Annotated in this window: 214 protein-coding genes, 8 tRNA genes, 1 other RNA gene, 1 pseudogene and 1 riboswitch (2 of these 225 only partly in view); of the genes and pseudogenes, 102 read left to right on the top strand and 122 right to left on the bottom strand. The window is 35.5% G+C overall.

All coding sequences use genetic code 11. The features are described 5' to 3' along the window. Together FLAVO9AF_RS01375 and FLAVO9AF_RS01370 are read right to left on the bottom strand one after the other, a co-directional pair. Positions 1-477: the 5' portion of a FemAB family protein gene (locus FLAVO9AF_RS01375; RefSeq protein WP_159683023.1), read on the bottom strand. It extends 474 nt beyond the left edge of the window; 477 of the gene's 951 nt are visible here — the first part of the coding sequence; it begins with the start codon at positions 475-477; its stop codon lies beyond the left edge, outside the window. Positions 478-479: 2 nt separating this feature from the next. Next, positions 480-1088 (bottom strand): trimeric intracellular cation channel family protein, encoded by a 609-nt coding sequence (locus FLAVO9AF_RS01370; protein ID WP_159683020.1) that lies wholly within the window; start codon positions 1086-1088, stop codon positions 480-482. A gap of 156 nt (positions 1089-1244) precedes the next feature. Between FLAVO9AF_RS01370 and FLAVO9AF_RS01365 the strand changes: the two genes are divergently transcribed. The 8 genes from FLAVO9AF_RS01365 to nudK all read left to right on the top strand — a co-directional run bounded on the left by FLAVO9AF_RS01365 (position 1245) and on the right by nudK (position 9595). Then, positions 1245-2030 carry an RNA methyltransferase gene (locus tag FLAVO9AF_RS01365; RefSeq protein WP_159683017.1) on the top strand — a complete coding sequence of 262 codons (786 nt, stop codon included), beginning with the start codon at positions 1245-1247 and terminating at the stop codon, positions 2028-2030. A gap of 42 nt (positions 2031-2072) precedes the next feature. Then, positions 2073-2843: a serine hydrolase domain-containing protein gene (locus tag FLAVO9AF_RS15745; RefSeq protein WP_370516439.1), complete on the top strand. Its 771-nt coding sequence runs from the start codon at positions 2073-2075 to the stop codon at positions 2841-2843. A 23-nt stretch (positions 2844-2866) separates the two neighbouring features. Next, positions 2867-3622 (top strand): DUF3471 domain-containing protein, encoded by a 756-nt coding sequence (locus FLAVO9AF_RS15740; RefSeq protein WP_370516438.1) that lies wholly within the window; start codon positions 2867-2869, stop codon positions 3620-3622. Positions 3623-3780: 158 nt separating this feature from the next. Then, positions 3781-6003 (top strand): bifunctional (p)ppGpp synthetase/guanosine-3',5'-bis(diphosphate) 3'-pyrophosphohydrolase, encoded by a 2223-nt coding sequence (locus tag FLAVO9AF_RS01355; protein ID WP_159683014.1) that lies wholly within the window; start codon positions 3781-3783, stop codon positions 6001-6003. An 82-nt stretch (positions 6004-6085) separates the two neighbouring features. Next, positions 6086-6544 carry a Fur family transcriptional regulator gene (locus FLAVO9AF_RS01350; RefSeq protein WP_159683011.1) on the top strand — a complete coding sequence of 153 codons (459 nt, stop codon included), beginning with the start codon at positions 6086-6088 and terminating at the stop codon, positions 6542-6544. Positions 6545-6617: 73 nt separating this feature from the next. Next, positions 6618-7889 (top strand): adenylosuccinate synthase, encoded by a 1272-nt coding sequence (locus FLAVO9AF_RS01345; protein ID WP_159683008.1) that lies wholly within the window; start codon positions 6618-6620, stop codon positions 7887-7889. Between the two features lie 56 nt (positions 7890-7945). Beyond that, positions 7946-8959, top strand: coding sequence for a cellulase family glycosylhydrolase (locus FLAVO9AF_RS01340; RefSeq protein ID WP_159683005.1), 1014 nt, complete (start codon positions 7946-7948; stop codon positions 8957-8959). Between the two features lie 6 nt (positions 8960-8965). Next, a complete protein-coding gene (gene nudK, locus FLAVO9AF_RS01335) occupies positions 8966-9595 on the top strand; it encodes a GDP-mannose pyrophosphatase NudK (RefSeq protein ID WP_159683002.1) in 630 nt (209 codons plus the stop codon). 135 nt (positions 9596-9730) lie between these two features. Here the strand turns inward: nudK and FLAVO9AF_RS01330 are convergent, their stop codons facing one another. Then, positions 9731-10642 (bottom strand): AEC family transporter, encoded by a 912-nt coding sequence (locus tag FLAVO9AF_RS01330; RefSeq protein ID WP_159682999.1) that lies wholly within the window; start codon positions 10640-10642, stop codon positions 9731-9733. 38 nt (positions 10643-10680) lie between these two features. Then, positions 10681-10878: a hypothetical protein gene (locus FLAVO9AF_RS01325; protein ID WP_159682995.1), complete on the bottom strand. Its 198-nt coding sequence runs from the start codon at positions 10876-10878 to the stop codon at positions 10681-10683. 102 nt (positions 10879-10980) lie between these two features. On the opposite strand from FLAVO9AF_RS01325, the gene meaB reads away from it, so the two are divergent. Continuing rightward, the gene (gene meaB, locus FLAVO9AF_RS01320) at positions 10981-12069 is read left to right on the top strand and encodes a methylmalonyl Co-A mutase-associated GTPase MeaB (RefSeq protein ID WP_159682990.1); all 1089 of its coding nucleotides are present in this window, start codon (positions 10981-10983) and stop codon (positions 12067-12069) included. Positions 12070-12154: 85 nt separating this feature from the next. Then, positions 12155-14083, top strand: a complete 1929-nt coding sequence (locus FLAVO9AF_RS01315) for an LTA synthase family protein (RefSeq protein ID WP_159682966.1) — start codon at positions 12155-12157, stop codon at positions 14081-14083. 85 nt (positions 14084-14168) lie between these two features. Here FLAVO9AF_RS01315 and FLAVO9AF_RS01310 read toward each other — a convergent pair whose 3' ends face one another. The 6 genes from FLAVO9AF_RS01310 to FLAVO9AF_RS01285 all read right to left on the bottom strand — a co-directional run bounded on the left by FLAVO9AF_RS01310 (position 14169) and on the right by FLAVO9AF_RS01285 (position 20621). Continuing rightward, positions 14169-14426 (bottom strand): hypothetical protein, encoded by a 258-nt coding sequence (locus FLAVO9AF_RS01310; RefSeq protein WP_159682959.1) that lies wholly within the window; start codon positions 14424-14426, stop codon positions 14169-14171. A gap of 9 nt (positions 14427-14435) precedes the next feature. Further along, positions 14436-14666 carry a hypothetical protein gene (locus tag FLAVO9AF_RS01305; RefSeq protein ID WP_024982332.1) on the bottom strand — a complete coding sequence of 77 codons (231 nt, stop codon included), beginning with the start codon at positions 14664-14666 and terminating at the stop codon, positions 14436-14438. 141 nt (positions 14667-14807) lie between these two features. Further along, the gene (locus FLAVO9AF_RS01300) at positions 14808-15713 is read right to left on the bottom strand and encodes a prohibitin family protein (protein ID WP_159682952.1); all 906 of its coding nucleotides are present in this window, start codon (positions 15711-15713) and stop codon (positions 14808-14810) included. 70 nt (positions 15714-15783) lie between these two features. After that, entirely contained in the window at positions 15784-17166 is a 1383-nt protein-coding gene (locus FLAVO9AF_RS01295) for an MATE family efflux transporter (protein ID WP_159682947.1), read from the bottom strand. A 130-nt stretch (positions 17167-17296) separates the two neighbouring features. Next, the gene (locus FLAVO9AF_RS01290) at positions 17297-19066 is read right to left on the bottom strand and encodes a cytochrome-c peroxidase (protein ID WP_159682943.1); all 1770 of its coding nucleotides are present in this window, start codon (positions 19064-19066) and stop codon (positions 17297-17299) included. Between the two features lie 109 nt (positions 19067-19175). After that, positions 19176-20621: a hypothetical protein gene (locus FLAVO9AF_RS01285; protein ID WP_159682938.1), complete on the bottom strand. Its 1446-nt coding sequence runs from the start codon at positions 20619-20621 to the stop codon at positions 19176-19178. 329 nt (positions 20622-20950) lie between these two features. On the opposite strand from FLAVO9AF_RS01285, the gene FLAVO9AF_RS01280 reads away from it, so the two are divergent. The 4 genes from FLAVO9AF_RS01280 (at position 20951) to FLAVO9AF_RS01265 (ending at position 25744) form a co-directional block, all read left to right on the top strand. Then, on the top strand, positions 20951-21790 hold the full coding sequence (locus FLAVO9AF_RS01280) for a hypothetical protein (protein ID WP_159682905.1): 840 nt from the start codon (positions 20951-20953) through the stop codon (positions 21788-21790). A 317-nt stretch (positions 21791-22107) separates the two neighbouring features. Further along, complete coding sequence (locus FLAVO9AF_RS01275) at positions 22108-22608, top strand: RNA polymerase sigma factor (protein WP_159690802.1); 501 nt, start codon at positions 22108-22110, stop codon at positions 22606-22608. A 2-nt stretch (positions 22609-22610) separates the two neighbouring features. Beyond that, positions 22611-23555, top strand: a complete 945-nt coding sequence (locus tag FLAVO9AF_RS01270) for a hypothetical protein (RefSeq protein ID WP_159682897.1) — start codon at positions 22611-22613, stop codon at positions 23553-23555. A 35-nt stretch (positions 23556-23590) separates the two neighbouring features. Beyond that, entirely contained in the window at positions 23591-25744 is a 2154-nt protein-coding gene (locus tag FLAVO9AF_RS01265; RefSeq protein WP_159682890.1) for a VWA domain-containing protein, read from the top strand. 101 nt (positions 25745-25845) lie between these two features. Here FLAVO9AF_RS01265 and mtaB read toward each other — a convergent pair whose 3' ends face one another. Continuing rightward, on the bottom strand, positions 25846-27174 hold the full coding sequence (gene mtaB, locus FLAVO9AF_RS01260) for a tRNA (N(6)-L-threonylcarbamoyladenosine(37)-C(2))-methylthiotransferase MtaB (RefSeq protein WP_159682887.1): 1329 nt from the start codon (positions 27172-27174) through the stop codon (positions 25846-25848). Between the two features lie 352 nt (positions 27175-27526). On the opposite strand from mtaB, the gene FLAVO9AF_RS01255 reads away from it, so the two are divergent. Beyond that, complete coding sequence (locus FLAVO9AF_RS01255; RefSeq protein ID WP_159682884.1) at positions 27527-28045, top strand: hypothetical protein; 519 nt, start codon at positions 27527-27529, stop codon at positions 28043-28045. Between the two features lie 70 nt (positions 28046-28115). On the opposite strand, the gene FLAVO9AF_RS01250 is transcribed toward FLAVO9AF_RS01255, so the two are convergent. From FLAVO9AF_RS01250 to FLAVO9AF_RS01185, 14 genes are all read right to left on the bottom strand, one after another. After that, a complete protein-coding gene (locus tag FLAVO9AF_RS01250) occupies positions 28116-28907 on the bottom strand; it encodes a Cof-type HAD-IIB family hydrolase (RefSeq protein WP_159682881.1) in 792 nt (263 codons plus the stop codon). A gap of 16 nt (positions 28908-28923) precedes the next feature. Continuing rightward, complete coding sequence (locus FLAVO9AF_RS01245; protein WP_159682878.1) at positions 28924-29142, bottom strand: putative signal transducing protein; 219 nt, start codon at positions 29140-29142, stop codon at positions 28924-28926. Between the two features lie 116 nt (positions 29143-29258). Continuing rightward, positions 29259-29903 carry a DEAD/DEAH box helicase gene (locus FLAVO9AF_RS01240; RefSeq protein WP_159682875.1) on the bottom strand — a complete coding sequence of 215 codons (645 nt, stop codon included), beginning with the start codon at positions 29901-29903 and terminating at the stop codon, positions 29259-29261. A gap of 83 nt (positions 29904-29986) precedes the next feature. Beyond that, the gene (locus tag FLAVO9AF_RS01235) at positions 29987-31150 is read right to left on the bottom strand and encodes a sigma-54 dependent transcriptional regulator (protein ID WP_159682872.1); all 1164 of its coding nucleotides are present in this window, start codon (positions 31148-31150) and stop codon (positions 29987-29989) included. Positions 31151-31220: 70 nt separating this feature from the next. Next, on the bottom strand, positions 31221-32537 hold the full coding sequence (locus tag FLAVO9AF_RS01230) for an ABC transporter permease (protein WP_159682869.1): 1317 nt from the start codon (positions 32535-32537) through the stop codon (positions 31221-31223). Positions 32538-32551: 14 nt separating this feature from the next. Continuing rightward, positions 32552-33472, bottom strand: a complete 921-nt coding sequence (locus FLAVO9AF_RS01225) for an ABC transporter ATP-binding protein (protein WP_159682864.1) — start codon at positions 33470-33472, stop codon at positions 32552-32554. An 899-nt stretch (positions 33473-34371) separates the two neighbouring features. Next, complete coding sequence (dnaJ, locus tag FLAVO9AF_RS01220) at positions 34372-35481, bottom strand: molecular chaperone DnaJ (protein WP_159682858.1); 1110 nt, start codon at positions 35479-35481, stop codon at positions 34372-34374. Between the two features lie 51 nt (positions 35482-35532). Beyond that, positions 35533-36108, bottom strand: coding sequence for a nucleotide exchange factor GrpE (locus FLAVO9AF_RS01215; protein WP_159682855.1), 576 nt, complete (start codon positions 36106-36108; stop codon positions 35533-35535). 312 nt (positions 36109-36420) lie between these two features. Continuing rightward, positions 36421-37791: a histidine--tRNA ligase gene (gene hisS / locus FLAVO9AF_RS01210; protein ID WP_159682852.1), complete on the bottom strand. Its 1371-nt coding sequence runs from the start codon at positions 37789-37791 to the stop codon at positions 36421-36423. A 355-nt stretch (positions 37792-38146) separates the two neighbouring features. Next, the gene (locus FLAVO9AF_RS01205) at positions 38147-39034 is read right to left on the bottom strand and encodes a CorA family divalent cation transporter (protein ID WP_159682849.1); all 888 of its coding nucleotides are present in this window, start codon (positions 39032-39034) and stop codon (positions 38147-38149) included. A 168-nt stretch (positions 39035-39202) separates the two neighbouring features. After that, positions 39203-39694, bottom strand: coding sequence for a hypothetical protein (locus FLAVO9AF_RS01200; RefSeq protein ID WP_159682846.1), 492 nt, complete (start codon positions 39692-39694; stop codon positions 39203-39205). A gap of 171 nt (positions 39695-39865) precedes the next feature. Further along, positions 39866-40135, bottom strand: a complete 270-nt coding sequence (locus FLAVO9AF_RS01195) for a nucleotidyltransferase domain-containing protein (protein ID WP_159682843.1) — start codon at positions 40133-40135, stop codon at positions 39866-39868. After that, on the bottom strand, positions 40132-40776 hold the full coding sequence (locus FLAVO9AF_RS01190; RefSeq protein ID WP_159682839.1) for a hypothetical protein: 645 nt from the start codon (positions 40774-40776) through the stop codon (positions 40132-40134). The genes FLAVO9AF_RS01195 and FLAVO9AF_RS01190 overlap by 4 nt, the downstream gene beginning before the upstream one ends. A 1-nt stretch (position 40777) precedes the next feature. Next, positions 40778-41509 (bottom strand): hypothetical protein, encoded by a 732-nt coding sequence (locus tag FLAVO9AF_RS01185; RefSeq protein WP_236552257.1) that lies wholly within the window; start codon positions 41507-41509, stop codon positions 40778-40780. 103 nt (positions 41510-41612) lie between these two features. On the opposite strand from FLAVO9AF_RS01185, the gene FLAVO9AF_RS01180 reads away from it, so the two are divergent. Beyond that, on the top strand, positions 41613-41759 hold the full coding sequence (locus FLAVO9AF_RS01180; RefSeq protein ID WP_159682832.1) for a hypothetical protein: 147 nt from the start codon (positions 41613-41615) through the stop codon (positions 41757-41759). 547 nt (positions 41760-42306) lie between these two features. After that, positions 42307-43551 (top strand): ABC transporter permease, encoded by a 1245-nt coding sequence (locus FLAVO9AF_RS01175; protein ID WP_201296272.1) that lies wholly within the window; start codon positions 42307-42309, stop codon positions 43549-43551. 322 nt (positions 43552-43873) lie between these two features. On the opposite strand, the gene prmC is transcribed toward FLAVO9AF_RS01175, so the two are convergent. Both prmC and FLAVO9AF_RS01165 read right to left on the bottom strand, forming a co-directional pair. After that, complete coding sequence (gene prmC / locus FLAVO9AF_RS01170; RefSeq protein WP_159682826.1) at positions 43874-44728, bottom strand: peptide chain release factor N(5)-glutamine methyltransferase; 855 nt, start codon at positions 44726-44728, stop codon at positions 43874-43876. Positions 44729-44764: 36 nt separating this feature from the next. Beyond that, positions 44765-45250 carry a GNAT family N-acetyltransferase gene (locus tag FLAVO9AF_RS01165; protein ID WP_159682820.1) on the bottom strand — a complete coding sequence of 162 codons (486 nt, stop codon included), beginning with the start codon at positions 45248-45250 and terminating at the stop codon, positions 44765-44767. 94 nt (positions 45251-45344) lie between these two features. Here FLAVO9AF_RS01165 and ribD point away from each other — a divergent pair, with 94 nt between their 5' ends. The 4 genes from ribD to FLAVO9AF_RS01145 are packed head-to-tail and all read left to right on the top strand — an operon-like array spanning position 45345 to position 47867. Then, complete coding sequence (gene ribD, locus FLAVO9AF_RS01160; protein ID WP_159682816.1) at positions 45345-46394, top strand: bifunctional diaminohydroxyphosphoribosylaminopyrimidine deaminase/5-amino-6-(5-phosphoribosylamino)uracil reductase RibD; 1050 nt, start codon at positions 45345-45347, stop codon at positions 46392-46394. Beyond that, complete coding sequence (locus FLAVO9AF_RS01155) at positions 46387-46992, top strand: HAD family phosphatase (RefSeq protein WP_159682811.1); 606 nt, start codon at positions 46387-46389, stop codon at positions 46990-46992. The genes ribD and FLAVO9AF_RS01155 overlap by 8 nt, the downstream gene beginning before the upstream one ends. Positions 46993-47001: 9 nt before the next feature. Then, complete coding sequence (locus FLAVO9AF_RS01150) at positions 47002-47241, top strand: hypothetical protein (protein WP_159682808.1); 240 nt, start codon at positions 47002-47004, stop codon at positions 47239-47241. Further along, entirely contained in the window at positions 47241-47867 is a 627-nt protein-coding gene (locus FLAVO9AF_RS01145; protein ID WP_159682803.1) for a YigZ family protein, read from the top strand. Before FLAVO9AF_RS01150 ends, FLAVO9AF_RS01145 begins: the two co-directional genes overlap by 1 nt. 30 nt (positions 47868-47897) lie before the next feature. Here FLAVO9AF_RS01145 and FLAVO9AF_RS01140 read toward each other — a convergent pair whose 3' ends face one another. Continuing rightward, a complete protein-coding gene (locus FLAVO9AF_RS01140) occupies positions 47898-48302 on the bottom strand; it encodes a thioesterase family protein (RefSeq protein WP_064714546.1) in 405 nt (134 codons plus the stop codon). Positions 48303-48487: 185 nt separating this feature from the next. On the opposite strand from FLAVO9AF_RS01140, the gene dnaA reads away from it, so the two are divergent. From dnaA to scpA, 7 genes are all read left to right on the top strand, one after another. Next, positions 48488-49915, top strand: coding sequence for a chromosomal replication initiator protein DnaA (gene dnaA, locus FLAVO9AF_RS01135; protein ID WP_159682799.1), 1428 nt, complete (start codon positions 48488-48490; stop codon positions 49913-49915). Positions 49916-49924: 9 nt separating this feature from the next. Next, entirely contained in the window at positions 49925-50392 is a 468-nt protein-coding gene (locus tag FLAVO9AF_RS01130) for a low molecular weight protein-tyrosine-phosphatase (protein ID WP_159682796.1), read from the top strand. 42 nt (positions 50393-50434) lie between these two features. Then, positions 50435-51157 carry an SAM-dependent methyltransferase gene (locus tag FLAVO9AF_RS01125; protein WP_159682791.1) on the top strand — a complete coding sequence of 241 codons (723 nt, stop codon included), beginning with the start codon at positions 50435-50437 and terminating at the stop codon, positions 51155-51157. Positions 51158-51456: 299 nt separating this feature from the next. Beyond that, on the top strand, positions 51457-52065 hold the full coding sequence (gene udk, locus FLAVO9AF_RS01120; protein WP_159682788.1) for a uridine kinase: 609 nt from the start codon (positions 51457-51459) through the stop codon (positions 52063-52065). A gap of 29 nt (positions 52066-52094) precedes the next feature. After that, positions 52095-52427 (top strand): septum formation initiator family protein, encoded by a 333-nt coding sequence (locus FLAVO9AF_RS01115; protein ID WP_159682783.1) that lies wholly within the window; start codon positions 52095-52097, stop codon positions 52425-52427. A gap of 10 nt (positions 52428-52437) precedes the next feature. Continuing rightward, positions 52438-53802, top strand: coding sequence for a methylmalonyl-CoA mutase subunit beta (locus FLAVO9AF_RS01110; RefSeq protein WP_159682776.1), 1365 nt, complete (start codon positions 52438-52440; stop codon positions 53800-53802). A gap of 40 nt (positions 53803-53842) precedes the next feature. Further along, complete coding sequence (scpA, locus tag FLAVO9AF_RS01105; protein WP_159682773.1) at positions 53843-55969, top strand: methylmalonyl-CoA mutase; 2127 nt, start codon at positions 53843-53845, stop codon at positions 55967-55969. A gap of 51 nt (positions 55970-56020) precedes the next feature. On the opposite strand, the gene FLAVO9AF_RS01100 is transcribed toward scpA, so the two are convergent. From FLAVO9AF_RS01100 to dapF, 6 genes are all read right to left on the bottom strand, one after another. Further along, complete coding sequence (locus FLAVO9AF_RS01100; protein ID WP_159682753.1) at positions 56021-56926, bottom strand: phytanoyl-CoA dioxygenase family protein; 906 nt, start codon at positions 56924-56926, stop codon at positions 56021-56023. 159 nt (positions 56927-57085) lie between these two features. Further along, positions 57086-57718 (bottom strand): peptidoglycan-binding protein LysM, encoded by a 633-nt coding sequence (locus tag FLAVO9AF_RS01095; RefSeq protein ID WP_159682750.1) that lies wholly within the window; start codon positions 57716-57718, stop codon positions 57086-57088. Between the two features lie 97 nt (positions 57719-57815). Next, a complete protein-coding gene (locus tag FLAVO9AF_RS01090; RefSeq protein ID WP_159682745.1) occupies positions 57816-58694 on the bottom strand; it encodes a DUF2279 domain-containing protein in 879 nt (292 codons plus the stop codon). 20 nt (positions 58695-58714) lie between these two features. Further along, complete coding sequence (mltG, locus tag FLAVO9AF_RS01085) at positions 58715-59755, bottom strand: endolytic transglycosylase MltG (RefSeq protein WP_159682742.1); 1041 nt, start codon at positions 59753-59755, stop codon at positions 58715-58717. Between the two features lie 11 nt (positions 59756-59766). Then, positions 59767-60300: a GNAT family N-acetyltransferase gene (locus FLAVO9AF_RS01080; RefSeq protein WP_159682739.1), complete on the bottom strand. Its 534-nt coding sequence runs from the start codon at positions 60298-60300 to the stop codon at positions 59767-59769. Between the two features lie 16 nt (positions 60301-60316). Continuing rightward, positions 60317-61099 (bottom strand): diaminopimelate epimerase, encoded by a 783-nt coding sequence (gene dapF / locus FLAVO9AF_RS01075; RefSeq protein ID WP_159682736.1) that lies wholly within the window; start codon positions 61097-61099, stop codon positions 60317-60319. Positions 61100-61236: 137 nt separating this feature from the next. Between dapF and FLAVO9AF_RS01070 the strand changes: the two genes are divergently transcribed. Further along, positions 61237-62637, top strand: coding sequence for a trypsin-like peptidase domain-containing protein (locus tag FLAVO9AF_RS01070; RefSeq protein WP_159682733.1), 1401 nt, complete (start codon positions 61237-61239; stop codon positions 62635-62637). 157 nt (positions 62638-62794) lie between these two features. Beyond that, positions 62795-64243 carry a glyceraldehyde-3-phosphate dehydrogenase gene (locus FLAVO9AF_RS01065; RefSeq protein WP_159682730.1) on the top strand — a complete coding sequence of 483 codons (1449 nt, stop codon included), beginning with the start codon at positions 62795-62797 and terminating at the stop codon, positions 64241-64243. Between the two features lie 269 nt (positions 64244-64512). On the opposite strand, the gene FLAVO9AF_RS01060 is transcribed toward FLAVO9AF_RS01065, so the two are convergent. Further along, positions 64513-64971, bottom strand: a complete 459-nt coding sequence (locus FLAVO9AF_RS01060) for an Lrp/AsnC family transcriptional regulator (RefSeq protein WP_159682727.1) — start codon at positions 64969-64971, stop codon at positions 64513-64515. Positions 64972-65171: 200 nt separating this feature from the next. On the opposite strand from FLAVO9AF_RS01060, the gene ald reads away from it, so the two are divergent. Next, on the top strand, positions 65172-66302 hold the full coding sequence (ald, locus tag FLAVO9AF_RS01055; protein WP_159682724.1) for an alanine dehydrogenase: 1131 nt from the start codon (positions 65172-65174) through the stop codon (positions 66300-66302). Between the two features lie 662 nt (positions 66303-66964). Here ald and FLAVO9AF_RS01050 read toward each other — a convergent pair. Both FLAVO9AF_RS01050 and FLAVO9AF_RS01045 read right to left on the bottom strand, forming a co-directional pair. Further along, positions 66965-68386: an APC family permease gene (locus FLAVO9AF_RS01050; RefSeq protein WP_159682721.1), complete on the bottom strand. Its 1422-nt coding sequence runs from the start codon at positions 68384-68386 to the stop codon at positions 66965-66967. 90 nt (positions 68387-68476) lie between these two features. Further along, positions 68477-69754 (bottom strand): dicarboxylate/amino acid:cation symporter, encoded by a 1278-nt coding sequence (locus tag FLAVO9AF_RS01045; protein WP_159682718.1) that lies wholly within the window; start codon positions 69752-69754, stop codon positions 68477-68479. A gap of 330 nt (positions 69755-70084) precedes the next feature. On the opposite strand from FLAVO9AF_RS01045, the gene FLAVO9AF_RS01040 reads away from it, so the two are divergent. The 3 genes from FLAVO9AF_RS01040 to FLAVO9AF_RS01030 all read left to right on the top strand — a co-directional run bounded on the left by FLAVO9AF_RS01040 (position 70085) and on the right by FLAVO9AF_RS01030 (position 71870). Continuing rightward, positions 70085-70477 carry a lysozyme inhibitor LprI family protein gene (locus FLAVO9AF_RS01040; protein WP_159682715.1) on the top strand — a complete coding sequence of 131 codons (393 nt, stop codon included), beginning with the start codon at positions 70085-70087 and terminating at the stop codon, positions 70475-70477. Positions 70478-70480: 3 nt separating this feature from the next. Continuing rightward, the gene (locus FLAVO9AF_RS01035) at positions 70481-70822 is read left to right on the top strand and encodes an iron chaperone (protein WP_159682712.1); all 342 of its coding nucleotides are present in this window, start codon (positions 70481-70483) and stop codon (positions 70820-70822) included. Positions 70823-71048: 226 nt separating this feature from the next. Then, positions 71049-71870 (top strand): alpha/beta hydrolase, encoded by an 822-nt coding sequence (locus FLAVO9AF_RS01030; protein WP_159682709.1) that lies wholly within the window; start codon positions 71049-71051, stop codon positions 71868-71870. Positions 71871-71957: 87 nt separating this feature from the next. Here the strand turns inward: FLAVO9AF_RS01030 and FLAVO9AF_RS01025 are convergent, their stop codons facing one another. Beyond that, positions 71958-72872: a TIGR01777 family oxidoreductase gene (locus FLAVO9AF_RS01025; RefSeq protein ID WP_159682706.1), complete on the bottom strand. Its 915-nt coding sequence runs from the start codon at positions 72870-72872 to the stop codon at positions 71958-71960. A gap of 116 nt (positions 72873-72988) precedes the next feature. Here FLAVO9AF_RS01025 and FLAVO9AF_RS01020 point away from each other — a divergent pair, with 116 nt between their 5' ends. From FLAVO9AF_RS01020 to FLAVO9AF_RS00985, 8 genes are all read left to right on the top strand, one after another. Continuing rightward, the gene (locus FLAVO9AF_RS01020) at positions 72989-73648 is read left to right on the top strand and encodes a TetR family transcriptional regulator C-terminal domain-containing protein (RefSeq protein WP_159682701.1); all 660 of its coding nucleotides are present in this window, start codon (positions 72989-72991) and stop codon (positions 73646-73648) included. Next, entirely contained in the window at positions 73648-74955 is a 1308-nt protein-coding gene (locus FLAVO9AF_RS01015; protein WP_159682698.1) for an AarF/ABC1/UbiB kinase family protein, read from the top strand. Before FLAVO9AF_RS01020 ends, FLAVO9AF_RS01015 begins: the two co-directional genes overlap by 1 nt. Positions 74956-74957: 2 nt before the next feature. Further along, complete coding sequence (locus FLAVO9AF_RS01010) at positions 74958-75113, top strand: DUF2256 domain-containing protein (RefSeq protein WP_201296271.1); 156 nt, start codon at positions 74958-74960, stop codon at positions 75111-75113. Beyond that, a complete protein-coding gene (locus FLAVO9AF_RS01005) occupies positions 75068-76372 on the top strand; it encodes a DASH family cryptochrome (RefSeq protein ID WP_159682694.1) in 1305 nt (434 codons plus the stop codon). The genes FLAVO9AF_RS01010 and FLAVO9AF_RS01005 overlap by 46 nt, the downstream gene beginning before the upstream one ends. A 3-nt stretch (positions 76373-76375) precedes the next feature. Then, positions 76376-77860 (top strand): cryptochrome/deoxyribodipyrimidine photo-lyase family protein, encoded by a 1485-nt coding sequence (locus tag FLAVO9AF_RS01000; protein ID WP_159682667.1) that lies wholly within the window; start codon positions 76376-76378, stop codon positions 77858-77860. Positions 77861-77898: 38 nt separating this feature from the next. After that, a complete protein-coding gene (locus FLAVO9AF_RS00995) occupies positions 77899-78183 on the top strand; it encodes a TIGR03643 family protein (RefSeq protein WP_064714514.1) in 285 nt (94 codons plus the stop codon). A 17-nt stretch (positions 78184-78200) separates the two neighbouring features. Next, positions 78201-78884 (top strand): SDR family NAD(P)-dependent oxidoreductase, encoded by a 684-nt coding sequence (locus FLAVO9AF_RS00990; RefSeq protein ID WP_159682661.1) that lies wholly within the window; start codon positions 78201-78203, stop codon positions 78882-78884. A 210-nt stretch (positions 78885-79094) separates the two neighbouring features. Next, positions 79095-80516 carry an SDR family oxidoreductase gene (locus FLAVO9AF_RS00985; RefSeq protein ID WP_159682658.1) on the top strand — a complete coding sequence of 474 codons (1422 nt, stop codon included), beginning with the start codon at positions 79095-79097 and terminating at the stop codon, positions 80514-80516. Positions 80517-81572: 1056 nt separating this feature from the next. Here the strand turns inward: FLAVO9AF_RS00985 and FLAVO9AF_RS00980 are convergent. The 11 genes from FLAVO9AF_RS00980 to FLAVO9AF_RS00930 all read right to left on the bottom strand — a co-directional run bounded on the left by FLAVO9AF_RS00980 (position 81573) and on the right by FLAVO9AF_RS00930 (position 94532). After that, the gene (locus FLAVO9AF_RS00980) at positions 81573-83783 is read right to left on the bottom strand and encodes a heavy metal translocating P-type ATPase (RefSeq protein ID WP_159682654.1); all 2211 of its coding nucleotides are present in this window, start codon (positions 83781-83783) and stop codon (positions 81573-81575) included. Between the two features lie 106 nt (positions 83784-83889). Then, complete coding sequence (locus FLAVO9AF_RS00975; RefSeq protein WP_159682650.1) at positions 83890-84456, bottom strand: AraC family transcriptional regulator; 567 nt, start codon at positions 84454-84456, stop codon at positions 83890-83892. Positions 84457-84486: 30 nt separating this feature from the next. Next, entirely contained in the window at positions 84487-86712 is a 2226-nt protein-coding gene (locus FLAVO9AF_RS00970) for a multicopper oxidase family protein (RefSeq protein WP_236552255.1), read from the bottom strand. A 67-nt stretch (positions 86713-86779) separates the two neighbouring features. Beyond that, positions 86780-87367: a DUF3347 domain-containing protein gene (locus FLAVO9AF_RS00965; RefSeq protein ID WP_159682645.1), complete on the bottom strand. Its 588-nt coding sequence runs from the start codon at positions 87365-87367 to the stop codon at positions 86780-86782. Between the two features lie 519 nt (positions 87368-87886). Then, complete coding sequence (locus tag FLAVO9AF_RS00960) at positions 87887-89182, bottom strand: deoxyribodipyrimidine photo-lyase (protein ID WP_159682641.1); 1296 nt, start codon at positions 89180-89182, stop codon at positions 87887-87889. Then, complete coding sequence (locus tag FLAVO9AF_RS00955; protein WP_024981256.1) at positions 89182-89643, bottom strand: SRPBCC family protein; 462 nt, start codon at positions 89641-89643, stop codon at positions 89182-89184. Before FLAVO9AF_RS00955 ends, FLAVO9AF_RS00960 begins: the two co-directional genes overlap by 1 nt. Before the next feature lie 167 nt (positions 89644-89810). Next, the gene (locus FLAVO9AF_RS00950) at positions 89811-90251 is read right to left on the bottom strand and encodes a sterol desaturase family protein (RefSeq protein ID WP_024981255.1); all 441 of its coding nucleotides are present in this window, start codon (positions 90249-90251) and stop codon (positions 89811-89813) included. A 24-nt stretch (positions 90252-90275) separates the two neighbouring features. Then, positions 90276-91115, bottom strand: a complete 840-nt coding sequence (locus FLAVO9AF_RS00945) for a phytoene/squalene synthase family protein (protein WP_159682638.1) — start codon at positions 91113-91115, stop codon at positions 90276-90278. Positions 91116-91118: 3 nt separating this feature from the next. After that, a complete protein-coding gene (locus tag FLAVO9AF_RS00940) occupies positions 91119-92588 on the bottom strand; it encodes an NAD(P)/FAD-dependent oxidoreductase (RefSeq protein WP_159690788.1) in 1470 nt (489 codons plus the stop codon). Positions 92589-92609: 21 nt separating this feature from the next. Beyond that, entirely contained in the window at positions 92610-93506 is an 897-nt protein-coding gene (locus FLAVO9AF_RS00935) for a MerR family transcriptional regulator (RefSeq protein WP_159682635.1), read from the bottom strand. A 66-nt stretch (positions 93507-93572) separates the two neighbouring features. Then, positions 93573-94532, bottom strand: coding sequence for an ion channel (locus FLAVO9AF_RS00930; RefSeq protein ID WP_159682633.1), 960 nt, complete (start codon positions 94530-94532; stop codon positions 93573-93575). 140 nt (positions 94533-94672) lie between these two features. On the opposite strand from FLAVO9AF_RS00930, the gene FLAVO9AF_RS00925 reads away from it, so the two are divergent. From FLAVO9AF_RS00925 to FLAVO9AF_RS00905, 5 genes are read left to right on the top strand one after another with little or no spacing between them, the layout of a single operon-like run. Beyond that, positions 94673-95050, top strand: a complete 378-nt coding sequence (locus FLAVO9AF_RS00925) for a hypothetical protein (protein ID WP_159682631.1) — start codon at positions 94673-94675, stop codon at positions 95048-95050. A gap of 28 nt (positions 95051-95078) precedes the next feature. Next, complete coding sequence (locus tag FLAVO9AF_RS00920) at positions 95079-95966, top strand: dienelactone hydrolase family protein (RefSeq protein WP_159682629.1); 888 nt, start codon at positions 95079-95081, stop codon at positions 95964-95966. Between the two features lie 33 nt (positions 95967-95999). Then, entirely contained in the window at positions 96000-96638 is a 639-nt protein-coding gene (locus FLAVO9AF_RS00915) for a CatB-related O-acetyltransferase (protein ID WP_159682626.1), read from the top strand. Continuing rightward, a complete protein-coding gene (locus tag FLAVO9AF_RS00910) occupies positions 96628-97281 on the top strand; it encodes a hypothetical protein (protein WP_159682623.1) in 654 nt (217 codons plus the stop codon). Before FLAVO9AF_RS00915 ends, FLAVO9AF_RS00910 begins: the two co-directional genes overlap by 11 nt. 10 nt (positions 97282-97291) lie before the next feature. Next, positions 97292-98137 carry a sulfurtransferase gene (locus FLAVO9AF_RS00905; RefSeq protein WP_159682618.1) on the top strand — a complete coding sequence of 282 codons (846 nt, stop codon included), beginning with the start codon at positions 97292-97294 and terminating at the stop codon, positions 98135-98137. 103 nt (positions 98138-98240) lie between these two features. Here the strand turns inward: FLAVO9AF_RS00905 and carB are convergent, their stop codons facing one another. Both carB and rpmH read right to left on the bottom strand, forming a co-directional pair. Beyond that, positions 98241-101093: a carbamoyl-phosphate synthase large subunit gene (gene carB, locus FLAVO9AF_RS00900; RefSeq protein WP_159682615.1), complete on the bottom strand. Its 2853-nt coding sequence runs from the start codon at positions 101091-101093 to the stop codon at positions 98241-98243. 123 nt (positions 101094-101216) lie between these two features. Further along, positions 101217-101378: a 50S ribosomal protein L34 gene (gene rpmH, locus FLAVO9AF_RS00895; protein WP_008464848.1), complete on the bottom strand. Its 162-nt coding sequence runs from the start codon at positions 101376-101378 to the stop codon at positions 101217-101219. A gap of 168 nt (positions 101379-101546) precedes the next feature. On the opposite strand from rpmH, the gene FLAVO9AF_RS00890 reads away from it, so the two are divergent. Continuing rightward, positions 101547-102062 carry a DUF2892 domain-containing protein gene (locus FLAVO9AF_RS00890; protein WP_159682600.1) on the top strand — a complete coding sequence of 172 codons (516 nt, stop codon included), beginning with the start codon at positions 101547-101549 and terminating at the stop codon, positions 102060-102062. 39 nt (positions 102063-102101) lie between these two features. On the opposite strand, the gene FLAVO9AF_RS00885 is transcribed toward FLAVO9AF_RS00890, so the two are convergent. Then, positions 102102-102776 (bottom strand): alpha/beta fold hydrolase, encoded by a 675-nt coding sequence (locus tag FLAVO9AF_RS00885; protein WP_159682598.1) that lies wholly within the window; start codon positions 102774-102776, stop codon positions 102102-102104. Positions 102777-103016: 240 nt separating this feature from the next. On the opposite strand from FLAVO9AF_RS00885, the gene FLAVO9AF_RS00880 reads away from it, so the two are divergent. Beyond that, on the top strand, positions 103017-103301 hold the full coding sequence (locus FLAVO9AF_RS00880) for a GNAT family N-acetyltransferase (RefSeq protein WP_159682595.1): 285 nt from the start codon (positions 103017-103019) through the stop codon (positions 103299-103301). 37 nt (positions 103302-103338) lie between these two features. On the opposite strand, the gene FLAVO9AF_RS00875 is transcribed toward FLAVO9AF_RS00880, so the two are convergent. Further along, positions 103339-104460, bottom strand: a complete 1122-nt coding sequence (locus FLAVO9AF_RS00875; protein ID WP_159682592.1) for a hypothetical protein — start codon at positions 104458-104460, stop codon at positions 103339-103341. 430 nt (positions 104461-104890) lie between these two features. Here FLAVO9AF_RS00875 and FLAVO9AF_RS00865 point away from each other — a divergent pair. The 4 genes and pseudogenes from FLAVO9AF_RS00865 (at position 104891) to FLAVO9AF_RS00850 (ending at position 109393) form a co-directional block, all read left to right on the top strand. After that, positions 104891-105721, top strand: a pseudogene (locus tag FLAVO9AF_RS00865) (DUF5692 family protein). A gap of 111 nt (positions 105722-105832) precedes the next feature. Next, positions 105833-107218 carry a TolC family protein gene (locus FLAVO9AF_RS00860; protein WP_159682583.1) on the top strand — a complete coding sequence of 462 codons (1386 nt, stop codon included), beginning with the start codon at positions 105833-105835 and terminating at the stop codon, positions 107216-107218. A 58-nt stretch (positions 107219-107276) separates the two neighbouring features. Continuing rightward, positions 107277-108230 carry an HlyD family secretion protein gene (locus FLAVO9AF_RS00855; RefSeq protein WP_159682581.1) on the top strand — a complete coding sequence of 318 codons (954 nt, stop codon included), beginning with the start codon at positions 107277-107279 and terminating at the stop codon, positions 108228-108230. A gap of 68 nt (positions 108231-108298) precedes the next feature. Continuing rightward, positions 108299-109393 (top strand): ABC transporter permease, encoded by a 1095-nt coding sequence (locus FLAVO9AF_RS00850; RefSeq protein WP_370516437.1) that lies wholly within the window; start codon positions 108299-108301, stop codon positions 109391-109393. A gap of 55 nt (positions 109394-109448) precedes the next feature. On the opposite strand, the gene FLAVO9AF_RS00845 is transcribed toward FLAVO9AF_RS00850, so the two are convergent. The 3 genes from FLAVO9AF_RS00845 to FLAVO9AF_RS00835 form a co-directional block, all read right to left on the bottom strand. Next, on the bottom strand, positions 109449-111086 hold the full coding sequence (locus FLAVO9AF_RS00845; RefSeq protein ID WP_159682576.1) for an ABC-F family ATP-binding cassette domain-containing protein: 1638 nt from the start codon (positions 111084-111086) through the stop codon (positions 109449-109451). Between the two features lie 175 nt (positions 111087-111261). Further along, a complete protein-coding gene (locus tag FLAVO9AF_RS00840; protein ID WP_159682563.1) occupies positions 111262-112437 on the bottom strand; it encodes a GlmU family protein in 1176 nt (391 codons plus the stop codon). 151 nt (positions 112438-112588) lie between these two features. Next, complete coding sequence (locus tag FLAVO9AF_RS00835; protein ID WP_159682559.1) at positions 112589-112840, bottom strand: type B 50S ribosomal protein L31; 252 nt, start codon at positions 112838-112840, stop codon at positions 112589-112591. A gap of 198 nt (positions 112841-113038) precedes the next feature. Between FLAVO9AF_RS00835 and FLAVO9AF_RS00830 the strand changes: the two genes are divergently transcribed. The 5 genes from FLAVO9AF_RS00830 to FLAVO9AF_RS00810 all read left to right on the top strand — a co-directional run bounded on the left by FLAVO9AF_RS00830 (position 113039) and on the right by FLAVO9AF_RS00810 (position 119047). Then, complete coding sequence (locus tag FLAVO9AF_RS00830) at positions 113039-113617, top strand: DUF4199 domain-containing protein (protein ID WP_236552254.1); 579 nt, start codon at positions 113039-113041, stop codon at positions 113615-113617. A 9-nt stretch (positions 113618-113626) separates the two neighbouring features. Further along, entirely contained in the window at positions 113627-114583 is a 957-nt protein-coding gene (locus tag FLAVO9AF_RS00825) for a glycosyltransferase family 2 protein (protein ID WP_159682541.1), read from the top strand. A gap of 55 nt (positions 114584-114638) precedes the next feature. After that, on the top strand, positions 114639-116366 hold the full coding sequence (locus FLAVO9AF_RS00820; RefSeq protein ID WP_159682536.1) for a phospho-sugar mutase: 1728 nt from the start codon (positions 114639-114641) through the stop codon (positions 116364-116366). A 77-nt stretch (positions 116367-116443) separates the two neighbouring features. Beyond that, on the top strand, positions 116444-118291 hold the full coding sequence (locus FLAVO9AF_RS00815; RefSeq protein ID WP_159682532.1) for an ABC transporter ATP-binding protein: 1848 nt from the start codon (positions 116444-116446) through the stop codon (positions 118289-118291). Between the two features lie 54 nt (positions 118292-118345). Then, entirely contained in the window at positions 118346-119047 is a 702-nt protein-coding gene (locus FLAVO9AF_RS00810; RefSeq protein WP_159682519.1) for a hypothetical protein, read from the top strand. On the opposite strand, the gene FLAVO9AF_RS00805 is transcribed toward FLAVO9AF_RS00810, so the two are convergent. The 3 genes from FLAVO9AF_RS00805 to FLAVO9AF_RS00795 form a co-directional block, all read right to left on the bottom strand. Then, positions 119048-119770 carry a hypothetical protein gene (locus tag FLAVO9AF_RS00805; protein WP_159682515.1) on the bottom strand — a complete coding sequence of 241 codons (723 nt, stop codon included), beginning with the start codon at positions 119768-119770 and terminating at the stop codon, positions 119048-119050. Positions 119771-119863: 93 nt separating this feature from the next. Beyond that, on the bottom strand, positions 119864-122275 hold the full coding sequence (locus tag FLAVO9AF_RS00800) for a carboxypeptidase-like regulatory domain-containing protein (protein WP_159682511.1): 2412 nt from the start codon (positions 122273-122275) through the stop codon (positions 119864-119866). A 62-nt stretch (positions 122276-122337) separates the two neighbouring features. Continuing rightward, the gene (locus tag FLAVO9AF_RS00795) at positions 122338-124038 is read right to left on the bottom strand and encodes a M23 family metallopeptidase (protein ID WP_159682507.1); all 1701 of its coding nucleotides are present in this window, start codon (positions 124036-124038) and stop codon (positions 122338-122340) included. Positions 124039-124213: 175 nt separating this feature from the next. On the opposite strand from FLAVO9AF_RS00795, the gene FLAVO9AF_RS00790 reads away from it, so the two are divergent. From FLAVO9AF_RS00790 to rny, 4 genes are all read left to right on the top strand, one after another. Then, a complete protein-coding gene (locus tag FLAVO9AF_RS00790) occupies positions 124214-124504 on the top strand; it encodes a hypothetical protein (RefSeq protein ID WP_159682504.1) in 291 nt (96 codons plus the stop codon). Between the two features lie 2 nt (positions 124505-124506). Continuing rightward, positions 124507-124797 carry a cell division protein ZapA gene (locus FLAVO9AF_RS00785; RefSeq protein ID WP_064714474.1) on the top strand — a complete coding sequence of 97 codons (291 nt, stop codon included), beginning with the start codon at positions 124507-124509 and terminating at the stop codon, positions 124795-124797. Positions 124798-124848: 51 nt separating this feature from the next. After that, positions 124849-124955: non-coding RNA, 6S RNA (ssrS, locus tag FLAVO9AF_RS00780), on the top strand. Positions 124956-125004: 49 nt separating this feature from the next. Next, entirely contained in the window at positions 125005-126570 is a 1566-nt protein-coding gene (gene rny, locus FLAVO9AF_RS00775) for a ribonuclease Y (protein WP_159682499.1), read from the top strand. Between the two features lie 54 nt (positions 126571-126624). Here rny and FLAVO9AF_RS00770 read toward each other — a convergent pair whose 3' ends face one another. The 3 genes from FLAVO9AF_RS00770 to FLAVO9AF_RS00760 all read right to left on the bottom strand — a co-directional run bounded on the left by FLAVO9AF_RS00770 (position 126625) and on the right by FLAVO9AF_RS00760 (position 129786). After that, positions 126625-128130 carry a PAS domain-containing protein gene (locus FLAVO9AF_RS00770; RefSeq protein ID WP_159682496.1) on the bottom strand — a complete coding sequence of 502 codons (1506 nt, stop codon included), beginning with the start codon at positions 128128-128130 and terminating at the stop codon, positions 126625-126627. Between the two features lie 77 nt (positions 128131-128207). Next, a complete protein-coding gene (gene xerD / locus FLAVO9AF_RS00765; RefSeq protein ID WP_159682494.1) occupies positions 128208-129119 on the bottom strand; it encodes a site-specific tyrosine recombinase XerD in 912 nt (303 codons plus the stop codon). Positions 129120-129192: 73 nt separating this feature from the next. Then, positions 129193-129786: an outer membrane beta-barrel protein gene (locus tag FLAVO9AF_RS00760; RefSeq protein ID WP_159682490.1), complete on the bottom strand. Its 594-nt coding sequence runs from the start codon at positions 129784-129786 to the stop codon at positions 129193-129195. 367 nt (positions 129787-130153) lie between these two features. Between FLAVO9AF_RS00760 and FLAVO9AF_RS00755 the strand changes: the two genes are divergently transcribed. The 3 genes from FLAVO9AF_RS00755 (at position 130154) to FLAVO9AF_RS00745 (ending at position 133776) form a co-directional block, all read left to right on the top strand. After that, the gene (locus tag FLAVO9AF_RS00755; RefSeq protein WP_159682486.1) at positions 130154-130717 is read left to right on the top strand and encodes a porin family protein; all 564 of its coding nucleotides are present in this window, start codon (positions 130154-130156) and stop codon (positions 130715-130717) included. Between the two features lie 74 nt (positions 130718-130791). Continuing rightward, positions 130792-131205, top strand: coding sequence for a type II 3-dehydroquinate dehydratase (gene aroQ / locus FLAVO9AF_RS00750; protein ID WP_159682483.1), 414 nt, complete (start codon positions 130792-130794; stop codon positions 131203-131205). An 81-nt stretch (positions 131206-131286) separates the two neighbouring features. Further along, positions 131287-133776, top strand: a complete 2490-nt coding sequence (locus FLAVO9AF_RS00745; RefSeq protein ID WP_159682480.1) for a DUF5686 and carboxypeptidase regulatory-like domain-containing protein — start codon at positions 131287-131289, stop codon at positions 133774-133776. 183 nt (positions 133777-133959) lie between these two features. Here FLAVO9AF_RS00745 and FLAVO9AF_RS00740 read toward each other — a convergent pair whose 3' ends face one another. From FLAVO9AF_RS00740 to FLAVO9AF_RS00725, 4 genes are all read right to left on the bottom strand, one after another. After that, positions 133960-134826 carry a cation diffusion facilitator family transporter gene (locus tag FLAVO9AF_RS00740; protein WP_159682477.1) on the bottom strand — a complete coding sequence of 289 codons (867 nt, stop codon included), beginning with the start codon at positions 134824-134826 and terminating at the stop codon, positions 133960-133962. A gap of 206 nt (positions 134827-135032) precedes the next feature. After that, positions 135033-136343 carry a UDP-N-acetylglucosamine 1-carboxyvinyltransferase gene (murA, locus tag FLAVO9AF_RS00735; protein ID WP_159682474.1) on the bottom strand — a complete coding sequence of 437 codons (1311 nt, stop codon included), beginning with the start codon at positions 136341-136343 and terminating at the stop codon, positions 135033-135035. Positions 136344-136386: 43 nt separating this feature from the next. Continuing rightward, positions 136387-137106 carry a DUF4290 domain-containing protein gene (locus tag FLAVO9AF_RS00730; RefSeq protein WP_159682472.1) on the bottom strand — a complete coding sequence of 240 codons (720 nt, stop codon included), beginning with the start codon at positions 137104-137106 and terminating at the stop codon, positions 136387-136389. A 2-nt stretch (positions 137107-137108) separates the two neighbouring features. Further along, positions 137109-137405 (bottom strand): DUF493 family protein, encoded by a 297-nt coding sequence (locus FLAVO9AF_RS00725; protein ID WP_159690785.1) that lies wholly within the window; start codon positions 137403-137405, stop codon positions 137109-137111. Between the two features lie 300 nt (positions 137406-137705). Here FLAVO9AF_RS00725 and FLAVO9AF_RS00720 point away from each other — a divergent pair, with 300 nt between their 5' ends. The 5 genes from FLAVO9AF_RS00720 to FLAVO9AF_RS00700 all read left to right on the top strand — a co-directional run bounded on the left by FLAVO9AF_RS00720 (position 137706) and on the right by FLAVO9AF_RS00700 (position 142264). Beyond that, positions 137706-138248, top strand: a complete 543-nt coding sequence (locus FLAVO9AF_RS00720; protein WP_159682469.1) for an AAA family ATPase — start codon at positions 137706-137708, stop codon at positions 138246-138248. A gap of 46 nt (positions 138249-138294) precedes the next feature. Beyond that, positions 138295-140187: an ATP-dependent DNA helicase RecQ gene (locus tag FLAVO9AF_RS00715; RefSeq protein WP_159682466.1), complete on the top strand. Its 1893-nt coding sequence runs from the start codon at positions 138295-138297 to the stop codon at positions 140185-140187. 1 nt (position 140188) lies between these two features. Beyond that, positions 140189-141136: a methionyl-tRNA formyltransferase gene (gene fmt / locus FLAVO9AF_RS00710; RefSeq protein WP_159682464.1), complete on the top strand. Its 948-nt coding sequence runs from the start codon at positions 140189-140191 to the stop codon at positions 141134-141136. A gap of 175 nt (positions 141137-141311) precedes the next feature. Beyond that, entirely contained in the window at positions 141312-141584 is a 273-nt protein-coding gene (locus tag FLAVO9AF_RS00705; RefSeq protein ID WP_064714443.1) for an HU family DNA-binding protein, read from the top strand. A gap of 119 nt (positions 141585-141703) precedes the next feature. Then, positions 141704-142264, top strand: coding sequence for a YqgE/AlgH family protein (locus FLAVO9AF_RS00700; RefSeq protein ID WP_159682461.1), 561 nt, complete (start codon positions 141704-141706; stop codon positions 142262-142264). Here FLAVO9AF_RS00700 and FLAVO9AF_RS00695 read toward each other — a convergent pair. After that, on the bottom strand, positions 142261-143100 hold the full coding sequence (locus FLAVO9AF_RS00695; RefSeq protein WP_159682458.1) for an aminotransferase class IV: 840 nt from the start codon (positions 143098-143100) through the stop codon (positions 142261-142263). The two genes, FLAVO9AF_RS00700 and FLAVO9AF_RS00695, sit on opposite strands and share 4 nt — an antisense overlap. A 55-nt stretch (positions 143101-143155) precedes the next feature. After that, a complete protein-coding gene (locus FLAVO9AF_RS00690; RefSeq protein WP_159682455.1) occupies positions 143156-143548 on the bottom strand; it encodes an START-like domain-containing protein in 393 nt (130 codons plus the stop codon). A 151-nt stretch (positions 143549-143699) separates the two neighbouring features. Here FLAVO9AF_RS00690 and FLAVO9AF_RS00685 point away from each other — a divergent pair. Next, a tRNA-Met gene (locus FLAVO9AF_RS00685) sits at positions 143700-143776 on the top strand. 202 nt (positions 143777-143978) lie between these two features. Then, positions 143979-144161, top strand: a complete 183-nt coding sequence (locus tag FLAVO9AF_RS00680; protein WP_159682453.1) for a hypothetical protein — start codon at positions 143979-143981, stop codon at positions 144159-144161. Positions 144162-144214: 53 nt separating this feature from the next. Here the strand turns inward: FLAVO9AF_RS00680 and FLAVO9AF_RS00675 are convergent, their stop codons facing one another. Further along, positions 144215-144667, bottom strand: coding sequence for a DUF4442 domain-containing protein (locus FLAVO9AF_RS00675; protein ID WP_159682451.1), 453 nt, complete (start codon positions 144665-144667; stop codon positions 144215-144217). A 254-nt stretch (positions 144668-144921) separates the two neighbouring features. Here FLAVO9AF_RS00675 and FLAVO9AF_RS00670 point away from each other — a divergent pair, with 254 nt between their 5' ends. The 4 genes from FLAVO9AF_RS00670 to FLAVO9AF_RS00655 all read left to right on the top strand — a co-directional run bounded on the left by FLAVO9AF_RS00670 (position 144922) and on the right by FLAVO9AF_RS00655 (position 148302). After that, positions 144922-145377, top strand: coding sequence for a DUF4870 domain-containing protein (locus FLAVO9AF_RS00670; RefSeq protein ID WP_078212444.1), 456 nt, complete (start codon positions 144922-144924; stop codon positions 145375-145377). A gap of 122 nt (positions 145378-145499) precedes the next feature. After that, entirely contained in the window at positions 145500-145832 is a 333-nt protein-coding gene (locus FLAVO9AF_RS00665) for a PadR family transcriptional regulator (protein ID WP_078212445.1), read from the top strand. A 2-nt stretch (positions 145833-145834) separates the two neighbouring features. After that, positions 145835-147559, top strand: coding sequence for a PspC domain-containing protein (locus tag FLAVO9AF_RS00660; protein ID WP_159682449.1), 1725 nt, complete (start codon positions 145835-145837; stop codon positions 147557-147559). Positions 147560-147561: 2 nt separating this feature from the next. After that, on the top strand, positions 147562-148302 hold the full coding sequence (locus FLAVO9AF_RS00655) for a head GIN domain-containing protein (RefSeq protein WP_159682448.1): 741 nt from the start codon (positions 147562-147564) through the stop codon (positions 148300-148302). A gap of 570 nt (positions 148303-148872) precedes the next feature. On the opposite strand, the gene FLAVO9AF_RS00650 is transcribed toward FLAVO9AF_RS00655, so the two are convergent. From FLAVO9AF_RS00650 to FLAVO9AF_RS00640, 3 genes are all read right to left on the bottom strand, one after another. Next, positions 148873-152724, bottom strand: a complete 3852-nt coding sequence (locus tag FLAVO9AF_RS00650) for a T9SS sorting signal type C domain-containing protein (RefSeq protein ID WP_236552253.1) — start codon at positions 152722-152724, stop codon at positions 148873-148875. Between the two features lie 370 nt (positions 152725-153094). Next, entirely contained in the window at positions 153095-153937 is an 843-nt protein-coding gene (locus FLAVO9AF_RS00645; protein WP_159682445.1) for a glycoside hydrolase family 25 protein, read from the bottom strand. An 11-nt stretch (positions 153938-153948) separates the two neighbouring features. Next, positions 153949-154674, bottom strand: a complete 726-nt coding sequence (locus FLAVO9AF_RS00640; protein ID WP_159682443.1) for a phosphatidylcholine/phosphatidylserine synthase — start codon at positions 154672-154674, stop codon at positions 153949-153951. A 186-nt stretch (positions 154675-154860) separates the two neighbouring features. Between FLAVO9AF_RS00640 and FLAVO9AF_RS00635 the strand changes: the two genes are divergently transcribed. The 3 genes from FLAVO9AF_RS00635 to FLAVO9AF_RS00625 all read left to right on the top strand — a co-directional run bounded on the left by FLAVO9AF_RS00635 (position 154861) and on the right by FLAVO9AF_RS00625 (position 158026). Further along, positions 154861-155931, top strand: a complete 1071-nt coding sequence (locus FLAVO9AF_RS00635) for a PorV/PorQ family protein (RefSeq protein ID WP_159682441.1) — start codon at positions 154861-154863, stop codon at positions 155929-155931. Between the two features lie 212 nt (positions 155932-156143). Next, the gene (locus FLAVO9AF_RS00630; RefSeq protein WP_159682439.1) at positions 156144-156992 is read left to right on the top strand and encodes a transketolase; all 849 of its coding nucleotides are present in this window, start codon (positions 156144-156146) and stop codon (positions 156990-156992) included. Between the two features lie 80 nt (positions 156993-157072). Continuing rightward, positions 157073-158026, top strand: a complete 954-nt coding sequence (locus FLAVO9AF_RS00625; RefSeq protein ID WP_159682438.1) for a transketolase family protein — start codon at positions 157073-157075, stop codon at positions 158024-158026. 238 nt (positions 158027-158264) lie between these two features. On the opposite strand, the gene FLAVO9AF_RS00620 is transcribed toward FLAVO9AF_RS00625, so the two are convergent. Further along, positions 158265-159233 (bottom strand): FKBP-type peptidyl-prolyl cis-trans isomerase, encoded by a 969-nt coding sequence (locus tag FLAVO9AF_RS00620; protein WP_159682436.1) that lies wholly within the window; start codon positions 159231-159233, stop codon positions 158265-158267. 78 nt (positions 159234-159311) lie between these two features. On the opposite strand from FLAVO9AF_RS00620, the gene FLAVO9AF_RS00615 reads away from it, so the two are divergent. Together FLAVO9AF_RS00615 and FLAVO9AF_RS00610 are read left to right on the top strand one after the other, a co-directional pair. Then, positions 159312-159710 (top strand): RNA-binding S4 domain-containing protein, encoded by a 399-nt coding sequence (locus FLAVO9AF_RS00615; RefSeq protein ID WP_159682435.1) that lies wholly within the window; start codon positions 159312-159314, stop codon positions 159708-159710. Between the two features lie 78 nt (positions 159711-159788). After that, positions 159789-160289, top strand: a complete 501-nt coding sequence (locus tag FLAVO9AF_RS00610; RefSeq protein WP_159682433.1) for a phosphoribosyltransferase domain-containing protein — start codon at positions 159789-159791, stop codon at positions 160287-160289. On the opposite strand, the gene FLAVO9AF_RS00605 is transcribed toward FLAVO9AF_RS00610, so the two are convergent. Further along, positions 160281-160799, bottom strand: a complete 519-nt coding sequence (locus tag FLAVO9AF_RS00605) for a shikimate kinase (protein WP_159682432.1) — start codon at positions 160797-160799, stop codon at positions 160281-160283. The two genes, FLAVO9AF_RS00610 and FLAVO9AF_RS00605, sit on opposite strands and share 9 nt — an antisense overlap. A gap of 126 nt (positions 160800-160925) precedes the next feature. On the opposite strand from FLAVO9AF_RS00605, the gene FLAVO9AF_RS00600 reads away from it, so the two are divergent. The 3 genes from FLAVO9AF_RS00600 to FLAVO9AF_RS00590 all read left to right on the top strand — a co-directional run bounded on the left by FLAVO9AF_RS00600 (position 160926) and on the right by FLAVO9AF_RS00590 (position 161234). Further along, positions 160926-160998: transfer RNA gene (locus tag FLAVO9AF_RS00600), tRNA-Lys, on the top strand. Positions 160999-161036: 38 nt separating this feature from the next. After that, positions 161037-161109, top strand: a tRNA-Lys gene (locus FLAVO9AF_RS00595). A 42-nt stretch (positions 161110-161151) separates the two neighbouring features. Continuing rightward, positions 161152-161234, top strand: a tRNA-Leu gene (locus tag FLAVO9AF_RS00590). Positions 161235-161295: 61 nt separating this feature from the next. Here the strand turns inward: FLAVO9AF_RS00590 and FLAVO9AF_RS00585 are convergent. Then, positions 161296-161814, bottom strand: a complete 519-nt coding sequence (locus FLAVO9AF_RS00585) for a DUF421 domain-containing protein (RefSeq protein ID WP_159682430.1) — start codon at positions 161812-161814, stop codon at positions 161296-161298. 222 nt (positions 161815-162036) lie between these two features. Here FLAVO9AF_RS00585 and FLAVO9AF_RS00580 point away from each other — a divergent pair, with 222 nt between their 5' ends. From FLAVO9AF_RS00580 to FLAVO9AF_RS00565, 4 genes are all read left to right on the top strand, one after another. After that, positions 162037-162498: a (2Fe-2S)-binding protein gene (locus FLAVO9AF_RS00580; protein ID WP_159682428.1), complete on the top strand. Its 462-nt coding sequence runs from the start codon at positions 162037-162039 to the stop codon at positions 162496-162498. Next, positions 162498-164681 (top strand): xanthine dehydrogenase family protein molybdopterin-binding subunit, encoded by a 2184-nt coding sequence (locus tag FLAVO9AF_RS00575; protein ID WP_159682427.1) that lies wholly within the window; start codon positions 162498-162500, stop codon positions 164679-164681. Before FLAVO9AF_RS00580 ends, FLAVO9AF_RS00575 begins: the two co-directional genes overlap by 1 nt. A 191-nt stretch (positions 164682-164872) precedes the next feature. Continuing rightward, positions 164873-165634, top strand: coding sequence for a xanthine dehydrogenase accessory protein XdhC (xdhC, locus tag FLAVO9AF_RS00570; protein ID WP_159682425.1), 762 nt, complete (start codon positions 164873-164875; stop codon positions 165632-165634). Continuing rightward, the gene (locus tag FLAVO9AF_RS00565; protein WP_159682424.1) at positions 165624-166250 is read left to right on the top strand and encodes an NTP transferase domain-containing protein; all 627 of its coding nucleotides are present in this window, start codon (positions 165624-165626) and stop codon (positions 166248-166250) included. The genes xdhC and FLAVO9AF_RS00565 overlap by 11 nt, the downstream gene beginning before the upstream one ends. Positions 166251-166287: 37 nt before the next feature. On the opposite strand, the gene FLAVO9AF_RS00560 is transcribed toward FLAVO9AF_RS00565, so the two are convergent. From FLAVO9AF_RS00560 to FLAVO9AF_RS00545, 4 genes are all read right to left on the bottom strand, one after another. Beyond that, positions 166288-166827: a DUF4252 domain-containing protein gene (locus tag FLAVO9AF_RS00560; protein WP_159682421.1), complete on the bottom strand. Its 540-nt coding sequence runs from the start codon at positions 166825-166827 to the stop codon at positions 166288-166290. Between the two features lie 222 nt (positions 166828-167049). Then, positions 167050-167577, bottom strand: a complete 528-nt coding sequence (locus FLAVO9AF_RS00555; protein WP_159690782.1) for a DUF4252 domain-containing protein — start codon at positions 167575-167577, stop codon at positions 167050-167052. Positions 167578-167636: 59 nt separating this feature from the next. Further along, positions 167637-168104: a hypothetical protein gene (locus FLAVO9AF_RS00550; RefSeq protein ID WP_159682418.1), complete on the bottom strand. Its 468-nt coding sequence runs from the start codon at positions 168102-168104 to the stop codon at positions 167637-167639. Then, positions 168091-168600 carry an RNA polymerase sigma factor gene (locus FLAVO9AF_RS00545; RefSeq protein WP_159682416.1) on the bottom strand — a complete coding sequence of 170 codons (510 nt, stop codon included), beginning with the start codon at positions 168598-168600 and terminating at the stop codon, positions 168091-168093. Before FLAVO9AF_RS00545 ends, FLAVO9AF_RS00550 begins: the two co-directional genes overlap by 14 nt. 279 nt (positions 168601-168879) lie before the next feature. On the opposite strand from FLAVO9AF_RS00545, the gene FLAVO9AF_RS00540 reads away from it, so the two are divergent. Next, positions 168880-170322: a S41 family peptidase gene (locus tag FLAVO9AF_RS00540; RefSeq protein WP_159682413.1), complete on the top strand. Its 1443-nt coding sequence runs from the start codon at positions 168880-168882 to the stop codon at positions 170320-170322. Positions 170323-170418: 96 nt separating this feature from the next. Further along, entirely contained in the window at positions 170419-171045 is a 627-nt protein-coding gene (locus tag FLAVO9AF_RS00535) for an N-acetylmuramoyl-L-alanine amidase (protein ID WP_159682411.1), read from the top strand. A 73-nt stretch (positions 171046-171118) separates the two neighbouring features. Here FLAVO9AF_RS00535 and FLAVO9AF_RS00530 read toward each other — a convergent pair whose 3' ends face one another. From FLAVO9AF_RS00530 to FLAVO9AF_RS00500, 7 genes are all read right to left on the bottom strand, one after another. Next, entirely contained in the window at positions 171119-172174 is a 1056-nt protein-coding gene (locus tag FLAVO9AF_RS00530; RefSeq protein WP_159682408.1) for a YncE family protein, read from the bottom strand. Positions 172175-172178: 4 nt separating this feature from the next. Next, on the bottom strand, positions 172179-174032 hold the full coding sequence (locus tag FLAVO9AF_RS00525; RefSeq protein ID WP_159682405.1) for a TonB-dependent siderophore receptor: 1854 nt from the start codon (positions 174030-174032) through the stop codon (positions 172179-172181). Between the two features lie 31 nt (positions 174033-174063). Further along, positions 174064-174264: riboswitch (cobalamin riboswitch) on the bottom strand. A gap of 202 nt (positions 174265-174466) precedes the next feature. Then, on the bottom strand, positions 174467-175009 hold the full coding sequence (cobC, locus tag FLAVO9AF_RS00520; protein WP_159682403.1) for an alpha-ribazole phosphatase: 543 nt from the start codon (positions 175007-175009) through the stop codon (positions 174467-174469). Further along, on the bottom strand, positions 174994-175794 hold the full coding sequence (locus FLAVO9AF_RS00515) for an adenosylcobinamide-GDP ribazoletransferase (RefSeq protein WP_159682400.1): 801 nt from the start codon (positions 175792-175794) through the stop codon (positions 174994-174996). Before FLAVO9AF_RS00515 ends, cobC begins: the two co-directional genes overlap by 16 nt. Continuing rightward, positions 175791-176231: an IS200/IS605 family transposase gene (tnpA, locus tag FLAVO9AF_RS00510; RefSeq protein ID WP_159682398.1), complete on the bottom strand. Its 441-nt coding sequence runs from the start codon at positions 176229-176231 to the stop codon at positions 175791-175793. The genes FLAVO9AF_RS00515 and tnpA overlap by 4 nt, the downstream gene beginning before the upstream one ends. 668 nt (positions 176232-176899) lie before the next feature. Continuing rightward, the gene (gene cobT, locus FLAVO9AF_RS00505) at positions 176900-178579 is read right to left on the bottom strand and encodes a nicotinate-nucleotide--dimethylbenzimidazole phosphoribosyltransferase (RefSeq protein ID WP_159682396.1); all 1680 of its coding nucleotides are present in this window, start codon (positions 178577-178579) and stop codon (positions 176900-176902) included. Between the two features lie 111 nt (positions 178580-178690). Continuing rightward, positions 178691-179206 (bottom strand): bifunctional adenosylcobinamide kinase/adenosylcobinamide-phosphate guanylyltransferase, encoded by a 516-nt coding sequence (locus FLAVO9AF_RS00500; RefSeq protein ID WP_159682393.1) that lies wholly within the window; start codon positions 179204-179206, stop codon positions 178691-178693. 356 nt (positions 179207-179562) lie between these two features. On the opposite strand from FLAVO9AF_RS00500, the gene FLAVO9AF_RS00495 reads away from it, so the two are divergent. From FLAVO9AF_RS00495 to FLAVO9AF_RS00480, 4 genes are all read left to right on the top strand, one after another. Continuing rightward, entirely contained in the window at positions 179563-180705 is a 1143-nt protein-coding gene (locus FLAVO9AF_RS00495) for an ABC transporter substrate-binding protein (RefSeq protein ID WP_159682391.1), read from the top strand. A 1-nt stretch (position 180706) separates the two neighbouring features. Then, on the top strand, positions 180707-181738 hold the full coding sequence (locus tag FLAVO9AF_RS00490) for an iron ABC transporter permease (RefSeq protein ID WP_159682388.1): 1032 nt from the start codon (positions 180707-180709) through the stop codon (positions 181736-181738). A gap of 290 nt (positions 181739-182028) precedes the next feature. Further along, positions 182029-182442 (top strand): GxxExxY protein, encoded by a 414-nt coding sequence (locus FLAVO9AF_RS00485; RefSeq protein ID WP_159682384.1) that lies wholly within the window; start codon positions 182029-182031, stop codon positions 182440-182442. A 186-nt stretch (positions 182443-182628) separates the two neighbouring features. Continuing rightward, positions 182629-183414 (top strand): ABC transporter ATP-binding protein, encoded by a 786-nt coding sequence (locus FLAVO9AF_RS00480; RefSeq protein WP_159682381.1) that lies wholly within the window; start codon positions 182629-182631, stop codon positions 183412-183414. A 347-nt stretch (positions 183415-183761) separates the two neighbouring features. Here FLAVO9AF_RS00480 and FLAVO9AF_RS00475 read toward each other — a convergent pair whose 3' ends face one another. From FLAVO9AF_RS00475 to FLAVO9AF_RS00445, 7 genes are all read right to left on the bottom strand, one after another. Beyond that, complete coding sequence (locus tag FLAVO9AF_RS00475; RefSeq protein ID WP_159682375.1) at positions 183762-184226, bottom strand: tRNA (cytidine(34)-2'-O)-methyltransferase; 465 nt, start codon at positions 184224-184226, stop codon at positions 183762-183764. 44 nt (positions 184227-184270) lie between these two features. Further along, positions 184271-184852 (bottom strand): pseudouridine synthase, encoded by a 582-nt coding sequence (locus FLAVO9AF_RS00470; protein ID WP_159682373.1) that lies wholly within the window; start codon positions 184850-184852, stop codon positions 184271-184273. A 33-nt stretch (positions 184853-184885) separates the two neighbouring features. After that, positions 184886-186073: an ectonucleotide pyrophosphatase/phosphodiesterase gene (locus tag FLAVO9AF_RS00465; RefSeq protein WP_159682370.1), complete on the bottom strand. Its 1188-nt coding sequence runs from the start codon at positions 186071-186073 to the stop codon at positions 184886-184888. Positions 186074-186307: 234 nt separating this feature from the next. After that, entirely contained in the window at positions 186308-187825 is a 1518-nt protein-coding gene (locus FLAVO9AF_RS00460) for a hypothetical protein (protein WP_159682367.1), read from the bottom strand. Further along, positions 187822-188301: an RNA polymerase sigma factor gene (locus tag FLAVO9AF_RS00455; protein WP_255478112.1), complete on the bottom strand. Its 480-nt coding sequence runs from the start codon at positions 188299-188301 to the stop codon at positions 187822-187824. The genes FLAVO9AF_RS00460 and FLAVO9AF_RS00455 overlap by 4 nt, the downstream gene beginning before the upstream one ends. 163 nt (positions 188302-188464) lie before the next feature. Then, a complete protein-coding gene (locus tag FLAVO9AF_RS00450; protein WP_159682363.1) occupies positions 188465-189325 on the bottom strand; it encodes a protease complex subunit PrcB family protein in 861 nt (286 codons plus the stop codon). A gap of 297 nt (positions 189326-189622) precedes the next feature. Further along, entirely contained in the window at positions 189623-190114 is a 492-nt protein-coding gene (locus tag FLAVO9AF_RS00445; protein ID WP_159682361.1) for a hypothetical protein, read from the bottom strand. An 862-nt stretch (positions 190115-190976) separates the two neighbouring features. On the opposite strand from FLAVO9AF_RS00445, the gene rmuC reads away from it, so the two are divergent. From rmuC to FLAVO9AF_RS00415, 6 genes are all read left to right on the top strand, one after another. Then, on the top strand, positions 190977-192347 hold the full coding sequence (gene rmuC, locus FLAVO9AF_RS00440; RefSeq protein ID WP_159682359.1) for a DNA recombination protein RmuC: 1371 nt from the start codon (positions 190977-190979) through the stop codon (positions 192345-192347). A 5-nt stretch (positions 192348-192352) separates the two neighbouring features. Next, positions 192353-192718, top strand: coding sequence for a 6-phosphogluconate dehydrogenase (locus tag FLAVO9AF_RS00435; RefSeq protein ID WP_159682357.1), 366 nt, complete (start codon positions 192353-192355; stop codon positions 192716-192718). Between the two features lie 3 nt (positions 192719-192721). Next, complete coding sequence (locus tag FLAVO9AF_RS00430) at positions 192722-193270, top strand: acyl-CoA thioesterase (RefSeq protein ID WP_159682354.1); 549 nt, start codon at positions 192722-192724, stop codon at positions 193268-193270. Between the two features lie 69 nt (positions 193271-193339). After that, positions 193340-193882, top strand: a complete 543-nt coding sequence (locus FLAVO9AF_RS00425; RefSeq protein ID WP_159682352.1) for a YceI family protein — start codon at positions 193340-193342, stop codon at positions 193880-193882. 74 nt (positions 193883-193956) lie between these two features. Further along, entirely contained in the window at positions 193957-194427 is a 471-nt protein-coding gene (locus tag FLAVO9AF_RS00420; RefSeq protein WP_236552251.1) for a hypothetical protein, read from the top strand. Positions 194428-194535: 108 nt separating this feature from the next. Then, positions 194536-195837, top strand: a complete 1302-nt coding sequence (locus tag FLAVO9AF_RS00415) for a TIGR00341 family protein (RefSeq protein ID WP_159682349.1) — start codon at positions 194536-194538, stop codon at positions 195835-195837. Between the two features lies 1 nt (position 195838). Here the strand turns inward: FLAVO9AF_RS00415 and FLAVO9AF_RS00410 are convergent, their stop codons facing one another. The 5 genes from FLAVO9AF_RS00410 to FLAVO9AF_RS00390 form a co-directional block, all read right to left on the bottom strand. Further along, entirely contained in the window at positions 195839-197287 is a 1449-nt protein-coding gene (locus FLAVO9AF_RS00410) for a peptidoglycan endopeptidase (RefSeq protein WP_159682346.1), read from the bottom strand. Positions 197288-197530: 243 nt separating this feature from the next. Next, a complete protein-coding gene (locus FLAVO9AF_RS00405) occupies positions 197531-199795 on the bottom strand; it encodes an aconitate hydratase (protein WP_159682344.1) in 2265 nt (754 codons plus the stop codon). A gap of 117 nt (positions 199796-199912) precedes the next feature. Further along, entirely contained in the window at positions 199913-202687 is a 2775-nt protein-coding gene (locus tag FLAVO9AF_RS00400; protein WP_159682341.1) for a bifunctional aconitate hydratase 2/2-methylisocitrate dehydratase, read from the bottom strand. A 329-nt stretch (positions 202688-203016) separates the two neighbouring features. Further along, positions 203017-203970, bottom strand: coding sequence for a MoxR family ATPase (locus FLAVO9AF_RS00395; protein ID WP_159682339.1), 954 nt, complete (start codon positions 203968-203970; stop codon positions 203017-203019). A 75-nt stretch (positions 203971-204045) separates the two neighbouring features. Beyond that, positions 204046-205449 carry a peptidylprolyl isomerase gene (locus FLAVO9AF_RS00390; protein ID WP_159682337.1) on the bottom strand — a complete coding sequence of 468 codons (1404 nt, stop codon included), beginning with the start codon at positions 205447-205449 and terminating at the stop codon, positions 204046-204048. A gap of 312 nt (positions 205450-205761) precedes the next feature. Between FLAVO9AF_RS00390 and FLAVO9AF_RS00385 the strand changes: the two genes are divergently transcribed. Further along, positions 205762-207351 carry a peptide chain release factor 3 gene (locus FLAVO9AF_RS00385; protein WP_159682335.1) on the top strand — a complete coding sequence of 530 codons (1590 nt, stop codon included), beginning with the start codon at positions 205762-205764 and terminating at the stop codon, positions 207349-207351. A gap of 89 nt (positions 207352-207440) precedes the next feature. Here FLAVO9AF_RS00385 and FLAVO9AF_RS00380 read toward each other — a convergent pair whose 3' ends face one another. The 19 genes from FLAVO9AF_RS00380 to FLAVO9AF_RS00290 form a co-directional block, all read right to left on the bottom strand. Further along, positions 207441-207743 (bottom strand): DUF3467 domain-containing protein, encoded by a 303-nt coding sequence (locus tag FLAVO9AF_RS00380; RefSeq protein WP_064716542.1) that lies wholly within the window; start codon positions 207741-207743, stop codon positions 207441-207443. A gap of 95 nt (positions 207744-207838) precedes the next feature. Beyond that, a complete protein-coding gene (rpoC, locus tag FLAVO9AF_RS00375; RefSeq protein ID WP_159682333.1) occupies positions 207839-212149 on the bottom strand; it encodes a DNA-directed RNA polymerase subunit beta' in 4311 nt (1436 codons plus the stop codon). A 259-nt stretch (positions 212150-212408) separates the two neighbouring features. Continuing rightward, a complete protein-coding gene (gene rpoB, locus FLAVO9AF_RS00370) occupies positions 212409-216221 on the bottom strand; it encodes a DNA-directed RNA polymerase subunit beta (protein ID WP_159682331.1) in 3813 nt (1270 codons plus the stop codon). A 278-nt stretch (positions 216222-216499) separates the two neighbouring features. After that, positions 216500-216871, bottom strand: a complete 372-nt coding sequence (rplL, locus tag FLAVO9AF_RS00365) for a 50S ribosomal protein L7/L12 (RefSeq protein ID WP_159682329.1) — start codon at positions 216869-216871, stop codon at positions 216500-216502. A 91-nt stretch (positions 216872-216962) separates the two neighbouring features. After that, positions 216963-217463 carry a 50S ribosomal protein L10 gene (gene rplJ / locus FLAVO9AF_RS00360; protein ID WP_159682327.1) on the bottom strand — a complete coding sequence of 167 codons (501 nt, stop codon included), beginning with the start codon at positions 217461-217463 and terminating at the stop codon, positions 216963-216965. A 22-nt stretch (positions 217464-217485) separates the two neighbouring features. Beyond that, positions 217486-218175: a 50S ribosomal protein L1 gene (gene rplA / locus FLAVO9AF_RS00355; protein ID WP_064716537.1), complete on the bottom strand. Its 690-nt coding sequence runs from the start codon at positions 218173-218175 to the stop codon at positions 217486-217488. Between the two features lie 13 nt (positions 218176-218188). Then, positions 218189-218626: a 50S ribosomal protein L11 gene (gene rplK / locus FLAVO9AF_RS00350; RefSeq protein ID WP_064716536.1), complete on the bottom strand. Its 438-nt coding sequence runs from the start codon at positions 218624-218626 to the stop codon at positions 218189-218191. Positions 218627-218691: 65 nt separating this feature from the next. Further along, positions 218692-219243: a transcription termination/antitermination protein NusG gene (gene nusG / locus FLAVO9AF_RS00345; protein ID WP_159682325.1), complete on the bottom strand. Its 552-nt coding sequence runs from the start codon at positions 219241-219243 to the stop codon at positions 218692-218694. Positions 219244-219253: 10 nt separating this feature from the next. Continuing rightward, positions 219254-219451 carry a preprotein translocase subunit SecE gene (secE, locus tag FLAVO9AF_RS00340; RefSeq protein WP_024982058.1) on the bottom strand — a complete coding sequence of 66 codons (198 nt, stop codon included), beginning with the start codon at positions 219449-219451 and terminating at the stop codon, positions 219254-219256. A gap of 25 nt (positions 219452-219476) precedes the next feature. Beyond that, positions 219477-219547, bottom strand: a tRNA-Trp gene (locus tag FLAVO9AF_RS00335). 56 nt (positions 219548-219603) lie between these two features. Continuing rightward, on the bottom strand, positions 219604-220788 hold the full coding sequence (gene tuf, locus FLAVO9AF_RS00330; protein WP_159682323.1) for an elongation factor Tu: 1185 nt from the start codon (positions 220786-220788) through the stop codon (positions 219604-219606). Between the two features lie 54 nt (positions 220789-220842). Further along, a tRNA-Thr gene (locus FLAVO9AF_RS00325) sits at positions 220843-220914 on the bottom strand. Between the two features lie 63 nt (positions 220915-220977). After that, positions 220978-221058: transfer RNA gene (locus tag FLAVO9AF_RS00320), tRNA-Tyr, on the bottom strand. Between the two features lie 52 nt (positions 221059-221110). Continuing rightward, positions 221111-221184, bottom strand: a tRNA-Thr gene (locus FLAVO9AF_RS00315). A gap of 92 nt (positions 221185-221276) precedes the next feature. Beyond that, positions 221277-221579, bottom strand: coding sequence for a ribosome hibernation-promoting factor, HPF/YfiA family (hpf, locus tag FLAVO9AF_RS00310; RefSeq protein WP_159682321.1), 303 nt, complete (start codon positions 221577-221579; stop codon positions 221277-221279). A gap of 36 nt (positions 221580-221615) precedes the next feature. Further along, positions 221616-222512 (bottom strand): tyrosine-type recombinase/integrase, encoded by an 897-nt coding sequence (locus tag FLAVO9AF_RS00305; protein ID WP_159682319.1) that lies wholly within the window; start codon positions 222510-222512, stop codon positions 221616-221618. Between the two features lie 69 nt (positions 222513-222581). After that, the gene (gene rpsU, locus FLAVO9AF_RS00300; RefSeq protein ID WP_064716531.1) at positions 222582-222779 is read right to left on the bottom strand and encodes a 30S ribosomal protein S21; all 198 of its coding nucleotides are present in this window, start codon (positions 222777-222779) and stop codon (positions 222582-222584) included. A gap of 72 nt (positions 222780-222851) precedes the next feature. Then, positions 222852-224021, bottom strand: coding sequence for an acyl-CoA dehydrogenase family protein (locus FLAVO9AF_RS00295; RefSeq protein ID WP_159682317.1), 1170 nt, complete (start codon positions 224019-224021; stop codon positions 222852-222854). 23 nt (positions 224022-224044) lie between these two features. After that, positions 224045-224923 (bottom strand): helix-hairpin-helix domain-containing protein, encoded by an 879-nt coding sequence (locus FLAVO9AF_RS00290; RefSeq protein WP_159682315.1) that lies wholly within the window; start codon positions 224921-224923, stop codon positions 224045-224047. 223 nt (positions 224924-225146) lie between these two features. Here FLAVO9AF_RS00290 and FLAVO9AF_RS00285 point away from each other — a divergent pair, with 223 nt between their 5' ends. Continuing rightward, a complete protein-coding gene (locus FLAVO9AF_RS00285; protein WP_159682313.1) occupies positions 225147-226616 on the top strand; it encodes an APC family permease in 1470 nt (489 codons plus the stop codon). Positions 226617-226671: 55 nt separating this feature from the next. Here the strand turns inward: FLAVO9AF_RS00285 and FLAVO9AF_RS00280 are convergent, their stop codons facing one another. The 5 genes from FLAVO9AF_RS00280 to FLAVO9AF_RS00260 form a co-directional block, all read right to left on the bottom strand. Further along, a complete protein-coding gene (locus tag FLAVO9AF_RS00280; protein ID WP_064716527.1) occupies positions 226672-226899 on the bottom strand; it encodes a hypothetical protein in 228 nt (75 codons plus the stop codon). 217 nt (positions 226900-227116) lie between these two features. After that, positions 227117-228385, bottom strand: a complete 1269-nt coding sequence (locus FLAVO9AF_RS00275; RefSeq protein WP_159682311.1) for a DUF2851 family protein — start codon at positions 228383-228385, stop codon at positions 227117-227119. A 62-nt stretch (positions 228386-228447) separates the two neighbouring features. Next, on the bottom strand, positions 228448-228933 hold the full coding sequence (locus tag FLAVO9AF_RS00270; RefSeq protein WP_159682309.1) for a 3'-5' exonuclease: 486 nt from the start codon (positions 228931-228933) through the stop codon (positions 228448-228450). A gap of 1 nt (position 228934) precedes the next feature. After that, positions 228935-230296: a pyridoxal-phosphate dependent enzyme gene (locus FLAVO9AF_RS00265; RefSeq protein ID WP_159682307.1), complete on the bottom strand. Its 1362-nt coding sequence runs from the start codon at positions 230294-230296 to the stop codon at positions 228935-228937. 11 nt (positions 230297-230307) lie between these two features. Further along, positions 230308-230686: the final stretch of a putative porin gene (locus tag FLAVO9AF_RS00260; protein ID WP_370516436.1), read on the bottom strand. It continues 1499 nt past the right edge of the window; 379 of the gene's 1878 nt are visible here — the last part of the coding sequence; its start codon lies beyond the right edge, outside the window — the gene reads right to left on this strand; its stop codon occupies positions 230308-230310.

The following is a 230686-nucleotide window of genomic DNA, read 5'->3' as shown; positions in this document are numbered from 1 at the left end:
TTTACTTTTAGAAATTGGAATTTCTTGATGCAATTGCGCTACCATATTCATTTCTTTTCGGTAAAGTTGCGCTCCTTTTTTCATCAAAAAAAAGTCAATCGCTGCGTTTCCTTGTCCTAGATAAAATGAAGGAATTGGGTGCAAATAAAAATGTTCTATCCGCTTGCTCTTGAAAAAATCAAACACCAAATCCAAAATCGTTTCTATCTTTTCTATTTTTAATTTGGAAGAATAAACCAATCCGCCATAAGTTAATCCTTGATGTGAATACACCTTATCTCCTACTCTATTGGCTGGCAAGACTGCAACCAATTTAACTTTATCAAATACTAACAGTGAAAAATCCTCAAAACGTTCTTTATGGTACTCCATAAAATCCCTATGAAACAAAAATGTAGCATTTTTAGCGGCACTCACAAAGGTGTTCCAAAGCTCATAATCGCTTTCTTGATAAGGCCTTATACTATAATTCTTCACGTTTACTTCAATTTTAAATCTAATGTTGGCAACGACCAATTGAACTTGACCACCAACAACCGAACAATGATAATCACTAAAGTGGTTACTAAATGAGTGATGTCATTTGAAAAGTCACCTTCTTTCATAAGAAAAAATACAATACCACCTAAAATACAAATAGTAGCATAAATCTCTTTTCTGAAAATAACTGGAATTTCATTACACAAAATATCCCGAATGACCCCTCCAAAACAAGCCGTCATTGTTCCCAAAGCAGTACAAATGATAGGATGCAAACCGATGCTAACCCCTTTTTCCAAACCAATAAGAGTAAAAACACCTAAGCCAATAGTATCGAATAAAAACAAGGATTTGCGCAACTTATCAAATTTTTTTCTGAATAGAATCGCCAAAATATAGCCAATGAAAATCACGTAAACATAATTGAGATTGAGCATCCAACCCACGGGAGTTTTACCAATAAGCACGTCTCTTAAAGTACCGCCGCCAACCGCCGTGACAAAGGCAATAATCAATATCCCAAAAGGGTCCAATCTTTTGTTCATTGCCGTAAGTGCTCCCGATAAAGCAAAAGCCATAGTCCCAATAATATCTAGTAAATAAAACATGTTGCTCTTATTCGTTTACTCTTAAACAATGTTGTTTCTTTTTGAAGAAAACAAAATTAAAGAAATACTTATTAAATAAATGCAGTATTCTTTAAATATCCCAATTCAAGTTTAATCTAAGTAATACTCTGTGTATATTTGTCATTAAAAAAAAGCTTGAAACAAATTACTTCCATACAGAATCCGTATATCAAATCCTTGGTTTTATTACAAGAAAAGGCCAAAGCTCGCAAACAAACCGGCACTTTCTTGATTGAAGGACAACGAGAAATTAGCATTGCCATAAAAGGCGGATACGAAATTGAAACCTTATTATTTGTTCCCGAAATTTGTTCAGAAAGCCAAACCAAACAATTGGCTTCTAATGCTGAACTAATAGAAATTACTTCGGCCGTTTATGAAAAGCTAGCCTACAGAGATTCTACAGAAGGTGTCTTGGCTGTAGCCAAAACCAAATCGACATTGTTATCGGATTTAAAACTCTCCGAAAACCCATTGATTCTAGTGGCAGAAGCTCCTGAAAAACCAGGCAACATTGGCGCCTTATTGCGAACTGCGGACGCAGCTAATTTGGATGCTGTAATCATTGCCAACCCCAAAAGTGATTTATACAACCCAAACATCGTTCGTTCGAGCGTGGGCTGTTTGTTTACCAACCAAATCGCTACTGGAAGCACAGCGGAAATTATTGCTTTTTTGAAAGCAAAAAATATCAGTTTTTATTGTGCTACTTTACAAAACTCAAATAGCTATCATCTTGAAGATTATACCCCGCCAACCGCTCTAGTTGTTGGAACAGAAGCTACAGGTTTGACGGAAGAATGGCGCGATGCGGCCACACAAAATATTATTATCCCGATGCAAGGCGAAATTGATTCGATGAACGTTTCGGTAGCGGCGGCTATTTTGATTTTCGAAGCCAAAAGACAAAGAGGATTTTAAAAAAATATTGATTGATTATTGAACAACACAACACTTAAAAAAATGAAAAAATATTATTTTTCGCTGCTCTTACTTTCTGTATTTAGTTTCAGCACTTTTGCTCAAATTACACCAGAGCAAATCGACCAAGTAACCGAGAAAGCCATTCAAACCTTTAATGTGCCTGGGATTGCCGTAGCGGTAGTAAAAGATGGCAAAGTAATTCATTCCAAAGGATATGGTGTAAAATCAATTTTGACCAAAGAAAAAGTGGATGGCAACACCTTATTCGGGATTGCTTCCAATAGTAAAGCCTTTACCACAGCCGCATTAGCGATGCTTATTGAAGAAGGAAAGCTACAATGGGACGATAAAGTAATTCAGTATTTGCCCAATTTCAAAATGTACAATGACTATGTTACCAGCGAATTTACCATTCGAGATTTAGTAACACATCGAAGTGGTTTAGGACTTGGTGCGGGTGATTTAATGATTTGGCCTGATGGAAGTGATTTTACTTCAAAAGATATAATCGAAAATCTACAGTACTTAAAACCTGTTTCTGGCTTTAGAACCAAATTTGATTACGACAATCTTTTGTACATCGTGGCTGGTGAAATTATTCACAAAGTAAGTCAGCTTTCTTGGGCTGATTTTGTAGAGCAACGTATGATGAAACCACTTGAGATGAACTATAGTGTAGCCTCATACAAAAGGTTAAAAGATACTACAAACGTCATTGCTCCACACGTTCCTGTAAACGGTCAATTAAAAGTAATCAAGCCTTATACCAACCAACTTTTTGATGGAGCGCAGGTATTTATTCTAGCGTAAATGACTTGAGTAAATGGGTACTTTTGCAACTCAACAAAGGAAAATACGGGCCAGAAAACAAAGCTTTATTCTCTGAAGCGCAGCAAAATGAAATGTGGCAATTGCAAACCATCATTCCAGCAGCCACTCGCCCACCTTACAACACTCACTTCAATGGTTACGGATTGGGGTGGTTTTTGAATGATGTTAAAGGATTCAAACAAGTTTCGCACACAGGAGGTTTAGAAGGAAATGTCACTCAAGTAACACTACTTCCTGAACTACAATTAGGGATAGTTGTTCTGACCAATCAACAAGAAGGTGCCGCTTTTACAGCGATAACCAATACGATTAAGGATAGTTATTTAGGTATTTCTGCTCAAGATTATGTAACACTGTATCATAATCGAATCAAAGCCAATGTCGCTACTGCCGACAAAGTAACCGAGGAAGTTTGGGCAACTGTAGCCAAAAACAAAAAAGACAAAGTAAAAACTGACTGGAAATCTATTATTGGAACCTACAAAGACAATTGGTTTGGTACCATTGAACTTTCAGAAAAGAAAGGAAAAATTTATTTTCAATCGAAACGCTCTCCACAATTAGCTGGCGAAGTTTTCTTTTATAAATCAGGTAATCTAGTGGTGAAATGGAACAATGCTTTTTTCAATGCTGATGCGCATTTATTCCTAGAAAATGATGCTTCAGGAAAAACGATTGGCATCAAGATGAAACCAATTTCAGACTTAACTGATTTCAGTTATGATTTTCAAGACCTAGATTTCAAAAGGGTCAATTAGTCGCCATCAAAATATTTTTATTTTTGTCCGATAAAAAATGATTGTATTTTTTTATCGGACAAATTACTTTTAAAAGCTCTTAAATAAACTTTATAAGTCAATTTCGCCTTGCAAAAATGGGATTTATTGCTTAGTTTTAGAAATTGAACCATGCCGTTATGACAGAATTAGAAATAGAGAAAGAAAACAAAGCGATTGCGCAAGAATACAAAGAATTATTGCGCATTAGTTACCAAACCTTAACAACTACCGACAAAAAGCTAATTCGAAAAGCTTTTGATGTAGCTGTGGATGCTCACAAAGACCAACGAAGAAAATCGGGAGAAGCATATATTTTTCACCCCATTGCTGTGGCCAAAATTGTAGCCTCTGAAATTGGTTTGGGTGCCACCTCTATCGCTGCCGCATTGCTTCATGATGTTGTGGAAGATACTCCAATTACCGTTGAAGATATTGAAAAGCTTTTTAATCCAAAAGTAGCACAATTGGTCGAGGGACTTACCAAAATATCTTTAGTTCAAAAAGATTTAAATGCTTCTCTGCAAGCGGAGAATTTCAGAAAAATGATACTGACCTTGAACGATGATGTTCGGGTAATTTTAATAAAACTTGCCGATCGATTGCACAACATGCAAACTATGGATTCGATGCGTGAGGACAAGCAAACCAAAATCGCCTCCGAAACTTTATACATTTATGCGCCTTTGGCTCACCGATTGGGCTTATACAATATCAAAATAAAACTAGAAGATTTAGGATTAAAATACACAGAACCTGAAATTTACAACGAAATTGTAAGCAAAATCAAAGAAACCAAAGAAGAACAAGATGCTTATATCAAAGATATCTCAGATGTACTGAAAAACTCTTTAGATCAAGAAGGGATTGAATATCTTATCAAAGGAAGGCCCAAATCTATTTATTCTATTCGTAGAAAAATGAAGGCTCAAAACGTAAGTTTTGACGAAGTCTATGACAAGTTTGCATTGCGTATTGTGTATAAAGCACAACCCAATGAAGAGAAATTTTTGGCATGGAAAATCTATTCGATAGTAACCGATCACTACAGACCCAGCCCAAGCCGTTTGAGAGATTGGATTTCGTCTCCAAAATCTACGGGTTACGAAGCGCTTCACATTACGGTCATGGGACCAAGAGGGCGCTGGGTTGAAGTACAAGTTCGAAGCGAACGCATGGATGAAATTGCAGAAAAAGGGTATGCAGCACACTACAAGTATAAAAATGGCGCTACCGAAGAAAGCGGTTTAGACGTTTGGTTGAATTTACTTAGAGAAGCTTTAGAAAATTCTGAGACGAATGCGGTAGATTTTGTCGAAGATTTCAAAATGAATTTGTACTCAAAAGAAATTTTTGTGTTCACCCCAAAAGGAGAAATCAAATCATTACCAAAAGGTGCTACTTCGTTAGATTTCGCCTTCAGCATTCACTCTGAACTAGGAATAAGAACCAGAGGAACACGCGTTAATGGTAAACTAGTTCCACTAAATTATGAACTCAAAAGTGGGGACCAAATTGATGTAATCACCTCACAATATCAAAAACCAACTGCCAACTGGTTGGATTATGTGACTACTTCAAGAGCCAAAACAAAAATTAAAAACGTTCTCAACGAAAACACCAAAAAAATTGGCGAAGAAGGAAAAGAAATTCTTACCCGTAAGTTAAAACACCTCAAAATCAACCTGAACGAATCTGTTACAAATGAGTTGGTGAATTTCTTTAAGCTCAAAACTAGTTTGGATTTATATTACAGAGTTGGAATTGGTGCAATTGAAAATCAGCAATTGAAAGATTTTGCAGCGAAGAAAAGCAATACCATAATCAATTTCTTCAAGAACAAAATCAAACGTAATCAAAAAAATACGGCTGATGTTGATATCCACAAACCTGAGATTAACAACAATTATGATTTACTAGTTTTTGGAACAGAACATGACAAACTAGACTATAAACTAGCCCCGTGTTGTAACCCGATTCCAGGAGATGATGTTTTTGGTTTTGTTACGATTAATGAAGGCATAAAAGTGCATAAAAAAGATTGTCCAAATGCTATAGGTATGCAATCCAACTATGCTTATAGAATTATGAGTGCCAAATGGATTGACTCTACACAAGAAGAATTTAAGGCACTACTCGATATTACCGGTATGGATGTCCTTGGATTGACCAACCAACTCACGAAAGTGATTTCAAACAATATGCATGTCAACATTCAGAGTATCTCTTTGAGCACTAATGCTGGACTTTTTCACGGTCAAGTAGCAGTAGTGGTTCAAAACAATACTATTTTGAAAAAAATGATTAATAACATTAAAAAAATTGACGGAATAGAAAAAGTCACTAGAGTTTACAATACCTAAAACTGTTTTGATTTATAATTAATCACAAACTTTAAAACTAGGGCCTTTAATCTTTAAACAAAATAATTTATCTTTGCCAGATATGACACTCATCTCCACAGAAAACAATAAAAATCAAGAAATTGTAAAAAATGTTTTTACGATGTATCTTGAAAATAAAGGACACAGAAAAACGCCTGAACGTTATGCTATCCTTCAGGAAATTTACGATAGTGAAGAACATTTTGATATCGAAAATTTGTATATCAAAATGAAAAACAAAAACTACCGTGTGAGTAGAGCCACTTTATACAATACTATAGAATTACTTTTAGATTGTGCTTTGGTGCGCAAACATCAGTTTGGACAAAATCAAGCGCATTACGAAAAATCGTATTTCGACAAACAACACGATCACATTATTATGACCGACACAGGAGAAGTAATAGAGTTTTGTGATCCAAGAATTCAATCAATCAAAAAAACAATCGAAGAAATTTTTGACATAGAAATCACGAACCATTCGCTGTATTTGTATGGTAACAAAAAGAAAACAGAATAACATAAAAAATAAAAAAATTGGGCAACTTATAAGTTGTCCAATTACATTTAATTAACAACAAATAATACAGATAATGACCGTAGATTTATTATTAGGATTACAATGGGGGGATGAAGGAAAAGGAAAAATTGTAGACGTACTTACCTCTAATTATGATATCATTGCCCGTTTTCAAGGAGGACCAAATGCTGGACACACACTAGAATTTGACGGAATCAAACACGTTTTGAGAACCATTCCTTCTGGTATTTTTCATAAAAACTCTGTAAACATTATAGGAAATGGTGTAGTGATTGATCCTGTTGTTTTTCAAAAAGAAATTGAAGGTTTAGAAAAATTTAATTTAGACATAAAATCTAAGTTAATCATATCTAGAAAAGCACATTTAATTTTACCAACTCACCGCTTACTAGATGCAGCATCTGAAGCATCAAAAGGAAAAGCAAAAATTGGTTCTACTTTGAAAGGAATTGGTCCAACATATATGGACAAAACAGGTAGAAACGGTCTTAGAGTTGGAGATATCGAGTTAGAAGATTTCGCAGATCGTTACAGAGCACTAGCTGACAAACACGAAGAAATGATTAAGTTCTATGATGTAGCTATTCAATACAACTTGGCTGAAATGGAAACTGAATTTTTTGAAGCTATTCAAGAATTAAAAAAATTAGATTTTATTGATAGTGAAGAATATTTACACCAAGCGCAAAAAGCAGGAAAATCTATTTTGTGCGAAGGTGCTCAAGGTTCTCTATTAGATGTTGATTTTGGAACCTATCCATTTGTAACTTCATCTAATACAACAGCTGCTGGGGCTTGTACAGGTTTAGGTATTGCTCCGAACAAAATCAAAGAAGTGTACGGAATTTTCAAAGCTTATGTTACTCGTGTAGGTAGTGGACCATTCCCTACTGAATTGTTTGACGAAGTTGGTGCAACAATGGCAAAAATTGGTAATGAATTTGGATCTGTAACTGGAAGACAAAGACGTTGTGGTTGGTTGGATTTAGTAGCATTAAAATATGCTGTTCAAGTAAACGGTGTAACCCAATTGATGATGATGAAAGGTGATGTACTTTCTGGTTTTGATACTTTAAAAGTTTGTACTGCATATCAATACAAAGGACAAGAAATTGCGCATTTCCCATACAATATTGAGCCTGAAAATGTAACTCCTGTTTACCAAGAATTCAAAGGATGGGCACAAGATTTGACTGGAATGACTACTTATGAGGAATTACCAAAAGAATTGAAAGAATACATTGAATTTATAGAAAAAGAGGTTGAAGTACCGATAAAAATAGTTTCTGTTGGACCAGACAGAAAGCAAACTATTTTAAAATAACAACGAACGCTCTGAGATTTTCAGAGCGTTTTTTATTCTATCTCAATTTTTGCAATATGAAGAAAAATAAAATTTTAGTATTTCTGATTTTTATGATTATTTTTTCTTGTAAAAAAGATGATATAGAAACAAATACAGTTAGTACTACAAAATACAGTATTGCTGGAACCAAGCTTCTTTTGAATCAGTATCCAATACAACTTATTGGTGCAAATGCTTTTCATGTATTTGGGGTAGGAAGTACTGATATGAATGCTTGGAAAATAGATATAATTAGAGAATTCATAGGCAATACAAAGGAGACACCACTAACTGGTAGCCCAATAAAAGATGCAACAGGAGCATATCTATATTCACTCGAAAAAATCATAGCAGATAATAGGGTAAATAAACGAGTTACTATTATTTGCGCTTTTGGTTGGGATGGCACCCAAAACACCGCTTTTACTGGGAAAAGTCCACAACAAACCAATTGGTGGAATGAATACAAGACCCGATTAAAAGAATGGGCTACTTACCTTAAAGACCAGCCCGATGTATGGATTGAAGTATGGAATGAACCCTACAGATACGACAGAACTGATGGCTATACCGACCAAGTTTGGCTACAAGACATGAATGAATTAGTAGCAATTATTAGGTCTACAGGAAATAAAAATATTGTCCTTGTGCCTTGTGCGGAACAAGGACAAGACGAAAGTGTGTTATTAAATAAAGGCAATGAATTTCTTAACGGAAAATCCAATATCTTATTTGATATTCATGCGTATGAAAAATGGCTTTTGGATAGCAATAGTTCAATTGAAAATCGGTTGAATCAATTGAGAAATAAAAACATTCCGATAATTATAGGAGAAACTGCACCTATGAATGCGGGAGTTTTAATGAATCCAAAGCCTTTTCTGGATCTTGTTTATGAAAAAGGACTATCAGTTTGTGCTTGGGTTTGGAAAAAAGAAGCCAATGATAAAGATGCACTATTGACCGAAAATGGACTAGTTAACGACAATAACAATAATAATTGGGGAACAACATTCAAAGAGTTAACCAATAGAAGTAGAAAACCATAAAAAGCTATGTCAAATCCGAAATACAAAATACAAAAGACCGAATTACTATCCGACAATTGGTATATTTTGAACAGGGTCACTGTTGATTATCAAAAAAAGGATGGTACATGGGATACTCAAAAACGAGAGGTGTACGACAGAGGCAACGGAGCCGCCATTTTATTGTACAACATTCACAAGGGAACTGTGGTCTTGACGCGTCAATTTCGATTGCCGACTTATATGAACGGTAACCCAACTGGGATGCTAACTGAGGTATGTGCTGGTTTACTTGACGAAGATGACCCAGTCGCTTGTATTATTCGTGAAACCGAGGAGGAAACGGGTTATCGCCTTTCGTCTGTGCAAAAAGTGTTTGAGTCCTATATGTCACCTGGAGCTGTGACTGAAATTTTATATTTTTTTGTTGGCGAATACGATGTTAGTATGAAAGTTAGTAGTGGCGGTGGATTGGACCAAGAACACGAAGAGATTGATGTTATTGAAATTCCGTTTGAACAAGCCTATTTAATGATTGAAACAGGCGAAATTAAAGACGCCAAAACAATTATGCTATTGCAATATGCCAAAATCAACCAACTGATTCCAAATGCAACAAGGCTGGCTGATGATTATAGTAATGAACAATTTTGCTAATTCAAAAGCCCTTTGCTCCTGACTAGCCCCGATAGGAACGGCATCCTCCTGACTTGTGACCGAACAAGGCAGGAGATATAGTGGATAGCGGGAAACCTACCTCCTGAAAAAGCCAACTGTTTCGCTCCTAAAACATCAAATATTTTGCACTAAAAAGTACCAAAAAAGAAGGGTAAAAAAGGAAATAGGAATCCCAAAACCTACCATCATACTACATAATCTTGGCTTTAATCCGTAGCTAGCGGCCAAAATACAACCCGTTATCATAGGTGCCATAGCGGATTCTAACAGCGCTACTTGAATGACCTCTGAACGTTGCTCCAAGATCACGACATACAACAAAAAAAGAAACGCTGGAGCGATAAGTAATTTATAAAAAAGTCCAAGTCGCAAAAAAGACCAATGCTTGCTTTTGCTATCAAATTGCAACTGCAATCCCACCGAAAGCAGTGCTAGAGGTGTTACGCCTGCGCCAATTATTTTGAGTCCTTGCTGAAAAAAAGTGGGGAATTCGCATTCGAAAGTATTCATCAAGCACGCGATGACAAAGGTTATAAAAGGCGGAAAAAAAGCTATTTTTTTCACTATTTGCAGCCCGCTTGTTTGCCCTTTGGAATACAAAGTTGCGACCAATATTCCTAAAGTAGACAGTACTACAAACGATCCCGGCTGATCGACTAAGATGGCGGTTTTCATTCCGCTTTCGCCATAGAGCGCAGTAATTATGGGAAATCCGAGAAAGGAGGTATTGCTGAGACCGCTACAAATGATTAAGCAGCCAGTGAGTTTTCGAGACCAGCCAAAATGTTTCCCAAGAAGCGCAAACACTAACCAAGATAAGAGAAAAATAATCCAAGCGACTAAAATTGGATACAACAATTGAGCATTCCATTGGATTTTTGGAATGTAATACAAGGCCAAAGCTGGAAGACAGATTTGAATAACAATCCAGTTGAGGATTTTAGGGGTATTTTTTGGGATAGCTGCAACGCGTTGAAGCACTGTACCAAGTACCAAAAAAACAACAATAAGAATAAAATTAATCATAAGGCTTGTTTATAAATGATTTTACAAACAAACATAATTTAGTCTTTATAATTCACTATTCTTACAAGGAGTGCTAATCCTATAAACGTTTTCGAAAACAATCCAGTATAACTTCCTAAATTATATGCTGTAGAATTTAAATTATTCCAATCAAAATGAAACAATTGACTGGCACCTTTAACAAAAAGGCCTAAGGCTAAAGAAGCAATTAAAATTAAATAAAATTTGTTATTCATTATGACACTTAATTTTAGTTTCTCAAAAATACAATTAAAAAAATTTCAATAACAATAAAAATCATAAGTTTTATTTAATTTTACTCTCAAAACAATTTTATCTTGGCCAATACGAATCCAAAAAAATCAGCGCTTCACGAAATTCCGGGTATTGCTTCACCCGAAAGTGTTAGTGCTGTAGCGGCTAACACCATTCAATCGTTTCGAAAAAAAACACCAACTCCTACGGAATTAGTTCAAGGGATTTTGGCTGGTAATATTACCGCTTTGAGCCGTGCCATTACGCTAGTGGAAAGCACTAACCCTAAGCATTTGAGTCAAGCCAACGAAGTCATCAATTCGTGTTTGTCGCACGTAAAAGAATCCGTTAGAATAGGTATTACAGGAGTTCCCGGTGTTGGTAAAAGTACTTTTATAGAAGCTTTTGGAAAACACTTAACGAGTTTAGGCAGAAAAGTGGCTGTTCTCGCCGTCGACCCTAGCAGCACCATTTCGCACGGAAGTATTTTGGGCGACAAAACCCGAATGGAAGAATTGGTGAAAGATAAAAATGCTTTTATTCGACCTTCGGCATCTGGGGAAACCTTGGGCGGTGTGGCTCGAAAAACTAGAGAAACCATTACTTTGTGCGAAGCTTTTGGTTTCGACACCATTATTATTGAAACGGTAGGTGTTGGTCAAAGCGAAACTGCGGTACACAGTATGGTCGACTTTTTTTTATTGCTGAAAATTGCGGGAGCTGGCGATGAATTACAAGGCATCAAACGCGGTATTATGGAAATGGCCGATGCGATAGTCATCAACAAAGCGGATGGCGACAATATTCGAAAATCAAATCTGGCAAAAGTGGAATTCAACCGTGCTTTGCATCTCTTCCCGACGAAAAAATCGGGTTGGACGCCTACTACAACTACTTGCAGTGCTATAACAAAAGAAGGAATTCCAGCCATTTGGGAAACTATTTTAAGCTACATAGGAACCACTCAAGCTAATCAGTATTTTTTTGAAAAAAGAGCTGCACAAAACCAGTATTGGATGCTCGAAACCATCAATGAATATTTGAAAAACCATTTTTACAATCATCCAGAAATAGTTCCGCTATTAGAAAAAAACAAAGAAGCCGTAGCTCAAAATGCCCTTTCTCCATTTGCTGCTGCACAGGTTATTTTGGATACATACTTCAAAAAATAATTTTTTTTTCCTTCTGTTTATGCATACAAAATCATTAAAATCTTTCACTAAATAGTAATTTTACGCTACTAAATTTTAATTTCTCTTGAAAAAAATAGCCCACTTACGACCAATTATAAACTTTTTGTTACTTGGTTTATGCATCACTACGCTAAGCCGAATCGTTTTATTTTTTCTATTCAAAGAACGTGTAGTTGCCACCGAAAATTACGGGTATCTTTTCCCCATCGGTCTCCGAATGGATTTGATATTATTATGCTACCTTTCGCTACTTCCAGCCGTATTGATTAGTGTCTTTCCAGAAAAATGGGTACTCAAAATTCAGTCATTTTTGACGGTGTACTTTATCTTTTTTCTCAGTTTATTGCTGTTCTTTGAATTGGCAACACCAAATTTCATCGCACAATACGACACGCGACCTAACCAACTTTTTATTGAGTATTTGATTTACCCAAAAGAAGTCATTGGGATGTTATACAAAGGCTATATGCCTTCGATTTTAGCTACTATCGTTTTTTTATCGGCCTTTATTTATGCATTAATTCGGTTTAGAAAACACCTTTTCGGAGTTGGAAATACGTCTTACAAAACCAAATTACTCTTGTTTCCTTTGGTCGCCTTTTTGTTGTTTTTTGGTGCGCGTTCTAGTTTGACTTCCAAAAGACCGATAAATGCTAGCAACGCCATTTTCTCTACCGACCAGTTAACGAATTGTTTGGGATTGAACTCCTTTTACACGCTTGGTTTTGCTGTATATTCTTTAAAGAATGAAGGAAACTCCGATAAGATGTACGGAAAAATGAAACCCGAAGAAGCCATTCCTCGCGTAAAAAAATATATGGATGCAAAACCAGAAGATTTTGTCGATGCCAACTTTCCTTTATTACACAAAAGCAAATCAGATACGATACTACAAAAGCCTTACAATATTGTTATTATTTTGGAAGAAAGCTTAGGCGCCGAATATGTGGGAAGTTTGGGTGGATTGCCTCTAACACCAGAATTTGATAAATTAACCAAAGAAGGAACACTTTTTACCAATATGTACTCGACAGGCACTAGAAGTGTACGCGGGATTGAAGCCGTTGTCACTGGTTTTCTGCCTTCTCCATCAGAAAGTGTGGTCAAGCTGAATAACTCTCAAAAAGACTTTTATACCATCGCTAGTTTATTGAAAGCAAGAGGATATGATACCAGTTTTATTTATGGCGGAATGGCCAACTTTGATAATATGGGTGCTTTTTTTAACGGAAACGGCTTTAGTACCATCATTGACGAACCACAATACGACCCTAAAACTAGTGCTTTTCACGGCACTTGGGGTTGGTCCGATGAAGATGTAATGGTCAAAGCCAATGCGTATTTCAAAACACTAAAAGACAAACCTTTTGTGTCGTTGGTTTTCTCCTCTTCGAATCACGAACCATTTGAGTTTCCTGATGGCAGAATTCAGTTGTACGAAAAGCCTAAAAACACCGTACATAATGCGATGAAATATGCCGATTATGCTATTGGGAAGTTTTTTGCATTAGCCAAAAAAGAGGCCTATTACAAAAACACCATTTTCTTGGTCATTGCCGACCACAATACTAGAACTTACGGAAAACATTTAGTACCTATTCATAAATTTCATATACCCGCTTTGTTGATTGGTCCCAACATTCCAAAAAATACCAAATATGAAAAATTGTGTAGCCAAATTGACATCCAACCTACCACATTGAGTAAAATTGGAATGAATGTTATCACGCCAATGCCGGGTCGAAATCTGTTCCGTTTGCCTGCTACAACCCAAGGAAGGGCAATTATGCAGTTTCACGATGTGAATGCCTTCCGAGTAGAAGACCAAGTGGTTATTATGCAACCCAACAAAGAACCATTGCAATTTAAAGTTTCAAAAGATACTATCTTTACTCCTGTACCTCTCAACAAAGAACTGGCAAAAGATGCTTTGAGTCAAGTGATTACGGCTTCGTATTTGTATAAAAAGAGTAAATATTCTATCCAGAAATAAAAAAAGGCAGTTAATGGAGTTGTAGTTCCATTAACTGCCGCTATATAATTTACTATTTTAAGTTAATAACTTAGTTTGTACTTTTTTAAGCAGATTCCTTTTCATTGGCTAAAGCTTCTTCATCACAAAACCAATCGTAACAAAACTTAATCACTCCTACTCCAATCCCTATTTGGAGTAATTTTTTGATAATTAATCCATAATTATGTCTGAGGCCATTCAACCAATCAGTAATGGTGTTTCCCGTTACAGGTTTGAAATTTAAATCACCAAAGTCCATTACACCATCGATGATAGCGATAATGGCTATAAAAACGAGCATTATTACAAATAACTTCTTCATAAGGACAGCTTATTCCTCTTCAAATCGTGCTATCTCGCGGTCATAAAACGCATTCGCTTGTTCGATTAAACCTTCCATTTCTGCGTTCAATTCGGCTTCGTCTAGGTCTTCTGGTTCTTCTAAAAACTCCACCTCATCATCTTTAAGATTAATGATAAATCGAGGATAATCCATATGAATGATAAAAATATCGTCTGGAAAGTCGGTATTGTCGCCTAGTAAAAATTTTGGTAATTCCATTTCTATTTGTTGTTTATTGTTTGTTGTCTATTGACTCTATTTTACTTCAAAGCTAAGCAAAGCGTATAACTTTTTGCAAATTTAAGCATTCAGTTCGTAACAGCTAACCGATTAAACAAATAACCGATTAACCTCAAAAAACTATTTATCCGAAAGAATCACTGGCGCACTTCCTTTTCCCATAAAAATAATTTTAGTGTTCGGTGAAGTGGCAATTTCTTTCTGTGCTTTAATTTGTTCGTATTGCAATTGTTTGTCTGTTAACCCTAAAGAAATGATACGTTGGTAATCTGCGATACCTTGTGCTTCTACCCTTTTACGTTCCGCTTCTTGCTTTTCTTTTTGCAAAACAAAGGTCATTTTTTGAGCATCTTGTTCGGCATTAATTTTACTTTCGATGGTTTTCTTTACGGATTCTGGCAAATTGATATTTCGAATCAATAATTGCTCTAACACCAATCCTCTAGATTTAAAATCGGCTTCGATACTTTTGAAAATACGTTGTTGGAATTCATTTCTTTTGGTCGAATACAAAGCCACTGCATCATAATAAACAGCGTTGTCGCGAATACGGGTTCTCGTCACTGGACGTACAATTTTATCGGTGTAGCTTTCCCCAATTCCTTTTAAAATTTTGGGTGCTTCATTTGGGATTACACGATATAAAACCGTTAAGTCTATGACTACTTCCAAACCGTCATTAGATAATACTCTAATCGCATCATCACCCTCTTGAGCCCCTTCACTATGAACAGCTGACATAGTATAGTTTTGTGTTTGTACATCAAAAACAGTAATATCCAAAAGCGGATTAACAACGTGAAGGCCACTTTCTAAAACATCGGGCTGTACACTACCGTAAAGCGATTTTACGCCTACTTTACCCGCGTCGATTTGCTTGAACATCGAAGAAAAAACTCCGATTAGGAGTAATAGAACACCAATAATTTTTAAAAGATTAGAAAATTTAGATAAAGGATTAGCGCTGTTGTTTACCGTAAAACTAACGACTAACAAAATTATTCCGAGAATAATAAATACTATCATTTTTTTGGGTTTAGTTGATATGCTTATTATACGAGGAAATAAAACAGAAGTTACATTTATAAGAAAAACTTTATTCGGCTGTATTCAAAAGAACCAGTTTCTTGGTCAATCGAGAAAATCGAATGTATAAAAATATAGCCGCCGCTGTTAATCCCGCCAATAATCCAATCCAAATTCCTACCGCCTCTAAATCTGTATATTTTCCTAAGTAAAAGGATACTGGAAACCCAACAATCCAATAGGCTACAAAAGTAATGTACATTGGAATCTTCACATCTTGAAGCCCTCTCAAAGCTCCCAAAACCACAACCTGAATACCATCTGAAATTTGGAAAACTGCTGCAACCAATAACAATTTAGCCGTTATCATTATAATTTCATTGTTATCGGCCAATTGAGAAACATCAGCAGTATTCAAAAATAAATGTGGCAAATAATTATGGAAGACAATAAATAAAATGGCAAATAGCGATTCAATAAGGATTGCCAATAAAAAAATAGAACGTGCTACCACAATTAATCCTTTAAAATCTGCTGCTCCCTTGGCGTGACCCACACGTATCATTGCCGTTACATTCAATCCCATTGCTACCATAAAAGTAGAAGAGGCTAAAATTAACGCAATTTGGTTGGCCGCTTGATTGTTTTTACCCAAAGTTCCTGAAAGCCAAATTGCAGCGGTAAATAAAGTAACCTCGAACAACATTTGCATCGCTGAGGGCAATCCTAGATTGATGATTTTTTTCAAAATCGTTTTTTTGATTTCTTTGAACGTAAAATTTTTAAAATAGCGTTTCATAATGGCATTCTGTTTCATAATGTAATGCATAAAAATCACCATCAAAATTCTAGAAATCACTGTTCCTAAAGCAGCTCCGATGATTCCCAACTTAGGAAAAAACCAAACACCATAAATCAATACGTAATTAAAAAACACGTGTACCACATTGGCAAAAAATATGGCATACATAGAATATTTGGTTTGCGATAATCCATCGGCAAATTGCTTGTACCCTTGATAAATAATTACAGGAATCAATGAAAAAGCCACCCAATCAATGTATGGCGCTGCCAGAACGACAACCGTTTCTGGCTGGTTCATAAAATACATTAGTTGCTTGGACAAGACGGTCAAAACAAACAAAACAACGCCTAAAATTGTACACAACAACAAGCCGTGATGAAAAGTCGTTCGGATTTTTTTGGTGTTTTGTTCCGCATCCGCTTCTGCAATCAATGGAGTAATGGCTGTAGAAAAACCAATACCTACAGAGAGCGCCAAAAATATAAAACTATTGCCTAACGAAACCGCTGCCAATTCTGTAGAACCTAAATTGCCCACCATATAATTGTCTACAATACCAATTAAAGTATGTCCCAGCATCCCTAAAACAACGGGATAGGCCAATTTTATGTTCTGTGAAAACTCTTTGGTGTATTGTGACAAGTTCATTATAGTGCTTTTTAGGTCGGCAAAGGTAATCAGAAGAAATCGATTCTTTGAATAGAAATTAGTTTAAAAAAAATCATTTTTGAAACCTTTCAATCGACCTTGAATAAAGCACTACAGACCAAAGAAATTTTTAATTTCGCTTATCGGTAAGGGTTTTCATAAAAGCAATTAACTGCTTCTTTTCCTTATCTGAAAGTAGTAATTCATCTTCTGGCAATGTTTGATTAGGCACTTTAAATCCAAGGCCAATTCCACCACCTTTGTTATAAAAATCAATGACTTCTTCTAAAGTTTTGAAAACACCGTTATGCATATACGGAGCCGTTAGCTCAATGTTTCTGATGGTGGGTGTTTTAAATGAATTTCTATGAATTTCGGCTTGGGTCAATTCATATTTTCCTAAATCGGCATCCAAATAATTATGCCTGTTGGGTACTCCTAAAATTTCGCTTTCTGTTTTCATAAAATTAGGTGGGACTGTCCCGTTGGTTAAAGGAATAAAATGGCAAGTAGCGCATTTAGCTTTACCTGCAAATAAATTAAAACCTGCTTTCTCGTCTGTCGAAAATTCGACTTCGTCGCGCATATATGCATCAAACTTTGAATTGTATTGGCTCAAAGAACGAACGTAGGAAGCCAAGGCGTTTTTGATTCCGAATTCGTTAATCTCATTTTTAGGAAATGCTTTTTTGAATTCGGCTACATACTTTTTATCTTTTTGCAAGGCTTTTACTGATTTTTCAAGAGAACCGTGCATTTCGATTTCGTTTGTGATGACAGCCACGGCTTGGTCTTCGAGATAACTTACTTTAGAATCATAGAAGAAAGCACGTTGGAAAGCGATGTTCATCAAAGTAGGCGTATTTCGCTTTACTTTGGTTTTTCCATCTAAGGAAATCGTTTGCTCTAAACCATCTGTAAAAGCAATATCAGAATGGTGACAAGAAGCGCAAGAACGCGAATTGTTGCCAGACAAAATAGGGTCATTGAATAACTTTTTTCCTAAGGCAATTTTTTCTGGAGTGGTTTTATAATCAGGAAAACCATTGAAAGCTTCTATATCAAAAGCCTCTTTATCAAAGAGCGTTTGCGCTGTAGTTTTTAGAGCTCTGGTCTCTTTTACAAACGGAATCGAAGCACTTTTTTGACATTGATATAACTGTTTACTCAATGGATTAGCTATATTTTTAATAAAATACGCTCTATCAAAAGCATTGAAGTTGGTATGAGTTGCTAGGTACTTTGTTCCTTGAGAAAGAGTAGCTGAAAGCGCTTGAAATGACTTAGCATCCAACGTGTTTTTATAAAAAGTTACATTTTCCGCTATGCTCTCTAAAACTACTTTTGCTTCTGGGATGGAATGCAGTGCAACTGGAGAATCAAAGCCCGTAATTCCTAGGGTAATCATTCTAAAAACGGATAGTCGCAACGCATCAAAAATATAAGTATCGGCTAAGGTGGTTTTTTCCGAAACCTTTTGTAATCTTTTCAAATTAGACCTCAATACGCCTATTTCCATTTCTAAATCTGATTTAGTAGCTACATCATATTTTGGAAACAAAAATTCTTCTATTACTTGAAAACCCTCAGGAGGAACTGTTATGCCATCATTTTCTTCAAACTCAGGAATTGCAGGTCCGTTAATTGATTTTGAAACTGTTGGGTAATAGTACTCGCTCATCCATTCCAATTTTTTATAACTATTTCTAGCTTTTAAAAATTGATTTTGAATCGTTGAAAGCTTGGCATCTGAGGCAACTAAAGCTTTTAATTGATTGACTTCTTGAATTAATTCAGTTACGTTTCGTGCAAAATTGGATGAAATAAGGCTATGTGTATTTTCCTTTTTTTGACAAGAAAAAAAAGAGCATAATAGCAATAAGAAAAAATATCTTTTCATAAATAAAAGGGTTGTTGCATTTACAATCTCATATAAAAGCGGATACAATAAAAACTAAAACCACGATTGCTTACAAACAATCGTGGTTAAGTTGAAACAAAAAAAGGTATTATCTAGCTAATCCTTTGATTAGTACTATTTGACTGGCTTGATTTTCTGAAGGACGTTTTGTTCCTCCGTCTACGCCTTTGTATTTATCACCTCTCCAAGTATGAGGTTGTACAGATAATAAAAAGGTATCATCGATGCCTAATTGCTCCGATACATCTATCATAGCGCCATATTCCCAGCTTCCAAATTTTGATGCAGTACCAACATTATAAGTAGCAGCATCGGAAGCAGTACGACGATGGTCTAATTCGAAAACTACTTTTAATTGTTTGGTAGCCATATTGTATTGATAAATATAAGCATCGTGAGTTTCATCACCGTAACCATTAGAATCTTCTTGAATATAAACATAATTTTTAGTTACACATATATTGTCTGGATTTTGAAATTTCCCTGCCACACCGTTACGGTCATCACCATCTAAAATCACTTCTAAGTTTCCGATTAATGGATTTTTAGCATCTAAATTTAATTTATACACGCGACCGTATTTGGTTCTAGAAGCATCTGCATTGGTACCTGTAGTATTTTGACCCGTTACGTTAAAATAAATTTCTCTAGTTCCTTCAACGCTTCCTTTTTTATAATCTAAGTCTTCTACTCTACCAAATTTCAACGCTTTCAATGTATTTACCGAAGCATTGATGGCAGCACCCGTCAAACTTTTATGATTTTCTATTTTTACAAATGAAACAGGATATTTTTGATTAACAGCAATATCTTTTTCTCTTTGATTGTCGTCATTACGCTTCATCATATACAAGGAACCATTTTGCAAATCGCCAACTTTGTCTGCTACGTACATAAACACTTGTCCTCCATAAGTATCTGAATCGTCATCACCCAAAAGAATAACTGTTTTTCCAGGGTAAGCCTTTGCATTTAATGGCACTGCATTTTCGGCGTTTAGTCTTCCTAAAGCTTCTAAACCTCTGTTTCTAGATGCTTCAGTTACACTAGCGAAAGGGTCTAAACCGTGCGTAAGTGACTCTTCTCCAGATTCTCCAGAAGTTAAGAATAGTGGTCCAAATCCGTGTTCTGATGGAGTCACCATTGTTGCACTACATAATCTCCAGAATCCTCCGTCTGAGTTTAATAAATATTCTCCTTTCAAAGGTTTGAAGGTTTTGTCAAGAGTAACTCTTGAAACCGCAAAATTGTCTTCGTGATTTACCAAAAAAGTAAATGTTCCGTCTTCGTTTCTTAACAATCCAGAACCGTCAGCTGAACCTCCAAAAACGAATTTTGGGCTTCCTGACAATACATCATCAGAAGAAATTAAAGAGAATAACTCAACGTTTTCAAAACCTGCTTTTTTAGTAAGCAATACTGGAGTTACTGATTGATTTGCCAATACCACACTAGTTGGTTTAGCGTCATTAGAGTCGTTCTCACAAGAAATAAGTGAAACCAAACACAATAAGGGTAAAATTAGTTTTTTCATTGTTATATGTTTTTTTTATACCCACAAAATAAGAGTATGAATTTAAACACATTATCACGGTGGGATTAAGAAACGGCTATCAATCCGTAAGATTTTATAGTATAATTTAATCTAAAATTTACAACATAACAATGAGTACATATAGGGTTTAAATTGAATTAACAATGAGAAGTCATAACCAACTAGATGTCTCAAAAAAAGTACGAAAAGAAACTTTTAAAGTACGTTTAAACGAAAAGATTCTGCCGACAAATCACTACTTTAGTTGCTTTTTAATTCATCTGGATTCCAAACTTTAATGGAATGTTGGATACAAATATTATAATGCAATGGAAAAATTCACACTTGAGCTTTTATTTCAAATCATAGGAATTGGTTCTGCTTCTGGTCTTATTTATAAATCGCCTTCCTTATATGTTATTGGTGACAACAGCGGGTATCTGTACGAATACAATATGGAAGCCAAAGACTTGCAGCAACACGCTATTATTGAAAACGCCAGCGTAAATATTGCTAAAAAAGACAAACCCGATTTTGAAGCCATAACGAGTTTTGAAGACAAATTGTATGTTTTTGGTTCTGGTTCTACTCCTAAACGCAACAAAATGGTAGAAATCAATACAACCGAAAAAGAGATTAAAACCAACGATTTGACGGATTTGTATGGCGTGATGCAAAGCTTTGGTCAAATCAAAGCCGATGATTTTAATCTGGAAGGAGCTATTTATACTGGAAAAGAATGGATGCTTTTTAATCGGGGGAACGGAAAAAAGGGCAAAAATGTGATTTTTACGATTTATGGTAAAAATCTAATCAATGAATTCAATATGATTAGCAACGAGTATAAGTTGCCTAAAATTAATGGTGTACGTAGCAGTTTTACCGATGCCGTTTTGGTGGATACTAAAATTTATTTTTTGGCTACTGCCGAAGATACACAGTCTACGTATAATGATGGAGAAGTAAAAGGCAGCTTGATTGGTGTAATAGATGTAGCAACAATGAAACTAGAATTTACTCAAAAAATAAGCGATACCCATAAATTTGAAGGTCTTTCCCTCTATCAAAATTCGGAGAAAACCTTAGCGTTTTTGTTATGCGAAGACAAAGACTCGGAGGTATTAGAAACGAATATTTATAAATTGGTACTTGACAAGAGTACCCTTTAAGTAGCAAATTAAATTGCTTCCAAAAAAACACTATGCTGGCTCATAGCCCCGATGGAAGTGGCATCCTTTTTTATAGCTGGCAGGTTTTTGGACCTGACAGTTATAAAAAAGATATAACGTACAGCGGGAATCCTGCTAACCAGAAAGCCCAGTGTTGGCGCTCCTTCATTCATTTTTAAAACTAGAATTCCTGATGATTGTAGCAAAAAAAGAATATTTTTTTGATACGCTTCCCAACCTTTTTGATTTTTAAACGCTCTTTAGTAATAAAGACATCAATTGTGATAAACGAAACCCTACTCTCTAACTGCAAAAAAATGCACCGTGATGCTCAGCGCGAGGTGTATGACTATATGGCGCCCAAGCTGTATCGCACTTGCAAGCGCTATCTTAAAAAGGAGGAAGATATTGAAGAAGTTTTGGCCGACGCTTTTTATACTATTTTCACCAAAATAGACCAGTTGAAAGAGGTGCTGGCTTTTGAGGCTTGGTGCCGAAAAATAACGGTGAATCACTGTTTAGCAGCAATTAAAAAAAGTACCAATTTTAATATGTACTTGGATGATGTGAAATTGCTTTCGCAACCATTTACTGAAGAAATCACAGCGCTTGAAGAAGCCGATTTATTGAAACTTTTGAATCATATTCCAGAGGGTTGCAAAACTATTTTCACTCTTTTTGTGATAGAAGGCTATGGACATAAGGAGATTGCGAGTTTGTTGCAAATCTCTGAGGGCACCTCAAAATCACAATTGAATGCCGCCAAAAGTAAACTAAAGGAACTGGTGAACAACCTCTATTATCAAAAAGCAAAATAGTTATGGACTATCAAGATAAATTATTCGAACAAATAAAAGAAGCTGAGCGAAATGCTGAAAACCAAGATTTTCCTGCAATGGAAAAAGTATGGTCGCGCTTAGAAGAGAAACTAGATAAAAAAGAAGCTAAAAAAACTATCGCTTTGTGGCAAAAAATCGCCGTAGCTGCATCGCTTTTATTGGTGCTTTCGATTGGCTTTCAGTTTTTGAATTCGTCTAGCCCGAAAAGTATTCAAGAAGCTCCAGCGGTGGTTACTACAACCACAAAAAACAATCCATCGGCGATTGAAACTAACAAAAATACAAACAGCAGTACTCCTATAATCATTCCAAAAGCTGAAGCGGAAGCAATCATCAACAATAGTATTGGGCAAGAAGTTGCGGTTCATAACACGCAATCCAATGACACGATAATGAGTAGTGCGACAAATGCTATTAGTATTCCTGAAATTGCTACAGCAATTGCAAGTTCGGAAGTAGCGGATGAAAAGGATGCTGAATCGAATGCAATAGAACAAAAATTGGCGGCTCAAGCTTCAGTAGCCAAAGAAAAAGCCAGTTACAAAATGGCTTTTGCTGAAAAAAGTCAAGAGCGTGCTAAAAAAAGTAGTCCATTGGTCGTGATAGACAACACTGCACTTTCAGACAGTAATGCCTCAAAAAGAGAACGCATTATGCAAGAAGAACTTTCTAATTTTAAACCCGAGAACTTAGAGTCGGTGATAGTTTTAGACAATCCACTTTATATCATTGATGGTAACTACTTTTCGGAAGATGATTTGTTTGGTCCACAGCCTAAGAGTCCTTATGCGCCTCTCAATCATCAAGACATTAAGACCATTGTCATTCTCAAAGACACTGATGCCGTTTCAAAATATGGCGAAAAAGGCAAAAAAGGTATCGTAATTATCACTACAAAAACAGGAAAACCCGCAGTCCAAAAATAGGAATCCCCTAACACTAATCTTAAAAAAACACGATTATGAAAAACGTAAAACTTATTTCATTAGGCCTTGCTATGCTTATATGTTTCGTAACAAAAGCACAAGAAAAAACGATTACTGGAACCGTTTCTGACGCCTCTGCCCCGCTTCCTGGAGTGACGGTTGTCAACAAAAACTCAAAAGCGAATGCCAGTACAAATTTTGATGGCAAGTATACCATTCAAGCGCAAAAAGGAGACCAATTGGTGTTTAGTTACATTGGTTATAAACCGCAAACTAAAAAAGTGGGAGAACAAAACATCATTAATGTAAAATTAGTGGCAGAACAAATGCTCTTAAGTGAAGTAGTCGTAGTAGGCTACGGGAGTAACGCCGATTATGAATCGGACAATACTTTCTATGAAAAAAAGAAAGCCTCGACCGCCGCTTCAGTTCAAAAGCTCGAAGGTCGTGTCGCAGGATTGACCATTTCGTCTAACACTAACGCTATTGCCAACGCTCCGCAAAGCATCGTCATTAGAGGCACGAACAGTAGTTCTTCTAAAAATGAACCGCTGTATATCATCGATGGTGTGCCTGTAAAATCGAATGCTCTAGCTAAAATCAACCCGAACGATATTCAGGATATAAAAGTACTCAAAGACAGTGCTGCCACTTCTCTATACGGAGCAAAAGCTGCAAATGGTGTTTTGATTATCACCTCAAAAAATGAAATTTATAAAAACTTAAGTGAGAAAGAAGTAAACAAAAAATTAAACCAACTCCATCCTTATCAACCAGAACCAATCAATGATGAAGATTACGAAAGTTTTGTAGAAAATGCATTTGAAAGTCCAAAAACAGCACCGCTTTCCACTTTTTCTATTGATGTTGATAATGCCTCTTATACCAATGTAAGACGTATGATTAACAACGGACAAAAAGTACCTAAAGATGCGGTTCGTGTAGAGGAAATGGTTAATTTTTTCAAATACAATTACGCACAACCTAATGACCAACATCCGTTTGCTATTCAAACCGAATTGAGTCACAGTCCGTGGAATAGCGATACCAAAATTTTGAAAATTGGATTGCAAGGAAAAAACATTCCAACCCTTGATTTGCCAGCCTCCAATTTGGTTTTCTTAATTGATGTTTCAGGGTCTATGAGTGCTGCGAATAAGTTACCCTTACTAAAACAATCTATGAAAATTTTGGTAAATGAGTTGAGAGCCAAAGACAAAGTATCGATTGTAGTATATGCTGGAGCTGCTGGTTTAGTATTACCTCCAACCTCTGGAGATGAAAAAGAAACTATAAATACTGCATTAGAAAAACTCAACGCAGGAGGAAGTACCGCAGGTGGTGAAGGCATTACACTTGCTTATAAAATTGCGGCAGAAAACTTCATCAAAGGAGGCAACAACAGAGTGATTTTGGCCACTGATGGAGATTTTAATGTGGGAAGTTCTTCTAATGCTGATATGGAAAACCTCATCGAAGAAAAAAGAAAATCTGGTGTATTCTTAACTTGTTTAGGCTACGGAATGGGGAATTACAAAGACAGTAAAATGGAAATATTAGCTAACAAAGGTAATGGCAATTATGCCTACATTGATACCATTCAAGAAGCGAATCGTTTTTTGGGTAAAGAATTTAAAGGCTCGATGTTTGCAATTGCTAAAGATGTAAAAATTCAAATTGAATTCAATCCCAACCAAGTGAAAGCCTACCGATTGATTGGGTATGAAAACCGAAAACTAAGACCTGAAGATTTTAAAAATGATGCCATTGATGCTGGAGAATTAGGTAGTAATCATTCGGTAACGGCTTTGTATGAAATTATACCAGCGGGCAGCAAAAGTAAATTTTATACAGAAGCAGATGAACTAAAATACACCACCACTACTCCAACAGAAAATAAATACACTAACGAGTTAGCGACCATAAAATTCCGTTACAAAAAAACCGATGGTGACCAAAGCATCGAAATGGTTCAAACCATTGAAAACAAAAGTATCTTGTTACAAAACGCCAGCGATGATTTTAAATTCAGTAATGCCGTTGCTTGGTTCGGTTTAAAATTGAGAGATTCAAAACTGATTGGGAATTCATCTTCAAAGGACATTATTGCTTTGGCAAAACAAGGTTTGTCAAACGACTCTGAAGGATACAAAGCCGAATTCATCCGCTTGGTAGAGGCTGCAAATTAAAAGTTGCTTTTAGTTTCTAATAGCAGTTAGAAATAAAATAAAAAAGCGAGTAAGAATTCAATCTTACTCGCTTAATGCTATTATAAAGAAGTGTTTTAGGATTACACTTCTACATTCAAAAACTCCATACGAACACTTCCGTCTTCGTCAATTCGGGTCAATTGTACCTCGTGTAACGTATTCACTAATGCTGGGTCCCAAGGGGTTTTCACTTTTACATAATTTTCGGTAAATCCGTGAATGTATCCTTCTTTATTTTCGTCCTCAAACAAAACTGTTCTTTGGGTACCCAATTGACTTTCATAAAAAGCACGACGTTTCTTCACCGATAAACCACGTAACATTTTGCTTCGTTTGGCGCGAACATTATTAGGAACCACGCCGTCCATCACAGCCGCCTCAGTATTATCGCGCTCTGAATAGGTAAAAACGTGTAAATAAGAAATATCCAAATCATTCAAGAAATGATAGGTTTCTAGGAAATGCTCATCGGTTTCACCCGGAAATCCAACGATAACATCCACACCAATACAAGCGTGTGGCATTACTCTACGAATATTGGCAACTCTATCGGTATACACTTCGCGTTGGTAACGACGTTTCATTTTACCCAAAATCTCATTACTTCCAGATTGCAAAGGAATATGAAAATGTGGCACAAATGTTCGGCTTTTGGAAACAAAATCAATGGTTTCGTTTTTCAATAAATTGGGCTCGATAGAGGAAATTCGAAGGCGTTCAATACCCTCCACTTCGTCAAGCGCTTTTACCAAATCAAGGAAGGTATGTTCGTGTTTTTTATTCCCGAACTCTCCTTTTCCGTAATCGCCAATATTGACTCCGGTAAGCACAATTTCTTTGATTCCCTGTTTTGAAATTTCAGCAGCATTTTGCAATACATTTTCTAAAGCATCACTTCTAGAAATTCCTCTCGCTAATGGAATCGTACAATAGGTACATTTGTAATCGCAACCGTCTTGTACTTTCAAAAAGGCTCTTGTTCTATCGCCAATAGAATAACTGCCTACATAAAAATCGGCTTCGGCGATTTCGCAAGAATGCACTTGGCCAAAATCGTTTTTGGATAAATCGTTAATGTAATCTGCTAATTTGAATTTTTCGGTGGCACCCAGAACCAAATCTACACCGTCAACATCGGCAAGTTCTTCTGGCTTTAATTGTGCATAACAACCCACAGCGGCTACAAAGGCTTTGTCGTTTAGCTTCATCGCTTTGCGCACGACTTGCTTGAATTGTTTGTCTGCATTTTCTGTAACAGAACACGTATTAATAACATACATATCGGCTACTTCTTCAAAATCCACTCTTTCAAAGCCTTCTTCTTGAAGATTTCTAGCTATGGTTGACGTTTCTGAAAAGTTCAGTTTACAACCCAGCGTATAGAAGGCAACTCGTTTTTTATTTTCCATAAGATAGCTCAATTAATGAAATCGTTGTCAAAAAATTGAGGGTGCAAATTTACGAACAAAAATCAGGATATCGAAAGCAATACTTTAGAATTATTGCCATTTGATGTATTTTTTTGTTGTAAGAAACTCGATTACCTATTACATATCAACACTTTACCTTTAACCATAGATTCAGAAGCCGCAAATCTATACAGAATACTATATTTCCTACCTCAAATTTTGCAGATGATAATTTAAATTCTATATTGCATTGCAGTAAACACAAAAACCTAATGCATTTACAGTCAATAAATTAATAAAATGGGTAAGCCGAAAACCAACTAGAGTAGGCAAAAAAATAAGTACAACCAACATGAAAGCATTTTTCCCCACAATCTACTTCATGCTATTGGCTATTTTGAGCAGCTACGGCCAAAATACTACTAGCAAAACAAACACTTTTCCAACAGTTGCCACCCTAACCAATTGGGCCAATTACAACTCACAACAAAAATTTGATTTAGAAATTCGAGCTTTAGGATTTAAATTCGAAGTAAAAGAAGCCGAAACTAGTTCCATTGCTTACACTTACATCCGAAAAGTGATGATTGACGGCGTAAACTATACCGACAGAATTGTGTATAGAATTACCAACGATAACAGTGCAAGTATCATTACTTTGGTTACTGCTTCTACGGATTTGGTTACCTTATACAACCCACAACTTACTGCCTTTAAAAATGTAAAATGTGAAACCCCAATGGCAAAAGACAAAAACACCTCTTGCAATTGTTATGAAAGCAAGACCCACGCTATTGACCTTTGTGATGAACGCGTAAAATTAACAATGGGTGACGGAAACAAATATTTTGTATCAGTAGCCAAAATATAATCACTAGCTATAAAAATAAAAACGGGAAAGTAACACTGCTACTTTCCCGTTTTTTTTCGGTTAAAAAGTTTTAACTCAATATATATCGTTCGATAACCTCAGCTACGCCGTGATTATTATTCGAAGCTACAATAACATCTCCAAAACCTCTCAATTCGGGAGTTACATTGTCTACCCAAACACCTAATCCTGCATATTGAATCATTGTCAAATCGTTTCCTGCATTGCCTACTGCAATAATTTCGCTTTGGTCAATGTCTAATTTTTTGGCCAAAAATGCAATACTTGCGGCTTTGTCTATGCCATTAGGTGCGACTTCCAAAAAGAAAGGTTTCGACATAGAAACGCTTAAATCTGGCATTGCTTGTTTCAAATCGCTTTCTACCGTTTTCAAATAAGAAGGGTCTTCAAGTAAAATACATTTTACTGCATTGGAAGTAACGGCAGCCTTAAAATCAGGAACCAATTCATGTGGCATACCCGTTATGCTTCGTTCAACCTCAATAAATTCAGAGTGGGTTTCGCTTACAATCGTATCATTAACATACGTAATGATATGCGTTTTCATTTTCAAACTATAATCATGTAGCTCATGAATTTGCTCTTTCGTCAACGATTGCTCAAAAATTACCGTATCGTTTTTTAAATCACTAACTACAGCACCATTGAACGAAATCATATAACTATTTTGTAAGTCTTTTGCATAATGTGTCATCGCTGGTGTAGGCCTTCCTGATGCCAAAACCACTTCGACCCCCTTTGCTTGTGCCATAGCAATCATGGCTCGATTCTCTTTAGAAATGGTATGATTGTCTGTCAACAGCGTGTCATCCATATCTAAAACTAGCATTTTGTATTTCATAACTTATGGAAACAATTTAAATACTCATTCTAAAATCCTCGATAACTGGATTCGCCTTCGCAAAATCTGTTTCTTGAATAAAAATTTCAATGGCCAAATCGGAACCACCAAATCCACCCAAACGAGCCGATTGAATATTGTCTTTTTTTACGGTATCGATTCCCGCTGTTTCTAATTTTTCTTGTAAGGCTAGTGCTAAAATTTCACTGCCTGAAAACACTTTCATTAATCCCATACTGTTTTATGTTTGTTGTTGCACTTAACCGCAAAGTCCGCAAGGAATTACGCAAAGAAGCACAACGATTTTAATGTTTATTATCTTTTCAAAATCTAACTTCAAAAATCTACTCTCTAAATTTCTTCTTCATCGTCCTCTTCATCTTCTTCATCGAAATCAAATTCAAAAGGCTCGATTAACATTTTTTCAATCAAAATATCAACTCTATCTGTTAATTGCTCAGTAAAAACGATGCGTTGCGTTTTGGTGATACTATTTGAAATACGCATAATTTTGGTTTCGTGACGCAATTTCAATATAGGGTCAGTGTCATCAATGATGAACATTTTTAAACGATTCACATTGTAACCTGCAGAAGAGAACATTTCACTCAAACGGTTAGGTGTCCCAATCAGAACATCAATACCTGTTGATATATAGTTTTTGTCATAATCCATATCGCCTTTATCGTGTACACCGTATACCTCTAACTTGGTATACTGATTGTATTTATCAAAAAGCTCCTCCATTGCTAATACCTTAGCTTTGTCTTCTACTACGATAAGTGCTCTTGGAGATTCTTCATTGGAACCCGCCAAACGCTGAATTACATTGATTACAATAGTCGTTGTTTTTCCGCTTGCTTTTGGTGCAATAATCAAACAATCTGCTCCGCTTTTAAGCGTAGAAAAAGTCTCCTGTTGCATAGCATTGGCTTCTACTAAACCATTTTCTATCAATGCCTTTTGAAGATTCTCGTTTATTTTTTTTAGTTTCATTTGTCCTTATTGAAAATTTGAAATCTTGAAAAATTAAAAGATTTATTGCATTTAATAATCATTACATTTTTCAATCTTTACATTTATTTTGATGCAAATAACTTCACATCCGTTTCAGATATTTCACTTCCTCCCAGAATTATTAAGCGTTCCACTACATTGCGTAACTCTCGAATATTTCCTGTCCAATCGTATTCTTGCAGTAAGCTAATGGCAGCTTCAGAGAATTTTTTCACAGCATTGCCTTGTTCTGAAGCAATTTTCTCTGCAAAATGTGTAACCAACATCGGAATATCGGTGCGACGTTCATTCAAAGCAGGAACTTTAATCAAAATAACCGCCAAACGGTGGTACAAATCTTCTCTAAAACGACCTTCAGCAATCTCTTGTTTCAAATCTTTGTTAGTTGCAGCTACCACACGAACATCCACTTTAATGTCTTTGTCTGCTCCCACTCTCGTAATCATACTTTCTTGCAACGCACGCAATACTTTGGCTTGAGCCGAAAGACTCATATCGCCAATTTCATCCAAGAAAATAGTGCCTTTATCTGCTGCTTCAAACTTTCCTGCTCGGTCTTTTACAGCCGAGGTGAAGGCGCCTTTGACGTGTCCAAACAACTCACTTTCTATCAATTCCGATGGAATAGCAGCACAATTCACTTCGATTAAAGGAAAACTAGCGCGTTCGCTTTTCTCGTGCAATTGATGCGCCACCAATTCTTTTCCAGTTCCGTTAGGCCCTGTAATTAATACTCTAGCTTCGGTAGGAGCCACTTTATCAATCATCATTTTGATATGATTAATGGCTTCGCTCTCGCCAATCATTTCGTAGTTTTTGCTGACTTTCTTCTTTAGAATTTTATTCTCAACTACTAATTTTTTGCGGTCCAAGGCATTGCGAACGGTATTCAACAATCGATTCAAATCGGGCGGTTTCGAGATATAATCAAAAGCTCCCAAACGCATCGTATTGATGGCCGTTTCCATATCACCGTGGCCTGAAATCATCACCATTGGAATCTCAGGTTTGATTTTTTTGACAGCTTCTAATACTTCCACCCCGTCTAATTTTGGCATTTTGATATCGCAAAGCACCAAATCATAATCGGTATTTTTTATTTTCTCTAAACCTACAGCGCCGTCTTCAGCTTCGTCTACTTGATAGGCATCATTTTCTTCTGAAAGAATTTTGACCAAAACTCTACGAATCGCTGCTTCGTCTTCTATAATTAATATTTTACTCATTCTTAACAATTTTCAAATTTTAAAAATTCCAAATTCCAATAGTTGGATTTTGGGATTTACTTTTTGGAATTTAATACTTCAACCACTTATACAATTCTTTCCAACTTGGTTTTTTGCCGTACATCAAAATACCTACGCGATAAATTTTGGAAGCAAACCAAACTACCAATAAAAACGTTCCGAATAAAAGTACCATCGAAAGCAAAATTTGCCACAAAGGTACGCCAAAAGGAATGCGCATTAGCATCACGATTGGCGATGTCAAAGGCACAATCGAGAAAATGGTAGCTACCGTGCCGTGAGGGTCATTGATTACGGTAAAAAACCCGATGTAAACGCCCAAAATCAAAGGCATAATAATCGGTAACAAAAACTGTTGCGAATCGGTTTCGTTGTCAACAGCGGCACCAATTGCAGCATAAAAGGAACTGTACAAAAAGTAGCCTCCAATGAAATAAATCACAAAACAAGTCAGCAAAGTCCCAATCGGAAGATTCCATAATTCGGCTATATACAATTGCGCAGTACTAGCTATTTCGTGTTGTGCTGCTTGCATTACTTCGGGTGGAACTTTAGAAGTAGGTCCTAAATTAACACCGAAAAACAAGGAAGCACCCAAAAACAATCCCAAACCTATAATCGCCCAAATTAAAAACTGAAGAATACCCGCCAATGAAGTTCCAATGATTTTACCCATCATCAACTGAAAAGGTTTTACCGAGGAAATAATGATTTCGATGATACGATTAGTTTTTTCTTCGATTACGCTTCGCATCACCATATTGCCATAAATCACAATAAACATCATAATCAAATACCCAAAGGCACCACCAATGGCAATTTTAATTTCATTCAATCCTTTCAAACTTTCCTCACCCGAGGCTTTACTCAAACTGATGTTGATATTGGACTGTGCTTTATGTATCGCCACCGTATCCAATTTTGCGGATTGAAAATTAAGTTGGGTAATTTTTTTATCCAAAATGTCCTGAACTTCCTCAATAAAAGTGATACTTGGACTATCATTGGATATGAATTGAATCTTCTTGTCCAAATCGGCAATAGATGCCGTTTTAGGAATTTGCAACACGCCTTCAAAACGCTCTTGCGTGATGCTATCTTTGAGGGCTTTAACGTCCAAAACCGACAAATCCAAATACTGGTATTCGCTATCTTTTTTATTTTTAGCCATAAAATCGGCAACAAACAAACCCGTTTCGTCGTGAACCGCAATTTGCTTGGTATCGGCTTTCATAGACGCCAAATAGCTAACAAAAACAGCAATTCCAACAAACAATAACGGACTCAAAAAAGTCATTACGATAAACGATTTGTTGCGCACCTTGGCTATAAATTCTCTTTTTATGATAAGGGATAATTTGCTCATTATTTTTATAGAATTTACTCGGTTACAGTTTTAATAAAGATATCGTTCACACTTGGAATTTTTTCCACAAAATGCGTCACTTGACCACGTTGCGTAAGGACTTGCAACAATTCGTTGGGTGTCCCAGTACCTAGCTGAATTTCTAATTTCAATTCTTGATTCAATGACTTGAAATTGGCTGGACCTACGGTAAACTTCTGCGTCAAATCATACATTAAGCCTTCTACATTATCTGTCAAAATCCCCACTTCAAAACTATTGGAGCGGTATTGGCGCTTTACTTCTTCCAATTTGCCCTCAATGAGTTTATTCGATTTATGAATCAAAGCGATATGGTCACACAATTCCTCTACACTTTCCATTCTATGGGTAGAGAAAATGATGGTCGTACCTTTTTCTTTTAATCCTAAAATCTCATCTTTGATAATATTCGCATTCACAGGGTCAAAACCTGAAAAAGGCTCATCAAAAATCAACAATTTGGGTTGGTGCAACACACACACCACAAACTGAATCTTTTGCGCCATTCCTTTGGACAACTCCTCGATTTTCTTGTTCCACCAGCCTTTGATGTCTAATTTCTCAAACCAATAGTCCAACTGAATTTTAGCCTCTTTTTTAGAAAGACCTTTCAATTGCGCCAAATACAAACACTGCTCGCCTACTTTCATCGATTTGTACAAGCCTCTTTCTTCGGGAAGATAGCCGATTTGCTGAATGTGATGGGGTTGTAATTTTTCGCCATCCAAAAGCACTTCGCCACTATCGGGCAACGTAATCTGATTGATGATACGAATTAAAGAGGTTTTTCCGGCACCATTAGGTCCTAATAAACCATAAATACTGCCTTTGGGTATCGTAAGCGAAACGGAATTAAGGGCAACATAATCGCCATATTGCTTCACTACATTTTTTACCTCGAGAATACTACTCATAGCTTGATTTTTAGAATTGCAAAAATAGGTAATTAGTAGTCAACAATGCCCAATTGTTACAGAAAATGCTGCTTTTTACAGCAATAAAACTAGACGAACTTCAACCCTAAACTTGATGTCGTTTCCTATTTTTCAGGAGCAGCACGAATCGATATTTCAATCACGAGTCGTCCCGCTTTCCGCTACAATCTTTGCTGCCGAACCCCGGCATCAAAGGATTTCCACTATAATCCTTTAGATTTGCTAAATAAATTTAAATTACTTTTAATCAACAACCAAACTGACAAAGTGAACCTTCTCTTCGATCAAAGTTAGCTACTTATGCCCCGATTAGGACTTTGTCAGTTTTATTGAANGTTCATTTTTTACAGTTTTGCCTTGATTAGGCTAAGAGCAGACAGGTTTATTTGAAAAGAAACCTATCTTGATAAATTTATGATGTTTACGAATAAAAATAACTTATGAAAGGCACAACAAACCTTCGTGTAATTCTTATTCGAAGGCTTGTTATGTCTTTTTTTTAAACTAAAAAATAAATAAATTTTTAGTTTGTATATATCATAGTAATCGGGGCTAAAAAGTACGTTTTGCTATTTCAATTACCTTTTTAATGCCAACCAAATTTGAACCGCAAATTCGCAAATTATCCCAACCATAAATACATTTAAAATTTGAACACCTACAAGGTCAAAAAAAGACCTTGCAGGAAAGACTGCAACAAAACTCTTTTTTTTGAAATTCCCAACCTGCAAGGTTTCCAAAACCTTGTAGGTCTTTCGCCTTACTCAATATTCTAAAATTTGCGAATTTGCGGTACTACAATTTTCAAAAACAAAACAGCAAAAAAAATCCCTATGCTACAAAAACATAGGGATAAATATAAAATAAGATTAAAAAAATTAAGAAAACATATCTTTAACTTTCTCAAAGAATGATTTGTCTGATTTTTCAGGATGCGGCGTGAAATTATCGTCGTTCAACGCATTTTCAAAGAATTGTTTTTGTTCTTTGTTCAATGTTTTTGGCGTCCAAACATTCACGTGAACTAATAAATCGCCACTTCCGTAACCATTGATACTTGGAATTCCTTTTCCTTTCAAACGCAATATTTTCCCAGATTGAATACCTTCTTCTAATTTGATACGCACTTTTCCATTCACCGCTTCAATATCTTTAGAAATACCCAAAACCGCTTCAGCAAAACTGATGTACAAATCGTAGTGTAAGTTCTCTCCTTCACGTTTCAAGAACTCGTGCTCTAACTCTTCAATCGCTACAATCAAATCGCCAGGAATACTATTCCCAGGAGCATCATTTCCTTTTCCAGAAACTTTCAATTGCATACCGTCAACTACACCTGCTGGAATTTTGATCGAAACTGTTTCGTCTTCTAAAATCATTCCTTGCGCATCGGCATTGTTTGGTTTTTTATCCAAGATTTGTCCTGAACCTCCACAAGACGGACAAGTAGACGCCGATTGCATACGTCCCAAAATAGTATTGGTCACACGCATCACTTGACCTTGACCATTACAAGTAGAACAGGTTTTATAGGAAACGCCAGGTGCTTGCACCTTACGCTTAACTTTTACTTTTTTCTCAACACCATTGGCAATTTCTTCTAATGTCAATTTGACTTTAATTCGCATATTGCTTCCTTTGGCACGACGAGGACCTCCGCCTCCGCCTCCGAAACCACCAAAGCCACCTCCGAAAATATCTCCGAATTGACTAAAAATATCATCCATATTCATACCGCCGTGACCACCACCGAATCCGCCAGCTCCATCAAAAGCTTGATGACCATACTGATCATACTTGGCTTTCTTTTGCGGATCGCTTAACACTTCATAGGCTTCGGCAGCCAATTTGAATTGCTCTTCGGCTGCAGGATTGTCAGGGTTTTTGTCAGGATGGAACTCTAATGCTTTTTTTCGGTACGCTTTTTTGATTTCAGCATCCGAAGCACTCTTAGATATCCCTAATATTTCGTAAAAATCTTTTTTCATTTTATATGGTGCTATTACATTTAGCTACAAATGCGCTACTTTGAATTCTGATTATTGTCCAATTACCACTTTTGGGAAACGAATAATTTTATCGCCTAATTTGTATCCTTTCTCCAATACGTCTACAATTTTACCTTTCAAGTCGTCTGATGGCGCAGGAATTTGAGTGATCGCTTCTGCAAAATCAGCATCAAATGCATCTCCAGCTTTTACGTCAACTACTTCTAATCCTTTGGTTACCAAAGTTCCTTTTAGCTTTTCGTGAATCAATTCCACACCTTTAGCTAATAATTCATCCTCAGATTTGTTGATTTCAACCATTGCACGATCAAAATCGTCCAAAACAGGTAACAAAGCCAATAAAACTTCTTGACTCGCTGTTTTGAATAACTCAATACGCTCTTTTGTCGTACGTCTTTTGTAATTTTCAAATTCAGCGAATAAGCGCAAGAATTTATCTTTTTCTTTGGCTAAATCTTGTGCTAATTGTTCCTCAACACTTAATTCTTCAATGATTAGTTGCTCTCCATTTGCATTATTCTCTAACGTTGCATCATCTATTTCTTGATCGAACTCTGTATTTTCAGTAGTCATATTGCTTTTATTTTTAAAAAATTTTTTAAACATTATTTTTGATTCTTTTCATTTATTGTCAAAAGTGTTGCCAAAACTAATAAAATGTCAAATTGTCATATATAAAACAAAACGATTTTAGCATCAAACAAATACAACTTCTAACGATTTTACGAACTTCTTAAAAATTTAATATAATTTTAAGACTATCACGAAATAGTTTACCTAAATTTGTCAATCTATTATTTCGACCTAATAATTTATATACAGAGAATTATTCCCGTTTTTAGTTAATTATTAATTCAGCATTGTTTATAATAAAAAAAGCTTCGTTTATCAAAACGAAGCTTTTTTTGTTAGTATTCCTTATGACAAATAGGACTTAAGAGACTCATAATCAAGAACTACTTGTTCTCCAGAAACTAAATTTTTAACTGAAAAAGTACTCGATTCTAATTCTTGTGTCCCTATAATCACTGCAAACGGAATGCCTCTTTTGTCAGCATATTGCAATTGTTTGCCCATTTTGACAGCATCAGGATACAATTCTACTTTAATGCCTTCTGCTCTAAGTTTTTGAATGGTTTGCATCGCAGCAAAAGCTTCTGTTTCGCCGTAGTTCACAAACAACGCTTTTGAAGTAGCGGCAACCGTATCTGGGAACAATCCCAATTCTTCGATTACCAAATAAATACGGTCCAAGCCGAAAGAAATCCCCACACCACTCATATTTTTTAAACCAAAAATACCAGTTAAGTCGTCATATCTTCCTCCGCCGCCAATGGAGCCCATAGCAACAGTTTTAGGTGGGGCAATTTCAAAAATAGCTCCTGTATAATAATTCAATCCTCTTGCCAAAGTCACGTCCAAATCTAACTGTGCAGTTGCAAGTCCGAGTTGGGTTACTTTTTCGCAAATGAATTGCAATTCTTCAACACCTTTCATCCCTTCTACTGAAACAGAAAGCAATTGTGATAGTTGGTTGATTTTCTCAGCAATCGTTCCTGTAAAACTAAACAACGGTTGCACTTTAGCAATCGCTTCTTCAGAAATGCCTTTTTCAATCATTTCTTTCTTCACACCGTCTTCGCCAATTTTATCCAGTTTATCCAATGCAACTGTAAAATCAATCAGCTTATCCGAAGCGCCAATCACCTCAGCAATTCCAGATAAAATTTTACGATTATTGATTTTGATGGTCACACCTTCTAATCCTAAAGCCGTAAAAACGGTGTCATACAATTGTACCAACTCCACTTCTTGCCACAACGATTTGGAACCAACCACATCAGCATCGCATTGAAAAAATTCTCTAAAGCGACCTTTTTGCGGACGATCAGCGCGCCACACGGGCTGAATTTGATAGCGTTTGAACGGAAACTCAATTTCACTTTGATGTTGTACCACGTAACGTGCAAAAGGAACAGTCAAATCATAACGCAAAGCTTTCTCAGAAATACTCGCGGTCAATTTTAAACTGTCTTTGTTTTCTAAATGCGTCGCATTGGCTTTTGACAAATAATCTCCCGAATTCAAGATTTTAAAAATCAAGCGGTCGCCTTCTTCACCATATTTTCCCATCAAAGTATCTGAATTCTCGAAGGATGGAGTCTCTATAGGTTGAAAGCCAAATTTTTCAAAGTTGCTTTTTATCGTTTGAATAATGTACTGTCTTTTGGCCACTTCGGCTGGCGAAAAATCGCGCGTTCCTTTGGGTATACTGGGTTTTGAAGCCATTGTAAAATGAATTTTCAATTAGGTTTGCAAATATCTTACTTTTTAAAAGAAATCCTATCCAAAAAAAGTGGGTTTTATTATCATACAACAAACCAATCTTGTTTTTGAACCATTTAAGGCATTTAAGGTCATATAAGTTTTTAATTATGTAGAAATAATTTTTTACCACATAGGAGAAACATAGAATTTATAGTCTTTAAAAGAATAAGATAGACGTTTTACTATTCACATAGCGATACTATGTGCAAAATAGACCTATTTCTATTCATTCTTTGCCTAGTTAGTGTAATCTATGATGCTCCTATGTAGTTGCTTTTTAATGTGATTACCCAAACAGTTGAAAATAGAACTTAAATCAAAGAATGCGTTTTCTTTTGAACCAAAAATAGATAACCAAAGCAATAACGACCATCACGCCCAAGGTCATAAAATAACCCAAAGGCCATTGAAGTTCGGGCATATTTTCAAAGTTCATTCCGTAGATACCTGCAATAAATGTTAAGGGTAAAAAGAAAGCCGAAAAGATGGTCAATAACTTCATTACATCATTGCTTTTTTGTGCGTTGACCGAAAGATAGGTATTCAGTAAATTGTTCGCATTTTCAAGCACTTCGTCATAATTGAGCAGCAAACTCAGCAGCTTGTCTTTGATGTCTTGCAAAGCGGTTTTTGAAGACTCGCTCACTTCGAGTTGGTGAATGACATTTTGAAAAATCTGCAATAGTTTTTTGGTGATACGGGTTTGCGCTTTCAAAAAATACAGTTCTTCTAAGGAGATTTTAGAATAATCTTGCAGGAAAATCGTCTTTTCGATTTGAATGATTTTTTCGTCTAAGTCATTCAAAGGCACTTGATAAGTTTCTACCATTTTGTGGATGAGATAAATCAAAATCTCTTCGGGTGTTTTGTGGTCTTTTTTTACCGTTTCCAAAAACGCAAACGGACTGCGATGAATCGTGATGATTTTGTGTCCGTTGTAAAAAAAGGCAATTTTATGCGATAATTCATTGATGGTTGTCGCTTTACTGGCCATTCTCGGCGTAAAAGCCCTCAGAATTAAAAAATTATAATTGGGCTGTTTTTCAAATTTGGGCAAGTGGCCTCGCTCCAAACTGTCTTTAATTTGAAAATAATCCAACTGGTATTCTTGGGCGATTTTATCTAGATTTTCTTTGTTGGGTTGGCAAATGTCTATCCAAACAAAGTTGTCGAATTGTATTTTTGTGAGGGTTGGTGGTGTCATTTTAGTTTTTGGTGTGAATTGATGCGCTCATCGAAAGTTAAAGAAACCAAATATGAGAAGCATCACGAATTTTCATTGGGAGACGAATATAGAAAAAAGTTAGAGGACTTTATAACGCGATTTTGAATTATTGTCAGCGTCATTTCATATTCTATCTAGGTTTTAATTCTATTCACTATACTCTTTAGTTATTTCAAATAATTCTAAAAACTTTTCTTCTAACTTTCTCTTTTTTCTTTTATTGTACCATACGGAAAAAAGCGAGGATACAATCCAAAATGAATTAAAAACCACATATACTTCAATTGGAGCTTTAGTTGAATCAAAAAAAAACACCGAATTTACCGCAATACAAGCCAAAATCGGAAAAAATTTTATCCAAATCTTATGAAATTTAGAAGGCGAAACGATGTTATAGTTTACCGTTACGGTAGCATTCACTTTTTTATACTTCCCTTTTAAGATATAAAAGGTAGGTGTTATTGTACTGTTCGCAGTTAATCGAAACGAAGTCTCATCATAATTCCCATAAAAAGGTTTGGAGGTTTCCCCAAACATTGTAAAAACAGACAATGGACTTAATTTTAGTTTAAGAGAGCCGATATCCAAATTTTCTTTAATTCTGTTACGAAACTCGCTAAGGGATAATTTTGAGGTCATTTTTAAAAAGGGCTATCGGGCTTAAAGCGTTTAGTCATCGGACAAGTCGCTGATTAAACATTTTGATTTTTATCTAGTTGACATTTGTCAATCTATAACATCAAAAAATAAAACGCTAAACATTTTTTTTTAGTCTTTGTTTTTTTTTAAAGAAAAATAATATTTAACTAATTATATCCTAACAGCTTTTACTTTCTCGACAAATTTAATTTCTTTCTCTTCGTCAATACTCAAAAACATTAAATCAAAAATTTCAAAAGTATCTATTTTTTTAAAATCAGATCGTACCGAACTTATCTGTTCCATAGTATCGTATATTATCAAAACATCTATATCGCTATATCGGATATCATTCTCAATGAAAGAACCAAAAAGGTAAAAATCATAATTAGAATATTGTTTCGAAATTTTTCTTATCTCTGAATTTACATATGTTTTCATGATTTATTCAATTCAACATATAATTCTGACCAATTATAAAGTGGAACATTTAGCATACTTGCTACAGTGTATGCTTGAGAGGTAATCCGACCACTTGGATTTGAAGCTAAGATTGCATCAAAACTATTAAAATCGTCTTGTAATTTACGAATCGATTCTGCATTAACCTCATAATCGTTTGTCGCAACAATAACTATAAATTGTAAATCTCTTTTAAAAATTTTCAGTCTTTTGTTATCTAGTCTTACAACTTTTACAACTTTAGAGTGCTGTTCAAGACCTCGAAGAATGAATTTTACATCCCTATGAAGATATGGCCAGTTTTCACTTTGAGAGATAACTCTATACAAGTCACTTAAGCTTCCAAAACTTATTTTACAATCATCTAGAAAGCTATAAATTTCTCCTTTATAGATAGCCCCCGATTTAATATTTAATATAAAATCCAATCTATATTTTTCAACGATTTTATTTATATTTTCCAAATTCAATTCAGCAAAAGAAAAAGAACCTACCCTTATGAAACTGCCATTTATCCTCTTTATAATTATTACTTCGTCTTCATTTATATCAACTGAAGATACTTCATCATGAATTTTAATTTTTTCTAATGCCCATTTTGACAAGCTAGGTTCAATCATATTATTCAAATATATTATTCATTTTTAATGGGAATGTTGCACCACTCAATTCATTATCGTTTATATGCTTATCTTCAAAGTCTCGAACGTGTTGTTTAAAGTTTGCAAATACAATTTCTTCATCTGGATTTAATAAATCATAATTAGCTTCAACTATTCCCAAAATCTTTCTATTATTTGGAAGAATTGTCGAAAGTATTCCTTCTTTCCATTTTTTTGGATTCTCACTTTCTGGATTAAACCTTTCATCAGTTAACGGACCTACTGTATCAAATATAACTTTATTCTCCAACATAATTTTTCTTAAAACTTTTCTTATTGACTCTCTCTCTTCAAACTTTTTAATTCCAAAAAGATCCTTTATTCTTCTTGAATGATTCGATTTCCATTTTTTTAAAAGGCTATCCGAAAATTCACTTTCTACTTTATCAATTTTAGTGTGACAATTTGGACATAGAAGAATTAAATTTTCAAATTTCCCTTTTTCAGATTTTGTCAAAGTTATTGAATTTCGTGGTCCATCATTACTTGCACCAATTATATGAGCCATTTCTGCAATATGAAAATTACTTTCTCCTAAATTGTGAAACAAGGGAAGATTACATTCTGGGTTTTGGCAATATCCGCCAGAATCAGCAAAAAGTTGAAGTTTTACATATGGACTTGGAGATGCCTTTCCTCTTTTACACGACATAGTTTTAATTTTTTTTTCATACAACTCTTTCTTAGACAAAATCCATCTTCCTATAACACTCCCAAATCATCACAATCAACAAAAGTTGGTTTCGTAGTAAGAATCCAAATATAACACTAATCCCTTACAAAAATTGATAAAAATGATTCCTTTTAGGGATATAATTCCAACCAAACGTTTTGGTGTTCCTACTGCCCTAGCCCCGATTGTAATGGAAAGCCCGGAGCGCCAAAAGCCAATTTTTCTTGACCTAAAAGAGCGACCAACGGAAGCTCCTTTTGGGGCGTAGAAAAATGGCTTATGGTGCGAGGACTTGTAATGAAAAGCGGGAATAGCTCCTAAAAATAAACATATAAGTCATTGGATTTTTTTCTGAAGCTTTATTGTGAACCATATAAGGAATTTAAGGGCATATAAGTTTTATTTTAAAACTGTGAAATTTAACCGCAAGGAACGCAAAGTTTTACGCAAGGTTCGCAAAGCATAAAACATATAAGTCATTGGAGTTTTTTTGAAACTTTATTGTGAACCATATAAGGGCATTTAAAGGCATATAAGTTTTATTTAAAAGCTGTAAAATTTAACCGCAAGGTTCGCAAAGTTTTACGCAAAGTTCGCAAAGCTATCAAACATATAATCGTAGAAGTTTTTATTGAAGCTGTGAAATTTAACTGGAAAAGAAACAAAGATGTCAGCCAAGTTCGGAAAGAAAAACTTAAATGCTCTTATATGCCTTATATGGTTTTTAAAAAAAATAGAAGGCTTGTGGATTTGAAATTTAGTGTTTTTTGAAAACCAAACTTGTAACAAAAATTGTATTTTCGTGACAAACTTATATGATGCTAAAATTATTCAAAGAAAATATTAAAATTGCGTTGGGTTCAATCAAAACGCAATTGCTGCGTACCATTCTTACGGTACTGATTATTGCTATTGGAATCACGGCTTTGGTGGGAATTTTGACCGTGGTGGCGGCCTTAGAAAATCAAATTTCGTCGGATTTTGCCTCGATGGGTGCCAATACCTTCAACATCAATCAATACGAAAATACGACGCGAAACCGTGGCGGCGGCGAACGAGAAATCATCAACCCGATTATCTCTTACCCAGATGCCGTGGCGTTTAGAAACAAATACAAATATCCTTTTACCGAGACTTCGATTTCGTTTACCGCAAGCTCGGCCGCCGAAGTGAAATACCTCAACACCAAAACAGACCCAGAAAACAAAATTGTAGGCGTAGACGAAATGTATGCGGTGAATTCGGGATTGGATTTTAGTGCGGGACGAAATTTTACGAGTTTTGACATTGCCAACAATGCCTTTGTGTGTATCGTAGGTTCGGATTTTGAGAAAGGACTTTTGAAAGACGTCAATCCTATCGACAAAGTCATTTCGATTCGCGGAGCCAAATTCAGAGTCATTGGCGTACTCAAAGAAAAGGGTTCCACTTTTGGCAACAGTCAGGATTTGCGCGTGTTGATTCCGATTCAAGTAGCGCGTTCGCTCTTTAGTGCTCCCAACATCAATTACAGTTTGAGCGTAATGGTGGGCAAAAAAGAATTACTAGACCAAGCCGTAGACAACGCCACTAGCGTAATGCGTCGCGTGCGAAAATTAAGCCCCGTAAAAGACAACAACTTTGGTGTAGTGCGCAGTGATGATTTAATCAACCGTATTTTAGGTATCACTCAATATTTAGGGTTAGCTGCTTGGCTCATCGGGGTGATTACCATTTTTGGTTCTTCCATCGCTTTGATGAATATTATGATTGTTTCGGTAACCGAAAGAACCCGAGAAATTGGCGTTCGAAAAGCCTTAGGCGCCAAGAAATCGACCGTGGCGATTCAGTTTTTTATCGAAACCTTACTCATTGGTCAAATCGGCGGACTGGTCGGAATCTTTTTCGGAATCTTAATCGGTTTTGGTATCGCGAGCGCAATGGATTTTGCCTTCGTTATTCCGTGGGGCGCCATCTTAGCTGCTTTTGCTACTAGTTTTATGGTGGCCATTGTTTCTGGATTGTATCCAGCTATAAAAGCTTCGAAACTCGACCCAATTGAAGCATTGCGATACGAATAAATATTTGGGCGTGACCCCATAAAAAAAAGGGACCCACTCAGCAATTGTGCTAGTCGGTCCCTTTTTTTATGCGGTCGGGCTATACGCGCTACTTCGGTAGCCAGCTGCTATCCCTCACGCAAAACAACGAGTAAAGATTTCAAATTTGACATCAAAAATTATCAATCAACAACCAAATCCATACTTCTTTTTGTACAAAAACTAGATTAAAATACTCTAGAAGTACTGTCAAATCGAGCGCAGTCGAGATTCACGAACTGTTCTCGACTGCGCTCGAACTGACAAAAAATAATGAATTAAATATTTCACAGCAAGTCCTCAGCTACAAAAAAGCCAAAATCATCCTGTCATTCCCGTAAATGTCTTTACGTAATTCAACGTTTTGAAAGCCTAAATCTTTTAACAAATCAACCGTTTCTTTGCCCAAATACTGATTGATTTCAAAAAATAACTTTCCGTTGGGACGCAAACTTTTCAATGCTAACGCTCCAATTTTTCTGTAAAAAATCAAAGCATCATCATCGGCTACAAACAAAGCCAAATGCGGTTCATACTCCAACACATTGTTCTTGATTTCTTGTTTTTCCAAATTGCGAACATAAGGTGGATTCGAAACAATGACATCATAGCTTTCCAACAAATCGGTTGTTTCCAAAATGTTTTGAAGTATAAAATTCACTTCAACTCCGTTTAACTTGGCATTGCCCTTAGCAACCTCCAAAGCCTTTTCAGAAACATCAATAGCCGAAACTTTCGCCACTGACAACTGCTTTTTCAAACTAATCGGAATGCAGCCACTTCCCGTTCCAATATCAAGAATTGAAAATTCTGCTGTTGTATCTGTTTTGCCACAATCCTCAAGAATCCATTCGACCAACTCTTCGGTTTCGGGTCTTGGTATCAACACATTTTCATTGACTTCAAAATCCAATCCATAAAAACTGGTTTTTCCTAAAAGGTACTGTATCGGGATTTCTTTTTTTAAATCTTCTAAAATGCTGTTCCAAACCACAAGTTCCACCTCCGAAAAAGTCAAATCGGGTTGTAACGCCAAATCGATTCTTTTGAGCTGATGCTTGGCTTCCAAAATTAGATAGAAAAAACTTTCGGCCTCGCCTTCCTCATAAATAGAAGAAAGTTCCTGAATAAAATGAGTTCTGTAGGCTCTTATTGTCATAATTTATAGTACTAAATATCGAATTAATGGAAGAGTTTACAAATCTTTCAGCATCCAAACGGGACAACTGCTATGACCTGTATTGCCCATAGCACTGCACAAATACTCAAAACCTGTTTTCTTATACAACTTTTGAGCGGAATGCATAAACGGCATCGTTTCGAGGTAACATTGCTCAAAACCGAAGTCTTTTGCGGCTTGCAAACAAATAGCCATCATTTCGCTTCCAATTCCTTTTCCACGTGTGGCAGGTAAAAAGTACATTTTTTGCAATTCGCAAATGGTTTCTTTTTCATTGGCCAAAGGCGCAATACCTGCACAACCAACTACTTCGCCTTCCTGCTCTACCACAAAATAAACAGAACGTGGCTTGTTGTATTCCTCAAACATCAAATCCAAATAAGGGTCTTCGTAAGCGGTGCCTACTTTTGGAATTTCCAATTCATCAAAAACAGCTCGTATTAACTGGGCCACGGCAGGATTGTCTTTCTTTTCAATTTTTCTAATAGTCCAAGATGTCATTGTACTTTATCTTCTTTGGTTAGTCTGACAAAAATAGCATTGTTAATTGACAAATTAGCGAAATCTAACGCCCAAAAAATAGTACTTTTGCATAGTGAACACAAATGAAACTTATATAAAACGTTGCATCGAACTAGCCAAAAATGGCTTAGGCACTACGTACCCTAACCCGATGGTAGGAAGCGTAATTGTCGCCAATGGAAAAATTATTGGCGAAGGTTGGCACAGAAAAGCCGGAGAACCTCACGCAGAAGTGCACGCTATTAATTCGGTAAAAGACAAATCGCAATTAAAAGACGCTACTATTTATGTAAGTCTTGAACCTTGCAGTCATTTTGGGAAAACACCACCTTGTGCTGATTTAGTTGTTCGAAGTGAAATTCCTAGAGTGGTAATAGGAACCGTTGACCCTAACCATCAAGTGGCAGGTAAAGGCATAGAACGTTTGAAAAATGCGGGCATTGAAGTGACTGTTGGTGTACTCGAAAAAGAATGCCAAGAACTCAACAAACGCTTTTTTACGTTTCACAACCAAAAACGTCCCTACATTATCCTAAAATGGGCCGAAAGCCAAGATGGTTTCATCGCTCCATCGCCAAAACCGAATCAAGAACGCGCCCCGATTTGGATTACCAATAGCTATTCACGTCAATTGGTACACAAATGGCGCAGCGAAGAACAGGCGATTTTGGTGGGAACAAAAACCGTGCTTGCAGACAATCCAAAATTAGACACTAGAAATTGGTTTGGTCAAAATCCTACAAGAATAATTATTGACAAAGAAGGACGCATACCAGAGGACAGTTTTGTTTTGGACCAAAGTGTTCCTACACTGATTTTTACAACAAATAAGCACAATGAAAACAAGGAGAATTGTATTTTTGAAACTCTAGATTTCAATCAAAACATTGTACCACAACTCCTGCAAAGGTTATATGAGCACCGCCTTCAATCTGTTATTATTGAAGGTGGCACCACTACCATTCAGCATTTTATCGATTTGAATATGTGGGATGAAGCACGGATTTTTATTGGAGCAATTTCTTTTCATTCAGGAACAAAAGCACCGATACTCCAAAAAAAGAATCCAAATAAGTCAACTATTGCAAATGACGAACTTTTAATACTTAGCAATTATGATTAATGCCATCATTTTTGATTTTGGAGATGTATTTATCAATCTAGACAAGCAAGCCACGCAAGACCAGTTACAAGCATTGGGTCTCAAAGCTTGGAATGAAGAATTGGACGCTCTAAACATCGCTTTTGAAAAAGGCGATTGTACACGAGAAGCTTTTTTAAACGGTTTTCAAAAACAAATTCCCAATGCGAGTCACGAAGAAATTCTTGAGGCTTGGAATGCGGTTTTGCTTGATTTTCCTTTGTATCGTCTAGAGTTTTTACAATTATTGTCACAAAAATACCGCTTGTTTTTGTTGAGCAATACCGATGCGATTCATATTGACACTTTTGAACAAAAAACAGGAAGTTCGTTTTATGGCGCTTTTTACCAATGTTTTGAAAAAGTGTATTTTTCTTTTGAAGTAGGAATGCGAAAACCCGATGCAGAAATTTACTTGCACGTTTTGCAACAAAATGATTTGTCTCCCAAAAGAACCTTGTTTGTAGATGATAAAAAAGAAAACACTGATGCAGCTCAAGCTCTCGGACTTCAGGTTTGGAATCTGCAAGTCGGTAAAGAAGATGTAGTCGATTTATTCGAAAAGAACAGCTTGGGATAAAACTTTAAAATGTATCCAAAAAAGCCAACTGCTGCTCCTGTAGCCCCGATTGCTTCGCCAGTTCGCTTCGCTCGTGTGCAGCGGCATCCTTTTTTTATACCCTTGATTAATGACAATACTTCCGACAAGGGTATAAAAAAAGATATAGCGGATAGCGGGAACCCATACCTACTGAAAATGCCTTGGGTGGGGCTCCAAAAAAAACTACTTTTGCATCAAAAAAAATCCCTTTTGGAGAAGTACACCTAATGAAAGACACCTACCAAACCATTGCTGCACCCAACGAACCCATACTGTTTAAGGAGAAAAACAGCAAGTTTTTTGGCTATACGTTTCCGATTAGCAGCGAGGAGGAAGTAAAACCCATTATTGAAATACTCAAAAAAGAACATCCGCATGCGGTGCATTATTGCTATGCGTATCAAATTGGGACCGAATCGGTGGTTTTTAGGGCTAATGACGATGGGGAACCAAGCAATACGGCCGGGACGCCAATTTATGGACAAATTCAATCGTTTGGTTTAACGAATATTTTGATTGTGGTGGTTCGCATCTTTGGCGGAACCAAATTAGGAGTGGGCGGATTAATTGCCGCATACAAAACCACAGCTCAATTAGCGATAGAAGCGAGTGAAATTGTGGAGAAAACTATTGATGTCTTTTTCGAAATCACTTTCGATTATAAGAACATGAACAAAGTCATGCGCGTTATTAAAGAAAAGCAACTTCAAATTGTGAATCAAGAAATGGAAATTGATGCCGAAACAAATTTACCGATTGGCAAAATTGAATGCTGTATTCGAAAAAAAAATGCCGAAATGGTATTCGACATTTTTGAAAATATGTTTGAAATACAAATCGCAAAAAAAAGATAAAATAGTGCTTTTGGTCGATGATTTTTGTCGTTAATCGATGGTTTTTAATAATTCCAAAATATAATCTGGAGGAGCGACTGGACGACCCGTTTTTAAGGACACAAAAACCAACACAAATTCGGCAGTTGTTAATAACTCTTGTGCTTCGTTATAAATTGCGCAATCAAATTCTATCTTCACAGACGTCTGACTTTTGAAACGAGTGTGTACTGTCAGCAAATCATCATAGCGCGCCGATTTTTTATAATTAATATTCATAGAAACAATGGGAAGTGCAATTCCGTTTTCTTCCATCACTTTATACGAAACTCCTTTATTTCTAAGCCATTCCACGCGTCCTATCTCAAAATAAGGGATGTAATTGCCGTGATAAACGACTCCCATTTGATCGGTTTCTGAATAACGAACACGTACTTCTACTTGGTGATCTTTCATTAGTTATGCTTTAAAAAATTTAAATTTTGAAATGCCCCTTACGACATTTTTTTCTAAAATAATTGTCCAATATATTTTTTTATACAAAAAATTATTCACACTTTTGTTAACCTGAAAATTGCGAAAAACACATATGATTTTTTGCTAAAAACAACAACTAAAGTTAAAATAATTTCGCCAAATCTATGAATAAAACTGCACAATCGGTATGGGAAAACTGTTTATCTTTTATAAAGGACAATATCCAAGAGCAAGCATACAAAACTTGGTTTGAGCCTATTAAATCAGTTGAGCTAACCGACAATGCTTTATACATTCAGGTACCTAGTAAATTTTTCTACGAATGGCTAGAAGAACACTACGTGAAATTGTTAAAAGTTGCCCTTACCAAAGAACTAGGTAAGAACGCTAAATTGCTTTACAAAATCAAAATGGAGAACACTTATGGCAACAAACAACCGTTTACAGAACAGTTACCAAGTGCCAATCGAGTGGTTATGAAACCACAGGAAGTGGACGCTCCTATCAAAAACTTAAATCCAGAATTAAAAAATCCTTTTGTGATTCCTGGTATTCGTAATTTAAAAATCGAATCTCAATTAAATCCTAACTACAGCTTTGATAATTTCCTAGAAGGAGATTCAAATAGATTGGCTCGTTCGGCGGGTATGGCTGTTGCCAACAAACCGGGTGGAACATCTTTCAATCCGTTATTAATTTTTGGTGGCGTTGGATTAGGAAAAACGCACTTAGCTCACGCTATTGGTGTAGAGATTAAAGACAAATATCCTGAAAAAACGGTTTTATACATTTCAGCCGAAATTTTCACACAACAATATATCGACTCGGTTAAGAAAAACAACCGTAACGATTTCATTCACTTCTATCAATTAATCGACGTGTTAATTATAGACGATGTTCAGTTTTTATCTGGAAAATCAGGAACTCAAGATGTATTTTTCCACATCTTCAATTATTTGCACCAAAACGGTAAGCAAGTAATTTTGACTTCGGACAAAGCTCCTGTTGATATGCAAGATATTGAGCAACGTTTGTTGTCTCGTTTTAAATGGGGATTATCGGCAGAGTTACACCAACCTGATTACGAAACTAGAATTTCGATTCTTAAAAATATTTTGTATCGTGACGGTGTTGAAATTCCTGATGACATCATTGAGTATGTTGCTAGAAATATCAAGTCAAACGTTCGTGAATTAGAAGGCGCTATCATTTCGTTAATCGCACAATCTTCTTTCAACAAAAAAGAAGTAACCATTGAGTTGGCCAAAAGTGTGGTGGAGAAATTTGTCAAAAACGTCAAAAGAGAAATCTCTATCGATTATATTCAAAAAATTGTTTCGGATTATTTCCAACTGGATTTAGAAACCCTACAATCTAAAACCAGAAAAAGACACGTGGTTCAAGCCCGCCAATTAGCAATGTTTTTTGCCAAAAAATTCACTAAAGCATCATTAGCGAATATTGGTTCACAAATAGGCGATCGCGATCACGCTACAGTTTTACACGCTTGTAAAACAGTAGACAACTTAGTAGCGACAGACAAACAGTTCAAAAAATTTGTTGACGATATCAACTCTAAATTAACGCTATAAACGCGGATTATGCCTGTAAAGATTTTAATGGTATGTTTAGGCAATATTTGCCGTTCTCCCTTGGCAGAAGGAATATTAGCCTCAAAACTACCAGAGGATCAATTCCTTGTTGATTCTGCCGGAACAGGCTCTTGGCACATAGGCCATTCGCCAGACAAACGCTCCATTGCAGTAGCAGAGCACCATAACCTTTCGATTGCTCACCAAAAAGGGAGACAATTTAGCACAAAAGATTTCGACACCTTCGATTATATCTATGTAATGGACGCCTCCAATTATGATACTGTGATTGAAATGGCCAAAAACGACACCCAGAAAAACAAAGTTCAAATGATTTTGAACGAATTATTTCCAGGAGAAAATGTCGATGTACCCGATCCATACTACGGCTTAGCCAATGGTTTTGAAAATGTATACCAAATGCTAGACGAAGTTTGCGATGTAATTGCTACTAAATTAATAGCCAAACACGGTTAACACTTTATCAAATTCCCTTTTATCACCATTAGCACAAAGGCTATGACTACAACTTCTTCTTTCGGTAAACTGTATTTAATTCCAACCACTATGGGCGATTGCGACCCTATGGATGTTTTGCCGCAAACCATCAAAAGAAGCATCGATTTTATTGACCATTATATCGTAGAAAACGAAAAAACGGCCAGAAAATCAATCAAAATAGTGCAACCTGAAAAAAAGCAATCCGAGTTGGTGCTTTTTACCCTAAACAAGCATACCGAAAACAAAGAGCATTTGGCTATGATCAAACCTTTGCTTGAGGGAAAAAATATGGGATTAATGAGCGAAGCCGGTTGCCCTGGCGTAGCCGATCCTGGAGCAGTCATTGTAAAAATCGCACACGACAAAGGCATACAAGTCGTTCCCTTGGTTGGTCCTTCCTCTATCCTACTAGCACTTATGGCTTCTGGAATGAACGGCCAAAGCTTTACCTTCAACGGCTACTTACCTATCGAAAAGGAAGAGAAAAAATCGGCATTAAAGTTTTTAGAAAAATTATCTTTAGACAAAAACCAATCGCAAATTTTCATCGAAACCCCGTATCGCAACAACAAACTACTCGAAGATTTGATTCAAATCCTACATCCCGAGACCCATCTTTGCGTAGCGACCGATATCACCTTACCTACTGAATACATCAAAACCAAAAAAATAGCCGCTTGGAAAAAAGAAAAAGTAGACTTACACAAGCGTCCGACTATTTTTATTGTGCATAAAATGTAAATAAGCCAACATATCTTGTGATTTTGTTTGTATAAGGAGCAGAAAAAATACGCTTATCAGGAAACATCGTCCCGTGATCCGCTCTATCTTTGCTGCCAAACCATGTCAGCAAAGGATGCCACTCCTCCCGGGGCTAAAAGGCAAAAAAAAAAGCATTCTTGCAAGCAGTAAAAAAACACTCTTTCACAATTTATTTCCTAATCATTTAATTAGCAAGTCTTTCAAAAATAGTCCGCAAAAACAAATCCGTATCTCTTTTAATTCTTATTTTTGTAACAAATTTTAAAAGTAAAGTTAGTATGCTCATCATAGGAATTGCAGGAGGAACCGGAAGTGGAAAAACAACAGTAGTACATCAAATCATGAACGAGCTACCTGATGCTGAAGTAGGCATTATCTCTCAAGATTCTTATTACAAAGAGAACAAAAATATGAGTTATGAGGAGCGTTCGAACATCAACTTTGACCATCCTAGAGCTATAGATTTTGAACTGCTTGTTACGCATTTAAAAGAACTAAAACGAGGCAACATCATTAATCAACCTGTTTACTCGTTCATCAAACACAACAGAACAGACGACACCATTGTGACTCACCCACGAAAAGTAATGATTGTTGAAGGCATTCTAATTTTCACCAATCCAGAACTAAGAGATTTGTTCGACATCAAAGTTTTTGTACATGCAGATTCTGATGAGCGATTAATTCGTAGATTACGCCGTGATATATCAGAAAGAGGACGCGATATGGAAGAAGTATTGAGCCGCTACCAACATACTTTAAAACCTATGCACGAACAATTTATTGAACCAACCAAAGCCTACGCAGACATCATTATTCCTAATGACAAGTTCAACACCGTAGCTATTGATGTCGTTCGTGCGGTTATTAATCAACGTATCTTGTAAAATTTAATTTCTTACATAAAACCTTAACAATGAATAATCCTTACAAAGACAAAAGATGGTTCAAAATACTCAGTAACAAATACATTTGGGTTTCTTTGTTTTTTATTGTTTGGATGACTTTTCTAGACAACTATTCTTATTTTGATCACCGAATTCTTGATAAAGAAATAAATGAGTTAAGGGAAAACAAAGAATACTATCAAGAAGAAATTAAAAAAGACAAACAACACATCCAACAATTACACAATTCTGAGCAAGTAGAAAAATATGCTCGCGAAAAATACTATATGAAAAAAGATAGCGAAGACATCTATATCATAGAATTTGAAGGCGATAGCATTACTAAAAACGACCCCAACTAATACAATTACAATGGCGAACAATCTATTTGAAGATTTCAATCCTGTTTCGGCAAAACAATGGAAACAAAAAATACAATTTGAACTCAAAGGTGCCGACTATAACGAAACAGTGATTTGGAATTCCCCCGAGGAAATAAAAGTAAAACCATTCTACGACAAAGAAGATTTAAAAGCTAATGTAGGTAGCAACACCCAAGCAACAGCGTTTACTATTTGTCAAAACATCTTTGTACACGACTTAGATAAATCTATAGAAAGAGCTTTAGATACCATTCAACGTGGCGCAACTAGCCTCCGATTTACAATTCCAAATGAAAACATCGCTGTAGAAAAATTACTTGCAGCACTTCCTTTAGCTACAACAACCCTATATTTTCATTTCCAATTTCTTTCAATCGATTTCGTTAAAAAAATCGATCAAATTGCCAAAGAAAAAGAAGCTACGATTTTCTGCTTATTGGATCCTATCGGACAATTAGCCCAAGACGGCAATTGGTTTTCATCAGCAGAAAAAGACAATTTCGAAACCCTTAAATCGCTTTTTAACAGTACCCAAAATTGCTCACTATTGAGTGTCAATATGGGCTTGTATCAAAATGCAGGAGCCAATATGGTTCAGGAAATCGCATATGCTTTAGCACAAGCCAATGAATACTTCAACCATATTCCAAACTGTAAAAAAAGCGTAGTGTTTCAAGTGGCTGTAGGAAGCAACTACTTTTTTGAAATTGCAAAGTTAAGAGCCATTCGTCAACTTTTTGAAATCGTATCCACTGCCTATGAATCGGATATCGATTGTCATATTCTAGCCACTCCTACTAAAAGAAACAAAACGATTTACGACTACAATGTCAATATGCTACGAACCACAACAGAATGCATGAGCGCCATTTTGGGAGGAGCTGATGCAGTGGCTAATTTACCTTATGACGCCTTGTACCACAAAGACAATGAATTTGGAGATCGTATTGCTAGAAATCAATTGTTGATTTTGAAAAACGAGTCGTACTTCGATAAAGTCAATAATCCTGCTGATGGAAGTTATTACATAGAAAGCATTACACAACAATTGGCAGAAAAAGCGCTTCAATTGTTTAAAGACATCGAGAAAAACGGTGGTTTCTTAAAACAATTGAAAGAAGGCATCGTCAAAAGAAAAATCCAAGAAAGCGCCGACAAAGAACAAGCTTTATTTGATGCTGGTAAAAAAATATTATTGGGAACCAACAAACATCCCAACCCAACCGATCGGATGAAAAACGATTTGGAATTGTTTCCTTTTGTAAAAATCAATCCACGAAAAACACTGATTACCCCGATAATTGAAAAACGTTTGGCCGAAAAAATCGAACAAGAACGACTCGCCACAGAGTAAGCTTATTCCAACCAAAACGTTTCACCATTACTATTCAGCCATGAAAAGAAAAGACCTTCAACATATTACCTTAGACCATTCCGCAAAAAGGGCTAGTATCCCTAATCAAGAGCCTTTCCTAACAGCGGAAGGTATTACGATTCCACCTACCTATTCTGAAAAAGACATTGAAACCTTAGAGCATTTGGACTTTGGGGCTGGTTTTGCTCCTAACTTACGCGGCCCCTATGCTACAATGTATGTGCGTAGACCGTGGACGATTCGCCAATATGCGGGCTTTTCTACTGCCGAAGAGAGCAATGCTTTCTACCGACGCAATTTAGCCGCGGGCCAAAAAGGATTGTCCATTGCTTTTGATCTTCCTACACACAGAGGCTATGATTCGGATCACGAACGCGTGGTTGGAGACGTTGGAAAAGCTGGTGTAGCCATTGACACTGTAGAAGACATGAAAGTGTTATTTGATCAAATTCCACTACAAGAAATGTCGGTATCCATGACTATGAATGGGGCCGTTTTGCCTATTATGGCTTTTTATATTGTAGCAGCAGAAGAACAAGGCGTATCTCCGGAACAACTTTCGGGAACGATACAAAATGACATTTTAAAGGAGTTCATGGTACGAAATACCTATATCTATCCTCCTACTCCTTCTATGAAAATCATTGCTGATATTTTTGAATTTACCAGCAAGAAAATGCCAAAATTCAACTCTATATCCATCTCTGGTTACCATATGCAAGAAGCGGGAGCTACAGCAGATATTGAGTTGGCTTACACCCTAGCCGATGGTTTAGAGTACATTCGAACGGGTTTAGCAACTGGAATGAAAATTGATGAATTTGCGCCAAGATTATCCTTTTTCTGGGCCATTGGAATGAATCATTTTATGGAAATTGCCAAAATGCGTGCGGGCAGAATGTTGTGGGCTAAACTGCTAAAAGAATTCAACCCTGCGGATGAAAAATCATTGGCCTTGCGAACCCATTGCCAAACTTCTGGTTGGAGTTTAACCGAACAAGACCCTTTTAACAACGTAGCACGAACCGTAGTCGAAGCGGCTGCAGCTGCTTTTGGAGGAACTCAATCATTACATACTAACGCACTAGACGAAGCCATTGCGTTACCTACCGATTTCTCAGCGAGAATTGCAAGAAATACCCAAATCTATTTACAAGAAGAAACCCAAATTACGAAAACTGTAGACCCTTGGGGAGGCAGCTATTATGTAGAAAGCCTTACGAATGAAATTGCCGAAAAAGCTTGGCAATTGATTCAAGAAGTAGAAGCCTTGGGAGGAATGACCAAAGCCATTGAAGCCGGTATTCCAAAGTTGAGAATTGAAGAAGCTGCCGCTAGAAAACAAGCGCGAATCGACAGCGGACAAGATATTATTGTAGGGGTCAATCAATACCGATTGGAAAAAGAAGACCCATTGCAGATTTTAGATGTAGACAACCAAATGGTTCGCAAACAACAATTGGCGCAATTGGAAAAAATCAAAGCCAATAGAGACTCCGAAAAAGCAAAAAGTAGTCTCGAAAAATTGATTCATTGTGCCAAAACCAATGAAGGAAATTTATTAGAAATAGCCGTTGAAGCTGCACGAAACCGAGCAACCCTTGGCGAAATAAGCGATGCCTTAGAAACAGTTTTTGGACGTTACAAAGCACAAATTAAATCCTTTAGTGGCGTGTATAGCAAAGAAATTAAAGACGACAAAAGTTTTGAAAAAGCCAAGCAACTAGCCGATGCTTTTGCCAAACAAGACGGAAGAAGACCCCGAATCATGATTGCCAAAATGGGACAAGATGGTCACGACCGTGGAGCCAAAGTAGTAGCCACAGGTTATGCCGATGTAGGTTTTGACGTGGACATTGGCCCATTGTTTCAAACACCAGAAGAAGCGGCCAAACAAGCCGTAGAAAACGATGTACATGTTCTTGGTGTCTCGTCCTTGGCCGCAGGTCACAAAACCTTAGTTCCACAAGTGATTGAAGAACTCAAAAAATACGGTCGTGAAGATATTATGGTCGTAGTAGGTGGCGTCATACCAGTTCAAGACTACCAATTCCTGTTTGATGCTGGAGCCGTTGCCGTTTTTGGTCCTGGAACTAAAATTAGCGAGGCTGCAATTAGTATTTTGGAGATATTGATGGAGGAATAATTGTATTTTCAAACCTGACAGGTTTTAATAACCTGTCAGGTATAGACAATTTTAAACCCACTCTTTAGCTTCTTCATGCCATTCACTAATATAACTTAGATATTGCACCATACGTGGCGAAGTACCGTAATTTGGAGTTGCGCAATGCGGCAGGGCTTGATGCCAAATCACCATATCGCCTGCAGTAGCAGAAATCGTCTTGGATTGTAGTGTTGCTAAAGCGTGCGCTCTCGGATGAACACCTTCGGGAATCTGCTCCATCCAAGAAGCAATCTTAAGATGGAAACCAGGCACACAATGGAAAGCACCATCTTGTGGTCCACAATCTGATAAATAAATCAAGCCTTGCAATCGAAACGGGATGGGCAATTGCAAACTCACATCCCAATGTAAACCATCTCCTTTGAAAACATAATTTGACGTAACGGGTGGGTTAAAACTTATTTTATCGATGGTTTTGTAAATAGCTTCAGACTGATAAAGCTGTTCGAAAGCTTTCTTGATTCTGGCTGAAGCTCTGTTTTTTTCTAACAACGGATGGTCAAAAAAATTAACCATCATTCCGCGTTGTTGTGGATGGCTTTGGTACCAAGTATCAGGTTGTTCTGGATGCATTCCCAAAAACTCCCAAATCAGCTGTTGAGTCGCAGCACAATCCGCTTTTGAAATCGCATTTGGCAAAATAATATACCCATTGGTTTCAAAAAAAGTAAGTTCCTCATCATTTAAAACGTTACCAACTTCTGCAACTGATGGAAGTAATTTAGTTTCTTTTTCATTGACCCAATGCTCAAATTCTTCAATAGATGGTTTTTCAAAGTACAAATAATGCAAGGCTTCATCAATTCCTACTCCTCTTTTGTACAAATATTCTATTTCATGAGTCCAGTTTGAGGTCGTTTCTTTGACTCCTAAAGCTCTATTTCTGAAAGCAACAAGTAAGTGATTGGTGTTCATAAGTAAATCATTAACGCTATATCAAATATAACAAATGCATAAAGCATCATAATCTAAGATGCTCTAGAGCCCAAGTTTTTAGTTATGAAATCTGATTTTACTGTGTGAATCATAAAAAAACCAGCTCTAAAGCTGGTTCTCTTGTTTTTTCTTTTAAACTTAAATCGAATGTACTGTTGCGTTACTGTTAGCAACAATAACTGAGGTGTCGTAACCTCCAAAAGCTTTTAAATAACTTCGTAATGAAGTTCCATAAGCATCACGGAAATACCTTTTGCCGTTGTGTCTGAAAAATTTCTTTACTGTTCCGGCTCCTGCCAAATGTGCGGCAGCCAAAATACCAGACTCGGTAATCAAAATTCCATCAATGACACTTCCTTCGTGCTTCTCGATAACCGATTGCAACAAGGATTTGTTTTTGGACAAAAGCGCAATAAAGGCTTTTTCTTGTAATGCTGGATTGTTTAAAAAATGATGATTGTTTTGTACACCAATCGCTCGAAGTGTTTGCACACCAAATTGATATTTCCCTAAGTAACCAAAAGAATTTACTTTTTGATATTTACCTCTAGATTCTTTGTGAGCAATAGCTTCTTTGAAGCCTACAAATAAATTCTTGGTAAAGGGAATGTCTGCAATAGACGTTTCGTTGGAAGGAAAAGCTGAAATTGTAGTTTCCTTTTCTACAGGTTGAACCACTGGACTGAGGCTCTTTTTTTCGTTTTTAAAACCTAAGCTTAAAAAGGTAACAATACCCATTAAACTCAAGAAAAAATACCATTTCTTTATCATAAATTGTTTTTCTTCACGCGCTGTCACCTTGTGAAATTTCTACACGCAAAGATACCACTTTAAAAAAAGAGACTGAAAAACAGTAAGTTAAAAATTGTTAAAAGTACAAGGAGTGTGCCTTAAAGCCAGTGTGAGTGCTATATGACAAAGTTGGAGCAGGTACTTTTATGGTGTTAAAAACCGAAAAAAGGGTCTTTAAAAAAGAATTTTTAGTAGTAATTTTCGTTAAATCAACATCAAAACTAAGATAAAACTGTCTGTATCGTTGATCTTTTGCATCAATTCCTGAGAGCATCCCGTCAGCCCCGTATCCAAATGCTAGGTTCAACCATTTTGGAATTTTAGATCCTTTGAAAAAAGAATGCATATTGACCGATAACCAATAGGTTTGCCCGTTGTAATCTTTAAGAAGTTGTTCTGAAAAAGTGCTGCCTAATTTATTGGGATTTTGTGCAGCAAATGAAGTAGTATGAAAAGAAAATTTAGGAGTAATTCGTTGTTCCTTCCAAAGCAACTCTTGCGAAACGTAAAGTCCTGTTCCAAGCGCATTGGCCAAAATATCACCAGATGAAGCTCCCCATTCTGCAGAATAACCATCCATCACTTCGACAATAGACAAAAAGGAAAAACCTAAAGTAGCGCCATAAATCAACTGATCTTGTTTTCGAACGCCGCTCCATTGCAAAGCTTCGGCTCCAAAACGTCCCAAATGATAAGCTGAGTACAAATGTCCTATTTTGTCCATCTGCAACCACTCAGAATTATCATTAATAAAATGAAAATTTGATTTGGGATAATCCGCGTACCAAAGTTGATTCAGTCCTACCAAAGTAGCACCTCCCAACACCGTTTCAGTAATGATAACAGCGTTTCTTCTTTGAATATTTAAAGAATCGGATGGGGTAAAAAAAGAGTTTGGAGCCTCTTGTGCAAAAAGCCCAAAAGTGCTCCAAAAAAAAAGTAGCAATCGAAACATAGTATTTCGAAAGGAGATAATTATCGTTTCACACCTTGATTGTTGATCCAATCTGAATACTTTTTGGCATTAATATTATGTTCTGGCAAGGTAGCAGCAAACTCATGGTAACCAAAACGATCTACACTAGCACAAAAATAAATGTAATTGTGTTTTTCAGGTGCCAAAACCGCTTCAAGTGCTGTGATATCAGGCATAGCAATTGGACCTGGAGGTAAACCAATATTCTTATAGGTATTGTAAGGCGAATTCAAGAACAAATCGTTGTAAAACACGCGCTTAATTACTTGATTAAAATCATTGCTTTTCTTTTTCAAAGCATAAATCACAGTAGGATCTGCTTGTAACGGCATACCTTGTTTCATTCGGTTCAAATACACTCCTGCGATACGAGGTCTTTCGTCTTTTTTAACCGATTCTTTATGAACAATAGAAGCTAAAATCGTTGCTGTAACAGGAGTTAAACCTTGTTGAGCCGCTTGTTGGGTTCTTTTTTCATTCCAAAAAGTACGGTATTCTTTGATCATTTTATCACGAAACTTTTCGGCTGTAATGTTCCAATATACTTCATAAGTATTGGCAATAAACATTACAAAAACATTATCCTCTGTAAAACCGTTTTCTTTAAGAAAAGTCGAATCTTTAAACGTAGTCAATAAAGACAAACTATCTGGTTCGATTTGTGAGCCCACACGACCTGCTAAGTTTTCTAAACGCTCTTGGTTGTTGAAAGCCAATTTCACAGGATCATTGATTCGCATCGTTTTTACCAAATCATAACTACTCATTCCGTTTTTAAGTAAAAATCGTCCTGATTTCACATTTTCTGGATAACTGGTTTTTCCAGCTACCAATTCAAATCGTTTCATGTCTTCAACATAAGGTGAAATGAGTTTTTTGACCGCCTCATAATCAGAACCCGTTGGAACATAAACGTATACTTTTTCCTCACTGAATTTAGTATTGGCACTAAAAATTTGACGAATCAATACAAAACCGTACACTAATAACACAGCGGCAACTACTACAGCTCCAATTGAAATGATTTTTTTTACGTTCAAAATATAAAATTTTAAAATTTATGATTAATTAACTGAAAGATAGCCTCGTCTTTGTAGGAACCATTTACTAAAATCCAATCTTTTTTTGTTCCAATTTTTTCGAAGCCAAATTTAGTAAAAAGAGCAATACTAGCGGTGTTTTCAACGCTTATATTTGCATAAAGCTGATGTAAATTCAAGTCATAAAAAGAATACCGAATCAAAAGTTCTAAAGCTTCAGAACCTATTTGCTGATTTCTATTCCCTGCTGACTGAATAACGATTCCAATTCCTGCTCTATTATTTTTGGGGTCAAATTCAAACAAATCAATGAGTCCAACCGCAGGAAAATCTTGGTCCTTACATATCGCTAACCGCAATTGTTTGGCTTCATAGATGTCTTGATGGGCATTTTCTAAATACTGCTTGACCAAGAATCGACTGTAAGGCGTTTGGGTGTTGCTCACTTCCCAGATGCTTTGGTCGTTTTCCATAGCATACACAAACTCCAAGTCATTAGGTTCTAAAGCTCGTAAATAAATCGTGTTTCCTTTTAAAGTATTCATCAAGATGTTAGAATAATTAGATTTCGATTTGACCTTTAAAGACGAATTTAGCAGGTCCTTTCAAGAATACATTGGTATACTGACTTCCTACTTGATTAAAGGAAACTTCTAGCTTTCCTCCTTCTACATTTAAATGAATAGCATTTGAAGAGGTGACTCCCGTTGCGTTCATCGCGATTGCAACTGCTGTAACACCTGTACCACAAGCCAATGTTTCATCTTCTACACCACGCTCGTATGTGCGAACTGCAAACGTATCTTCGTTTATTTGAGAAACAAAATTAACATTACTACCCGCCTTACCATACAAATCACTATAACGAATTGCGGCACCATTTTCCTTTACATTATAATGCTCAAGGTCATCTACAATTTGCACATGATGTGGTGAACCTGTATTCAAAAAAGAAAACTCGGGAGTAATTTTTAATTCATTTACATCTATCATCTGCAAAGAAACCAAGCCATCTGAGGCTACCGAAGCGTGATGTAAACCATCGGTGGCAATAAAAGTTGTGGCATTCTCAATTACATTCAATTGTTTTGCAAAAGCCACCAAGCAACGACCTCCGTTTCCGCACATCGAACTTTCATTCCCATCAGAATTATAGTAAACCATACGAAAATCCGTATCGCTATCATTTTCGAGTAAAATCAAACCATCCGCACCAATTCCAAATCGTCTATCGCATAAACGCTCAATTAGAGCAACATCCTCTTTTGGAAAAAAAAGAGAGCGATTATCAATCATTACAAAATCGTTTCCTGTTCCTTGGTACTTATAAAAATCTAGTAGCATTTTTTAGTAATTTTAATGCACAAAAGTACGATTAATAATGAAAAGTTAAACACTGTTAAAGTGCGTTAAACTACTTTTTTAGCAAAAAGACATCTATTAAATTTGTGACCAAATAACTAATAAAACTAAATTGTATTATGAAAAAATTTTCATCCTTATTTTTGGTATCGTTACTTAGTGGTGCTACCACTTTGGGAGCTTACAAGCTTTTATTTGAGGGCAATGGGTATTTTTCTAATGACAAAAAAGACATTGTAACAGTCGCATCAGAAAATTACGGAAGAAATGTAGGTCTCTCAGCAGAAGCAGTCGATTTTACTGAAGCAGCTGACAAAGCCGTTCACTCAGTAGTTCACGTAAAAAATGTATCTCGTAGAACCGTAAGTAATCCTATTATGGAGTTTTTCTACGGCTATGGAGGCGGACAATTACAAGAACAAGTAGGAACAGGTTCAGGAGTAATCATCTCTGAAGATGGCTATATCGTGACGAATAATCACGTAATCAAAGACGCTTCGGAAATCGAAATCACACTGAACAATAAAAAAACCTATGCAGCCAAATTAATCGGAACCGATTCTAAAATGGACATTGCTTTGTTGAAAATCACTGCCGATGAAAAATTGCCTTACACGGTTTTTGCTAACTCTGATAACGTAAAAGTAGGTGAATGGGTTTTGGCTGTTGGTAATCCTTACAACTTAAACTCAACAGTAACGGCAGGTATCGTTTCTGCCAAAGCTAGAAACTTAGATGCAAGAGGCATACAGTCGTTTATTCAAACGGATGCCGCTGTAAACCCAGGAAACTCTGGTGGTGCGCTGGTAAATGCTAGAGGAGAATTGATCGGGATCAATACGATGATTTCTTCACCAACTGGAAGTTATACGGGTTATTCTTTTGCTGTACCTTCTAATAATGCTAGAAAAATTATTGAAGATTTAATGGAATTCGGTAACGTACAACGAGGCATTCTTGGTGTAGAAGGTAGAGAATTGAATAGTCCCGCTTCTAAAGATTTGGGAATAAAAGAAACGGAAGGTTTTTACATTAATAAAGTGAGTAAAAACTCTGGAGCTGAAAAAGCAGGTTTACAAAAAGCAGATATTATAGTAAAAATTGATAATCAAAACATAACGTCGTATGCAGACTTATCAGGATACATTAATACCAAACGCCCAAATGATAAAGTAGTAGTAAACTATATTCGTGAAGGCAAAAACAAATCGACTACAGTAACCTTGAGCAAAAACGAATATTTTAGTTCTGAATTCAAAGGAATAGAGGTAGAAAATATTGATGCTGGCGACAAAAAGAAATTCAAAATTGATTATGGTGTAAAAATCAAAGCCATCACCAATGAACGTTACCTCCAATATGCCGATGAATTACAAGGCAATATCATTTTGAGTATCGACAATGTAAAAGCTACGAATGTTGAAACTGTTTCAAAAATTATGAAAAACAAGGAAGAGCAACAAAGCATCCGAATTGAAATGATTAACCGAAATGGAGAAATTTTCAGAATAATTATTTAACACTACATAACAGAAATCCAATAGCCATCACGCTCCAAAGCATGATGGCTTTTTTTTATGAAAAAAAATTGCAAAACAGTTTACGAAATCGATTGAAATAGGGTACTTTTGCAAAAAATTTAAAAAACACAACTTTATTTTTTTACAAAAAACCCATATGAGTACAACACAATTATACGAAAAAGAAGTTACGTTACAAGCCGACAGAAGACGGTCTGGAGTAGAATTAATCAAAATTATTAGCGACTTATGGTATGACAAATCCATCGAATTGGTTTTATTCAGAAACCATTTGATTGACAGAAATGTGAGCGAAATTCTAAACTTGCACGAATATGCAGGTGAATTTGTCGGAAAACCCATTTCAATTTCTGATTCTGTAGAAATCGCTAGTGTAATTCTATCTTTAGACTTACCTCCTTCTAAATTAGATATCGGAAAATTGACTTACGAATACGGTCTTTTGGACGAAAAATATCCAGACGCAAGACATTTTGTTATTGACAAATTAAAAGAAGCCAAAACAAGTGATGAAATCCAACCAAAAGATGTTGTATTGTATGGTTTTGGAAGAATTGGGCGTTTATTGGCTCGTGAGTTGATGTCCAAAACTGGCAAAGGAGACCAAATGCGTTTGAGAGCCATTGTAACTCGAGATAAAAACGATGCTACTAGCTTAGAAAAAAGAGCTTCTTTATTGCGTTACGATTCCATTCATGGCGATTTTAATGGTTCTGTTATTGCAGATCCAGCCAACAATGCATTGATCATCAACGGGACTACCGTTCATATGATTACTGCCAACACTCCAGAAGAAATTGATTATACTGCTTACAATATTGACAATGCCTTAGTAATCGACAATACTGGAGCATTCACTACTCAAGAAGCTTTGAGTCGTCATTTAACTTCAAAAGGAACTGATAAAGTATTGCTTACTGCTCCAGGAAAAGGCGTTCCGAACATCGTACACGGGGTAAACCAAAACGAATACAATCCAGATGAAGTAAATATTTTTTCTGCTGCTTCTTGCACAACTAATGCCATCACTCCAATTTTGAAAGCTATCGAAGATACTTTGGGAGTAGTAAAAGGACATTTAGAAACCATTCACGCCTACACCAACGATCAGAATTTGGTTGACAACATGCATAAAAAATACCGTCGTGGTAGAGCTGCTGCCTTAAATATGGTAATTACCGAAACAGGTGCTGGAAGTGCGGTTGCCAAAGCCTTACCGTCATTAGAAGGAAAATTAACTTCAAACGCGATTCGCGTTCCTGTTCCAAATGGTTCATTAGTGGTTTTGAATCTTGAAGTTAACAAAGCAACTTCTGTCGAAGGCATTAACAACATTATGAAAAAATACGCTTTAGAAGGCGAATTGGTAGAGCAAATCAAATACTCGTTGAACAACGAATTGGTTTCTTCGGATATTGTGGGAACTACAGCGCCTTCAATCTATGATAGCAATGCCACTATTGTTTCTAAAGACGGAAAAAACATAGTATTGTACATTTGGTACGACAACGAATACGGCTACAGCCATCAAGTAATTCGTTTGGCCAAATACATTTCAAAAGTAAGACGTTATACTTACTATTAGTAGATAGTATTCACACTAATCCGTTGAGATTAAAATAAAACAGTAAAAAAAATTAACCACATAGAAAATAATAGATTGTAAAAAACATAAAAGAATGAATAGAAATAGCACTATTTTACACATAGTATAGCTATGTGAATAGTAAAACGTCTATTGTTCACTTTTAAAAACTAAAACTCTATGATTCTCCTATGTGGTAAAAAAAACAACGGATAACGTTAATTATAATTCAACAAACCATCAAGAGGCAACTTTTGATGGTTCTTTTTTTAAATCGGTAACACCGTTGTGCTTTTCACTTCAGAAATGATAAAGAAACTATTGATCAAACTAACCTCGGGCAACACCGATAATTTCTTTTGATGAAAATGGTGGTAACTTTCCATATCAGGCAACACCACTTTGAGCAAATAATCAAAACTACCCGAAACAAAATCACATTCCACTACTTCAGGCAAATTCAGAATCGCTTCATTAAAAGCCTCCGAGATGTCAAACGTTTGTTTTACCAACGTGACTTGACAAAAAACCGTCAAATTCTTACCCAACTTTTTCTTATTGAGTACCGTAACATATTTATCAATAACTCCCTCTTTTTCAAGACGTTTCACACGATCGTGAACTGGCGTTAAAGACAAATTTATTTGATTTGCAATGTCTTTTAACGTCAAATGCGCGTTAGCTTGCAAAAGCCGTAAGATTTTTTTGTCGGTTTCATCTATATTCATAATGAAGGTATTTTTTCTATAAGGGCTTCTTTAGATAATATTTCTTTTTAAATCCAAAAAAACGTTTTCGTAAAGAAATATTTTAGGCTAATTTACATAAATAAATTAATTTTTTCCTATTTAATGATAGTATGTAAAAACTTTTTCTTTTTAAATTACTTTTATACTTTCAAACAAGTAGTAACTTAAAACTCTCTCATATGATTATTGGTGTTCCAAAAGAAATCAAAAATAACGAAAACCGAGTAGCTCTTACACCAGCTGGTGTAGCCGAATTCAAAAAACAAGGGCATACCGTATATGTACAAACCAATGCTGGAATCAACAGCGGTTTTGGGGATCAATCTTATATAGATGCAGGAGCATCCATTCTTCCAACTATAGAAGCAGTGTATGACATTGCTGAAATGATCATAAAAGTAAAAGAGCCAATCGCTTCTGAATATCCTTTGATTAAAAAAGACCAATTATTATTCACTTATTTCCACTTTGCTTCTTCTGAGCCGTTAACACACGCAATGTTAGAGCGTGGTGCAGTTTGTTTGGCTTACGAAACGGTAGAAAAAGCAGATCGTAGCTTGCCTTTATTAGTACCAATGTCTGAAGTAGCGGGACGTATGTCTATCCAAGAAGGAGCTAAATATTTAGAAAAACCAATGAAAGGAAAAGGAATCCTTTTAGGTGGTGTACCAGGTGTTCCTCCAGCAAACGTAGTAGTTTTAGGTGGTGGAATCGTAGGAACTCAAGCAGCTAGAATGGCCGCTGGTTTCGGAGCTAGAGTAACCATTATGGACGTAAGCTTACCACGTTTGAGATATTTGTCTGATGTAATGCCAGCTAACGTAGTAACTCAAATGTCAAATCATTACAACATTTGCGAAGCGATCAAAACAGCCGATTTAGTAATTGGTGGTGTATTGATTCCTGGAGCCAAAGCGCCTCACTTAATCACTCGCGATATGCTAAAATTAATGAGTCCTGGAACCGTAGTAGTAGACGTAGCCGTTGACCAAGGAGGTTGTATCGAAACTTGTAAACCAACCACTCACGAAGACCCAACGTTCATCATCGATGATATTGTTCACTATTGTGTGGCCAATATGCCAGGTGCTGTGCCTTACACTTCAACTTTAGCGTTGACCAATGCGACTTTGCCTTACGCAATTCAATTGGCCAACAAAGGATGGAGAAAAGCCTGCGAAGAAAACAAAGAATTAAAATTAGGATTGAACGTAGCCAACGGAAAAGTAGTATACCGTGGCGTTGCCGAAGCTTGGGATTTACCTTTGCACGAAGTAGAAAGCGTTCTAGCAGAAGAAGCTGTTTGCTAATTCCATCTGACAACATTTTGATTAAAACATATAAGTAACCTAAGTTTTAGTTTAAATAGATAAAGTAAAATAGTCAGTTCATTGAAGTAGTTTAAGACCAATTTACAAAACCCTTGTAACTTATATTGTCTTTAACCATCTGCATAAACAAGCTACTTCACATAGCTTAAATGACTTATATGTTTAAAAAAAATGTTTAACATACAAAATCCGTCTCGTTGCAAAACCAGACGGATTTTTTTATGCTTATTTTGGAGCGGAAAGAATAGGCTTTTTTGCGAGCATCGTCCTGCTCTCCGCTATATCTTTGTTTTTTAACCCAAAAAGCAAAGAATGCCGCTGCGATCAGGGCTAAAAGCTGAGAAATGGCTTTCTTGGAGGTAATGAAAAGAAAAAAATAATAAAATCTTTAACTTACAAATACAACGGATTAAAATCCGTTGCTACAAAATATTTCGTTCCTACGGAACTTACACACTCAAAAAGGGTCGTAGACTCGGCATATTTTATAAGGCTGGACTTCAGTCCAGTTCAACGTAGCATTAAGGATAAAAGAGCCATAGGCTCAATCCATTTTATTTTGCAAAAAAAAAGCAACGAATTACAATCCGTTGCTATAAAATATATTATCTCCTTAAATATTTTCCATTCTTTGTAGAATACTACTCCTTCAACACCTTACGCTGCGTAAAATAATACACTGGAATTCCAGTAAGCATAATCAGTACGCCCCAACCACAAGTAGAGAATTTGGTAAACAATAACGAAATACAAATTGCCGAAGCAATTACAATATACAAACCTGGCAAAAACGGATAGCCAAACGCTTTGTAAGGACGCTCGGCATCGGGCATTTTTTTACGTAGAATAAAAATCCCGTAGATGGTCAAAATGTAAAAAATCAATACAATGATGATTACAAAATCCAATAAATCGCCATATTTACCCGTCAAACACAAAGCCGAAGCCCAAAAACACTGTGCCCAAAGCGCCCAACTTGGTACACTTTTCTCATTCAGTTGTGCGGCTTGCTTGAAGAACAAACCATCTTTTGCCATCGTATAATACACTCGGGAGCCCGCCATAATCAATCCGTTGTTGCAGGCAAAAGTCGAAATCATAATCATCACCGCAATAATCACGGTACCATAATCGCCAAACGTATATTGAGAAGCAACCACCGCTACCCTATCGGATTTGGCTGTGGCAATTTCCTCTATTGGAATAACCGCCAAATACATCAAATTGGTCAACACATAAATAATCGTCACAATGAAAGTCCCCAAAAACAAACTCAAGCCCACATTGCGCTTTGGATTTTTCAATTCGGCTGCAATAAAAGTAACTCCGTTCCAAGCATCACTCGAAAACAACGACCCCACCATAGCTGCCGAAATTCCAGCTAATAAAGCCGTTCCAGCAATTGGTGTCCATTGTTTTGTATCTAAATTATAGGATTTGGTTTCCCATACACCCGTCCAGTTTACGTCCCAAACCTCGGCTTTTGCCGCAAGGATAAATCCAAAAACAATCAATCCAAAAAGTGACAAAATTTTGATAATGGTAAGCACGGTTTGCAACGTTTTGCTGTCTTTTACGCCGCGACTGTTGAGATAGGTTAAGAAAACAATGGTAATGATAGACACAATTTGAGCCGCGTTGAGTTGAAAAGCACCCAAATAGAGCAAAATATTTTCATCACTCAACGATGGAATCAAATAGGCGGCAAACTTAGAAAAACCTACACCTACCGCAGCAATAGTTCCGGTTTGAATCACTGCAAAAAAACTCCATCCGTACAGAAACGCAATCAATTTGTTGTAGGCTTCTTTTAGATACACATATTGTCCGCCAGCATTGGGCATCATCGCGCTCAATTCGCCATAACTCACCGCAGCAATCATAGTAATGAGTCCAGAGATTAACCAAATCAAAGTAAGCCAAGCAGCAGAACCCACTTGTCGCGCAATATCGGCACTTACAATAAATATTCCTGAGCCAATCATCGAACCTACTACGAGCATCGTACCATCTAAAAGTCCGAGTTCACGTTTAAAATCTTCGGGTTTGTTTTCTTTGTTCATAGTTGAAGTTAAAATTCATTAAATAAAATTGGCTTTCGCCAGTTGTTAATAGCATAAAAAACGCGAGTTCACTCTTTAAAAGTAAAGGCGTTATCGCAACGCTTTTTCTAAGGCTTCCTCATCGAGTTGATTTTCCCAACGAGCAATGACAATTGTAGCAACGGTATTGCCAATAAAATTAGTCAATGCTCTACATTCTGACATAAATTTATCAATACCAAGAATCAGCGTCATTCCAACTACGGGCACATCAGGAACGACAGCTAATGTAGCTGCCAATGTAATAAATCCAGCTCCCGAAACTCCTGCAGCTCCTTTTGAACTCAGCATAGCAACAAGTAACAACAAAATTTGTTTGTCAAGAGATAAATCAACATCACAGGCTTGGGCAATAAAAAGTGCTGCCAAAGTCATATAAATATTCGTCCCATCCAAATTAAAAGAATAGCCAGTAGGGATTACCAATCCAACGACTTGTTTGGCACAGCCAGCTTTTTCTAATTTTTTCATCACATTTGGCAAAGCTGATTCAGAAGAGCTAGTACCTAATACCAAAACCAATTCTTCCTTAATGTATCGTAGCAATTTGAAAATATTGAACTTATTGTACCAAGCAACAGCGCCTAAAATGATAAAAATAAAAAAGGCGGAAGTCAGGTAAAAGGTAACTACCAATCCTCCTAATTTCAATAATACGGACAAACCAAATTTACCCACCGTAAAACCCATCGCTCCAAAAGCACCAATGGGAGCCAACTTCATCAATATTTCGACGATTTTAAAAATGGGATGCGACAATGCGTGTAAAAAATCAAGTACTGGTTTACTTTTATCGATAGTCAACGTAATACCAATACCAAACATAATCGAAACGAAAAGCACTTGTAAAATGCTGTCACCAGTGAGGGAACTCATCAGCGATTTTGGAATAATATCTAGCACAAAATTGGATAAATTATGCTCCTTTGTGGCATCAATATAATCTTGTATAGATTTGGGGTCTAGGGATTTTGCATCAATGTTCAGGCCGGCTCCAGGTTGAATGATGTTACTTACTAACATACCTATAATCAAAGCCAAAGTCGAAAAGATAAAAAAGTAAATAAATGCTTTACTAGTAATTCTTCCCATTGCTTTTAGGTCGCCCATAGAGGCAATTCCAGTAGTAACTGTTACAAAGATTACTGGGGCAATAATCATTTTTATTAAAGCAATAAATCCGTCTCCTAAGACTTTTAAATTCATCGCTTTTTCGGGTACAAAATGACCCAATAAAATACCCGCTACAATAGCAAGGAGCACCTGAAAATAAAGAGCTTTATACCAAGGTTTGGGGAGAGTTGGAGCGGTATGCACTTCAAATGACATAAGAAATAGGTTAGTTATAGTTGGCTAAAGATATAATTTTTTGCTAAAAATTGGATGTTATGAAAAAAGAATCCTAACAAAGGCTAAAAAAGCAGGCCACAAATTCACAAATTCTTTTTTAAATCTTTTACTGACTAAAAAATAAAAAAAAGATTTTACTATTTTTGAGAATGTTTCCAAAAGGGTACTTTGTTTCCTTTTAGCCCCGGGAGGAGCGGCATCCTTTGTTTTTTTTCTTTAAAAAGACAAAGATATAGCGTATCACGGGACTTTGATGGCCAAAAAGCCGATTGTTACTGCTCCTAAAATTCACCTTCTTAAAATGCAACTATGTTAGAACGCATCGACATCATCAATAATTTTAATTCTCCAATGAAAAAACTTCTACTGTCCCTATTATTTTTGGTATTTACCGTTTCGGCTGCCACAGCACAAACTCAGTTAGAGATGAACGAAAAAGCCTCTCTAGATTACAAGAAAGCCGATGCAGAACTCAACAAAACCTACAAAAAGTTGGTTTCGCTTTTGGACAAAAATGAAAAAGCGTTGCTCATTCAAGCGCAAAAAGATTGGATAAAATACAGAGATTCGCATTGTAAATTTGAGGCCGACCCTTATACGGGTGGAAGCATAAAACGCTTAATTTGGTTGACTTGTATGGAGGAAATAACGAAAGAAAGAACGAAGCATTTGAAAGAAAGTCTCAAAAATCTAAACCAATAAGATATGGAAACCGTAGCCTCTTATTTCGCGAAATTCCCCGAAGCCAGTCAAAAAAGAATGCAGCAAATTAGAGCGCTCATTTTGGAAAAAGCGCCCGAGGCCCAAGAAAGCATTAGCTACGGAATGCCCGCCTATAAAACCAATGGGAAGCCGTTGATTTATTATGCGGCTTTCAAAAATCACATTGGTTTGTATGCTACACCTTCTGGCCATACGCATTTCGCTGAAGCACTTTCGTCTTACAAACAAGGCAAAGGCTCCGTGCAGTTTCCGAATAAACAGCCGCTTCCGCTTGATTTAATCGCTGAAATTATAGCGTTCAGGGTTGAAGAAAACAAGAAATAGCCCGTTGGGTAAAATTATTTTTACCACATAGAATCATAGAATTTATAGTTTTTAAAAAGAAATAAATAGACGTTTTACTATTCACATAGGTCATCTATTGTGAAAAATAGAACTATTTCTGTTTTTTCTATGTTGATTTGCTACTAATCTATGGCTCTATGTGGTTAAGTTTTTTTAATTTCAATTAACAGTTAAGATATACGCACTTTAAAGCAACAAGTATAGTATGAAATATTCCTTTTTAGTCCTTTTTTGTATCCTTCATTTTTCTGTTCAAGGGCAATCCGTTTTAAAACAAAGTGCGTCTTTGACGATTGGTGAAGTGAAAACTATTTCTTCTTCGATTTTAAAAGAAGAGCGAACTTTAAATATTTATTTGCCTCAAAATTATGATGCGACCAAATCTTATCCCGTAATTTATCTTCTTGATGGAAGTAGGAATGAAGATTTTCTGCATATTGTAGGTTTGGTTCAGTTTTTTAACCTTCAATTCAAGATGCCCGATTGTATTCTTGTGGGCATTGCCAACATTGACCGTAAAAAAGATTTCACTTTTTATACCGATAAAAAAGACTTTCAAAAAGAATTTCCTACCACAGGACATTCGGCAGAATTTATCAATTTTATTGAGAAAGAGTTGCAACCCTTTATCCAATCCCAATACAAAACCAACGGAACCAACTATTTAATTGGTCAATCCTTGGGCGGACTTTTAGCCACTGAAATCGTCCTAAAACGCCCCAATTTATTCTCACATTATTTAATTTTGAGTCCAAGTTTGTGGTGGGATGACGAAAGTTTACTAACTCAAGCTCCAGAATTACTATCGAAATCAAGCCCTAAATCAAAATACATTTACATCGCTGTAGGGAAAAAAGAGCATCCTGTGATGCAAAAAGATGCCGAAACATTAGTTACTATTTTACAAAAAGCACAATTGAAAGACACCAAGATAGATTTCAAGAGTATGCCAAACGACAATCACGCTACTATTTTGCATCAAAGTGTCTACGAAGCTTTTCTTTTGTTGTTTCCATTTAAAGAATAAAAAAACCTCATTTCGCTATGGCAGCAGCAAAATGAGGTTATTACAACAAACTACAAGTAACAAATTAAACTATTAAAACAAATTCTTCTATTTTTTTAAGCAATCGCGCAAAGCGAAATCGAGATTTTTAAATTGAAAGCGGAAGCCCAAATCGAGTAATTTATCATTAGAAACCCGACGCCCCGTGAGCAACAAAAGTGCCATTTCGCCTAAGGCTAATTGCAACACAAAAGCAGGAACTTTTGGCAACCAAACCGAATAACCATAAATATAAGCTAAGGTTTTTGAGAAAAGCGAATTGGTTGTACTGTCCTCTATCGCCGCATTGTAAGCGCCTTGCATTGCTTCATTTTCTATTGCTTCTAAATAAATGGCACACAAATCGTGAATATGAATCCAAGGCATATATTGATTCCCCGAACCCAATGCCGAACCGAATCCGTATCGAAAAACAGGTGCCATTTTTTGCAAAAAGCCAGCACTTTCTCCCAAAACCAAACCAGTTCTCACTTTGACAGTTCGGATACCAAGTGGCACAATTGCATCTACAGCTTTTTCCCATTCTAGGCATACTTTACCCAAAAAATCGTGCGCAGCTGGTGAAGTTTCAGTACAAATTCCTTCGCCATTCAACGCGCCGTAAATTCCGATTCCAGATGCAGAAATAAAAGCTTTAACATTATTCTTGTTTGATTGCAAAACCGATGCCAATAAAGCAGTAGATTGAACTCTACTATCTAATATCGCTTTTTTGCGTTCTACTGTCCAACGTTTCTCAGCAATAGATTCTCCAGCAAGATGAATAATATAATCGGCGTCTAAAACAGCTTTTTCTTCTATACTACCAGATGCAATATCCCAAGTATAATAGGAAACTGTCGCGGTATTTTTTTTATGGGTTCGAGTCAAAACGTTTATTGTATACCCTTTCTCGGTCAGTAATGTTATCAAATAATGACCAATAAAGCCTGTACCACCTGTGATTAAAACTGTCTTTTTCATCTTATTTTTTGTGTTATCAAAATAACTTATGCAAACATAGGTTAAAATTTTGTTTAACATTATTAATAATAAGTTAAACAATAGTATCTTTATACTCTAATTTAAAAGGAACTAAAATGGCAACTAAAAAAACAGTACTTACCAAAGACAAAATCGTATCCTATTATATGGACCACGTGGTTGAACATAATGAAAAACCAAAATCAATTTACCAATTTGCTAAGAACAACGGATTTAGCGAAGCCGAATTTTATACCTTCTTTGGAACACTTGAAGCTATCGAGAAAGAAATCTTCATTCAATTCTTTGATAAAACCATCGAATTGCTAGAAAAAAACCCTGCATACCCAAGTTATGAAATGCGTTCAAAACTGTTGAGCTTCTATTTTACGTTCTTCGAATTACTTACAGCGAATCGAAGTTATGTTTTATATGCATTGCAACAACATAAAAATCAGTTAAAAAACGTAATGCTTTTGGCTGATGTTCGTAAAAAATTCAAAAATTATATAGGTGAAATTACCACCGATGATTTCCGCATTCAAATAGAACGTTTTCAGGAATACCAAGAAAAAGCGACAAAAGAATCGTTGTGGATTCAGTTTTTACTCACCTTAAAATTTTGGATGGACGACAGTTCCGCAGGATTTGAAAAGACAGACATCTATATAGAAAAATCGGTGAAGGCTGCCTTCGAATTAATGAACATCACTCCTATTGACAGTTTAATCGATTTTGGAAAATTCCTATTCAAAGAAAAAATACAAAAAAACTAATGAAAACTATAGACTATATTCCTACTTCAAAGATTGAAAGAGCGACCAAATTGGTACAAACGGGGGCAAAAGTAGGCGTGAATTACCTAAAATATTACGGAGAAAAAATAGTCAACTCAGACTTGACGAGAGATAAACTCAACGAAGACAATGCCGAAGATATTTATGACGGCCTAAAAAGCTTGAAAGGAAGTGCGCTAAAAGTAGCACAAATGCTGAGTATGGACAAAAATTTTCTGCCACAAGCCTATGTAGAAAAATTTTCATTGTCGCAGTTTTCTGTTCCGCCGCTTTCGGCTCCTTTGGTACTCAAAACCTTCAAATCGAATTTTGGCAAAACACCTTATGAGATTTTTGATGAATTCAATGCCGAATCGGTAAATGCAGCAAGTATTGGTCAAGTACATTTGGCCAAGAAAAACGGAAAAAAATTAGCGGTAAAAATTCAATATCCAGGCGTAGCCAATAGCATTTCTTCGGATTTGGCCTTGGTTAAACCAATGGCGATTCGAATGTTTAATCTACAGGGCAAAGATTCTGATAAATACTTTAAAGAAGTAGAAGACAAATTGATTGAAGAAACCAATTATACCCTTGAACTAAAACAAAGTCAAGAAGTGGTCGCTGCTTGCCAAAAAATTGACAACTTGGTTTTTCCTGCTTACTATCCAGAATTTTCATCCGAAAAAATCCTAACGATGGATTGGATGATAGGGAAACATTTATCTGAATTCACTGCCGAAAACACCAATCAAGAAACCGCCAACAAAGTAGGACAAGCGTTGTGGGATTTTTATATGTACCAAATTCACGTTTTACGAAAAGTACACGCCGACCCACATCCTGGAAACTTTTTGGTAGATAACAACCAGCAATTGGTCGCATTGGATTTTGGCTGTATGAAAAGCATTCCGAATGACTTTTATGTGCCTTACTTTGAATTAATCAACAAAGAAATCATTGACAACAAGCAACTCTTTAATGCCAAATTATTCGAGCTTGAGATTTTAAGAAAAGAAGATACTCCAGAAGAAATTGCGTATTTCACCAGTATGTTTTATGATTTGCTATCGCTCTTCACTTTGCCGTTTCAAAACACGCATTTCGATTTTTCGGATGAAGTCTTTTTTAACAATATTGCGCAATTGGGCGAACGATTTGCCAAAGACACCAACCTGCGCAAGATGAATGGTAATCGAGGTTCCAAGCATTTTATTTATATGAATAGAACCTTCTTTGGTTTGTATAATTTGATGTTTGACCTAAAGGCTTCCATCGCCGTAAATCAATACCAAAACTATTTATAAAATTGAAAAAAACGCACTTGCCATCCAAAATATGCGTGGTCTGTAATCGCCCTTTTGATTGGAGAAAAAAATGGGAAAAAGTTTGGGACGAAGTAAAATATTGTAGCGAAAAATGCAGAAGAAACAAAAAGGAATCGTTTGGTTCAGAAATGACCTAAGAATCGCGGATAATCCAGCGCTACAAAAGGCAATTGCCGAAAATGAAAGCGTAGTTGGTGTGCATTGTTTTGACCCAAAACAGTATGCAACTACGGCTTTTGGATTTAAAAAAACTGCGCATTTTCGAGCTCAGTTTACCATAGATTCGGTTCAAGAATTAAGGGCAAATTTGGCGACACTTGGCATTACGCTTTTGGTGTATCACGATTCGGCTTCACAAATCATTCCGACTTTGATTGATTCTTCTATCCAAACTACGATTTACTTTCAAAACGAATGGACGAGCGAAGAAAAAGAGGAAATCGATAGCGTGAAAAAAAATTGCGGTCCAACTGCAGAATTTGTCGCTACTTATCATCAATTTTTATTTCCGCCAGAAATCATTCCGTTTGCGATAGCCGAAATACCAGCGATTTTTACACAATTCAGAAATGCTTGTGAAAAAAAAGCAGTCGTTCCGAAAATAGGCAAGCTAACCGCTCTACCCGAGTCCAATATAATTGACATACAAACCACAATTCCTACTTTGGAAGATTTAAGATTTACAACATTTGAAGAAGATAGGAGAACCGCTTTCCCTTTTCGTGGTGGCGAAAATCAGGCATTGGCAAGACTGCAAGAATACCTTTGGAACACCAAAAAAATCAGTCAGTACAAACAAACCCGCAACGGATTAATTGGTACAGATTACAGTTCAAAATTTTCGCCTTGGTTGGCTAATGGATGTCTTTCGCCTAAAACCATTTATTGGGAAATCAAGCGCTACGAAAAAGAAATAGAAGCCAACGAGTCTACGTATTGGTTGATTTTTGAATTGCTTTGGAGGGACTATTTCAAATACATTTCGCTTCAAAATGGCAATGCGATTTTTAAAATTGGGGGCATTCAAAACCGAGAGTATCAATGGTCTCAAGACAAAAAAGCCATCCAACAATGGATTAACGGCACTACGGCAGAACCTTTTGTGAATGCAAATATGCTGGAACTGCAACAAACAGGATGGATGAGCAACCGCGGACGACAAAACGTAGCTTCTTACTTTGCCAAAACTTTACTCCTAGATTGGAGAATTGGAGCGGCCTATTTTGAATCGATGCTTTTGGATTATGATGTGCACAGCAATTATGGCAATTGGATGTATGTTTCAGGTGTAGGCAACGACCCTCGTGATAGAAAATTCAATGTCGCCTTGCAAGCCCAAAACTATGACAAGCAGTCGAAATTTCAACAACGCTGGCTTCAACAACAACTTTTTTAAAAGATGAATTCGAATAAAAAACATATCAATATCGTTTGGTTCAAAAGAGACCTTCGTTTGCAGGACAACGAGGCTATCCATAATGCAATCCAATCTGGTCAGCCTACACTTTTACTGTATGTTTTTGAAAAATCACTGCAAAACGATACGCACTACAGCGCAAGGCATTGGAATTTTATCAAGCAATCTATCGTAGCCCTCAATGCAGAACTGCAACCGTATCAAACAAAAGTATTAGCTGTAAATGGAGAAGTCATTAGCACCATAAATAGCATACTCGAACTATACACCATCAAAAATGTCTACTCACATCAAGAAACCGGAATAAGAATTACGTACGACAGAGACAAAGCTTTCAAAAGATTTTGCAAAAACAACCAAATTAATTGGGTCGAAAACATCAATAATGGCATTTTTAGAGGGCTAAAAAACCGAAGCAATTGGGTGGTGCAATGGGAAAAATATATGAATGAACCGCAATTTGCATTCTTACCAAATAACAATAGCTTTATAGAATTGAACCAAATTGAACAGCTAGAACGCTTGTTAGAAAAGACAAATTTAGTCACCATTCCCGATGCTATTTTTCAAAAAGGAGGTACAGAAATGGGACAGAAATATTTAGACTCTTTTTTTAAAAACCGTTATTTCAATTATAGCAATCATATTTCAAAACCTCTACTAGCGAGAAAAAGTTGCAGCAGAATCTCACCATATATTGCTTGGGGAAATTTATCTACCCGAGAAGTATTGCAGCGAGCTGCTACATTTCGGTTGATTTGTACCAATAAAAAACAAATTGATTCCTTTGTGTCGAGACTTACTTGGCAAGCCCATTTTATTCAAAAATTTGAAATGGAAGAAATTATGGAGTTTGAAAGCATCAACAAAGGCTATCACGATTTAAAAAAGAAAATCAATTCCAATTATGTCGAGGCTTGGAAAAAAGGACAAACGGGTGTCCCTCTCGTTGATGCAGCAATGAGATGCTTGAACGAAACGGGCTACCTCAACTTTAGAATGCGAGCATTATTGGTGTCTTTTTTTACTCATAACCTTTGGCAACCTTGGCAAGAAGCTACACAACATTTATCGCAAATGTTTTTGGATTTTGAGCCGGGCATTCACTACCCGCAATTGCAGATGCAAGCTGGCGAAACAGGTGTCAACTTATTGCGCATTTACAATCCGATAAAAAATAGTTTGGAACACGACCCGCAAGGAGAATTTATCAAACAATGGGTACCCGAGTTACGAAATTTGCCATTGCCTTTCGTTCATCAACCTAGTAAAATGACCTTTTTGGACCAAAAATTCAACAATTTCGAATTGGGAAAAGACTATCCAAAACCGATTGTCAATATTGACAGAACTCGAAAATTTGCTTCAGATTTTTTATGGAAAATGAAGAAAAATCCATTGGTTAAAGAAGAAAGCAATCGGATTTTGAAATTACATACCCTAGCCGATATTGGCGATAGCGATTAAAAAATAAACCTAGAACATCTATCAAAAAAGCTTTAGCTATGCCCAACAAAATAGCCCTTACCGAATTAGAAATCGACCGAATTATTGAAATGGCTTGGGAAGACCGAACCACTTTCGAAGCCATCCAATTGCAATTTGGATTAAAAGAACAAGAAGTCATCGACTTGATGCGTGCCGAAATGAAACCTTCGAGTTTCAGACTTTGGCGCGCCCGAGTACAAGGTCGAAAAACAAAACACGAGAAACTTCGAAATTTTACCGAAGGAAGATTCAAATGTACTTTACAGCGACAAATCACCCATAACAAAATATCTAAACGATAAACCAAACTCAACACATTATGAAAAACATCGTAATTATTGGCGGTAGCAAAGGAATTGGTAGCGCGATACTAATGCAACAATTGCAATCGAATCAAGTAATTAACATCAGTAGAACAGCGCCAGATTTGTCACATCCCAATTTAACGCACTATGCCGTTGATGTTTTGCAAGATCCGCTTCCGGACATAGAAAATGTGGATACTTTGATTTATTGTCCAGGTTCGATTAACTTAAAACCAATCGGAAACCTCAGCATATCCGATTTTAAAAACGATTTTGAAATCAATGTTATTGGTGCTGTAAAAGCCATTCAAAAATATTTGCCCGCCTTGCGAAAAGGACAACAGCCTTCGATTCTTTTGTTTAGTACAGTTGCTGCCAAATTAGGAATGCCTTTTCACGCGAGTATTGCTACTGCCAAAGCAGGTGTTGAAGGATTGGTAAAATCATTAGGAGCGGAACTGGCTTCAGTTGTACGCGTAAATGCCATTGCGCCAACAATTACCGAAACTTCATTAGCAGCAGGTATTTTAAGAAATGACCGAATGAAAGAAAACATGATTGAACGCCATCCGATGAAAGGGTATCTAAAACCTGATGAAGTAGCGCACATGGCGAATTTCTTAATTTCAAAAGAAGCCAAATCCATTTCGGGACAAGTTTTTGCCTTAGATTATGGTATGGTTAGTTTTAAAATATAAACTCCGTTTGATTCAAATTATAGAAAAATAAAAAAATAATCAAATGGAATTCTAGATTACCAACAATAATTGACCAGAAAAAATATAAGAATTAGTAATCAAAAAAACATGATTCAGACCGTTTTATCGATAATTTTAGCAATACTATCGGTTATTTCTAAGATTATACAATTTTTTTAACTATATTGTTATCAATAAATTAACAAACAAATGAATATTCTTTTAACAGGAGCCACAGGATATATTGGAAAGCGACTACTGCCTTTGCTAGTGGCCCAAGGGCATCATGTGATTTGTTGTGTAAGAGACAAAGATCGTTTTACAATACCCGAAGAATATGTAAATCAAGTACGAGTAATAGAAGTAGACTTTCTCAACCAAGAAACTCTAATTTCTATTCCCAATGAGATTGATGCCGCTTATTATTTGATTCATTCGATGTCAGGTTCGGCCAAGAATTATGATGAGTTGGAATATGCCTCTGCTTTGAATTTTGTAGACCGAATGAACCTCACTCGAGTAAAACAAGTAATTTATTTGAGTGGTATTGTCAATGATGTTATTTTATCCAAACATTTGGCCTCTCGTAAAGCCGTTGAAGATGTCCTTAAAACAGGTCTTTTTGCCATCACAACTTTAAGAGCAGGGATTATTGTAGGCTCAGGAAGTGCTTCTTTTGAAATTATCCGTGATTTGGTAAACAAACTTCCTGTTATGATTACTCCAAAATGGCTCAATACCAAATGCCAACCGATAGCCATTACGGATGTTTTAGCATTTTTGATAAAAAGTTTACATCAACCGGAAACTTACGATCAAAACTTTGACATTGGTGGCCCTGATATTTTAACTTACAAAGAAATGCTCTTGGGATTTGCACAAGCGGCAGGGCTGAAACGTTACATCTACACAGTTCCAGTAATGACGCCCAAATTGTCATCTTATTGGTTGTACTTTGTTACTTCAACTACTTACAAACTCGCTGCTGCTTTAGTCAGCAGTATGAAAGTAGAAGTAGTTTGCAAAGACAACCGCATTAATAAACTACTAGGAGTTTCTCCAATGAGGTATAGCGAAGCCGTTTCGCGAGCACTTGTTAAAATAGACAAAGACGACATTGTATCAAGTTGGAAAGACGCTATGATTAGCGGTCAATTCACTGGGAGTGTTGCCGATTACCTGAAAGTACCTAAAAAGAATTGCTTTATCGATCGTCGCAAAAAAGAAATCCTTAACCGCTCCTACACCACAGAACGCATTTGGTCTATTGGCGGTGAAACAGGTTGGTACTATGGCGACTGGCTTTGGGAGATACGAGGTTTTCTTGATAAATTAGTTGGAGGCGTAGGTCTTCGCAGGGGACGTACCAACAAACACGACATTCATTCAGGTGACGTTTTGGATTTTTGGCGGGTATTGTATGCCAACAAAAAAGAAGGCAAGCTCGTTTTGTATGCCGAAATGAAACTCCCAGGAGAAGCTTGGTTAGAATTCAAAATCATACACAATACGTTATACCAAGCCGCCACTTTCAAACCGCATGGTTTTTGGGGCAAATTGTATTGGTACTCCGTTCTCCCTTTTCATGGCTTCATCTTTGAAGGCATGATTAATAAATTGGTTAAGAAATAAATTCCAATCCCCTAATTGGGGCAAATTCCAAATTCCAAGGCTTGTACGACTACTTGGAATTTGGAATTTGTTGCTTCAGGGATGTTAGCTCCGATAAAATAATTTTTACAAAAAAACTTTAGTTTTATTTAACAAGGTGGAAAAAATCAAAAAATTGATTTTGTCATTTTAAAAATTGAAACTTGAGTTAAAACTTTAGGTTGAAGACTTGGTGAAATTATCCAATTTATTTGTAGTTTCGTTTAGAAAAAAATAATCAGCTAAAAAACACCAAACTCAAACAAGCAATTAGAATTAATTAGATTGAACAAAAACATAAAATATCTTCTTTCTCTCATTCTAGTTTTTGGACTAGTTGTTAATGATTGTACTTTACATTCTCAAACAAATTCAGCAACTTATTATCAATTCTCGAAAGTAATTCTCAAAACAGAATTAAACACGAAAGATTCCGAATTGTACTTCTTCAAGCAAGTAAATTCATCTAAGATTACCTCCTTTCCAATTCTATTTTTATGTCTAGACATCAAAGATTTTATTAATCTTCAAGTCAAGGTTCTTTTAAAAATTCAAACACTACTTTATCAAGAAGTAAGCGCTATGATGTCCCAAAACATCTTTATAAATGAATTGATTACTTCAAAAAACGCATACAAAAGTTTATACATAGCATAAATTAATTTTTAAGCATTTATGCGATTCCGCGCATAAGAATATAAAAAATGTATAATCTTTTATCATCTACAAAATGTATAAAAACAATAAAACACGTTTAGAGAAATCTAAACGACCTCTTCTTTGGATAAAAAGAAAAATTATTCTAATTATTACAGCATTTATGGTCGGAATGTCAAACGGACTAAACGAGGGAGACACAATGCTTAATGGAAATCAAAATCATACCGAACAACAAAATAAAAAAGATTGATTTTAAATTGACAAATCCTCATCCCGAAGTTTCGAGATAAATCCCAAAATTTAAATTCCAAATTCCAAAGCTACTGTGGCCACTTGGAATTTGGAATTTGGAATTTGTTTATTTAAAAGTTTACTTCCCTATAACTTTTTCAATTTCAATCGTAAACTGTTGCTTACCACACTTACACTACTCAGTGCCATAGCTGCACCCGCGAGCATTGGGTTAAGTAAAAAGCCATTGAAAGGAAATAAAATACCCGCCGCGATAGGAATCCCAATCACATTATAGATAAAAGCCCAAAATAAATTTTGGTGAATCGTAGCTACGGTAGCTTTAGACAAGCGTATCGCTTGCGGAATCTTATGTAAATCGGAGGTCATTAGCGTCATATTGGCGACTTCCATCGCAATGGCGCTTCCTTTTCCCATAGCAATACTGACATCGGCTTGAGCCAATGCGGTGCTGTCGTTTATGCCGTCACCCACCATCGCTACTGTTTTGCCTTGAGCTTGCAATTCTTTGATAAAATCGGCTTTTTGTTGAGGCAACACTCCGCCTTTGTAGTGAGTAATTCCCGTTTGTGTAGCCATCGCTTGCGCGGTTTTTTCAGCATCGCCCGTCAGCATATAGACAGCAATGCCCATCTGTTCTAACTCACGAATAGCAGCCACCGAAGTTGGTTTTACTGCATCCGAAATAGCCAAGAGCGCTAAAACTCTAGTTGCATTGGCAAAGCCAATTACGGTTTTGGCTTCGGCTTCCCAAATGGTAGTCTTTTGAAGAAAGTCTTCATAAATTTCGATTTGGTTGGCTTTTAAAAAAGAGGGATTCCCCACAAAATAATCTTTACCTTCTACTTTGGCTCGAACACCTTGCCCTGTAACACTCTCGAAATTAGTAATCGAAACCATTGGAACTCCTTGCAAATAATGGACAACGGCTTCGGCCAAAGGATGCTCTGATTGCGATTCAATACTCAACAAAATAGAACGTAAATGAGAATCGACAGTACTCCACAGTTCATCCGTTACTTTAGGTTTTCCTTCGGTGATAGTACCTGTTTTATCTAGAACGATGGTGTCTATTTTTTGTGCCAATTCTAAACTCAGTGCATCTTTAATGAGTATTCCATTTTCGGCACCCTTGCCTACTCCAACCATAATTGCGGTAGGAGTTGCCAATCCCAAGGCACACGGACAAGCAATCACCAAAACGGTAACTAAAGCCAAAATTCCTTGTGTAAAACCATTTTCTCCTCCTAAAATCCACCACAAAACAAAAGCTACAACCGCAATCGCCATAACCACAGGCACAAAAATACTAGCGATAAAATCGACCTTTTTTTGAACTGGGGCTTTACTTCCTTGTGCGTCTTGAACTGTTTTGACGATGTGTGCCAAAAGGGTTTCGGAGCCAATTTGAACTGCTTGGAATACCAAACTCCCTTTTTGATTCAACGTACCCGCCCAAACTTTTTCATTTGCCATTTTGAGTACGGGAATGGGTTCGCCGCTTAACATACTTTCATCTACATAGGAATCGCCACTTATCACGACCCCATCGACTGCAATACGCTCGCCAGGTTTTACCAGCAATCGATCCCCAACTTTGACTTGTTCGATGGAAATTACTTTTTGCTCCTCGTTGTCTAGCCACAAAGTAACCTCATTAGGTTGCAACGCCATTAACTTTTTTATGGCAGTAGAAGTATTGGATTTGGCGTTTTCTTCTAACCATTTGCCTAATAAGATAAAAGCTACTACTACAGCTGCTGCTTCAAAATAAACGTGTCCGTGTAGGCCTTTTTGATGCCAATACTCCGGAAACAATGTGTTGAAAACACTAAACACATACGCGACTCCCGTACTCAAAGCGACCAAAGTATCCATATTGGCCGAACGATGTTGAACTTGCTTCCAAGCATTTATAAAAAAACTGCTTCCAAATCCGAAAACAACTGGAGTTGCTAACACCCACATAATTTCGTTAGCATAAGGCATTTCCATAAAAAACATTCCAATAATTACAATAGGCAAAGCCAATAGCAAAGCCCAAATGGTTTTGTTTTTTAAAGTGGTTATTTTTTCTTCTTGAATCGAAGATAAGGTTTTATTTTCATTGACTTCTTCTTCAATAAACAGATCATAGCCTGCGTCTTGCACCGCTTTTTGGACTTCGGATAGGGTAATGATTTTTGGCAGAAACTCAAGAGAAAGCATCGTCGAAGCATAGTTAACTTCGGCTGAAACAATCCCGTTTAAGGCTTGAACCGTAGTAGCGATTCTATTGGCGCAAGACGCACATCCCATTTGTAAAACAGGAATTTGTCTCTTTATAGTAGTTTTCATAATGAACTGTTTAAATTACAGTACAAAATTACTTGGAATCAAATTGAGAAGTATTACACAATTATCCTAAAGAATTACAACAAATTCGGAAGGTGAACAATAAAAATTATGCTTTCACTTGGTCTAGGGGAATGCGTCGTTCGGTGCGAATATTTTTGAAATAACTTGGTGTTAATCCCGTTACGCTTTTGAATTGATTGCTCAAATGTGCCACGCTGGAATACTGCAACTGGAATGCAATTTCACTTAAAGTCAATTCGTTGTATACTAATAACTCTTTTACTTTTTCAATTTTTTGAGCAATGAAATATTTCTCAATCGTAGTGCCTTCGAGTTCGGTAAACAAAGTAGTAATGTATTTATAATCACAATCCAATTGGGTGCTCAAATAGTCGGAAAGGGTGTTTTTGAGTGTCGAATTTTGATTTTGAACCAAATCAATAATCAAGTTTTTTACTTTTTCAACGCCTTGCTTTTTTTGGTCTTCGATAATTTCAAAACCAACATTTTGAAGTGTTTTAGCTATAATTTCTTGGTCACTTACAGCAAGATCCTTTTCAAAAACTACTTCACCAAGAGATACGGAAAGTGGCGTAAACCCGCTCTTTTCCAACTCAGATTGTACCACCATAATACAACGAGGGCACACCATATTTTTGATATAGATTTTCATTTGTTTTTTTACCATTAGTTTTGATTCTCTTTAATAATTCAAATTAATTCCAAATCCAAGCCCCATATCACTATCATAATGTGTGGTAATACCAAAATTCCTTCCGGTAATATAGCGTAATCCTGCCATATACTCTTTATCCGTATTCCACATCACATTCATTCGTAAGCGTTTCGAAATTGGGATATCCTTTCGTTCTAATTGTAGTCGAACATTTCCATTCGAATACACTTCAGTTTGTAGTTTTACCAACATAGGTAATACATATTCTATTCCCAAACTTACTACAGAACGGTTATCTTTTGTATTAGATTGTCCGAACAGATTTTTTTCCTGTTGTCCTAAATTCATTTTTCTGTATCTCCAATCAAATCCAACAAAGGGCATTATCCATTGCATTTTACCCAAGTACCGCCCAATATGAGTTTCTGTTTCGTACCCATGATGATCGTTATAGCCCAATCTCCATTCGGTTCCAATACTCCACCGAGTATTACTAAACATGACTTCTCCATCGTTTCCATTGGTGGCAAAGTCATTTTCAGACATAAAATGAAACATTCGATCTTCGGCAAACAATTGCTTTTGCGCCAATTTAGGATTGGGAATCAAAGGATTTGCAGCCTGATTTTCATAAGTAAAAACCCTACCCATTCCTGCCATCATGTGGTACAAGATATGACAATGAAAAAACCAATCTCCTTCCACATTAGCATTAAATTCCAACGTATCTGTTTCCATTGGCATGATATCAACCACATTTTTCAAAGGAGCATAATCACCTTGATTGTTAAGTAACCTAAAATCATGACCATGCAAATGCATTGGATGTCTCATCATGGATCCATTATAAATGGTAATCCGAACGTTTTCTCCCTTTTTAATCAATATTTTATCGGTTTCAGAAACTACTTTATTATTTAAGCTCCATACGTACCGATTCATATTTCCAGTAAGTTCAAAACGCAATTCTTTTACTGGAGCATCCTTGGGCAAACTAGTTTTCCAAGGTGATTTTAACATAGCATAATTGAGCGTTACAATATCGGAAAGGGCATTACTATCATAGTCACTTTCAGACATATTCATAGTCTTTTTACTCGTAGCTTTTTTTGCTTCACCCGTAATTTCAGGATACATTACTACATTCATATCCATTTGATTCAAACTCATGCTCATTCCCATATCATCTAAATCCCCATTCATTTTCATCATACCATTCATCATTTTCATTCCCTCAAAATACTTTAATTTAGGTAATGGTTTGGCTAATTTTTTTGGTCCATTTCCTAAATACAATGAAGTTGATTTCGTTCTGTCTTCTGCAGTTGCCAAAAATTCGTAGGACGCTCCATCATTTGGTATAGTAACTACTACATCGTAGGTTTCAGAAACAGCTATAAGCAAGCGATCCACCTCGATAGGTTCAACATCATTTCCGTCGTTAGCCACAACTGTTATTTTTCCGCCAGCATAAGTTAGCCAAAAATAAGTAGAAGCGCCTCCATTTGAAATGCGTAAGCGTACTTTATCACCGGCCTTGAATTGCGATAATTGTGTTTCCTTTTTACCATTAATTAAAAAAGCATCATAGAAAACATCGCTTACATCCATAGCGTTCATGCGCTTCCATTCATTATTCAATTTAGTACCAAAGTGTCCTTGTGCAATAGCTTCAGCATAACTTTGAGTAGTTCCTTTTTGTATGGCAAACCAATCCGATGCGTTGTGCAACATTCTATGCACATTATTAGGATTGGCATCGGTCCATTCACTCAAAATGATGGGAATAGTAGGCAAATCATCAATTCCTTTTCTAAACTGTTTGTCTGCGTTTTTCTTTTTCAAAATCATAGAGCCATACATTCCTATTTGCTCTTGCAAACCTGAATGGCTGTGATACCAATGGGTTCCGCTTTGTATAATGGGAAAAGTATATTTGTGCGTCGTATTAGGAGCAATTGGCATTTGAGTCAAATTGGGAACACCGTCTTCTTTATTGGGTAAAAACAATCCATGCCAGTGCAGAGATGTGGATTCTTTTAACTCATTATGCACATAAATTTCAGCTATATCTCCTTCTGTAAAAGTCAAGGTAGGCATTGGAATTTGACCGTTTACCGCAATAGCTCTCTTGGGTTGACCGGTAAAATTGACTATGGTATCACGTACATACAAATCATATCGCACCACATTTTGAGCAAAACTTGCAACTGAAAGCAGCATTAACACTAAACAGACTTTCAGTAGTCTCATCCTTTTTTTTATATCTATCATAGTATATCAAATTAATAAGGCGAAATGAAAACATTTCGCCTTAAAATTATTTTATAGTTTCCACTACTTTACCACAAGTTAGCATCATTGATCCATAATATGGATTTTTGACAGCGCTCTCTTTACTAAGCCAATCGGCTCCTTTTCCTCCATTTGCCATTGGACAATGTTGGAAGTAAACTGGCGCAGCTTGCTTGGATACTTTCATTAATTGATATACATTTTGAGACAAGGTAATAAAATGATCTCTTTGGTGTTTTGGATCTTTTGTTTCGGAGATATGCTCAGCATCTTCAGTCAAATTTTTCAATACTTTCATCCAAACCATATGGACTTTTATATCCAATTTTTCCATTTTAACGCTTTTAATAGCTGAAAGCATTTGTTTTGCTTTTTCTGAAGCTTGATTTCCATTGCTGCTGACCAAAGCGTCTTTAACAGAAAAATAGGTATCGAAAACTGAAGTGACCTGATCGTCTTTTTGTGCCTCACCCATTGATTTGATAACTACTGGCTCGGTATTAGTATTTTGAAATTGGTTGGTTCCTTTTGCAGGAATTACTTGTTTTGCCTGTGAAGTTATGGTCGATAATAATACAGCGATTACTACCAAAATTTTTGATATTTGTTTCATTTTAATTCTATTTAGATTTAATATATTTTTTTCATAGGTTTCTATTCTGAAATAAAAACAACTATGGCTAGGAACAAAAAAATTATATTATTTTCGGGGGTAACCAAATAGAAACATGACCAGTAGAAACGAAAGGATCTACATAATAAAAAGTAGTTTTTTGAATGAAATTTTCAAAGATGCTTGATTCAAATGTAAACTCAATATTTAGAAATAAATTAAATGAAGTGCAAGAAGTTAAGCATTTGGTGCTTCCACATTTTCCTGAACATGGATTAGACTTCTTATTTGAATGATTTTCGCAACACGTTTGCTTTTGTGTTTTTGAAGACTCGCATTTTGAAGTACTGATTTTATGAGTCGATTTAATTGTAGCACAAGCATAGCCTTTCATTGGAACACAAAAGAGTCCTAAAAAAAGTAGCGTGAATATAAAAAATCGTAATTTCATAGAGCAAAAATACTTTTTATTATGATTGTTTTTTAAAATGAAAACTTAATTATTTCTTAATTAATGATTTATTTCAGAATCCCTGTCTTATAAGTCGCAATGGCGCGGTCTCTTGCCATAGCGTGTTCCACCATAGGTGCGCCGTAGCCTAAATCAAATTCAGGAATCCATTTTCGGATGTATTGTCCTTTGGAATCAAATTTTTGTAATTGAATATCGGGATTGAACACTCTAAAATAAGGAGCGGCATCACAGCCTGTCCCAGCAGCCCACTGCCAATTGCCCACATTGGCAGACAAATCATAATCTAAGAGTTTTTGAGCGAAATAGGCTTCGCCCCATTGCCAAGGCAATAACAAATGTTTGCACAAAAAACTAGCCACTACCATACGCACTCTATTGTGCATATAACCCGTAGCATTGAGTTCGCGCATACCTGCATCCACCATAGGATAGCCTGTATTTCCTGAACACCACCTTTGAAAATCAGCTTCGTCATTGCGCCATTCTATGCCATCGTAAGCCGATTTAAAATTGTGTTGCACTACTTTGGGGAAATGATAGAGGATTTGCATAAAAAATTCTCTCCAGATGAGTTCGCTCAAGAAAACATCATTTTTTCGTGCGGCCCAATTCACTAATTTTCGAACACTAACAGTGCCAAATCGCAAATGTGGCGACAAATAAGAGGTAGTATCTAATGCGGGAAAATCACGCGTTTCGTGATAGGTAACAATTTTAGTCAAATTGTGGGGTTTGACTTTGATGGCACTCCTTTCAAAACCAATAGCAGATAAAGAAGGAAACACAAAAGTACTTACCAACCAATTCTTAGAAAAAACAGTAGTATCATATTCCACAACGGGAGCTAGTGTACGATATTTTTCTAGCCATTTGTTTTTATAGGGCGTGTAGACAGTGTAAGGCAAACCGTCGGCCTTGGTGATTTCGGCTTCTTCAAAAATGACTTGGTCTTTGAATGCCTGCACTTTTACCCCATTTTGAGCTAACAATTCAGTAATCTGTTGGTCTCTCTTTATGGCATAAGGTTCGTAATCTTTATTGAAAATAACCGCTTTGACCTCAAATTCGGTTATTAATTGTTGCCAAACATCTTGGGTTTTTCCTTTTTTTACCAAAAGAGAACTTCCAAATTCGGCTAATTTTTCGTTGATTTTCGATAATGATTCGTAGATAAAAGTGACTCTAGCATCGTCTTTGGGTAAATGCTCCAAAATGGCATCATCAAAAATAAAAAGAGGAAGTACTGGATAGCCACTTTGTAATGCCTGATACAAGCCTACATTATCTTCTAAGCGCAAATCGCGACGAAACCAAAAAACAGTAATAGGCTGGGCAGTCATTATTTGGTATTAAAAAGTTCATCTACGGCTTTTTCTCGATAAGAGAATATTTCTTTTAACTTGCTTTTGACCACAAGTGTGTTCATAATGCGACCCAAAAAACCAAGAGGAAGGGCGTAATGAACAACATCCGTCATTTTTACTCCGTTTTCGGTGGCTTCAAAGAAATGTTTGTGATGCCACAACGTATAGGGACCAAAACGCTGCTCGTCTATAAAATAGCTTTTGTCTTTTACGGCTGTAATGATGGTCATCCAACTTAGTTTTATTCCTGCTAAAGGCGACACTTTGTATTGTATCACTTGACCTGGATAGGCGGTTCTTCCGTCGAAATCTACGATTTGAAACCCCATATCTAAAGGCGTAATTTTTTGCAGATTTTGTGGACTGGAAAAAAAAGCCCAACATTCGTCAAGAGTTGCGTTGACGTGTTGCACGGTTTCTAATTTATATACTTTCATAATGTATGCGATAAATGGTGTTGATTTCCCTGCGTGAGGGGTAGTAATGGAGCTCTTGTTGTAGGGGCGATAAAGGCCACTACAACAAAGCGGGAATGGATGACCCGACCCCCGATTGGAGAATCGTGTCGTTAGTATACTCGTGTTTCGGGGGGCACGCCCAAAAACTACATTTTATAATATTTGAACGGGACGAATAGCATTCCGAAACATTCACCGTGTTCTTTACCTAAATGTTTGTGGTGTACTTTGTGTGCTTTTCGTAGCCCAATAAGATATTTGTTGTTGGTGTTTTTGAACCATTTGAAGCGTTGATGAATCAATACATCGTGGATTAGAAAGTAACACAATCCATAAAAAAAGATACCCAATCCGATAAAAAACAAATAATTAAGACCACCTTCTACACCAAAATAAAAAAGGAGAATACTAGGAATGGCAAAAATGACAAAGAAAATATCGTTACGCTCAAAGATATGTGCATATTTTGGCTGATGGTGGTCGGCGTGAAAATACCACATAAAACCGTGCATCACGAACTTATGTGTACACCAAGTGACGCACTCCATAAAAAGAAAAACTCCTAGAAATATGAAAAAATTAAGCATTTTGAATGAATTTGAAATGAAATATTAAACTAATCGCAACTTGTACGTTACGAAAGATTGCGCCAATAATCCCGCTTTGGAATAATTAGAAACGCGTATTCTTGATGTGCCGATTTTGTGTGAAGGAGTGCGTTCTAACTTATTCAAAAGTTTTTTGTAATAGACATAGGCTGTAAAAACACCAAATTTAGCTTCAAGCGGTAATTTCTTGATGCCTTCTCTTGCTGCTTTAAAGTCTTCATCAATTTCAGCAATAATCGCTTTTTTTGCTTCATCATCAAAAGAACGAAGGTCTACTCCTGGAAAATAATTGCGATTCAAAACCAAATTGTCGTCTTTTAAATCTCTCAAGAAATTCACTTTTTGAAAAGCAGAGCCCAATCTCATCGCTTCGTCTTTAAGGGCATCGTATTTTTCTTGATTGCCTTGAACAAAAACCTTAAGACACATTAAACCCACCACATCCGCTGAACCGTAGATATAATCATCGTATTCCGCCTTGGTATTATACTTTGATTTTACCAAGTCCATTTTCATACTTTTTAGAAAAGCTTGCACCAAATCATCAGAAATATTGTTCTTTTTTACAGTGATTTGAAAGGCATTCAGAATAGGATTCAAACTAATTCCTGAAGCCAATGCCTTGTAATAATCGGTTTCAAAATCTTGAATCAATTGTTCTTTTTGATATCCGTGAAAAGAGTCAACAATTTCGTCAGCAAAACGGACAAAACCATATATATTATAGATATCTTCTCGAATACTTGGCGCCAGCATTTTTACGGCCAAAGAGAAAGAAGTACTATAGCTTTTGGTAACTAACTTACTACACTTAAAAGATACATCATCAAATAATTGCTTCATAATTTACGCTTCTGAAAATTTTTTATTAATTAACTCTGATACTAACTTTCCTGAAATTAATGCAGGTGGAACGCCTGGTCCTGGCACTGTTAATTGTCCAGTGAAATATAAATTGTTTACTTTTTTACTTTTCAATTTTGGTCTCAAAAAAGCCGTTTGGAGTAGCGTATTGGCCATACCATAGGCATTTCCTTTGTATGAATTATATTCAGAAACAAAATCATTTTTACAGAATGATTGTTTAAATATAATATTATTTTTCACAGTTTGTTGTGTAAGTTGCTCAAAACGAGCAATTATTTTATCAAAATACTGTTCTCTCAACGCTTCGCTATCATTAATTCCTGGTGCTAAAGGCACTAAAAAGAAAGCAGATTCCATACCTTCTGGTGCTGCAGTTGGGTCAGTAAGAGAGGGGAAATTAGCATAAAACAACGGTTCTTTTGGCCATTGTGGTTCATCGTAAATATCTTTTGCGTGTTGGTAAAAATCAACATCAAAAAATAAAGCGTGATGCGAAATATTTTCTATTTTTTTATCAAAACCTACATAAAACAATAATGAGGAAGGTGCAAAGACACGGCTTTCCCAATAGGCTTCTGAGTAAACCCGATGCTCTTTGTCCAATAAGGTTTCGGTATGATGATAATCCGCACCGCTCAAGACTACATCAGAAGTAATCGTTTGTCCATTGATAACAACAGCTTTGGCTGTTTTGTTTTCTACTACAATTTTTTCGATAGCTGCATTGGTAACAAATTTCACTCCCAACTCCCTAGCCAAACTTTCCATAGCTAAAACCACGTCAAACATTCCTGTTTTGGGATGCCAAGTTCCTAAACCAAAATCGGCATAGTTCATAAAACTATAAAACGAAGGTGTGTCCGAAGGTTTGGCTCCTAAAAAAAGAACTGGAAATTCAAGAATCTGAATCAATCTTGGATTGGTAAACTTTTTGCGAACATCACGACTGATATTGCTAAAAAACTGACCAACTTTTTGGGCTGTTTTTGTTGTCACTAATTCTAACGGAGAAACGCCAGGTCGATACACCAAATCCTTGATGGCAATATCATAATTGCTTTGCGCTTCGGCCATAAAAGCTCTTAGGACTTTGCCACTTCCTTTTTCGATATTTTCAAAAGTGGTTACAATTTCGTCAAGATTATCTGCAATGGCTATAAAATCATCTACACCAAAATATACACGATATGCTGGTGAGAGCTTAATTAGCTCGTAATAATCACTTGGCTTTTTATTAAAATCGGCAAAAAAACGTTCAAAAATATCTGGCATCCAGTACCAACTCGGACCCATATCAAAAGTAAAACCAGCGGATTTCATCTGCCTTGCTCTTCCGCCAATTGTTGCATTTTTCTCAAAAATAGTAACATCGTGGCCGCTTTTGGCCAAATAACAAGAGGCGGATAAAGCAGAAAAACCTGAGCCTATAATCGTAATTTTTTTCATTATAAGAGGGGCATTATTTGGGATTTAAATTGCGTCTACTAATTCTGTTATGGATTGAAAAATATGCGTTTCAGAGGCAATTTTATCTCTATCAATATTCTCAACCAATCGACCAATAAACCACAATTGCGTACCATCGCCCAACAACTCCGACTCCATTGTTGATACATAATTATCTATTGCCTCACGATCTGGCTGTACAGTCATGTAAGTGATATATACAATAGGACCAAAATTATTTTTCAACACCTTAAGGTTATCAATTGGCATGCTTTCGCCCAAATAAACCGTTTTATAGCCTTGCAACAAAATTTCGTAATGCAAATACATCAAACCTAGCTCATGAATTTCATTCATTGGCAAAGACAATACAAATACTTTATCATGATGTTGTACAGGCTGCGTTTGTAATTGCTCAATATTAATTAGTAATTTTTGTTTAATCAAATAGCTCACAAAATGCTCATGTGCTGGTGTAATAGTGTCGGTTTGCCATAATAAACCCAATTCATTCATCAAAGGAACAAACACTTGCAAAAAAACCTCTTTGAATGTTTTTTTTGCAATTAACCAATCGTACGTTTTAAAAAACAAATCTTGGTCAAAATTCATCATTGCCATTTTAAAATCACTAATTGCGTGATTATTGGCATTTTTTGTGGTGATAATCTCACGAACTAAGGATGGGATTTTTTCTTCTGAATAGGTAGCAATCTTGGATATTTTGTACCCATAATCATGAAGCAAAGTTATGTTTAGTAACTTTTGAAGACTATGAAGGTCATATAAACGAATATTAGTATCTGTTCGCATGGGTTGCAAAACATTGTATCGTTTTTCCCAAATACGAATCGTATGTGCTTTAATCCCTGAGAGATTTTCTAGGTCTTTGATGCTAAATACATTTTTAATATTGTTCATTGTTTTTTCAAATTTATTAAACAAAAGTAAAATATTTTTTTCGATAAACAATAAAAAAAATAGTAATTATAATGTTACTTTTTCAAAATCATTGAGCTGATTTAAATGTATTAAAGTATGCGAGTGTTTTGTACTACTTTCAAACATCGGTTTAAACTTGGCGCCATAGACAACTTCTTTAAAAATATAAGAAGTTCTTGTGGCAACCGTTGTGCTGTACATATCATCAAAAGTTTTAATAAAAACTAATATTTCACCCTGTAAGGTTTCGAAATCTTGCGCAGTAAATTGATAAAATGGACTTTTTTCGGTAATGGGATGCACAATTGTCCAACTTAGCATTAGGGTATTCACTTTACTAATCTCTAAATCTAACGTATAAAACTTATTCGTCAATACTCCGTTTTCTTCTATACTCAAACCAAATGTTGCATTGACTTCTGTATCCAAATAATTCGTGTTTTTGTAGGGCGCCATTCTAAACATAAATGCTGTTCCACCTTGATATGGTGCGATAATCGCATTTTCCGAAAACTTCAGATATACTCTAGGCTTACTAAAACGCCCGAAAAACAAACCTGTAGCAATTGCAAAACTTAGTAGACCAATTAAAGCCTCGGCTGCAGAGAGCGAACTAGTTAAAAAACCAACGGGGCTTATATGACCATATCCTACAGTAGTAAAGGTCTGTGCACTAAAAAAATAAGCTTGTCCAAACTGCTCCCATTGACTTTGAGTCGTCGCTATACCATTTAAGTGTTCTATTCCGATGACGAAATACAAATAAGCAAAAACAAAATTAATACCTATGTAAAACAACAACAACAATAGAAGAAACTTCCAAGTAGGTAAATCCAAAAGCGTATGGTACCAACTATTTCTTTCAAAAAAAGTCAATCCTAAACGTTTCACTCTTGCACTACCTTCCTTGTCCAAAAAGCGTTTTCCGTTCACAGTAGCATTGGTCCCAAATCCAGTATTGATAATGGGTGTTAATTTGGAATTCAATCGTTGAAAAAGTGCCATAAAATTTGATGATTATATACCAAAAACAATATTTTAGTTAATTTTAATGCAATAAAAATAACTAAATAACGCTAGAGTTTGCAATGACTCATTATGTAAACGAAAAAAAAGTTATTTTTATGTGCTAAAACCTTCTAACTATGAGAACATTATTTTTCATAATTGTATTTGCTACTTCTCAAATGAATGCTCAACACTTCAAAATGCCAATTCCTCTTGCAACTTTTCAACCTAAATTGGCGTTTTCAAATTATAACAGCATTCAATTTACTTATCCGAATTTTAGTTTCAAAACGCACACGACACCCTATTCGTTGAATGTCTATAATCCAACAAGCGGTTTGAACGATACATTTTATTTAAAAAATCAAGAAGCAAAATACAGTAAATCGTTTTATATTCCACAAAATGCAATGTATCCTAGAGGGGCAAAAATAGATTCTTTTAACCCTTACGGAACTAATAATATTGGAGCCGCCTTAACTCTTGGAGTCATAGATTTATTACTCAACAAATAAAACCTACATAACAAAAAAACAACCAACTATGAAAGAAATCACCAAAGCAGACATTAGCCAAGAAGTTTTTGATTTATATGATGATTATGCTCATAACAAAATTGAAAGAAGGCAATTTATTGAAAAATTATCGCTTTTTGCAGTGGGCAGTTTGACTGTTCCTACCCTACTCAATTTTATGACACCAAATTACAAGGACACTCTAACTATAGCAGCCGATGACCCAAGATTACAGTCAGAAATGATTAGCTATCCGTCCCCTAAAGGAGGCGGAACAATCAAAGGATTACTTTCAAAACCAACAGATAAAAAGAAAAAACTTCCAGGCATTATTGTAGTTCATGAAAACAGAGGTCTAAATCCTTACATTGAAGACGTTGGAAGAAGAGGAGCACCAGAAGGTTTTATCACATTAGCTCCCGATGCTTTAAGCCCGCTTGGTGGATATCCCGGAAATGATGATGCTGGCCGTGAATTACAAAAAAAACGTACCCGTGAGGAAATGCTCGAAGATTTTATTGCCGCCTACGAATTTTTAAAAGACCATAAAGATTGTAATGGCCATGTAGGGGTGGTTGGATTTTGCTTTGGTGGTTGGATTGCCAACATGATAGCCGTTCGCATTCCAAAATTAGGTGCAGCTGTTCCGTTTTACGGAGGACAACCTAGCGCAGAAGATGCTGCTAAAATAAAAGCACCGCTTTTGATACAATATGCAGCCTTAGACACTCGAGTAAATGAAGGTTGGCCCGCCTATGAAACCATTTTAAAACAAAACAAAGTTGATTACACAGCCTTTATCTATCCCGATGTAAATCATGGTTTTCACAACAATACTACGCCAAGATATGATGAAAAAGCAGCAACATTGGCTTGGACAAGAACCATTGACTTTTTTAAAAAAAATCTAAAATAAATAGCATTCAGAAAGAGATACCAGAAGAGCAACATGCAATATCCTGATAAAGATCAAAAATTTCCACTCGAAAACTACACAAGATTATGCTTTTTAAAAAACATAATCACCAATCCCAACATTATCGTTGGAGATTACACCTATTATGATGATTTTGAAGATGTGGCTAATTTTGAAAAAAATGTAAAATATCATTTTGATTTTATAGGAGATCAATTGATTATTGGTAAGTTTTGTATGATTGCCTCTGACGTGACGTTTATTATGAACGGAGCGAACCATTTAACCCAAAGCATTAGTTCGTATCCCTTTGCAATCTTTGGACACGATTGGCAAAATGCTATGAAAGACAAAACATATCCGAACAAAGGAAATACAATAGTTGGCAATGATGTTTGGATAGGTTACAATGTAACAATTTTACCAGGAATAACAATTGGTGACGGTGCCATAATTGCCGCCAATACAACAGTAACCAAAGATGTTCCACCATACTCGATAATGGGAGGCAACCCATCAAAAGTGATTAAAAAAAGATTCTCAGATGAACAAATTGAAACACTTTTAGAACTTAAGTGGTGGGATTGGGATATCGAAAAAATTACCAAACATGTCGCTAATCTTACAGGCGATGCTATTATTAATTTGAAAGCTATTGCAAATGAAGAATAGCCTCCTTCTATTATTTTTTCTCTGTTTTACTACTTTTTTTTACGCACAAGAAAAAGTAATAAATATTGACCCAGAAGAACTAATTATAGAAGAAGTCACCAATGGAAAAATAGAGAACAACGTATTCATCTGTAATCTATTTGATTGGAAAATTGCCATACCCAAAGGATTTAAAGTAACCGAACTAAAAACAACAGAAGAACTTCAAAACAAAGGGTATGTTTTTATCAAAAACAATACTCCAGAAGGCACAGTTGTCCATTCCAAACCTCTTATTTTGATTGGTTTTGAAAGAAATAAATACAACTATTTCAGTTCAAGTTACGAATCGCTTAAAGGAGATAAAAAAGTAACTTTAGAAGAACACAAGGATTTTTCGGTGCAATTATTAACCAATACCTATACTAAAATAAAAGAACTCAAATCCGAAATAAAAGCTTCAAATCTAAAGTTAGGACCTCGTCAATTCTACAAAATAACGATTAGGCTCTACAATGCTAAAAATGAAAGGCTTGTATTAACACAAGAAATCTATAACACTTTCATAAATAATCATTTGTTTAGTGCCTCCATAAACTACACCAATGAAATTACAGGAATGTTATTATATTATAGTTTGAAAAAATCTTTTGAAACCAACTAAAAAATTTAATATGTCAGTATCCCCAATTATAAATGCCACAGAGCTACTAACTATTTACAAAACCGAAAACATCCTATTGGTTGATGCTAGTAATGGTCCAAACACTAGACTTAATTACGAAAACAAACATTTGGAAGGAGCCATTTTTGCAGATGCTAACACACAATTGGCCACTATCGAAACTGATGTTGTAATTGGAGGAAGACACCCATTGCCTAGCATTGAAGATTTTTCAAAAACTTTAGGTGATTTAGGAATAACTCCTCAAACTTGGGTGGTAATTTATGACGATAAAAATGGAGCTAATGCCGCCGCTCGTTTTTGGTGGATGCTACGTGCTATTGGTCACGAAAAAGTACAAGTCCTTAATGGCGGAATTCAAGCAGCAGAAAAAACAGGTTTCCCTGTAAATTCAGAACCCGTTTCTATAGCAAAAACAGAAAAATATCCTTGTACAACCTGGCAATGGCCTTTGGTTTCGATTGATGAAGTCGAAAAAGTAGCCAAGCTTCCTTCACATACCGTAATCGATGTTAGAGAAGCTTTTCGCTATAACGGAGAAAGCGAACCCATTGACTTAATTGCAGGTCATATTCCGGGAGCCATCAATTTTCCTTTTACTGAAAACCTAGATGAGAATGGTTTATTTTTAGCTCCAGAAGTAGTAAAAGAAAAATACAATGCCATCCTCAAAGAATCTTCAACAGAGAATACCATTGTTCATTGTGGGTCAGGAATTACAGCCTGCCATACTTTACTAACAATGTATTCTGCTGGTTTTACTATACCCAAATTGTATGTAGGCTCTTGGAGTGAATGGAGCCGAAATAACAAACCAACAGCTACGAACAAATAAAAGCTGGGTATTTCATTTGAAACAAAAACAAAACCCTCTATAGTAATTATCAGATACGAAAAAAAGCCCCAAAAAGGGGCTTTTTCTATCAATTAGTTTGAGTTTATTTACTCAAGTACATTTTTCTTCTAGAATACAATTCATAGAATTGGTCGTCTTTCAAGTCATCAATAAACAAAATGCTCTCACCAGTAGATTTCATTTCTGGCCCTAAAGCTTTGTTTACATTTTTGAACTTACTAAATGAGAAAACTGGTTGTTTGATAGCATAGCCTTTTAACTGTGGATTGAAATCAAAATCAGTCACTTTATTTACTCCAAGCATCACCTTAGTAGCGTAATTCACGTAAGGTTCACCGTAAGCTTTTGCAATAAACGGTACCGTTCTAGAAGCTCTAGGATTCGCTTCGATAATGTAAACCATATCATCTTTTATCGCAAACTGAATATTGATTAATCCTACCGTTTTCAATGCCAAGGCAATTTTCTTAGTATGGTCTTTAATTTGTTGCATTACGAATTCCCCTAAATTAAAAGGAGGCAAAGTAGCATTACTATCACCAGAGTGAACTCCACAAGGCTCAATGTGTTCCATAATTCCGATGATGTACACATTTTCACCATCGCAAATCGCATCAGCCTCAGCTTCAATAGCTCCTGCTAGGTAATGGTCTAAGAGTAATTTATTACCTGGAATAGACTTCAACAAGTTGATTACGTGTTCTTCTAACTCTTGTTTGTTGATTACAATTTTCATTCCTTGACCACCCAATACATAAGATGGACGAATCAACAATGGGAAATCTAATTTATCTGCTAAAGCCGAAGCTTCATCAGCAGTCTCTGCAATTCCAAACTGAGGGAAAGGAATTTCTAATTCGGTCAAAAGATCAGAGAAACGTCCTCTATCTTCTGCTAAATCCAAAGCTTCAAAACTAGTTCCAATGATTTTTATACCATATTTAGAAAGTTTTTCAGCTAATTTCAAAGCTGTTTGCCCTCCTAACTGCACGATAACACCTTCTGGTTTTTCGTGTTTGATGATATCATAAATATGTTCCCAGAAAACAGGTTCAAAATACAATTTATCCGCAGTATCAAAATCGGTAGAAACCGTTTCTGGATTACAATTGATCATAATGGTTTCGTAACCACACTCTTTGGCTGCTAAAACACCGTGTACACAAGAGTAATCAAACTCAATTCCTTGACCAATTCGGTTTGGTCCTGATCCAAGAACAACAATCTTCTTTTTATCTGTAACTATACTTTCGTTATCAACATAACGCTCTCCATTGGCTTTTTCTATTTCGGCCTCAAAAGTAGAATAGTAATATGGTGTTTGTGCTTTAAACTCAGCCGCACAAGTATCAACCAATTTGAACACACGATTGATGTTCATCTTTTCTCTCAACTCGTGTACTTGACTCTCTAAGCAACCCATCATATGGGCAATTTGTCTGTCTGCAAAGCCTTTTTGCTTCGCTTCAAGTAGCAATTCTCTCGATAAAGTATCTACTTTATAGTTAGAAATTTCTTTTTCCAAGATATAAAGTTCTTCGTATTGTTTTAAGAACCACATATCGATTTTGGTAATTTCGTGAATACGACTCAACGGAATTCCCATTGCAATAGCATCATAAATTACAAAAACACGATCCCAACTAGCAAACGTTAGTTTTTCAATAATTTGCTCGTAATTCGTATACCCTTTTCCGTCAGCACCTAATCCATTACGTTTGATTTCTAATGACTGTGTGGCTTTGTGTAATGCTTCTTGAAACGAACGTCCAATTCCCATCACCTCACCTACAGATTTCATTTGAAGTCCTAACGTTCTATCAGAACCTTCGAATTTATCAAAATTCCAACGAGGAATTTTCACAATTACATAATCTAAAGTTGGCTCAAATAAAGCTGATGTAGATTTTGTAATTTGGTTTTGTAGTTCATCTAAGTTGTAGCCCAAAGCCAATTTCGAAGCAATTTTAGCAATTGGATATCCTGTAGCTTTAGAAGCCAAAGCAGAAGAACGAGATACACGAGGGTTGATTTCGATAGCAACGATATCTTCTTTTTCATCAGGAGAAACCGCAAACTGTACGTTACAACCTCCAGCAAAATTTCCGATAGAACGCATCATTAAGATCGCCATATCACGCATTTTTTGGAAAGTCGTATCCGATAAAGTCATCGCTGGAGCTACTGTAATCGAGTCTCCAGTGTGGATTCCCATAGGATCCATATTCTCGATTGAACAAATGATTACTACGTTGTCATTTTTATCTCTTAAAAGCTCCAACTCATATTCTTTCCAACCTAATAGCGCTTTATCAATCAATACTTCGTGAATTGGTGACATTTCCAAACCATAGGTTAGTTTTTCATCAAATTCTTCTTTAGTATGCACAAAAGCAGCTCCTGTCCCTCCTAAAGTAAACGAAGGACGAATTACTAACGGAAAACCAAACTCTTGAGCAATTTCTTTGCCTTCAAGAAAAGAAGTTGCTGTTTTAGCAGGAGCCGTAGGAACATTGATCTTTTGGAGCAATTGCTTGAACTGCTCTCTATCTTCGGTGATGTTGATTGCATTTACATCAACACCAATCATTTTTACCCCAAAATCATCCCAAATTCCTTTTTCATCAGCCTCCAAACATAAATTCAAAGCTGTTTGCCCACCCATTGTAGGTAAAACAGCATCAATTTGTGGATGCGCTTTAAGAATTTCAATAATAGATTTTGTAGTTAAAGGTTTTAGATAAACGTGATCCGCCATAGAAGGATCCGTCATAATTGTAGCTGGATTCGAATTGATAAGAATAACTTCTATTCCTTCTTCACGAATAGAGCGTGCCGATTGCGAACCTGCATAATCAAATTCGCAAGCTTGACCAATTACAATAGGTCCTGAACCTATTATTAAAACGGATTTTATCGATGTGTCTTTTGGCATTTTGTATGGGATTGTGTTGTTATTGTACTTATTCCGAGGAAACTAATCTACGCAAGTCGCGTTTGGGTATAAAAAAAGGCGATACTAACAATAAGTAACGCCTTTATGATGTTTATGAAAACATTATTTTTTGTGTCTAGGTTCGCTAGAAACAGTCAATTTATGTCTTCCTTTAGCTCTTCTACGCGCTAGAACTTTTCTTCCATTCGCAGACGCCATTCTGTCCATAAATCCGTGTTTATTTCTTCTTTTTCTTTTCGATGGTTGAAATGTTCTTTTGCTCATTGCTTTGTATCTTTAAAAATCTTGTTTATGTATCTTTATTTCTTTTGGACTAACCCTTATTCCAAAACCGAGTGCAAATATACAAAGACTTTTTTTTCTAGCAAGTAGTTTTATAAAAATATTTTTAATTCCTTTTACTATCTTTGCAATCTAAATTTAACACCTATTATGTTTCACAGAAATATCAAACTTATCTTAGCTGCATTAATCATCATTGCAGGAATTTGGCAATTTACAGAATCAAATATTGGAAACGGAATTTTTCTATTATTCCTTAGCGCCTTCCCTATTTTTCTTTATTATAAAAATGAATTTATTTTACTAGCCTTCTTAAAATTAAGAAAACAAGATTTTCCTGGCGCTCAAAAATGGTTAGCGTATATCAAAAATCCTGAAACAGCATTAGTAAAAAAACAACAAGGATACTTTAATTACCTTCACGGGATTATGGTTTCACAAACCAATATCAACCAAGCTGAAAAGTTCTTCAAAAAAGCGATTGAATTAGGACTTTCTATGGATATGGATTTGGCAGTAGCCAAATTAAACCTAGCTGGAATTGCTCTTTCTAGAAGAAGAAAACTTGAAGCCACTAACTTATTGAATGAAGCAAAAAAGCTAGACAAACAAAATATGTTGAAAGAACAAATTACAATGATGAAAGATCAAATGAAAAAGATCTAATACATTTTAAATAAAAACTAAAGGCGATTAACTCATAAGTTAGTCGCCTTTTTTTATACCATTTCGTATCAATTCAGGCAAATGTTCATTCAACCATCGGAATCTAAACAAAATCATCGCGTGATTTCCGCCAGTTACTACAATTGCATTTGAAATATATTTTATAGGGAACACATCATCTTCATCCCCGTGAACGTGAATCACTTTTGCATCAACCTCTGTTCGTTCCCAAAGAATCACCTGTTCTATAGCCCAATCCAAATAATTAATATCCCTTACCGAAAGGAATTTTTCATACAATTTGAGTCGGCTTTTTATTTTTTCACCAAAAGAAAATTTAGCTAAATTCTCTACATTCAAAATCAAACTCGTAGGAATCAATTTGTAGGCTTTGGTAGTTTTGGCAACTTTCATTCGTCTCGGGAATTCCAAATTTGTTTTGACACTCGAAATTATTATAACCCGAAATGGATTCAAAAAAGCTGCCATTTCTTGAACCAAAATACCCCCAAAAGAAACCCCGATGAGCACTGGGTTTTTATGAATAACCTTATTACTCATTCGCTTAGCATACTCAGAAAGTGTTTCGTTGCCCAATGGAATTTCCCATTCTAATAAAATGACTTCAAATTCCTCCTTAGGCAAGTCTATTCTCTCAAAAATAGTAGAACTAGCAGCCAAACCTGGCATAAAATAAACTGGAATTTTACTCATTATATTTCAAATCTAATACAAGCTAAATTTAGTTTTAAAATGACAAAGACAAACTATCCTTGAAAAATAATAATCAACTTTCTTCAGTTTCATTTCTTTAAAAACAAAAAAAGAACCTCAAGAAACATCACCTATTCACTATTTATTGATTATCAATTTATTACCTTTGCATTTATTATTCTGAAACCACAAAAGAATAATCCCATAGTTAATCCAAATTTCTGAAAAACAACCCAAACAATGGAAATTAAAGACAATATTTTTGCAAGACAATTTGAAACCATTGTTCCCGAAGGGCTTTTAATCTTTGAATATTCTTTTCAAGAAAAAAAAATCTTTTTGACAAAATTCAATGCGCCCGATTCATTTTCTGATGAAGAAACAATTCAGCAATTTTTCAAAGCAATCCTGGATAATATAAGCGAACGCAATCTTAAAGCCGTCCCAATCTTACCTAAAATAGTTCTTTTCTTTAAAAAAAATCCTTCCTATAAAGAGCTTCTACCTCCAGGTATCCGCCTATAAAAAAAGCTACCTTTTCAGGTAGCTCTTTATAATTATTCTAATTTCTACTTCCTCTGTTTGACATATTTCCCGAAGCAGGTCTAGTGGCTGGTCTAGTAGCTGGCCTTGATGTTGGAGCACTTGGACGTGTCACTGGAGCGCTTGGTCTTGTACTAGGAGTTGAAGGCCTTGGATTTACAGACGGTCTTGTCGCAGGCTTAGCCCCATTACCAGAAGGCATAGACGGCCTAGTTGCTGGACGACTCATATTGTTATTAGAGTTCGTAGGTCGCGTTGTTGGTCGTGTAGTAGGACGATTCGTTGATGGCCTAACTGATGGAGAAGCAGGTTTTCTATATGTTCTTCCATCATAAGTCGCTCTATAATTTCCATTTACCCTGTTATTTCTTACCACAACCGAAGTAGTTCTTCGATTAGAGTAATACACTCTGTGACCAGGATTACGAACAATTACCGTTCTATGATAATAATGATTCCCATAATAATGACTATGATAGCCCCAATAACTGTGATAATAAACTGGGCGCCAAGGTCTCCAGTAAGGTGGATAATACCCCCAATACCACGGAGAATGCCAAGGAATAAATAATGGAGAAAACATATAAATTACTACTGGCCAAGCACTAACCGTTGTTCCGCTATTCGTATTATAATTGTTGGTCGTATTATTGTTAATAATAACCGTTCCTTCGCCCTTATAGCCTGGATTTGGAGTACCCGAAACTTTGGCCACTTCTGCAGGTTCAACAATATAGTCTTTACCGTATAATTCTTCATCACCAATGATTTGAACTAACACCTGTCCTTTTTTATCTTTGGTTACCTCAACAACTGCTACATCTTGTTTTTCAGATGAACTGACAGCTACTTGTAAAACCACAAAAAAAGAATCTCCTTTTTTCTCACTCACTACTTGAATATAATCAATAGTATTATCGTTGTTCAAATCAAGATTATTGATTTTCCCTTCTTCATCATTAATCGCTTTCTCAAAATCCTCTAATGTTTTTGATTTTTGAAAAACATCTAAAACGGCATACAAATTCAAATTATCTCCAGGAAGCCCCAATGCCTCTGGTTCGTCATTGGATTGAGCGAATGCTGTTGCGTTAAAAAATGCAACAAAAATTAGCAAGAAATAAATTTTAAAACTTTTCATAAATATGTATTTATTAAACATTTATAAAACTAAGATACTAAAAAGCAGCATTGGTTTAACTCAAAAAAATAATTTTACCTCAAAACACTAAACCTTATGATTATTTTATAATCACATTACTTGCTTTATTGAACAAAAAAAACAAATTCGAACAACTACTCCCATTGACAAAAAAACTTGTATAAAAATTAGTCATACTTCTTTCAAAAACAATAAAATATCAATCTTATAAACTGAACCTCATTACTGATTTTTCAAACAAAAATAAATATTACCAAATGTTGATATATTTCGATACCATCTAAAACAGTATTTTCAAAAGAAAATATAAATCATTAAAAATATAAAAATAATTTTAACACTTGTTTGTCTGTTTCATCAAAATATTTGCATAATTTTATGATTATCAATAAATTAAATAGAAATAAAAATGGAAAAAATCATTCATGTGTTATCAATTTTTATTGGCTTATTAATTCTTAACGAAGTGTTTCGGAGATCAAAATGGCTTTCAATTATTGTTTTTGTAGGCTTGGCTGGCGTATTAACTTTTACTGTTTGGCCCACCTCAGGTGATCATCCAGACGCAACGATCAATACATGGTTCCATTGGGCTAAAGTATAATCAGCAATCGCTGGAGTTTTAATTTTCGCTTATATACGATACTCTAAATCTGGAGCAAAGAATAAAAATGTTCTTTTTTTGCCCGCATTGATATTAGGAGTTAACATCCTTGAAGCGGTCCTAAGAGATTTTGAACTTGGTGGAGAGAATGGTGGCATTTGGCATTATCTTAACGGTATTGCTGGTATTCTTTCCATTATAACCATTTCTGGATGGGTAGGAATTAACGTAACAAAAGACAAATCGCAGGATATGATTTGGCCTGACATGCTAGTGTTTTGGATCATCGCTTATGATATTTGGAATTTTGCCTACATCTATTTTTGTGTACCACAACACACCTTCTACAATGTTGCAGTTTTATTTTCGTGCACGGTACCAGCTTTGTTTATCACAAAAGGAAGTTGGCTACAAGCGCGTGCTATAACCCTGAGCGCATGGATGATGTATCTATTTACATTCAACTACTATGTAGACAATCCAAATACATACATAATGCCAGATCATAATGAAACTTTAATGTTAATAGTAGGTATCATTAGTTTTGGAGCCAATGCTGCTTTTGCATGGATTCATTTTTCAAAAATGTTCAAAGAAAAGCGTTTTGGTTGGGGTCAAGAAGTACACGTGAACTAATTGACAATGAAAAGATTGAATAAAATAAAAAAAGAATATTCAAAACGAGTATTCTTTTTTTTTCTTAAATTTAGCTATCTGATTTTAACATAACGCATTAAATAAATTCGTATGAACAAAAAAATATTTTTTCTTGTTGCGTTTTGTTTTGCAATAACAACTGCTTTTTCACAAATTGCTGTTTCATCTAGCCTAGAGGAGGCCATCAATAAAGCATTAATTAAAAGTAGTTCCTTAAAAAACAAAGAGCTTGAAATTGAAAAACTTACGTTGCAAGAAAAAGGAATTTGGAATAAATATATTCCAACTGTGGAGGCCACAGCCTTGTATTCTTATTTTGATAATAAACTCACAGTAGATTTACCAGCTACACAAATTCCAATAATAAACTATCCAGTTTTTGACGGCAAAACATCATTTAAAAATTATGGCAATTTGTTTAATGGTAGTGTGATGGCTAAAACAGTTTTGTTCAGCGGATTCCAAATTCCAAATGCTGCAAAGGCCGTTAAAGAAAAAGCAATTGGGACGGCATTTTTAAAAGATTCAGAAAAAGATGGTATAATAAAAGAAGTTATCACAACTTTTGACCAATTATCGCTTTTACGATCTATCGAAAAACTTTTGAACGACAGCAACAGTAGGTTAAACATAGAAACAAAACGGGTCACTAAAGCAGTAGAACAAGGACTAGCAATTCCTTATGATCGCGACAAAATAAAACTAGCTTCATTAGAATTGGAATCAAAACGAATAGAGTTGAATGGAAAGCGACAACTTGTTTACAAAAAATTGAACTACTTGACAGGTTATAGCAATGCAGAAATAGATCAGGTAGTCTACAATTTGGAACCTTACTTACTCAGCAATGAAAAATTAACCACTGAAAACAAACAAGAAATAAAGGCTCTAGAATCATTCAAAACCGCCTATGAATTTCTGTTGAAAAAAGAAAAGGGAACATACTTACCTACTCTCGCAGCTTTTGGAGGCGTTGCCTATTCGAGTTTGTTTGATGCTCGTGCAACAACTCAAGTTATTACAGGAATTAACGAGGCTTTGTACCTAGGATTAAACGAACTTACAATTAGTAATAATTGGATTATTGGAGCTGGTCTAAAATGGGAAATTTTTGCAGGATTTGAAAGAGAACACAAAATACATGAGGCAAAAATAAATATTGAACAAGTTCAAAATCAAATTGATGACACTAAAGAAAAATTAGAATTGTTATTAGAAAACAATTATATCAACTATACTGTTTTAAATCAAAAAATTGCAATTACTTCACAGCAAGAAAAGATTGCAAACAACAATTTAAATCTAGCAGTAAAACAATATAAAGAAGGTTTAATTTCAATTTCAGAGCGATTAGAAGCAGAAAATGATCTCTTTAAAAATGCTGTTTTAAAAGTAAATGCTATCATAGAGCAACGTTTATCTGTTATCGAAACAATCATCGCTACAGGTGAACTATCTTCAAAACTTAAAAAATAATTTTTATTTATTGGCTAATAATTCTGCCACTGATAAATCAAAAAAAAAAAAGACTATCATGAAAAAAACGATTGTATTCCTTTCTTTAATTACATTGATTTTTAGCTGTAAAAAAGCTGAAAATAGCAGTCTGATGCAAGGTAAAGTTGAAAACGAACAAATTGCAATAGTCAGTAAAGTTCCAGGTAAAATTGTACAAATACTAGTAAAAGAAGGTGACTTTGTCAACAAAGGAGACACTTTAGCGATTTTAGATATTCCTGAAGTGGATGCAAAGAAAAGCCAAGCCGAAGGTGCTGTTGTAAGTGCTAAAGCACAATATTTAATGGCATTAAAAGGAGCTACAGACAACCAGATAAAACAACTTGAGGCAAAAAAATCTGGATTAAAGGAGCAATATGAATTTGCGCAGAAGTCTCTTAAACGATTAAGCAATATGCTTAAAGACTCGCTTGTATCACAACAAATGTTTGACGAAACTTTCGCAAAATACCAAGGAGCACAAGCACAATATAATGCAGTTTTAGCGGAATTAGATGACGCAAAAAAAGGAGCCAGAATAGAACAACAAACGATGGCTTTAGGACAACAAGAGAGAGCTTATGGAGCCTTACAGGAAGTAGAAACTGCCAATAAAGAACGATTTGTAATTGCTCCTCAAGATATGAGTATCGAAACCATAACTTTAAATTTGGGAGAGTTAGCTTTACCAGGATACACTCTTTTTAACGGCTACATAAATAACAGCACCTATTTCAGATTTACACTGCAAGAAAGCCAACTTAAAGGATTCAAAAAAGGGCAAGAGATTACGGTAACTATCCCTAACTCTAATAAAAAAATAAATGGAAAAATATCATTAATAAAGCAACTTGGAGCTTATGGCAATATAGCTACTGCTTATCCTGATTATGAACTACAAGAAAGCTTGTATGAAATAAGAGTTTCTCCATTAGACTATAAAGAAACTAAGGACTTAATTACAAAAACTACTGTAACTTTAGCTTTATAAATATGCGAAATTTCTTCAATTTAATAAAAAGAGAATTCCAACTCTTTTGGCAAAATAAAATATTACGCATGCTCTTTATAGGTGCTCCTTTGTTATACGCAATATTATTAGGTTATGTATATAGCAAAGGAAAAGCCACGGATTTACCTATTCTTGTAGTAGATTTAGATCAATCAGAAATGAGTGCCAAAGCCATCGAAATGTTTAATGATGACGAAGTTTTGACCATTAAAACGGTATTGTACGACAAAAACAATCTTACAAAAATCGCAATTGATTATGGTGCAAATTGTATCGTAATCATTCCTAAAGATTTTCAAAAAGATGTACTTACAAAACGCTATCCTGAGATTGTCACAATTGTTAATACGGCCAATATATTAACAGCTAACTTTTCATCAAATGCCATTCAAGTTTGCTTAGGTACTTTAAAAGTTGGAGTGCAATTCGAAACTTTAAGAAAACAAGGTGTTCCAGAAAAACTATTAGCATCACAATACGAACCCTTTAAAACAACTTTTATTAAAAAATTCAATAGAAGTAGTAATTATCTTTATTATTTGTGGCCTGGAGTACTATCAGCTGTTTTGCAACAAGTAATGCTTTTAGCATTAGCACTATCTTTTGCTTCAGAATTTGAAAATGGCACCTTCCGTATACTGGTGGACCAATGCCCTTCCATCATTAAAATGATAAGTATTAAAATCATTCCTTATTTAATTATGAGTTTTGGCGTTTGGTTATTGTATTGGATGTTCACTTTTTACTTCAAAATATCCTTTTATGAAAATTTATGGGAACTCACTTTTGTGGCAGGTGTCTTTGTTTTATCCGTATCATTTATTGGAATATTAGTCAGTATTTTAATTCCAAGTCAACTAAAAGCAACAGAAATCTTAATGGTTATTGCAACTCCAAGTTTTATTTTGAGTGGCTTTAGCTGGCCTTTGAGTCAAATGCCGGGATGGATTCAAGGAATCGCTAATGTAATCCCACTCACACATTTCTTAAATGCATTCCGCATCTTAATAATCGAAAATGGAACCCTAGGACAAACTTATACCTCTATCAAAAGCATGATAATAATAGGCTTGGTTTGTGCCATAATGGCTTTTATCGCTTTGTATTTTAAACGTAAAGAAGTTTTAAAAACCGAATTATAAACAAAAAAGGCAAGTGAATAAACCACTTGCCTTTTTTGTTATGTAAAGAAAAAAACTATTTCTTTTCGATTTCTCGCATACTGTCCATTTTCTTATGAGCAAGGAAACCTTTGATATCTTCAAAATGTTCTACTACACGTTTGTTTCCAAACTCAAAAACTTTTGTTGCCAATCCGTCAAGGAAATCTCTATCGTGCGAAACTAGAATTAAAGTACCATCAAAATCACGCAACGCATCTTTAATAATATCTTTGGTTTTCATATCCAAGTGATTGGAAGGCTCATCCAAAATCAAAAGATTCACAGGTTCTAACAATAACTTAATCATTGCCAAACGCGTTTTTTCTCCACCCGAAAGCACTTTTACTTTCTTTTGAATATCATCACCTTGAAACATAAACGCGCCAAGAATATTTTTTATTTGAGTTCGAACATCACCCACTGCAATTCTATCAATAGTTTCGAATATGGTAGCGTTTTCATCTAACATTGCGGCTTGATTTTGGGCAAAATAACCAATTTGAGCATTGTGTCCAACTTCTACAGAACCTCCATTAATTTCAATTTCTTTCATAATGGCTTTAATCATGGTTGATTTACCTTCACCATTTTTACCCACAAAAGCCACTTTTTGACCGCGCTCAATTACTAAATTAGCATCTTTAAAAATCAATTTGTCACCATACGATTTTTCCAAATCTTTAACAATAACTGGATATTGTCCCGAACGAACCGACGGTGGGAATTTCAATCGCAAAGCCGAGGTGTCAATTTCATCCACTTCGATAGGAACAATTTTTTCCAACATTCTTACACGAGATTGCACGGCATCGGTTTTAGAAAAAGTACCACGAAAACGCTCAATGAATGCTTGATTATCTGCAATAAATTTTTGTTGCTCATCGTACGCTTTTTGCTGATGAACGCGTCTGTCTTTTCGCAACTCTAAATAGTGAGAATATTTGGCTTTGTAGTCATAAATTCTTCCCATTGTCACTTCAATAGTTCTATTTGTAATATTATCTACAAAAGCTCTATCGTGAGAAATTACCATAACGGCTTTGGCTTGATTGATCAAAAAGTCTTCTAACCATTCTATACTATCCATATCCAAGTGATTGGTTGGCTCATCGAGTAGAATCAAATCAGGTTTTGTTAAAAGGATTTTGGCCAATTCAATTCGCATTCTCCAACCACCAGAAAACTCTTTCGTTGGACGATTGAAATCTTCTCTTTCAAAACCTAAACCTTTTAATATTTTTTCAACTTCAGCTTCATAATTAACCTCTTCAATAGAATAATACTTCTCCGATAATTCTGAAACTCTTTCAATCAACTTCATATACTCATCACTTTCATAATCCGTGCGAATCGTTAATTGCTCATTGATTTCGTCAATTTCTTTTTTCATATTCAAAACACCCGCAAAAGCTTTGGATGTTTCTTCCATAACGGTACAATTATCCTCCGTCAATAAATGCTGTGGCAAATAAGCTACCACCGCATCACTTGGAGCCGAAATAACACCGCGAGTGGGTTTGTTTGCACCTGCAACGATTTTCAACAAAGTAGATTTTCCCGCTCCATTTTTACCCATAAGGGCAATTTTATCAGTTTCATTGATAGCAAATGTAACTTCGCTAAAAAGAGTTGTGCCACCAAATTCAACGGCAATATCGTTTACTGTAATCATTAATTTAAAAATAAAAGGTTAGAGGTTAAAAATCAGATGATTTCGAACGCCAAATTTTTGAAGGTGCAAAGATAGTTTAAATAAAGAATTGCGCAATTGGTAACAAGATTAAGTGCAATAAAAAATGCCTCTCCAAAACGGAAGAGGCATTTTCTATAAATAGCTGAATTACCAACTATTCTTTGCGATATTTTTTAGTAACTTCAAAAACGTGCTCTAAAATTGCTGCTTCTTTTTCGTCAAAAACAATATTTCTTCGAGCCATTACCAAACGTGCTGTTTCGAAAGCTTTTTTTGTTAGATAAGTAGTAAATCCAGAAGCTCCTCCCCAAGAGAAACTTGGAACAAAATTTCTAGGAAAACCACTGCCAAAAATATTGGCACTAACTCCTACTACAGTTCCGGTATTAAACATAGTATTGATACCACACTTACTATGGTCGCCCATCATTAAACCACAAAACTGAAGCCCTGTTTTGGCAAAACCTTCCGTTTGATAGCTCCACAAACGAACTTCTTCATAGTTATTTTTAAGATTAGAATTGTTGCTATCCGCTCCAATGTTACACCATTCCCCTAATACAGAGTCTCCTAAAAAACCATCGTGTCCTTTATTGGAATATGCAAAAATCACTACATTTTTAACCTCTCCACCTACTCTAGAATAAGGACCAACAGTAGTTGCTCCATAAATTTTTGAAGCCATTTTCACTTGTGCATTATCGCATAGTGCAAATGGACCACGAATCACAGAACCTTCCATAATCTCGGTATCTCTACCAATATAAATAGGACCTGAGGAGGCATTTAAGGTTACGTATTCTAATTTGGCACCTTCTTCAATAAATACATTTTCGGGTGCAATTACGTTTACACTCTTGGGAATTGGTTGAGATTGTCTGTCTTGTGTTATAAACTCAAAATCTTCTCTTATTGCGACATCATTTTTAGAAAAAATGTCCCAGGTATTTTCAATGGTTATACAATCGTTATTATATTCAATGATTTCATAAGTATCAAAATCAACTTCCTCTTGATTTTCAGAAGTATAAAAAGCAATGATTTCGTCTTTCTTGAAAATGGCTTGGTTGGGTTCTAAGTTACTTACCAATTCTGCCAAAATTGCATTAGGCAAAAAAGAGGCGTTAATCATAACATTGCCTTCTAATTCCACCATTGGGTATTTATCAGACAAATATTCTTCGGTTAAAGTAGTAGTTGTCGACCCCAGATGCAATTCCCATTTTTGACGAATGGTCATAATACCCACCAGAATATCTGCAACGGGTCGGGTAAAGGTAAACGGCAACAAAGCATTTCGAGCGGGACCGTCAAAAAGAATGTAATTCATAAAAAATTGATTTGGCTATTGTTTCTTTTTCGATTTGGTTATCACGCACAAAGTTAAATCATTTTATGGTATAAATTCTATCCAAACAAAGCCAAACAAAAAAAGCCTTTCTAAAAAGAAAGGCTTCATTGTATTTAAAAACGAGTTAAAATTATTTAACGTGTTTTGCGTATTTAGTTTTGAATTTATCAATACGTCCTGCAGTATCGATAAGTTTAGATTTACCTGTGTAAAAAGGGTGAGAAGTTCTAGAAATCTCCATTTTCACTACTGGATATTCAACACCTTCGTGAATAATTGTTTCTTTTGTTTCAGCTGTAGATTTAGTAATAAACACATCTTCATTTGACATGTCTTTAAAAGCAACTAATCTGTAATTTTCTGGGTGAATACCTTTTTTCATCTTAAATCTTTTTTTTATTGGTTCAATTATAATTTGTTTTGCAGCTTTTCTTCTGAATGAAAAGGTATAAACATCTTATAACTTTTTATTTACACTATTATTTTTGAGTGTGCAAATTTACACTTATTTTTAGATATACAAACCATTGTTGCTTTTTTTTTGTGTTTGGCTAAAAAACATTTTTTACCTCACTTTAAATTGGAGAATTCTTATATTTGTGGATTAATTAAAAACCGAACCTATATGATCAATGAAATTATAAAAAAAAATGGGATTACTTTTGGAGTAATTAATGGAATTGTTTCATGTATGATTATTTCAATCATATATGCAATAGATTTAAATTTATTCCTTAAATGGTGGATTACTCTTGTAATTATTTCAATTTCACTAACGTTATCCATTATACTATTATCAAAAACAAAAAAAGAAATACAGTCCGATTTTTCGTTTAAGGATGCATTTACAACTTATTTCATTTATGCTGCAATTGGTCTTTTGATTTCTACACTATTTAATATTGTATTATGGAATTTTATTGATCCTTCCGCAAAAGAAACGTTGAACGAACTTACTATAAAATATACTGTTTCGATGATGCAAAAATTCAATACTCCTGCGTCTGCAATTAACGAAACAATAAAGGGAATGAAAGAAAATAGTCAATTTGATATAGACTCACAATTGAAAGGTTATTTTTTCAATCTACTTATCAGTTGCATATTTGGTCTTATTATGGCAGCCTTTTTCAAAACTAGAAGATCTTCTCAAGAATAAAACAATTAAATGAATTTAACTATCCTAATACCACTTCTTAACGAAGAGGAATCCTTACAAGAATTGTACACTTGGATTCTAAAAGTGATGCAATCCAATAACTACTCCTATGAAATCCTTTTCTTGGACGACGGAAGTACCGACAATTCTTGGACCATTATTGAAAATTTTGCTACTACAAATCCCAACGTAAAAGGGATTCGTTTTATGAAAAACTTCGGTAAATCACAAGCGCTACATGCTGGATTTGCTCAAGCCAAAGGTGACGTAATCATCACTATGGATGCCGATTTACAAGATAGTCCTGACGAAATTCCAGGATTATACAACATGATTACCGAACAAAAATATGACTTGGTTTCGGGTTGGAAAAAGAAACGCTATGACTCGGTTGTGGCCAAAAATCTACCTTCCAAATTATTCAATTGGGCTGCTAGAAAAACATCAGGTGTTGAACTAAATGATTTCAACTGCGGATTAAAAGCCTATAAAAATGTAGTAGTCAAGAACATTGAAGTTTCTGGCGAAATGCACCGATATATTCCAGTTTTGGCTAAAAATGCTGGTTTTGGAAAAATTGGAGAAAAAGTTGTACAACATCAAGCTAGAAAATACGGAGAAACCAAATTTGGAATGGACCGTTTCATTAATGGCTTTTTGGATTTGATTACTATCTGGTTTTTATCTCGTTTTGGCAAAAGACCTATGCATCTTTTTGGCGCAATAGGCTCTTTAATGTTTATTATCGGCTTTATAGCTGCAGCTTACATCGGAATCTCCAAATTGTATCATATGTATAACGATATGAAATACACTTTGGTCACCAATAATCCTTGGTTTTATATTGCCCTAACAACAATGGTTTTAGGCACACAATTGTTTCTTGCTGGCTTCCTTGGCGAGATTATACTAAGGACAAAAAACAATGAAGCGCGATATAAAATTGCGAATCAAATCAATTTATAATTTTATCCCATTAAGTCTAAAATAAATTTATTGTTTCATATAAAATCAATATAAAATGTACATTCCTCAAAATATCCTAGACGCATTAAATGTATGGCTTACTCCAACATTTGACTCAGCTACACAAGACGCTGTAAGAGAATTAATGACAACAGCTCCAAAGGACTTGGAAGAAAGTTTTTATAAGAATTTAGAGTTTGGAACTGGAGGAATGCGAGGTGTTATGGGAGTTGGTGACAACCGAATTAATAAATATACTTTAGGAAAAAGCACCCAAGGTTTATCCAATTACTTGAAAAGCGTTTTTCCTGGTGAACAAATAAAAGCAGCCATTGCCTTTGACTGTCGTCACAATAGTAAAACGTTAGCAAAAGTTGTAGCAGATGTATTTTCTGCCAACGGAATCGAAGTGTTCCTTTTTTCAGATTTACGTCCTACACCAGAATTGTCTTTTGCCTTAAAACACTTGAACTGTCATTGTGGAATTGTACTAACTGCGTCTCACAATCCTCCAGAATACAATGGATACAAAGTATATTGGCAAGATGGCGGACAAATCGTTCCTCCTCAAGACGGAGAAATCATCAATGTGATTGAGAATCTGAAATATGATGAAATTAATTTCACGGCTAACGAAGACTTAATTCATTTTATCGATACAGAAATTGATCAAGCATTCATTCAATCGTCTATAGAAAATGCAAGTTTTAATACTCCAGCAACTGCCAAAGAGAATTTAAACATTGTTTTCACCTCTTTACACGGAACTTCTATAACAGTTATTCCTGAAACGCTTTCTAAAGCAGGATACCCAAATGTACATATTGTAGAGGAACAAGCTGTACCAAATGGCGATTTCCCAACCGTAAAATCACCAAATCCAGAAGAACCAGAAGCACTAACAATGGCGTTAGCATTAGCTGATAAAACAAATGCAGATATCGTAGTAGGCACAGATCCTGATTGTGATCGTCTTGGTGTTGCAGTGCGAGATAACGATGGAAAAATGGTCTTGCTAAACGGAAATCAAACGATGATTTTGATGACCGCATTCTTATTAGAAAAATGGAAACAAGCTGGAAAAATTAACGGTAAACAATTTGTAGGCTCTACTATAGTTTCTACTCCAATGATGATGGAACTTGCTACAGCCTACGGTGTGGAATGCAAAGTAGGTTTGACAGGATTCAAATGGATTGCCAAAATGATTAAAGATTTCCCTGAACTACAATTCATTGGTGGTGGAGAAGAAAGCTTTGGATTTATGGTTGGAGATGCCGTAAGAGACAAAGATGCCGTTGCTGCTACGCTACTAATCTGTGAAGTTGCTGCACAAGCAAAAGCAAGCGGTAGCTCCGTTTACAAAGAGTTAATCAACCTTTATGTTGATCATGGGTTTTTCAAAGAACATTTAGTTTCGCTAACCAAAAAAGGAATGGATGGTTTACAGGCTATTAATCAAATGATGATTGATCTTCGTGAAAATCCTTTAAAAGAAATCAACGGACAACGTGTAATTATGGTAGAAGATTACCAATCTTCAATTGCCAAAAATTTGTTGTCTGGCGAAGAATTGACTATGGACATTCCAAAATCTAATGTACTTATTTACTATACAGAAGATGGTTCTAAAATCTGTGCAAGACCAAGCGGAACCGAACCTAAAATTAAATTTTACATCAGTGTAAATGCCGATTTAGAAAAAGCTTCTGACTTTGATGCCGTAGAAAACATTCTAAATCAAAAAATAAAAAATATCATTGCTGCAATGCAATTGAACTAATACAAATACACCTATTTTTCTGACAGACCCGATAAGACGTAGTCCTAATCGGGTCTTGATGCCTAAAACTTATTCCGATGGACGACAATTTCAAAAAAATAATTCCTTTTACAACCCCATATCGTTCGCATGTTGTATGGAATGTAATTTTTAATATCCTATACGCATTGTTCAGCACCTTATCGTTCATTGCCTTAATACCAATGATGAATGTGTTATTTGACACTTCTGAAAAAATAACACAAAAACCCGTTTACACTTCTATATATGAAATTACAAAATTCGGAAAGGAATACCTGTATTACTATATCACTTTGCTATCTGAACAAAACGGACCACAGTTTGCCCTTATCTTGGTTATTGGAATTGTAATTGTTACTTTTTTATTCAAAAATCTATTTAACTTCCTTGCTTCAAATCATTTATTGCATTTAAAGAATGGCGTTCTAAAAGACCTAAGGAATGCTATGTACGTAAAAATCATAAATTTGCCAGTATCCTACTATTCTGAGAAAAGAAAAGGAGATATAATGGCAAGAATGCTTGGTGATGTAAACGAGGTTCAAAATTCCTTCTTCTCTATCTTAGAACTTATTGTAAAAGAACCAATGACAATCATTTTCACATTGATTGCAATGATTTCTATTAGCTTTAAGTTAACACTTTTTGTATTTATTTTCATTCCTGTTGCCGGTATTATGATTTCGAAAATAGGAAAGTCATTGAGAACAAAATCTGAAAGAGTACAAGCAGAAAACGGATATCTGATTTCTATAGTCGAAGAATCACTATCTGGTCTTAAAGTAGTTAAAAGCTATAATGCTGAGCAAAGTTTTCAAGACAAATTCAACAACTCTGTTTCTCGTATTTTAAACTTATCCAACAGCATCGGAAAGAAAAATAATCTAGCAACTCCTTTGAGTGAATTTCTAGGTATCATTACAATATGTGTTTTACTTTGGTTTGGAGGCCAAATGGTTTTAACAGACAAACTTCCTAATGGAAAAGCCTTATTAGATGGAGCAAAATTCTTAGCATATATGGGACTAGCATACAACATTCTAACCCCAGCTAAAGCAATCTCAAAAGCATCGTATCAAGTAAAAGGTGGATTGGCAGCAGCGCAAAGAGTTTTTGACGTTTTAGAAGTTGAAAACGAAATCACTTCAAAAGATAATGCTATTAAAAAACATACATTTGAAAGCAGTATCGCTATCAAAAACATCAACTTCAAATATGAAGATGAAAATGTCCTAAAAGATTTTTCTTTAGAAGTAAAAAAAGGTCAAACAGTTGCTCTTGTTGGGCAATCTGGTAGCGGAAAAAGTACCATCGCTAACCTATTGACTCGCTTCTATGACGTAAATGAGGGCCTCATTCAAATAGATGATAATAACATAAAAGACATCGACTTACACTCGCTAAGAGGCTTAATCGGATTAGTAACACAAGACAGTATTTTATTTAATGATTCTATCAAGGCCAATATTGCTCTTGGCAATCCCAACGCAACCGATGAAGAAATCATTGAAGCCCTTAAAATTGCCAATGCCTATGAATTTGTAAAGGACCTTCCTAATGGAATTCATACCAATATCGGTGATAGCGGAAATAAATTATCTGGAGGACAAAAGCAACGTTTATCTATCGCCAGAGCGGTACTCAAAAATCCGCCAATTATGATACTAGACGAAGCCACATCTGCACTGGACACAGAAAGCGAAAAATTTGTTCAGGTTGCCTTAGAAAACATGATGCAGAACAGAACCTCTATTGTTATTGCGCATCGCCTTTCTACTATTCAAAAAGCAGATGTCATTGTAGTAATGAAAAAAGGAAAAATAGTTGAGCAAGGTACTCACGAAGAATTGATTGCTCTTGAAGGAACTTATAACAAATTAGTAACCATGCAATCCCTTGAATAGTCTGAAATGATTCGTATCTTTAAACTAGATTTTACTCTTTTTTAAATTTCACAAATGTATTTAGACAACCCCAATATAAAATTACCTGAAGACCCTGAAACTATTGTCTGGAAATACCTAGACTTGTCTAAATTTTTAGATTTATTATTATCTAAAAAATTGTTCATGTCTAGGTCTGACAAATTTGAAGACCAATACGAAGGTACTTTTAGCGAACCTACTTTTGAGGAAATCAGAAAACTATCGATTGACAATCCTGACTTTTTAAATTACTACAAAACGCATCGTGAGAAAGTAGCAATTAGTAGCTGGCATATTAACGAATACGAATCCTTTGCGATGTGGCAAATTTTCACCCAAAACAGTGAAGGATTAGCGATACAATCAACAATAGGAAGATTGCAAAAAGCATTGCAGCCTGAAGAGCATTTTCAGCAATATATTGGTGAGGTAAATTATATTGACTACAAAAAAGAATACATCCCTTTTGATGATTTATTTTTCCCTTTTTTATACAAAAGAAAAAGTTTTCAGTATGAAAGAGAAGTACGAATTATAAGTGATGTAACTCAAAACAACTTAAAACTGAATGATGGCCTAAAAATTAATGTAGATGTTAATCTATTAATTGAAAAGATATACATTCATCCAAAATCAGAGAATTGGTATAAGAATTTAGTTATTCAATTAGTAGCAAAATTGGGATTTGATATTTCTATCGAAAAGTCCGATTTAGAAAGTGACATTTTGATATAACTATATTGGAGAATAACGAATAACTTTCCAATCGTTTTTATTCAAATCAATATAGTTATAATGTAGTACGTCTTTTTGATCAAACTGTCCGTTTTTATTAGTGTCCTCAATAGTCCTGAAATACAAACGATTAGAAGCTTCTATCAAATTCCAATCAATTAATTCTTCTAAATCAGTTGCAACTTTTGTAAACTTCTCTCCACTAATGGTACTCAAATACAACGTATTAATATCATTAGTATCTAACTTACCATCTCTATTGGTATCCGCATCAACCATTGTATAGACCAAAATTTGCTTTTTGATACGATCTGAAACTGTTTTTAAATAAGTCGCAGTTTCAATCAAAATAGGCTTATCTGTCAACGGACGAATTGAATCCGAATCAATCTTTTGAAACTTTAAATTCTGCAAAAAACCTGTTATCTCATATTGCGCTACATTGCTAATAGTAAAGCTAACATCGTTTACAGCTGAAGAACCATATTTAGACTTAGTACCTCTTTCATAAATACGTAAATCTCCTATCGGATGAATCAAATAGTCTGTCCCCTCCATTACAACTGGTAAATCGGCAATTTCAACTTTTGAAGAATCTAGCTTTGGTGCCATTGTGTTTTTTGACGAACTGTCATATATCACTTTGGGTTTTTCTACTTCTTTTTGACAGCTAACTATCAAAAGAACAAAAAACAAACTTCCAATAATCAATTTTTTATTCATCCTAATTGTAATTTATTTTCAAAAGTAAACAATTCTACTAAACTCTAATAGTTAATGTTTTTAAATTGGGTGTAAATAGTAAGCCTAAAGTAGTTAAAAACGTGCATTCAACTTGATGTTAAAAACTCTAGTCGTCATATAATTAGGTATCCCATATTGATTTTTGGTATACACATCACGTACCCAAGTGTTGGTAATAGCATTTTGATTATTAAAGATATTAAATACTTCAACTCCAATAGCCAATTCTTGAAAACTATTGGCCCACTTACCATATTGTCTAGAATTACTTCTATCAACTAGAAGTTTTGAAAAGCCAACGTCGGCTCTACGGTAATCTCTAAGTCGGCTTTGATACAAATAGGGATCTGCATATGATGGAGAACCACCAGGCAAACCTGTGTTGTATACCAAATTGAGATACAATTTGACACTCGGAATATTCGGCATATAATCTTGAAACAGCATTGCAAACTTTAATCGTTGATCTGTTGGTCGAGCGATAAAACCTTTTCCATTACTATTTTCTTCGGTTTTTAGATAGCCAAAGCTTATCCAAGATTCAGTACCCGGAACAAATTCGCCATTCCATCTCACATCAATTCCTTGCGCATATGCTTTTGCATCATTATTAGCTTGATAACGAATCCTAACATTGTCGATAGTATAGGTATTGACATCGGACAATGATTTATAATAAAGTTCTGTAACCAATTTAAAAGGTCTGCTCCACAAATTAAAACTATAATCGTTCCCAAGAACCAAATGTACCGATTGTTGTGCCTTAACATTTGGTTGAACTACCCCTTCACTATCACGAAGTTCTCTGTAAGATGGCGGTTGATGATACATTCCTCCAGACAATCGAAACAGAAGATTTGCCTTAGTATTGGGTTTAATGGTAAACTGAGCTCTTGGGCTAAATGTAAATTGCTGATCATCAGAAACAGCACCTCCTAAAACTTGCCAACTGTGCATTCTAACTCCCAAATTATACCAAACCAAACTAGTCCCTAAATTGGCCTTACGACTCCATTGCAAATAGCCCGAAAAACGATTAATAGTGTTAAAGTTTATTGCTCTCACATCTTGGTAAGGCGCCAAAGGTCCGTTATAAATTGTATAGGGTTCATCTTTTTTAGGCAAAAAACGCGGAGGATTTAGTGTAAAACCCGCAGAATCAATTACTTCCCATTCACTAATTCTGTCTCGTATAGATTCTCGAGTGTATTTTACTCCCCACTCAACAAGATTGTTTTTCCAATCATGAATACCTTTAAATTCAGCATTAGCAATTAAGGCATCCAAATCATTACGAGCGTGATTCAATTGTGAACCAATTCCTCTTGAAAACGAAACATCTCCCAAGGTTTCAGAACCAATATTGGTATCTATTTCTGCTAAACGATATTCGGCCAAAATATCAAAATGCTCTTTTTCTAAAGTATGAAAAACAGCTCCAACAAATTTATAAGTTGATACATCCGAAGCCTTAAAAGTAGTTTTTATTGCCCCAAAAAATGTTTGGTACTGATCACGTTCTTGTCCTTCGTAAAAAATCAATAACGCTTGAGGATTATCTATCGTACCAAAATTAGTTTGACGCGTTAAAGGCTCATAATTGTACTTATTTTGAGAAATATTTCCTAAAAAACTCCATTGCCATTTTGAAGAAGCTTGGAAATTGATTGCTGTTTGTACATCAACAAATGATGGAGTATAGTTGGTTTGCGTTTCTTGACTGTTGACCAATAAACTATTATTTCTATAACGAACACCCGTAATTGCTGTCCATCGCTTGTCTTTTGAAACCAAATCCAAAGAGGCGCTTCCACCTAAAAAACTAGCTTCAACGGTTGCCCCAAATTGTGTAGGCTTTCGATAGGTTATATCCAAAACAGAAGATAACTTATCTCCATATTTACTTTGAAAACCACCTGCAGAGAAATCCACATTTTGAATCAAATCAGTATTCGTAAAACTCAAACCTTCTTGCTGACCTGACCGAATCAAAAAAGGACGGTAGACTTCCACTTCGTTAACATACACTAAATTTTCATCATAATTTCCTCCACGAACAGCGTATTGAGAACTTAATTCATTATTAGAATTTACGCCTGCCAGAGATTTCAAAACATTTTCTATTCCAGGATTGGCTCCAGGAATATTCTTTAGTGTTGCTGGCTCAATGGTCAAAATCCCTTGGACGCTTTTTTTGTTGTTGGCATTTACAAATACCTCCCCCATTTGCTCTTCTTTTTCACTTAAGACCAAATTGAAATCAACCACTTCGTTTGGAGTTACCATCAAAATTAATGTGGCTTTTTTAAATGAGATATGACTAAAAACTACCGCTACTTTTTCATTTGATGGAATTGCTATCGAATAAAATCCTTTAGCATTGGTTTGTGAAGTCAGTCCTTGAATAGTTATATTTACATCATTGACAGGATTTTTTTTATCGTCTAAAATAAAACCTTGCAGTTTCCCTTTTTGAGAAAACATAGGTGACCCGATAAAAATAAGGGTGAAAAAAAAGCAGATTTGGAATACTTTCAAACGAAGAACTATTTAATTATTTGACTTCTAAAAAAACGCGTTTCAAAGATAGTAGAATTTCCCATTTGGTCCACAACAATTACTTTAAGAATGTTAGCGCCTTCAGCAACAATTCCATCACTAAAATCGTGTGTGAGTTGTCTGGTTTTATTGTCGTATTCCATTAAAATCCATTGGTCATTTAAAAAGGCATTGTACGATTTAATTCCTGACAAAGCATCATAGATAGAAAGTTTCAACTCCTTTTGAGCAGTAATCCATTTTCCTTCAATGGGTTTACCGATACTAATTACTGGATTTACATTATCAAGAACAAGACCATATTTCCCAAGGGTTTTTACCTTAGTGGTAAAGGTATTTCCTTTTACAATGGTTGAATTATACGAAATACGACCACCTTCTATCCTTCCCAAAAACATTTTTTCTTTATCTAATGCCGTATGAGTAGAATCCTGAACTTGAATCGTAAAATTAGAATGAACTGGAACGGTGTCATCATGTAAAGTCAATACTTTATTAGCTACAGAAAGATTCAAATCAAAATCATTATAAAAAGTATTGGCTGGAAAAGTAACCGTCCAATTCTCTTTTTCAAAGATGTATTCTTTTTTTGCTCTAATAAAATAATTCGAAGGAGTCGCTTCTTTTGGAATCACAATAGCTTTTGTATCATAAGAGATTGGAATGGTAATGAGTGTTTTGTTATTAAAATAATCAGCAACCTCAATACGATAAGTACCCGACAAATTGGGCACTACTGATAGTACACCATTATTATCATCGGTTTTTATGATACTTAAATCGAATGGTTCGGTTCGATACAATCGCTGAATACGTTGTTGAGATTTCTTATATCTTGAATAATCTATCATTACATTGATGTAACGCATTTCATCAAAAGAATAAGTCCCAAATTGATAGGCATAAGTAGGCGTTCCATTATAAAAAGCTTGTACCTCAAAAATACCATTTTTATTAAAGGAAACATCATCCATATCAGTAGCAATAATACCAAAACCAATTTTCCCATTAGCCATAACAGGGTCTGCAAGATAAGTTCCGTCTTTTTGTAGGGTCAAATTAATTGGTACTGGACGTAAAGACTGATTCACGCTAGTCTGGTTATCCAAAGGAAAAGCATAAACCGCAGTAACTTGTGGTTTTTTGGTATCCTTCATAAAAGAATCAAATCCAAAAAACAAAGGATTGATAATAAATTCGGTTTTAGAATCTCTTATTTCAAAATGAAGATGTGGCCCTTCTGAAGCACCTGTATTTCCAGACAGCGCAATAAGTTGTCCTTTGGAAATTGGTAATTCATTAGGCTTTAAGAAAATTTCTACTTCAAAAGATTTTTCTTCATACTGTCTTCTTTTTATTAATTCCTGAATGGGTCCAACTGCTTTTTGCAAGTGAGCATAAACGGTTGTATATCCATTTGGATGTGTAATATAAATTGTTTTTCCGTTGCCGAAAGTTGAGATTTTGATTCTAGAAACATAACCCTCTGCAGCAGCATAAACCGACAATCCCTCACGTTGTAGTGTTTTATAATCAAACCCAGCGTGAAAATGATTGGGACGCAATTCACCAAAATTACCAGATAACTGCATTGGTATATCCAATGGTGACCTAAAATAATCTTTAGGATACTGATTTTGAGCAGTCAAAACGCAAAAGAAAAACAGCAAAAAACATAATAATCTCATCCGATATCTTTTTGCTAAGGTAACCAAAACTGTTAAAACAGAAAAAAAGAAATAAAAACAACAACATTCTGATTATTAGTTAATTAAATATTTTAGCACAAAAAAGACAATAAAATATTGCAATAATAAAAAGGAATACTAACTTTGTAAGATTAAGAAATGAATTGGTTAAAAAATGAGTGTAATTGCAGAAATAATTGATACTCTTGAAAATAAGATTGGAAAGCTTTTTTCTAAAATGCAATTTCTAGAAAAAAACAATCTAGAATTGAGAGATAAATTAACTAATGCAACACAAATCATAGCCCAACAATCTGAACAGATTGAATTGCTTAAAAAGCAATATGAGACACTCAAAATCGCCAATACATTGCTAGGCAGTGAAGACAATAAAAGAGATACAAAGCTTAAAATAAATTCATTAATTCGCGAAATTGATTACTGTATAGCCCAGCTATCAGATTAAAAATGGAAGAAAAGCTTAAAATAAAGATATCGATTGCAGACAGGGTTTATCCGTTAACGGTAGATGCCTCTCAAGAAGAAGGACTCAGAAGTGCTTCAAAAAAGATTGATATGATGATTAAGCAGTTTGAAGAAAATTACGCCGTAAGAGATAAACAAGACGTTTTAGCCATGTGTGCGCTACAGTTTGCCTCTCAAGTGGAACAAAAACAAATTGATAATGCAATGAATGGGAGTGAAACCATAGACCGATTGCAAAAAATCAATGCAGTTTTGGACCAATATCTCGATTAAATCGTTCTTACAAAAATTAAGATACTGCCTACATTAGTTCTTATTTGATAAACTCAACACTAACAATTTAGAATGAGCGAATCATCGTTACTATAGCAAGCCAATTCAGTTTGGAAGCTTGAACAACGAGTTAGCTCAAAACTTGTCTTTTCGAGTTTATACAATCCCACTAATGTAGGTTTTTTTTATATATATAATTTAAACAAAATGGATAGTACATTATTAATAATTGTTTCAGGAATAATAGGTATTGCAGCTGGTTTTGGTATTGCCAAGATTATCGAAAAAAGCAATATCTCTAATTTAATTAAGAACGCTAAAAAAGAAGCTGCTTCAATTTTAAAAGACGCCAATTTAGAAGCTGAAAACATTAAAAAAGATAAAATTCTTCAAGCAAAAGAAAAGTTTATTGAATTAAAATCTGAGCACGAACAAGTGATTTTGGCTAGAGACAAAAAAGTAGCCGAAGTAGAAAAAAGAGTTCGCGATAAAGAATCTCAAGTTTCTAGTGAACTGTCTAAAGCAAAGAAAATCAACGATGATTTCGAAGCTAAAAAAGCAGAATTCCAAGCAAAAATCGAAGTACTTGACAAAAAACAAGTAGAAGTTGAAAAACTACACAAAAGCCAATTACAACAGCTAGAAGTAATCTCTGGATTGTCTGCAGAAGAAGCTAAAGAACAATTAGTAGAAGGATTAAAATCTGAAGCTAAATCAAAAGCAATGTCTCACATTCAAGAAACGATTGAAGAGGCTAAACTTACTGCACAACAAGAAGCTAAGAAAATAATCATCAACACCATTCAACGTGTTGGTACGGAAGAAGCGGTTGAGAATTGTGTGTCTGTTTTCAACATTGAATCTGATGATGTCAAAGGTAGAATCATTGGTCGTGAAGGACGAAACATTAGAGCTCTTGAAGCCGCAACCGGTGTTGAAATTATCGTAGATGATACTCCAGAAGCTATCATTCTTTCTTGCTTTGACCCTGTTCGAAGAGAAATTGCTCGTCTTTCCTTACACAAATTAGTTACTGACGGACGTATTCACCCAGCAAGAATTGAAGAAGTTGTAGCAAAAACAACAAAACAAATTGATGACGAAATCATTGAAGTTGGTAAACGTACTGTTATCGATTTAGGAATTCACGGATTACACCCTGAATTGATTAAAGTGGTAGGTAGAATGAAATACCGTTCTTCATACGGACAAAACTTATTACAACACTCTCGTGAAGTTTCGAAGCTTTGTGGAATTATGGCTGCAGAATTAGGCTTGAATGTAAAATTAGCCAAAAGAGCAGGTTTACTGCACGATATTGGAAAAGTTCCTGATGCAGAAAGTGATTTACCACACGCTTTATTAGGTATGCAATGGGCTGAAAAATACGGTGAAAAAGAAGAAGTATGCAACGCAATTGGAGCGCACCATGATGAAATTGAAATGAAATCATTATTATCACCAATCATTCAAGTTTGTGATGCGATATCTGGTGCTAGACCAGGCGCAAGAAGACAGGTGCTAGATTCATACATACAACGATTAAAAGACCTTGAAGAGGTAGCGTATGGCTTCAATGGAGTTAAAAATGCTTATGCTATTCAAGCTGGTAGAGAATTACGTGTAATTGTAGAAAGCGAAAAAGTTTCTGATGATAATGCAGCAACTTTATCTTTCGAAATTTCTCAAAAAATTCAAACTGAAATGACCTATCCAGGACAAGTAAAAGTTACTGTAATTAGAGAAACTAGAGCAGTAAATATTGCTAAATAATTTATATTGAACACACAAAAAAGGCTTCCCTTAGGAAGCCTTTTTTATGTGTTATTAGTTGGATTTCTTAAAATAAATTTTAAAAGTCGACCCCACATGTAAGGTGCTTTCTACTTCTATTTTTCCTCCCATATTCTCAATTTGATTTTTCGTTAAATACAATCCGACGCCACGTGCATCATTGTTTTTATGAAACGTTTTATACAAACCAAAAATGGAATCTTTGTACTTGTTCAAATCAATACCTAAACCATTATCTTTTATGTTCAAAATAACATAATCATCATTTACATCTGATGTAAAAATAATTTTGGATACTTTTTTAGTATCGGAATACTTAATAGCATTGGTAACTATATTTAGTAAAATACTTTCTAAATAAGCTGGCAAACATTCAATGGTTACACTACTCTGGATGTAATTCAACACCACTATATCTTTTTGCTTAATTGAATCGTGTAAAACATCTAAAACTTTGTTGATATAGACATTCAAGTTTAACTCTTCAATTTCTTTATCCTTAACGGTATGAATACTAACTAATTCATTTAAGTTTTCTATGGTTGAAAACAACTCGTCTGAAACGATTTGAATATTACTCAAAGTATCTAAATCGGACAATAATTCTTCTTTATGCAAATCCAACAATGATTTGATGTTTCCGCTATGTGTACGCAAATTATGAGAAACTATATGAGCAAAATTCAGTAGCTTATTATTTTGTGTATTCAAAATTTCAAGCATTTTGGCTAACTCAAGCTCTTTTTCCTTCTGGTCAGAAATATCGGTATGCGTCCCAACAATTCGCAACGGCTTACCATCAGAATCGCGCTCAATTACTTTTCCTCTATCTAAAATCCATTTGTAGCGACCATTACACAAAACGCGATGACAAGTTTCGTAAAAAGGTATTTTATTATCGAAATGAAGGTTTATATTACCATAATATTCTGCTCGATCATCAGGATGCACTCGCTCATCCCATTCTTCCGGGGTAGCTACCAAATCAGATTCTGTCAATTCTAAAATCTTCATCGATTCAGAAGAATAATAGACTTTCCCAGTAACCAAATCCCAATCCCACACCCCTCTATCCGAAGCTTGTACAGCGAAATGATACCGTTCGTCTGCTAAACGCATTCTAATTTCTTGCTCTTTTACATCTGTTATATCAGAAATTAGACCATAAAAGACAATCTCATCAAGGTCGTTTTTCTTTGGGGTAGCTTCAATCTTAATCCATTTATAACCACTGTCTGGCAACAACAATCTAAATTCAATATCCCAAACCTCAATATTTGCAATTGCATTTTCGTAAGAATCTATAAATCCTTTCAAATCGGGTTCATATATCGTATAATTAGAGAGCTTGTAAGAATCCTCAATAAATTCATTAAAAGAGAATTCATTAAAAAAATCAATGGGTTTACTAAGGAAATCAAAAGCGATTTGACGTTCCTTATTAACTCTAATTTGAAAAATAATATTAGGAAGTTGCTTAATTAAGCTTTCGTAGAGTTTATTTAAATCTTCTGGGTCTCTATTTTTTGTAAATATCATCTGCTGTATAGACTTTCTTTTGCTAAAAATAGTAAAAGTTTTAATTAAACTAACATCTTGCAATAATTTAGTTAAATTCAATCATTAAATTTATCTTTTCGAGGATGATAAGAATGCATAACTTGTTTTAAAAATTTTCGATCCAAGTGCACATATATTTCAGTAGTGGTGATTGATTCATGTCCTAACATCAACTGAATTGAACGCAAATCAGCTCCATTCTCCAACAAATGAGTCGCAAAAGAATGTCTAAATGTATGAGGACTAATTTTTTTATTGAGCTCAATCAAGTCGGCTAGCCTATTAATAATAGTGAAAATCATCGCTCTGGTCAATTGTCGCCCTCGTCGGTTTAGAAACAAAGTATCTTCAAAGCCTTTTTGAATAGGCATATGAACACGAATAGTTTCTTTATAAATGGTAATATAATTTTGAGCCAATTCGCCAATGGGAACAAAACGTTCTTTGTTGCCCTTTCCGTGAATTTTAATAAAGCCTTCTTCAAAAAAAAGATCCGAAATTTTCAAACCAACCAATTCAGAAACACGAAGTCCACAACCATATAAAGTTTCGAGCATAGCGCGATTGCGTTCTCCTTCGTTTGAAGTTAAATCAATCGCTAAAATCAAGTCATCAATCTCGTCAACAGATAAAGTATCAGGCAATTTCCTCCCCAACCTTGGCGATTCTATCAACTCCATTGGATTATCTGTTCTATAGTCTTCAAAAATCAAATACGAAAAAAAACTTTTTAGTCCGGAAATAATTCTGGCTTGAGATCTCGCATTAACTTCTTTAGCAACCTCATAAATAAACTGCTGCACTGTTTCTTCATTGATAGTAAGAGGCGACACAATTATACTTTGCTTGTTTAAAAAAGTACAAAGACGTTCAATATCCAAAGTATAATTCGCAATAGTATTGGTGGACAAACCTCTTTCTATTCTAAGATACGACTGATATTGCTTGATATAATTACTCCAACTCATACTACAAAGAAAGGCAATTTTAAGGCATAAAAAAACCACGTATATAACGTGGTTTTAATATTACAATAGTGGATTACTTACCCCATTTTCCTCCACCAACGTAAAAACCTAAGTGAATTCCTAAATAAGAATTTGAAATTGTTCCAACTTTATCTCCGTTAATATCTTGCAAAGTTGATTTTGGAACAAGATTGTATTCCAAGCCCATTCTGAATTTGCCCCATTCAAAACCTGCTCTTAATAAACCACCCATTTTTCCATTAGCATCCAATCCGATGTCATCATTGTTAGCATCAGTATCAAACTCAACATTTGCAATTGTATAATAACCAGCTCCAGCTCCTACATAAGGAACAAAAGATTTTCCAGAGCCATTAAAATAATAATCGTATGTACCAACATATGATCCATTTGCTGAAATTTTAGCAGTTGAAGATTGTCCATTATTTTCAATATCACGAATCATTGCAGCTGATCCTATACGAAGACCTACATTCATATTATCTTTAATGTTGTATTTTGGTTCAAGAGATAGTAATATACCTCCTCCTCCGTTTGAAGGAATTGTGTAACCTAAATCGAGACCAACTCTAAAAGACCCTTCTTTTTGAGCATAACTACTTGCAAAAGCACATACAGCGGCAAAAGTTAAAATAATTTTTTTCATTTTTTGTTTAGTTTATTAAGATTATTCAGCCAAACTAGTAATTCATAATCAAATAAAGAAAAAAAGCATTAAAAAAATCTCTTACAAAGACGCTCCAAGGAGCCCCAAAAAAAGCAATACAGACGCATAAAAAACTAGATATCAATAGACTAAAAGAAGGATTCTCACTAAAATCAGGTATTTTTTACAAAACTCAAATCGAATCATTTTTTAACAAGTCAAATCATTCTTTTATTGCTTTGGAAAACATTTAAAATTATTGTTAATTCGCACTACAAAATCTTATTACTGTTTGCTTTATTTATAATAAGCAATAATTAATAATTAATGGAGTTAAACACTATAATAAATCACTAAAAAAAAGAAAATGAAAAAAATCATTCTTATTGCAGCTTTTACATTCTTTGGAACACTAACGACGCAAGCACAATTATTGCGATTAGGAGCGAAAGCTGGTATTAATTATGCCAATCTTACTGGGACTGACATTACAGTTAATTCAGAAAATTACAAATCAGATGCGATTACAAGTTACCACATTGGTTTATTAGCCGAAATCAAATTAACCGAGAAATTTGGTGTCCAACCTGAGTTATTGTACTCTACGCAAGGAGCCTCTTACAAAAGTGCCGTAAAAGAATTTACAAATGAATTGGGCTACTTGGCTATTCCAGTAATGGCAAAAATTTATTTAAACAATACCTTCAGCTTAGAATTAGGCCCACAAGCCTCTTTTTTATTAAGTGAAAAAGATAAAGTCAACATAGAAGATTCTAAGACATTCGACTTTGCACTTGCAGGTGGTTTAGGTGTAAAAATCACTAAAGGCATCTTTGTTCAAGCACGTTATGGACTTGGCTTAACCGAAGTTTCAACCAATGCAAAAGCAAAAAATTCTGTGGTGCAAGTTTCTGCAGGATTTATGTTTTAATAAATAACAAAAACAACTTCAAAACCGTACTATTATTTAGTGCGGTTTTTTTATTTTTACCAAAAACAACCATTATGCAAATTGCTATAATTAACGGACCAAATCTCAACCTACTAGGAAAACGCGAACCCGAGGTGTATGGAAGTGAAACCTTCGAAGATTATTTTGAAAGTCTAAAAACAAAGTTTCCTCATATTCAGTTTTCTTATTTTCAAAGCAATATCGAAGGGGAATTAATCGACAAAATTCAAGAATTCGGATTTACCTATAACGGAATCATACTTAACGCTGGCGCCTATACCCATACCTCGATTGGTATTGGCGATGCGGTAAAAGCCATAACGACTCCAGTAATCGAAGTGCATATTTCCAATACTTTTTCAAGAGAAAGTTTTAGACATCAATCCTACATTTCAGGAAATGCCAAAGGAGTTATTTTGGGTTTCGGTTTAAAAAGTTATGAACTCGCTATTCAATCTTTTTTATAATCTTAAGATTTTTAACACAATAAATTAACAAGTTTTTGTGATGTAAGTTTTTTCATCTGTTTAATTTTACAAAAAAAACAGATGAAAAAATTTTACGTTTTTATTTTATTTTTATTTTCTTCCACTTTTATCGCACAAGTAAAAGGAACTATCACTGACGAAAAAGGAAACCCCCTACCTTTTGTATCCGTTATCATTCAAAATTCCTATTCAGGAACTACTACCAACGACAAAGGAAAATACGAACTAAATCTCAAAAAAGAAGGTGATTACACCTTACTATTTCAGTTTCTTGGCTTTAAAACAGTAAAGAAAACGATTCATTACGAAAAAACACCAATAACAATTGACATTCAGTTATCGGAAGAGAATTACAACCTCAACGAAGTAGTCATCAATCCCAAAAACAATCCTGCTAACGCCATTATCAAAAGTGCGATTACAGCACGTAAAGAAAACGCAGAAAAAACAGCTCGATTTACTGCCGATTTCTATTCGCGAGGATTATTCAAAATCAAAAACCTACCTAAAAAGATTTTAGGAATGAAATTAGATATGCCAGACGAAATGACCACTGGCTTAGATTCAACTGGAAGTGGCATTTTGTACTTATCCGAAACCGTATCAAAACTCACCTTCGAAAAGCCAAACAATTATAAAGAAAGAATTATTGCCTCTAAAATTTCCGGGAACGACAAAGGCTTTAGTTACAATACTGCTCGCTCTTCATTTTATGATTTTTATGACAATACAGTCGATTTTAATGTAAAAATGATTTCACCCATAGCTAGCAATGCTTTTCAATATTACAAATACAAACTCGAAAGCACTTTTTTTGACGAAAGCAATCATCAAATCAACAAAATTAAAATCATTCCAAGACGCGACAAAGAACCCGTTTTTGAAGGTTACATATATATTGTAGAAGACAGTTGGGCGATTTATGCCGTTGATTTCGATATCAAAGGCTATCGTATGCGTAATGAATTCACCGAAGTAATGACCTTGAAACAAAACTTTAATTACAATTCCAAAACTAAAATTTGGAGCAAAAATGCCCAAAGCTTAGCATTTACAGCTGGTGCTTTCGGAATCGGATTTTCAGGAACATTCAATTATGTGTACAGCAATTATGAGTTCTTTGATGCTTTTGATAAAAAGACCTTTGGCAATGAAATTGTTAGTTTTGAAAACAATGCCAACAAAAAAGAAGATACTTTCTGGGAAAGCACAAGACCTATTCCTCTCACCGAAGAAGAAAGCAAAGATTATATCAAAAAAGACAGTATTCAGACCATCCGTTCATCCAAAACGTATTTGGATTCTATCGACCAAAAACGAAATAAATTCAAACTATTAGACCCAATAACAGGTTATAATTATAGAAATACTTTCAAAAAATGGTCCTTCGATTATGCTGGATTAATGGACATAAGCTCACTAACGTTCAATACGGTTCAAGGTTTCAATCTAGACTCTGGTTTTACTTATCGCAAATGGGATGATGAATCTGGAAAAAGCACAGCCATTGCAACTACTTTCAATTATGGTTTTTCAGACGAACGCCTTCGAGTGGTCGGAAATTTTAGTCACCGATTTAACAATCAAAATTATGCCACAATTTGGGTTTCAGGAGGAACAGCTGTTAAACAATTCAACGAAAACAATCCAATTTCACCTTTTATCAATTCGATAAGCACGCTCTTTTTTAAAAACAATTTTATGAAATTGTACAACAAAGAGTTTTTCAATGTGGCTTATTCACAGAATATAGCCAACGGCATCAACTTTACCGGAAAATTAGAATACAGTCAACGCAAACCTTTATTTAATACTACTAACTATACCTTTATAAAAAATGACGACCTTTATTCTTCAAACAATCCTTTGGATTCTAATGATTATTCAACTGCTGGTTTCTCAACTCATCAGTTACTAAAAGCAAATTTGAACTGGCGCATTAACTTTGGCAACCAATACATTTCGCGCCCTGACGGAAAATTCAACCTCCGAAACAACAAGTATCCAACCGTGCTTTTAGGCTACGAAAAAGCCTTTGCTGCTAGCCAAAAAAACTACGAGTACGACTTGATTAGTGCACGTATTCTGTATGACCTTCCGTTGGCCAACAAAGGCGATCTGGGTGTAAATCTAAGAGCAGGTAAATTCTTCAATGCCGAAAATATTGCCTTTATGGATTACAAACATTTCAATGGCAATCAAACACGAATTGGCCAAACCGAACGCTATTTAAACGTTTTCAACCTGTTACCTTATTACAGTAATAGCACAAACGATGCGTATTTTGAATTCCATTCAGAGTACAGCGACAATGGTTTTATAATGAACAAAATACCAGGACTCAACCTTTTAAAAAGCAGTTTAATGCTCGGTTTTCACAACTTAGCTATTCCAAATCGCAAACCTTATCAAGAAATCAGCATAGGGCTCGATAACTTAGGAATCGGGAAATTCAAACAGTTCAGAGTAGATTATGTGCGCTCTTACCAAAATGGTTTTCAAGGTGACGGCGTAATTTTTGGACTAAAACTTTTGAATATTTTAGATTAGGAGCGGAAAGAATAGGCTTTCTTGTGAGCAAAGTCCCGTCATCCGCTATATCTTTTTTTTAATAACCCAAATAAAAACCCTTCTAGAATTCAAAACTCCAGAAGGGTTATTAAAAAAAGGATGCTACTACTACCGGGGCTAAAAGGAAGCATTCTACCTTTTTGCTTTCTTAGTGACTTAAAATTAATTAGGTTCTACATGAATCAAAACATGTCCCAAAGAAGGGATTTGCGCTCGAAGGGTATCTTTTAAATCATGTGCAATATCATGTCCTTCTCTAACTGTAATGGTACCTTCTACCCTTGCGTGCAAATCTACATGATACTGCATTCCTGCTTTTCTAATAAAACATTTCTCAGTATCTAGAACTCCTGGAACCGTTAAGGAAACAACTCTAATTTCCTCCACCAATTCATCATACATATGTTCATCCATTATCTCGCTCAAAGCCGGTCTAAATATTTTATAGCTATTGAATAAAATAAAACCAGAAGCAAAAAGAGCCGCCCAATCATCGGCAGATTCATAACCTTTACCGAAATATAGCGCAATAGAAATCCCCAAAAATGCCGCTACTGAAGTAATAGCATCGCTTCTATGATGCCAAGCATCTGCTTTCAAAGAAGAACTATTGGTTTCTTTACTTCTTTTCATCACCAACTGAAACGAATACTCCTTCCAAATAATGATGACTCCCAAAATATAAAGTGTCCAAGATTTGGGTAATTCATGAGGCGTTCCAATGTTTTGAATACTCTCATAGGCAATAATCGTAGCCGAAGTAATCAAAAAACCAACCACTAGAAACGTAATCAAAGGTTCTGCACGACCATGCCCATAAGGATGATTGTCATCCGCAGGTTTATTCGAATATTTGATTCCAAAAAGCACCAAAAAGGACGCAAAAATATCAGTAGTAGATTCAATCGCATCGGCAATTAGCGCATAAGAATTACCGAAAAAACCAGCCAATCCTTTTACAATAGCCAAAGAGGTATTACCAATAATACTGAAATAAGTTGCTTTTATAGCTGTTTGTTCGTTAGTCATAAATTAGTCCTTAGTACTTAGTGATTAGTCCTTAGCAGTTAGTCCTTAGCAATTAGTCAATTTGGCTAATTACTAAGGACTAAAACTAATTATTAATTTTAAGCGAATTGTTGATTTAGTAAAAACTAATATTTTATTTGATTAAGATTTAGCAACTAGTCCATTGAGCTATTCACTATTGACTAATTACTAAGTACTCAAAAAAATTAAGCTCTTACAATATTGGCTCCGATAGCTCTAAGACGTTCATCAATGCGCTCGTATCCTCTATCAATTTGTTCAATATTTTGAATAGTGCTCGTTCCTTTCGCTGACAAAGCAGCAATCAATAACGAAATACCCGCACGAATATCTGGTGAAGACATTGTAGTAGCTTTCAATTGCGATTTGAAATCATGACCAATAACTACCGCTCTATGTGGGTCACACAAAATGATTTTTGCTCCCATATCTATTAATTTATCTACAAAAAACAAACGGCTTTCGAACATTTTTTGGTGTATCAATACATCACCTTTTGCTTGAGTCGCTACTACCAAAATAATACTCAATAAATCTGGAGTAAAACCAGGCCAAGGCGCATCAGCAATGGTTAAAATAGAACCATCAATATCTGTTTTAACTTCGTAACCATTTACGTGAGCAGGAATAAAAATATCATCTCCTATTTTCTCTAGTGTAATCCCTAGTTTACGGAATACATTAGGAATAACTCCAAGATTTTCCCAACTTACATTTTTTATAGTAATCTCAGATTTAGTCATAGCGGCCAATCCAATCCAAGAACCAATCTCAATCATATCTGGAAGAATACGGTGTTCACATCCACCTAATGCTTCTACTCCTTCAATAGTCAACAAATTAGACCCAACACCAGAAATTTTAGCCCCCATAGCGTTCAGCATTTTGCATAATTGTTGCAAATAAGGCTCACAAGCAGCGTTGTATACTGTAGTTGTTCCTTTCGCTAAAACGGCAGCCATTACGATATTAGCAGTTCCTGTTACTGAGGCTTCGTCCAATAACATATCGGTACCCGTAAGTCCATCTGGAGCTTCTACTCCATAGAAATGATCTTCTCTATTGTATCTAAACTTAGCACCTAAATTGATAAATCCTTCAAAATGGGTATCCAATCTTCTTCTTCCAATTTTATCTCCACCTGGTTTCGGAATATAACCTTTACCAAAACGAGCTAATAATGGACCAACAATCATAATCGAACCACGCAAAGAACCACCTTCTTTCTTAAAGGCTTCAGTCTCTAAATAGCCCATATTTACTTCATCAGATTGAAAAGTAATAGAACTGTTGCCGTTTTTTTGAATTTTAACTCCTAAATTACCCAACAAAGTAATTAATTTGTTGATATCAATAATATCTGGAATATTATTTATTGTTACTTTTTCTGGAGTAAGCAATACGGCACATAAAATTTGTAACGCTTCATTTTTTGCTCCTTGTGGGGTGATTTCTCCTTTTAATTGAATTCCACCTTCGATTTTGAAAATTCCCATTTGTTATACCAATTTATATTAATCAATAATTACCCAAATATAATTACTGCGGTTTTCTATTTTGATTTTTGTGCATCGGAGTTTTACCCGATTTATTTTTGTTATTTTGATTTTTTTGTTGATTGGAAGGTGTGATTTTATTCGACATTCTTTTGTTTGTTCGAAGTAAATCTGTAGTTCCCAAAAGCTCTTCTTTGCTTTGCAACAAATTCAATTTTCCACCAGAGAGCTCATACAAATGCTCAAAAATAACATCGTCTTTTACGGTGTCTTTGTTCCAACTCAAATACGATTTCTTCATGTGATTGGCAATTACCTTGACCAAAGCACTTTTCATTTCGCCCTCTTCCCATTTATTCGCCACATCTATCATGTACTTGATATTATTACCATAATATCTATACTTAGGATAGTTCTGAGGATATTGCAAAACCTCAGGTTTCAATTGCAAAACTTCACGAGACGGAATAGGATATGGAGAATCTACCGCCAAACGAAAGTCGGACATAATAAACAACTGATCCCATAACTTGTGCTGAAAATCAGGCACATCACGCAAATGAGGATTTAAACTTCCCATTACTTGAATGATGTATCTAGCAGCTTTGTTACGCTCTTCATCATTCTCTATAATGGTTGCTTGTTCAATCAATTTTTGCAAATGACGACCGTACTCAGGAATGATTAAATGTTTTCTTTCAGAATTGTATTCTAAATGATACACTACATCATTGGCGTTCTCTTTTTTATATTTTTCGATCATATTTATAGGGAAACAATACCTTCAATTGTAGATAATTCTTGGTACTTCTCAATAATTTCTTGCGAATTTTTCATAGTTACATCAACAGAAACACTAGTAAATTTACCCGTTTTTGATTTTGTAGTTTTAATTACGGCACCCATACAATTGAACGCCTCCTCTACTTTTTTCACATTTCCATCTACTGAAGGAACAATAAATTTAAACAAGTATTCTGCTGGCCAAGTATTACTATTATCTAATTCTACTTGTAATCTTTCATAAAAAGCAGCGGTCTCTTTTTCTTTGTCTTTATCCATTACTAATTTAAAATAAACGCAAATATACATTTTTGAGAACAGATTCAAGAATTTAGAACCAGGATTTAGGTTTTTTTTTAGAATAGCATTGCTACTAAAAGCGATAGTAAAACACAATTCGTTTTCTGTTATTAAATAAAAACACACAAAACTAAATCATTAAAAACCAATACATTCATTACGATTCAATATAAAGTAACATTACAAAAATCGAGCAAACCTATTGCTATTAATAATCCTATCAAAAAATGTTTTAAAAACCAATAAGTTTAGGTAAATTTGCGCCCTTATTTACAAAACGTGCAAAAAGAAATCATCGTTATTATTGGTGGTCCTGGAACGGGAAAATCAACTATCATCAATCAACTTACCTCATTAGGACATTGTTGTTATCCTGAAATATCCAGACAAGTAACTGCCGAAGCAAAAAAACTAGGAATTGACCAATTGTTTCTAGAAGACCCTTTGCTGTTTAGCCAAAAACTACTCGAGGGAAGAATTAAGCAATTTAACGATGCACAAGAAGAAGCACATCCAGTAGTTTTTATTGACAGAGGTGTACCTGATGTAGTTGCTTACATGAATTTTATTGGAGACGATTACCCACCCCATTTTGAAGAAGCTTGCGTGACTTGCACTTATACAAAAATCTTTATGCTTCCGCCATGGGAAGAAATTTACGAAAGCGATGGTGAACGCTACGAAAATTACGAACAAGCACAACAAATATACCTGCATCTGAAAGAAACCTACCAAAACTACGGTTACGAACTCATTGAAGTTCCAAAAGATACGGTTGATAACAGAATTCTTTTTATCTTAGACCGAATTTCTAGCAAATAATCAAGAAATCGGAAATAGATTTCTAGTTCGAACGAAACTGAAATCCATGCAAGAAGCCTTACAAATTCTAAATAAATACTGGAAACACGATAGCTTCCGTTCCCTTCAAAAGGAAATTATCGAATCGATTCATAGCGGTAAGGATACCTTGGCAATTCTCCCAACAGGTGGAGGAAAATCGATATGTTTTCAAGTACCTGCTTTAATGAATGAAGGGATTTGCCTTGTAATATCTCCCTTAGTGGCTTTGATGAAAGACCAAGTTGCTAATCTACAGCAACGCAACATAAAAGCAATTGCACTAACTGGCGGAATACCAACAGAAGAAGTCATTGATTTATTAGACAATTGTCAGTTTGGTAATTACAAATTCTTATACCTATCTCCAGAACGTCTTCAATCGGATTGGATTATGGATAGAATCAAAAACCTACCCATCAACTTAATCGCAATTGATGAAGCGCATTGTGTTTCACAATGGGGACATAATTTTAGACCTGCTTATTTAAAAATTAGTCAACTAAAAGAACATTTTCCTAAAATCCTTTTTTTGGCATTGACAGCAACAGCGACGCCTAAAGTCAAAGAAGACATTATCAAGGATCTTAACTTACACCAACCTGCTGTTTTTCAAAAATCATTTTCTAGGGATAACTTGGCCTATATGGTTTTTGATGTGGAAGATAAATTACACCGCATACAACAAATTCTCAAAAAGAGCCCTGCTCCTTCTATTATATATGTAAGAAATAGAAAGTCTTGCTTAGACATTGCCGCACAATTGAACATTTTAGGCTTCAAAGCAACCTATTATCATGGAGGCCTATCTTATAAAGAGAAAGAAAAAAACATGCAGCGATGGATGACTGAAGAAACACAAGTTATTGTTGCCACCAATGCTTTTGGAATGGGAATTGACAAAGCAAATGTAAAAACCGTCATCCATATTCAATTACCCGAAAATCTAGAAAACTATTACCAAGAAGCGGGAAGAGCAGGAAGAGATGGCAACAAAGCGTATGCAATTTTATTAAATAGTCCCTCTGATAGTCTTCAGGCGGAGTCACAATTCATCAATAATCTACCGGATCGTGCATTTTTAAATATCGTTTATGTCAAACTTTGTAATTATTTTCAGATTGCATACGGAGAAGGCATAAACGAAAAATTCACCTTCAACCTCAATCATTTTTGCACAAAATATAGTCTTCCAATTCTAAAAACGTATCAAGCGTTGCAGTTTTTAGACCAACAAGGTATCATTAATTTATCACAAGAATTCTCTGAAAAAATAACTTTACAATTTCTAATACCTTCGAAAGAAGTAATTCGATACATTAGCCTTAACCCAAACGATGAAGAGATTATTTTGGCTATTCTTCGAACTTATCCAGGAGTTTACGAAACGCAAACACCTTTCAATCTTTCGTTGATTGCCAAAAAGGCAAACGTAAAGGAAGAAGCCGTTCATTTGGTTTTAAAAAAATTAACTGAAAAAGAAATCATTGAATACCACGCAAAAAACAATGATGCTACCATTCTTTTCAATGAAGTGAGAGAAGATGAACGAACCATCAATCGGGTGATTAAACATTTGGATCAGCAAAATCAACTAAAAAAAGACCAACTAGCTAGTGTTATTGATTATATAAACAACAAAAACCAATGTAAAAGCCAGTTGCTTCTTGCTTATTTTGGAGAAAAATCAAGCTCAGAATGTGGCATCTGTTCTTACTGCATTTCCAAGTCAAAACCTGCCTATCTTGATAAAGAACTCTCCAATGTCATTCTTGAGCTTTTACAAAAAGAAAATTTAAACTCAAGAGAACTCGAAAAAAAGACTCAAAAAAGTGCCGATGCCATTATCTTTGCACTACAATTATTACTAGAGCAAGACAAGATTAAAATTCTACCCAATAATAAATACACTTTACAATAAAATGGAAAAATTACGAATCGTTTTTATGGGAACTCCTGAGTTTGCCGTAGGAATTCTGGATACAATAGTCAAAAATAATTTCGAAGTAGTTGGGGTAATAACCGCAACAGATAAACCAGCTGGGCGCGGACAAAAAATCAAATATTCCGCAGTAAAAGAATATGCATTAGAAAAAGGATTAACAATTCTACAACCTAGTAATCTAAAAGACGAAAGTTTTTTGGAGGAATTAAAAGCACTAAATGCCAATTTACAAATTGTTGTAGCGTTCCGAATGCTTCCAAAAGTAGTTTGGGAAATGCCAGCGTTGGGCACCTTTAATCTTCACGCTTCCTTGTTACCTAATTATAGAGGTGCCGCACCTATTAATTGGGCTATCATCAATGGGGAAACCAAAACTGGAGTTACCACTTTCTTTATAGATGACAAAATCGATACAGGAGCTATGATTCTTAGCAAAGAAACAATGATTGAAAAAGAAGAAAATGCTGGAATGTTGCACGATCGACTGATGCATATTGGAAGCGAAACAGTTATAGAAACTTTAAACCTTATCGAATCCAACAAAGTTAACACTACAATTCAGGAGGATAACGAAGAAATCAAAACAGCTTACAAACTTAATAAAGATAATTGCAAAATAGATTGGAATCAATCTGCTGAAAACATTCATAATCTGATTCGCGGATTAAGTCCTTATCCCGCAGCTTGGTGCTATTTTAAAGACAATTCTACCGAGTACAATGTTAAGATTTATGAATCAAAAATAGTAACAGAATCTCATTCTAAACCTATTGGAAGTATCGTTAGTACCAAAAAAGAATTAAAAATAGCCGTCCAAAATGGCTTTATTGAAATTCTGATTTTACAATTCCCTGGAAAGAAACGAATGAAGACCTTCGAACTACTAAATGGAATTACTTTTTCTGAAAATGCGATAGTGGCTTAACATCAGTAAAATTGGGAGCTCCCAAACTTTAGTTCTTTTTTTAGCTTCTTTTATGAACAAAAAAAGCAAGTTATTAACAATTTCGGCTAAAAAATACAAAAACACTTGTGAGGAACGTAAATCCTACTAAATTTGTTCTTATAACATTTTAACCAACAATTAATAACTATTTATTATGAACAAATCAGAATTAATCGACGCTATTGCTGCTGATGCAGGAATTACTAAAGCAGCTGCAAAATTAGCATTAGAATCATTTTTAGGAAATGTAAGTGGTACCTTGAAAAAAGGAGGAAAAGTATCTTTAGTAGGTTTCGGATCATGGTCAGTTTCTTCAAGAGCGGCTAGAGACGGTAGAAATCCACAAACTGGAAAAACTATTCAAATTGCAGCAAAAAATGTTGTTAAATTTAAAGCTGGAGCAGATTTAGAAGGAGCAGTTAACTAATCCTTTCTAACGTAAATACATCAAAACCTTCCATATGGAAGGTTTTTTTTTGCATTTAAACGATTATTTTTGGGAATCTAAAATAATTTTAGTTAAATTTAATAAAAAAAAGAAGTATTATGATAACAGAAAAATTAAAAAAAGGACACCTGCTAATCGCAGAACCTTCGTTAATTGGCGATTTATCATTTAATAGATCAGTCATTTTATTAGCAGATCATAACCAAGAAGGCTCCATAGGTTTCATTATAAACAAACCCCTAAAATATACCATTAATGATTTGATTCCTGAAATTGTTGCAAGATTCAAAATATATAATGGTGGACCTGTTGAACAAGATAATCTTTACTTTATTCATAATATTCCAGACCTTATTCCAAATAGTGTTGAAATATCTAATGGAATATATTGGGGAGGTGATTTTGAATCAACAAAGGAATTAATAAATTCTGGCCTAATCGGAAAAAATAATATTCGCTTTTTCTTAGGATACACTGGTTGGGAAGAAAAACAACTGGAAAACGAGATGGAAGACAACTCCTGGATTATCGCAAGGAATTCATACGAGAATAAAATAATCGGAAAATCATCCACTCATTTCTGGAAAGAACAATTAATGGAACTAGGTGGCGACTATTTAATTTGGTCTAATGCTCCCGAAAATCCATATCTAAATTAAACCATCCCCAAATGCTGCTTAAGTATTGTATTTAATACTTTTGCAGTATCCTGCTCAAATTCTTTCTTCCTATATTTCGTAATAGGCTGGATACCTCGAATAACATTGGTAACAAATAATTCATCTGCTTTTTGAAGATCAAAAGGAGAAATAACTTGCTCCACAACTTCTAAATTGGTTTCTTTTTTAGCCAAACTCAAAATTTGCTTTCTCATAATTCCATTCAAGCACCCTTCACTTATTGGCGGAGTAATTAATGTATTCCCCATTCGCATAAACAAATTACCCTGCAAAGCTTCTACAACATTTTTACTATCGTTTAGCAAAATACAATTATCCAAATCATTTTCTTTTGCATAAATACTGCCCGTAACGTGAATCATTTTATTGGTAGTCTTCAGAGTAGACAATAATTGCTTTGGAATATAAAAATCTTTATACAAATCCACTTCATATTCCTTTTCACTAATGCTATATACTGGGTCCACTATTGCCGAAGTTTGAATCAAAAAGGACACCGTATTATTTGTAGGCAAATAAAAACCACCATCGTTTCTATAAACTGTTATTCTAGCACGAGCGGATTGCTCAATTTTATTCTTTTTAACCAAAGACAAAACTTGTTCTTCAAGGTACTCTAATGTAAAATTCATTGGGATTTCCATACGAACGATTCGCATAGCTGCCATTAACCTAAAATAATGATCTTCAAAAAACAAAATCTTACCATCTACAATTTTCAGTGTTTCAAACACACCATCACCATATAAAAAACCACGATTTTGTTCTAACAAATTTGTATCTGAATCCTGAAGTATTCCATTAAAATTAATCATAAAAAAAGCCCTAAAATTAGTTTAGGGCAAAGATATAGTTTAAAATAGACTTTTACTACACGGAACCGATGAGATGTTTTAAATCAGAAATTTGATTTTCCCACAATTGTGAAGCTTCAGGTATTTCATTTTTTTCAGCAAAATCGATTACCAACAAAGAAACGTCTTTAGTCAGTTCATCCTCAAGAATATGCAACTCAAAGAAATAATCTGTATCCTTGTTTTTATCATCAACCCATCTAAATTTAACTTTCTCACCTGATTTTTTTGAAGCCAATCTTGCTTTTTCTTGTGTATCATCCCAAATGAAAGTAAAAAATTCCCCTCTTGAATTCACGTCATCAGCAAACCATTCCGCCAAACCCGAAGGTGTCGATATATATTGATACAGCAATTGCGGAGAGGAGTTTATTGGGAATTCAATCTCGTATCTTACTTTTTGATCCATACTTACTTTTTTTTTTGGAAATATAAGAATATAAAGCCAAAATAAAACGATTTTAAAAAAAAATATTTTTTGAGCAAAATATACTTGCCAACTCTAATTTTATTTTTATATTTGCACCCGCATTCAGGGGTTATTCAATTAACCAGAATATGGCGAGATAGCTCAGTTGGTTAGAGCGCAGGATTCATAACCCTGAGGTCCCGAGTTCAAATCTCGGTCTCGCTACCAGAAGCCTCAAATTTAAAATTTGAGGCTTTTTTTATATCCTATTTACTCTCTCGTTACTTTACTATTTTAACCCCTTATCAATAAAGAAGTTAAAGATTTTTGTTAATTTTTATCAAAAAGAGAGCCTCAAAAATCGTACAATTGATTTTCTTGTTATATTTGATAGCATATAAAAGTATATCATAAACTAAACTTTAATACAATGAAAAAAGTAGCAGCAATTTTAGCTTTTTCATTCTTTGCTTTATCAATTCAAGCACAAGAAGCTCCAGCTAAAGAAAAAACAAAAAAAGAAACTTCAACAACTAAAAAAGAAGCAACTAAAACAAAGACCGAATGCAAAGCAGAAGGAAAAAAATGTTGCTCTTCTAAAAAATCAAAATAAAAAAATGCCTCAATCGAGGCATTTTTTTATTGTTTACTTAAATCTAGAACTTATTATTTTACTCTAACGCTCCATTCAAAATCCATTTCAGAAACCTGAACTCCTTTTTCATCGGTTCCAATGGATTTCATCCAAAAGGTTTGCCCCTCACCTGTCTCAATAGTTTGTTTTATAGCTTCTTCTATCAAATGTCCATCATTACAGATAAATGTAATTCTGCCTGTGGCTTTCTTGGTAAAATTCCCTTTGTTGTTAGCTACTAACATGGATATTTTTCTACCGCTTTTTTGAATTTGATACATTACCAAAGCGCCAGTAGACAGCTCAGCAGCCATAGCTTGAACAGCAAAATACATCGAATTAAACGGATTTTGATTGATCCAACGGTGTTTTACACTTACTACACATTGCTTTTCATTAATAGCTTTTACTCTTACTCCACATAAAAATGCTGAAGGCAATTTAAAAAGCAAGAATTGATTCAATTTTGATACGTTTATTTCCATTATGTATTGGTTTTTGGGTAAAAATACAAAAAAATACTATGCATACATATAAAATTATAATATCAACCCTAAACCATAACCACATCTCCAAATAATACACTCAAAGTACTACTAATCAATAAAAAACAACTAAATAAGCAGCAACTATAAAAAAACATTTTTGTTAATATTTTGTTAATATTTACTACTATGCCATACAAGATACTTTCTTTTAGACATATATTTGCATAAGAAATTACTATATACTTTAAATCATGGAAACATCATCAGAAAAAAACATCGCAACCTTTACTCATTTGAGTACATTGAGCCAGTATATAATTCCGTTTGGAAATTATATCTTCCCTATTTTGATTTGGACTTCAAAAAAGGATCAATCAGAATTTGTAGACCATCACGGAAAACAAGCTATTAACTTTCAATTGAGTATCCTTATTTACTCACTGGTTATGGCGGCAATTGCTTTACCAATTTTAATTTTTACTGTTTTTAACAATATGACTTTTGATGAATTCTACCACAATCAAGGATTAGTGATTAGAAATTTTAATTTTGAAGACCACATTGGACTTATTACAGTTGGAATAATTGCTGCGCTTGCCTTTGTTGGATTTAAAATAGCCGAATTCTTCTTAATAATTATCGCAGCTGTGAAAACATCAAATGGAGAAAAATACCAATATCCATTCACAATTCCCTTTATAAAGTAATCAATTATAAAGTAGTATATAGTAGTCTAATCAACGCTATAAATCATCTCAACTATCACCTGTAATGGAAAGTAATCAAAAAACGAACAGTTCTAATCAAACAAAAAATCAAAACGAAAATTATGAACATTGAAAACACAAAAGCCCAGATGCGTAAAGGTGTTCTCGAGTTTTGCATCTTATCAGTTTTAAAAGAAAAAGATGCCTACACTTCTGAAATATTAGACACTTTAAAAGACGCAAAATTGTTAGTAGTTGAGGGAACCATTTATCCTTTGCTAACACGATTAAAAAATGACGGATTACTCAACTATCGTTGGGAAGAATCAACCTCAGGACCACCAAGAAAGTATTATGGTCTAACTGAAATAGGTCAAACCTTTTTAACTGAATTAAGCGGCACTTGGAATGAATTATCCGAAGCCGTAAGTCTAATAACCAACCAAAAACAATAGTCATGAACAAAACTGTAAATATAAACCTAGGAGGAATGTTCTTCCATATTGATGAAGATGCATACCAAAAATTAACTCGATATTTTGAAGCTATCAGACGTTCTTTGTCTAAATCTTCTGGTCAAGAAGAAATCATTAAAGATATCGAAATGCGTGTTTCAGAATTATTAAATGAAAAACAAAAAAGTGAAAAACACGTAGTAGGACTGAAAGATGTAGATGAAGTAATTGCTGTAATGGGGCAACCTGAAGATTACATCATTGAAGAAGAAACAAACGCTTCAGGAAAATTTAATGATTATAGCACAAGAGCTACCAAAAAATTATACCGCGACAAAGAAAAAGGAATGATTGGTGGTGTAGCTACAGGTCTTGGACATTACTTTGGTATCGATGCGGTTTGGTTAAAAATTATGTTCTTAATCTTTGTTTTTGCTGGATTTGGTACTGGTATATTGGCTTATATCATTCTTTGGATTGTAACTCCTGAAGCCATCACCACTTCGGAAAAACTAGAAATGACAGGTGAACCTGTAACCATCTCTAACATCGAGAAAAAAGTTCGTGAAGAATTTGAAAATGTATCTGGCAAATTTAAAAATGCCGATTATGACAAAATGGGAAACCAAGTAAAATCTGGAGCCGAAAAGTTGGGAAACTCTTTGGGTGATTTTATTATGACTCTTTTCAAAGTTTTCTCTAAAGTATTGGGTGTTATTTTAATCTTGACAGGACTTTTTACACTAGTTAGCTTATTTATTGGAGTATTTACATTAGGCTCATCAGCATTTATCGATTTTCCTTGGCAAAACTTTGTTGAAGCAGGGAACTTTGCTGACTATCCAGTTTGGAGCTTTGGTCTATTGATGTTTTTTGCTATCGGAATCCCTTTCTTTTTCCTTACTGTATTAGGATTTAAATTATTATCTCCAACAATAGGTTCTATCGGAAATATTGCCAAATATAGTTTATTGGCTTTATGGTTAATCTCTGTTGCTATCTTAATCTCTATTGGAGTAAAAACAGCTACTCAAGTAGCGTATGATGGAAAAACTGTAGTGAAACAAAATATTCCTTTGAGCGCAAACGATACTTTGTTCGTGAAATTCAGATACAATGATTATTACACAAAAGATATTGACGACCATACTGAATTTGAATTTGTACAAGATTCTGCGAACAACAAATTGATTTATTCTAACAATGTAAGCTTGAGAATTTTGTATACTGATGAAAAAACACCTTACATCCAAATTGAAAGAACTGCTAAAGGAAAATCATTTCAAGATGCAAAATTCAGAGCTGAAAAAATTCAATATGGTATAAAAGTAGAAGGAAATCATTTGTATTTAGACAATTATTTGTTGACCGATGTAAAAAACAAATTCCGTGATCAAGAAGTAGAATTGTATTTGTATTTACCAGAAGGTACTTTATTAAAACCAGACGCATCAGTACAAAACTATGATCGTTCAGATAATGATTTCTTTAATTTACACTATAGCTCAGACAATTACGTTTACAAAGTAACTGATTCTCAAATAAAATGTTTAAATTGCCCTGATGATGAGGACGAGTGGAATGATGTAGAAAATGATTCAACAGCTACTAATGTTACCATCAATGAAAATGGCATTTCTATTAAAAAAGATACTTTAATTAAATCCAATAAGGATATAAAAGAATTAAAAATCAATAAAGACGGAATAATCATCAAAACCGAATAGCTATGGTAAAAATAATCACACTAGTAACAAAATTCATTATTGTTACGCTGACCGCTTTACTGTTTGCCTCTTGTAATTTGTCTGCAAATTTCAATTCCATCACAGGAAGTGGAAATGTGACCACCGAAAAGAGAATTGTAAATGGCGATTTTAAAAGTATTGAAGTAGGAAACGCTATCGACTTGGTACTAGAACAAGCCGATAAAGTTGAGATTATTGTAGAAGCCGATGACAATTTGCAAAAAGAAATCACTACCAAAGTAGAAAACGGCAAGCTTATTATAGGATGCAAATACAGTTCTTTCTTGAATATCACTTCGAAAAAAGTAATCGTTCGAGCTCCTATTATAGAAGGCATTGAGGCCAATAGTGCTTCGACTGTAAATAGCAAATCAACCCTTAAAGCTTCGGAATTCAAGATTGATGCATCGAGTGCGGCTTCTTTGGATTTGAACGTAGAATCTGAAAAAATAATTTGTGATTCTGGAAGTGGAAGTAGTATTGAATTGAAAGGTAAAGCCATTAGTTTACAAACCAGTTCTTCGAGTGGAAGTTCTATTAATGCTGGCGAGTTGTTGGCAAACGATATCAAATCACAGGCTTCATCAGGAAGTATTCAATCGCTACATCCGTTGGTGAGTCTTGATGCCGAAGCGTCTAGTGGAGGAAATATCTCCTACAAGAATAAGCCGAAAAGTCTGAAAAAAAGCGAAAATTCTGGCGGTTCGATAAGCCAAGAATAGTTTTTAGTTGATACAAAAAAAGTCCTTCTTCGTGAAGGACTTTTTTTTGTGACTAAAATTAAGAATGCAACCCAAAATTCTCATTGCTGCTCTTTAGCCCCGATTACTATGATATATACAAACTAAAAATTTATTTATTTTTTAGTTTAAAAAAAAGACATAACAAGCCTTCGAATAAGAATTACACGAAGGTTTGTTGTGCCTTTCATAAGTTATTTTTATTCGTAAACATCATAAATTTATCAAGATAGGTTTCTTTTCAAATAAACCTGTCTGCTCTTAGCCTAATCAAGGCAAAACTGTAAAAAATGAACGTNGGGGGAATAATGCAGCATGTGAAAAAAATACAAACTAAAAACCACCCTAGCCCCCGAATAGAAATCCCCCTAACCCCCGAAGGGGGAATAATGCAGCATGTGAAAAAAATACAACCACAAAGTTCACAAAGGTTTACGCAAGGGCCACAAAGTTTAAAACAGTTAAGCAGTTGACCAATTAAACGATTAAACAGTTAAACGATTAAACAGTTAAACGATTCAACAAATAAACAATTAACCGATTAAACCATTGCTAAAAAATAATCTTCTTGCTGCTAATGGCGCCGTTGGCCAAAATAGTTTTTACTATCAATGTTTGTTCACTCGAAGACAAAGTCGAAATCGACCATTCTTGAGTGTTGATTTTTGATTTATCGTACACTTTTCTGCCCAACAAATCAAATACTTGTACTTGTGTTATCGCTGCTGCAGAAGAGGTAAGGGTGATTTTTTTGTTTTTTACAATTACAATTAGAGACTTATCAGCTAACTCATTATCATCGGTTCCTAAAGTTTGGTTAGTGTATTGCAACACAAAACGGTCGTTCTCCACTCCATTAATGGCGGTAAAAGTATACTTGCCTTTAGTCAATTCATGGAGTGTGTTCGTCTTTTTATCTTCTAACCAAATCTCTTGACTCGCCAAAGCGCCGTCTCTGTTGTCAATACTAATATCGAAAGATCCAGCAATAGTGCTTCGGTAGCCCAGAGGTACAACATCTGTATTTTCAAAAGGCAAGGCGCGTCCTTGGATGGTTAGTTTTTGCCCTTTATTGACACTGTAAAAATCAACAAACTCTTGGCCATCAAAAGTTGGCCCATCATACAGGTTGTCTAAATCATTGGTGGCACCGGTAATGTAGCCCACTAGCAATTGTTTGAAAGCCCCACCGCTATTGGTCAAGTTTAACCAAACACGATTTTTCTCCACAGCTGCTGTTTTTTTAGTATTTGCTTGTTTGAAAAACTGTGAATTATTTCCCGAAACTCTCATAGCATTGGTAAATTGAAAACTTCCCGCTGCTGCATTCCCTACAAAAAAGGATTGGCCAGAAGCAATTTTCCCTGTTGGAACTGAGCCTCCAGATATAGCAGTTCCTTTAGCCGTTCCTGTTCCTCCGGTGCGGTTATAAGTCGCATAATCGTCGGCGGTATATTCATTATTAGCAATTGCAGTATTGTGCGTCCAGAAATACAAGGCTCCGTAAATAATACTAGCATTATTGGCATCGGTCATAAACAAATCAGCATCAATAGCCGATGGATAAGGATTTCCTATCAAATTATATTGATCACTTCCAACAAGAAAATCATATACCCCATTATTCGGAATTCCAGAAAAAACAGCTTCATAAACCGAGGGCAGCGTTTCAGAAAAATGTTGAGGTCCTCGAATGATATATCCTTTAGCAATAGTCATTAAAGAAGTAGGCGATTCGTTTTTCCAATTGTTATTCATCCCATCAAAAGAGAAAAACTTATCCGAAAGTGTCGAAGGAGAGACATCAATTAATTGCTGATTTTGAACAGGACTCGACCAATACGTATAATCCATTTTCCGAATAGGAGTTGTTTTTCTTTTCAATTGAATCGTGCCCGAATTACTAATCTGATCGTCTACTTGATGTAAACTTGCCCCATCTTCGAGAACCAAAAGTCCATTCCCTTCATATTGATATCTCAAGGAAAGTGTATTCCCTGAGGTAATTTTTACTTCAAAACCTGAAGCAACACTACAACTACACGCATAAAATGTGTTGGCAATAGTGTAATCCTCCTCGAAAAGCAATTCCTTTCCTGGGCTTGGCAAACCATTGCTCCAATTACCCGCTATTCTTTTAGTGTTATCTATACATAAAAAAAGTCTAGCAATACGATGTTTGGTAGTACCAGAAACAGAATTGAAAGTTCCCCCAATCAATACTTTTTCGTCGGAAGTTAAAGCCATAGTAGCCAATGTACCATTCAAATTGACCGAAAAAGTTCCATCAACTGCTCCATTAGCTTGAATACGAAGCATTCTTTTCACCCCTACTCCATTATAAGTCCCCGAAAATGTTCCTCCAATGAGTAGTCTACCATTGGGCTGTATCAAAATATCTCGAACGCTACCACTACTAAATCCTGTCCCTATTACAAAACTAGTATCCAAACTTCCATCGGGATTTAAACGAACGATTCTTCTTCTCGAATTACCATTGACATTAGAAAAGGAACCGCCTACCACAATTTTAGCATCCGATTGCAAGGTCACATTATAAACCGTAGCATCAAACCCAGCTCCTACCGAAAAACTAGCATCGATACTCCCATCGGTGTTTAGTCGGATTATTCTGTTAGACGAGATTCCATTAAACATCGTAAAATGACCACCCAAAATCATTTTCCCATCCAACTGCAAAGCCACGATTTCGACTATTCCATCTTCGGCACCAGAACCTGTAATAAAACTAGCATCTAAAGTACCATCGGGTAATAAACGAGCAATTTTTAAGGCAGTGTTTCCATTATAAGTCGAAAAATTACCCACGATGACAACCTTACCATCCGACTGAACTGCTATTCCATACACTTGTCCATTGCATCCTGAACCGATATTAAACGTAGCATCCAAACTTCCATTGGGTAATAAACGAGCTATTCGATTGACTGCAGTTCCGTTGTAAGAAGTAAAACTCCCCACGATGATAATTTTTCCATCGGACTGTAACGCAGCATTACGAATGGTAGCATTGGCTCCTTGACCCGCGCCATTAAATGCGATATCTATTTCGCCAGCTTCGTTGAGTTTAGCAATTCTAGGAGCAACTGCACCATTAAATTGTGTAAAATTCCCAACCACGATTACACTTTTATCTAGTAAGGGGAGTACTTTTGAAACACTGTTATTCAAGCCCACTCCCGAAGTTAGATACCCAATATCTAAGGTGCCTTGTGCATCAATTTTGGCTAATCTTCCTTGATTCTGATCATCGAAAACGGAGAAAGAGCCTCCAATATACCAAGAACTATCCATGAAATTATCTAAAGTATAAACGGTGGCAGAAGCGGGACCATTACCAATATCAAATGCGGTATTGATAATCCCATTTGAATTGAAACGCTGCACTCTATTCACAGCGGTTCCATTATAGGTCCCAGAAAACGAACCGCCTATCATAAGTTCTCCACTGGAATTTATTGAAATTGCCTCGACTGCTCCTGAACTAAATCCTGAACCTGAAACAAAAGAAGAATCTACAGTTCCATCGGTGTTTATCCTTAAAATTCTATTCGCAACATTGCCGTTATAATTTGTAAATGAACCTCCCAAAATAATTTTGCCATCCGTTTGAATGCCTATAGCACTGACATTGTCATCAAAACCAACTCCTGTTATAAAACTTGCATCCAAAGTACCATCGGCATTCAACCGAGCAATTTTACCCACACTTACACCATTGAATGAAGTAAAACCTCCACCAATAATAATCTTTCCATCGGGTTGAAGTACCACTTTCTCGATTAAACCAGAAGCACCCGAACCTGTAACAAAGCTAGTATCTACAGCTCCATTTGGTAAAATTTTCACTATTCTATTGGCGGCTGTTCCATTAAAACTCGTAAAACTTCCCACCAAAAAAATACTCCCATCGGATTGTAATGCCATATCATAAATAATACTATTGGTTGCTCCAGGAGATGCAGTAAATGAACTATCGCGACTTCCATCTGGATTCAAACGAACCAATCGTCCTACTGCTGTACCGTTAAACTGAGTAAAAGAACCCGCAACTAAAATTTTACCATCAGGCTGAAGTAAAGAGGCATAAACTTTATTATTAAAGCCTGTTCCTAGAGAAAAAGACACATCCTTGGAACCATCGGGCAACAGCCGACATAAATAAGGTGTCGCCACTCCATTGAAATTTAGAAAATCACCACCAACTATTAATTTACCATCATCTTGTACCGACAATGTTCTGACTGTATTATCAAAACCATCGCCCAAAAGGCCATCATCATAGGTATTAAAAGTAGGGTCGACTTTTCCTTGTTGGCTAAAAACGGAAGCACAACTAAAACTAAAAACTAAAAGTAAGAGCAGGATATTCTTTATTTTCAAAAGCTTTTCAATTAAAATTAGACAATACATTCTATTAACAATAATTAACAGTATTTGTAGTAATAAAAATAAAAAGCTAGAACTAAATAGTCAATACCCAGATTTAGTGATATTTACATTGTTTTGAAAAAAAATTTTAACCGCAAGGAGCGGAAAGAATTACGCAAGGGACGCAAAGGTTAAAACATATAAGTCAATAAAGTTTGAGTTGTACTTGCGAGTGGTTTGAACCATATAAGGTAAATAAGAGCATATAAGTTTTAGACTGCAAAGCACCTAAAAAACAAACACAAAGCGCACAAAGAAGACACAAAGAACACAAAATTCAAAACAATTAACCGATGAAACAGTTAAACGATTAACCCCTACTTTACTCGACCGTAATAAACTGCAATTGTTGCAAATCGCCATTGTAAATATTGACATCTACGTTGCCCTCAATTCCAGGAACGGCAGCACGTTCTGTAAACTGCCAAAACAACCAATCGTCTTGAATTTCTTCTCGATAAAAATTATAATTGGCTATCCAAAAGAGGTAATCACTGAATTCTTCTTTTAGAAAATCATCGTAGTATTTCTCACCAGTATAAATAATGGGTTTGACTTTATAATGATTTTCTATGGCTTGTAACCATCTTCTAAGGCCTTTTTTGAGGTTGGTCATCGACTGATTTTTGGGTAATTTTTCAATGTCCAATACAGGAGGCAAATCTCCCTTTTGCAATCGTACCGTTTTGATAAATAACTCCGCTTGCTCTAAAGAATTCTCATTCGGGCGGTAATAATGGTATGCACCACGAATCATTTTGTTCTTTTTTGCCCCTTCCCAATTGCGTTTGAAACGTCTGTCTACCGCGTCATTGCCCGCAGTTGCACGGATAAATACAAAATGCAGAGGGTATTGGTTCTCAATCGTATCAACATACGACCAACTTATTTTTCCTTGATATTCCGATACATCAATCCCTACGGTTTTTCCCTCGTGTTTTTCGAGTACTCGCAAATTTCTGGCTTCCGAAAAAACATCGGTTTTACTTAGCTTATCTGATTTAAAACCTAAATAATATGCAAAAGCCGTACGATAATGATAGATGACACTTGCTAAAAACAGTAATCCAAAGGCTGCCCAGACATAGTTCTTGAGGGTAGCTATACCTTGGTTTTTTTTCTTATTCGGTCGACGTCTGGGATAGTTTTTGGTCACTTTCCTCATATTGTAATCCCCTATTGCTTGATAAATTTATTGTTAAGGATAGAAAGAAAAATATAAAAAAGGATGACCAATGGAATGCCTAAAAATTGCAGTGTCACCAAGAGTAAAAGTGAAACCGCCAGAAAGAAAAAGGTCAATTTATTATCTTGAAAGGTCAGTTTTTTGACTTTCAAAGAAAAAAGAGGAATTTCAGCATTCAAGATGTAAGCACTCCCAATACTAATCGCCAAAAGCACACCATAATTCGACAATAATTCGAATAGCATAAACGAATCAAAATGACGAACAACCAAGGGCAAACTCAGAATAAACAAAGCATTGGCTGGAGTAGGCAAACCAATAAAAGAGTCGGTTTGACGGGTATCAATATTAAAGTTAGCCAATCGATAACAAGAACCTAAAGTGACCAAAAATCCCAAAAAAGCCAACGCATATTGGCCAGAAAACGGGTCACTGATTTGTAAACCAAAGGCTTCTAACATCATATAAAACATTGTCAATCCCGGAACCACACCGCTAGTCACCATATCCGCTAAAGAATCCAATTGCAAGCCCAAAGGACTTGCAACCTGAAAAAGACGTGCAAAGAAGCCATCAAAAAAATCAAGAAAAATTCCTAAGCAAACAAAATAAAAGGCCATTTCGAATTGTTGTTGCACCACAAAAGAGATGGCAATACAACCACAAAATAAGTTCAATAAGGTAATAATATTAGGAATGTGTTTTTTGAAAGCCATCGGAATCGGTATTAAAAAAATTGTACTCGCAAAAGTAAGATAATAAGTGAAAGAGAAGTACGTTTTTTATCAGAGTTTCTGCTGCATTTTTTAAAGAAAAGAGAATTCTCTTGAAAGTGAGGAGTAAGCTCCCTAAAAAATTCTATTTTTGAAAAAAATATTCACCCCAACTAGCTCTGCTTGCTTTTGAAAAAGATTCTTTCGTTTTTTTTAGTACTTGGTACTTGCTCATTAGGCGCTCAAACGGTTCGAAAATACTCCAATGAATTTCTAAACATTGGTGTAGATGCCGCAGCTTTAGGGATGTCCAATACTGCAGTTTCTTTCACGGCTGATGTCAACGCAGGCTATTGGAATCCTGCTGGTTTGACACATCTCAAAGACCATCAAGTAGCCGCTATGCACGCTAATTATTTTGCCAATATTGCGCAATACGACTATTTGGCCTATGCCTCACCTATAGATGACAGAAGCAGCTGGGGCATCTCATTGATTCGTTTTGGGGTAGATGATATATTGAATACTACCGAACTCATCGACAATCAAGGAAATATTGACTACAACCGCATTGAATTATTCTCTACTGCCGATTATGGTTTTACCTTTTCTTATGCTAGAAAACTCCCAGTTCCCGGTTTTCAATATGGAGTCAACGCCAAAGTGGTGCGCCGAATCATCGGAGATTTTGCCAATTCTTGGGGTTTTGGTTTTGATGTAGGTTTGCAATTTGAACGCAATAATTGGCAGTTTGGCTTACTCGTTCGGGACCTAACTACCACTTACAACATTTGGAATATAGATGAAGAAAAATACCAAGCCATAGCCGATGCCATTCCTGGTCAAAACCAAGAACTTCCCGAAAGCACCGAAATTACAGCCCCAAAGGCACAACTTGGCATTTCTAAAAAATTCGTTTTTCATTACGATTATAGTCTATTAGCCGCTGCCAACCTTAATATGCGCTTTACCAAAACTAATGATATTATTGCAACTGACTTCGTGAGTATTGACCCTGCTTTAGGATTCGAATTCGGCTATACGGATTTGGTTTTTCTGAGAGCTGGTGTTGGGAATTTTCAAAAAGTAACCCAATTAGACGCTAGCGAAAAAACCAATTTTCAACCCAACATCGGATTGGGATTTCAATATCGAGGGATTCAAATAGATTATGCTTTGACCAATTTAGGCAACCAAGGTGTGGCTTTGTATTCGAATATTTTTTCGGTAAAAGTAGATTTGGGACAATTTAGAAGGTAATGTCTTCTTCCAAGAAAGGCTCTACGAAAACTAAGACGATAGCATTACTTTTTTCCGTTTGTCAAAATTCCACACCCTTTTCCCAAAGATTTTTCATACTTTATAATAAGTTCAGTTGTTTTTAACCGTTAAGATTGAAATTGCTTTCGAAATCATTTGTCTTAAGGGAAAATAAAAATTACTTTTGCAGCAGTTTAACTTTTACACACAAAATGAAGCCTAACACACAACAATTAAACGATTTAACTATCCAAGTTAGAAGAGATATTCTTCGTATGGTACACGCTGTTAATTCTGGACACCCAGGTGGTTCACTCGGATGTACAGAGTTTTTGGTTACCCTTTACCAACACCTAATGGATCGCAAAGAAGGATTTGATATGGATGCCATTGGTGAAGATGTATTCTTTTTATCCAACGGTCACATTTCACCTGTATTTTATAGCGTACTAGCTAGAAGTGGTTATTTTCCAGTATCTGAGCTTGCTACCTTTAGACTATTGAACTCTCGTTTGCAAGGACATCCAACTACACATGAAGGACTTCCTGGTGTTCGTATGGCCTCTGGATCGTTAGGACAAGGTTTATCTGTTGCCCTTGGAGCTGCTCAAGCGAAAAAATTAAATGGAGATTCGCATATCGTTTATACTTTGCACGGAGACGGCGAATTGCAAGAAGGACAAAACTGGGAAGCCATTATGTATGCTTCTGCTAAAAACGTAGACAACCTAATTGCTACGATTGACGTAAACGGGAAACAAATTGATGGTACTACTGATGAAGTATTGAACATGGGAAGCTTGAAAGCTAAATTCGAAGCTTTTGATTGGGATGTGCTTGAAATCAAAGAAGGAAATAACATCGAAGCAATAATCGCTGGTATGACTGAAGCTAAAGCTAAAACTGGAAAAGGAAAACCAGTATGCGTGCTTTTGTATACTGAGATGGGTAATGGTGTTGATTTTATGATGCATACGCATGCTTGGCATGGTAAAGCTCCAAATGACGCACAATTGGAGAATGGTTTAGCGCAAAACATTTCAACTTTAGCAGATTACTAGAATTAAGATGACAGATTAAAGATTTCTGACTTCAGATATTTAATCTTTTAATTTTTTAATCTTTCAATTAAAATCAAATAATGAAAAAATATACAAATACAGGAAGTAAAGATACTCGTTCAGGTTTTGGAGCGGGAATGACAGAATTGGGTCAAAAGAACGAAAACGTTGTGGCCCTTTGTGCCGATTTAATTGGTTCATTGAAATTCGATGATTTCAAAAAAAATCACCCAGAGCGTTTTTTCCAAATCGGAATTGCAGAAGCTAATATGATTGGAATTGCAGCTGGTTTAACTATTGGAGGTAAAATTCCATTTACAGGAACATTTGCTAACTTTTCTACTGGACGTGTTTACGATCAAATTCGTCAATCGGTAGCTTATTCTGATAAAAATGTAAAAATTTGTGCATCACATGCAGGTTTAACTCTTGGAGAAGATGGAGCTACACACCAAATTCTTGAAGATATTGGATTAATGAAAATGTTACCAGGTATGACAGTAATCAATACTTGCGATTACAATCAAACCAAAGCAGCTACGATTGCTTTAGCAGATCACCATGGCCCAGCTTACTTACGTTTTGGACGTCCAGTAGTACCTAACTTTATGCCAGCAGACGAACCATTCGTAATTGGAAAAGCTATTTTATTGAACGAAGGAACAGATGTTACAATTGTTGCAACAGGACACTTAGTTTGGGAAGCTTTAATCGCTGCAGAAGCTTTGGAAGCCAAAGGAATTTCTGCCGAAGTAATCAACATTCACACCATCAAACCTTTGGACGAAGAAGCTATTTTGAAATCGGTTGCCAAAACTAAATGTGTGGTAACTGCTGAAGAGCATAACATTCTTGGTGGCTTAGGCGAAAGCGTTTCTAGAGTTTTAGCTTTAAACACTCCTGCACCGCAAGAATTCGTAGCGGTAAACGATAGTTTTGGAGAATCTGGAACTCCAGAACAATTGATGGAAAAATACCAATTGAATCACCAAGCTATTGAAGCTGCAGTTGAGCGTGTATTGGCTAGAAAATAATATTTAGCAATTTTATATTTATCCCGTCAAGTTGAACTTGACGGGATTTTTTATACCTCAAAGCCAAGTAAAATCGCTACTTCTAAATACTATTGAAACCCAATCAATAACTAAGATTGCATCAAAGCGTATTTTTTGAATAACACTAAGAAGATAAATCTAAAACCATAAAAAGTTAAGTCCAAAAAAAAACCGTTCTTAAAAAAGAACGGTTTCCTATATAAATCTTTAGTAGACACTAATTATAACATTTTGGATCCAAATGTCTTTTCTTTCCATTACCGCCAGTACATAAAGGAATATCAGCAAAATCATAGTACTTAACCACTCCATTAGCATCTTTAAAAGAACGCTCTAACAGCGTGGTATAATTATCTCCATCGTCATCTACATCAAAACAATCTGGAACTTCATCGCCATCAGTATCGTCTGGATTGGTCGCAGGTTTAGTTGGATATAAAGTAGTATTGGTAAAGTTATACATATAACCATCACCATCTAAATCCTCTAAATATGAAGGAATACCGTCACCATCTTGATCATTGCGTTGTACTTCGAATAATTTAAAATTAAAAACAAGTGGAGCATATGCAGGAATTGAACCACTACCACTATTATAATACCCCAAACCAGAAGGAATAAAAACCACACCCGCTCCAAAATCTTTATATGCCACTGTACCATCTGGATTAGAGCTATATGTTCCAGTTTTCAATTTAGGCATGAATTCAGATACACCCGTTATAGCGCTTGGCAGTAAAATAAAACTATTTCTTTCAAATTCGGTTACTGTAAGCGTAGTAACTGATTCTTTAGTCACTTGCTGCAAATAATCTCCTTTATATCCTACAAAATAACCATCTACATTGACTGGCGACACGCCAACTCCTTCATTTAAAATCAAGTAATACAACTTGTACTTTAGTCCATGTAAATTTACCTCTCTGAATTGAAGAGGATAAGTAGTCTGATCCCAAATAGACTTTTGAGTTCCTCCGGTAGGAATTTTAGAAATCTTAATATCGAAGTCTGTAGTAACTTCCTCAATATAATAAGTTTTCAAGTATTCTTCAATGTCTTTGATATCAGTGGCATATTGTTCACTGTATTCTCTTGGTGGCGTTACCTCCTCCTCTTTATTTTTAGAACATGAAAATAATGCCAAGGATAGCATTGATAAAATAAAATAAAACTTAATTTTGTTCATTATTACTGCTTTTTGAGTGCGCAAGATACAATTTAGATTGATTTTGATAAACTATTTAACTTTGATTTTTGAAAATTTATGCGAATAGATAAATATTTATGGTGCGTTCGTTATTACAAAACCAGAAATATGGTTACCGAGGCTTGTAAAAAAAACCAAATAACCGTAAATGGTCAAGTAGCCAAAGCTTCGAAAGAAGTTTTTCCTACAGACAGAATTACTTTTCGTAAAGATCAAATCACTCAAATCATTACAGTATTAGACATTCCTGATAATCGTGTAGGAGCAAAATTGGTCGATATGTATCGTCGCAATGATACGCCTCCCGAGGTATACCAGCATCTTGAATTATTGAAATTATCCAAAGAACATTATCGAAAAAACGGAACTGGACGCCCAACTAAAAAAGACCGTCGTGACATTGATGAATTTGGCAATGTCATTGTAGAGGATGAGGACGAGGATTCCTTTTTATAATAAGCTAAACTTCTAAAAAAATTATCTCTAAAATCCATCCCAAATAATTCCATTTTGTATCTTTCAAAATAAAAAACTATGAGCCAAAATATCATTTTAACCCATCAAGAAATAGAACACAAAATCAAGCGAATTGCCTACCAAATCTACGAAACCTTTGTAGACGAAGAAGAAATTGTATTGGCTGGTATTACCAAAAACGGCTTTGTGTTTGCTCAAAAAATCGCTGCTGCTTTGGCCTTGATTGCTCCTATTAAAGTTTCGCTTTGCGAAGTCGAGCTCAACAAACACCAACCTGATTTAGCTATTCGCACTTCATTGGCTAAAGAAAACTATACTAATAAAGGATTGGTTTTAGTTGATGACGTTTTGAATTCAGGAACAACATTAATTTATGCCGTTCGTCATTTCTTAGAAGTTCCTCTAAAAAAATTCAAAACAGCGGTACTCATTGACAGAAATCACAAAAAATATCCCGTAAAAGCTGATTTTAAAGGAATTTCATTATCTACTTCCTTGTTCGAACATGTTCAAGTAGTTTTTGAAGACTCAGGAAACAGCTATGCCTATTTAAGCTAATAAAGCTAGAATATCATCAACCGTTTCATCTATTGTTTTACCATCAACAGCTACTTTGTATTCTGCTTGATTGTAATAATAGCTTCTGTCGAATAGATGTTTAGCGATAAATTCATTTAATTCGCCATCGTTTAAGTTGGCAATTAAGGGACGTTTACTTTTGTTTCTAGACAATCTTTCGAACAAAGTAGCCACTGAAGCTTTTAGATAAATTGAGACTACATCAGGCCGTTGCAAAAATTCGTGATTATTAGCATAACAAGGAGTTCCCCCACCAAGACCCAATATAATTGTCTTTTCTTCATCCAAAAGCGTTTTGAATGCATCGTGTTCCAATTTACGAAAATACACTTCTCCTCGCTTCTCAAAGAGCTCTTTGATTGACATTTTTGTCGTTTCTTCTATATAATGATCCAAATCTAAAAAGGGAAGACTCGTTTTTTCAGACAAATTATTGGCTATGGTTGACTTCCCGCAACCCATATACCCTAATAATACAATTTTTTTCATGGCAATAAAACCTTACTAATTAAGGCATTGTGACTTTTTGATTAAAAAAGACAAATTTATAATAAAATTGCTTTGAAACTTGAAAAAAAAGTACGTATATTTGCACCCGCATTCAAGAAACGAAATGACTCGATAGCTCAGTCGGTAGAGCACATCACTTTTAATGATGGGGTCCTGGGTTCGAGCCCCAGTCGGGTCACAAATACTGTGAACTACGCATTAGTTTCTTGAATGATTGACTCGATAGCTCAGTCGGTAGAGCACATCACTTTTAATGATGGGGTCCTGGGTTCGAGCCCCAGTCGGGTCACAAAGGTTGTTCGCCACGGCGAATGACCTTTTTTTATTTGACGGCCACGTGGAGAAACGGTAGACTTGCCATCTTGAGGGGGTGGTGCTCGTAAGGGCGTGTGGGTTCAAATCCCACCGTGGTCACAAAAAAAGGTATAAATGAAATTCATTTATACCTTTTTTAATTTATATCTTTTGCGATTTGTTACTCCCCCACTTCACCGAGTGATTTATGGATTTTTCGTTTATGATGGGTTTGTCGCAAAGTAGTGTTGCCTGAAATCATACTAATATCCCCATCAATTTCAAGCATCGCTAACTTGATATCTCTAAAATGCTCAATCCCGTGTTCCCGCATTACCTCCTCTAACTCTTCGGAAGTGATTCCTAATTTGGCCACAGTCTCAAATTCAATTTTACCATTATGAACTAAAATTTCAGGCTTATCTTGTATCCAGTTTTTGATCAATTCAGACTTGAATACCAACTTTTTAAAAATCAGATTCATAACAAACAAGGACAAAGCAGCAAGTATTCCGCCCATAAGAGAAACATTGCTCCCCACCATTGCATTTTGAACCGAATTACTAATTAATAAAATCAAAATTACATCGGCCGTATTTAGCTGCGATAATTGCTTTTTCCCAAAAACACGAAGCGCAATGATCATGAACAGATAAACAGCTACACTTCTAAAAACAACATCAAGATAAGGATTATTCATACTGTTGAAAGATTACTGATTAAAGCCAAGATTAAAGTAAAATAGACAAAACCAAAGTTACAGCTTTTAAGCTTTAGCAGTCCAAAAAACAACTACATTGAAAATATGTTGGCTAGCATAATCTAAACTTCCACTTGACGAAACAACAATCTCTAAATAAAAGACTATAGCATCTCCACAAAAAAAGTGTAACTTGTACCGTCTAACTTTATTTTTCTTGTTATGGTCACACTCGATATCAATGGTAAAAAATACAATCTCGATGTTGCTCCCGAAATGCCTTTATTGTGGGCAATTCGCGACATAATCGGATTAACGGGCACTAAATTTGGCTGCGGTATCGGCGCTTGTGGCGCTTGTAAAATCCTGATCAATAACGAAGCAACGTATTCGTGTTTGACTCCCGTAAGCGATGCCAAAGGCAAAAAAATCATCACAATCGAAGGTAGTAGTCCCAATTTACAACTCTTACAAGAAGCTTGGGCTGAGTACAATGTACCACAATGTGGCTATTGCCAACCTGGTCAATTGATTACAGCAACTTCCTTACTTAATTCGAACCCATCGCCTTCTGAGACAGAAATTGATGACGCTATGTCTGGCAATTTGTGTAGATGTGGCACGTATCAACGTATTAAAAATGCAATACAACATACCGTTGAACTCAAAAAACAAGGGAAATAATGAAGGCAATTCAAAACTACAGTCGACGTGATTTTGTCAAAACCATTGGATTGGCATCTGGCGGATTATTATTAGCTGCAAATAGCTCCTTATTTGCTTCTGAATCAACCTCAACCATAGAAACTTTCAACCCCAATCTGTTTGTCTACTTGCAAACGGATGGCACGCTGACGCTTATCGCTTCACGTTCTGAAATGGGGAATGGCGTTCGTACATCGTTACCCTCAATTATAGCTGACGAAATGGAAGCTGATTGGTCCAAAGTAGTGGTGCAACAAGCTTTGGGAGACACAAAATATGGCGATCAAAATACTGATGGCTCTCGAAGTATCCTATACCTTTATGACACTATGCGAAAAATGGGCGCTACAGCCAAGGCTTTACTCATTACTGCTGCCGCTCAAAAATGGAATGTTCCAGAAACGGAGTGTATCGCCCAACATCATTTTATAGTACACAGCAGTGGTAAAAAATTAGGATTTGGCGAACTCGCTGCCACTGCCAAAACTTTAGAATTGCCTAAAAACGTTACATTAAAAAACCCAAAAGACTTTAAATATATTGGTAAAACCTTAAAAAGTGTTGATGTTGCCAACTATGCCAACGGAAGCGCTGTCTTTGGTATTGACAAAAGAATCCCCAATATGAAATTCGTGGCCATTGCCCGTTGTCCAGTCACTTTTGGCACTGTAAAATCATTCGATAAAAAAGCAGCGCTCAAAATTCGTGGAGTGATTGATGTCATCGAAATCCCAAGAATTGCGAAACCATTTGGCCCTTTGGGTGGTGTAGCCGTAATTGCTTCTAATACGTGGGCTGCCTTTGAAGGCAAGAAAGCCTTAACTATAGAATGGAATTATGGCCCCAATGCAACTTATAGCTCTGCCGATTATCAAAAAACAATCTCAGATGGCCTATTGCAACCCGCAAAAGTAGCCAAATCGATTGGCGATGTAGATCAAGCTTTTGCCAAAGCACATCAAATTGTCGAGAGCACCATACAATTGCCTTTATTGGCGCACGCCCCAATGGAAGTTCCCAATGCTGTTGCTTGGGTAAAAGGCGATTCTTGCGAAGTTTGGGCGCCTACTCAAGACCCGCAAACCGCTCGTAAAGAAGTGGCCGATTATTTAAAAATTCCTTTAGACAAGGTTTCAGTAAATATTACCTTTCTTGGCGGAGGTTTTGGGCGTAAATCAAAACCCGATTATATCGTAGAAGCTGTAATGGTTTCGAAAGTTATCAACGCACCCGTGCAAGTAGTTTGGACCCGAGAAGACGAAATCAAACACGGTTATTATCATACCGAAAGTGCCCAATATCTCAAAGCTGCTTTGGATGCTCAAGGCAATGTAACCGCTTGGCTGCACCGTTTCGCACTACCTTCTATTATGTCTACTTTTGTGCCCGGTACCGAATATCCTGCCGAATGGGAAGCTGGAAGTGCCACAGACATACCGTTAGACGTTCCCAATTTTAAAGTCGAAACAGGCAAAGCGCCCGCTCACGTCCGAATCGGATGGATGCGTTCTGTTATCAATATTCCTCACGGTTTTTCTGTAAATGTTTTTGCCAACGAATTAGCGTATGCCGCTAAAAAAGACCCTTTGGAATTCCGCTTGAACCTCATCGGACCTGACCGCATTGAAAACACACAAGACGCCATAAAATACAACACGGCAAGAATGAAACACGTCTTGCGACAAGCTGCAAAAAATGCCAACTACGGAAAAGCTTTACCTCAAGGTCACGCCTTTGGTATCGCGGTTCAATACAGTTTTTATTCCTATGTCGCCTCTGTGGTCGAAGTGTCTTTCATCAACAATAAGGTAAAAGTTCACAATGTGTACACTGTTATCGATTGTGGTACCGTCATCAATCGCGATACGGTAAAAGCACAATTAGAAGGTGCGGCTATTTTCGGAATGTCTTTGACCTATTACGGCAAAATCACCGCCAAAGACGGCGCCATAGAACAAAACAGCTTTAGTGATTATCCTTTAATCCGTATGAACGAAGCGCCAAAAATACACGTTGAAATTGTAGAAAGCACCGAAAATCCAACTGGTGTAGGCGAACCTGGCGTACCGGTAATCGCACCAGCCATCGTCAATGCCTTGTTTCAACTCACCGGAAAAAAATACTATAACTTACCTTTAATTGATTATGAAATCGTAGGATAATTTGTGGGGCGTTCCCCCGAGGCACACGACTTTACTAAACCACAAGTCACTGCTCCTCGGGGTCGGGCTATCCGTTCCCAAACTTTTTATACCCTTCGCAATGGCTACGGGTACAAAAAGGTTTTCCACTTCACACGAGCTAAGCGAACTGGCGAAGCAATCCCTAACGCAAAAACATTTCCCATTCCTATATGAACGATTGGATTACACTATTGCATACTTTCAAAACCTCCAAAACACCGGTTGCCTTGGTCACTGTAACTCAAGTGTTGGGCTCAGCTCCTTGTAAAATAGGCTCAAAAATGATTGTAACCCATCAAAAAGAGATTTTTGGCACCATTGGAGGAGGGAAACTAGAATTTCATATCATCACTCAAGCCCAAAAAGCCATTCAAGAAAATCAAATTCAATCTACTACTTATACGTTAGGACCCGAATTCGAGCAATGCTGCGGCGGTAAAGTAACCCTTTTAATCGAACCTATGAATCAAAATCCAGAACTGTATCTCTTTGGCGCAGGCCATATTGGCGTTGCCTTGTGCGAAGTTTTAGCCAATACCCCGTTTCAAATCACACTATTGGATACAAGAGAACAATGGGAAAGCACCTTGTCAGTTCCCTCTTCCGTAACCTATAGCGCTGTTCCTTTTGATTTGTATAAAAGCACTGTACATTGGGGGCCAAATTGTTATGCCATCATTGTTACCCACGACCATAAATTGGATTTTGAAATCACTGCCCTATGCCTAGCTGAAAGCACAAAATTCATTGGCCTCATTGGTAGCAAAACCAAACGCAATAAATTCCATCATATGCTTAGAGACGAATTGGGTTTTGAATCAGGTATGAATCCGGTGCATTGCCCCGTTGGATTAGACTTGGGAGGTCATACTCCAAAAGAAATTGCCATTAGCATTGCTGCCCAATTACTACAAGTGTACTATGAAAAATAATGTTGCTTTTGTACTATTGGCAGGAGGAAAATCAGAACGAATGGGGCAACCCAAAGGATTACTATTCAACAAAGAAGAATATTGGCTCGAAACCCAATTAAAAAGCATAGCTTCCGCTGGTGGTACCGAAGTTTATATCGTATTGGGTTTTCATACGTCTACTTATTGTGAGAAGCTACCTTGGTTAACCTCAGCTTTACAAGCACCTATTACTTACTTAAATCTCAACATTCGAGCCATTGTAAATCCCAACCCTGAAAGAGGTTCTTTTTCGAGCTTACAAACGGTTCTTTCTCAAATAGAAGAACCTAAAACTATATTATTCTGCCCCATTGATGTTCCTATACCCAAAGACGAAACCCTACAACTACTTTTAGAAAAACAGCAAGCCATTGTTGTCCCTAATTACAAAGGCAAAAACGGACATCCTATCGTTATGGCCGCTTCGTTTTGGAGACCACTACTTCAACTGGATTCCAGCAACAGTCGGTTGGATTATTTGATTAAAGCTTGTCCTTCGTCAATGATTGGCATTGTACCCGTTGAAAATTCAGAGGTAATCCTAAATCTGAATACACCTGAGGATTGGGAAACGTATCAACAAAAAAACGGCTAGCAATTCGCCAGCCGTTCTTATTGATAATTATCTGAAATTATTGCTTCTTCAACAATTCCTGTAACGGTTTCAACTGATCCAAATCGATTTTTGATTGCTGCAAAACGGACATCATATTCATAATATGGGTAGGATTCATGTCTTTACCTAACACCCGAACTACTGCAAAACCGGTTTCTTTTTGGTTGGCAAATAAAATAAACTCTTCGATATGCTCATCTGCTCCTACAAAACTTACCGAAGCACCTTCTTTACCAGAACCAATTTTCATAAGTTGTTGGTACTTTGGGTTTTTCAAGATTCCGTTTAATTTGGCGCGCTCAGTTTCGAACTCAGCAGTATTATTTGGATTGCGCTTGAAAGCCAAAATATTTATTTTTTCAAACGATTGTAAGGCTTGTTGCTGCTCTAGAGAGAGTTTCGTTTTATCCACATTCAAAATCGAAGAGGAAATATCAAACGCTATGAAATTTTTATTTTCTGTATTTTCTACAAAATACTTTTGCAAACTCGGTTCAGAGTTACAACTTGTCAACCACAGGCATAGGAAAATAGCCAAACCAACTACTGCTTTCATTTTTTTACCTTTTTTATATTAATAGCGTTCCATTTTGAATATTCTTAACTCTAAGTTTATTCCAATTCTTTTAGTTTTTTTGTTTTCGTACTTTAAGATTCTGAAAACAGACCTACAAGGTTTTGAAAACCTTGCAGGAATTGGAATCCTATATCTTGGATTAGAAACCAGCATCAAAAACAAGAACTCGATTACTAATCACTAACGACTAAGCACTAGTTATTACTTTTTTCCTTTTGTAGCTTTTTTCAAATCGTCTCCGCCAGGAAAACGCATTTTATCTGTCAATACAGAGATTTCATTCAAATCAAAATCTCCTGTCAAAGACATCAATACACTATCTTCTCCTTTTCCACCATCTATAAACATCAATAGCTCTCTAATTTGTGTGTCTTTGGCTCCTGATTTTACTAAAATTTTAATGCTACGACCATTATCGTTTACACGCATAAGTTCTTCTAGATTAGCCGTTTTCATATAACGCTCCGCAGTTGCTTTCATTTCCGCTTCAACACGAGAACTTTTGGTAGTAAAGACCTTTAGGTTATCTAACTTTTTAATCAAACGATGGTATTGCTGCATTTCTTTGTCGGAGGCATCTACTTTGACTTTACTCATCATTTCGAACATTTTTTTATTGACGATAACCGAAGTAACATCGTCTTGACCATCGAATTTATCGAAGGCTCCCTGAGCAAATAGTGGTGACGCCATAAGTACAAAAAGTACAGATAAAAAAATTGTTCTCATTATTGATACGGATTGCTTATTGTTTCTGATTAAAACTGTTGTTTTCATGATTTTTTGATTTACTGATTAAAAATTTTTTCTTTTGAATTATCGTATTCCTGAATGACCTGTACACTTTCTATACCGGTGTTTACATGTCCCGACAACAAGGCAAGTGCTTTTTGAGTTTCGCGAAACGCCTCCTCGGGAGAATCATAGGTTCCCAATTCGTTCGTAGCGACACTTGTATGGGTTGCAGTGGTATTGTAAACATACATTCCTACTCCAAGCAAAACAGCAACCGATGCAGCTGCAGACCACCAAATTCTTTTAAGCCCCTTAGACTCATTTTCAGAAATTAATGCCCCTTTTTGGCTACTAGTTTCTTGCTTTGCTAAGGAAAAATAACCAAACATCGGTTTGTATTGCTCTAAATGCTGCGCAACATTCGGTGAAGAAAAATAATTCGTCAATTCTTTTTCCTCGGCAATACTGGTTTCTCCCTGAAAGTATTTTTCTAAAAGCTCTTCTATTTTATACAGTTCCATAACGGTGTGTTTTTAACATATGCTCTCTAATGGTTTTTCTAGCCCTAGAGAGTGCCACGCGAATGGCGGTTTCATTCATTTCTAATAATTTGGCAATTTCTTCAAACTCATATTGCTCTACTTCTCTAAGCTGAATAATCATACGTTGCTGTTCTGGCAACTGATCAATTATTTTAGCCACCCAATTCAAACTATCATTGTCTTCTACTTTTTGCTGCAAGCTTGGTTCTCTATCCGTGTAATTGTTGTGTACAATTCGCAAATTACTGGAACGTTTCGCTTTTAACTGATCCAAACAATGATTCTTAGTCATAGTCATAGCCAAGGCTTCAACGCTGGCATAACCGGATAAACTTTCATTTTTATTCCACAACTTTACCAAAACATCTTGTGTAGCATCTTCAGCCTCCTCTGTGCTCACGAGTAATCGTTTGGCCAATCGAAAGACCTTGTCTTTGAAAGGAGTAATCAATTGTACAAACTCATTTTGGTTCATTCTAATGGTTGTTTCTAGCGGTTCATATAAGCAAGACGAACGACAATTATTTTTGTTACAAACAATAAAAAAATAATTTTAAAGTTAGTATTTTTACTGCAACTAATCATTCACTTAGCCACTATGTAATTTGTGTTGTTATTAATTATGATAAGTAAACAATAACGTTACTAATAATAAAACACTCGATACAAGGATAGCAATCAAACGATTCGATTTCTTTACCATCGAAAAAGCAAAGCAATTACCAATAGCCTTAAAAAAAATAAATTTCAACCTATGAAAACAATTCTCAAAACTGTATTCTTTTTATTCTTAAGTCTCTTCGTTTTTCAAAGTTGTGAAGACAATGACGACAAACCTGCCACCAACTTAACTATTCAAAATTTTGTTTGGAAAGGGATGAATCAATACTATTTATGGCAAAGTGATGTTCCTAATTTGGCCGATGATAAATTTAAAAATCAAAGCGAATTAAATGCCTTTCTAGAAGGCTACAGTACTCCAGAAAGTTTGTTCGAAGCCTTGCGAGTAGACAAATCCATCGATCGTTTTAGCTGGATTGTTGATGACTATGTTGCGCTTGAGCAATCCTTCCAAGGTACCACTAAAAATGATGGTGTTGATTTTGGATTAAGCTACAAACCCGGAAGCACAACTGAAATTTTTGGTTATGTTCGCTACATTATTCCTGGCTCTGATGCTTCGACCAAAGCTATTAAACGAGGAGACTATTTTACAGCCGTAAACGGAACACAATTGACCGTTAGCAACTATCAAACTTTATTGCTAAATGCCGAAAGTTACACTTTGAATTTAGCCGAATTCAATGGTTCAACCATCGTGAGTAATGGAAAATCAGTAGCGTTAACCAAAACCACTCTGAATGAAAATCCAATTTTGATCAATAAAGTAATCGAAACTGGAGGAAAAAAAATAGGCTATTTGATGTACAACGGCTTTTTTGCTAATTATGATACCCAACTCAATGACGCTTTTGGAAGTTTAAAATCACAAGGCATTACCGATTTAGTTTTGGACTTACGTTACAATGGTGGAGGTTCAGTACAAACTGCTACTAGATTGGCTAGTATGATTACAGGACAATTCACCGGAAAATTATTTGCTAAGCAACAATGGAACGAAAAAATTGAGGCTTATTTCAGCACTAACAATCCCGAGGCGCTCAAAAACTTTTTTACCGATAAAATTGAAAGCACACCAATCAATAGTTTGAACTTAACCAAAGTCTACATTATTACAACAAAAAGTACGGCTTCTGCTAGTGAATTGGTGATTAATGGTTTGAAACCTTTTATTAATGTTGTTCAAATTGGAGATGTTACTACAGGTAAAAACGTAGGATCAATTACCTTGTATGATTCTCCAACTTTCCAAAAAGAGAACGTAAACCCTTCTCACAAATATGCTATGCAACCGTTAGTGCTCAAAATTGTGAATGCTGATGGCTTTGGTGACTACCAAAGTGGTTTAACACCAACTTTCCAACAAGCAGAAACCATCAGTACCTTTGGTGTTTTGGGTGATGTTAACGAACCTTTGTTAAAGTTAGCTATTGGAAAAATTACGGGGACGGCAAAAGGAACCCCTGCTGCAAAAGGCAAAACATTTGAGTTTTTCAAAGATGCGAAATCTATTAGAGGCTTTGGAAACGAAATGTATCTAGAAACGATTCCTGAGGGATTATTAAAATCTTTATAGGAATTATACTAAAATCAGAAAATATAGCGTTATACCTATATCACTGAAAAGCAATGCTTTTTGAAACTTCATTAGTAACTCTTAAAACATTATAGTATGAAATTGTATTCTAAAATTGGTATCGGAATCTTAGCGTGTGCTTCTTTAGCATTTATTTCACCAGCATTGAAACCTTCAAAAACCATCCACGTGGTGATTGATGCAGGACACGGCGGACACGACTTTGGTGCAAAAAGTGATGCTGCTATCGAGAAAGAAATTGTTTCCCAAATTGCAAATAAGATAAAAGCGCAGAATACCAATCAAGCGATTGTTTTACATTTTACTAGAAATGAGGATGAATTCGTGGAGTTGCATTCTCGCGCAGCCCTTATCAATAACATACAACCAGATTTATTCATTTCGTTGCATATTAATGCTAATGCCAACAATCAAAAATCTGGTTTGGAATTTTTCATCAACGAACAAAATCCTGCCACGGTTGAACAATCTAAAGAAATTGCGACACAACTTAACTCAAGATTGACACAACAAACCGCTTTAAAAGGCAATGCTATCATAAAAAACGCCCCTTTTATGGTGTTAAAGAAAGCAACAGTTCCTGGTGTTTTGATTGAATTAGGGTATTTGACTAACGAAAATGACAAACGCACCCTGACCGATAAAGTAGAACAAACAAAAATTGCCAACACCATTTTAGATGTGGTTTCAACTCTAAAATAAAAACAACAACTACCCAAACAAAAAAAGGCGTTTTCATTTCGAAAACGCCTTTTTAGTTTTTAAGCTAGAGCTTTTAATTATTAAAATAGAATCCGTTTGGTCCAACTCCAACTGTTACTTCTTTTTGCAAAGCACCAGTTAAAGAATACACATAGGCCTTACTATTCGAAGCGAAATCTCCTCCATCGGCAATGTAAATTTTATCATTCTCTACCGCAAAACCATACATCACTCCATATTGGGAAGTAGAAGAGTAGTTAAAAATAGGTTTATCTGAAGGTTGTGTTGCTGTAATATCCATACTATACACTCCTGTATCTTTTGTGAAATAGATTTTAGAACCATAAATATCCAAATTTCCTGCATCTGTCAAAGTCGTTGGAAACACCACTTCAGTAACCGATTTATCCGACAACTTCACTTTTACAATTTTGCTTGCACTTCCATATGGAGATGCTAACACATACAAAACACCGTTTTTCACTTCCATTGTATTGGCGCTTGACCCAACAGCTATTGGTGTTTCTAAAGCCTTAGTTACTGTATTTACTACCAAAACTTTGTCGCTATTATAAGGTTCTGTGATGTACAACTTATCACCCTCTAAAATAATACGATTGGCTGTTGCATTCAAATTAATTTTAGATTCCACTTTATTCGTGGCCAAATCAATAACAGCTACGAAATCATCTGTGTTTCCAGTAGCTGGATTTGCATAAGAATAAGTGTTCGCATTGGTTACATACGCTTTACCATTCTTTGCCACCCCATATCTTGGTGTCACTAGACCTGTTTCAATTTTTGCAATAAGCTTAAACGTATAGCGATTCACTACATTAATCACATTAGAACCACCTGCAATCACATAGGCTTTATCCCCATCAAAAAAAATCGATTGTACATAGGTACCGAAAAAATCACCTACGTTTTCTGCTCCATACACATCTTGTTTAAAAGTAGTCAAATCCTCTCCTAAAAACGATACCGAACCTCCAGAAGAATTGCCTTCATTTAGAATAAATACCCCATTATCATAATTCCCTTTGGATACATTTTCGTTGTCCTCGTTAGTACAAGACGCCAAAAAGGCAAAAGTAAAGGCTACTAATAAAACTCTAGTTAACTTCATTATATTAAAATTTAAAGATTAGATACAAATTAAAATTGCGTCCGGGCATCATTCTATTTTCCAGACTTTCATATTTTTCATTCCAAAGATTAAGCACTTGAGCGCCTATTTTTATTGGATTACGCTTAAAAAATTCATAATCTACGCCTACATTAGAAACCCAATACGAAGGAACGATAGCGCTAGGATTGTTATCGGATTGCGTATAGACAAAACCATTAAACAGGAATTGATAATTAGCGCTCCATTTTTTATAACTGTAGGCCAAAGCAGCGGTAGCTTTGTGATAAGGCACAAAAAACAATTGCTTTTGGGTTTCCTCATTCTTAGAAATAGTGTACGCATACGTCCCATTGATTTGCCAAATGCTCTTCCCAAATTGTTTTTTCCAAGCCAATAAGGCTTCTATTCCATAAGCGGCTACGCGATCCGTATTTTGAGGAGACCAAATGCCATTATTCCCTGGAACCCAACGCAGCAAATCTTTAATTTTATTGTAATAGGCCGTTTGCGTCAAGCTGAAATTTTTATAAGTAAAGACATTGGCTAGTTCGCCTTGGTAAGCACTTTCGGGTTTTAAATTGGGATTACCGCCTTCTTCCCAATACAAATCATTGTAGGTAGGAATTCGGAAATTGTGCGAAACATTGACTTTCAATTGGTACCAAGGTGCGATGCGCAAAGCACTTCCAGCCGAAAAAAGAACAGGCGATTTATAATTATTGGTAAACTCTTTACGAATCCCTAATTCATTTTGCCATTTCGAATCGATTTCATATTTCAACAACACAGAAGCAGCACCAATCTGTCTTTCGTGGTATCCAAATCCAGAGCCTTCACCTTGGGTTGTATTGTATTCTAAAATTGTATTTACCAAAAATGAGGGCGATGCCTGAAAACTGACATCTGCTTTGGTAATCCAAGTCTTGGTTTCCCCAAAACTATATTGCTGTAGCAACTTGTTCGGATAATACTGATAACCTTCCGTAAGGTAAGCCATCTTACCATTCATCGTCCATTGGTCAAAAACACCATTGTATTCCAACAAATTTCTACTAAAATCATTCTTGTATTTTGTTCTAGACTCCGAGGGCGAAAGCAAAGAAATATTCCTATCGGTATTCGAAGACTGACTGTATGCTTTTAATATTTGCTTATCAGAGATTTTAAAACCAATTGCTGCATTGAACCCAATCACTTCATATTCCCCGTTTTCATTAAAACGCTGATTGCCCTTCCAATCAAAAAGACCAGGATAATCGTAATCGTTATCAGAATAGTTTCTAGAAAAACCAATCTGAGCCGACCATTTTGCATTTGAAAACTGGCTGCTATAATGAATCCCCTGCGTATTGAAACTGCCATAATCAAGACGCAATTGATTTGAAAAAGAACGCTCAAATCGCAAGTCATTGTTCAAATGCACCGTGCCACCAATAGCCCCACTGCCATAAATCACACTTCCTCCACCTCCTTTAATTGCAATCGAATTATAATCCGTTCCTGATATTGTATTAAAATCGGTACTCCCATTCATTTGGGAATTGATGTTGATGCCGTTCCAAATCACCGCAGTTTGCGACGCAGTGGTTCCCCTAAAAGCTACCGTCGATAGCATCCCACGACCGTATTCTTTAAAATATAAAACCGAATTATAATTGAGTAAATTGGTCAACAACGCACTATTTTTAGACAAAACAGCATCGTTCAAACTAAGAATCGTTTGAGAACTAGAAAATTTGCGAAGCTTCGCATCAGCTATGACGACCTCTTTTAAGCGAGTAATCGAATCATTCTGAGCAAAAGTCAGTTGACTTGCCAGCAAGCAAAAACAAAGAAAAGATTTAAAATGTGCCATAATTTCCTGAACCTTTTTTCCCGAAAGTTCGTTATTGGTTAAGAAAAAAGGCAGGTCTCCTGGCTTGCGTCTTGTTGTTGACCTTCCCACTCGCCGCGGCGAGCAGTGGCTTTGTAGATAACAACAAGCTTAGTAGCTTACAGTTGCGGGTACAGCTTAGGTTTTAAACCTAATTCCCTTTTAATGCGTCTTCTAAAAAAAGTAAAACGCAACCTCAATTCGGATGCAAATATAGCCTTAAAAAAATGGAATACTAAAATTAAAACTCAAAAAACAAGCAAAAAAAATCATAAACCACTATAATACAACAACATAAACAACATCAATCATAACTTAGGCGTGCCCCTCCTGAAAAAGTCGGGTCGGGCTGTACGTTCCCGCTTCCCGATGAAAAATCGGGAGAGCTCCACTGCCATCCCTCACGCAAACCCTGCTTAACGAGTATACTCCACTTTCACCACCACTCCGTAATCTAATGGAGTAGCAAAAGCCTCCTGCAAAGGAAGGTTATTTATTCTACACAAAACACTTCGAATCACCCCGGAATGCGTGACTAAAATCAGCGGTTTTTCATTTGATTTTTCAAATTTCTCCTCCAAAAATTCCCAAACCCGCTGGTCCAAATCAATAAACGATTCGCCATTGGGCACCGCAACATTCACAAAATCATTCATCCACGGGTCCAAAACAGTCCTCGGAATAGCGTTCCAAGCTTGCAATTCCCAATCCCCAAAATGCATTTCTTTCAGTCTTGGTTCTTGGGCAACTATAGGAATTCCTTTTATTTGCTGAATATGCTGCGCCAAAATCGAACAGCGTTGCAGCGGACTGGTATACAAAATACCTTGCTCTGGCAATTGCTCCAAAATCTCTTGAAATATCGCTTCATAAGGAGCTCGAATGCCTACATCGCTTTGTCCATAACAAATGCCTTTTTCACAAACCGTTTCGGTGTGGCGCACTAAATAAATTTCCATATTGCTAATAAGGTTAGGTAAAAAATAACTTCACATACCTGTTGTGTCGCTCCCAAACAATCGCCCGTGTAGCCGTCAATCCATTTCTGGAAATAACGCGCCAAAAAATAACGCGCCAAAAAAACAGGCAACACCACCAACCCAATAATCGCGTGATTCGATAGCAAAACCAGCAAAGGCAATAGCCCAAATAATAAGGCGCCCACTACTTCTTTCCAAGAATACTGCTGCGCAATGGGTTTGCTTTTACTCGTAGCATCCTCCCGAGAATATTCGTGAGTAAACACAATCGAAATCGCCGCCAATCGACTCAAAGAATGCCCTGTTATGAAAACCAAAAAAAGAGTGAAGAGTGAATGGTAATTTGTGAGTAGTGAATCACCTTTGGCCAAAGTGACCAAACTCATATACTTCAGCAAAAAAAGCAATACCAAACCAATCGCACCATAAGCGCCAATAGCGCTGTCTTTCATAATCGTCAAAATCTTAGTTTTGGTCCAACCGCCACCAAATCCGTCGCAGACATCGGCAAAACCATCTTCGTGAAAAGCGCCTGTAACCAACACACTCGCAATCATCGAAAGCACTATCCCAATCTCAGCATTCCACAACCAAGACGCCGCAGCATACACTCCAAAAGCAATTGCCCCAACAATCCAACCAATTAATGGAAAATAACGAGACGCTTTGTTCAAATAATCAGGATTATGGTCGATATTCTTCGGACACGGAATTCGTGTATAAAACATCAAAGCGGTAAAAAAGATGTGGAGTTGTTTTTTCATTTATTATCAACCATTTTAAATCCATATTTTAAAATAAATTCGTCATACTCTTCTTGAAATGACTTCTTTTTATGATGTGTTTCTTGATTTTTAATATACTCTCTAACTTTATCAAGAATCGATTCTGACACCGAAACTGCAAAATATTCCTCCTGCCATTGAAATTTTTCTTTAGTCAATTCATTTTTGTTAATCCAAAAAGAAGATTCTCCTTTGATAAGCTGAATTACTTTTTGAATATTCTGGTCCACACCTAAGGAAATCAAACAATGACAGTGGTCAGAATATCCATTTATAAAATCAATATAAATTCCTTTTTGAATGGCGTTCTCTCTTATATGATTCCAAACTTTTTGGCGTAATTCGATAGTATTTAAATACGGAATTCTGTTTTTAGTACTCCAAACACAATGAAGATAGACTTTTACAAATGGCATTCTTATATTTTTAGTTGTTTAAAATTCGGCTCAAACCAATTTAGAGATTTTATTCTAAAGGATGGGTTAAAACCCATCCCTATTCAAATTTTACAATAAAAACAGAGAATTTTATATTTCATCTTTTAAATTACCTTCAGATTTATCCAAAACAATGTTTTTATTATTCCTCAATTTGAATTAACTCCATATTTATCTAAAAAAATAATTTTATTATTTGCTGAATTGAATTGCCTCCAGATTTATCTGGAGGAATAAAATTAGCATTTGCTTCAAAATGGCTTTAGCCTAAATAACAATAGTTTGGCTAAAGCCCAATATTAAACTCATTCTAAAGGATGGGTTAAAACCCATCCCTATTCAAATTTTACAATAAAAACAGAGAATTTTATATTTCATCTTTTAAATTACCTTCAGATTTATCCAAAACAATGTTTTTATTATTCCTCAATTTGAATTGCCTCCAGATTTATCTGGAGGAAAAAATTAGTATTTGTATCAAATTGGCTTTAGCCTAAATTACAATAGATTTGGCTAAAGCCCAATGCTAAAATCATTTTAATGAATGGGCTAAAGCCCATTCCTATTCAAATTTTGCAATAAAATAAACACTATTTTTTATTATTTCATCTTATAAATTGATTCCTGATTTATCTAGAGGAAAAATATCAATCCTTTTTGTTATTCACCCCCGCCGATTCAAAACTGGCCATCTCATTCAAAAACGCTACTGCTGATTGTACTAAAGGAAAAGCCAAAGCACAACCCGTTCCTTCCCCCAAGCGCAATTGGAGGTGCAACAATGCTTTTGCTCCTAGATACTCCAAGAGCTGTTGGTGTCCTTTTTCAGCCGAAGCGTGGCAAAAAACAGCATTGCTGAAAATAGCTGGATTCTTCTTAAACGCAATCAAAAAGGCTACTGACGCAATGAATCCGTCGACTAAAATTAGCATCTTATTTTTATGAGCTTCGAGCATTCCGCCAGCTATTTGCAGGATTTCGAAACCTCCAAAATACGCCAAAATCGAGTCTAAATCGGTAGCGCCTTTATAATTGGTAATTGCAGTTGTTAAAATTTGATGCTTGTTTTGTAACTTTTCATCTGTAACTCCCGTTCCCTTTCCGATGCAATCTACTAAGGGAATTTGGGTCAGAAAATGCATCAATACCGAAGCGGTTGCCGTATTCCCAATCCCCATTTCTCCAAAACCGATGCAATTTGTGCCCGATTCGGCAATTTGTGCCACAACTGTTGCCCCTTTAGAAAAACAAGTCGCTACTTCTAAAGGACTCATCGCAGCGGTATGTAAAAACGACTGCGTGCCTTTGCCAATTTTATTATGAATCAACTTCGTGTTAGTAGGAAAATCATAATTCACCCCCGCGTCTACAATCGATAGTCCGATTTGGTTTTGGGTACAAAATACATTGATTGCTGCTCCACCTTCCAGAAAATTAGATACCATTTGTCGGGTTACTTCTTGTGGATAGGCACTTACGCCGTGATTGGCAATACCGTGGTCGGCAGCAAAAACCACCAAATGCGGTTGTTTAATTTGAGGCGAAGTGGTTTGAAACACCATCCCTATTTGGTGAGCGAGTGCTTCTAAATCCCCCAAAGCTCCTGTGGGTTTGGTTTTGTTATCGATTTTGTGTTGCAATTGGTTCGATAAAATCGCGTTGGGTTCCGTTACTTTTTCTTCGATGGAGGAAATTACAGCTTCTTTTGATTGTTCAGAATCAATCGCAGTGATAGCCGGAAATGGCTCTTTTTTCTTCCATCCTAATTGTTGCAACATCGGCTGATGTTCATAATTAGAGGCGGGTTTGCCTACGCAAAAATAGCCCAAAGGCTCTATGTTTTCGGGTAATCCCAGAATAGATTTGAATTCGTGATAGTTTAGAATCGACACCCATCCCATAGAATAGCCTTGCTCGGTTAAGGATAACCAAATGTTTTGTGCTGCACAAACCGCACTAAACTTAATCGCTTCGTTGCTCCCCACGGTTCCGATGGTAAAGCTATTCAGCACCGAACGGTCATAAGCAATGACCAATCCCACTGGAGCTTCTTCGATGGCTTCGAGTTTTAGGGCTTGGTATTGTTGCTTTTGTTGCTCGTTATCGGTAGCATTGGCTGCTTTTTTATCATAGTCTTCAAACAAAAGTTTGATGGCTTTTTTGACTTCGGAGGAACGTATAACGCAATATCGAGTAGCATCGGTAAGTCCGACAGAAGGTGCGTAATGTCCAGCTTGTAATGCTTTTTGCAAGACGTCTTCTGGAACTTCGTCGGTTGTGAAGTGGCGGGTATCGCGACGGGATTGTATGATTTCTTGTAGTGTCATAGTCTTTTTTTTGCGTTAGGGATGGTAGTGGCATCCTTTACTGCCGGGGTTCGGCAGTAAAGATATAACGGACAGCCCGGCCCTTGTGGAAACGCCCAAAGCTGTATTATTTTAAACCTCGCCTTTGATTACCATTGGGATTCCCGCTACCATAAAAATTACGGTATCGGCTTTTTGGGCGATGTATTGATTGGTCCAACCTTGCAACTCGGTGAATTTTCGACCGATGTGTGTATCTGCGTGCAAACCCATCCCGATTTCGTTCGAAACGATGATGATAGTGGTGTTGGGTTGCTGTGCGAGGGCATCGATTTCTTTTTGGGCTTGTGCCAAACACAAATCAATGTCGTTTTTGTTGTCTACAAAAAAATTGGTCAACCACAAGGTCACACAATCGATGACAGCCACGCGGTTTTCGAAATCTATCTCGCTCAGGAATTTTTCTTTTTCGATGTTTTCCCAACGTTCATCACGGTCTTTTTGGTGTCTGTCGATACGGTTTTTAAAATCGGCATCCCATTGACGCGCTGTGGCAACATACATTGGGTTATCCGACTTTTCTTTGGCTATTTTTTCAGCAAAACCGCTCTTTCCAGAACGTTCTCCTCCAGTAATCAAGTACATCATTTGGGCTAATTTATGGCTTCATTAAAGAGCAAAGATAGTCTTTGTTGAATTTTTTAGTGTTAAAAATAAACAAGAAATTTTAGTTTTTGCGTTACATTTGCAATGGAAATCAATAGGCAAACCACATAAGTTAGTATTCCATTGATTTAAATTGAGAAGTAAAATTGACCGCAAATTCGCAAATTATTTTTTCGTTTTAGTAGTCTTACACTTTCATTATTTGTGTCCAAAACTGCCTTAAAAAGGTTTCAAAACTTGTTTATGAAATCGCCCCGAACAACAGGTTTGTTGCAAACAAACACCTATAAATAAAGGCGATACCATATATGACCACTAAAAAATAATTTTTCACATATATGAAAACTAAAATTGTTCTTATTGCATTGATTAGCTTGTTACTCTCTTTGAGTGCTTGTGAAAAAAAAGGAAACTCTACTCCTCTTTCGGAAACCGCCACCTCCAACAGTATTCGTTATGCTTCTGGACTTTCGATACAGAAAAACCAAGGATTTTCGGTGGTAACGGTTCGCAATGCTTGGCCTGATGCAAAACAAAACTTTACCTATATTTTGAAAGAAAAAAACGGCATCGTTCCAGATAGTTTGCAAAAATACCCTACCATAGCTGTTCCTTTACAAAGCATAGTGGTGACTTCGACTACCAATATTCCGTTTTTGGAGATGTTGGGGGTGGAAAAAAAATTAGTAGGTTTTCCGCACACCGATTATATTTCCTCTCCAAAAACACGTCAATTAATCGATGCAGGAAAGGTGAAAAATATTGGACAAAATGAAAAATTAGACACCGAACAATTAATTGATTTGAGTCCTAATTTGATTGTGGCTTTTGGCATTGATAATTCGAATCCCACGATTGACAACTTACAAAAAAGCGGTTTGAAAGTGCTCATTCAAGCCGATTGGATGGAACAAACGCCACTAGGCAAAGCCGAATGGATTAAATTGTACGGCGCTTTATTTGGTAAAGAAAAAGAAGCCGAAGTTTTATTTAATGACATCGTAAAAAGTTACAACGAAACACTAGCCTTGGTCGCTCAAAAAAAGACAAATCCGACCGTTTTGTATGGCTCAATGTACCAAGAACAATGGTTTGTGGCCAAAGGCGACAGCTGGGTGGCACAGTTTTTAAAAGATGCAAAATCTAATTATTTATGGAGCACTACCAAAGGAACAGGAAGTTTATCGTTGCCTTTTGAGAAGATTTTAGAAAAAGCGCAAAAGGCAGATTATTGGATTGCTACGGGCTCCTTTAAAAATTTAGCGGAATTGCAAAATAGCAATCCGCATTACCAACAATTTGACGCTGTGAAAAACAAACACGTCTATACTTTTGAAAACAAACACGGAGCCACCGGTGGTACTGTTTATTATGAATTGGCAGCAAGTCGGCCTGATTTGGTCTTGAAAGATTACATCAAAATTTTCCATCCCGAATTACTTCCGAATTATACGTTTACCTTTGCCGAAAAATTACAATAAATTGAGGTCTTCCTTTAAACATAGTATTCTTTTTATAACCTTATGCATAGGATTGTTTGGGCTGTTTGTAGGCAACATTTGTTATGGCTCAATCGCTATTCCTGCAAAAGAAGTTTTGAAAAGTTTGCTAGGACAAACCGCTTCCAAAGACACTTGGGAATACATTATCTTGAATTATCGTTTGCCCAAAGCGATTACGGCTGTATTGGTTGGTATGGGCTTATCGATGAGTGGTCTGTTGATGCAAACGTTGTTTAGAAATCCAATGGCTGGTCCTTATGTTTTGGGATTGAGTTCTGGGGCGAGTTTGGGTGTGGCTTTTGTGATTTTGGGTGCTGGTTTTATGCCTTCCTTTTTAATTCCCTTGTTACTTTCCAACTATGGTATTGTTTTGGCTTCGACTATTGGAAGCAGTAGCGTTTTATTACTCGTACTCCTTGTATCGCAACGATTACGAGATACTATGGCGATACTCATTATTGGTCTGATGTTTGGCAGCTTAACCTCGGCCATTGTCGGGACACTCACCTATTTTAGTTCGGCGGAGCAATTGCAAAAATTTACCTTTTGGTCGTTGGGGAATTTAGGAAACTTATCCTGGGAATCGGTCTCGATTTTGAGTCTTTGTGTGGGAATTGGCTTAGTCCTAAGTGCCTTTAGCATCAAACCGCTTAATGCTTTGCTTTTGGGAGAAAACTACGCCAAGAGTATGGGGCTCAACTACAGCAAAGCGCGATTGATTATCATTCTAGCTACAAGTATACTAGCCGGAAGCATTACCGCTTTTGCCGGTCCGATTGCTTTTGTTGGATTAGCCGTTCCTCATATCGCCAAATTGACCTTCCAAACTAGTAATCATCGGGTATTGTTTTGGAGCACACTTCTTTTTGGAGCCGGCATTATGTTGGTTTGCGATATATTTACACAAGTCCCCGGCACAGAAGTGAGTCTACCTATTAACGCGGTGACTTCTATCTTAGGGGCTCCTGTGGTGATTTGGTTATTGGTTAGAAAACAAAAAATGATGGGCTAATTGAAATGAGTTCTATTTAACCAAATAAAAAACATAGTTTTACTATTAAGAAACCAGTTGGGTGAAATTGAAATAGCATATGAATTTTAACCACATAGGAGCGTCATAGATTAATAGCAAACAGGTAAAGAATAAATAGAAATAGTACTATTTCACACATAGAATAGCAATTTGAAGGTAAAATGTATACGAAAGACTTTAAATACTGTAAAATTATATGCTTACATATGGTTTAAAATAATTGCGACCAACTAGTTAAAATAAAAAACTATTTTCAATACTACTTGTTTATGACTACACAAAAACAACTCAATGAACTTACATTCGAAATAATTGGAGCAGCGATTGAAGTGCATAAAACAATGGGTAAGGGATTGTTAGAAAACATTTATCATCATTGTTTAATAGAAGAATTAAAAATAAGAAACATCAATTTTATTTCAGAAAAAAATATTCCTGTATTTTATAAAGAAAAAAAACTTGCAATTGATTTTAAGTGTGATTTACTTGTTGAAAATAATATTGTTATTGAATTAAAATCCGTTTCCGAAATAACCCCCATTCACAAAGCTCAACTACTTACCTATATGAAGCTATTAAATGTTCCAAAAGGAATTTTGATAAACTTTAATTGTTTTAATATCTTTAAAGAAGGACAAATGACATTTGTTAATGAAATTTTTCACCAACTACCAAAACACTAAATTATATTTGAAGCCATTGGTTGAAAATTAAAAATATAGAAGATAGTAGTATTTATCGAACATCTATGTGAAGAGTAAAACGTCTATTTGTTTCTTTTAAAAAACTATAAATTCTATGCTTCTATGTGGTAAAAAGTCTCAGAATGTGTTACATCAAATTCGTTGTACGGATTTAAAATTTAAAAAATGGAAGAAACTATCATCCTTCAAACCCAATCGATAAGCATTGGTTATGACAACAAAAAAGTAAGCACTCTTGTTGCAAAAGCCGTTTCCATTGCGCTAAAAAAAGGAAAACTAACGGCTTTGATTGGTGCCAACGGCATTGGAAAATCGACACTTTTAAAAACCATTACTGGAATTCAAAAACCTCTTGAGGGTGATGTTTTATTACACGGTAAAAATATAGCCACCTACAGCGCTTCCGATTTGTCACAAGAAATGAGTTTGGTATTGACCGAAAAATTACCTCCAAGTAATTTGACGGTATATGAATTAGTCGCTTTAGGACGTCAGCCTTACACCAATTGGATTGGCACCTTGACCGAGGAAGATAAAATTCAGGTGGAAAGAGCCTTGTCGCTTACTCAAATTAGTGCTTTGGCCGATAAAAAGCATTATCAAATTAGTGATGGGCAATTGCAAAAAGTACTTATTGCACGCGCCTTAGCTCAGGATACGCCTTTGATTATTTTGGATGAGCCCACGACGCACTTGGATTTGCTACACAAAGTTTCGCTATTGAAATTACTAAAAAAACTTACCCACGAAACGGGAAAATGTATTCTTTTCTCGACTCACGATATCGATATGGCGATTCAATTGAGTGATGAAATGATTATTATGACGCCTGAAACCGTAGTGCAAGATGAACCTTGTAATTTGATTGCAAAAGGAAGTTTCAATACGCTTTTTAAAGATGAGCATATTGTTTTTGATGCTGAAAAAGGGAAGTTTGTGATTACGGGTTAAGCCCCCTAACTCGCCGTGGCGGGGAATTAAAATCCTTTGTGTAAAATGTTTAACCGCAAGGAGCTCAAAAAAAATACAAACATATAAGTCATAACAGTTTTTTGAATTGACTGTTTATTTTGAACCATATAAGGCAAATAAGAGCATATAAGTTCTTTTTTGAAATACGCTTCTAAAAATTAAACCGCAAAGAACGCAAAGATTTACGCAAAGGACTCAAAGTCAACTAAATAACTCTGTATTGCTTCGTGCCTACTTTGTGTTTCCTTGTGGTAAAAAATTAACTGTAAAGGGCGCAAATAGTAACAGCTTATAAAAACTGAACACTAACAACTGTATACTGCCAACTAAATTTTGCCCACCGAAACCTGTCTTCTTGCCTCACCAACTACAAAGGCAACTGAATTGGCAATATTAAAACTACGAATCAAGGGAGACATAGGGATTTTTAATTGATTTTCTTTAGCAAATAGGTTTAATACTTCTTGACTTAAGCCTACGCTTTCTTTACCAAAAACCAACCAGTCTTCGTCTTGAAACTCGATATTCAAATAGGAATGCTCTGCGTGCGAACTCATCAAAAAGACTCTTGAAGTATCTGGAATTACCTTCATCCATTCGGCTACATTTTGATATTCCGTAACATCCAGATGTACCCAATAATCCAGTCCCGAGCGCTTAAGATTTTTGTCATTAATCACAAAACCAAACGGGTGAATTAAATGCAGACGGCTTTCTGTACCAACACATAAGCGGCCAATATTACCAGTATTATTAGGGATTTCGGGTTCGACGAGTACGATGTTTAACATTTTTAAAATTTAGGATTTGAGATTAAGTATTGAGGATTTGGGATTCAGGATTTAGGAATAGCAATTTCAAAACTCTTTACTTCACGTACTTCTCCGGCTTGTAAATTATCTAATTGTACTGTTCCAATTCGGACGCGAACCAATCGCAAGGTGGGAAAACCTACAGCAGCCGTCATTTTGCGTACTTGACGAAATTTTCCTTCATTGACTATAATCGAAGTCCAAGAAGTGGGGCCGTGTCTTTCGTCTCTAATTTTCTTACCGCGTGGGCCAAAATTAGGGATTTCATTCAAAATAAAAGCTTCGCAAGGCTTGGTCATATATTTGGTTCCATTGAAACCTATTTCAACTCCCCTTTTAATCTGTTCAATAGCTTCGGGAGTGATTACACCATCCACTTGAACATAATATTCTTTATCCACCTTCTTACTTCTAATTTGCTCACTGACTTTTCCGTCTGTTGTCAACAATAGCAATCCTTCTGAATCTTCATCTAAACGACCGATTGCCATCGTGCCTTCTGGAAAATCGAAGAGCTCCCCTAGTAAACGTTTCTTTCGTTTGAGTTCATAAATAAATTGACTCAGATAGCCATAAGGTTTATGAAGAATAAAATGGTGGTGCATGTATTTTATTAAATTAATTTTTTATCTTTTTTTCTATTTTAACATCGCTTTTACCTCATCGAAATCGCCATCTATAGCTTCGGTTTTTAATCCTAGGATTGCTGCGATAAGTGGATACACACTCACATTACGGAAAGATTTTACTTTTTTATCCGTTTTGAAATTAGGGCCTTTGGCATAAAAAATAGCTTGCATTTCTTTCATTTTATTATCGTAGCCGTGTGTGCCTCCAGTGATTTTTTGGTCCTTTTTGTTGACTAAACTATACCCTTTTTGGGCTTCAATTACAAAATCGAGTGCTCGAGGATTTGTTCCATAATGCAGTCGTTTAGGCACTTTATTTGAAGGATACCATTTGATATGAGGCACTTTTTTTAAGGCTTTCGCAATCGAATCTTTATAAACTGGTTTGGTTTCAATGCTCATAATCGGATTGATGACTGCAGCATATCCTAGCCATTCTGGTTTTATGTATTCTAGTAGTGCTACTTTTTTGTCATTGCTAATGGGTGCCATTCCGTGGTCTGAGAGTACGATTAGATTGATTTCTTTTCCGATGGGAAGTGAGTCTAATTTTTGCATCAGTTGCCCAATAACGGCATCAACTTTGGGTACCATTTTTTTGTTTTCTTCTGACAAAGGTCCGTGATTATGTCCTGTTTCATCGGGTTGGTCAAAATAGAGTGTGATTAAGTGAGGACGCTCCGCTTCGGGCAGATTAAGCCAATCGATTACGGTATTGATTCTGTTTTCGTAACTAACCGATTCGTCATATTCTTTGAATATGCTTGCGCTTTTAACTCCTGTGTCTGAACCCGGCCAATAGAAACAAGCAGCTTTAACCCCTTGTTCTTCTGCTAGATTCCAAATAGGATTCCCACCATAAAATTCGCTGTTTTTCTTGGATTCGTTTTTTAGGGTAAATATTTTTTTTGAAGTGGGGTCGTAAAAATTATTATTTACAATTCCGTGATGGTCTGGATATAATCCTGTAGCAATTGAGTAATGATTGGGAAAAGTCTTGGTAGGATAACTGGGTTGCATCGACTTGGCTTTTACTCCATTCTTTGCCATTTTATCAAGATTTGGCGTTTCAAAATAGTTGGGATAATCCCATCTAAATCCGTCTAAGGACACCAAAATTACATACGGTTTTTTTTGTTCTTGAGCTGTAATTCCTATCCAGAAGAAAAGGAATAAGCCTACCACTATTTTTTTCATACTCTTATTTTGTGGCGCAAAGATACGATAAGAAATGACAGGGAAAAGGTAGCCCTGATTGCAGCGCGTTAAGAATAAATTAATTGTTTGGGAGTTGCTCACAAAAAAACACAATTGCTTCTCCCTAGCCCCGGTAGGAGCGGCATCCTTTGCCTTTTTTCTTTAAAAAGGCAAAGATATAGCGGATGACGGGTGTATGCTAACTGACAAACCCTATGTAACTGCTACTAAATATTAAAAATCAAAATGTACTCCAAAGTTTAATGACCATTGGAACTGATTGAAGCTTTGTTCTTTTAATGGGCTGCTAAAAAGATTCATTCCGGGCTCTACAAACAAATGAGTCGTTGGAAAAACTTTGTATTGAATGGTGCTGGTTAATAAGGTTCCGTACACCATATCGTTGACTTGATTGCTTGCCCCAATGTACTGACCATTGAGCAGGAATTGATTGGCCACTAATTTCCCAACAAAACCTCCTGTGTTGAGATGGACATTGGTTTTGTTTTTTTGAAACAGGGCATAAGAAACGGTAAGCGGTAGTTCTACATACTTGAGATTTTGTGCTATATCCCCAGATGAAAAGGCCATTGGATTGAATGCTATTGACTTGGTTTGAGCAAGGAAAACATAGTCTGAATTGGTAGAAATAGTGTTTACATCTGTTTTATCAGCCACAATTACACCATTGATTCCGGCTCCTTGTACCATTTGGTTGTTGTAATACGATACTCCTTTTAATTGTTGCCCTAACTCGTTAAGTTTTAAACCTGAACCTACAGCCCATTTTTTATTCAATTTGTACTGTGTTGTTACACCATACGTTTTACCTTGTTGTGCTTGCCCTTTAGCTCCTAGAGTTTGCTGATTGCTATAATTTTGAGACGTATTTAGTCCCGCTACTACTTGCATGGACCATTTTGATAGTGCTTCTTGCTTTTTATCTTTTTTCTCCTTTGGTTCTTTTTCTTCTCCTTTTGCTTTTTGTTCTAAAATTGCGAGCTCCTGTTGGATTTGCAATTGCTCTTTAGTTTTGGTCTCAGTATTTGTTGCTGTTACCACTGTCGTTTTGTCTATGAACTTGTTCTCTAAGACAATTTCGTTTGAGTTTTTAGTACTTGGTTGTTCATTTTTAATTGCATTACCCACTTTGTTTTCTTGGCTGGATGCATTAAAAATGTTCGTTGCATTACTATGAGTCGCATTTACAGTAGCAGCAATTGCAGCGCTGTTTGCTTGTAATTGGGTGATGTTTGTATTTGTATTACTTTTTGGTTGCTTATTAGCAAAAGGAGAAAGATTCTCTTCCTTGCCTGCATTCGCAACACTATTGGGCGCTTGTTTGAGTCCATTGTTTTTGGAACCTTTGTTCGTTGGTACTCCAATTGCTTTAGAATAAGTGCTTGATGGAAGTGTTGGCAACGAATCATTGGTTACTGTAACAACGGCATTGTCTGTATTTGCATTTTTGGATGAATGGATTGGTGATGGTGCTGCTTTGTACACTGTTTTTGTAGCTTCTCCAGCTTCTACGCTATTTGGTAAAACATCTGGGCTGGTTTGAAAAAACAAATAGGCAGGAATCCCCATTCCTACCAACAAACTGGCCGCAGCAAACCACCACACCAAAGCTCTTTTTTTCTTTTTGGGTTTTTCCAATTCTTTTTCTATAGCATCCCAAAGTTCTGGTGGTGGGACACTCGAGAAGTCTTCCATTGAAGAAAATAAATTTTCTATCTTTTCTTTTTTCATGCTGTTTTAGAATTAAATGCGGCTAAAATTCTTCTTTTCAGATATGTTTTAGCACGATTCAAGTTTGATTTCGAAGTGCTTTCCGTAATGTTAAGCATAACCGAAATCTCTCTATGTTTTAGTTTTTCGAAAACATAAAGGTTAAAAACCAATCGGTATTGATCCGGTAAATCTTGTATGTATTCTAGTAATTTTTCTTCGCTAAGTGAAAGTTTATCTATTTCCTCTTCTTCAAAACTTTCGTCAATGGGGTCATCATATCCGTCTAATAAAAAAAGGTTTTTTCTGTTCTTTTTTAAGGTTTCGATGCATTTATAAATAAAAATTCTCTTTAACCACCCTTCAAAACTCCCTTCAAATTTAAACTGATACATTTTTTGATAAGCAATTACAAATGCTTCTTGAAATACATCTTTGGCATCGTCTTCATTTTTCATATACTTCAAACAAAGACCATAAAGAACAGGAGCGAACAACTGATATATTTTCTGCTGCCCGACCCTGTCGTTTTCTACACACTTTTTAATAAGTATTTCTAAATTGTCTTTCAAATCGTCTTAAATAATACCTTTTGGAGGCAATACAGTTATACAAAAGTAACGTTATTCTTTTTGGCTAAGCAATACCAATTTAAAACGATTAATTCTTGGTTTTTAACGTCGCTATTTTTTCTTGAAGTCTTTTCTTAAAACTGATAACTGCTGAACTTTGATCTGTAGTATCATCATTATCCAAATAGATTTTGGTTACTACACTTCCTTGATGCCATTCGAAGTAAATTCCTCCTTGATCGTGTGAATCTGGTGTGCCAAAGGTTTTAGTTTGTCCTTTTAGGCTGGTAATTTCACTAGGTATTCCGCCTACAAAAGTTGAATATTCCTCTTTGTAAACCAAAGCATTAAAACCATATTTAGCCATATCATAATCACCATACACAACGTCCTTAAAGCGAAGCACTTTTTGTACATCCAAACGATAAAATTCTTGGCACGCGCTTCCTGTACAAGCACCTCTAAAGCTTCCTATAATTGCGTATTCATTATTTTGTGCTACACGTTGTAAATACACTGGTTTTGATGTTTTAGGAATAGCAATAACGTCTTTAGGATAAGTTGCTCCTGGAGTTACAGGATCACCTGCCTTTGGTGCAATTTCATAAAACGAAACTACAACTTCACAATTTGTCTCTACCACTGACTGTATTTTTATAGCATAACCATTTGATGGTTTTTGTCCAGCAAAAAGGCCTACCAAACTTGTGGTAGTAAAATCAATGACCGCTGGAGGCGTACAAGGTTTGAAGGTAGCATTGAACTTTTCTTGAGAATTGATTATAATGGCTTTTGATTCTACCGTTTCTGTAATCAACGTGTTACAAGTAGTAAAACTCTTGAAAGCTACATTTTTAGCATCACCGCAAGAAATTGAATCCGATTCAGAGTTTAAGGAACAAGAGGTAAGCCCTATTGCTATCGCGATAAAAAGAACTATTTTTTTCATTGTAAATGTATTTTGTTTGTTTCTTTCATAGAGGAGGCTTGGAACGAAAGGTTGCGTTGAAAAACAAAAAATAAATAAAACTTAGGGAAATTATTTTTTACCCCTCAGAACAATAGCACTTAGTATAGTCAAAAAAAGGTGTGTGCATTGATAAAAAAAATGCTCCTCTTTAGCCTTGACAAGTGCTAAAAAAGAGCATTTTTTTTCCTAAAATTTATTATCGACAACTTAACATCAAGTAATAAAGTATCTACTTTACTTAAATCTGGTAAAATCAAAAATCCACCTTATAATAACTTAAAAATAAACAACAAAACCAATATTAAGGTAATTGAACGTATCACAACCAATTTGTGCGCCAATGTCTTTTGTAAAAGAGTAAGTTGCATTAATACCTACCATTGGCTTAAACAATAGCTTGTCCTTCTTGTGGTAGTATTCGTTTCTGTTAGGGTCAAGAAAATTAGCGTGCCTACCGTACATAGCTAAACCAGTATCGAAACTAATTTGAAATAACCCAATATAACCAATGATAGCCACTCCATACAAAGTGAACCATTTCTGCGTAGTAGTTGATACTTCGTTCTTAAGGTCGTAGTCATTTATAGATCCCGTTGAGAATTCGCCTAAAGCTTTTGTCTCTTCTGCCGTCCCAGCAAATCCAAAACCAAATGACTTGTCAATTAAAATCTCAGCGCCTAAAGACTTATTAGAGCCGTAATAAAAATTAAAGTTTGTTTGAGAACTCGCACTAAATGATATTAGCACAATTAATAATAGTTTTTTCATGATTTCATTTTTTTTATAATCTCAAGTACTCCTATATTTTGATGCGTTTGACATTTTATGTGTACATTAAGCCGAAGAGTTTATAATTACTGTTATCACTAACTGCTGTGACTTTGAACTATATAACTTTTGATAATTACTATTATAATTGTCTACTGATTTAGCTTATTTGCGCGCTACTATTTTTGGGAGTAAAAAGTGATAAGTAATAACTAGTAGGTTATCTTATCTTTAAATCAATTATAACCACAAACACCTTGATAAAAACATTATCAAAGTATTTGTAAACCACTACTAAATACCCTTATTAAAAATCGAAAGATTTTCAGTGATGGTTAGAACTGTTTCAGTGTTTGAAAAACTTATGTCAATGAACTTTAAATATTTTATCTACATAATGGCAATAACACTGGACTTGAAGCAATTTCATCAAAACAACAATGCATATACTGGAGACTATTTTCGCTTTTTTTCATACAAAATCACAAGTCCATTGAAGATATTCTAGACTCAATTCCTAGAAAATTATTTTGAATGTCTACAAAAAACCTCCACCCTATGTAGGTAGTTTCTAAATTTACTTACACTATTTTGCCATTATTAGTCTTTATTTTTTTTACAATTATTAAAGCTATAGACAAATTAATTAACCACATTACGGTTTTCCTTACTCCAACCAAAGTAATTTTTCACTATATTATAGCTCAATAAAACTTATAATCTTAATCTTATCAAGGTAATCCGCCTAGGCGAAGTAGGTAAAAACCTTAAGTCTTCTTTGAAAGGATTTTTTTATCGTTATAAGTCAACTTGAAACTAAATATTAAATTCTTACTTTTACTTTTCAAAAAAACTATCCTCCATGTCTGAATTATTTTCTTTTTTATTGGTTTTTATCGTTGCGCTTGCCCTTGGTCTTTTTATTGGAAAACTGTTGTTTTCAGCTCGTTTTGAGTCGCAAAAAATAAGCTTGGAAGAGAAAATCAATGCTTCCCAACATTTGCTACAACAACAAAAAGAACAAGCTACAATCGATAAAACTACTTTCGAAAAACAATTGCAAAGTAGCCTTCAAGAAAAAGAAGCCATCCGAAATGAAAAAGATAGTTTGGCCATTCAGCTTTCTAAAAAAGAAGTAGATTTTGATAATTTACTAGAACGACATAAAGAACAAAAAAATGAAGTAGAACAACTTCAGGAAAAATTCACGAAAGAATTCGAAAACTTAGCCAATAAAATTCTTGACGAAAAATCGAATAAATTCACGGAACAGAACAAGGAAAATATGAAGAATATCTTGAGTCCCCTTCAAGATAAAATTCAGTTATTCGAGAAAAAAGTTGAAGATACCCACAAAGAAAGCATTGACTATCATGCAGCATTGCGTCAGCAAATTGTTGGTTTGCAACAAATGAATCTTCAAATGAGTAAAGAAACCTTAAACCTTACCAAAGCATTAAAAGGAGATAGTAAAATGCAAGGAAATTGGGGTGAACTTATTTTGGAAAGGGTTTTAGAAAAATCGGGATTGGAAAAAGACCGAGAATATTTTGTACAACAATCGCATACCAATGCCGAAGGAAGCAGAGTATTTCCTGATGTCGTTATCAATTTACCCGATGGCAAAAAAATGATTGTCGACTCTAAAGTGTCTTTGACTGCCTACGAAAAATACATTAATGAAGAAGACGATAATTTAAAAGCTGGATTTTTAAAAGAACACATTCAATCTATAAAGCGCCACGTAGAGCAACTGGGTGATAAAAATTATCATGATTTGTACCAAATAGAAAGTCCTGATTTTGTTTTGCTTTTCATTCCTATGGAACCTGCTTTTGCTTTAGCATTAAATGACGACACTACCTTGTACAACAAAGCCTTTGAGAAAAATATCGTAATCGTGACGCCTTCTACCCTATTGGCTACTTTACGCACTATTGACAGTATGTGGACCAACCAAAAACAACAAGAAAATGCCTTTGAAATTGCACGACAAGCTGGTGCGCTTTATGATAAATTTGAAGGTTTTGTGGCCGATTTGATTAAAATAGGAAAGAAAATTGACGAAAGTAAAACAGAATACGGAGCCGCTATGAGTAAGCTAGTGGATGGCAAAGGGAACCTGATTGTTAGTGTAGAAAAATTAAAAAAGATGGGCGCTAAAGCCAAAAAATCATTACCTGAAAATGTTCTAAAAAGAGCTGAAAATGATACAAACAACCTTATAAACTAAAACAAATGAAAAAAATTGCTGCTTTATTGCTACTCGCTGGAGTACTAATCGTTTCTATTTATATGGCGTTTATTTATTATATTCCTGTTAGTGATGGCGTTCGCTCTGGGGAGTTAATCCGTTTGAGCCATAAAGGTGTCCTCATCAAAACTTGGGAAGGCGAATTGAGCCAAGGAATTTCGGGAGCACAAATTTTTCGCTTTTCAGTTTTAGACAAAGACAAAGCAGTTATCGATAGTTTGAAAATTCTACAAGGTCATTATGTTCGCTTAACTTATGAAGAAAAAAAACGAACATTTATGTGGTGGGGCGAAACTCGTTTTTTTATAACCTCCGTTCAAAAAGAAGCCTCCCCGTTTAATAACAGATAAATTATGACCAACATATTCAAGCCTGTTTCCGCATCGCATGTTACCATTTCTGAACTAATGCTGCCGTCACACACTAATTTTAGTGGTAAAATTCATGGCGGTTATATCTTATCCTTACTCGACCAAATTGCCTTTGCAAGTGCTTCTAAGTTTTCTGGAAACTATTGCGTAACCGCTTCTGTTGATACTGTAAACTTTTTACAACCTATTGAAGTGGGTGAATTGGTTACTATGAAAGCTTCTGTGAATTATGTTGGAAGAAGTTCAATGATTGTTGGCATTCGAGTAGAAGCAGAAAACATTCAAACTGGAGCCATAAAACATTGTAATTCCTCTTATTTTACAATGGTTGCCAAAGATGCTAGCGGAAAAAGTGTTGCCGTACCGGGCTTACAATTAAAAACCCTAAATGATGTACGACGCTTTAGCAATTGTTTAAAACAAATAGAACTCAAAAAAGAACACGAAGAGCACGAAGAAGAATTTGATTATTGTTCTGCAGAAAACTTAGCCAATATCACCAAGTACAACATTCAGCTGCAACTTCAATAAAAACCTGCTAAACAATCGTTTATAATAATTAAAATTCGTAACTTTAAGAGATACAATATCTCTTGACTTATGAAAAAAATAGTTTCTCTTTTTTTCTTGTCGTTTACACTCTTCATTCAAGCTCAAGAACAATTATCTGACTCAAAAGGGGTAATTTCATTTGAAGCTTCGGTACCTTTTTTTGAGGAAGTGAAAGCCATTAATGAGGAAGTCATTTTCTCTGTTGAAATAAAAACTGGCGAAATTAGCTGTACCGTTTTTATCAAAGATTTTAAGTTCAAAAGAGATTTGATGCGCACTCATTTTAATGAAAACTATTTAGAGAGCGATCGTTATCCCAAAGCAACTTTTATTGGTAGAATTGATAAATTTGATTACAAATTTATATCCCAAACCCCTACAGAATACCAAATAAAAGGAATTCTGAAAATACACGGTAAATCCAAACCCATCATCAGCAAAGCTTGGCTTAAAAAAATAGCCAAGGGAATTGAGATCCAATCTACATTTGTCGTAAACACAGACGACTTCAATATTGAAATACCAACCATAGTAGCCGCTAAAATTTCTAAGAAAGTGTCCATACACTTAAAAACTTCAATATTAGAATAAGTAACTGAATTTCTGCAACATACAATATAACCATTTGTTTTTCGTTACCATTTAAATCTTAAATACCACATAATATGAAAACAATCCATTTTATCAACAAAAAAAGCATTGTATTGCTTTTGGCTACTGTCTTTTTTCTTTCTTGCAGTTCCGACGACAGTAGTTCTACTGGAACAAATTCAATAAGCAGCGTTACTTCTGTAGTAGGATCTGGAACGTGGAAAATCACCTACTACTTCGATACTGACAAAGAAGAAACAAGTAATTTTTCTGGCTATAACTTTACGTTTGGCAGCAATGGTGTTCTAACTGCTACTAACGGAACATTAACACAAACAGGCACTTGGTCTGTCACAGATAGCAATAGTAATGATGACGATAGTATAAGTGACTTGGATTTCAATATTGCTTTTGCTTCTCCTGCTACTTTTCTTGAACTAACAGATGACTGGGAAATTATCGAAAGAACTTCAACAGTAATTAAACTAAAAGACGTAAGCGGTGGCAATGGTGGAACTGATTATTTGACCTTTACCAAGAACTAAAATCCAATTTCTATAACAACTCTAAGACGTTGAACTAATTTCAACGTTTTTTTTATGCCAATTTTTAATTGCTTAACTTTATTGTACCATTTTTTAATTCAGAATACTATGAATCGATTACAAAAATTCCTTGACTTACATACTGGAGAAGAAAACAAACAAAAAGTTTTAGAAAATGTAAAGGCAAATATTTCCTTTCGTGGAGCCACAGTTTGGATTTTGGCCTGTGCTATTGTAGTCGCTTCTGTTGGACTCAACGTCAACTCAACTGCTGTGATTATTGGCGCTATGCTTATTTCTCCATTAATGGGACCTATCGTTGGAGCAGGTTTTAGCTTAGGTATTTATGATTTTGAATTATTAAAAAAAGCAGCCAAAAACCTTCTCATTGCTACTTTAGTCAGTTTGTTTGTGTCTACTATTTATTTTATGCTGAGTCCTTTTAAGGAAACACAATCTGAATTATTGGCTCGTACCTCGCCCAACATATACGACATATTGATTGCTTTTTTTGGTGGTCTTGTAGGCGTAATTGCGATTACTAGAGTTGAAAAAGGAAACCCTATACCAGGTGTTGCGATTGCGACAGCCTTGATGCCTCCTTTGTGTACAGCAGGATATGGACTGGCTATTGGAAATTGGAAATACTTTCTCGGCGCCCTATTTTTATACACTATCAATTGTGTGTTTATCTGCATTTCTACCTTTGTTATCGTAAAGTATTTACAGTATCCTGAAGTCACGCATGTAGACCCAAAATACCGAAAACAAATAAAATATACCATTTCCACAATTATTGTTTTGCTAATTGTACCTAGTGTTTATTTTGCTTATTTGTTAGCCCAAGAAAAAAAATACAAACAAAAAGTGGAATTGTTTTTAAATGATGAATTGAATGAAAAAGGGTTTGCCATTTTGTACCAAAAAATCAATTACAACAAAAACCCAAAAAGTATTGAATTGGCTTTTTTAAACAAAAAAATAAACAAACAAGAGATACAAAACTTAAGTAGTGCGTTAAAAAAATACAAGATCGAAAACACTCAATTGGTAATAAAACAAGACACCACAGATATTAAGAAATTCATTTTGGAAAACAATGCTTCTGAAAAAGCGAAAGAAAATGAAAAAGACTTAATGATACTCAATTTAGAAAATAAGCTAAAACAGAACACTTATAACAATAAGGCATTAAGGGAAGAAATCGTTATTTTGTTTCCCCAAATCAAAAACATATCATTGGCTAATCATACTTTTAATGAAAATACGGATAGTACAATTACTAAAACTGTAGCAATTTATAGCAGTACCAAAATATTAAGTACTAGCGATGAAGAGAAGCTTAAGATGTGGTTAAAAAAAAGAATTTCGAAAAACAACATCGAAATGTTCAAAGAGCAGGAAGAGTAAATTACTTTAAAACACGATTAACTTGAGCAAAATTTCGATGGTAATATCCTTCTTTTGTTGAAGAAATGATTACACCACTGTTGGTAGAAGAATGAATGAACTTAATCTCATCCCCTACTACCTCAACCACCATACCAACGTGATTAATTCTTCCGCTACCTCTGGTTTTAAAGAAAATCAAATCACCTTTTTTGGCTTCTGTAGGTGTAACTCTAATTCCAATATTGGACATCTCATTGGACGACCTTGGAAGCTTGATATCTAAAGCACTAAAGGTAGAACACATTAAACCAGAACAATCAAAACCAGCTCTTGTCGTACCTCCAGACCTATAACGAATTCCCAAATTGTCTGAAGCCTTTGCAATTAAATCATCTGCAATGGAATACTCTCCAAAAAACTTTTCAGAAGTGGGTTCCGTAACTACTGCTTCCACCTTGGTTTCTGTTTCATTTACAGCAACAGCAGCGGTTCCTTCTTTTATCTTCAAAATACTTCCCACTCTCAATTTTTTATGAATCGAAGGATTTAGTTTATCCAATTCCGCAACAGTAATTCCGTACTTTTTGGCAATACCAAATTTGGTTTCTTTTGGTAATACTTCATGAACAATCGCTGTAGTTTCAGGTGAGGAAATAGTATTGGCAACCGAGGTTTCTGCTGTAACTTGTTCATTTGCTGCAGCAACAGGATTATCAACTTTAACTTCTGACGGTTTTGAAACCTCAACAGTTTGAATCACTTCGGTTGCTTTGTTTTGCAAAGGCACATTCAGTTTCTGACCTATTTCAAGACTTTTAGATACAATGTTTGGGTTCAATTTTTCAAGCGCTTCAACCGAAATCCCATAGCGTTTTGAGATACCATATTTTGTTTCACTTGCAAGTACTTCGTGGATTTGCTGTCCTTCAGTTGAAGCATTTGGAGCAACAAATTCACTAATAGCGGTAGTATTTGAAGGGATAGTTGTGTTTTTTTGCTCAGAATCGTTTGAGATAGCAACCGCTGGCTCTTCTTTCAACTCGAAGTTTTCAGGAACAATTACTTTTATTTTCTCTCCAATTTGTAATCCTGATTTTTCTATTGAAGGATTATTTTTTTTAATTTCTTCGACTCTAACATTGAACTTTTTTGCAATACCAAATAAAGTTTCTTTTGGCAAAACAACATAATCAATCTCTTTGGTAAGCTTCTTTTTAGCTGCCAGTTCTTTTTTGGCAACTCCCTTTTTATAATTCTTATTTGGAATTTTTAATACCGAATTCAATTTTAAAATCCCTGAAGCTTTTGGATTTAAATTAAAAATTACTTTTTGACTAACATTGTATTTTTCAGCTATTGAAGAAATGGTTTCGCCCTGAGAAATTTTGTGTGTAATAAATTTTTCTTGTGAAAAAACAGTTGTCGTGGTACAAACCAAAAGCCAAAATAGTATTCCAAAGTACTTCATCCTTATTTTTTACAAATTGTGGTATTATTTTTATCTAAAAGCTTATTTCACAGAAATTAGATTAAAAAAAAGGGCATTTTTAATCTAAAAATCACGTTTTTATCAAGTTTTACAAATATACTTTTTTTTAATAAATTAAAAATGTTAAAACTATTATAAAATAAATTTATAGGACTATAATTAGAAACAAAAAAGCTCCAAAGTTACCTAAGGAGCTTTCTTTATGACGTGTATTTTATAGAACTATTGTCCTGCTGAAGCGATTAAGTTTAATGCGGAACCAGCCACAAACCAACCTTTTTGACCCGAGTTATACGTATGATTCCCAAGAATGGTTTCTGAAGTTCCATTGGAATGCACTAGTTCAATAGTTAAGGGTTTACCAGGTGCAAATTCGGTTAAATCCAAGAAATTAATAGTATCATCTTCTTGAATTTTATCATAATCCAACTCGTTAGCAAAAGTTAAGGCCAACATACCTTGTTTTTTTAAATTCGTTTCGTGAATACGAGCAAACGATTTTACCAAAACCGCTTTAACCCCTAAGAAGCGTGGCTCCATTGCAGCGTGCTCACGAGAAGAACCTTCGCCATAATTATGATCCCCTACTACTATTGAAGGAATTCTTGCGGCTTTATAAGCCCTTTGAACGGTTGGTACAGGTTCATAAATTCCTGTAATCTGATTTTTTACTTCGTTTGCTTTTTGATTAAAAGCATTGATTGCACCAATTAGCATATTGTTAGATATATTATCCAAATGTCCTCGAAAACGCAACCACGGACCCGCCATTGATATATGGTCTGTGGTACATTTACCAAATGCCTTAATCAAAAGCTTAGCACCAGTAATGTTTTTTCCATCCCATGGCTCAAAAGGTGCCAATAATTGCAAACGGTCTGAAGTAGGACTGACTACGATTTGAACATTTGAGCCATCTTCAGCTGGAGCTTGAAAACCTGCATCTTCAACATCAAATCCTCTTTTGGGTAATTCATCTCCAAAAGGAGCTTTCAATTTTACTTCTTCTCCATTATCATTCAGTAAAGTATCCGTTAATGGATTAAAATCCAACCTTCCGGAAATTGCAAGAGCCGCCACCATTTCTGGAGAAGTTACAAAAGCATGCGTATTAGGATTTCCATCGGCTCTTTTAGAAAAATTGCGATTGAATGAATGCACAATGGTATTTTTCTCCCCCTTATCAGCTCCTGCTCTATCCCATTGACCAATACATGGCCCGCAAGCATTGGTAAACACTTTGGTTCCCATTTTTTCGAAAGTTGCTATAATACCGTCTCTCTCGATGGTATATCGAATTTGTTCAGAACCAGGATTAATTCCAAATTCAGCTTTTGGGGTAATTCCGTGTTCTACTGCTTGATTTACAATAGAAGCTGCACGAGCCATATCTTCATAAGATGAATTGGTACAAGAACCAATAAGTCCCCATTCTACTTTAATAGGCCAACCATTCGCCGCTGCTTCAGCTTTCATTTTAGAAACTGGCGTTCCTCTATCAGGAGTGAAAGGACCATTAATCTGCGGCTCTAATTCTGATAAATTAATTTCTATCAATTGATCAAAATACTGCTCTGGATTAGCATAAACTTCTGGATCTCCAGTTAAATAAGAAGCTATTTTATCGGCTGCATCAACAACTTGTTGTCTCCCTGTTGCAGCTAAATACCTGCGCATAGAATCATCATAACCAAACGTAGAAGTAGTTGCGCCAATTTCTGCACCCATATTACATATAGTTCCTTTTCCTGTACAAGACATATTTAGAGCACCTTCACCAAAATATTCAACAACAGCACCCGTTCCTCCTTTTACTGTGAGAATATCAGCCACTTTTAAAATCACATCTTTTGGAGCTGTCCAACCGTTAAGTTTTCCAGTTAATTTTACTCCAATTAACTTAGGAAATTTTAACTCCCACGACATTCCGGACATCACATCAACCGCATCTGCTCCACCTACACCTATAGCTAACATTCCTAATCCTCCTGCGTTGACCGTATGAGAATCGGTTCCAATCATCATTCCGCCTGGAAAAGCGTAGTTTTCTAATACAATTTGGTGAATTATACCTGAACCTGGTTTCCAAAATCCTATTCCATATTTATTTGAAACGGATGAAAGAAAATCAAAAACCTCTTTGGATTGTTTATTAGCAAAAGCTAGATCTTCTTTTGCACCAGATTTTGCTTGAATTAAGTGATCACAGTGCACTGTAGTTGGTACTGCGACTGTCTTCTTACCAGCATGCATGAATTGCAACAAAGCCATTTGTGCTGTTGCATCTTGACACGCAACTCTATCAGGAGCGAAATCGACATAATCAACACCTCTTTTAAAGTGTTCAGTCGGTATTTTTTCCCATAAATGAGCATACAAAATCTTTTCTGTTAGTGTGAGTGGACGTCCTACAAGTTCACGTGCTTTATCTACACGAGAAGGCATATTTTCATACACTTTCTCAATCATTTCAATATCGAATGCCATAAGATTTAAATAAAATTAATACTAATTATTATTATCTTCTAAGTTACAAAAAAACAAGCACAAAAAAAGCCCGAATCCATAGACTCAGGCTTTTAAATCATAGCTAAAAGCAATATGCTAGTTGTTTACTAATAATTTATGAGATGGAGCGAATTGTGTTAAGTTAATTCCATTCACAGCATCTTTATATTCTTCGATAGTAGGAGTTCTTCCTAAAATTGTAGACAATACAACAACTGGAGTCGACGAAAGTAACGATTCGCCTTTTTTCCCTTCGCTATCTTCTACAACTCTTCCTTGGAAAAGACGCGTTGAAGTAGCCATAACAGTATCTCCTTTTGCTGCTTTTTCTTGGTTACCCATACATAAATTACAACCTGGACGCTCTAGATATAGTATATTTTCATATCCTGTACGCGCTACCCCTTTTGGAGCATTGTCGTCAAATTCGAAACCAGAATATTTTTGTAAAACTTCCCAATCTCCTTCAGCTTTCAATTCATCAACAATATTATAAGTTGGTGGAGCAACCACAAGAGGTGCTTTAAATTCAACTTTACCATATTGAGCTTCTACATTTTTAAGCATTTGAGCTAGAATTTTCATATCTCCTTTATGCACCATACATGATCCTACAAAACCAAGATCTACTTTTTTCACTCCTCCATAAAAAGAAAGTGGTCTAATAGTATCGTGAGTATAACGCTTAGAAACATCAGCATTATTAACATCTGGATCAGCAATCATTGGCTCAGCAATAACATCTAGGTCAATAACAACTTCTGCATAGTATTTAGCATTCGCATCTGGAGTTAAAGCAGGTTTTTCTCCTGATTTAATTTCAGCAATTCTCTTATCTGCTTTATTGATTAATCCTTTTAATACTTGCTTAGCATTATCCATTCCTTTATCAATCATAATTTGGATTCTGCTTTTTGCAATTTCTAATGATTCAATTAAAGTAGCATCCTCTGAGACACAAATAGAAGCCTTAGCTTTCATTTCAGCTGTCCAGTCTGTAAATGTAAAGGCCTGATCTGCGGTTAATGTACCTATATGCACTTCAATTATTCTTCCTTGAAACACATTCTCGCCACCAAATTGTTGCAACATTTGAGATTGTGTAGCATGAACAACATCACGGAAATCCATATAGTTTTTCATATCACCTTTGAAAGTTACTTTCACAGATTCTGGAATTGGCATAGAAGCTTCACCAGTAGCCAATGCAAGTGCAACTGTACCTGAATCAGCACCAAAAGCTACACCTTTTGACATTCTTGTATGAGAGTCACCACCAATAATGATTGCCCATTCATCTACAGTAATATCATTAAGAACCTTGTGAATAACGTCTGTCATAGCGTGATATACTCCTTTAGGATCACGCGCTGTAATAAGACCAAAGTCATTCATGAACTTCATCAATCTAGGGATATTCGCTTTCGATTTATTATCCCAAACCGAAGCAGTATGACAACCCGATTGATAAGCACCATCAACTGTTGGTGAAATTACAGTAGCTGCCATAGACTCAAGTTCTTGTGAAGTCATTAAACCTGTTGTATCTTGAGATCCAACAATATTTACCGTAACACGAACATCAGAACCCGCATGCAACACTTTACCTGGTGTTGTACCTACAGCATTTTTATTAAATATTTTTTCTACCGCAGTTAATCCTTGTCCTTCGATAGAAACCTCTTTTGATGGAGCGAATACAGGTGTAACATCAATCCCTAAAGTTTTTGATGCAAATGTTTGCAATTTTTTTCCAAACACAATTGCATAAGACCCACCAGCTTTGATAAACTCCATTTTCTGTGGAGTAAACGCTTTAGAAATATCAATCAGTTCTTGATCTCCTTTATATAATTTTTTGGTTTTAGTATTGATTGTTAAAACAGTACCTGTAGCAACAGAATACACTTCTTCTAAAATAGGATCACCACTTTCGTTACGAAGAACCTCTCCATTTGCATCAACTTTTTTCACCCAGTTTTTAAGATCTAAACCGATACCACCCGTAACATCCACAGTAGTAAGAAAAATTGGTGATATTCCGTTTGTTCCTGCAACAATTGGAGCAATGTTCACAAATGGAATGTATGGACTTGCTTGTTTACCACTCCATAGCGCCACGTTATTTACCCCTGACATTCTTGAAGATCCAACACCCATAGTTCCTTTTTCAGCTATAAGCATTACACTTTTATCTGGATACTGCGTTTGAAGTGCTTTAATTTCCTCCTGAGCTTGTGGAGTAATCATACATTTTCCGTGTAATTCTCGGTCAGAACGAGAATGCGCTTGATTTCCTGGAGACAATAAATCTGTAGAAATATCTCCCTCACCAGCTACATACGTAACAATTTCAATCTTTTCTTGTACATCTGGAAGCTTTGTAAAAAACTCAGCTTTAGCATAACTTTCTAAAATATCTTTTGCAATTTCGTTCCCACTTTGATAAGCAGCAGCTAAACGATCTGTATCTGCATCATATAAATAAACCTGAGTTTTCAATACTTTTGCTGCTCCTTTTGCAGTAGCAACATCATTTCCTAAAGCTAAGTCCAACAATACTTCAATTGAAGGTCCTCCCTTCATATGCGATAACAATTCAAAAGCAAACTCTGGTGTTATTTCAGAAACTACAGATTCACCCAAAATAATTTCCTTCAAAAATTTAGCTTTTACACCTGCTGCAGGAGTCGTTCCTGGAACTGTATTGTAAATAAAGAAATGAAGAGAATCTTCTCTATTCGTATTATTTGAATCTTTAATTTGAGTAATGATTTCGCTTAGCAAATCAGCTCCATCAATTGGTTTAGGATGAAGTCCTTGTGCTTTACGTTCTTCAATCTCTTTGAGGTAATCGTTGTAAGTGCTCATAAATGTTGTATGTTAATGACCCTTTTTATTGGATATTTCAATACCAAAAGCCATAGTAATTAAGTGTTTTTATTTTTTTGTACGCAAATTTAGGAATTAAAGCCGAGAATTAAAAAAATTTAATAGAAGTCCCATTTTTGAAAATTATTATCGGCAAAAACAGCACTTAACCATCTTTTATTGATAAAATATCAATATTTTATTAAATTTTTATCTATTCAATATTTAAAAAAGATTTTTTTATCAATATGAAAATATGAGACAAAATAAAAAAAGGTCCTTTGTTGTATTTCAAACAAAGAACCTTTCTAAATAAGACAACTATAACGTTATAATAGCTTTTCTATGATCATTTCTTCCGATATACCTTCAGCATCTGCTTTGTAATTCTTGATAATTCTATGACGCAGAATTCCTGTAGCGACTGCCTTCACATCTTCTATGTCTGGAGAAAATTTTCCGTGAAATGCGGCATTCGCTTTAGCAGCTATTATCAAGTTTTGTGAAGCCCTTGGACCAGCACCCCAATCCAAATAATTTTTTACATAATCATTGGACAAAGGGTTATTAGGACGAGTTTTACTAACCAAGGTTACCGCATACTCGATTACATTATCTGCCACGGGTATGCGGCGAATTAAATGCTGATATTCTATAATTTCTTCTGCTGTAAACAAAGGATTAATAGCCAACTTTACATCTGAAGTTGTATTTTTCACTACTTGCACCTCTTCGAGAAATGAGGGATAATCTAACTTTATAGCAAACATAAAACGATCCAACTGTGCCTCAGGCAAAGGATAAGTTCCTTCTTGCTCGATAGGATTTTGAGTTGCCAAAACAAAGTAAGGCAAATCTAATTTATAGTTATGACCTGCAATCGTAACTGCTCGTTCTTGCATTGCTTCCAACAAAGCGGCTTGGGTTTTTGGAGGAGTTCTATTGATCTCATCAGCCAAAATAATATTCGAGAAAATTGGTCCTTTTATAAACTTAAAATGTCTATTTTCATCTAAAATTTCACTTCCTAAAATATCAGAAGGCATCAAATCTGGTGTAAACTGAATTCGCTTAAAATCCAAACCAAGTGCTTGCGCTAAAGTATTTACCATTAACGTCTTTGCTAAACCCGGCACACCAACGAGCAATGCATGACCGCCAGAGAAGATAGAAAGGACAATTTGATCAATAACATCATCTTGACCTACAATAATTTTTGCAATCTCTGTTTTGAGTTGGTTTCGCTTTTGAACTAAAGCATGAATCGCATCAACATCTGACATATAAGTTTGTTTTAATTAAAAAAGAGTTAGCCTATGAAATCATAAAACTAACTCTTTTTATTTATTTTATAAAAATTATTTTTTCAACCAGTTATTCGTAAAAGCACAGTCTCTGTACTCTCCATTAATTTTAATGTAGGTTTCTTTGATTTTTTCTTCAAACCATTTTCCTACTGCTTTGATTTGTTTTTCTTTCAAAGCCAAATCTTTAATTTTAATATAATCCTTAGAATAATCAGCAGTGTGCTCATCGATTCTATTGGTAACGGTTATAATTTTAAAAGTCTTTTTCCCTTGATCCTCTTCTAGAAAAGGCTGAGAAATTTCTTGATCTTTAAGATTAGAAACTCTGCTATATAAACTTGGATCCATTTTGGTCAATTCAAAACGAGTATCTTGCGTTTTTGGGTTAATCAAAGCGCCTCCATTGGCTCTTGTTTCTTTTTCATCAGAAATTGTTCTAGCTGCTTCAGCAAAAGTAATTTCTTTATCGATGATTCTTTTTCTAATCAAGTCGATTTTCTCTTTAGCTTCTTTAATGGATGGATCCGAAACAGTTGGAGTAAGTAAGATATGACGCAATTCTAATTCTTGTCCTTTTATTTTCTCCACTAAAATGATATGAAATCCAAAATCAGTTTCAAAAGGTTCAGAGATTTCTCCTTCGGCTAATTTGAAAGCTACTTCTTTAAATTCTTTTACAAAAGGCGTCTTTCTATTCATTTTATAAAAACCTCCTGTGGATCTTGACCCTGGATCTTGTGTATACAAAACGGCTTTCGTAGAAAAACTAGCACCTGCCTCAACCTCTTTTTTAAATCCTTTTAAACGGTCAATTACTTTTTGCTTGTCTTCCTGAGTAACTTTTGGAGCAACTACAATTTGCGCCACTTCCATTTCGGCTCCAAATGTAGGTAAATCTGCTTTTGGGATAGCTTTAAAGTAATTACGAACTTCTTCTGGGGTGATTTCTACTCCATCAACAATTTTTTTACCCATTTCTGAGCTTAGTTTTTGCTCTTTCAAAACATCGAAAAATGTAGATCTAAGTTCTTCTTCGGAGCTTTTTTTATACATCTCTACTACTTTGTCCATAGAGCCTAAATTCTCAACCATATAGTTCAAACGATCTTCCATCATTCCTTTGATATCAGAATCTGAAACTACAATACTATCCTGAATGGCTTGGTGAGCGTATAGTTTGTCCTCTAATAATTTCCCAAGCATTTGACATCTCGAAACTCCACTAACAGAACCACCTGCTGCAGTAATCTCTAAAAATGACTTGTCAATATCTGAATCTAATACAATGTAATCTCCAACTGTTGCAATTACTCCATCTACTTTTTGGCGTTTCGTTGGATTTTCTTTTACTACCTCAGTTGCTTTCTCTTTTATCACTTCTTGCGCATTCATTGCAAAAGAGACCATTAAAACTAAACAAATAGGAAGTACAAAATTGTATTTTAAAAACTTCATCGAAAAAAGGTTAAATTGTATGTATTAATATTATTTACAAAAAGAGTACTCTTGTCAAAACTGTAAAAGCTAATTCACCCCACAAATAGGAAACTATTTAGCACTAAAATTACTATTGAAAAAAAGTAAACATATTGCAAACAAAAATAGCAATTCAAAGACATTATACAACTATACTACCTACTATTAACAAAAAATTATTACGCTTAGATGATTTCTAAAAAAATCAATTCTAAGTTTTACCAATAGAATTTGCATCAGATTTTTTATTCGAAATTATAAGTAGTACTTTTGCACACTATTTTTATTACTATGAGTTTTTTAGAAGAAATACAACGCAGAAGAACGTTTGGAATTATTTCGCATCCTGATGCTGGAAAAACCACACTAACGGAAAAATTATTACTTTTTGGAGGAGCTATTCAAGAGGCTGGTGCTGTAAAAAGTAATAAAATAAAAAAAGGAGCAACGAGTGATTTTATGGAAATTGAGCGTCAAAGAGGAATCTCAGTTTCTACCTCCGTTTTAGCTTTTAATTATAAGAACAAAAAAATCAACATCCTAGACACACCTGGTCACAAGGATTTTGCTGAAGATACTTTTAGAACTTTAACAGCTGTAGATAGTGTAATAGTTGTTATTGACGTTGCTAAAGGGGTCGAGGAACAGACTGAAAAATTAGTAGCCGTTTGTAGAATGAGAAACATTCCAATGATTGTTTTCATTAACAAATTAGACCGTGAGGGTAAAGACGCCTTCGATTTAATGGATGAAGTAGAACAAAAACTTGGGCTTACTGTAACTCCTTTAAGTTTCCCGATTGGCATGGGTTATGATTTTCAAGGAATCTACAACTTATGGGAACAAAACATCAATCTTTTTAGCGGTGATAGCCGAAAAAACATAGAAGAAACAATTGCTTTCTCAGACGTACAAAACCCAGAATTAGAAAAAATTATTGGAGAAAAACCAGCTACTAAACTTCGTGAAGAATTAGAATTGATTGATGAAGTCTACCCTAAATTTGAGCGTCAAGAGTATTTAGATGGAAAAATTCAACCTGTATTTTTTGGTTCAGCTTTGAATAATTTCGGAGTAAGAGAATTGCTAGACTGTTTTGTAAGCATAGCCCCTTCTCCAAGAGCAAAAGAGTCTGAAACAAGATTGGTAGATCCTAAAGAAGAGAAAATGTCTGGTTTTGTGTTTAAAATTCATGCGAATATGGATCCAAAACACAGAGATCGTTTGGCGTTTATAAAAATTGTATCGGGAACTTTTGAAAGAAACAAGCCCTATTACCATGTTCGCCAAAAGAAAAATCTAAAGTTTTCTAGCCCCAATGCTTTTTTTGCGGAGAAAAAAGAGATTGTTGACATTTCTTATCCTGGAGATATTGTGGGATTACACGATACAGGAAATTTCAAAATTGGTGATACACTGACAGAAGGCGAGATTATGAGTTTTAAAGGAATTCCAAGTTTCTCACCAGAACACTTTAGATACATCAATAATGCCGATCCGTTAAAAGCAAAGCAATTGGATAAAGGAGTTGACCAATTAATGGATGAAGGTGTTGCGCAGTTGTTTACACTTGAAATGAATAATCGTAAAGTAATTGGAACGGTTGGTGCGCTACAATATGAGGTAATTCAGTATCGTTTGGAGCATGAATATGGAGCAAAATGTACTTATGAAAACTTCCCTGTTCATAAAGCGTGTTGGGTAAAACCAGACGATGCTAAAAACGAGGAATTCAAAGAATTTAAACGTATTAAACAGAAGTTTTTGGCCAAAGACAAATACAACCAACTCGTATTTCTTGCCGATTCTGATTTTACTATTCAAATGACACAAAGCAAATTCCCGAGCGTTAAATTATTTTTCACTTCAGAATTTGATTAATACAAGAAAGCCAACTCTAAAAAGTTGGCTTTTCTTTTACTTATAATTCCAAACAAAAAAAAGACTTCTTAACGAAGTCTTTTTTGTATTTAAGCTTGTCCTGTTGGACCAAAATTCAAAGGAATTGGTGCTTGCTCTGTATCTTTAATTTCACCGTGAGCTAACTCAAAACGATGAACGTTATCAGCCAAGGCTTTGATTAATCGTTTCGCGTGTTGTGGCGTCAATACTATTCTGGACTTTACTTTTGCTTTTGGCAAACCAGGCATAATACTCACAAAATCCAAAACAAACTCCGAAGAGGAATGATTGATAATCGCTAAGTTAGAATAAACTCCCTCAGCAATACTCTCGTCTAATTCAATATTAATTTGTTCTTGTTGATCTTTCATAGTAAAAAGTTAAAGATTCAAAGAGGTAGTGATTTAAAAAACTCAAAGACGATCGAAATCGTCTTTGAATATATAATCTTACATCTCTAAATACATTAGTAAATGTACTCTTCTTTGTTAGCCATCATATCATTGTAGTCTTCTTTCGAACCTACAATAGTATTATCATACTCTCTCATACCCGTACCTGCAGGAATTCTATGACCTACAATTACGTTTTCTTTCAAGCCTTCTAACAAGTCAACTTTACCTGCCACAGCAGCTTCGTTTAACACTTTAGTTGTTTCTTGGAAAGAAGCAGCAGAGATAAATGATTTCGTTTGTAACGATGCTCTTGTAATACCTTGTAAAATTGGAGTAGCAGTTGCTGTAATAACATCACGAGCTACAACCAAGTTTTTATCCGTACGTTTCAATAAAGAGTTTTCGTCACGCAACTCACGTGGAGTAACGATTTGACCTGGTTTCAATACTGCAGAATCACCTGCATCTTCCACCACTTTCATTCCGTAAAGATTGTCGTTTTGAACGATGAAATCTTTAGTATGGATCAATTGGTCTTCTAAGAATAAAGTATCTCCTGGATCTTGAACTCTTACTTTACGCATCATTTGACGGATTACAACCTCAAAGTGCTTGTCATTGATTTTTACCCCTTGTAAACGGTAAACCTCTTGAATTTCATTTACTAAGTATTGTTGTACTGCAGCTGGTCCTTGGATTCTCAAAATATCGTCTGGAGTAATTGCACCATCAGACAATGGTACCCCTGCTCTTACGAAGTCATTTTCTTGAACAAGAATCTGGCTTGATAGTTTAACCAAGTATTTTCTAACATCACCAAATTTAGATTCGATGATAATTTCACGGTTACCTCTTTTGATTTTTCCAAAAGAAACTACCCCGTCAATTTCAGAAACTACCGCTGGATTAGAAGGATTACGAGCTTCTAACAATTCTGTAATTCTTGGTAAACCTCCCGTGATATCGCCTGATTTTGAAGAACGACGTGGGATTTTCACCAATACTTTACCAGCTTTAATTTTCTCACCATTCTCAACCATCAAGTGGGCCCCTACTGGTAAGTTGTAAGAACGAATCAATTCACCATCTTTACCGTAAACCAATAAAGTTGGGATTAATTTTTTGTTTCTTGACTCAGAAATTACTTTTTCTTGGAAACCAGTTTGCTCATCGATTTCAACCATGAACGATTGTCCTTGCTCTAAATCTTCGTAAGCAATTTTACCAGTAAACTCAGAAACAATAACACCATTATATGGATCCCATTTACAGATAACTTCTCCTTTTGCAACTGACTGACCATCAGTAACAAAAATACTAGAACCGTAAGGAATATTGTTTGTACTTAATAAAATACCCGTTTTTTCGTCGATTAATTTCAATTCAGTTGAACGAGACACTACAATATCAACAGAGTTTCCTTCGCTATCTTCTCCTTTAACTGTTTTTAAATCTTCGATTTCTAATTTACCTGCAAATCGAGCAATAATACTAGAATCTTCAGAGATACCTCCAGCAACCCCTCCAACGTGGAATGTACGCAATGTTAACTGTGTACCTGGTTCACCAATAGACTGTGCAGCAATAACCCCAACAGCTTCTCCTTTTTGCGTCATCTTACCAGTAGCTAAGTTTCTACCGTAACATTTAGCACAAATTCCTTTTGTTGCCTCACAAGTTAATGGAGAACGAACTTCAACTTTTTCTACTGGAGAAGCTTCGATTGCTTTTACAATAGACTCTGTGATTTGTTGTCCTGCATGAACTAAAATATCAGTAGTTAAAGGATTAATTACATCTTGTAATGCAACACGTCCTAAGATTCTTTCTCCTAAAGATTCAACGATTTCCTCGTTTTTCTTCAATGCAGAAACTTCAACACCTCTTAATGTACCACAATCGTCTATATTAACAATAACATCTTGAGAAACGTCATGCAACCTACGAGTTAAGTATCCAGCATCCGCTGTTTTCAGCGCCGTATCCGCAAGACCTTTACGAGCACCGTGCGTAGAGATAAAGTACTCTAAAATTGATAGACCTTCTTTAAAGTTAGAAAGGATCGGGTTTTCGATAATTTCACCACCACCAGCAGTAGATTTTTTAGGCTTAGCCATCAAACCACGCATACCAGTTAACTGACGAATTTGTTCTTTAGATCCCCTCGCCCCAGAATCAAGCATCATATACACTGAGTTGAATCCTTGTTGGTCTTCTCTAATATTCTTCATTGCTAACTCCGTCAATTGAGCATTGGCAGAAGTCCATACGTCAATAACTTGGTTGTAACGCTCGTTATTGGTAATAAGACCCATGTTATAGTTAGCAGAAATTCCTTCTACTTGCTCTCTTGCATCAGCAATTAATTTTGTTTTTTGTTCTGGAATTCTAATATCACCTAAAGAGAAAGATAAACCTCCTTTGAAAGCGAACTTATAACCCATATTTTTCATATTATCTAAGAAGGCAGCTGTAGTAGGCACATCAGTCGAACTTAATACGTGACCGATAATATCTCTTAAGTTTTTCTTGGTTAATACATCATTGATATAACCTGCAGCTTCTGGTACAACTTCATTAAATAGTACACGTCCAGCAGTTGTTTGTATAATTTTGTACACTAACTCTCCATCTTCATTAAAGTCTTTTGCTCTAATTTTCACACGAGCATTCAACTCTAATCTTCCTTCGTTCAAAGCGATATTTACCTCTTCTGCAGAATAGAAAGTTAATCCTTCACCAAGAATAGTTAATTCAGGTGTAGTTAAACGTTCTTTGGTCATATAATATAGACCCAAAACCATGTCCTGAGAAGGTACTGTAATTGGAGCACCATTTGCAGGGTTCAAGATATTGTGAGAAGCTAACATCAATAATTGTGCTTCCAAAATAGCCTCAGGTCCTAATGGCAAATGAACCGCCATCTGATCCCCATCAAAATCCGCGTTGAACGCCGTACATACTAATGGGTGCAATTGAATTGCTTTACCTTCAATTAATTTTGGTTGGAATGCTTGGATACCCAAACGGTGCAAAGTAGGAGCACGGTTAAGCAATACTGGATGTCCTTTGATTACATTTTCAAGAATATCCCATACAACTGGCTCTTTTTTGTCAATTATTTTTTTAGCAGATTTAACTGTTTTTACAATACCTCTTTCGATCAACTTACGAATTACAAAAGGTTTGTATAATTCGGCAGCCATATCTTTTGGCAAACCACATTCAAACAATTTCATTTCTGGCCCAACAACAATTACAGAACGAGCAGAATAATCCACACGTTTTCCAAGTAAGTTTTGACGGAAACGACCTTGTTTACCTTTCAATGAATCAGAAAGTGACTTCAATGGACGGTTAGATTCTGTCTTAACAGCAGAAGCTTTACGAGTGTTGTCAAACAATGAATCTACAGATTCTTGCAACATACGTTTTTCATTTCTCAAGATAACTTCAGGAGCTTTAATCTCCATTAATCTTTTCAAACGGTTATTACGTATAATTACACGACGGTATAAATCATTCAAATCTGAAGTAGCAAAACGACCTCCATCAAGTGGCACTAAAGGACGCAATTCTGGCGGAATAACAGGAATCACTTTCATAATCATCCATTCTGGACGATTCTCACGATTCAAGTTAGATTCACGGAAAGATTCAACAACTTGAAGACGTTTTAATGCTTCAGTTTTTCTTTGTTTAGAAGTTTCATTGTTAGCACTATGACGTAAGCTGTAAGAAAGCTCATCTAAATCGATACGCGCTAATAAATCCATAATACATTCTGCACCCATTTTAGCTACAAATTTATTAGGATCAAAATCATCTAAATATTGATTATCAGCAGGCAAAGTATCTAAAATATTCAAATACTCTTCTTCTGTTAAGAAATCTAAACGTTGTAAAGATTCTCCATCAGCATTTTTTGCAATACCAGCTTGAATTACTACATATCTTTCGTAGTAGATAATCATGTCTAACTTCTTAGATGGTAATCCTAAAATATAACCAATTTTATTAGGCAAAGAACGGAAATACCAGATATGAGCGATTGGCACAACCAAATTGATGTGACCTACTCTATCTCTTCTAACTTTCTTCTCAGTAACTTCTACACCACAACGGTCGCAGATAATTCCCTTGTAACGAATTCTTTTGTACTTACCACAGGCACATTCAAAATCCTTAACAGGGCCGAAAATTCTTTCACAAAAAAGCCCATCACGTTCTGGCTTATGTGTTCTGTAGTTGATAGTTTCAGGCTTTAACACCTCTCCTCTTGACTCTTTCAAGATGGATTCTGGAGAAGCTAATCCTATCGAAATTTTATTGAATCTTTTTACAGGATTCTTATCTTTATTGTTGTTTCTATTATTCATCATAGTTTTTACTATTGATTTATTTGCAATTAAAAATTGATTTTAGATTTATGAATTAAAGACAAAATAGTAGTTACTATATCATCAAAATTCATTAAGCTCTATTACCACGAATTACTTCTCTAAACTTCTCTCTGAAGTGCTAGTTATGTGTTTCCTGAGAATCAACATAAAAAATCGGAACGGTTTACGGGTATAAATCCTAAAAACTTTTATAAATAGTAATCAGTCCCAAAAAATGGAACTGATTACTGTGATTTAATTATTCTTCTAAACGAATGTCAAGACCAAGACCTTTCAATTCGTGCATCAATACGTTGAATGATTCAGGTAATCCTGGTTCTGGCATAGATTCTCCCTTAACGATTGCTTCGTAAGTTTTTGCTCTACCAATAACATCATCCGATTTAACAGTTAAGATTTCACGTAATGTACTTGATGCTCCATAAGCCTCAAGTGCCCATACCTCCATCTCTCCAAAACGCTGACCTCCAAATTGAGCTTTACCTCCAAGTGGTTGTTGAGTAATCAACGAGTATGGACCGATAGAACGAGCGTGCATCTTATCATCAACCATGTGTCCTAATTTCAACATGTAAATTACACCCACAGTTGCTGCTTGATGGAAACGTTCTCCAGTACCACCATCATAAAGATGTGTATGTCCAAAACGTGGTACACCAGCCTCATCAGTCAAAGCATTGATTTGTTCAAGAGAAGCACCATCAAAAATTGGAGTCGCAAATTTTCTACCCAAATTCATTCCAGCCCATCCTAAAACTGTTTCATAGATTTGTCCAATGTTCATACGTGAAGGTACACCAAGTGGGTTCAACACAATATCAACAGGAGTTCCATCTTCTAAGAAAGGCATATCTTCATGACGAACAATACGAGCAACAATACCTTTGTTACCGTGACGTCCCGCCATTTTGTCCCCAACTTTCAATTTACGTTTCTTAGCAATATATACTTTAGCTAATTTCAAAATTCCAGATGGTAATTCGTCACCAACAGTAATAGTGAATTTCTCTCTACGTAATGCTCCTTGTAAATCGTTCAATTTAATTTTATAGTTATGAATTAAATCATTAACCATTTTGTTAGTCACATCATCAGCAACCCATTGACCTTTACTTAAGTGAGCGAAATCTTCAACAGCATACAACATTTTTTGAGTGTATTTTTTACCTTTTGGTAATACTTCTTCACCCAAATCATTCATTACACCTTGAGAAGTTTTTCCATTAACGATTAGGAAAAGTTTTTCAATCAATCTGTCTTTTAATTCAACAAATTTAACTTCAAACTCCATTTCTAAAGCACCTAAAGCATCTTTATCCTGAGTACGTTTACGTTTATCTTTTACTGCTCTTGCAAATAATTTTTTATCTAAAACTACACCATGTAATGAAGGAGAAGCTTTTAATGAAGCATCTTTTACATCACCAGCTTTATCACCAAAGATAGCACGTAGTAATTTCTCTTCTGGTGTTGGATCAGATTCTCCTTTTGGAGTAATTTTTCCAATCAAAATATCACCAGGTTTTACCTCTGCACCAATTCTGATCATACCGTTTTCATCCAAATCTTTGGTAGCTTCTTCAGAAACGTTAGGAATATCATTAGTCAACTCTTCGTTACCTAATTTAGTATCTCTAACTTCTAATGAATAATCGTCAATATGAATAGAAGTAAAAATATCATCGCGAACAACTTTTTCAGAAATTACAATCGCATCCTCAAAGTTGTATCCTTTCCATGGCATAAACGCCACTTTAAGGTTACGACCTAAAGCTAATTCACCGTTTTGAGTAGCATATCCTTCAGATAAAACTTGACCTAGAACAACTCTATCCCCTTTTCTTACAATAGGTTTCAAGTTGATACTTGTTCCTTGGTTCGTTTTTCTAAATTTAATAAGGTTATATGTCTTTTCATCAGGCTCAAAACTAACCATTCTTTCTTCTTCAGAACGATCGTATTTGATAGTAATAATGTTAGCATCAACATATTCAACAACTCCATCACCTTCAGCATTTATCAATACTCTAGAATCCGAAGCTACTTGACGCTCTAAACCAGTTCCTACAATAGGGGCTTCTGGACGAATTAAAGGTACCGCTTGACGCATCATGTTAGATCCCATCAACGCACGGTTCGCATCATCATGCTCCAAGAAAGGAATCAATGATGCAGAAATGGATGCAATTTGATTTGGGGCAACGTCTGCATAATCTACTTGACTTGGCTCAATTACAGGAAAATCACCTTCTTGTCTTGCAATTACATTATCAGCAGTAATTTTTCCTGTCGCATCCATTTCAATGTTTGCTTGAGAAATCATCATACCTTCTTCTTCTTCTGCACTTAAGTAAACAGGAGTTGATTCTAAATCAACTACACCATTTGAAACTTTACGGTAAGGAGTCTCAATGAATCCCATTCCATTTACTTTAGCATATACACCAAGAGATGAAATCAAACCAATGTTTGGTCCCTCAGGAGTTTCGATAGGACATAAACGACCATAGTGTGTATAGTGAACGTCACGAACCTCAAAACCTGCTCTTTCACGAGAAAGTCCACCTGGTCCAAGTGCAGATAATCTTCTTTTGTGCGTAATCTCAGCTAATGGATTCGTTTGATCCATAAATTGAGATAACTGATTCGTTCCAAAGAAAGAGTTGATAACAGAAGATAATGTCTTTGCATTAATCAAATCTATTGGTGTAAACACCTCGTTATCTCTAACGTTCATACGCTCTCTAATGGTTCTAGCCATACGCGCTAAACCAACACCGAATTGTTGTGACAATTGTTCACCAACTGTTCTAACTCGACGGTTTGATAAGTGATCAATATCATCAATCTCAGCTTTTGAGTTGATCAATTCGATCAAATATTTAACGATAGTTATGATATCTTCCTTGGTAAGCACTTGCTTTTCCATTGGAGTATCTAAACCTAATTTTTTATTAATTCTGTAACGACCTACTTCACCTAAGTTGTAACGTTGGTCAGAGAAAAATAATTTATCTATAATGCCACGAGCAGTTTCTTCATCAGGCGGTTCTGCGTTACGCAATTGTCTGTAGATATGCTCAACAGCTTCTTTTTCAGAGTTTGTTGGGTCTTTTTGTAACGTATTATGAATGATAGAGTAATCAACTTGATTGTTATCTTCTTTATGTAACAAAATAGATTTAACATTCGAGTCAATGATTTCTTCTACATTATCTTTGTCGATAATTGTATCTCTATCTAAAATAATTTCGTTACGTTCGATAGATACCACTTCACCAGTATCTTCATCTACGAAATCCTCATGCCATGTATTCAATACACGGGCAGCTAATTTTCTTCCAATATATTTCTTTAATCCTGTTTTAGAAACTTTAATTTCTTCTGCTAGATCAAAAATCTCAAGGATATCCTTGTCTCTTTCAAATCCAATAGCACGGAATAAAGTAGTAACAGGTAATTTTTTCTTTCTATCGATGTAAGCGTACATTACACTATTAATATCGGTAGAAAATTCAATCCAAGAGCCTTTAAAAGGAATAACTCTTGCAGAATATAATTTAGTTCCATTTGCATGGAATGATTGTCCAAAGAACACACCAGGAGAACGGTGCAATTGAGATACAACAACACGCTCAGCGCCATTGATTACAAAAGTACCACTTGGTGTCATGTAAGGAATTGTACCAAGATAAACGTCTTGAACAATAGTTTCAAAATCTTCGTGTTCTGGATCTGTACAGTAAAGTTTAAGTCTAGCCTTCAAAGGAACACTATACGTCAAACCTCTTTCTATACATTCTTGAATGGTGTAACGTGGTGGATCTACGAAATAATCAAGGAATTCCAATACAAAATTATTTCTTGTATCTGTAATAGGAAAGTTTTCCATGAAGGTATTATACAATCCTTCGTCGCCTCTTTCGTCTGATTTAGTTTCTAATTGAAAAAAATCTTTAAATGACTTCACCTGAACATCAAGAAAATCTGGATAGTCAGGAATATTTTTTGTAGAGGCAAAATTCAATCTTTCAGTCTGATTTGTTAGCATCAATGGACAAAATTTTGATTAAAAAAAGTAGTTTTTGTGTTTAAAACACTGTTTAATTTATAAAACAATCTATACTTTCTTTTTTAGAATCAATACATCTTTAGAAATTAATAAAGATTGCTCTTTAGCTAATTTATTTTCTTCGTAATGATTAAAAATTCTAAGGTATTTTAAACTATTTTATAATAAAACTTAATAAATTTTATTATACGAAAAATGGTTTAGGTCTTTGAGTGATTAAACCCAAGACCTAAACCTAATTTTAAACTATGTTGAAATTATTTTAACTCAACAACAGCTCCAGCTTCTTCTAATGATTTTTTAAGACCTTCAGCTTCTTCTTTAGAAACACCTTCTTTTACATTACTTGGAGCGCTATCAACTACATCTTTAGCTTCTTTCAAACCTAAACCTGTAAGTTCTTTAACTAATTTCACTACAGCTAATTTAGAAGCACCAGCTTCTTTCAATACAACTGTAAATTCTGTTTGAGCTTCTTCTGCAGCACCTTCACCACCTCCAGCAGCAACTACTACAGCTGCAGCAGCTGGTTCGATACCGTACTCATCTTTCAATATTGTTGCTAATTCGTTAACTTCTTTAACAGTTAAATTAACTAATTGTTCTGCGAATTGTTTCAAATCTGCCATTTTTTCTATCGTTTTAAAATGATTTGTAAAAATATAATTTATTTATTGTGCGCTAATTCAAGCAACAAGGAAAACTCCTTGTTGAGTCATATTAAGCTTCAGTCTCTTCGCTGTTAGCGAATTGATTTTGCAAAGCAGAAATAACTCTTTGAGCTGGAGATTGTAATAATCCAATGATTTCTCCGATAAGCTCTTCTTTAGATTTAATTGTAGCTAAAGCATCTAATTGGTCATCACCAATGTAAATCTCAGAATTGATGTAAGCTCCTTTTAAAATAGGCTTAGCAGCTTTTTTTCTAAAATCTTTGATAATTTTTCCAGGTGCATTAGCAATATCTGCAATAAAAATAGCACTATTACCAGTCAAAACTGATGGCAAATCACCATAATCATTATCAGAAGCTTCCATTGCTTTAGCAAGCAATGTATTTTTAACTACCTCTAATTTAATACCTGCTTTAAAACAAGCTCTTCTCAAGTTTGAAGTTGTTTCTGCGTCTAACCCAGAAATATCAGATACATATACAATGTTTGTACCAGCTAACTGTGCAGTTAAATCTTCAATCGCGATTGATTTTTCTTCTCTAGTCATACTAAAAATTATTAACTACCAATTATACTGCTTTTGGGTCTAATGCAATAGCAGGACTCATAGTGCTTGTAAGGTGAATACCTTTAATATAGGTACCTTTAGCAGCAGTTGGTTTAAGTTTGATTAATGTTTGAATAATTTCATGTGCATTGTCATAAATTTGCTCAGCTCCGAAAGAAACTTTACCAATTCCTGCATGTACAATACCAGTTTTATCAACTTTGAAATCGATTTTACCAGCTTTTACCTCAGCAACAGCTTTTGCAACATCCATAGTTACAGTACCTGTTTTAGGGTTTGGCATTAAACCTCTAGGTCCTAAAATACGACCTAATGGACCTAATTTACCCATAACGGCTGGCATAGTGATGATAACATCAACATCAGTCCAACCATCTTTTATTTTTTGTAAATAATCATCTAGACCTACATAGTCCGCTCCAGCAGCAGTAGCTTCCGCTTCTTTATCAGGAGTAACTAAAGCTAATACTTTTACATCTTTACCAGTTCCGTGAGGTAATGTTACCACACCTCTTACCATTTGATTCGCTTTTCTTGGATCTACACCCAATCTAACTGCGATATCAACAGACTCATCAAATTTTGCAGAAGCAACCTCTTTAATTAATGCAGCAGCATCTTTCAATGAGTATAATTTGTTCTTTTCAATTTTTGAAGCAGCCTCTTTTTGCTTTTTTGTCAATTTTGCCATGTCTTTCTCTTAATTAAAAAGGAGAATCTCCTGATACAGTTATACCCATAGATCTAGCTGTTCCAGCAACCATACTCATAGCAGACTCAATAGTGAATGCATTTAAGTCTGGCATTTTGTCTTCAGCAATAGCTCTAATTTGTTCCCAAGTAACGCTAGCTACTTTTTTACGATTAGGCTCACCTGAACCAGATTTTAGCTTTGCAGCTTCCATTAACTGAACTGCTGCAGGAGGAGTCTTAACAACAAAATCGAATGATTTGTCTTTATACACAGTAATTTGTACTGGGCATATTTTGCCAGGTTTATCTTGTGTTCTAGCATTAAATTGCTTACAGAACTCCATGATGTTCACCCCAGCAGCTCCTAAAGCAGGTCCAACCGGTGGCGACGGATTCGCAGCACCTCCCTTAACTTGTAGTTTAACTACCTTACTAATTTCTTTAGCCATTTTTTAAAAAATTTAACACGACAATCATTGGAAGCGATTGTGTGATTATTATAGTGTAACAAAAATTATACTTTTTCCACTTGCATAAAACTCAACTCTAATGGCGTTTTTCTTCCGAAAATCTTAACCATAACTTCAAGTTTACGCTTTTCTTCATTGATTTTTTCAACAGTTCCATTAAAACCATTAAAAGGTCCATCAATAACCTTAATCGTTTCACCAACATTAAATGGAATAGAACGAGTATCTGTATTAACAGTTAACTCATCTACTTTTCCTAACATACGGTTAACTTCTGCCATTCTTAAAGGAACTGGTTCACCACCTTTAGTTTCTCCCAAAAACCCTATGACACTTGTAATAGACTTAATAATATGAGGTATCTCACCAACCAAGTTAGCCTCTATCATTACATACCCCGGAAAATAAACTTTATCTTTTGCGATTTTTTTTCCTTCTTTCACGGTAACTACTTTTTCAGTAGGCACCAATACTTGAGATACATAATCCTCCATCCCTAATCTAGCGATTTCAGTTTCGATATATGCTTTTACTTTATTTTCTTGCCCGCTTACTGCACGAACGACATACCACTTTTTTAAATTATTTTCAGTCATCCCAAGAAATTTATGCTTTCAACCAGTTAAAAAATCCTTCTAATGCTTTTGCAAACATTTCATCTACTCCCCATGTCGCCAAAGCGAATAGTACTGAAAAAACAGCAACAACAATTGTTAGACGTTGAACCTCAGCCCAAGCTGGCCAAGTAACATTTGACTTTAATTCTTCAAATGCCTCTGAAATGTAATTAACAACTTTTGCCATAATTTAAACTCTGTGTTATATATTGCACGGGCGGAGGGATTCGAACCCCCATCAACGGTTTTGGAGACCGCTATTCTACCCTTGAACTACGCCCGTATTAAAGCCAGTAACTAAAGCGTTACTGGCTTAGTTTATTTGTTTTAGTTAAAAAACTAAAGGATTTCAGTAACTTGACCTGCACCTACAGTTCTACCACCTTCACGGATAGCAAAACGTAAACCTACGTTTAATGCAATCTCGCTCAATAATTTAACTTCAATAGTTAAGTTATCTCCAGGCATAACCATCTCTACACCAGCTGGTAAAGAAATAATACCAGTTACGTCAGTTGTACGTACGTAGAATTGTGGACGGTAGTTATTGTGGAATGGAGTGTGACGTCCACCTTCTTCTTTTTTCAAGATATACACCTCAGCTTTGAAGTGATCGTGAGGCTTAACAGAACCTGGTTTACAGATTACCATTCCTCTTTTAATATCTTCTTTTTGAATACCTCTTAACAAGATACCAACGTTATCTCCAGCTTCACCTCTATCAAGGATTTTACGGAACATCTCAACTCCAGTGATTGTAGAAGTTAATTTCTCAGCTCCCATACCAATGATTTCAACTGGATCTCCAGTATTAGCAACACCAGTTTCGATACGACCTGTAGCTACAGTTCCACGACCAGTGATTGAGAATACGTCTTCAACAGGCATCAAGAAAGGCTTGTTTACGTCTCTTTCTGGCTCTTCGATCCAAGCATCAACAGCTTCCATCAATTCAATGATTTTAGGAACCCAAGCAGGATCATTGTTCAATCCACCTAAAGCAGAACCTTGAACAACTGGACCGTTATCTCCATCATACTCGTAGAAAGATAATAAGTCTCTGATTTCCATCTCAACTAATTCTAACAACTCAGCATCATCAACCATATCCACTTTGTTCATGAATACAACGATTCTTGGAATACCAACTTGACGACCTAAAAGGATGTGCTCACGAGTTTGTGGCATTGGTCCATCAGTAGCCGCAACAACAAGAATAGCACCGTCCATTTGAGCAGCACCAGTAACCATGTTCTTAACGTAATCCGCGTGACCCGGACAGTCAACGTGAGCGTAGTGACGGTTAGAAGTTTCATACTCTACGTGAGAAGTATTAATTGTAATACCTCTTTCTTTTTCTTCTGGAGCATTATCAATTTGATCAAATGATTTTGCTTGACAGTAACCTGCATCAGACAATACTTTTGTAATTGCCGCAGTTAATGTAGTTTTTCCGTGATCCACGTGCCCAATTGTACCAATGTTCAAATGGGGCTTGTTACGGGTAAAATTTTCCTTTGCCATTTTACTTAATTTTTAATCTTAGTTATATATTTATTTCAATTTCCTACTTACTTGAGCCAACTACGGGAATTGAACCCGTGACCTCTTCCTTACCAAGGAAGCACTCTACCCCTGAGCTAAGTCGGCAGAATCCTTGATTAAGAAGCGTAGAGCATAAACTCACTTATCTATAATCTTTATTCTAATTTGTGGGGAGAGCAGGATTCGAACCTGCGAAGTTTTCACAGCAGATTTACAGTCTGCCCTCGTTGGCCGCTTGAGTATCTCCCCTTCATTACCATAACCTTAAGAACGTGTTCAAAACAAAATTTGAACCTAATAGAGCCGGTGGAGGGACTCGAACCCACGACCTGCTGATTACAAATCAGCTGCTCTAGCCGACTGAGCTACACTGGCAAATATCAATAAAAAAGTCCGCTATTTCTAACGGACTGCAAATGTATAGATTTTATCTCTTAATCAAAACATTTTTTTGAAAAAAAATTGAATTAAATATGAGATCTTATTTTTTCTTTTCTTTTAACCAGCAAACGTTCGAGTGATTCAGCCGACAAATCAATAGCCTCCTCAAAAGTTTTGCATTGTTTTTTTACCAAAAAATCATCTCCAGGAACATTAATTTTAACCTCCACAATTTTATTTTCTTTATCACTTGTCTTTTCAACCTTCATAAAAACATCCGAAGAAACTACTTTATCATAATACTTTTCTAACTTATCCATTCTAACTTGGACAAAATCTACTAGCTTTCTGTCAACAGTAAAGTTAACTGCATGAACATTTACCTTCATAATCATTATTTTTTGTGGTTAAACATAGTATAGAAATCACTTCAGGCTTCTTGGATGCGCATCTTTATACACTTTTTTTAACTCAGACAAACTACTATTAGTATACACCTGTGTAGACGCCAAACTTGAATGCCCTAATAACTCCTTTATTGAATTCAAATCCGCCCCGTTATTTAACATATGAGTCGCAAAAGTATGCCTTAAAACATGCGGACTCTTCTTTACTTTCTCGGAGACATTACTAAAGTACAAATTAATTGTTCTATAGACAAAAGATTGACTTAATTTTAACCCTTTTGAAGTAACAAAAAAATATTCAAAATCAACAAGCTCTTCTAAATTTGACCGCTCCTTTAAATACAACTCAATACGCCCCGCTAACATTGACAACATCGGAACAATCCTTTCTTTATTTCTCTTACCAAGCACTTTTATAGTAGCAGCGCCAACATTTACATCCTTACACCTTAAATTAATGATTTCAGCCCTACGCATTCCTGTAGCATAAAACATTTCAATCATCAACCTATCCCTTAAAGAATCAAAATCAGCATCAGCGCTAAAAACACCATCAAGACTATTCATCTCTTTTTCAGAAAAAGGAATTTGTATATTTTTAGAAACCTTTAAAGCTCGATGCTTAAGCAAAGGACTGACAGAAATCTGCTTTGTCTTTAATAAAAATTTATAAAACGCTTTCAAAGAAGCAATTTTCCTATTCACCGAAACAGTACTCAATCCCGAGTCCACCAAAAAAACCACCCAACTCCTAATATGGGAATACGCTACTTTTTCCAAGATAACCTCAAAAGAAGCGTCCTGCAAAAAAGCCTCAAAAGCATCCACATCATCACAGTACGCTTTTTGCGTATGTAATGAATAATTCTTCTCTAGAACTAAATAATCCCTAAAAGCTACTTTAATAGAAGTCATAAAAAAACCGTTAGGATCAAAGTTATAAAACTTTAATCACTAACGGTAATAAATTTTGAAAACAGAAATTTAGATATTCTCTAAACTATCTTTCATATTTTGAATGTAAGCTGCTTTTTGGAACTTCATTCTATTGATAACTGATGGCTTAATAAAAGCAGTACGTGCTCTTAATTGACGAACAGTTCCAGTTTTATCAAATTTTCTTTTATAGCGCTTTAATGCTCTATCGATATTTTCTCCGTCTTTAATTGGTATAATTAACATAATTTTATCACCCCCTTTCGTTAAGTGCGCAAAAGTAGTAAAGTTTTATTAATTAGCAATCAAAAACGATAATTATTTTACTGCGGGTTTATAATTTTGTTTATCAATAATCATTTTTGACAATATCTCTTTCAAAATTTCAGAAGTACCTCCTCCTATTGGCCCTAAACGACTATCCCTAAACAATCTTGCAAGTGGATACTCCTCCATATAACCATAGCCTCCTAACATTTGAAGACAGCTATAAATAGTTTCATCAGCCACTTTTGTTGATTTTAATTTAGCCATTGTCGCTTCTTTGACTACATATTCCCCTATGTCTAAGCGCGCAACAGCAGCATAATTGAAGATTTTACAATGTTCTACTTCAGTTGCATGCTCAACAAGAGTATGACGTAAAGCTTGAAACTTATTTATTGTTGTTCCAAATGCTTCACGACTGGACATATAATCAATAGTATAATCCAAAGCGAATTCTGCTCTTGCGTGCGCATTAATTGCCATAATCAAACGTTCCAAAGCAAAATGTTGCATAATATAAGCAAAACCTTTGTTTTCTTCCCCCATCAGGTTTTCCATTGGCACTTCTACATTATCAAATGCAATTTCTGCCGTATCAGAAGCTCTCCATCCTAATTTATCTAATTTGGTTGCCGAAATTCCTTTAGATGAAGTATCCATTAAAAAAATACTAATTCCTTTATTCCCAAGTGCAGGATCTGTTTTAGCAGCAACAACATAATAATCCGCATACACTCCATTAGTAATAAATGTCTTGGATCCGTTTATAATATACTTATCACCTTTTTTTATTGCATTTGTTCGCATTCCTGCAACATCACTCCCTCCAAAAGGTTCAGAAATACACAACGCTCCAATTTTTTCACCAGCTATACTTGGAACCAAATACTCTTTCTTTATTCTTTCATCGCCTTCTGCATTAAGATGTGTCATTGCTAAATAAACATGTGCCCAAATAGCAGCTGCAAAACCAGATGATTTTATTTTTTGAAGTTCTTCTAACAAAATCACCATATAAAATAAATCTAGATTTAGACCACCGTATACTTCAGGATATGAAATACCTAAAAACCCCATCTCTCCGAACTTCTTCCAAATAAAACGGTCGATTGTTCCAGATTTTTCCCATTGCTCAATATAAGGTACTACTTCCTTCTGCAAAAAATCCTTTAAACTTGCCCTAAACAAATCATGTTCTTCTGAAAAATATGCTGAATTCATAAAATGCGTTTTTTATTTTATTTTTAGAACTTCAAATATAACGCAATTATTTTTGCTTTATCAACAGGAAAACCCTTAATTTTTAACAAATCCTCAATATTTTTAAAATCACCATTCATGCTTCTATAAATTAAGATTTGTTTAGCCAATGCATATTTGAAGTAAATAAACTGAGACAGTTCTTTTAAAGAAGCATTATTCACATCGATTAGCTCTAACTCTGGTAATTTCGATACATAAAACTGACTATTTAAATTTTCGATTACTTCTGGAGACAACCCCCAAACCTCATTTAGCTGTTCCATAGCCACAAAACCTTTCAAGCTACTTCTTTGAGCAATTATTCGATTCGCTATGACTTCACCAATACCATAAACTTTAATTAAATCTTCTTTTGTCGCAAAATTAATATCAATCTTAACTAGCTTCTTTTTATCTTTTGTAGAATAAAAAGTAATTGTTTTCATATCATTCCTCTTTCTTGCATTCACCCAATCAGGAAATTTAAAAAAAGGAGCAATTTTGCTCAAGAGCATATCCGAAACACCAGTTACCTTCTGAAATTCTTCTGCAGAATTTACATAACGATTTGTTTTTCGAAATGCATGAAGTCGATCTATTTCTTCTACCGACATTCCTAATTTATACCCTTTATAGTCTGTTATAAAATTAGGATTGAACGGGTAAAGAGTACTCCTTGTCTGTTTGTTGTTTTTTAGCTCATCAATCTTTACTTGTAGCGAAAGCCAATCTTTGGCAGCTAGTGGAATACTATTTATAGAATTTGCTCCAACAAACCAATACAACAGTTGCAAAACGATTATAACTCCAAACAAAACCAAAAGCCCTTTTCTTTGACTATTGGTAAACTTTAAATAAAATAAAAACCTATTCAACATCATAAAGCAATTAATATTCCAGCTAAAAATAAAAAAAACACAATATCTTAACAAGAAAAATACACGAGATTTAAACTATAAAAAAAATATAACTAATTCATAATCTCAAGTGTTATCATTTTATAGATAGAAATATGAAAAAAAGTAAGCTTAAAAGAGATAATTTTTTTTATTTTTTATAAAAAACAATACATTTGGAACTTAATAACTAAAACAACAAATAACCATGTCAATTTGGAGAGTTAAACCAATATCAGCTTTTGAAGCCGATATGAAAAAAAGTAATTTGAAAAGGGTTCTTGGAAAATGGAGCCTTACTGCTATTGGCGTTGGAGCCATTATTGGTGGTGGTATTTTCGTTCTTACAGGAACAGGAGCATATTATCATGCTGGCCCTGCTTTAGCAATTTCATTTATAATTGCAGGTATTGCCTGTGTTTTTGCTGCTCTATGTTACTCAGAGTTTGCTTCTATTTTACCTGTTGAAGGATCTGCATATGCTTATGCTTATGGAACAATTGGAGAAATTTTCGCTTGGATTATAGGCTGGGGGCTTATTCTAGAATATGCTATGGGATCGATGACGGTCGCCGTTTCTTGGTCAGGCTATTTCAATAAATTACTAAAGATGTTTCATATAGAACTACCAGAATATCTGACAACAGATCCTGCTAGCTACACTGGAGAAGGTTTTTCAATGAATTTGCCAGCATTTTTGATTGTATTATTTGTAATTTCTATTTTGATAAAAGGTACAAAAAGTGCTGCAAAAGCAAACAATATGATTGTACTTCTTAAAGTATCTGCTGTTTTGTTTGTGATTATTGCTGGAGCATTTTTCATTAATACAGATAATTGGCATCCATTTATTCCTGAGGCTACTCAAATTATTGAGAAAGAATCCACTCATAACGCATACGGGTTAACAGGAATTGTTTCTGGTGCTGCTGCTATTTTCTTCGCATATGTTGGTTTCGACGCTGTTTCAACACAAGCTGGGGAAGCGATTAATCCTAAAAAAGATGTACCATTTGCTATTATCGCCTCGCTATTGATTTGTACTTTCCTTTACATTCTGGTGTCTCTAGTTTTGACTGGAATGATGAATTACCAAGACTTTAACCCACTAGGAAAATATCCAGATGCAATTAAAGCTCCTGTTGCTTATGCTTTTGATATTGCTGGTCAAGGATGGGCAGGTCTTATTATCACAATTGCTGCAACTGTAGGTTTGATTTCAGTATTGATGGTTATGATTATGGGACAATCTAGAATTTTCTTGGGAATGTCTAAAGATGGTTTGATTCCTCAAGTTTTTGCAAAAGTTAATCCAATTTCTGGAACTCCAAAAACTAACTTGATGATTTTAGGTGGTATTATAGCAATCGTTGCTGCATTTACTCCAATCAATGAACTTGCAGATATGACTAGTTTTGGAACCTTGTTTGCCTTCACTATGGTTTGTATTGCGGTTTGGATTTTGAGAGTAAGACAACCAAATTTAACAAGAACTTTTAAAGTACCTGCTTTACCAGTTATTGCGGTTTGCGGAATTTTAATCAATACTTACTTAATGATTAACTTAAGTTTAAAAGCACAACTTTTCTCATTGGGGTGGTTACTTATCGGTTTTGTTGTATATTTTGGATATAGTAAAACAAGATCAAAATTAAACAACGAAGAGACTGAACAATAGTCAATTTATATATTTAAAAAAGAAGCCGTTTCAGTATTGAAACGGCTTCTTTTTTTTATAAATCAAATACGGAAGATCTTTTTGCGCGGACTAAATCTTTCAAACGAATCCAAAAAGCTAAAGTTAAGTATACTGCAAACCATAACCCAGCAGTTACAAAGGATAGATAAATAAAGAACAAACGAACATTTGTAACACGCATTCCTAATTTATCGGCTAAACGTGAAGACACATGAAAACCGTGTTTTTCAAAGAAAAATTTAAGTTTGATAATTGCTGACATTACTTTGCAATTGAATTAATGAAATAGTGAGACAAAATTACATTTTTATCTTCAGTATTTAGAAGTGGATACAAAATGATTGTAAAAAAACCAATTACCAACTACTAGCCCCGATGGGAGTGGCATCCTTTGCCTTTTTCCTTTAAAAAGGCAAAGATATAACGGACAGCGGGAACAATGAATCCAAGAATTCAGATTGTTTATGCTCCAAAAAAGACTATTGCTTAAGTAATTCTGAACCAATAGCACAATCGAGACATCTACTTTTATTACAATATTCTGATTTTAATTGAAGTAATGTTTGAGCTTCAAAAGCATTTTTGGTGGAAATTCCAATTGATTTAAACTTGTCTAAAATTGCATTCTTTTCTGAATCTAGAGATTGCATCAAAGCGATTAATTCCTCTGTTATTTCTTTTCCCTGATTTTTTGCATACGCAAATTGAATTGGAATTATGGTATTGATTAACAATAAATCAATAAAGGATTTAGTGAGTTTCTTACTCTTTTTAGGGCTGATTTTATCGAATTGATAATGGGTTTGCCAATACTCTGAAGTTGCTACAGCAAAGCGTTCATACAATAAAGGCAACGAAAACTCGTTTGTGATTTTGGAAAAAAGATGTTTTTCTTGATGGTACAAACTCGCCAATTGAGCCAATCGAATAGTTGGAAAATTATCAGGTCTGTGCTTGAAAAATTGAAGTGGCTCTATATTGACCTTCTCAATAGCATACTTTTGAAGTAAGTAATAGAATCGAAATTGTAAGTTCTTAAAATACGTATCTTCTTTATCGTAATCTAACAAACCTGCCATTCCGAAAAATAGCGCTTCTAGATTTTGCAAATCCGAGGCTTCTTTTCGAATCACCGAAAAAGGTATGGATTGCGCAATTTTAAAAAAAGAAACACCATTTGTATTGAGACCGAAATTCTTAGCTAACAAGAGGAATAAAACTGATTCCCAATCATTTTGGGTAACAACTAAATTATCAAAAACATACTGAGATTTTCGTTCTAAGCGTTCAAAAAATAAGCGTTCTTGCCAATTGGAAACAACAAATGAATTGACTTCTTGTATTTGGTTTTCACAATAAATCCAAGATTTTTGAGCTATTAAATTTTTATATGAAAACAACAGCTCTTTATTAACATAATTTCGAAGCTCCACTACTGGAATTTCTTGATTATTGGGGGCAAAAACATCGGAATCGTGTTCCCAAACTACATGCAAAATAACATTATTGTAAGCTATATCACGTTCATGATTATGCAAATACCAATCGGAAGATTTGACATGGATTTCGATATTGCCTGCCCATTTCTGACTAGCAATTATGATTTGAGCATTGAAAAAATCAGGACCTGCAGTTTCTAAATAATATCCAGGATGCAGTATCGAAATAGCTTCTCCTTTGACAGTTTGTAACTCAAGTGATGTTAACTTTTGGTATTTCCAGACATAATGCAAAAAATCTTCTTTCATATTGGTAGACGATTCAAATGAATTGACTACTAATGTATTAAAAAAACCTAAATGAAAGAAAATTATTTCAATAGATACAATTTAGCACAAGCTCTTGCATCGGATAACGCTTCATGATGATCTAATGCAATGTTCATAATCCTGCAACAGTCACTCAATTTTGCAGGTTTAAATCCTTTGGCTTTATAAATTTTTACGGTACATTCCCATCGGGAACCAATATTTAAATCCTCATAATTCAAACCGTGCAATGCCATCGTTTTGGACAAAACATTTCGGTCAAAACTTTCGTTATGAGCTACAACAACTCTATTTTTAAGGCGCTTTTCAATTTCTGGAAAAACCTCTACAAACGTTTTAGCATTTGCTGTATCTCTGGGATAAATCCCGTGTACTTGAATGTTGAATGGATTATAAAAATTATTTGGCGGTTGAATCAAAGTAACAAACTCATCTACAATAATTCCCTTCTCGACCGTAACAATTCCAACCGAGCAGGGATGATAGGCCGTCGCCGTTTCAAAATCTATTGCAGTGAAAGTGCTCATATTATTTTATTGATCCGATAATATCGTATTTGGTAATAATATGATGATTTCCATTCCCAAGATCAATCAAAACAGCCGCATTTTCACGAGTGAATAATTTTGACACTTCTTCAATAGGGGTTCCCATTGGTACAATTGGAAATGGTGCTCCCATAATTTCTCTCAAAGGACGATCGGCAGTATTTTTATCAGTAATATAACTTTGAAACAATAACGACTCGTCTACAGACCCAACAAATCCAGTAACATCAACCACTGGAATTTGAGAGATTTTATATTTACGCATACGCTCAATTGCATGCGATACTAGCTCTTCTGTTCTTGCAATAACCAAAGGCTTATCAATATGATCTTTAATTACATCCTCAGCTTTTGTAATTTCATCTTCCAAAAATCCTCTTTCACGCATCCAATCATCATTGAACATTTTACCAACATACCTACTTCCAGAATCATGAAACAATACGACAACAACATCTTCTGGTTTAAAGTGTTCTTTAAGTTGCAATAATCCCTTAATAGCAGCTCCAGCTGAATTCCCAACAAAAATCCCTTCCTCAAGTGCAATTTTTCTTGTATAAACTGCCGCATCTTTGTCAGTTACTTTTGTAAAACCATCAATTAGAGAAAAGTCAACATTTTTTGGTAAAATGTCTTCTCCTATTCCTTCTGTGATATAAGAATAGATTTCGTTTTCATCAAAAATACCCGTTTCGTGGTATTTTTTAAATACAGAACCATACGTATCAATACCCCAAATTTTGATATTTGGATTTTTTTCTTTCAAATATTTGGCAACACCAGAAATAGTGCCTCCTGTACCAACTCCAACCACAAAATGCGTAATTTTCCCATCGGTTTGTTCCCAAATTTCAGGGCCGGTTTGCTCATAATGAGCTATAGCATTCGATGGATTATCATATTGATTCACATACCAAGAATTTGGTGTTTCTTCAGCTAAACGTTTGGAAACGGAATAATAAGAACGTGGATCTGTTGGTTCTACATCTGTAGGACACACGACCACTTTGGCACCAACGGCACGAAGAATATCCATCTTCTCTTTGGACTGTTTGTCTGAAATTACACAAATTAGCTTGTAGCCTTTTACAATGGCCACTAAGGCTAATCCCATACCTGTATTTCCAGATGTCCCTTCAATGATTGTACCCCCAGGTTGCAAACGACCATCTGCCTCGGCATCTTCAATCATTTTTATAGCCATTCTGTCTTTAACAGAATTTCCAGGATTGAAAGTTTCTACTTTGGCCAAAACCAAAGCATCAACACCATTAACAATCTTGTTCAATTTCACTAATGGTGTATTACCAATAGTGCCTAATATATTTTGTGAAAAATTCATTTGTAAAAAAATTAATTAAAGAAATTCCATACCAAACCAAAACGAACCGTAAAATCTCTATATGGCGTATTGGGAGCTGAAAAAAAATTATTTGAAGAAAAAAGGGCATTAAAATGCTCTGCTTTTAAATAGATACGAGTTCGCTGAACTTTAGCATTAATAAAAAAATCAAACAACGGAAAGTTTCCGATTTTCTTGTCGTTTTGTACAAAAAATTCCCCAACAACTGGATTGTAGTCATTAGCATAATATGACGAAAAATAGTTCAGTACTATACCCGTTTGCAAGTACAACGCTTTATTCTTAAAATAAGCATCTGAAAAATAAAAAGCACTTCTCAGAGTAAAATCGGGTACGTTCAAAATTGCGTCAGATTGGGTTACTTTTTGA

It is taken from the genome of Flavobacterium sp. 9R (assembly GCF_902506345.1).
In the GTDB taxonomy this organism is placed as follows: domain Bacteria; phylum Bacteroidota; class Bacteroidia; order Flavobacteriales; family Flavobacteriaceae; genus Flavobacterium.
Note: the sequence above shows the minus strand (reverse complement) of the source record. Positions and strands in the feature narration are given on the sequence as shown.

Coding starts and splice junctions, on each gene's coding strand:
- FLAVO9AF_RS01370 (WP_159683020.1), bottom strand. CDS start 1,088: ATGTTTTATTTACTAGATATTATTGGGACTATGGCTTTTGCTTTATCG.
- FLAVO9AF_RS15745 (WP_370516439.1), top strand. CDS start 2,073: ATGAAAAAATATTATTTTTCGCTGCTCTTACTTTCTGTATTTAGTTTC.
- FLAVO9AF_RS01355 (WP_159683014.1), top strand. CDS start 3,781: ATGACAGAATTAGAAATAGAGAAAGAAAACAAAGCGATTGCGCAAGAA.
- FLAVO9AF_RS01350 (WP_159683011.1), top strand. CDS start 6,086: ATGACACTCATCTCCACAGAAAACAATAAAAATCAAGAAATTGTAAAA.
- FLAVO9AF_RS01345 (WP_159683008.1), top strand. CDS start 6,618: ATGACCGTAGATTTATTATTAGGATTACAATGGGGGGATGAAGGAAAA.
- FLAVO9AF_RS01340 (WP_159683005.1), top strand. CDS start 7,946: ATGAAGAAAAATAAAATTTTAGTATTTCTGATTTTTATGATTATTTTT.
- nudK (WP_159683002.1), top strand. CDS start 8,966: ATGTCAAATCCGAAATACAAAATACAAAAGACCGAATTACTATCCGAC.
- FLAVO9AF_RS01330 (WP_159682999.1), bottom strand. CDS start 10,642: ATGATTAATTTTATTCTTATTGTTGTTTTTTTGGTACTTGGTACAGTG.
- FLAVO9AF_RS01325 (WP_159682995.1), bottom strand. CDS start 10,878: ATGAATAACAAATTTTATTTAATTTTAATTGCTTCTTTAGCCTTAGGC.
- FLAVO9AF_RS01310 (WP_159682959.1), bottom strand. CDS start 14,426: ATGAAGAAGTTATTTGTAATAATGCTCGTTTTTATAGCCATTATCGCT.
- FLAVO9AF_RS01305 (WP_024982332.1), bottom strand. CDS start 14,666: ATGGAATTACCAAAATTTTTACTAGGCGACAATACCGACTTTCCAGAC.
- FLAVO9AF_RS01300 (WP_159682952.1), bottom strand. CDS start 15,713: ATGATAGTATTTATTATTCTCGGAATAATTTTGTTAGTCGTTAGTTTT.
- FLAVO9AF_RS01295 (WP_159682947.1), bottom strand. CDS start 17,166: ATGAACTTGTCACAATACACCAAAGAGTTTTCACAGAACATAAAATTG.
- FLAVO9AF_RS01290 (WP_159682943.1), bottom strand. CDS start 19,066: ATGAAAAGATATTTTTTCTTATTGCTATTATGCTCTTTTTTTTCTTGT.
- FLAVO9AF_RS01285 (WP_159682938.1), bottom strand. CDS start 20,621: ATGAAAAAACTAATTTTACCCTTATTGTGTTTGGTTTCACTTATTTCT.
- FLAVO9AF_RS01280 (WP_159682905.1), top strand. CDS start 20,951: ATGGAAAAATTCACACTTGAGCTTTTATTTCAAATCATAGGAATTGGT.
- FLAVO9AF_RS01275 (WP_159690802.1), top strand. CDS start 22,108: ATGCACCGTGATGCTCAGCGCGAGGTGTATGACTATATGGCGCCCAAG.
- FLAVO9AF_RS01270 (WP_159682897.1), top strand. CDS start 22,611: ATGGACTATCAAGATAAATTATTCGAACAAATAAAAGAAGCTGAGCGA.
- FLAVO9AF_RS01265 (WP_159682890.1), top strand. CDS start 23,591: ATGAAAAACGTAAAACTTATTTCATTAGGCCTTGCTATGCTTATATGT.
- mtaB (WP_159682887.1), bottom strand. CDS start 27,174: ATGGAAAATAAAAAACGAGTTGCCTTCTATACGCTGGGTTGTAAACTG.
- FLAVO9AF_RS01255 (WP_159682884.1), top strand. CDS start 27,527: ATGAAAGCATTTTTCCCCACAATCTACTTCATGCTATTGGCTATTTTG.
- FLAVO9AF_RS01250 (WP_159682881.1), bottom strand. CDS start 28,907: ATGAAATACAAAATGCTAGTTTTAGATATGGATGACACGCTGTTGACA.
- FLAVO9AF_RS01245 (WP_159682878.1), bottom strand. CDS start 29,142: ATGGGATTAATGAAAGTGTTTTCAGGCAGTGAAATTTTAGCACTAGCC.
- FLAVO9AF_RS01240 (WP_159682875.1), bottom strand. CDS start 29,903: ATGAAACTAAAAAAAATAAACGAGAATCTTCAAAAGGCATTGATAGAA.
- FLAVO9AF_RS01235 (WP_159682872.1), bottom strand. CDS start 31,150: ATGAGTAAAATATTAATTATAGAAGACGAAGCAGCGATTCGTAGAGTT.
- FLAVO9AF_RS01230 (WP_159682869.1), bottom strand. CDS start 32,537: ATGAGCAAATTATCCCTTATCATAAAAAGAGAATTTATAGCCAAGGTG.
- FLAVO9AF_RS01225 (WP_159682864.1), bottom strand. CDS start 33,472: ATGAGTAGTATTCTCGAGGTAAAAAATGTAGTGAAGCAATATGGCGAT.
- dnaJ (WP_159682858.1), bottom strand. CDS start 35,481: ATGAAAAAAGATTTTTACGAAATATTAGGGATATCTAAGAGTGCTTCG.
- FLAVO9AF_RS01215 (WP_159682855.1), bottom strand. CDS start 36,108: ATGTTTAAAAAATTTTTTAAAAATAAAAGCAATATGACTACTGAAAAT.
- hisS (WP_159682852.1), bottom strand. CDS start 37,791: ATGGCTTCAAAACCCAGTATACCCAAAGGAACGCGCGATTTTTCGCCA.
- FLAVO9AF_RS01205 (WP_159682849.1), bottom strand. CDS start 39,034: ATGACACCACCAACCCTCACAAAAATACAATTCGACAACTTTGTTTGG.
- FLAVO9AF_RS01200 (WP_159682846.1), bottom strand. CDS start 39,694: ATGACCTCAAAATTATCCCTTAGCGAGTTTCGTAACAGAATTAAAGAA.
- FLAVO9AF_RS01195 (WP_159682843.1), bottom strand. CDS start 40,135: ATGAAAACATATGTAAATTCAGAGATAAGAAAAATTTCGAAACAATAT.
- FLAVO9AF_RS01190 (WP_159682839.1), bottom strand. CDS start 40,776: ATGATTGAACCTAGCTTGTCAAAATGGGCATTAGAAAAAATTAAAATT.
- FLAVO9AF_RS01180 (WP_159682832.1), top strand. CDS start 41,613: ATGATTCCTTTTAGGGATATAATTCCAACCAAACGTTTTGGTGTTCCT.
- FLAVO9AF_RS01175 (WP_201296272.1), top strand. CDS start 42,307: ATGATGCTAAAATTATTCAAAGAAAATATTAAAATTGCGTTGGGTTCA.
- prmC (WP_159682826.1), bottom strand. CDS start 44,728: ATGACAATAAGAGCCTACAGAACTCATTTTATTCAGGAACTTTCTTCT.
- FLAVO9AF_RS01165 (WP_159682820.1), bottom strand. CDS start 45,250: ATGACATCTTGGACTATTAGAAAAATTGAAAAGAAAGACAATCCTGCC.
- FLAVO9AF_RS01155 (WP_159682811.1), top strand. CDS start 46,387: ATGATTAATGCCATCATTTTTGATTTTGGAGATGTATTTATCAATCTA.
- FLAVO9AF_RS01150 (WP_159682808.1), top strand. CDS start 47,002: ATGTATCCAAAAAAGCCAACTGCTGCTCCTGTAGCCCCGATTGCTTCG.
- FLAVO9AF_RS01145 (WP_159682803.1), top strand. CDS start 47,241: ATGAAAGACACCTACCAAACCATTGCTGCACCCAACGAACCCATACTG.
- FLAVO9AF_RS01140 (WP_064714546.1), bottom strand. CDS start 48,302: ATGAAAGATCACCAAGTAGAAGTACGTGTTCGTTATTCAGAAACCGAT.
- dnaA (WP_159682799.1), top strand. CDS start 48,488: ATGAATAAAACTGCACAATCGGTATGGGAAAACTGTTTATCTTTTATA.
- FLAVO9AF_RS01130 (WP_159682796.1), top strand. CDS start 49,925: ATGCCTGTAAAGATTTTAATGGTATGTTTAGGCAATATTTGCCGTTCT.
- FLAVO9AF_RS01125 (WP_159682791.1), top strand. CDS start 50,435: ATGACTACAACTTCTTCTTTCGGTAAACTGTATTTAATTCCAACCACT.
- udk (WP_159682788.1), top strand. CDS start 51,457: ATGCTCATCATAGGAATTGCAGGAGGAACCGGAAGTGGAAAAACAACA.
- FLAVO9AF_RS01115 (WP_159682783.1), top strand. CDS start 52,095: ATGAATAATCCTTACAAAGACAAAAGATGGTTCAAAATACTCAGTAAC.
- FLAVO9AF_RS01110 (WP_159682776.1), top strand. CDS start 52,438: ATGGCGAACAATCTATTTGAAGATTTCAATCCTGTTTCGGCAAAACAA.
- scpA (WP_159682773.1), top strand. CDS start 53,843: ATGAAAAGAAAAGACCTTCAACATATTACCTTAGACCATTCCGCAAAA.
- FLAVO9AF_RS01100 (WP_159682753.1), bottom strand. CDS start 56,926: ATGAACACCAATCACTTACTTGTTGCTTTCAGAAATAGAGCTTTAGGA.
- FLAVO9AF_RS01095 (WP_159682750.1), bottom strand. CDS start 57,718: ATGATAAAGAAATGGTATTTTTTCTTGAGTTTAATGGGTATTGTTACC.
- FLAVO9AF_RS01090 (WP_159682745.1), bottom strand. CDS start 58,694: ATGTTTCGATTGCTACTTTTTTTTTGGAGCACTTTTGGGCTTTTTGCA.
- FLAVO9AF_RS01080 (WP_159682739.1), bottom strand. CDS start 60,300: ATGAATACTTTAAAAGGAAACACGATTTATTTACGAGCTTTAGAACCT.
- dapF (WP_159682736.1), bottom strand. CDS start 61,099: ATGCTACTAGATTTTTATAAGTACCAAGGAACAGGAAACGATTTTGTA.
- FLAVO9AF_RS01070 (WP_159682733.1), top strand. CDS start 61,237: ATGAAAAAATTTTCATCCTTATTTTTGGTATCGTTACTTAGTGGTGCT.
- FLAVO9AF_RS01065 (WP_159682730.1), top strand. CDS start 62,795: ATGAGTACAACACAATTATACGAAAAAGAAGTTACGTTACAAGCCGAC.
- FLAVO9AF_RS01060 (WP_159682727.1), bottom strand. CDS start 64,971: ATGAATATAGATGAAACCGACAAAAAAATCTTACGGCTTTTGCAAGCT.
- ald (WP_159682724.1), top strand. CDS start 65,172: ATGATTATTGGTGTTCCAAAAGAAATCAAAAATAACGAAAACCGAGTA.
- FLAVO9AF_RS01050 (WP_159682721.1), bottom strand. CDS start 68,386: ATGAACAAAGAAAACAAACCCGAAGATTTTAAACGTGAACTCGGACTT.
- FLAVO9AF_RS01045 (WP_159682718.1), bottom strand. CDS start 69,754: ATGTCATTTGAAGTGCATACCGCTCCAACTCTCCCCAAACCTTGGTAT.
- FLAVO9AF_RS01040 (WP_159682715.1), top strand. CDS start 70,085: ATGTTAGAACGCATCGACATCATCAATAATTTTAATTCTCCAATGAAA.
- FLAVO9AF_RS01035 (WP_159682712.1), top strand. CDS start 70,481: ATGGAAACCGTAGCCTCTTATTTCGCGAAATTCCCCGAAGCCAGTCAA.
- FLAVO9AF_RS01030 (WP_159682709.1), top strand. CDS start 71,049: ATGAAATATTCCTTTTTAGTCCTTTTTTGTATCCTTCATTTTTCTGTT.
- FLAVO9AF_RS01025 (WP_159682706.1), bottom strand. CDS start 72,872: ATGAAAAAGACAGTTTTAATCACAGGTGGTACAGGCTTTATTGGTCAT.
- FLAVO9AF_RS01020 (WP_159682701.1), top strand. CDS start 72,989: ATGGCAACTAAAAAAACAGTACTTACCAAAGACAAAATCGTATCCTAT.
- FLAVO9AF_RS01015 (WP_159682698.1), top strand. CDS start 73,648: ATGAAAACTATAGACTATATTCCTACTTCAAAGATTGAAAGAGCGACC.
- FLAVO9AF_RS01005 (WP_159682694.1), top strand. CDS start 75,068: ATGCAGAAGAAACAAAAAGGAATCGTTTGGTTCAGAAATGACCTAAGA.
- FLAVO9AF_RS01000 (WP_159682667.1), top strand. CDS start 76,376: ATGAATTCGAATAAAAAACATATCAATATCGTTTGGTTCAAAAGAGAC.
- FLAVO9AF_RS00995 (WP_064714514.1), top strand. CDS start 77,899: ATGCCCAACAAAATAGCCCTTACCGAATTAGAAATCGACCGAATTATT.
- FLAVO9AF_RS00990 (WP_159682661.1), top strand. CDS start 78,201: ATGAAAAACATCGTAATTATTGGCGGTAGCAAAGGAATTGGTAGCGCG.
- FLAVO9AF_RS00985 (WP_159682658.1), top strand. CDS start 79,095: ATGAATATTCTTTTAACAGGAGCCACAGGATATATTGGAAAGCGACTA.
- FLAVO9AF_RS00980 (WP_159682654.1), bottom strand. CDS start 83,783: ATGAAAACTACTATAAAGAGACAAATTCCTGTTTTACAAATGGGATGT.
- FLAVO9AF_RS00975 (WP_159682650.1), bottom strand. CDS start 84,456: ATGAAAATCTATATCAAAAATATGGTGTGCCCTCGTTGTATTATGGTG.
- FLAVO9AF_RS00970 (WP_236552255.1), bottom strand. CDS start 86,712: ATGAGACTACTGAAAGTCTGTTTAGTGTTAATGCTGCTTTCAGTTGCA.
- FLAVO9AF_RS00965 (WP_159682645.1), bottom strand. CDS start 87,367: ATGAAACAAATATCAAAAATTTTGGTAGTAATCGCTGTATTATTATCG.
- FLAVO9AF_RS00960 (WP_159682641.1), bottom strand. CDS start 89,182: ATGACTGCCCAGCCTATTACTGTTTTTTGGTTTCGTCGCGATTTGCGC.
- FLAVO9AF_RS00955 (WP_024981256.1), bottom strand. CDS start 89,643: ATGAAAGTATATAAATTAGAAACCGTGCAACACGTCAACGCAACTCTT.
- FLAVO9AF_RS00950 (WP_024981255.1), bottom strand. CDS start 90,251: ATGCTTAATTTTTTCATATTTCTAGGAGTTTTTCTTTTTATGGAGTGC.
- FLAVO9AF_RS00945 (WP_159682638.1), bottom strand. CDS start 91,115: ATGAAGCAATTATTTGATGATGTATCTTTTAAGTGTAGTAAGTTAGTT.
- FLAVO9AF_RS00935 (WP_159682635.1), bottom strand. CDS start 93,506: ATGAACAATATTAAAAATGTATTTAGCATCAAAGACCTAGAAAATCTC.
- FLAVO9AF_RS00930 (WP_159682633.1), bottom strand. CDS start 94,532: ATGGCACTTTTTCAACGATTGAATTCCAAATTAACACCCATTATCAAT.
- FLAVO9AF_RS00925 (WP_159682631.1), top strand. CDS start 94,673: ATGAGAACATTATTTTTCATAATTGTATTTGCTACTTCTCAAATGAAT.
- FLAVO9AF_RS00920 (WP_159682629.1), top strand. CDS start 95,079: ATGAAAGAAATCACCAAAGCAGACATTAGCCAAGAAGTTTTTGATTTA.
- FLAVO9AF_RS00915 (WP_159682626.1), top strand. CDS start 96,000: ATGCAATATCCTGATAAAGATCAAAAATTTCCACTCGAAAACTACACA.
- FLAVO9AF_RS00910 (WP_159682623.1), top strand. CDS start 96,628: ATGAAGAATAGCCTCCTTCTATTATTTTTTCTCTGTTTTACTACTTTT.
- FLAVO9AF_RS00905 (WP_159682618.1), top strand. CDS start 97,292: ATGTCAGTATCCCCAATTATAAATGCCACAGAGCTACTAACTATTTAC.
- carB (WP_159682615.1), bottom strand. CDS start 101,093: ATGCCAAAAGACACATCGATAAAATCCGTTTTAATAATAGGTTCAGGA.
- rpmH (WP_008464848.1), bottom strand. CDS start 101,378: ATGAGCAAAAGAACATTTCAACCATCGAAAAGAAAAAGAAGAAATAAA.
- FLAVO9AF_RS00890 (WP_159682600.1), top strand. CDS start 101,547: ATGTTTCACAGAAATATCAAACTTATCTTAGCTGCATTAATCATCATT.
- FLAVO9AF_RS00885 (WP_159682598.1), bottom strand. CDS start 102,776: ATGAGTAAAATTCCAGTTTATTTTATGCCAGGTTTGGCTGCTAGTTCT.
- FLAVO9AF_RS00880 (WP_159682595.1), top strand. CDS start 103,017: ATGGAAATTAAAGACAATATTTTTGCAAGACAATTTGAAACCATTGTT.
- FLAVO9AF_RS00875 (WP_159682592.1), bottom strand. CDS start 104,460: ATGAAAAGTTTTAAAATTTATTTCTTGCTAATTTTTGTTGCATTTTTT.
- FLAVO9AF_RS00860 (WP_159682583.1), top strand. CDS start 105,833: ATGAACAAAAAAATATTTTTTCTTGTTGCGTTTTGTTTTGCAATAACA.
- FLAVO9AF_RS00855 (WP_159682581.1), top strand. CDS start 107,277: ATGAAAAAAACGATTGTATTCCTTTCTTTAATTACATTGATTTTTAGC.
- FLAVO9AF_RS00850 (WP_370516437.1), top strand. CDS start 108,299: ATGCTCTTTATAGGTGCTCCTTTGTTATACGCAATATTATTAGGTTAT.
- FLAVO9AF_RS00845 (WP_159682576.1), bottom strand. CDS start 111,086: ATGATTACAGTAAACGATATTGCCGTTGAATTTGGTGGCACAACTCTT.
- FLAVO9AF_RS00840 (WP_159682563.1), bottom strand. CDS start 112,437: ATGAATTACATTCTTTTTGACGGTCCCGCTCGAAATGCTTTGTTGCCG.
- FLAVO9AF_RS00835 (WP_159682559.1), bottom strand. CDS start 112,840: ATGAAAAAAGGTATTCACCCAGAAAATTACAGATTAGTTGCTTTTAAA.
- FLAVO9AF_RS00825 (WP_159682541.1), top strand. CDS start 113,627: ATGAATTTAACTATCCTAATACCACTTCTTAACGAAGAGGAATCCTTA.
- FLAVO9AF_RS00820 (WP_159682536.1), top strand. CDS start 114,639: ATGTACATTCCTCAAAATATCCTAGACGCATTAAATGTATGGCTTACT.
- FLAVO9AF_RS00815 (WP_159682532.1), top strand. CDS start 116,444: ATGGACGACAATTTCAAAAAAATAATTCCTTTTACAACCCCATATCGT.
- FLAVO9AF_RS00810 (WP_159682519.1), top strand. CDS start 118,346: ATGTATTTAGACAACCCCAATATAAAATTACCTGAAGACCCTGAAACT.
- FLAVO9AF_RS00805 (WP_159682515.1), bottom strand. CDS start 119,770: ATGAATAAAAAATTGATTATTGGAAGTTTGTTTTTTGTTCTTTTGATA.
- FLAVO9AF_RS00800 (WP_159682511.1), bottom strand. CDS start 122,275: ATGTTTTCTCAAAAAGGGAAACTGCAAGGTTTTATTTTAGACGATAAA.
- FLAVO9AF_RS00795 (WP_159682507.1), bottom strand. CDS start 124,038: ATGAGATTATTATGTTTTTTGCTGTTTTTCTTTTGCGTTTTGACTGCT.
- FLAVO9AF_RS00790 (WP_159682504.1), top strand. CDS start 124,214: ATGAGTGTAATTGCAGAAATAATTGATACTCTTGAAAATAAGATTGGA.
- FLAVO9AF_RS00785 (WP_064714474.1), top strand. CDS start 124,507: ATGGAAGAAAAGCTTAAAATAAAGATATCGATTGCAGACAGGGTTTAT.
- rny (WP_159682499.1), top strand. CDS start 125,005: ATGGATAGTACATTATTAATAATTGTTTCAGGAATAATAGGTATTGCA.
- FLAVO9AF_RS00770 (WP_159682496.1), bottom strand. CDS start 128,130: ATGATATTTACAAAAAATAGAGACCCAGAAGATTTAAATAAACTCTAC.
- xerD (WP_159682494.1), bottom strand. CDS start 129,119: ATGAGTTGGAGTAATTATATCAAGCAATATCAGTCGTATCTTAGAATA.
- FLAVO9AF_RS00760 (WP_159682490.1), bottom strand. CDS start 129,786: ATGAAAAAAATTATTTTAACTTTTGCCGCTGTATGTGCTTTTGCAAGT.
- FLAVO9AF_RS00755 (WP_159682486.1), top strand. CDS start 130,154: ATGAAAAAAATCATTCTTATTGCAGCTTTTACATTCTTTGGAACACTA.
- aroQ (WP_159682483.1), top strand. CDS start 130,792: ATGCAAATTGCTATAATTAACGGACCAAATCTCAACCTACTAGGAAAA.
- FLAVO9AF_RS00745 (WP_159682480.1), top strand. CDS start 131,287: ATGAAAAAATTTTACGTTTTTATTTTATTTTTATTTTCTTCCACTTTT.
- FLAVO9AF_RS00740 (WP_159682477.1), bottom strand. CDS start 134,826: ATGACTAACGAACAAACAGCTATAAAAGCAACTTATTTCAGTATTATT.
- murA (WP_159682474.1), bottom strand. CDS start 136,343: ATGGGAATTTTCAAAATCGAAGGTGGAATTCAATTAAAAGGAGAAATC.
- FLAVO9AF_RS00730 (WP_159682472.1), bottom strand. CDS start 137,106: ATGATCGAAAAATATAAAAAAGAGAACGCCAATGATGTAGTGTATCAT.
- FLAVO9AF_RS00725 (WP_159690785.1), bottom strand. CDS start 137,405: ATGGATAAAGACAAAGAAAAAGAGACCGCTGCTTTTTATGAAAGATTA.
- FLAVO9AF_RS00715 (WP_159682466.1), top strand. CDS start 138,295: ATGCAAGAAGCCTTACAAATTCTAAATAAATACTGGAAACACGATAGC.
- fmt (WP_159682464.1), top strand. CDS start 140,189: ATGGAAAAATTACGAATCGTTTTTATGGGAACTCCTGAGTTTGCCGTA.
- FLAVO9AF_RS00705 (WP_064714443.1), top strand. CDS start 141,312: ATGAACAAATCAGAATTAATCGACGCTATTGCTGCTGATGCAGGAATT.
- FLAVO9AF_RS00700 (WP_159682461.1), top strand. CDS start 141,704: ATGATAACAGAAAAATTAAAAAAAGGACACCTGCTAATCGCAGAACCT.
- FLAVO9AF_RS00695 (WP_159682458.1), bottom strand. CDS start 143,100: ATGATTAATTTTAATGGAATACTTCAGGATTCAGATACAAATTTGTTA.
- FLAVO9AF_RS00690 (WP_159682455.1), bottom strand. CDS start 143,548: ATGGATCAAAAAGTAAGATACGAGATTGAATTCCCAATAAACTCCTCT.
- FLAVO9AF_RS00680 (WP_159682453.1), top strand. CDS start 143,979: ATGAAAAAAGTAGCAGCAATTTTAGCTTTTTCATTCTTTGCTTTATCA.
- FLAVO9AF_RS00675 (WP_159682451.1), bottom strand. CDS start 144,667: ATGGAAATAAACGTATCAAAATTGAATCAATTCTTGCTTTTTAAATTG.
- FLAVO9AF_RS00670 (WP_078212444.1), top strand. CDS start 144,922: ATGGAAACATCATCAGAAAAAAACATCGCAACCTTTACTCATTTGAGT.
- FLAVO9AF_RS00665 (WP_078212445.1), top strand. CDS start 145,500: ATGAACATTGAAAACACAAAAGCCCAGATGCGTAAAGGTGTTCTCGAG.
- FLAVO9AF_RS00660 (WP_159682449.1), top strand. CDS start 145,835: ATGAACAAAACTGTAAATATAAACCTAGGAGGAATGTTCTTCCATATT.
- FLAVO9AF_RS00655 (WP_159682448.1), top strand. CDS start 147,562: ATGGTAAAAATAATCACACTAGTAACAAAATTCATTATTGTTACGCTG.
- FLAVO9AF_RS00645 (WP_159682445.1), bottom strand. CDS start 153,937: ATGAGGAAAGTGACCAAAAACTATCCCAGACGTCGACCGAATAAGAAA.
- FLAVO9AF_RS00640 (WP_159682443.1), bottom strand. CDS start 154,674: ATGGCTTTCAAAAAACACATTCCTAATATTATTACCTTATTGAACTTA.
- FLAVO9AF_RS00630 (WP_159682439.1), top strand. CDS start 156,144: ATGAAGCCTAACACACAACAATTAAACGATTTAACTATCCAAGTTAGA.
- FLAVO9AF_RS00625 (WP_159682438.1), top strand. CDS start 157,073: ATGAAAAAATATACAAATACAGGAAGTAAAGATACTCGTTCAGGTTTT.
- FLAVO9AF_RS00620 (WP_159682436.1), bottom strand. CDS start 159,233: ATGAACAAAATTAAGTTTTATTTTATTTTATCAATGCTATCCTTGGCA.
- FLAVO9AF_RS00615 (WP_159682435.1), top strand. CDS start 159,312: ATGCGAATAGATAAATATTTATGGTGCGTTCGTTATTACAAAACCAGA.
- FLAVO9AF_RS00610 (WP_159682433.1), top strand. CDS start 159,789: ATGAGCCAAAATATCATTTTAACCCATCAAGAAATAGAACACAAAATC.
- FLAVO9AF_RS00605 (WP_159682432.1), bottom strand. CDS start 160,799: ATGAAAAAAATTGTATTATTAGGGTATATGGGTTGCGGGAAGTCAACC.
- FLAVO9AF_RS00585 (WP_159682430.1), bottom strand. CDS start 161,814: ATGAATAATCCTTATCTTGATGTTGTTTTTAGAAGTGTAGCTGTTTAT.
- FLAVO9AF_RS00580 (WP_159682428.1), top strand. CDS start 162,037: ATGGTCACACTCGATATCAATGGTAAAAAATACAATCTCGATGTTGCT.
- FLAVO9AF_RS00575 (WP_159682427.1), top strand. CDS start 162,498: ATGAAGGCAATTCAAAACTACAGTCGACGTGATTTTGTCAAAACCATT.
- xdhC (WP_159682425.1), top strand. CDS start 164,873: ATGAACGATTGGATTACACTATTGCATACTTTCAAAACCTCCAAAACA.
- FLAVO9AF_RS00565 (WP_159682424.1), top strand. CDS start 165,624: ATGAAAAATAATGTTGCTTTTGTACTATTGGCAGGAGGAAAATCAGAA.
- FLAVO9AF_RS00560 (WP_159682421.1), bottom strand. CDS start 166,827: ATGAAAGCAGTAGTTGGTTTGGCTATTTTCCTATGCCTGTGGTTGACA.
- FLAVO9AF_RS00555 (WP_159690782.1), bottom strand. CDS start 167,577: ATGAGAACAATTTTTTTATCTGTACTTTTTGTACTTATGGCGTCACCA.
- FLAVO9AF_RS00550 (WP_159682418.1), bottom strand. CDS start 168,104: ATGGAACTGTATAAAATAGAAGAGCTTTTAGAAAAATACTTTCAGGGA.
- FLAVO9AF_RS00545 (WP_159682416.1), bottom strand. CDS start 168,600: ATGAACCAAAATGAGTTTGTACAATTGATTACTCCTTTCAAAGACAAG.
- FLAVO9AF_RS00540 (WP_159682413.1), top strand. CDS start 168,880: ATGAAAACAATTCTCAAAACTGTATTCTTTTTATTCTTAAGTCTCTTC.
- FLAVO9AF_RS00535 (WP_159682411.1), top strand. CDS start 170,419: ATGAAATTGTATTCTAAAATTGGTATCGGAATCTTAGCGTGTGCTTCT.
- FLAVO9AF_RS00530 (WP_159682408.1), bottom strand. CDS start 172,174: ATGAAGTTAACTAGAGTTTTATTAGTAGCCTTTACTTTTGCCTTTTTG.
- FLAVO9AF_RS00525 (WP_159682405.1), bottom strand. CDS start 174,032: ATGGCACATTTTAAATCTTTTCTTTGTTTTTGCTTGCTGGCAAGTCAA.
- cobC (WP_159682403.1), bottom strand. CDS start 175,009: ATGGAAATTTATTTAGTGCGCCACACCGAAACGGTTTGTGAAAAAGGC.
- FLAVO9AF_RS00515 (WP_159682400.1), bottom strand. CDS start 175,794: ATGAAAAAACAACTCCACATCTTTTTTACCGCTTTGATGTTTTATACA.
- tnpA (WP_159682398.1), bottom strand. CDS start 176,231: ATGCCATTTGTAAAAGTCTATCTTCATTGTGTTTGGAGTACTAAAAAC.
- cobT (WP_159682396.1), bottom strand. CDS start 178,579: ATGACACTACAAGAAATCATACAATCCCGTCGCGATACCCGCCACTTC.
- FLAVO9AF_RS00500 (WP_159682393.1), bottom strand. CDS start 179,206: ATGATGTACTTGATTACTGGAGGAGAACGTTCTGGAAAGAGCGGTTTT.
- FLAVO9AF_RS00495 (WP_159682391.1), top strand. CDS start 179,563: ATGAAAACTAAAATTGTTCTTATTGCATTGATTAGCTTGTTACTCTCT.
- FLAVO9AF_RS00485 (WP_159682384.1), top strand. CDS start 182,029: ATGACTACACAAAAACAACTCAATGAACTTACATTCGAAATAATTGGA.
- FLAVO9AF_RS00480 (WP_159682381.1), top strand. CDS start 182,629: ATGGAAGAAACTATCATCCTTCAAACCCAATCGATAAGCATTGGTTAT.
- FLAVO9AF_RS00475 (WP_159682375.1), bottom strand. CDS start 184,226: ATGTTAAACATCGTACTCGTCGAACCCGAAATCCCTAATAATACTGGT.
- FLAVO9AF_RS00470 (WP_159682373.1), bottom strand. CDS start 184,852: ATGCACCACCATTTTATTCTTCATAAACCTTATGGCTATCTGAGTCAA.
- FLAVO9AF_RS00465 (WP_159682370.1), bottom strand. CDS start 186,073: ATGAAAAAAATAGTGGTAGGCTTATTCCTTTTCTTCTGGATAGGAATT.
- FLAVO9AF_RS00460 (WP_159682367.1), bottom strand. CDS start 187,825: ATGAAAAAAGAAAAGATAGAAAATTTATTTTCTTCAATGGAAGACTTC.
- FLAVO9AF_RS00450 (WP_159682363.1), bottom strand. CDS start 189,325: ATGAAAAAAATAGTTCTTTTTATCGCGATAGCAATAGGGCTTACCTCT.
- FLAVO9AF_RS00445 (WP_159682361.1), bottom strand. CDS start 190,114: ATGAAAAAACTATTATTAATTGTGCTAATATCATTTAGTGCGAGTTCT.
- rmuC (WP_159682359.1), top strand. CDS start 190,977: ATGTCTGAATTATTTTCTTTTTTATTGGTTTTTATCGTTGCGCTTGCC.
- FLAVO9AF_RS00435 (WP_159682357.1), top strand. CDS start 192,353: ATGAAAAAAATTGCTGCTTTATTGCTACTCGCTGGAGTACTAATCGTT.
- FLAVO9AF_RS00430 (WP_159682354.1), top strand. CDS start 192,722: ATGACCAACATATTCAAGCCTGTTTCCGCATCGCATGTTACCATTTCT.
- FLAVO9AF_RS00425 (WP_159682352.1), top strand. CDS start 193,340: ATGAAAAAAATAGTTTCTCTTTTTTTCTTGTCGTTTACACTCTTCATT.
- FLAVO9AF_RS00420 (WP_236552251.1), top strand. CDS start 193,957: ATGAAAACAATCCATTTTATCAACAAAAAAAGCATTGTATTGCTTTTG.
- FLAVO9AF_RS00415 (WP_159682349.1), top strand. CDS start 194,536: ATGAATCGATTACAAAAATTCCTTGACTTACATACTGGAGAAGAAAAC.
- FLAVO9AF_RS00410 (WP_159682346.1), bottom strand. CDS start 197,287: ATGAAGTACTTTGGAATACTATTTTGGCTTTTGGTTTGTACCACGACA.
- FLAVO9AF_RS00405 (WP_159682344.1), bottom strand. CDS start 199,795: ATGGCATTCGATATTGAAATGATTGAGAAAGTGTATGAAAATATGCCT.
- FLAVO9AF_RS00400 (WP_159682341.1), bottom strand. CDS start 202,687: ATGAGCACTTACAACGATTACCTCAAAGAGATTGAAGAACGTAAAGCA.
- FLAVO9AF_RS00395 (WP_159682339.1), bottom strand. CDS start 203,970: ATGTCAGATGTTGATGCGATTCATGCTTTAGTTCAAAAGCGAAACCAA.
- FLAVO9AF_RS00390 (WP_159682337.1), bottom strand. CDS start 205,449: ATGAAGTTTTTAAAATACAATTTTGTACTTCCTATTTGTTTAGTTTTA.
- FLAVO9AF_RS00385 (WP_159682335.1), top strand. CDS start 205,762: ATGAGTTTTTTAGAAGAAATACAACGCAGAAGAACGTTTGGAATTATT.
- FLAVO9AF_RS00380 (WP_064716542.1), bottom strand. CDS start 207,743: ATGAAAGATCAACAAGAACAAATTAATATTGAATTAGACGAGAGTATT.
- rpoC (WP_159682333.1), bottom strand. CDS start 212,149: ATGATGAATAATAGAAACAACAATAAAGATAAGAATCCTGTAAAAAGA.
- rpoB (WP_159682331.1), bottom strand. CDS start 216,221: ATGCTAACAAATCAGACTGAAAGATTGAATTTTGCCTCTACAAAAAAT.
- rplL (WP_159682329.1), bottom strand. CDS start 216,871: ATGGCAGATTTGAAACAATTCGCAGAACAATTAGTTAATTTAACTGTT.
- rplJ (WP_159682327.1), bottom strand. CDS start 217,463: ATGACTAGAGAAGAAAAATCAATCGCGATTGAAGATTTAACTGCACAG.
- rplA (WP_064716537.1), bottom strand. CDS start 218,175: ATGGCAAAATTGACAAAAAAGCAAAAAGAGGCTGCTTCAAAAATTGAA.
- rplK (WP_064716536.1), bottom strand. CDS start 218,626: ATGGCTAAAGAAATTAGTAAGGTAGTTAAACTACAAGTTAAGGGAGGT.
- nusG (WP_159682325.1), bottom strand. CDS start 219,243: ATGACTGAAAATAATTTAAAAAAGTGGTATGTCGTTCGTGCAGTAAGC.
- secE (WP_024982058.1), bottom strand. CDS start 219,451: ATGGCAAAAGTTGTTAATTACATTTCAGAGGCATTTGAAGAATTAAAG.
- tuf (WP_159682323.1), bottom strand. CDS start 220,788: ATGGCAAAGGAAAATTTTACCCGTAACAAGCCCCATTTGAACATTGGT.
- hpf (WP_159682321.1), bottom strand. CDS start 221,579: ATGAAGGTAAATGTTCATGCAGTTAACTTTACTGTTGACAGAAAGCTA.
- FLAVO9AF_RS00305 (WP_159682319.1), bottom strand. CDS start 222,512: ATGACTTCTATTAAAGTAGCTTTTAGGGATTATTTAGTTCTAGAGAAG.
- rpsU (WP_064716531.1), bottom strand. CDS start 222,779: ATGTTAATTATACCAATTAAAGACGGAGAAAATATCGATAGAGCATTA.
- FLAVO9AF_RS00295 (WP_159682317.1), bottom strand. CDS start 224,021: ATGAATTCAGCATATTTTTCAGAAGAACATGATTTGTTTAGGGCAAGT.
- FLAVO9AF_RS00290 (WP_159682315.1), bottom strand. CDS start 224,923: ATGATGTTGAATAGGTTTTTATTTTATTTAAAGTTTACCAATAGTCAA.
- FLAVO9AF_RS00285 (WP_159682313.1), top strand. CDS start 225,147: ATGTCAATTTGGAGAGTTAAACCAATATCAGCTTTTGAAGCCGATATG.
- FLAVO9AF_RS00280 (WP_064716527.1), bottom strand. CDS start 226,899: ATGTCAGCAATTATCAAACTTAAATTTTTCTTTGAAAAACACGGTTTT.
- FLAVO9AF_RS00275 (WP_159682311.1), bottom strand. CDS start 228,385: ATGAAAGAAGATTTTTTGCATTATGTCTGGAAATACCAAAAGTTAACA.
- FLAVO9AF_RS00270 (WP_159682309.1), bottom strand. CDS start 228,933: ATGAGCACTTTCACTGCAATAGATTTTGAAACGGCGACGGCCTATCAT.
- FLAVO9AF_RS00265 (WP_159682307.1), bottom strand. CDS start 230,296: ATGAATTTTTCACAAAATATATTAGGCACTATTGGTAATACACCATTA.